Annotated in this window: 216 protein-coding genes, 3 tRNA genes, 2 pseudogenes and 3 riboswitches (1 of these 224 running past the window's edge); of the genes and pseudogenes, 93 read left to right on the forward strand and 128 right to left on the reverse strand. The window is 75.9% G+C overall.

Annotation, left to right across the window (positions count from 1 at the left end):
- Window positions 1-94: 94 nt before the first annotated feature.
- From ACI780_RS00005 to cds1, 3 genes are all read right to left on the reverse strand, one after another.
- Complete coding sequence (locus ACI780_RS00005) at window positions 95-1060, reverse strand: electron transfer flavoprotein subunit alpha/FixB family protein (RefSeq protein WP_456872378.1); 966 nt, start codon at window positions 1058-1060, stop codon at window positions 95-97.
- 39 nt (window positions 1061-1099) lie between these two features.
- Window positions 1100-1879 carry an electron transfer flavoprotein subunit beta/FixA family protein gene (locus ACI780_RS00010; RefSeq protein ID WP_456872377.1) on the reverse strand — a complete coding sequence of 260 codons (780 nt, stop codon included), beginning with the start codon at window positions 1877-1879 and terminating at the stop codon, window positions 1100-1102.
- A 119-nt stretch (window positions 1880-1998) separates the two neighbouring features.
- Complete coding sequence (gene cds1 / locus ACI780_RS00015) at window positions 1999-3135, reverse strand: L-cysteine desulfhydrase Cds1 (RefSeq protein ID WP_457000316.1); 1137 nt, start codon at window positions 3133-3135, stop codon at window positions 1999-2001.
- Between the two features lie 210 nt (window positions 3136-3345).
- Between cds1 and ACI780_RS00020 the strand changes: the two genes are divergently transcribed.
- Entirely contained in the window at window positions 3346-5439 is a 2094-nt protein-coding gene (locus ACI780_RS00020) for a protein kinase domain-containing protein (RefSeq protein ID WP_457000317.1), read from the forward strand.
- Here ACI780_RS00020 and ACI780_RS00025 read toward each other — a convergent pair.
- The 6 genes from ACI780_RS00025 to ACI780_RS00050 form a co-directional block, all read right to left on the reverse strand.
- On the reverse strand, window positions 5429-6535 hold the full coding sequence (locus ACI780_RS00025; RefSeq protein ID WP_456872374.1) for an ABC transporter ATP-binding protein: 1107 nt from the start codon (window positions 6533-6535) through the stop codon (window positions 5429-5431). The genes ACI780_RS00020 and ACI780_RS00025 overlap by 11 nt on opposite strands.
- Window positions 6532-7425: an ABC transporter permease subunit gene (locus tag ACI780_RS00030; RefSeq protein WP_457000319.1), complete on the reverse strand. Its 894-nt coding sequence runs from the start codon at window positions 7423-7425 to the stop codon at window positions 6532-6534. The genes ACI780_RS00025 and ACI780_RS00030 overlap by 4 nt, the downstream gene beginning before the upstream one ends.
- Window positions 7422-8345: an ABC transporter permease gene (locus tag ACI780_RS00035; protein ID WP_457000320.1), complete on the reverse strand. Its 924-nt coding sequence runs from the start codon at window positions 8343-8345 to the stop codon at window positions 7422-7424. The genes ACI780_RS00030 and ACI780_RS00035 overlap by 4 nt, the downstream gene beginning before the upstream one ends.
- Window positions 8321-9472, reverse strand: a complete 1152-nt coding sequence (locus tag ACI780_RS00040) for an ABC transporter substrate-binding protein (protein ID WP_456872371.1) — start codon at window positions 9470-9472, stop codon at window positions 8321-8323. The genes ACI780_RS00035 and ACI780_RS00040 overlap by 25 nt, the downstream gene beginning before the upstream one ends.
- Window positions 9473-9588: 116 nt before the next feature.
- Entirely contained in the window at window positions 9589-10377 is a 789-nt protein-coding gene (locus ACI780_RS00045) for an enoyl-CoA hydratase/isomerase family protein (RefSeq protein WP_456872370.1), read from the reverse strand.
- Between the two features lie 37 nt (window positions 10378-10414).
- The gene (locus ACI780_RS00050; RefSeq protein WP_457000321.1) at window positions 10415-11182 is read right to left on the reverse strand and encodes an ABC transporter ATP-binding protein; all 768 of its coding nucleotides are present in this window, start codon (window positions 11180-11182) and stop codon (window positions 10415-10417) included.
- 132 nt (window positions 11183-11314) lie between these two features.
- Here ACI780_RS00050 and glgX point away from each other — a divergent pair, with 132 nt between their 5' ends.
- Window positions 11315-13453 (forward strand): glycogen debranching protein GlgX, encoded by a 2139-nt coding sequence (gene glgX / locus ACI780_RS00055; protein ID WP_457000323.1) that lies wholly within the window; start codon window positions 11315-11317, stop codon window positions 13451-13453.
- A gap of 195 nt (window positions 13454-13648) precedes the next feature.
- Here glgX and ACI780_RS00060 read toward each other — a convergent pair whose 3' ends face one another.
- Both ACI780_RS00060 and glgP read right to left on the reverse strand, forming a co-directional pair.
- Entirely contained in the window at window positions 13649-14662 is a 1014-nt protein-coding gene (locus ACI780_RS00060) for an FHA domain-containing protein (protein ID WP_457000324.1), read from the reverse strand.
- A 118-nt stretch (window positions 14663-14780) separates the two neighbouring features.
- On the reverse strand, window positions 14781-17330 hold the full coding sequence (gene glgP / locus ACI780_RS00065; RefSeq protein WP_456871010.1) for an alpha-glucan family phosphorylase: 2550 nt from the start codon (window positions 17328-17330) through the stop codon (window positions 14781-14783).
- A 153-nt stretch (window positions 17331-17483) separates the two neighbouring features.
- Here glgP and ACI780_RS00070 point away from each other — a divergent pair, with 153 nt between their 5' ends.
- The 6 genes from ACI780_RS00070 to ACI780_RS00095 all read left to right on the forward strand — a co-directional run bounded on the left by ACI780_RS00070 (window position 17484) and on the right by ACI780_RS00095 (window position 28826).
- Window positions 17484-19511, forward strand: a complete 2028-nt coding sequence (locus ACI780_RS00070) for an alpha-1,4-glucan--maltose-1-phosphate maltosyltransferase (protein WP_457000326.1) — start codon at window positions 17484-17486, stop codon at window positions 19509-19511.
- Between the two features lie 49 nt (window positions 19512-19560).
- On the forward strand, window positions 19561-21423 hold the full coding sequence (treS, locus tag ACI780_RS00075; RefSeq protein WP_457000327.1) for a maltose alpha-D-glucosyltransferase: 1863 nt from the start codon (window positions 19561-19563) through the stop codon (window positions 21421-21423).
- Window positions 21420-22823 (forward strand): maltokinase N-terminal cap-like domain-containing protein, encoded by a 1404-nt coding sequence (locus ACI780_RS00080; RefSeq protein ID WP_457000328.1) that lies wholly within the window; start codon window positions 21420-21422, stop codon window positions 22821-22823. Before treS ends, ACI780_RS00080 begins: the two co-directional genes overlap by 4 nt.
- Window positions 22824-22929: 106 nt before the next feature.
- Window positions 22930-25770, forward strand: coding sequence for a 1,4-alpha-glucan branching protein GlgB (glgB, locus tag ACI780_RS00085; RefSeq protein WP_457000329.1), 2841 nt, complete (start codon window positions 22930-22932; stop codon window positions 25768-25770).
- A 190-nt stretch (window positions 25771-25960) separates the two neighbouring features.
- On the forward strand, window positions 25961-27346 hold the full coding sequence (locus ACI780_RS00090) for a neutral zinc metallopeptidase (RefSeq protein WP_457000330.1): 1386 nt from the start codon (window positions 25961-25963) through the stop codon (window positions 27344-27346).
- Between the two features lie 85 nt (window positions 27347-27431).
- On the forward strand, window positions 27432-28826 hold the full coding sequence (locus ACI780_RS00095) for a neutral zinc metallopeptidase (RefSeq protein ID WP_457000331.1): 1395 nt from the start codon (window positions 27432-27434) through the stop codon (window positions 28824-28826).
- 6 nt (window positions 28827-28832) lie between these two features.
- Here the strand turns inward: ACI780_RS00095 and ACI780_RS00100 are convergent, their stop codons facing one another.
- The 6 genes from ACI780_RS00100 to ACI780_RS00125 form a co-directional block, all read right to left on the reverse strand.
- Window positions 28833-29804, reverse strand: a complete 972-nt coding sequence (locus ACI780_RS00100) for a tetratricopeptide repeat protein (protein WP_456871003.1) — start codon at window positions 29802-29804, stop codon at window positions 28833-28835.
- Window positions 29805-29838: 34 nt separating this feature from the next.
- Window positions 29839-30372 (reverse strand): MarR family winged helix-turn-helix transcriptional regulator, encoded by a 534-nt coding sequence (locus ACI780_RS00105; protein WP_456871002.1) that lies wholly within the window; start codon window positions 30370-30372, stop codon window positions 29839-29841.
- 85 nt (window positions 30373-30457) lie between these two features.
- Window positions 30458-31351 carry an endonuclease domain-containing protein gene (locus ACI780_RS00110; protein ID WP_457000333.1) on the reverse strand — a complete coding sequence of 298 codons (894 nt, stop codon included), beginning with the start codon at window positions 31349-31351 and terminating at the stop codon, window positions 30458-30460.
- A gap of 136 nt (window positions 31352-31487) precedes the next feature.
- The gene (locus tag ACI780_RS00115; RefSeq protein ID WP_457000335.1) at window positions 31488-32954 is read right to left on the reverse strand and encodes a phytoene desaturase family protein; all 1467 of its coding nucleotides are present in this window, start codon (window positions 32952-32954) and stop codon (window positions 31488-31490) included.
- 40 nt (window positions 32955-32994) lie between these two features.
- On the reverse strand, window positions 32995-34029 hold the full coding sequence (gene meaB, locus ACI780_RS00120; protein ID WP_457000337.1) for a methylmalonyl Co-A mutase-associated GTPase MeaB: 1035 nt from the start codon (window positions 34027-34029) through the stop codon (window positions 32995-32997).
- Entirely contained in the window at window positions 34026-35216 is a 1191-nt protein-coding gene (locus tag ACI780_RS00125; protein WP_457000339.1) for an acetyl-CoA C-acetyltransferase, read from the reverse strand. Before ACI780_RS00125 ends, meaB begins: the two co-directional genes overlap by 4 nt.
- A gap of 212 nt (window positions 35217-35428) precedes the next feature.
- Between ACI780_RS00125 and mce the strand changes: the two genes are divergently transcribed.
- The 6 genes from mce (at window position 35429) to ACI780_RS00155 (ending at window position 41461) form a co-directional block, all read left to right on the forward strand.
- Complete coding sequence (gene mce / locus ACI780_RS00130) at window positions 35429-35869, forward strand: methylmalonyl-CoA epimerase (protein ID WP_457000340.1); 441 nt, start codon at window positions 35429-35431, stop codon at window positions 35867-35869.
- Window positions 35870-35958: 89 nt separating this feature from the next.
- Window positions 35959-37290 carry a crotonyl-CoA carboxylase/reductase gene (ccrA, locus tag ACI780_RS00135; RefSeq protein WP_457000341.1) on the forward strand — a complete coding sequence of 444 codons (1332 nt, stop codon included), beginning with the start codon at window positions 35959-35961 and terminating at the stop codon, window positions 37288-37290.
- A 117-nt stretch (window positions 37291-37407) separates the two neighbouring features.
- Window positions 37408-38847, forward strand: coding sequence for a hypothetical protein (locus tag ACI780_RS00140; RefSeq protein ID WP_457000342.1), 1440 nt, complete (start codon window positions 37408-37410; stop codon window positions 38845-38847).
- Window positions 38848-38901: 54 nt separating this feature from the next.
- Entirely contained in the window at window positions 38902-39831 is a 930-nt protein-coding gene (locus tag ACI780_RS00145; protein ID WP_457000343.1) for a hypothetical protein, read from the forward strand.
- Window positions 39832-39932: 101 nt separating this feature from the next.
- Window positions 39933-40799, forward strand: a complete 867-nt coding sequence (locus ACI780_RS00150) for a DUF4397 domain-containing protein (protein ID WP_457000344.1) — start codon at window positions 39933-39935, stop codon at window positions 40797-40799.
- Between the two features lie 80 nt (window positions 40800-40879).
- Window positions 40880-41461 (forward strand): class F sortase, encoded by a 582-nt coding sequence (locus ACI780_RS00155; protein WP_457000345.1) that lies wholly within the window; start codon window positions 40880-40882, stop codon window positions 41459-41461.
- Here the strand turns inward: ACI780_RS00155 and ACI780_RS00160 are convergent.
- The 3 genes from ACI780_RS00160 to nucS all read right to left on the reverse strand — a co-directional run bounded on the left by ACI780_RS00160 (window position 41455) and on the right by nucS (window position 44315).
- Entirely contained in the window at window positions 41455-41661 is a 207-nt protein-coding gene (locus tag ACI780_RS00160; RefSeq protein ID WP_457000346.1) for a hypothetical protein, read from the reverse strand. The two genes, ACI780_RS00155 and ACI780_RS00160, sit on opposite strands and share 7 nt — an antisense overlap.
- A gap of 105 nt (window positions 41662-41766) precedes the next feature.
- On the reverse strand, window positions 41767-43548 hold the full coding sequence (locus ACI780_RS00165) for a 3-hydroxyacyl-CoA dehydrogenase family protein (RefSeq protein ID WP_457000347.1): 1782 nt from the start codon (window positions 43546-43548) through the stop codon (window positions 41767-41769).
- A 95-nt stretch (window positions 43549-43643) separates the two neighbouring features.
- Complete coding sequence (gene nucS, locus ACI780_RS00170; RefSeq protein WP_457000348.1) at window positions 43644-44315, reverse strand: endonuclease NucS; 672 nt, start codon at window positions 44313-44315, stop codon at window positions 43644-43646.
- A 65-nt stretch (window positions 44316-44380) separates the two neighbouring features.
- Between nucS and ACI780_RS00175 the strand changes: the two genes are divergently transcribed.
- The gene (locus ACI780_RS00175) at window positions 44381-45214 is read left to right on the forward strand and encodes a hypothetical protein (RefSeq protein WP_457000349.1); all 834 of its coding nucleotides are present in this window, start codon (window positions 44381-44383) and stop codon (window positions 45212-45214) included.
- A 1-nt stretch (window position 45215) separates the two neighbouring features.
- Here ACI780_RS00175 and ACI780_RS00180 read toward each other — a convergent pair whose 3' ends face one another.
- Entirely contained in the window at window positions 45216-45989 is a 774-nt protein-coding gene (locus ACI780_RS00180) for an enoyl-CoA hydratase-related protein (RefSeq protein ID WP_457000350.1), read from the reverse strand.
- A gap of 60 nt (window positions 45990-46049) precedes the next feature.
- On the opposite strand from ACI780_RS00180, the gene ACI780_RS00185 reads away from it, so the two are divergent.
- Window positions 46050-46775, forward strand: a complete 726-nt coding sequence (locus tag ACI780_RS00185) for a YqjF family protein (RefSeq protein WP_456870986.1) — start codon at window positions 46050-46052, stop codon at window positions 46773-46775.
- Between the two features lie 23 nt (window positions 46776-46798).
- Window positions 46799-47824 (forward strand): Gfo/Idh/MocA family protein, encoded by a 1026-nt coding sequence (locus ACI780_RS00190; RefSeq protein WP_457000352.1) that lies wholly within the window; start codon window positions 46799-46801, stop codon window positions 47822-47824.
- Window positions 47825-47836: 12 nt separating this feature from the next.
- Here ACI780_RS00190 and ACI780_RS00195 read toward each other — a convergent pair whose 3' ends face one another.
- Window positions 47837-49855 (reverse strand): protein meaA, encoded by a 2019-nt coding sequence (locus ACI780_RS00195; RefSeq protein ID WP_457000353.1) that lies wholly within the window; start codon window positions 49853-49855, stop codon window positions 47837-47839.
- A 129-nt stretch (window positions 49856-49984) separates the two neighbouring features.
- Here ACI780_RS00195 and ACI780_RS00200 point away from each other — a divergent pair, with 129 nt between their 5' ends.
- The gene (locus tag ACI780_RS00200) at window positions 49985-50317 is read left to right on the forward strand and encodes a hypothetical protein (protein WP_457000354.1); all 333 of its coding nucleotides are present in this window, start codon (window positions 49985-49987) and stop codon (window positions 50315-50317) included.
- A 9-nt stretch (window positions 50318-50326) separates the two neighbouring features.
- Here the strand turns inward: ACI780_RS00200 and murA are convergent, their stop codons facing one another.
- Complete coding sequence (murA, locus tag ACI780_RS00205; protein WP_456870982.1) at window positions 50327-51607, reverse strand: UDP-N-acetylglucosamine 1-carboxyvinyltransferase; 1281 nt, start codon at window positions 51605-51607, stop codon at window positions 50327-50329.
- Window positions 51608-51666: 59 nt separating this feature from the next.
- On the opposite strand from murA, the gene ACI780_RS00210 reads away from it, so the two are divergent.
- Window positions 51667-52269, forward strand: coding sequence for a cob(I)yrinic acid a,c-diamide adenosyltransferase (locus tag ACI780_RS00210; RefSeq protein ID WP_456870981.1), 603 nt, complete (start codon window positions 51667-51669; stop codon window positions 52267-52269).
- Here ACI780_RS00210 and ACI780_RS00215 read toward each other — a convergent pair.
- The 23 genes from ACI780_RS00215 to argS all read right to left on the reverse strand — a co-directional run bounded on the left by ACI780_RS00215 (window position 52266) and on the right by argS (window position 74718).
- On the reverse strand, window positions 52266-52667 hold the full coding sequence (locus tag ACI780_RS00215) for a DUF2550 domain-containing protein (RefSeq protein ID WP_457000356.1): 402 nt from the start codon (window positions 52665-52667) through the stop codon (window positions 52266-52268). The two genes, ACI780_RS00210 and ACI780_RS00215, sit on opposite strands and share 4 nt — an antisense overlap.
- Before the next feature lie 85 nt (window positions 52668-52752).
- Complete coding sequence (locus tag ACI780_RS00220) at window positions 52753-53142, reverse strand: F0F1 ATP synthase subunit epsilon (protein ID WP_456870979.1); 390 nt, start codon at window positions 53140-53142, stop codon at window positions 52753-52755.
- A gap of 116 nt (window positions 53143-53258) precedes the next feature.
- A complete protein-coding gene (locus ACI780_RS00225) occupies window positions 53259-53471 on the reverse strand; it encodes a hypothetical protein (RefSeq protein WP_456870978.1) in 213 nt (70 codons plus the stop codon).
- Between the two features lie 267 nt (window positions 53472-53738).
- Window positions 53739-55175 carry a F0F1 ATP synthase subunit beta gene (gene atpD, locus ACI780_RS00230; RefSeq protein WP_456870977.1) on the reverse strand — a complete coding sequence of 479 codons (1437 nt, stop codon included), beginning with the start codon at window positions 55173-55175 and terminating at the stop codon, window positions 53739-53741.
- An 84-nt stretch (window positions 55176-55259) separates the two neighbouring features.
- The gene (locus ACI780_RS00235) at window positions 55260-56204 is read right to left on the reverse strand and encodes a F0F1 ATP synthase subunit gamma (RefSeq protein ID WP_457000358.1); all 945 of its coding nucleotides are present in this window, start codon (window positions 56202-56204) and stop codon (window positions 55260-55262) included.
- A 1-nt stretch (window position 56205) separates the two neighbouring features.
- Entirely contained in the window at window positions 56206-57822 is a 1617-nt protein-coding gene (atpA, locus tag ACI780_RS00240) for a F0F1 ATP synthase subunit alpha (RefSeq protein WP_457000359.1), read from the reverse strand.
- A 68-nt stretch (window positions 57823-57890) separates the two neighbouring features.
- Window positions 57891-58709 (reverse strand): F0F1 ATP synthase subunit delta, encoded by an 819-nt coding sequence (locus tag ACI780_RS00245; protein WP_457000360.1) that lies wholly within the window; start codon window positions 58707-58709, stop codon window positions 57891-57893.
- Window positions 58709-59290: a F0F1 ATP synthase subunit B gene (locus ACI780_RS00250; protein WP_456870973.1), complete on the reverse strand. Its 582-nt coding sequence runs from the start codon at window positions 59288-59290 to the stop codon at window positions 58709-58711. Before ACI780_RS00250 ends, ACI780_RS00245 begins: the two co-directional genes overlap by 1 nt.
- A 46-nt stretch (window positions 59291-59336) precedes the next feature.
- Window positions 59337-59564, reverse strand: a complete 228-nt coding sequence (atpE, locus tag ACI780_RS00255; protein WP_456870972.1) for an ATP synthase F0 subunit C — start codon at window positions 59562-59564, stop codon at window positions 59337-59339.
- A gap of 94 nt (window positions 59565-59658) precedes the next feature.
- Complete coding sequence (gene atpB / locus ACI780_RS00260) at window positions 59659-60486, reverse strand: F0F1 ATP synthase subunit A (RefSeq protein ID WP_456870971.1); 828 nt, start codon at window positions 60484-60486, stop codon at window positions 59659-59661.
- Entirely contained in the window at window positions 60483-60695 is a 213-nt protein-coding gene (locus ACI780_RS00265; RefSeq protein ID WP_456870970.1) for an AtpZ/AtpI family protein, read from the reverse strand. Before ACI780_RS00265 ends, atpB begins: the two co-directional genes overlap by 4 nt.
- A gap of 130 nt (window positions 60696-60825) precedes the next feature.
- Window positions 60826-61302, reverse strand: a complete 477-nt coding sequence (locus ACI780_RS00270; protein ID WP_457000363.1) for a hypothetical protein — start codon at window positions 61300-61302, stop codon at window positions 60826-60828.
- Window positions 61299-62597: a glycosyltransferase family 4 protein gene (locus tag ACI780_RS00275; protein ID WP_457000365.1), complete on the reverse strand. Its 1299-nt coding sequence runs from the start codon at window positions 62595-62597 to the stop codon at window positions 61299-61301. The genes ACI780_RS00270 and ACI780_RS00275 overlap by 4 nt, the downstream gene beginning before the upstream one ends.
- A 197-nt stretch (window positions 62598-62794) precedes the next feature.
- Window positions 62795-63436, reverse strand: coding sequence for an L-threonylcarbamoyladenylate synthase (locus tag ACI780_RS00280; protein ID WP_456870967.1), 642 nt, complete (start codon window positions 63434-63436; stop codon window positions 62795-62797).
- 6 nt (window positions 63437-63442) lie between these two features.
- The gene (prmC, locus tag ACI780_RS00285) at window positions 63443-64306 is read right to left on the reverse strand and encodes a peptide chain release factor N(5)-glutamine methyltransferase (RefSeq protein WP_457000504.1); all 864 of its coding nucleotides are present in this window, start codon (window positions 64304-64306) and stop codon (window positions 63443-63445) included.
- Window positions 64303-65382, reverse strand: coding sequence for a peptide chain release factor 1 (prfA, locus tag ACI780_RS00290; RefSeq protein ID WP_456870966.1), 1080 nt, complete (start codon window positions 65380-65382; stop codon window positions 64303-64305). Before prfA ends, prmC begins: the two co-directional genes overlap by 4 nt.
- A 113-nt stretch (window positions 65383-65495) precedes the next feature.
- A complete protein-coding gene (gene rpmE / locus ACI780_RS00295) occupies window positions 65496-65720 on the reverse strand; it encodes a 50S ribosomal protein L31 (protein WP_089402658.1) in 225 nt (74 codons plus the stop codon).
- A 143-nt stretch (window positions 65721-65863) separates the two neighbouring features.
- Window positions 65864-68038 (reverse strand): transcription termination factor Rho, encoded by a 2175-nt coding sequence (rho, locus tag ACI780_RS00300; protein WP_457000366.1) that lies wholly within the window; start codon window positions 68036-68038, stop codon window positions 65864-65866.
- Between the two features lie 240 nt (window positions 68039-68278).
- Window positions 68279-69208 (reverse strand): homoserine kinase, encoded by a 930-nt coding sequence (thrB, locus tag ACI780_RS00305; RefSeq protein WP_457000367.1) that lies wholly within the window; start codon window positions 69206-69208, stop codon window positions 68279-68281.
- Window positions 69205-70284: a threonine synthase gene (thrC, locus tag ACI780_RS00310; protein ID WP_457000368.1), complete on the reverse strand. Its 1080-nt coding sequence runs from the start codon at window positions 70282-70284 to the stop codon at window positions 69205-69207. Before thrC ends, thrB begins: the two co-directional genes overlap by 4 nt.
- Window positions 70281-71573, reverse strand: a complete 1293-nt coding sequence (locus tag ACI780_RS00315) for a homoserine dehydrogenase (protein WP_456870962.1) — start codon at window positions 71571-71573, stop codon at window positions 70281-70283. Before ACI780_RS00315 ends, thrC begins: the two co-directional genes overlap by 4 nt.
- Complete coding sequence (lysA, locus tag ACI780_RS00320) at window positions 71570-73060, reverse strand: diaminopimelate decarboxylase (RefSeq protein ID WP_456870961.1); 1491 nt, start codon at window positions 73058-73060, stop codon at window positions 71570-71572. Before lysA ends, ACI780_RS00315 begins: the two co-directional genes overlap by 4 nt.
- On the reverse strand, window positions 73057-74718 hold the full coding sequence (gene argS / locus ACI780_RS00325) for an arginine--tRNA ligase (RefSeq protein ID WP_456870960.1): 1662 nt from the start codon (window positions 74716-74718) through the stop codon (window positions 73057-73059). The genes lysA and argS overlap by 4 nt, the downstream gene beginning before the upstream one ends.
- 181 nt (window positions 74719-74899) lie before the next feature.
- Between argS and ACI780_RS00330 the strand changes: the two genes are divergently transcribed.
- The 3 genes from ACI780_RS00330 (at window position 74900) to ACI780_RS00340 (ending at window position 76545) form a co-directional block, all read left to right on the forward strand.
- Window positions 74900-75718, forward strand: coding sequence for a DUF3105 domain-containing protein (locus ACI780_RS00330; RefSeq protein ID WP_457000369.1), 819 nt, complete (start codon window positions 74900-74902; stop codon window positions 75716-75718).
- A 7-nt stretch (window positions 75719-75725) separates the two neighbouring features.
- The gene (locus ACI780_RS00335) at window positions 75726-76421 is read left to right on the forward strand and encodes a DUF305 domain-containing protein (RefSeq protein ID WP_457000371.1); all 696 of its coding nucleotides are present in this window, start codon (window positions 75726-75728) and stop codon (window positions 76419-76421) included.
- A gap of 52 nt (window positions 76422-76473) precedes the next feature.
- Window positions 76474-76545, forward strand: a tRNA-Arg gene (locus ACI780_RS00340).
- Between the two features lie 79 nt (window positions 76546-76624).
- Here ACI780_RS00340 and ACI780_RS00345 read toward each other — a convergent pair.
- Together ACI780_RS00345 and ACI780_RS00350 are read right to left on the reverse strand one after the other, a co-directional pair.
- A complete protein-coding gene (locus ACI780_RS00345; RefSeq protein ID WP_456870957.1) occupies window positions 76625-78499 on the reverse strand; it encodes an FAD/NAD(P)-binding protein in 1875 nt (624 codons plus the stop codon).
- Between the two features lie 181 nt (window positions 78500-78680).
- A complete protein-coding gene (locus ACI780_RS00350; protein WP_457000372.1) occupies window positions 78681-80042 on the reverse strand; it encodes an aminotransferase class V-fold PLP-dependent enzyme in 1362 nt (453 codons plus the stop codon).
- A 32-nt stretch (window positions 80043-80074) separates the two neighbouring features.
- Window positions 80075-80188, reverse strand: a riboswitch (SAM riboswitch).
- A gap of 69 nt (window positions 80189-80257) precedes the next feature.
- Between ACI780_RS00350 and ACI780_RS00355 the strand changes: the two genes are divergently transcribed.
- Together ACI780_RS00355 and ACI780_RS00360 are read left to right on the forward strand one after the other, a co-directional pair.
- Entirely contained in the window at window positions 80258-80749 is a 492-nt protein-coding gene (locus tag ACI780_RS00355; RefSeq protein WP_457000374.1) for an NADPH-dependent FMN reductase, read from the forward strand.
- Between the two features lie 3 nt (window positions 80750-80752).
- Window positions 80753-81838 carry an LLM class flavin-dependent oxidoreductase gene (locus tag ACI780_RS00360; protein WP_456870954.1) on the forward strand — a complete coding sequence of 362 codons (1086 nt, stop codon included), beginning with the start codon at window positions 80753-80755 and terminating at the stop codon, window positions 81836-81838.
- On the opposite strand, the gene ACI780_RS00365 is transcribed toward ACI780_RS00360, so the two are convergent.
- The 11 genes from ACI780_RS00365 to ACI780_RS00415 form a co-directional block, all read right to left on the reverse strand.
- The gene (locus tag ACI780_RS00365) at window positions 81835-83178 is read right to left on the reverse strand and encodes an NtaA/DmoA family FMN-dependent monooxygenase (protein ID WP_457000375.1); all 1344 of its coding nucleotides are present in this window, start codon (window positions 83176-83178) and stop codon (window positions 81835-81837) included. The two genes, ACI780_RS00360 and ACI780_RS00365, sit on opposite strands and share 4 nt — an antisense overlap.
- A gap of 11 nt (window positions 83179-83189) precedes the next feature.
- Window positions 83190-84401, reverse strand: coding sequence for an LLM class flavin-dependent oxidoreductase (locus tag ACI780_RS00370; protein WP_457000376.1), 1212 nt, complete (start codon window positions 84399-84401; stop codon window positions 83190-83192).
- A 29-nt stretch (window positions 84402-84430) separates the two neighbouring features.
- A complete protein-coding gene (locus ACI780_RS00375) occupies window positions 84431-85567 on the reverse strand; it encodes an FAD-dependent oxidoreductase (RefSeq protein ID WP_457000377.1) in 1137 nt (378 codons plus the stop codon).
- Window positions 85564-85758, reverse strand: a complete 195-nt coding sequence (locus ACI780_RS00380) for a hypothetical protein (protein ID WP_456870950.1) — start codon at window positions 85756-85758, stop codon at window positions 85564-85566. The genes ACI780_RS00375 and ACI780_RS00380 overlap by 4 nt, the downstream gene beginning before the upstream one ends.
- A gap of 8 nt (window positions 85759-85766) precedes the next feature.
- On the reverse strand, window positions 85767-86747 hold the full coding sequence (locus tag ACI780_RS00385) for an ABC transporter substrate-binding protein (RefSeq protein WP_457000378.1): 981 nt from the start codon (window positions 86745-86747) through the stop codon (window positions 85767-85769).
- 89 nt (window positions 86748-86836) lie between these two features.
- Window positions 86837-87616, reverse strand: coding sequence for an amino acid ABC transporter ATP-binding protein (locus tag ACI780_RS00390; protein ID WP_457000379.1), 780 nt, complete (start codon window positions 87614-87616; stop codon window positions 86837-86839).
- A complete protein-coding gene (locus ACI780_RS00395) occupies window positions 87613-88584 on the reverse strand; it encodes an amino acid ABC transporter permease (protein ID WP_456870947.1) in 972 nt (323 codons plus the stop codon). The genes ACI780_RS00390 and ACI780_RS00395 overlap by 4 nt, the downstream gene beginning before the upstream one ends.
- Window positions 88581-89114 carry a GNAT family N-acetyltransferase gene (locus ACI780_RS00400; protein WP_456870946.1) on the reverse strand — a complete coding sequence of 178 codons (534 nt, stop codon included), beginning with the start codon at window positions 89112-89114 and terminating at the stop codon, window positions 88581-88583. The genes ACI780_RS00395 and ACI780_RS00400 overlap by 4 nt, the downstream gene beginning before the upstream one ends.
- A 247-nt stretch (window positions 89115-89361) precedes the next feature.
- A riboswitch (SAM riboswitch) is annotated at window positions 89362-89476 on the reverse strand.
- A 154-nt stretch (window positions 89477-89630) separates the two neighbouring features.
- Entirely contained in the window at window positions 89631-91082 is a 1452-nt protein-coding gene (locus ACI780_RS00405) for an NAD-dependent succinate-semialdehyde dehydrogenase (protein WP_457000380.1), read from the reverse strand.
- A gap of 116 nt (window positions 91083-91198) precedes the next feature.
- Window positions 91199-92671, reverse strand: a complete 1473-nt coding sequence (locus tag ACI780_RS00410; protein WP_457000381.1) for an AAA family ATPase — start codon at window positions 92669-92671, stop codon at window positions 91199-91201.
- A gap of 269 nt (window positions 92672-92940) precedes the next feature.
- A complete protein-coding gene (locus tag ACI780_RS00415; protein WP_457000382.1) occupies window positions 92941-94194 on the reverse strand; it encodes a hypothetical protein in 1254 nt (417 codons plus the stop codon).
- A 143-nt stretch (window positions 94195-94337) separates the two neighbouring features.
- Between ACI780_RS00415 and ACI780_RS00420 the strand changes: the two genes are divergently transcribed.
- Window positions 94338-95231 carry an alpha/beta fold hydrolase gene (locus ACI780_RS00420; protein ID WP_457000383.1) on the forward strand — a complete coding sequence of 298 codons (894 nt, stop codon included), beginning with the start codon at window positions 94338-94340 and terminating at the stop codon, window positions 95229-95231.
- A gap of 45 nt (window positions 95232-95276) precedes the next feature.
- Here ACI780_RS00420 and ACI780_RS00425 read toward each other — a convergent pair whose 3' ends face one another.
- A complete protein-coding gene (locus ACI780_RS00425; protein WP_456870941.1) occupies window positions 95277-96023 on the reverse strand; it encodes an SDR family NAD(P)-dependent oxidoreductase in 747 nt (248 codons plus the stop codon).
- Window positions 96024-96180: 157 nt separating this feature from the next.
- On the opposite strand from ACI780_RS00425, the gene ACI780_RS00430 reads away from it, so the two are divergent.
- From ACI780_RS00430 to ACI780_RS00445, 4 genes are all read left to right on the forward strand, one after another.
- Entirely contained in the window at window positions 96181-96594 is a 414-nt protein-coding gene (locus tag ACI780_RS00430) for a hypothetical protein (protein WP_456870940.1), read from the forward strand.
- Window positions 96515-97624, forward strand: coding sequence for an alpha/beta fold hydrolase (locus tag ACI780_RS00435; RefSeq protein WP_457000384.1), 1110 nt, complete (start codon window positions 96515-96517; stop codon window positions 97622-97624). Before ACI780_RS00430 ends, ACI780_RS00435 begins: the two co-directional genes overlap by 80 nt.
- Window positions 97621-98169, forward strand: a complete 549-nt coding sequence (locus ACI780_RS00440; RefSeq protein WP_456870938.1) for an N-acetyltransferase family protein — start codon at window positions 97621-97623, stop codon at window positions 98167-98169. The genes ACI780_RS00435 and ACI780_RS00440 overlap by 4 nt, the downstream gene beginning before the upstream one ends.
- A gap of 112 nt (window positions 98170-98281) precedes the next feature.
- Entirely contained in the window at window positions 98282-98995 is a 714-nt protein-coding gene (locus ACI780_RS00445; protein WP_456870937.1) for an alpha/beta fold hydrolase, read from the forward strand.
- Window positions 98996-98999: 4 nt separating this feature from the next.
- On the opposite strand, the gene ACI780_RS00450 is transcribed toward ACI780_RS00445, so the two are convergent.
- Both ACI780_RS00450 and ACI780_RS00455 read right to left on the reverse strand, forming a co-directional pair.
- Entirely contained in the window at window positions 99000-100637 is a 1638-nt protein-coding gene (locus ACI780_RS00450) for an ABC-F family ATP-binding cassette domain-containing protein (RefSeq protein ID WP_457000385.1), read from the reverse strand.
- An 84-nt stretch (window positions 100638-100721) separates the two neighbouring features.
- Window positions 100722-101771, reverse strand: a complete 1050-nt coding sequence (locus tag ACI780_RS00455; RefSeq protein ID WP_457000387.1) for an adenylate/guanylate cyclase domain-containing protein — start codon at window positions 101769-101771, stop codon at window positions 100722-100724.
- Between the two features lie 266 nt (window positions 101772-102037).
- Between ACI780_RS00455 and ACI780_RS00460 the strand changes: the two genes are divergently transcribed.
- The 9 genes from ACI780_RS00460 (at window position 102038) to ACI780_RS00500 (ending at window position 113095) form a co-directional block, all read left to right on the forward strand.
- Window positions 102038-103024, forward strand: a complete 987-nt coding sequence (locus ACI780_RS00460; protein ID WP_457000389.1) for an ABC transporter ATP-binding protein — start codon at window positions 102038-102040, stop codon at window positions 103022-103024.
- Window positions 103021-103788: an ABC transporter permease gene (locus ACI780_RS00465; RefSeq protein ID WP_456870933.1), complete on the forward strand. Its 768-nt coding sequence runs from the start codon at window positions 103021-103023 to the stop codon at window positions 103786-103788. Before ACI780_RS00460 ends, ACI780_RS00465 begins: the two co-directional genes overlap by 4 nt.
- Window positions 103789-103833: 45 nt before the next feature.
- Window positions 103834-104643, forward strand: a complete 810-nt coding sequence (locus ACI780_RS00470) for an ankyrin repeat domain-containing protein (protein WP_457000390.1) — start codon at window positions 103834-103836, stop codon at window positions 104641-104643.
- Between the two features lie 130 nt (window positions 104644-104773).
- Window positions 104774-108622: a multifunctional oxoglutarate decarboxylase/oxoglutarate dehydrogenase thiamine pyrophosphate-binding subunit/dihydrolipoyllysine-residue succinyltransferase subunit gene (locus ACI780_RS00475; RefSeq protein ID WP_457000391.1), complete on the forward strand. Its 3849-nt coding sequence runs from the start codon at window positions 104774-104776 to the stop codon at window positions 108620-108622.
- Between the two features lie 2 nt (window positions 108623-108624).
- The gene (locus tag ACI780_RS00480) at window positions 108625-108813 is read left to right on the forward strand and encodes a DUF6104 family protein (protein ID WP_457000392.1); all 189 of its coding nucleotides are present in this window, start codon (window positions 108625-108627) and stop codon (window positions 108811-108813) included.
- Window positions 108814-109040: 227 nt separating this feature from the next.
- On the forward strand, window positions 109041-109757 hold the full coding sequence (locus ACI780_RS00485; RefSeq protein WP_456870930.1) for a metal-dependent hydrolase: 717 nt from the start codon (window positions 109041-109043) through the stop codon (window positions 109755-109757).
- Between the two features lie 47 nt (window positions 109758-109804).
- Entirely contained in the window at window positions 109805-110197 is a 393-nt protein-coding gene (locus tag ACI780_RS00490) for a hypothetical protein (RefSeq protein ID WP_456870929.1), read from the forward strand.
- 109 nt (window positions 110198-110306) lie between these two features.
- Entirely contained in the window at window positions 110307-111647 is a 1341-nt protein-coding gene (locus tag ACI780_RS00495; RefSeq protein ID WP_456870928.1) for an MFS transporter, read from the forward strand.
- Window positions 111644-113095: a pyridoxal phosphate-dependent decarboxylase family protein gene (locus tag ACI780_RS00500; protein WP_457000394.1), complete on the forward strand. Its 1452-nt coding sequence runs from the start codon at window positions 111644-111646 to the stop codon at window positions 113093-113095. The genes ACI780_RS00495 and ACI780_RS00500 overlap by 4 nt, the downstream gene beginning before the upstream one ends.
- Here the strand turns inward: ACI780_RS00500 and ACI780_RS00505 are convergent.
- Window positions 113085-114278 carry an NAD(P)-dependent malic enzyme gene (locus ACI780_RS00505; protein WP_457000395.1) on the reverse strand — a complete coding sequence of 398 codons (1194 nt, stop codon included), beginning with the start codon at window positions 114276-114278 and terminating at the stop codon, window positions 113085-113087. The two genes, ACI780_RS00500 and ACI780_RS00505, sit on opposite strands and share 11 nt — an antisense overlap.
- A gap of 93 nt (window positions 114279-114371) precedes the next feature.
- Between ACI780_RS00505 and ACI780_RS00510 the strand changes: the two genes are divergently transcribed.
- Window positions 114372-114977, forward strand: a complete 606-nt coding sequence (locus ACI780_RS00510) for a dTDP-4-dehydrorhamnose 3,5-epimerase family protein (protein ID WP_456870925.1) — start codon at window positions 114372-114374, stop codon at window positions 114975-114977.
- Here ACI780_RS00510 and ACI780_RS00515 read toward each other — a convergent pair.
- On the reverse strand, window positions 114974-115336 hold the full coding sequence (locus ACI780_RS00515) for a S26 family signal peptidase (RefSeq protein ID WP_456871340.1): 363 nt from the start codon (window positions 115334-115336) through the stop codon (window positions 114974-114976). The genes ACI780_RS00510 and ACI780_RS00515 overlap by 4 nt on opposite strands.
- A gap of 50 nt (window positions 115337-115386) precedes the next feature.
- Between ACI780_RS00515 and sodN the strand changes: the two genes are divergently transcribed.
- The 6 genes from sodN to ACI780_RS00545 all read left to right on the forward strand — a co-directional run bounded on the left by sodN (window position 115387) and on the right by ACI780_RS00545 (window position 119252).
- The gene (gene sodN / locus ACI780_RS00520; protein WP_456871341.1) at window positions 115387-115791 is read left to right on the forward strand and encodes a superoxide dismutase, Ni; all 405 of its coding nucleotides are present in this window, start codon (window positions 115387-115389) and stop codon (window positions 115789-115791) included.
- 127 nt (window positions 115792-115918) lie between these two features.
- Complete coding sequence (locus tag ACI780_RS00525; protein ID WP_457000398.1) at window positions 115919-116332, forward strand: VOC family protein; 414 nt, start codon at window positions 115919-115921, stop codon at window positions 116330-116332.
- Between the two features lie 96 nt (window positions 116333-116428).
- The gene (locus tag ACI780_RS00530) at window positions 116429-117118 is read left to right on the forward strand and encodes a phosphatidylserine decarboxylase (protein WP_457000400.1); all 690 of its coding nucleotides are present in this window, start codon (window positions 116429-116431) and stop codon (window positions 117116-117118) included.
- A 9-nt stretch (window positions 117119-117127) separates the two neighbouring features.
- A complete protein-coding gene (gene pssA / locus ACI780_RS00535; RefSeq protein WP_456871343.1) occupies window positions 117128-117955 on the forward strand; it encodes a CDP-diacylglycerol--serine O-phosphatidyltransferase in 828 nt (275 codons plus the stop codon).
- Window positions 117952-118455, forward strand: a complete 504-nt coding sequence (locus tag ACI780_RS00540; protein WP_456871344.1) for an N-acetyltransferase family protein — start codon at window positions 117952-117954, stop codon at window positions 118453-118455. Before pssA ends, ACI780_RS00540 begins: the two co-directional genes overlap by 4 nt.
- Window positions 118456-118469: 14 nt before the next feature.
- The gene (locus tag ACI780_RS00545) at window positions 118470-119252 is read left to right on the forward strand and encodes an HAD-IIA family hydrolase (RefSeq protein ID WP_456871345.1); all 783 of its coding nucleotides are present in this window, start codon (window positions 118470-118472) and stop codon (window positions 119250-119252) included.
- 87 nt (window positions 119253-119339) lie between these two features.
- On the opposite strand, the gene ACI780_RS00550 is transcribed toward ACI780_RS00545, so the two are convergent.
- Window positions 119340-119813, reverse strand: a complete 474-nt coding sequence (locus tag ACI780_RS00550; RefSeq protein WP_456871346.1) for a hypothetical protein — start codon at window positions 119811-119813, stop codon at window positions 119340-119342.
- An 82-nt stretch (window positions 119814-119895) separates the two neighbouring features.
- On the opposite strand from ACI780_RS00550, the gene ACI780_RS00555 reads away from it, so the two are divergent.
- Together ACI780_RS00555 and ACI780_RS00560 are read left to right on the forward strand one after the other, a co-directional pair.
- A complete protein-coding gene (locus ACI780_RS00555) occupies window positions 119896-120918 on the forward strand; it encodes a diacylglycerol/lipid kinase family protein (RefSeq protein ID WP_456871347.1) in 1023 nt (340 codons plus the stop codon).
- Window positions 120919-121381: 463 nt separating this feature from the next.
- Entirely contained in the window at window positions 121382-121630 is a 249-nt protein-coding gene (locus ACI780_RS00560) for a WhiB family transcriptional regulator (protein WP_456876495.1), read from the forward strand.
- Window positions 121631-121759: 129 nt separating this feature from the next.
- Here ACI780_RS00560 and ACI780_RS00565 read toward each other — a convergent pair whose 3' ends face one another.
- Window positions 121760-123259 (reverse strand): sensor histidine kinase, encoded by a 1500-nt coding sequence (locus tag ACI780_RS00565; protein ID WP_456871349.1) that lies wholly within the window; start codon window positions 123257-123259, stop codon window positions 121760-121762.
- Window positions 123260-123303: 44 nt separating this feature from the next.
- Here ACI780_RS00565 and ACI780_RS00570 point away from each other — a divergent pair.
- Window positions 123304-123741: pseudogene (locus ACI780_RS00570) on the forward strand (GNAT family N-acetyltransferase); the annotation flags it as partial.
- Window positions 123742-123791: 50 nt separating this feature from the next.
- Here ACI780_RS00570 and ACI780_RS00575 read toward each other — a convergent pair.
- Window positions 123792-125315, reverse strand: coding sequence for a WS/DGAT/MGAT family O-acyltransferase (locus tag ACI780_RS00575; protein WP_456871350.1), 1524 nt, complete (start codon window positions 125313-125315; stop codon window positions 123792-123794).
- A 164-nt stretch (window positions 125316-125479) separates the two neighbouring features.
- Between ACI780_RS00575 and ACI780_RS00580 the strand changes: the two genes are divergently transcribed.
- Complete coding sequence (locus ACI780_RS00580; RefSeq protein ID WP_457000401.1) at window positions 125480-126274, forward strand: esterase/lipase family protein; 795 nt, start codon at window positions 125480-125482, stop codon at window positions 126272-126274.
- A 15-nt stretch (window positions 126275-126289) separates the two neighbouring features.
- Here ACI780_RS00580 and ACI780_RS00585 read toward each other — a convergent pair whose 3' ends face one another.
- Both ACI780_RS00585 and ACI780_RS00590 read right to left on the reverse strand, forming a co-directional pair.
- A complete protein-coding gene (locus tag ACI780_RS00585) occupies window positions 126290-126514 on the reverse strand; it encodes a biotin/lipoyl-binding carrier protein (RefSeq protein ID WP_456871352.1) in 225 nt (74 codons plus the stop codon).
- Between the two features lie 70 nt (window positions 126515-126584).
- Window positions 126585-127634, reverse strand: a complete 1050-nt coding sequence (locus ACI780_RS00590; protein ID WP_089402352.1) for a biotin carboxylase N-terminal domain-containing protein — start codon at window positions 127632-127634, stop codon at window positions 126585-126587.
- A 183-nt stretch (window positions 127635-127817) separates the two neighbouring features.
- Between ACI780_RS00590 and ACI780_RS00595 the strand changes: the two genes are divergently transcribed.
- Window positions 127818-127892, forward strand: a complete 75-nt coding sequence (locus ACI780_RS00595; protein ID WP_014377707.1) for a 50S ribosomal protein bL37 — start codon at window positions 127818-127820, stop codon at window positions 127890-127892.
- Between the two features lie 114 nt (window positions 127893-128006).
- Here the strand turns inward: ACI780_RS00595 and rsrA are convergent, their stop codons facing one another.
- Together rsrA and ACI780_RS00605 are read right to left on the reverse strand one after the other, a co-directional pair.
- Window positions 128007-128336: a mycothiol system anti-sigma-R factor gene (gene rsrA / locus ACI780_RS00600; RefSeq protein ID WP_456871353.1), complete on the reverse strand. Its 330-nt coding sequence runs from the start codon at window positions 128334-128336 to the stop codon at window positions 128007-128009.
- Window positions 128333-129049: a sigma-70 family RNA polymerase sigma factor gene (locus ACI780_RS00605; RefSeq protein ID WP_457000402.1), complete on the reverse strand. Its 717-nt coding sequence runs from the start codon at window positions 129047-129049 to the stop codon at window positions 128333-128335. The genes rsrA and ACI780_RS00605 overlap by 4 nt, the downstream gene beginning before the upstream one ends.
- A gap of 220 nt (window positions 129050-129269) precedes the next feature.
- On the opposite strand from ACI780_RS00605, the gene ybaK reads away from it, so the two are divergent.
- Window positions 129270-129818 (forward strand): Cys-tRNA(Pro) deacylase, encoded by a 549-nt coding sequence (gene ybaK / locus ACI780_RS00610; protein ID WP_457000403.1) that lies wholly within the window; start codon window positions 129270-129272, stop codon window positions 129816-129818.
- On the opposite strand, the gene ACI780_RS00615 is transcribed toward ybaK, so the two are convergent.
- Together ACI780_RS00615 and ACI780_RS00620 are read right to left on the reverse strand one after the other, a co-directional pair.
- Window positions 129797-131263: a fused MFS/spermidine synthase gene (locus ACI780_RS00615; protein WP_457000405.1), complete on the reverse strand. Its 1467-nt coding sequence runs from the start codon at window positions 131261-131263 to the stop codon at window positions 129797-129799. The two genes, ybaK and ACI780_RS00615, sit on opposite strands and share 22 nt — an antisense overlap.
- 116 nt (window positions 131264-131379) lie before the next feature.
- The gene (locus ACI780_RS00620; protein WP_457000406.1) at window positions 131380-132126 is read right to left on the reverse strand and encodes an SOS response-associated peptidase; all 747 of its coding nucleotides are present in this window, start codon (window positions 132124-132126) and stop codon (window positions 131380-131382) included.
- 145 nt (window positions 132127-132271) lie between these two features.
- Here ACI780_RS00620 and ACI780_RS00625 point away from each other — a divergent pair, with 145 nt between their 5' ends.
- The 4 genes from ACI780_RS00625 to ACI780_RS00640 all read left to right on the forward strand — a co-directional run bounded on the left by ACI780_RS00625 (window position 132272) and on the right by ACI780_RS00640 (window position 136536).
- Entirely contained in the window at window positions 132272-133735 is a 1464-nt protein-coding gene (locus ACI780_RS00625) for an NAD-dependent succinate-semialdehyde dehydrogenase (protein WP_457000407.1), read from the forward strand.
- Between the two features lie 40 nt (window positions 133736-133775).
- On the forward strand, window positions 133776-135080 hold the full coding sequence (gene aroA, locus ACI780_RS00630; protein ID WP_457000408.1) for a 3-phosphoshikimate 1-carboxyvinyltransferase: 1305 nt from the start codon (window positions 133776-133778) through the stop codon (window positions 135078-135080).
- Between the two features lie 116 nt (window positions 135081-135196).
- Window positions 135197-136093, forward strand: a complete 897-nt coding sequence (gene rsgA, locus ACI780_RS00635; protein ID WP_457000409.1) for a ribosome small subunit-dependent GTPase A — start codon at window positions 135197-135199, stop codon at window positions 136091-136093.
- 11 nt (window positions 136094-136104) lie between these two features.
- Window positions 136105-136536, forward strand: a complete 432-nt coding sequence (locus tag ACI780_RS00640; RefSeq protein ID WP_456871361.1) for a VOC family protein — start codon at window positions 136105-136107, stop codon at window positions 136534-136536.
- Here ACI780_RS00640 and ACI780_RS00645 read toward each other — a convergent pair.
- Window positions 136533-137171: a hypothetical protein gene (locus ACI780_RS00645; protein WP_456871362.1), complete on the reverse strand. Its 639-nt coding sequence runs from the start codon at window positions 137169-137171 to the stop codon at window positions 136533-136535. The genes ACI780_RS00640 and ACI780_RS00645 overlap by 4 nt on opposite strands.
- Window positions 137172-137334: 163 nt before the next feature.
- Window positions 137335-137877: a DUF2087 domain-containing protein gene (locus tag ACI780_RS00650; RefSeq protein WP_456871363.1), complete on the reverse strand. Its 543-nt coding sequence runs from the start codon at window positions 137875-137877 to the stop codon at window positions 137335-137337.
- 54 nt (window positions 137878-137931) lie between these two features.
- Here ACI780_RS00650 and ACI780_RS00655 point away from each other — a divergent pair, with 54 nt between their 5' ends.
- Window positions 137932-138108: a DUF2795 domain-containing protein gene (locus ACI780_RS00655; protein WP_456871364.1), complete on the forward strand. Its 177-nt coding sequence runs from the start codon at window positions 137932-137934 to the stop codon at window positions 138106-138108.
- 22 nt (window positions 138109-138130) lie between these two features.
- A complete protein-coding gene (gene hisN / locus ACI780_RS00660) occupies window positions 138131-138934 on the forward strand; it encodes a histidinol-phosphatase (protein WP_456871365.1) in 804 nt (267 codons plus the stop codon).
- A gap of 74 nt (window positions 138935-139008) precedes the next feature.
- Here hisN and ACI780_RS00665 read toward each other — a convergent pair whose 3' ends face one another.
- From ACI780_RS00665 to ACI780_RS00685, 5 genes are all read right to left on the reverse strand, one after another.
- Window positions 139009-139203 (reverse strand): hypothetical protein, encoded by a 195-nt coding sequence (locus tag ACI780_RS00665; RefSeq protein WP_456871366.1) that lies wholly within the window; start codon window positions 139201-139203, stop codon window positions 139009-139011.
- Window positions 139204-139289: 86 nt separating this feature from the next.
- The gene (locus tag ACI780_RS00670) at window positions 139290-140633 is read right to left on the reverse strand and encodes an FGGY family carbohydrate kinase (RefSeq protein ID WP_456871367.1); all 1344 of its coding nucleotides are present in this window, start codon (window positions 140631-140633) and stop codon (window positions 139290-139292) included.
- Window positions 140630-141094: an XdhC family protein gene (locus ACI780_RS00675; protein ID WP_456871368.1), complete on the reverse strand. Its 465-nt coding sequence runs from the start codon at window positions 141092-141094 to the stop codon at window positions 140630-140632. Before ACI780_RS00675 ends, ACI780_RS00670 begins: the two co-directional genes overlap by 4 nt.
- On the reverse strand, window positions 141091-141894 hold the full coding sequence (locus ACI780_RS00680) for an alpha/beta fold hydrolase (RefSeq protein WP_457000410.1): 804 nt from the start codon (window positions 141892-141894) through the stop codon (window positions 141091-141093). Before ACI780_RS00680 ends, ACI780_RS00675 begins: the two co-directional genes overlap by 4 nt.
- Window positions 141891-142907: an aldo/keto reductase gene (locus tag ACI780_RS00685; RefSeq protein ID WP_457000411.1), complete on the reverse strand. Its 1017-nt coding sequence runs from the start codon at window positions 142905-142907 to the stop codon at window positions 141891-141893. The genes ACI780_RS00680 and ACI780_RS00685 overlap by 4 nt, the downstream gene beginning before the upstream one ends.
- Window positions 142908-143037: 130 nt before the next feature.
- Between ACI780_RS00685 and ACI780_RS00690 the strand changes: the two genes are divergently transcribed.
- On the forward strand, window positions 143038-143538 hold the full coding sequence (locus ACI780_RS00690) for a hypothetical protein (protein ID WP_457000412.1): 501 nt from the start codon (window positions 143038-143040) through the stop codon (window positions 143536-143538).
- 5 nt (window positions 143539-143543) lie between these two features.
- On the opposite strand, the gene ACI780_RS00695 is transcribed toward ACI780_RS00690, so the two are convergent.
- Entirely contained in the window at window positions 143544-144323 is a 780-nt protein-coding gene (locus ACI780_RS00695) for an aldo/keto reductase (protein ID WP_457000413.1), read from the reverse strand.
- A 146-nt stretch (window positions 144324-144469) separates the two neighbouring features.
- On the opposite strand from ACI780_RS00695, the gene ACI780_RS00700 reads away from it, so the two are divergent.
- Both ACI780_RS00700 and ACI780_RS00705 read left to right on the forward strand, forming a co-directional pair.
- Entirely contained in the window at window positions 144470-145867 is a 1398-nt protein-coding gene (locus tag ACI780_RS00700) for a cystathionine beta-synthase (RefSeq protein WP_456871373.1), read from the forward strand.
- Entirely contained in the window at window positions 145864-147012 is a 1149-nt protein-coding gene (locus ACI780_RS00705) for a cystathionine gamma-synthase (RefSeq protein WP_456871374.1), read from the forward strand. Before ACI780_RS00700 ends, ACI780_RS00705 begins: the two co-directional genes overlap by 4 nt.
- Window position 147013: 1 nt before the next feature.
- Here ACI780_RS00705 and ACI780_RS00710 read toward each other — a convergent pair whose 3' ends face one another.
- The 5 genes and pseudogenes from ACI780_RS00710 to ACI780_RS00730 form a co-directional block, all read right to left on the reverse strand.
- Window positions 147014-147199, reverse strand: coding sequence for a ferredoxin (locus ACI780_RS00710; RefSeq protein WP_456871375.1), 186 nt, complete (start codon window positions 147197-147199; stop codon window positions 147014-147016).
- Window positions 147199-148494, reverse strand: a complete 1296-nt coding sequence (locus ACI780_RS00715; protein ID WP_457000414.1) for a cytochrome P450 — start codon at window positions 148492-148494, stop codon at window positions 147199-147201. The genes ACI780_RS00710 and ACI780_RS00715 overlap by 1 nt, the downstream gene beginning before the upstream one ends.
- 114 nt (window positions 148495-148608) lie before the next feature.
- A pseudogene (locus tag ACI780_RS00720) lies at window positions 148609-148902 on the reverse strand (GNAT family N-acetyltransferase); the annotation flags it as partial.
- Between the two features lie 82 nt (window positions 148903-148984).
- Window positions 148985-149061, reverse strand: a tRNA-Met gene (locus ACI780_RS00725).
- A gap of 70 nt (window positions 149062-149131) precedes the next feature.
- Window positions 149132-149875 carry a hypothetical protein gene (locus tag ACI780_RS00730; RefSeq protein WP_457000415.1) on the reverse strand — a complete coding sequence of 248 codons (744 nt, stop codon included), beginning with the start codon at window positions 149873-149875 and terminating at the stop codon, window positions 149132-149134.
- Window positions 149876-150143: 268 nt separating this feature from the next.
- On the opposite strand from ACI780_RS00730, the gene ACI780_RS00735 reads away from it, so the two are divergent.
- From ACI780_RS00735 to ACI780_RS00760, 6 genes are all read left to right on the forward strand, one after another.
- Window positions 150144-151262 (forward strand): sensor histidine kinase, encoded by a 1119-nt coding sequence (locus tag ACI780_RS00735; RefSeq protein ID WP_456871378.1) that lies wholly within the window; start codon window positions 150144-150146, stop codon window positions 151260-151262.
- Window positions 151259-151918: a response regulator gene (locus ACI780_RS00740; RefSeq protein WP_457000416.1), complete on the forward strand. Its 660-nt coding sequence runs from the start codon at window positions 151259-151261 to the stop codon at window positions 151916-151918. The genes ACI780_RS00735 and ACI780_RS00740 overlap by 4 nt, the downstream gene beginning before the upstream one ends.
- Before the next feature lie 131 nt (window positions 151919-152049).
- Window positions 152050-152145: riboswitch (SAM riboswitch) on the forward strand.
- Between the two features lie 4 nt (window positions 152146-152149).
- Window positions 152150-152227, forward strand: a complete 78-nt coding sequence (locus ACI780_RS00745; RefSeq protein ID WP_457000505.1) for a putative leader peptide — start codon at window positions 152150-152152, stop codon at window positions 152225-152227.
- A 314-nt stretch (window positions 152228-152541) separates the two neighbouring features.
- A complete protein-coding gene (locus ACI780_RS00750) occupies window positions 152542-153585 on the forward strand; it encodes a methionine ABC transporter ATP-binding protein (RefSeq protein WP_457000417.1) in 1044 nt (347 codons plus the stop codon).
- On the forward strand, window positions 153582-154241 hold the full coding sequence (locus ACI780_RS00755) for a methionine ABC transporter permease (protein WP_456871380.1): 660 nt from the start codon (window positions 153582-153584) through the stop codon (window positions 154239-154241). The genes ACI780_RS00750 and ACI780_RS00755 overlap by 4 nt, the downstream gene beginning before the upstream one ends.
- Before the next feature lie 65 nt (window positions 154242-154306).
- Window positions 154307-155125: a MetQ/NlpA family ABC transporter substrate-binding protein gene (locus ACI780_RS00760; protein ID WP_457000418.1), complete on the forward strand. Its 819-nt coding sequence runs from the start codon at window positions 154307-154309 to the stop codon at window positions 155123-155125.
- A 189-nt stretch (window positions 155126-155314) separates the two neighbouring features.
- Here the strand turns inward: ACI780_RS00760 and ACI780_RS00765 are convergent.
- From ACI780_RS00765 to ACI780_RS00775, 3 genes are all read right to left on the reverse strand, one after another.
- Window positions 155315-155388: transfer RNA gene (locus tag ACI780_RS00765), tRNA-Met, on the reverse strand.
- Window positions 155389-155467: 79 nt separating this feature from the next.
- Entirely contained in the window at window positions 155468-158452 is a 2985-nt protein-coding gene (locus ACI780_RS00770) for a UPF0182 family membrane protein (protein WP_457000506.1), read from the reverse strand.
- 239 nt (window positions 158453-158691) lie between these two features.
- Entirely contained in the window at window positions 158692-159717 is a 1026-nt protein-coding gene (locus ACI780_RS00775) for a YlbL family protein (protein WP_457000419.1), read from the reverse strand.
- A 104-nt stretch (window positions 159718-159821) separates the two neighbouring features.
- On the opposite strand from ACI780_RS00775, the gene ACI780_RS00780 reads away from it, so the two are divergent.
- Entirely contained in the window at window positions 159822-161213 is a 1392-nt protein-coding gene (locus tag ACI780_RS00780) for a zinc-dependent metalloprotease (protein WP_457000420.1), read from the forward strand.
- 36 nt (window positions 161214-161249) lie between these two features.
- Here ACI780_RS00780 and ACI780_RS00785 read toward each other — a convergent pair whose 3' ends face one another.
- Entirely contained in the window at window positions 161250-161828 is a 579-nt protein-coding gene (locus tag ACI780_RS00785) for a M48 metallopeptidase family protein (RefSeq protein ID WP_457000421.1), read from the reverse strand.
- 369 nt (window positions 161829-162197) lie between these two features.
- Here ACI780_RS00785 and ACI780_RS00790 point away from each other — a divergent pair, with 369 nt between their 5' ends.
- The 3 genes from ACI780_RS00790 to ACI780_RS00800 all read left to right on the forward strand — a co-directional run bounded on the left by ACI780_RS00790 (window position 162198) and on the right by ACI780_RS00800 (window position 164902).
- Window positions 162198-162350 (forward strand): DUF5679 domain-containing protein, encoded by a 153-nt coding sequence (locus tag ACI780_RS00790; protein ID WP_012950213.1) that lies wholly within the window; start codon window positions 162198-162200, stop codon window positions 162348-162350.
- Between the two features lie 111 nt (window positions 162351-162461).
- Window positions 162462-163526 (forward strand): ThiF family adenylyltransferase, encoded by a 1065-nt coding sequence (locus ACI780_RS00795; protein WP_456871387.1) that lies wholly within the window; start codon window positions 162462-162464, stop codon window positions 163524-163526.
- 53 nt (window positions 163527-163579) lie between these two features.
- The gene (locus ACI780_RS00800; RefSeq protein ID WP_456871388.1) at window positions 163580-164902 is read left to right on the forward strand and encodes an ABC1 kinase family protein; all 1323 of its coding nucleotides are present in this window, start codon (window positions 163580-163582) and stop codon (window positions 164900-164902) included.
- 128 nt (window positions 164903-165030) lie between these two features.
- Here the strand turns inward: ACI780_RS00800 and ACI780_RS00805 are convergent, their stop codons facing one another.
- The 4 genes from ACI780_RS00805 to ACI780_RS00820 form a co-directional block, all read right to left on the reverse strand.
- Window positions 165031-165195 (reverse strand): hypothetical protein, encoded by a 165-nt coding sequence (locus ACI780_RS00805; protein WP_456871389.1) that lies wholly within the window; start codon window positions 165193-165195, stop codon window positions 165031-165033.
- Between the two features lie 103 nt (window positions 165196-165298).
- Window positions 165299-165541, reverse strand: a complete 243-nt coding sequence (locus ACI780_RS00810) for a WhiB family transcriptional regulator (RefSeq protein ID WP_281252181.1) — start codon at window positions 165539-165541, stop codon at window positions 165299-165301.
- Window positions 165542-165788: 247 nt separating this feature from the next.
- The gene (locus tag ACI780_RS00815; protein WP_456871390.1) at window positions 165789-166106 is read right to left on the reverse strand and encodes a hypothetical protein; all 318 of its coding nucleotides are present in this window, start codon (window positions 166104-166106) and stop codon (window positions 165789-165791) included.
- A gap of 192 nt (window positions 166107-166298) precedes the next feature.
- Window positions 166299-168326: an ATP-dependent helicase gene (locus tag ACI780_RS00820; protein ID WP_456871391.1), complete on the reverse strand. Its 2028-nt coding sequence runs from the start codon at window positions 168324-168326 to the stop codon at window positions 166299-166301.
- Window positions 168327-168494: 168 nt separating this feature from the next.
- Between ACI780_RS00820 and ACI780_RS00825 the strand changes: the two genes are divergently transcribed.
- The 3 genes from ACI780_RS00825 (at window position 168495) to ACI780_RS00835 (ending at window position 170147) form a co-directional block, all read left to right on the forward strand.
- Complete coding sequence (locus tag ACI780_RS00825) at window positions 168495-168758, forward strand: mycoredoxin (RefSeq protein ID WP_457000422.1); 264 nt, start codon at window positions 168495-168497, stop codon at window positions 168756-168758.
- A gap of 121 nt (window positions 168759-168879) precedes the next feature.
- A complete protein-coding gene (locus tag ACI780_RS00830; protein ID WP_457000423.1) occupies window positions 168880-169479 on the forward strand; it encodes an ANTAR domain-containing protein in 600 nt (199 codons plus the stop codon).
- 146 nt (window positions 169480-169625) lie between these two features.
- Window positions 169626-170147 (forward strand): uridine kinase, encoded by a 522-nt coding sequence (locus ACI780_RS00835; RefSeq protein WP_457000424.1) that lies wholly within the window; start codon window positions 169626-169628, stop codon window positions 170145-170147.
- A gap of 77 nt (window positions 170148-170224) precedes the next feature.
- On the opposite strand, the gene nudC is transcribed toward ACI780_RS00835, so the two are convergent.
- From nudC to ACI780_RS00860, 5 genes are all read right to left on the reverse strand, one after another.
- Window positions 170225-171196: an NAD(+) diphosphatase gene (nudC, locus tag ACI780_RS00840; RefSeq protein WP_456871395.1), complete on the reverse strand. Its 972-nt coding sequence runs from the start codon at window positions 171194-171196 to the stop codon at window positions 170225-170227.
- Entirely contained in the window at window positions 171193-172566 is a 1374-nt protein-coding gene (locus ACI780_RS00845; protein WP_456871396.1) for a M16 family metallopeptidase, read from the reverse strand. The genes nudC and ACI780_RS00845 overlap by 4 nt, the downstream gene beginning before the upstream one ends.
- Window positions 172563-173873 (reverse strand): M16 family metallopeptidase, encoded by a 1311-nt coding sequence (locus tag ACI780_RS00850; protein ID WP_456871397.1) that lies wholly within the window; start codon window positions 173871-173873, stop codon window positions 172563-172565. Before ACI780_RS00850 ends, ACI780_RS00845 begins: the two co-directional genes overlap by 4 nt.
- A gap of 62 nt (window positions 173874-173935) precedes the next feature.
- A complete protein-coding gene (locus ACI780_RS00855) occupies window positions 173936-174853 on the reverse strand; it encodes a DUF2510 domain-containing protein (RefSeq protein WP_457000425.1) in 918 nt (305 codons plus the stop codon).
- A 76-nt stretch (window positions 174854-174929) separates the two neighbouring features.
- Window positions 174930-176333, reverse strand: coding sequence for a M20/M25/M40 family metallo-hydrolase (locus ACI780_RS00860; RefSeq protein WP_457000426.1), 1404 nt, complete (start codon window positions 176331-176333; stop codon window positions 174930-174932).
- Between the two features lie 70 nt (window positions 176334-176403).
- Between ACI780_RS00860 and ACI780_RS00865 the strand changes: the two genes are divergently transcribed.
- Window positions 176404-177240, forward strand: a complete 837-nt coding sequence (locus tag ACI780_RS00865; RefSeq protein WP_456871400.1) for an alpha/beta fold hydrolase — start codon at window positions 176404-176406, stop codon at window positions 177238-177240.
- A 48-nt stretch (window positions 177241-177288) separates the two neighbouring features.
- Here the strand turns inward: ACI780_RS00865 and ACI780_RS00870 are convergent, their stop codons facing one another.
- The 10 genes from ACI780_RS00870 to ACI780_RS00915 all read right to left on the reverse strand — a co-directional run bounded on the left by ACI780_RS00870 (window position 177289) and on the right by ACI780_RS00915 (window position 192299).
- Entirely contained in the window at window positions 177289-180702 is a 3414-nt protein-coding gene (locus ACI780_RS00870) for an ATP-dependent helicase (RefSeq protein ID WP_457000427.1), read from the reverse strand.
- Window positions 180699-183887 (reverse strand): ATP-dependent helicase, encoded by a 3189-nt coding sequence (locus tag ACI780_RS00875; protein WP_457000428.1) that lies wholly within the window; start codon window positions 183885-183887, stop codon window positions 180699-180701. The genes ACI780_RS00870 and ACI780_RS00875 overlap by 4 nt, the downstream gene beginning before the upstream one ends.
- Window positions 183888-184011: 124 nt before the next feature.
- Entirely contained in the window at window positions 184012-184350 is a 339-nt protein-coding gene (locus ACI780_RS00880; RefSeq protein WP_456871403.1) for an MGMT family protein, read from the reverse strand.
- Window positions 184347-185294: a hypothetical protein gene (locus tag ACI780_RS00885; protein WP_456871404.1), complete on the reverse strand. Its 948-nt coding sequence runs from the start codon at window positions 185292-185294 to the stop codon at window positions 184347-184349. The genes ACI780_RS00880 and ACI780_RS00885 overlap by 4 nt, the downstream gene beginning before the upstream one ends.
- 86 nt (window positions 185295-185380) lie before the next feature.
- Window positions 185381-185971 (reverse strand): TIGR03086 family metal-binding protein, encoded by a 591-nt coding sequence (locus ACI780_RS00890; RefSeq protein ID WP_456871405.1) that lies wholly within the window; start codon window positions 185969-185971, stop codon window positions 185381-185383.
- 135 nt (window positions 185972-186106) lie between these two features.
- On the reverse strand, window positions 186107-187267 hold the full coding sequence (moeZ, locus tag ACI780_RS00895) for an adenylyltransferase/sulfurtransferase MoeZ (protein ID WP_457000429.1): 1161 nt from the start codon (window positions 187265-187267) through the stop codon (window positions 186107-186109).
- A gap of 105 nt (window positions 187268-187372) precedes the next feature.
- Window positions 187373-189013 carry a hypothetical protein gene (locus ACI780_RS00900; protein ID WP_457000430.1) on the reverse strand — a complete coding sequence of 547 codons (1641 nt, stop codon included), beginning with the start codon at window positions 189011-189013 and terminating at the stop codon, window positions 187373-187375.
- Window positions 189010-189918: an ABC transporter ATP-binding protein gene (locus ACI780_RS00905; protein WP_456871408.1), complete on the reverse strand. Its 909-nt coding sequence runs from the start codon at window positions 189916-189918 to the stop codon at window positions 189010-189012. Before ACI780_RS00905 ends, ACI780_RS00900 begins: the two co-directional genes overlap by 4 nt.
- 116 nt (window positions 189919-190034) lie before the next feature.
- Window positions 190035-190949: a DUF3152 domain-containing protein gene (locus ACI780_RS00910; RefSeq protein ID WP_456871409.1), complete on the reverse strand. Its 915-nt coding sequence runs from the start codon at window positions 190947-190949 to the stop codon at window positions 190035-190037.
- Between the two features lie 261 nt (window positions 190950-191210).
- Entirely contained in the window at window positions 191211-192299 is a 1089-nt protein-coding gene (locus ACI780_RS00915; protein WP_457000432.1) for an alpha/beta fold hydrolase, read from the reverse strand.
- Between the two features lie 68 nt (window positions 192300-192367).
- Between ACI780_RS00915 and ACI780_RS00920 the strand changes: the two genes are divergently transcribed.
- Together ACI780_RS00920 and ACI780_RS00925 are read left to right on the forward strand one after the other, a co-directional pair.
- Window positions 192368-193009 carry a TetR/AcrR family transcriptional regulator gene (locus ACI780_RS00920; protein ID WP_457000433.1) on the forward strand — a complete coding sequence of 214 codons (642 nt, stop codon included), beginning with the start codon at window positions 192368-192370 and terminating at the stop codon, window positions 193007-193009.
- A gap of 110 nt (window positions 193010-193119) precedes the next feature.
- Window positions 193120-193356, forward strand: coding sequence for a DUF3107 domain-containing protein (locus ACI780_RS00925; RefSeq protein ID WP_089402287.1), 237 nt, complete (start codon window positions 193120-193122; stop codon window positions 193354-193356).
- A 113-nt stretch (window positions 193357-193469) separates the two neighbouring features.
- Here ACI780_RS00925 and ACI780_RS00930 read toward each other — a convergent pair whose 3' ends face one another.
- Complete coding sequence (locus tag ACI780_RS00930; protein WP_457000434.1) at window positions 193470-194120, reverse strand: ferritin-like fold-containing protein; 651 nt, start codon at window positions 194118-194120, stop codon at window positions 193470-193472.
- 537 nt (window positions 194121-194657) lie between these two features.
- On the opposite strand from ACI780_RS00930, the gene ACI780_RS00935 reads away from it, so the two are divergent.
- From ACI780_RS00935 to ACI780_RS00950, 4 genes are read left to right on the forward strand one after another with little or no spacing between them, the layout of a single operon-like run.
- Window positions 194658-196193 carry a DEAD/DEAH box helicase gene (locus ACI780_RS00935; protein ID WP_456871420.1) on the forward strand — a complete coding sequence of 512 codons (1536 nt, stop codon included), beginning with the start codon at window positions 194658-194660 and terminating at the stop codon, window positions 196191-196193.
- Window positions 196194-196241: 48 nt separating this feature from the next.
- On the forward strand, window positions 196242-197426 hold the full coding sequence (locus ACI780_RS00940; protein WP_457000435.1) for an outer membrane protein assembly factor BamB family protein: 1185 nt from the start codon (window positions 196242-196244) through the stop codon (window positions 197424-197426).
- A gap of 48 nt (window positions 197427-197474) precedes the next feature.
- Window positions 197475-198380: an alpha/beta fold hydrolase gene (locus ACI780_RS00945; RefSeq protein WP_456871414.1), complete on the forward strand. Its 906-nt coding sequence runs from the start codon at window positions 197475-197477 to the stop codon at window positions 198378-198380.
- Entirely contained in the window at window positions 198377-199246 is an 870-nt protein-coding gene (locus tag ACI780_RS00950) for an oxygenase MpaB family protein (protein ID WP_456871415.1), read from the forward strand. The genes ACI780_RS00945 and ACI780_RS00950 overlap by 4 nt, the downstream gene beginning before the upstream one ends.
- On the opposite strand, the gene ACI780_RS00955 is transcribed toward ACI780_RS00950, so the two are convergent.
- Complete coding sequence (locus tag ACI780_RS00955; RefSeq protein WP_457000436.1) at window positions 199243-200124, reverse strand: LysR family transcriptional regulator ArgP; 882 nt, start codon at window positions 200122-200124, stop codon at window positions 199243-199245. The genes ACI780_RS00950 and ACI780_RS00955 overlap by 4 nt on opposite strands.
- A gap of 76 nt (window positions 200125-200200) precedes the next feature.
- Here ACI780_RS00955 and ACI780_RS00960 point away from each other — a divergent pair, with 76 nt between their 5' ends.
- Window positions 200201-200827, forward strand: a complete 627-nt coding sequence (locus ACI780_RS00960) for a LysE/ArgO family amino acid transporter (protein WP_456871417.1) — start codon at window positions 200201-200203, stop codon at window positions 200825-200827.
- On the opposite strand, the gene ACI780_RS00965 is transcribed toward ACI780_RS00960, so the two are convergent.
- The 5 genes from ACI780_RS00965 to ACI780_RS00985 all read right to left on the reverse strand — a co-directional run bounded on the left by ACI780_RS00965 (window position 200824) and on the right by ACI780_RS00985 (window position 204178).
- On the reverse strand, window positions 200824-201690 hold the full coding sequence (locus tag ACI780_RS00965) for a RecB family exonuclease (protein WP_456871939.1): 867 nt from the start codon (window positions 201688-201690) through the stop codon (window positions 200824-200826). The genes ACI780_RS00960 and ACI780_RS00965 overlap by 4 nt on opposite strands.
- Before the next feature lie 10 nt (window positions 201691-201700).
- Window positions 201701-202585, reverse strand: coding sequence for a PHP domain-containing protein (locus tag ACI780_RS00970; protein ID WP_457000437.1), 885 nt, complete (start codon window positions 202583-202585; stop codon window positions 201701-201703).
- 43 nt (window positions 202586-202628) lie between these two features.
- The gene (locus tag ACI780_RS00975) at window positions 202629-203261 is read right to left on the reverse strand and encodes a PH domain-containing protein (RefSeq protein ID WP_456871941.1); all 633 of its coding nucleotides are present in this window, start codon (window positions 203259-203261) and stop codon (window positions 202629-202631) included.
- Window positions 203262-203267: 6 nt separating this feature from the next.
- A complete protein-coding gene (locus ACI780_RS00980; RefSeq protein WP_176449796.1) occupies window positions 203268-203426 on the reverse strand; it encodes a hypothetical protein in 159 nt (52 codons plus the stop codon).
- A 128-nt stretch (window positions 203427-203554) separates the two neighbouring features.
- Window positions 203555-204178: a DUF6758 family protein gene (locus ACI780_RS00985; protein WP_457000439.1), complete on the reverse strand. Its 624-nt coding sequence runs from the start codon at window positions 204176-204178 to the stop codon at window positions 203555-203557.
- Window positions 204179-204313: 135 nt separating this feature from the next.
- Between ACI780_RS00985 and ACI780_RS00990 the strand changes: the two genes are divergently transcribed.
- Window positions 204314-204697, forward strand: a complete 384-nt coding sequence (locus tag ACI780_RS00990; protein WP_457000440.1) for an NUDIX hydrolase — start codon at window positions 204314-204316, stop codon at window positions 204695-204697.
- A 25-nt stretch (window positions 204698-204722) separates the two neighbouring features.
- On the opposite strand, the gene ACI780_RS00995 is transcribed toward ACI780_RS00990, so the two are convergent.
- The gene (locus ACI780_RS00995) at window positions 204723-205232 is read right to left on the reverse strand and encodes a MaoC family dehydratase (protein WP_457000441.1); all 510 of its coding nucleotides are present in this window, start codon (window positions 205230-205232) and stop codon (window positions 204723-204725) included.
- Window positions 205233-205369: 137 nt separating this feature from the next.
- On the opposite strand from ACI780_RS00995, the gene ACI780_RS01000 reads away from it, so the two are divergent.
- Both ACI780_RS01000 and ACI780_RS01005 read left to right on the forward strand, forming a co-directional pair.
- Complete coding sequence (locus ACI780_RS01000) at window positions 205370-205858, forward strand: hypothetical protein (protein WP_457000442.1); 489 nt, start codon at window positions 205370-205372, stop codon at window positions 205856-205858.
- Window positions 205855-206808: an MFS transporter permease gene (locus tag ACI780_RS01005; protein WP_457000443.1), complete on the forward strand. Its 954-nt coding sequence runs from the start codon at window positions 205855-205857 to the stop codon at window positions 206806-206808. The genes ACI780_RS01000 and ACI780_RS01005 overlap by 4 nt, the downstream gene beginning before the upstream one ends.
- Window positions 206809-206815: 7 nt before the next feature.
- On the opposite strand, the gene ACI780_RS01010 is transcribed toward ACI780_RS01005, so the two are convergent.
- On the reverse strand, window positions 206816-207109 hold the full coding sequence (locus ACI780_RS01010) for a WXG100 family type VII secretion target (RefSeq protein WP_457000444.1): 294 nt from the start codon (window positions 207107-207109) through the stop codon (window positions 206816-206818).
- Window positions 207110-207266: 157 nt separating this feature from the next.
- Here ACI780_RS01010 and ACI780_RS01015 point away from each other — a divergent pair, with 157 nt between their 5' ends.
- Complete coding sequence (locus tag ACI780_RS01015) at window positions 207267-211415, forward strand: FtsK/SpoIIIE domain-containing protein (RefSeq protein WP_457000445.1); 4149 nt, start codon at window positions 207267-207269, stop codon at window positions 211413-211415.
- Between the two features lie 2 nt (window positions 211416-211417).
- Here ACI780_RS01015 and ACI780_RS01020 read toward each other — a convergent pair whose 3' ends face one another.
- From ACI780_RS01020 to ACI780_RS01035, 4 genes are all read right to left on the reverse strand, one after another.
- On the reverse strand, window positions 211418-211930 hold the full coding sequence (locus tag ACI780_RS01020) for a DUF6912 family protein (RefSeq protein ID WP_456871948.1): 513 nt from the start codon (window positions 211928-211930) through the stop codon (window positions 211418-211420).
- Between the two features lie 69 nt (window positions 211931-211999).
- On the reverse strand, window positions 212000-213379 hold the full coding sequence (locus ACI780_RS01025; protein WP_457000446.1) for a WS/DGAT/MGAT family O-acyltransferase: 1380 nt from the start codon (window positions 213377-213379) through the stop codon (window positions 212000-212002).
- Window positions 213380-213468: 89 nt separating this feature from the next.
- Window positions 213469-214758, reverse strand: coding sequence for an AAA family ATPase (locus ACI780_RS01030; RefSeq protein WP_456871950.1), 1290 nt, complete (start codon window positions 214756-214758; stop codon window positions 213469-213471).
- Window positions 214758-215696, reverse strand: a complete 939-nt coding sequence (locus ACI780_RS01035) for an SAF domain-containing protein (RefSeq protein WP_457000448.1) — start codon at window positions 215694-215696, stop codon at window positions 214758-214760. The genes ACI780_RS01030 and ACI780_RS01035 overlap by 1 nt, the downstream gene beginning before the upstream one ends.
- A 211-nt stretch (window positions 215697-215907) precedes the next feature.
- On the opposite strand from ACI780_RS01035, the gene ACI780_RS01040 reads away from it, so the two are divergent.
- Entirely contained in the window at window positions 215908-216201 is a 294-nt protein-coding gene (locus tag ACI780_RS01040) for a helix-turn-helix domain-containing protein (protein ID WP_456871952.1), read from the forward strand.
- A 2-nt stretch (window positions 216202-216203) separates the two neighbouring features.
- Here ACI780_RS01040 and ACI780_RS01045 read toward each other — a convergent pair whose 3' ends face one another.
- Entirely contained in the window at window positions 216204-216773 is a 570-nt protein-coding gene (locus tag ACI780_RS01045) for a hypothetical protein (RefSeq protein ID WP_457000449.1), read from the reverse strand.
- 84 nt (window positions 216774-216857) lie between these two features.
- On the opposite strand from ACI780_RS01045, the gene ACI780_RS01050 reads away from it, so the two are divergent.
- From ACI780_RS01050 to ACI780_RS01070, 5 genes are all read left to right on the forward strand, one after another.
- Window positions 216858-217562 (forward strand): LysM peptidoglycan-binding domain-containing protein, encoded by a 705-nt coding sequence (locus ACI780_RS01050; RefSeq protein WP_457000450.1) that lies wholly within the window; start codon window positions 216858-216860, stop codon window positions 217560-217562.
- A gap of 66 nt (window positions 217563-217628) precedes the next feature.
- Window positions 217629-218165, forward strand: coding sequence for an Rv3235 family protein (locus ACI780_RS01055; protein ID WP_457000451.1), 537 nt, complete (start codon window positions 217629-217631; stop codon window positions 218163-218165).
- Window positions 218166-218227: 62 nt separating this feature from the next.
- On the forward strand, window positions 218228-218860 hold the full coding sequence (locus ACI780_RS01060) for a MarR family winged helix-turn-helix transcriptional regulator (RefSeq protein ID WP_456871956.1): 633 nt from the start codon (window positions 218228-218230) through the stop codon (window positions 218858-218860).
- A complete protein-coding gene (locus tag ACI780_RS01065; protein WP_457000452.1) occupies window positions 218829-219947 on the forward strand; it encodes a serine hydrolase domain-containing protein in 1119 nt (372 codons plus the stop codon). The genes ACI780_RS01060 and ACI780_RS01065 overlap by 32 nt, the downstream gene beginning before the upstream one ends.
- Window positions 219948-220124: 177 nt before the next feature.
- On the forward strand, window positions 220125-221414 hold the full coding sequence (locus ACI780_RS01070; protein ID WP_456871958.1) for a M23 family metallopeptidase: 1290 nt from the start codon (window positions 220125-220127) through the stop codon (window positions 221412-221414).
- A 96-nt stretch (window positions 221415-221510) separates the two neighbouring features.
- On the opposite strand, the gene secA is transcribed toward ACI780_RS01070, so the two are convergent.
- Both secA and ACI780_RS01080 read right to left on the reverse strand, forming a co-directional pair.
- The gene (secA, locus tag ACI780_RS01075; RefSeq protein WP_457000453.1) at window positions 221511-224594 is read right to left on the reverse strand and encodes a preprotein translocase subunit SecA; all 3084 of its coding nucleotides are present in this window, start codon (window positions 224592-224594) and stop codon (window positions 221511-221513) included.
- Between the two features lie 60 nt (window positions 224595-224654).
- Window positions 224655-225356 (reverse strand): SDR family NAD(P)-dependent oxidoreductase, encoded by a 702-nt coding sequence (locus ACI780_RS01080; RefSeq protein WP_457000454.1) that lies wholly within the window; start codon window positions 225354-225356, stop codon window positions 224655-224657.
- Between the two features lie 42 nt (window positions 225357-225398).
- Here ACI780_RS01080 and ACI780_RS01085 point away from each other — a divergent pair, with 42 nt between their 5' ends.
- Window positions 225399-225791 carry a pyridoxamine 5'-phosphate oxidase family protein gene (locus ACI780_RS01085; RefSeq protein WP_457000455.1) on the forward strand — a complete coding sequence of 131 codons (393 nt, stop codon included), beginning with the start codon at window positions 225399-225401 and terminating at the stop codon, window positions 225789-225791.
- 112 nt (window positions 225792-225903) lie between these two features.
- Window positions 225904-226422: a GNAT family N-acetyltransferase gene (locus ACI780_RS01090; protein WP_457000457.1), complete on the forward strand. Its 519-nt coding sequence runs from the start codon at window positions 225904-225906 to the stop codon at window positions 226420-226422.
- Between the two features lie 40 nt (window positions 226423-226462).
- Here ACI780_RS01090 and hpf read toward each other — a convergent pair whose 3' ends face one another.
- The 3 genes from hpf to ACI780_RS01105 form a co-directional block, all read right to left on the reverse strand.
- The gene (hpf, locus tag ACI780_RS01095) at window positions 226463-227218 is read right to left on the reverse strand and encodes a ribosome hibernation-promoting factor, HPF/YfiA family (RefSeq protein WP_456871963.1); all 756 of its coding nucleotides are present in this window, start codon (window positions 227216-227218) and stop codon (window positions 226463-226465) included.
- 81 nt (window positions 227219-227299) lie between these two features.
- Entirely contained in the window at window positions 227300-228052 is a 753-nt protein-coding gene (locus tag ACI780_RS01100; RefSeq protein ID WP_457000459.1) for a ComF family protein, read from the reverse strand.
- Between the two features lie 73 nt (window positions 228053-228125).
- Window positions 228126-228182 carry the 3' portion of an LpqB family beta-propeller domain-containing protein gene (locus ACI780_RS01105; RefSeq protein WP_457000461.1) on the reverse strand. It continues 1665 nt past the right edge of the window, so only the last 57 of its 1722 coding nucleotides appear in the window; the start codon falls outside the window, past its right edge; the stop codon is at window positions 228126-228128.

Below are 228182 nucleotides of genomic sequence, written 5' to 3' on the forward strand. Positions count from 1 at the left end.
CCCCCCCGTCCAGGTCCCCCCGTCCGCGGGCCCGCCCCCCCACACCCCGGCGCGCGCCGCCCCGGGGGGGCCGCCGCTCGACGTGCTGGTGCCGTCAGCCCCTGCGGGCCCGGATCAGCTCGGTGGCCTTCGGGGCGACCTGGAACAGGTCGCCCACGACGCCGAAGTCGGCCAGCTCGAAGATCGGGGCCTCGGGGTCCTTGTTGACGGCCACGATCGTCTTCGACGTCTGCATGCCGGCCCGGTGCTGGATCGCACCGGAGATGCCGACGGCGATGTAGAGCTGCGGCGAGACGGTCTTGCCGGTCTGCCCGACCTGGAAGCTGTGCGGGTAGAAGCCGGAGTCGACCGCGGCGCGGGAGGCACCGACGGCGCCGCCGAGGGAGTCGGCCAGGGCCTCGATGAGCGCGAAGTTCTCCGCGCTGGCCACCCCGCGGCCACCGGAGACGACGATCGACGCCTCGGTGAGCTCGGGCCGGTTGCTCTTCTGCTCGACGACCTTGTCGACGACGCGGGTCAGCTTCGCCTGCTCGGACAGCGCGACCTCGACCGGCACGGTCTCCCCGGCGGCCGGCGCCGGCTCGGGGGTGACCGAGTTGCCGCGCAGGGTGTAGATCGGGGTGCCGACCGTGACCTTCGAGTGCACGATCTGCGCCCCGGCGAAGATCACCTGGGTGGCGGTGCCGTCCGGGGCGATCTCGGTGACGTCGGTGAGGAAGCCGCTGCCGGTCTTCAGGGCCAGCCGGCCGGCGACCTCCCGGCCCTCCGGGGAGGAGGGGATGACGACGGCGGCCGGCGACACCTGCGCCACCAGCTGCGCGAGCACCTCGGCCTTGGGGGCGACGAGGTACTCGTCGATCTCGGGGGACTCGGCGGCGTAGACCTTCGCCGCGCCGTACTCGGCGAGCTGCTCGCGCGCGCCGGCGGCCACGCCGGGGCCGCCGGCGACGACCGCCGAGACCTCACCGAGCGCGCGGGCGGCGGTGAGCGCCTCGAGGGTGCCCTTGCGGACGGTGCCGTCGGCCGGGTTCAGCTCGACGAGGACCAGGACCTCTGCCATGGGTGTTCGCCTCTCCTGTTCGCTGCGGTCCGGGCCGGGTCAGACGAGCTTCTGCTCGGCCAGGAAGCCCACGAGCTTCTCCGCGCCGTCGCCCTCGTCGGTCACCTTGACGCCCTCGCCCTTCGGCGGGCGGCCGGTGACGTCGACGACCGCGCTGGTGGCGGTGGCCAGGCCCACGCCGGACGGGTCGACGCCGAGGTCGGCCAGCGACTTGGTCTCCACCGGCTTCTTCTTGGCGGCCATGATCCCCTTGAAGGAGGGGTAGCGCGGCTCGTTGATGGTGTCCCAGGTGGACACGATGGCCGGCAGCGGCGCCTCCAGCGCCCAGAAGCCGCCGTCGGTCTGCCGCTCGACCTTGACCGTCGAGCCCTCGACGGTGAGCTTCTGCGCGCCCGACAGCTGCGGGATGCCCAGCCGCTCGGCCAGCAGCGCCGGCATGACCGCGACCTGGCCGTCGGTCGAGGTGGCGCCCATGAGGACGAGGTCGTACTCGAGCTGCTGCAGCGCCGCGGCCAGGACCCCGGAGGTCTGGATCGCGCACGAGCCGTGGATGGCGTCGTCCTGCACGTGGACGGCCCTGTCGGCGCCCATCGACAGCGCCTTGCGGATCGCGTCGGTGGCGCTGGCCGGGCCGACGGTCAGGATGGTGACCTCACCGCCCTGCGCCTCCTTGACCTGCAGCGCCTCCTCGATGGCGTACTCGTCGATCTCGTTGATGACGTTGTCCGCGGCGGCGCGGGCGACGGTGTTGTCCGACGGGTCCAGCGAGCGCTGGGTGCCGGAGTCGGGGACCTGCTTGACCAGAACGACGATGTTCATCGCCAGACCTACCTCCGCGATCGGTCATGGGGGACGCGGACCCGCGGGCCCGCCTGGCTCCGATAGTGGAGGCTACTGCCGGGTAACGGGGCGCCGTGCCGGGGTGCGGGTGACCCCGCTCACGCCGTCCACCGGCCGGTCGCGCAGAACTCCTCGAGCACCGCCGCGTACGGCGCCGGGTCCAGCCCCTGCGCGGCCACCCAGGCGTCGGAGTGGTAGGTGTGCGCGTACCGCTCGCCCCCGTCGCAGAGCAGGGTGACGACGCTGCCGGTGCGCCCGGCGGCCACCATCTCGGCGACGAGCCGGTAGGCGCCCCACAGGTTGGTGCCGGTGGAGCCGCCGGCCCGCCGCCCGGTCGCCCGCTCGAGGTGGCGCACCGCCGCCAGCGACGCGGCGTCGGGGACGCGGATCATCCGGTCGACCACCGAGGGCAGGAACGACGGTTCCACCCGCGGCCGGCCGATCCCCTCGATGCGCGACGGCGTGCCGGTGGTCCACGCCGGCTCGTCCTCCACCCAGCCGGGGAAGAACGCGGAGTTCTCCGGGTCGACGACGGCCAGCCGGGTCGGGTGCCGCCGGTAGCGCAGGTAGCGGCCGAAGGTGGCGCTGGTGCCGCCGGTGCCCGCGCCGACGACGACCCACTCGGGCACCGGGTGTCGCTCGAGGGCCAGCTGCTCGAACACCGACTCGGCGATCGTGTTGTTGCCCCGCCAGTCGGTGGCCCGCTCGGCGTGGGTGAACTGGTCGAGGTAGTGCCCGCCGCACTCGTCGGCCAGCCGGCGGGCCTCGTCGTAGACGTCGGAGGCGCGCTCGACGAAGTGGCAGCGCCCGCCGGCGAACTCGATCAGCGCGACCTTCTCCGGGCTGGTGGAGGCCGGCATCACCGCCACGAACGGCAGGCCCAGCATCCGCGCGAAGTAGGCCTCGCTCACCGCCGTCGACCCGCTGGAGGCCTCGACGACGGTGCTGCCCTCGGTGATCCAGCCCGAGCACAGCGCGTGCAGGAACAGCGAGCGCGCCAGGCGGTGCTTGAGGCTGCCGGTCGGGTGGGTCGACTCGTCCTTGAGGTAGAGGTCGACGCCCCACTCCGGCGGCAGGGGGTGGACCAGCAGGTGGGTGTCGGCGCTGCGCACCGCGTCGGCCTCGACGACGGCGACGGCCCGCTCCACCCACGCGCGCCCGGCGGGGTCGGACCGGTCGACGTCGAGGACCTCGGGACCGGGGACCTCGGGACCGGGCGGCGGGGGCTGGCTCACCCGGCCATCCTCGTGCACGCCCGCGCCCCTCCCCGCGGACACTCCGTCGCCGGGCGCTGGCGGTGGGGCGGGACGCGCGGCGGCCGGTGCCCGAGCCGGTCCGGGTGGCCCCGGGAGGAGGCGGTGGGCTCCCTACGCTCCGGCGCGCACCCGATCCCCTGCCGGTGACGGCCGCCCGCGGTGGCCCGGCCGACCAGCCGAGGAGCCCCGATGTCGCGCGAGTTCGGCCCCTACGTCCTGGAGGACCTGCTCGGGACGGGCGGGATGGGCGAGGTGTGGCGGGCCCGCGACACCCGCCGTCAGCGACTGGTGGCGCTCAAGCTGCTGCCCGAGAACCTCAACGGGGACCCGGAGTTCGCCAGCCGCTTCCGGCGCGAGTCGCACGTCGCGGCGCGGCTGCGCGAGCCGCACGTGGTGCCGATCCACGACTACGGCGAGATCGACGGCCGGCTGTTCATCGACATGCGGCTGGTCGACGGCCGCGACCTCGGCGACCTGCTCCGCGAGGGGCCGCTGCCGCCGGCGCGGACGGTGGCGCTGCTGTCCCAGGTCGCCGACGCCCTGGAGGCCGCGCACGCCGACTCCCTGGTGCACCGGGACGTCAAGCCGAGCAACGTCCTGGTGACGCCCACCGACTTCGTCTACGTCGTGGACTTCGGCATCGCCCGCTCCATCGGCAGCACCCGGACGTCGCTGACGATCACCGGCGCCACGGTCGGGACGCTGGACTACATGGCGCCCGAGCGCTTCACCGACCAGCCGATCGACGGCCGGGTGGACGTCTACTCCCTCGCCTGCGTCCTCGCGCAGTGCCTGACCGGCCGCCGCCCGTTCCGCGGCGAGGACCTGCCCGCGCTGCTCTACGCCCATCTCTACGTCGACCCGCCCCGGCCCAGCGAGCTGGTGCCCGGCGTCCCCCCGGCCCTCGACGCGGTCATCGCCCGCGGCATGGCCAAGCGTCCCGAGGACCGCCACCCGACGCCGCGCGCGCTGATCGACGCCGCTCGCCGCGCCCTGGAGCCGCCCGCCGCCCCACGGTCCGGGACCTCCTCGACGGCCACCGTGCCCGCGAGCACGGTGACGGCCCCGACCGCCGTGCTGGGGGTGCACTCGGGCGACGGCACGCACAGCTCCGTGCAGCAGCTGCCCGCCCTGCCGCCGCCCGTGGTCCCGTCCCGTCCCCCGGCCGGCCGGCGCCCGGGACGGCGGGTCGCGCTGGCGGCCGCGCTCGTCCTCGCCCTGGTCGCCGCGGGCCTCGCCGTGCTGCTGTGGCCCCGCGACGACGGCGGGGCCGACGCGGCCGGGACCCCCTCCGGCTCACCGGAGAGCACCCTCGCGCCCGAGGGGACCAGCCCGGCCCCGACGCCGAGCGGGCCGCCGCCGGCCAGCCTCGCGGTGCCGACCCGGCTCGGCGACCCCATCCGCGTCCCCGCGACGCCGGGGTACCTCGCGATCGCGCCCAACGACCGGTACGCCTACATCGCGCACCGCGACGCGGGCGTGGTCAGCGTCCTCGACCTGACCTCGCTGAGCGTGAGCGCCGAGATCCGCATCGAGGCCGGGCCGCCGCGGTTCGTCACGTTCTCCCCGGACGGCAGCCGGGCCTACGTCACCGTCTACGACGACGCCGACACCGTGCACGCGGTCGTCGTCGTCGACACGGCCACCACCGAGGTGCTGCAGACGGCCCCGGTCGGGCTGCGGCCCTACGCCCCGGAGGTCTCCCCCGACGGCACCCGGCTCTACGTCCCGCTGCACGACGAGGCGCGGGTGCAGGTGCTCGACATCGCCACCGGGGAGGAGGTCGACTCCTACCCGGTGGCGCCGAACCCGCACTGGATCGCCGTCTCCTCCGACGGCCGGCGCGCCTGGGCGGCCAACCACGAGTCCGGCGTGCTGTCCGTGCTCGCCCTGGACGACGGCGGGCGGGTGCTGCAGGAGATCCCGGCCGGCGTCGCCCCGCACAGCGTCGCGATCTCGCCGGACGGCAGCCGCGTGGCCGTCGTCTCCTTCGGCAGCCACGAGATCCGCCTCGTCGACGCCGCGACCGACACCGTCGTCGACACCGGTCCCGTGGGCCGCAGCCCGCAGGACGTCGCGTGGGCGCCCGACGGCCGGCACCTCTACACCACCGACGTCGACGGGAACACGATGTCGGTGGTCGACGCCGCCACGCTCGACGTCACCGCCTCCCCGACCCCGGGCACGTCACCGACGAGCGTGGCGGTGTCCGCGGACGGGCAGCGGGCCTACGTCACCAACCTCGACGACGCCACCGTGGTGGTCTACCGGCTCACGGCGTGACCGGGGCGGCCGGCTCCACCAGCACCGGCCGCTCGGCGGGGGTGACGGTGACCGGCGTCCCGGGCGTGAGGCCCTGGCTGCCGGCGCTGGGGACGTCGGCGCGCACCTCGACGCCGTCGGGCAGCGCGACCGCCAGCCGCGTGGTGGCGCCGGAGAACGTGCGGGTGACGACGCGGCCGGTCCCCCGCGGGTCGGCCTCGACCGCCAGCGCCTCCGGGCGGACCAGCGCGGACGCCGGACCGGGCGGCGGCGTGGCGCCCAGCACCTCGCGGCGGACCCCGAGGAACTCGACGTCGCCGTCGCCGAGCACGGCCGGGATGCGGTTCATCGTGCCGACGAAGGAGGCCACGAACGCCGTCGCGGGGCGCTCGTAGAGCTCGTCGGGCGAGGCGACCTGCTCCAGCCGCCCGGCCCGCATGACACCGACCCGGTCGGCCACCGACAGCGCCTCGGCCTGGTCGTGGGTGACGAACACCGTGGTGGTGCCGAGCTCGAGCTGGATGCGGCGGATCTCCTCGCGCAGCTGCACGCGCACCTGGGCGTCGAGGGCGGAGAGCGGCTCGTCGAGCAGCAGCACCTGCGGGGCGACGGCCAGCGCGCGGGCCAGCGCCACCCGCTGCTGCTGGCCGCCGGAGAGCTGGTGCGGGTAGCGGCCGCCGCGGTCGGCGAGGCCGACCAGCTCCAGCAGCTCCGCGGCGCGGCCGGCGCGCTCGGCCTTCCCCCGGCGGCGCACCCGCAGGCCGTAGGCGACGTTGTCGGCCACGGTCATGTTCGGGAACAGGCTGTAGGCCTGGAACACCATGCCGACGTCGCGCCGGGCGGGCGGGAGCCCGGTGACGTCGCGGCGGTCGAACCACACCCGCCCGGCGTCGGGGACCTCGAAGCCGGCGATCGCGCGCAGCGCCGTCGTCTTGCCGCACCCCGAGGGCCCGAGCAGGGCGAGGAACTCCCCGCCGGCGATGTCCAGGTCCAGCCCGTCGAGGGCGAGCACCGAGCCGTAGCGGCGGGTCAGCCCCTCCAGCCGGACGCCGACCGGCGCCTGCTCGCGCAGGTCGGCGGGCGCGGCGGCGCGGGGAGCCGAGGGGACGGCGGTCATGCGGGGTCCTCCTCGCGGCGCCGGCGGTCCAGCGCGGAGATGAGCAGCAGCAGCACCCAGGTGAGCAGCAGGGAGAGCACCGAGACGGCGACCGACAGCCGCGGCTGCGAGCCGGAGATGCGCACGATCCAGGTGGGGAAGGTCTCGAAGCCGAGGACGGCGGCGACGGTGAACTCGCCGAGGACGAGTGCGAGGGTCAGGAAGGCGGCGTTGAGCACCGAGGTCCGCAGCACCGGCAGCACGACGGTCCCCATCACCCGCGGCCAGGAGGCGCCGAGCACCCGCGCGGCCTCGGTGAGCGTGCGCAGCTGGGCACCGCGGACGCCGGCGTCCAGCGCCCGGTACACGAACGGCAGCGCCAGGACGACGTAGACGAGGACGAGGACCCACGGCAGCGCCGGCTCCTGGAGGGCGAAGAACGCCTCGGCCAGCGGCGTGCCGTAGAAGTGGTCCGGCGCCCAGGCCAGCACGCTGCGCACGCCGACCACCAGCGCGATCGGCGGCAGCAGCAGCGGCACGAGGGTGAGGAACTCGACCAGCGGGCGCAGCCGCGGCAGCCGCAGCTCCACGAGCACCACCGTGGGCACCACGAGCAGCAGCGCGACGAGGACGGTCAGCACCCCGAGCAGCAGCGAGCGGCCGAAGGTCTCGGCGAACCCCTCGGCGGTGGGGATGCTCGTGTAGGCGTCGGCGGTGAGCCCGTCGCGGCCCCGGACGGTGAACCACACCGAGGCGCCCAGCGGCACGAGGAAGTACAGGCCGAGGACGGCGAACACCGCCCACCGCCACCACCCGCGTCCCTGCCGGGCGGACCGGACAGGGGTCCCCGGCTGCACACCGCCGGCGCCGGCCACCGCCGCGGTGGAGACGCCGGCCGTCGTCGCGCTCACGACAGCCACCTCGACGTGCGCCGCTGGACCCAGGTGTAGAAGACCATCACCAGGCCGACGAGCACGACCATGCCCAGCGCCAGCGCCTTGCCGAGGTTCTCCGCGCCGACGACGACGTTGCTCGACAGCGAGTCGGCGATCTGCAGCGTCACCAGCGGCAGGCTGGAGCCGACCAGCGCCCGGGCGGTGGCGTAGGCGGCGAAGGCGGAGGCGAACAGCAGCACCGTGGCGCCGAGCACCGGCGGGGCGAGGACGGGCCCGCCGACGTGGCGCCAGTACTGCCAGCGGCTGGCGCCCAGGACGTCGGAGGCCTCCCGCCACTGCGGCCGCAGCGCCTCCACCGCGGGGACGATGGTCAGCACCATCAGCGGCACGAGGAAGTACAGGTAGACCACGGCCAGGCCGGTCATCGAGTACAGCGAGAAGCCGCCGAGGCCGAGGGTGTCGGTGAGCAGGGCGGTGACGACGCCGGCGGTGCCGATGGTGGCGATGAACGCGAACGCCAGCGGGATGCCGCCGAAGTTGGCCAGCACACCCGAGGCGGTGAGCACCAGCCGGCGCAGCAGCCGGCCGCGGCGGGTGCCGACGACGGCGAAGGCCAGCGCCAGGCCGAGCACCGCGCCCAGCACCGCGGTGACCGCCGACAGCCGCAGGCTGCCGAGGTAGGCGCGGCCGTAGGCGCCGCCGGTGACCGTGCCGATGTTCGCCGTGGACCAGCTCTCCTCGAAGGTGACCGGGTCGGTGGCGCGGAACGCCTCGACGGCGAGCACGACGACCGGCAGCAGCAGGAAGACCGCGACGTAGAGCAGGAACGGCAGGACGCCGAGCGCGGGCAGCACCGCGCCGCGCCGGCGTCCCCTGCGGGACGCCGGCGCGGTGGGTGCGGGTGCGGTGCTCAGCCGGACATCTCCTGGTTCCACCGGGTGGCGACCACCTGCTGGGCGGCGCTCTCCTGCTCCTGGGTGGGGAAGTCCGCGGTGCCCTCGACCGGCGGCAGGGCGGCGAGCGCCTCGGCGTCGGCCGTGCCGGCCTCCTCCATCGCGGGCAGGCGCACCGGCCGGGCGCCGCCCCGCAGCCAGATGTTCTGGCCCTCGTCGCTGTAGAGGAACTCCTGCCACAGCCGCGCGGCGGCCGGGTGCGGGGCGTAGGCGCTGATCGCCTGGCTGTAGTAGCCGCCGAACAGCCCGTCGCTGGGCACGTTCACCTGCCAGTCGACGCCCTGCTCGGCGAACGTCGCGGTCTGCGCGGCGTTGAGGTAGTCCCAGTCGATCGAGAGGGGCGTCTCGCCGCTCTGGATGGTCGCCGGGGTGATCTCGACCGGGTTCCAGTTGCCGGCGTCCTTGACCTGGGTGAAGAAGTCGATGCCCGGGCCGATGTCGTCGAGGTCCCCGCCGGTGGCCAGCGAGGCCGCCCACACCCCGGCGAAGGCCGCCGCGGCCTGCGTCGGGTTGCCGTTGAGGGCGACCTGGCCGGCGTACTGCGGGTCGAGCAGCTGCTCGAACGAGGTCGGGCACTGCGCGATCACCGAGGCGTTGCAGCCGATGGAGATGTAGCCGCCGTAGTCGTTGTACCAGTGCCCCTCGGGGTCCTTCTGGCCCTCGGGGATCTCGTCCCAGGTCTCCACCTGGTAGGGCGCGAGCAGGTCCTGGGCCTGGGCCTGCCGGGCGAACGCGGTGCCGAGGTCGAGGACGTCGGGCGCGCGGTCCTGGCCGCGCTGGCTCTCCACGGCGTTGAGCTCGTCCTGGCTGGAGCCGGTCGGGTTGGCCTCGTCGATCTCGATGCCGTACTTCTCGCTGAAGGTGTCGAGCATCTCGCCGTAGTTGGCCCAGTCGCGGGGCAGCGCGATGACGTTGAGCGTGCCCTCCTCCTGCGCGGCCTCGACCAGCGCGTCCATGCCGCCGAGGTCCTCGGCCGACGTGGCGCTCGCCGCGTCGGTGCCGCCGCCGGAGCCGCCGCTGCCGCCGTCGTCACCCCCACCGCAGGCCGACAGCACGAGGGTCGCGGCCGCCAGCACGGTCGCCGTCCTCAGGGTGGGGGTGGATCGCACGGGTCCTCCAGGGGGGCGGGGGTCGGCCGGGGCGGCCAAGCGGATGGTGGCAGAACCGCACCGTGCGGCGGGGCCGAACCGGGTGACGGCGCGGGGAACACTCGGCGTCGGCGGGCTCAGCGGCCGCTGAAGGTGGCCTTCCCCGGCCCGTTCTCCAGGAACGAGCGCATGCCGGTCTTCTGGTCCTCGGTGTCGAACAGCTCGGCGAACAGCCGGCTCTCCAGCTCCAGGCCGCCGTCGAGCGGCAGGTCGAGCCCCTCGTCGACCGCCCGCTTGGCGGCCGCCAGCGCCAGGGGCGGGCCGGCGGCGAACTTGCGCGCCATCGCCACCGCCGTCGGGTAGACCTCGGCGTCGGGGACGACGGCGTCGGCCAGGCCGATCTCCAGCGCCTCCTCGGCGCCGACGTGCCGGCCGGTGAACACCAGGTCCTTGGCCTTGGCCGGGCCGACCAGGCGGGCCAGCCGCTGGGTGCCGCCGGCGCCGGGGATGACGCCGAGCAGGATCTCCGGCTGGCCGATCCTGGCGCCGGCGCCCATCACCCGGAAGTCCGCGCACAGCGCCAGCTCGTAGCCGCCGCCGAGGGCGTACCCGGTGATCGCGGCGATGACCGGCTTGGGGACGCGGGCGACGGTGGTGAAGCTGTTGGTCAGCTCGCGGCCCCAGGCGACCATCGACCGCCCGTCGAGCTGCGACATGGCCTTGATGTCGGCGCCGGCGGCGAACACCCGCTCACCGCCGTACAGGACGACGGCGCGCACGTCGGCCCGCTCGCCGGCCTCCAGGGCCGCGGCGCGCACCTCGGTGTGCAGCTGCTCGTCGATCGCGTTCATCTTGGGGCGGTCGAGGCGGATGGTGCCCACCCCGTCCTCGACCGACAGGGTCACGAACTGCGGCGCTGCTGACATGCCGGGCACCCTAGCCAGGCGCCCCGCCCGGGGGGGCTCAGCCGCGGCGGCGGGCGGTGAACCGGCCGTCGGAGCGCTCCAGGCGCAGCGGCAGCCCGAAGGTGGTCGACAGCGCGTCACCCGTGATGACCTGCGACAGCGGGCCGGAGGCGACGACGGCGCCCTCGCGCAGCAGCAGCGCGTGCGTGTAGCCCGGCGGGATCTCCTCGACGTGGTGGGTGACCAGCACCTGCGCCGGGGCGTAGAGGTAGCGGGCGAGGTCGGACAGCCGGCTGACGAGGTCCTCGCGCCCGCCGAGGTCGAGACCCGCGCCGGGCTCGTCGAGCAGCAGCAGCTCCGGGTCGGGCATCAGCGCGCGGGCGATCTGGGCCCGCTTGCGCTCGCCCTCGCTCAGCGTCCCGAAGGGGCGGTGGGCGATCGACTGCACCCCCCACTGCTGCATGAGCGTGGCGGCACGGGTGAGGTCGTGGATGTCGTAGCGCTCCCGGCCCCGCCCGACGACGGCGTACCCGGCGGACAGGACGACGTCGCCGGTCCGCTCCCCCGGCTCGATCCGCTGGGTGAGCGCGGCGCTGGTCAGCCCGATCCGCGGGCGCAGCTCGAAGACGTCGACCGCGCCCATCGTCTCGCCGAGCAGCCGCACCTCACCGCGGGTCGGGTGCAGGTGCGCGCCGGCCAGCTGCAGCAGCGTCGTCTTGCCCGCGCCGTTGGGCCCGAGCACCACCCAGCGCTGCTCGGGCAGCACCGTCCAGTCGACCCCGCGCAGCAGGTACGAGGTGCCGCGGACGACGTCCACCCCGCGCATCTGGACGACCGGCTCGGCTCCGGCGGGCCGGGGGGACACTCCACCGCTCGAGACGGCGCTGCTCGACACGGCCCCATCCAACCAACTGCCCTGATCCCTCCGCCCGACGGACGGACCGTGCAGTATCGGCGGGTGATCACCGCCGACGACAGCCCCGACGACGCGGACGTGTGGCCGGGGTCCCCCGCGCCGCTGGGCGCGCACTGGGACGGCACCGGCACGAACTTCGCTCTGTGGTCGGCCGGTGCGACCGCCGTCGACCTGTGCCTGTTCGACCCCGACGGGACCGAGCACCGTCACCGGCTGCAGGAGACCACCCACCAGGTCTGGCACGGCCGGCTGCCCGGCGTCGGTCCGGGGCAGCGCTACGGCTACCGGGTGCACGGCCCCTACGACCCCGGCGCCGGCTGGCGGTGGAACCCCGCCAAGCTGCTGCTGGACCCCTACGCGCGGGCGGTCGACGGCGAGCAGACCCTCGACCCGGCGCTGTTCGGCTTCCGCCCCGACGCGGCCACCCCCGACGGCCGCGACTCGGCCCCGTTCGTGCCGCGCGGCGTCGTCGTCCACGACTCCTTCCCCTGGGACGGCGACCGGCGGCCGGGCACCTCCTGGTCGGACACCGTGATCTACGAGGTGCACGTCAAGGGCGCGACCATGCGCCACCCCGAGGTCCCGCCGGCGCTGCGCGGCACCTACGCGGGCCTGGCGCACCCGGCGTTCGTCGAGCACCTGCAGTCGCTCGGGGTCACCGCCGTCGAGCTGCTGCCGGTGCACCACTTCGTCAGCGAGCCGCACCTGCTGCGCCGCGGGCTGACCAACTACTGGGGCTACAACTCGCTGGCCTTCTTCGCCCCGCACGCCGCCTACAGCTCGGCGGGGTCCGGCGGTGCCCAGGTGACCGAGTTCAAGGCGATGGTCAAGGCGCTGCACGCGGCCGGCATCGAGGTGGTCCTCGACGTGGTCTACAACCACACCGCCGAGGGCGACGCCACCGGCCCGACCCTGTCGCTGCGGGGCATCGACAACCCCGGCTACTACCGGCTCGACGGCGCCAACCCGGCCCGCTACACCGACTACACCGGCTGCGGGAACACCCTCGACGTCCGCCGCCCGCAGGTGCTGGCGCTGCTCATGGACTCGCTGCGCTACTGGGTCACCGAGATGCACGTCGACGGGTTCCGCTTCGACCTCGCCGCGGCACTCGCCCGCTCGATGCACGACGTCGACCGGCTCTCGGCGTTCTTCGACGTCGTCCACCAGGACCCGGTGGTCAGCCAGGTCAAGCTGATCGCCGAGCCGTGGGACATCGGCGAGGGCGGCTACCAGGTGGGCAACTTCCCGCCGCTGTGGACCGAGTGGAACGGCCGCTACCGCGACACCGTGCGCGACGTGTGGTCCGGGGCGCACGTCGGCGTGCGCGACCTCGCCTACCGGCTGACCGGCTCGTCGGACCTCTACCGCTCCGACGGCCGGCGCCCCTTCGCCAGCATCAACTTCGTCACCGCCCACGACGGGTTCACCCTCGCCGACCTGGTCACCTACGAGCGCAAGCGCAACGAGGCCAACGGCGAGGACAACCGCGACGGCGAGAGCCACAACCGCAACTGGAACTGCGGCGTCGAGGGACCCACCGACGACCCGGAGGTCCAGGCGCTGCGGGCGCGGCAGGTGCGCAACCACCTGGCCACGCTGCTGCTGTCCACCGGCGTGCCGATGCTCACCGCCGGCGACGAGCTCGGCCGCAGCCAGGGCGGCAACAACAACGCCTACTGCCAGGACAACGAGGTGTCCTGGATCGACTGGGACGGCGTCGACGCGGACCTGCTGGCCTTCGTCCGCCGGCTGCTGCAGGTGCGCCGCGACTCGCCGGTGCTGCGCCAGGAGGCGTTCTTCGAGGGCCACGAGATCCCCGCGACCGGCGGCACCCGCGACGTCGCCTGGTTCGCCCCCGGCGGCGGCCAGCTGACCACCGGGGACTGGTTCGACGCCGGCCTGCAGACGGTCGGCATGTACCTCGACGGACGCGCGATCCGGCACCGCGACCCCTACGGCCGGCCGGTGGTCGACGACTCCTACCTCGTGCAGCTGCACGCCGGGCCCGATCCGGTGACCGTGCACCTGCCCGGGGCGCCGTGGGCCGACGGCTACGAGTTCGTCGTCAGCACCGAGTACGCCACCGGGGCGCCGCCGCGGCCGGCCGTCGTCGCGCCGGGGCCGATCGAGGTCCCGGCCCGCACGGTGTGGCTGCTGCGGGTCCTCCGCCGCCCGTGACACCGTCCGGGTCGGGGTCCGCCGGGATCAGGTGACCTGATCGTGGCGCGTCCTCCCGCACGGTGGGACGTGAGGGAGGACGCCGCGCGGTGCGGGAGGACGCCGCGCGGTGCGGGAGGACGCCCCGGCCCGCGGACGACGGGAGCCCCGGTCCGCGGTGGACCGGGGCTCCCGTGGCGCGGGGCTGGGCCGCGTTCAGTCCTGCGGCTGCTCGTAGGTGATGACCGTCCAGCCGAGCAGCAGCCGGTCACCGTCGGCGAGTGGGTGGGCGACGCCGGGCTCGAGCTGGGTCCACTCGGTCGCCTCCGGCCCGGCGACGTGCGTGCCGTTGAGCGAGCCGAGGTCGGTCAGCGTGACCTCGCGGCCGGTGCGCTGGATCGCCGCGTGCGCCGAGGACAGCACGTTCTGCGTGTCGGCGATCGGCACCGGCCGGGCGTTGCCCGAGGTCACCAGCTCGTGGCTGTCGGGCCGGCGGCCGAGGACGAGGTCCTCGTCGACGGTGACGACCAGGCCGTCGTCGAAGCGCAGCACGGGGGCCGAGGCGGTGTCGGGCTTCCAGAACGCCGTCTCCTCGCCCTCGTCGGCCCGGGCACCGGACCCCACGACCGAGGCGCCCGACGAGCCGTAGGACGGCGTGCTCGGGGCGGCCCCGTAGGAGGAGGCACCGGCGAACCCGGCGTCGGAGCCGGCCGTGAACGACGACGGCGCGGCGGACGACGGCGCGGCGGCGGCACCGGCGTGCGCGGGCGCGGCCAGGTGCAGCAGCGCGCCGGACCCGGGGACGGTGCCGGTGTGCAGGTCGTAGGCGACACCGGGCGGCATCGACGGCGCGGCCTGCCCGGGGCCGACGTAGAGGGTGCCGCCCAGCGGGAAGCCGGCGGCCACGGTGCACCCGTCGGCCGGCTGGCCGGAGACCGGGACGCCGTCGACGGCGGGCTGCCCCTTGCCGGCCCACAGCGCGACGCCGGTGCCCGAGCCCCCCTCGGAGTCGACGAGGACGAGGGCGAAGGACGCCGAGCTGCCGCCGAGCGCGGGCACCTGGGAGGCCACGGCGGCCAGCACGCGGTCGGCGCCGGGGCCGGCGACGCCCAGGCAGGCGTGCAGGGCGGCGACGAGGGCCGGCGAGCCCGGAGCGTCGACCCAGAGCAGTCCCCCGCCGCGTCGTGCGACGACGGCGTCTCCGGGCAGGACTTCACAGCGGTCGGGCATGCGCGCCAGCCTAGTGACCTCGGCCGGGAGTGGGCGGCCCGGCAGCACCGCCACGCCGGTCGCCGCTCCCCGTGGGGGCGCTGCGACCGGCGTGACGGGTGGGTCGCCGGCCCGACCGCTAGGCGCTGCGGACCAGGCCCAGCTCCGCGGGGGTGGCCAGGTGCTCGGAGTGCGGTAGCACCCGGACCGTGTACCCGAACGCGCCGGTGCGCTCCAGCGGCAGCGTGGCGGTGAACCAGTGCCGGGAGCCCTCGGTCTGCTCGTGCTCCATCGGCACCGTGGTGACCTCGTGCAGGCCGTCGGCGTCGTCGACCCGCCCGTAGGCCGCCTGCACCTCGACGTCGGCGGGGCTCAGGTGCGGCAGCTCCACCTCGGCCCGCAGCGCCAGCGTGGAGCCGATCTCCGGGGTGTCCCCCGCGCCGGTGGCCTCCACGTGCGCCACCCGCACGCCGCTCCAGCTGTCCAGGATCCGGGCCCGCCAGTGCGCCTCGGTGCGCGCCGGGGCGTAGCCGGCATCGGCCATCGAGCGGGCCGACCCGGCGGCCGGCACGTACAGCTGCTCGACGTAGTCGCGCACCATGCGGGTGGCCAGCACCTTCGGGCCGGTCTCGCGCAGCGTGTGGCGCACCATCTCCACCCACCGGGTCGGGATGCCGTCGCGGTCGGTCTCGTAGAACCGCGGCAGCACCTGCGTCGACAGCAGGTCGTAGATGGCGCGGGCCTCGACCTCGTCGCGGCGGTCGTGGTCGGCGACGCCGTCGGCGGTGGGGATCGCCCAGCCGTTCTGGCCGTCGAACCACTCGTCCCACCAGCCGTCCCGGATGGACAGGTTCAGCCCGCCGTTGAGCGCGGCCTTCATGCCCGAGGTGCCGCAGGCCTCCAGCGGGCGCAGCGGGTTGTTCAGCCAGACGTCGCAGCCCCAGTAGAGGTAGCGGGCCATCCCGATGTCGTAGCCGGGCAGGAACGCGATGCGGTGCCGGATCTCGGGGTCGTCGGCGAACTTCACCATCTGCTGGATCAGCTGCTTGCCGCCGTCGTCGGCCGGGTGGCTCTTGCCGGCGATGACCAGCTGGATCGGCCGCTCCGGGTCCAGCAGCAGCGCCTTGAGCCGGGCGGGGTCGCGCAGCATGAGCGTGAGCCGCTTGTAGGAGGGCACGCGGCGGGCGAAGCCGATGGTGAGGACGTCGGGGTCGAAGGCGCCGTCGGTCCAGCCGACCTCGGCCTCGGCCGCCCCGCGCGAGAGCGCGGTGTCGCGCAGCCGGCGGCGGACCTCGTCGACCAGCCGGGCCCGCAGCATCCGGCGGGTGGCCCACAGCTCCGACGCGGGGATGCGGTCGACGCCGTCGAAGGAGACCGGCCCCCGGCTCTCGACCGGGTCGCCGGCCCGGGAGGTCTGGGTGCCCAGCTCCACGAGCTCCCGCGCGGTCCACGTGGGGGCGTGCACGCCGTTGGTGATCGAGCCGATCGGGACGTCGGCCTCGTCGAAGCCCGGCCACAGGTCACGGAACATCCCGCGGCTGACGTGCCCGTGCAGCTCGCTCACGCCGTTGGCCCGCTGCCCCAGCCGCAGGCCCATGTGCGCCATGTTGAACTTCGCCGGGTCCTCCTCGGCACCCAGCGGGATGAGCTGGTCGAGCGGGACGCCGAAGCCGGCGAAGTAGCGCTCGATGAGCGCCCGCGGGAAGCGGTCGATGCCGGCGGGGACGGGCGTGTGCGTGGTGAACACGGTGCCGGCGCGGACGGCCTGCAGCGCCTCGGGGAACGACAGCCCGTGCGACTCGGTCAGCTCGCGGATCCGCTCGACGCCCTGGAAGCCGGCGTGGCCCTCGTTGGCGTGGAACACCTCCGGCTGCGGGGTGCCGGTGAGCTGGCAGTAGGCGCGCAGCGCCCGGACCCCGCCGATGCCCAGCAGCATCTCCTGCCGCAGCCGGTGGTCCTCGTCGCCGCCGTAGAGCCGGTCGGTGACGCTGCGCTCGGCCGGGGCGTTCTCCTCGATGTCGCTGTCGAGCAGCAGCAGCGACACCCGGCCGACCTGCGCCCGCCACACGTGCGCGTGCAGCGTGCGCCCCTCCGGCAGCGGCACGGAGATGACGACGGCGGACCCGTCGGGCTGGCGCAGCAGCTTGACCGGCAGGCCGTGCGGGTCCAGCGAGGGGTAGTGCTCGAGCTGCCAGCCGTCGGCCGACAGGCCCTGCTCGAAGTAGCCGGCGCGGTAGAGCAGCCCCACGCCGATCAGCGGCACGCCGAGGTCGGAGGCGGCCTTGAGGTGGTCCCCGGCGAGGATGCCCAGGCCGCCGGAGTACTGCGGGAGGACCTCGGTGATGCCGAACTCGGCGGAGAAGTAGGCGATGGTCCGCGGGGCGTCGGGGCCCAGCGACTGGTACCAGTGCTCGGCGGACAGGTAGTCCTCGAGGTCGTCGACGACGTCCTGCAGCCGCCGCAGGAACCGGCGGTCGGCCGACAGCGCGGCCAGCCGCTCGGCCGAGACCTCCCCGAGCACCTTGACCGGGTCGTTGTTGCAGCGGCGCCACAGCTCCGGGTCCAGCGCCTCGAACAGGTCGCGGGTCTCCGGGTGCCACGACCAGCGCAGGTTCGTGACCAGCTGGGACAGGGGCAGGAGGGCCTCGGGCAGGGCCGCCCGGACGGTGAACCGACGCAGTGCTCGCACGCGGGGAGCCTAGCCAGCGGCGCGGGGCGGGACAGGTCGGCTCCGGTGCGTCCCACCCCCGTCTCACCCTCCCGGTTCCGGCTCCGCGCGGTCCGCTCCCCCGCCCCGGTGGCCGAGGTGTGGGCGACCCGCGCGGTGGATAGCGTGGCCGGGATGACTCGCCGCACTGACCTCCGCCTCGGCATCACCGATGTCGCCCCCGTCGTGTCCTGCGGGTCCTTCTCGGCCCGCGCCGTGGTCGGCGAGCACCTGCCGGTCACGGCCACCGTGTTCCGCGAGGGCCACGACGCCGTCGCGGCCGACGTCGTCTGGACCGCTCCTGACGGGACGCGCGGCGCGTTCACGCGCATGCGCCGGTACAGCGACCAGCCCGACCGCTGGATCGCCACCGTGGTCCCCGACCGCGAGGGGCGCTGGACCTTCCGGGTCGAGGCCTGGAGCGACCCGCTGGCCACCTGGCACCACGCCGTCGAGGTGAAGATCGACGCCGGGCAGGGCCCCGGGGAGCTGGCCAACGACCTCGAGGAGGGCGCGCGGCTGCTCGAGCGCGTGGCCGCCGACGCCGACGACGAGTGGCGCGGCCGGCTCGGCGGCGCCGCGGCCGCGCTGCGCGACACCTCCCTGACGCTGCACGACCGGGTGGCGCCCGCGCTGTCCTCGGTGGTGCAGCAGTACCTCGACGCGCACCCGGTGCGGGAGCTGGTCACCCCGACCGCCGACCACGAGGTGTGGGTCGACCGGCCGCGCGCCCTGTTCGGCTCCTGGTACGAGTACTTCCCCCGCTCGGAGGGGGCGGTCGTCGACGGCCGGCCCACGCACGGCACCTTCGCCACCGCCTCCGAGCGGCTGCCGGCGATCGCCGAGATGGGCTTCGACGTCGTCTACCTGCCGCCGATCCACCCGATCGGCACGGTCAACCGCAAGGGCCCCAACACCCCGCAGTACCCCGGCGGGAACCCGAACGAGATCGGTCCCGACGACGTCGGCTCGCCGTGGGCGATCGGCAGTGCCGAGGGCGGCCACGACGCGATCCATCCGCAGCTGGGCACCATGGAGGACTTCCGGGCCTTCGTCACCCGCACCCGGGCGCTGGGCATGGAGGTGGCGCTCGACTTCGCGCTGCAGGCCGCCCCGGACCACCCGTGGGTCAAGGAGCACCCGGAGTGGTTCACCACCAAGCCCGACGGGACGATCGCCTACGCGGAGAACCCGCCGAAGAAGTACCAGGACATCTACCCGGTCAACTTCGACAACGACCCCGAGGGCATCTACGCGGAGTGCCTGCGCGTCATCCGGGTGTGGGTGGACGCCGGCGTGCGGGTCTTCCGGGTCGACAACCCGCACACCAAGCCGCTGGACTTCTGGCACTGGCTGATCTGGCAGGTCAAGGAGACCGACCCCGACGTGCTCTTCCTGGCCGAGGCGTTCACCCGGCCGGCGATGATGCACCAGCTCGCGCGGATCGGGTTCACCCAGTCCTACACGTACTTCACCTGGCGGACCGGGCGCGGGGAGCTCGAGGACTACGGCCGCGAGCTGGCCGCCAACGCGCACTACATGCGGCCGAACTTCTTCGTGAACACCCCCGACATCCTGCACGCGAGCCTGCAGTACGGCGGGCCGCCGATGTTCAAGATCCGGGCGGTGCTCGCGTCGATGATGAGCCCCACCTGGGGGGTCTACTCCGGCTACGAGCTCTACGAGCACGTGGCGGTGCGGCCCGCCAGCGAGGAGTACCTCGACAGCGAGAAGTACCGGCTGCGGCCGCGCGACTGGGCCGGCGCCGAGGCGGCCGGCCGGAGCCTCGCGCCCTACCTGCGCCGGCTCAACGAGATCCGCCGGCAGCACCCGGCGCTGCAGCAGCTGCGCACGCTGCGGTTCCACCCGGTCGACAACCCGAACCTCATCTGCTTCTCCAAGACCGACCCCGGCTCGCAGGACGCCGTCCTCGTCGTCTGCGCGCTCGACAGCCACAACCGGCAGATCGGGACGACGTCGCTGGACCTGCCCGCGCTCGGGCTGGACTGGCACGAGCGCTTCGCCGTCACCGACGAGCTCACCGGCGCCCGCTACGACTGGGGGCAGTTCAACTACGTCGAGCTGGACCCCTACTGGGAGCCCGCGCACGTCCTCTCGGTGCACCTCCCGCGGCCGGTCACCTGGCCGCCGGCCGTGCCCTGACCCCCCGCCCCACCCCCGGACCACCCACACGCGAGGACGACCCGCACCGATGACGCTCCCCGTGCCCGACCCGACCCAGACGGGCTCCGCGCTGCCGGCGCGCGGCACCGACCCCCTCTGGTACAAGCGCGCCGTCTTCTACGAGGTGCTCGTCCGCGGCTTCGCCGACAGCAACGCCGACGGCATCGGCGACCTCCGCGGCATGATCGACAAGCTCGACTACCTGCAGTGGCTCGGCGTCGACTGCCTCTGGCTGCCGCCGTTCTTCGCCTCCCCGCTGCGCGACGGCGGCTACGACGTCAGCGACTACACCGCCGTGCTGCCGGAGTTCGGCGACATCCAGGACTTCCAGGAGTTCCTGTCCGCGGCGCACTCCCGGGGCATCCGCGTGATCATCGACTTCGTCATGAACCACACCTCGGACCAGCACCCCTGGTTCCAGGCCAGCCGCAGCGACCCCGAGGGCCCCTACGGCGACTTCTACGTGTGGGCCGACGACGACACCGGCTACGCCGACGCGCGGATCATCTTCGTCGACACCGAGAGCTCGAACTGGACGTTCGACCCGGTCCGCAAGCAGTACTTCTGGCACCGCTTCTTCTCCCACCAGCCCGACCTCAACTTCGAGAACCCGGCGGTGCAGGAGGCGATCATCGACGCCCTGCGCTTCTGGCTGGACCTCGGCATCGACGGCTTCCGGCTCGACGCCGTCCCCTACCTGTTCGAGGAGGAGGGCACCAACGGCGAGAACCTCCCCCGCACCCACGAGTTCCTCAAGCACGTGCGCAAGGTGGTCGACGCCGACTACCCCGACCGCGTGCTGCTGTGCGAGGCCAACCAGTGGCCGGCCGACGTCGTCGAGTACTTCGGCGAGGACGGCGACGAGTGCCAGATGGCCTTCCACTTCCCGGTGATGCCGCGTCTGTTCATGGCCGCACGCCGGGAGCAGCGGTTCCCGATCTCGGAGATCATGGCCCAGACGCCGCCGATCCCCGACAACTGCCAGTGGGGCATCTTCCTGCGCAACCACGACGAGCTGACCCTGGAGATGGTCACCGACGAGGAGCGCGACTACATGTGGGCGGAGTACGCCAAGGACCCCCGCATGAAGGCCAACATCGGCATCCGCCGCCGGCTGGCGCCGCTGCTGGACAACGACCTCAACACCCTCGAGCTGTTCAACGCGCTGCTGCTGAGCCTGCCCGGCTCGCCGGTCCTCTACTACGGCGACGAGATCGGCATGGGCGACAACATCTGGCTCGGCGACCGCGACGGCGTGCGCACGCCGATGCAGTGGACCCCGGACCGCAACGGCGGCTTCTCCACCGCCGACCCGCAGCGGATGTACCTGCCGCTCAACGCCGACCCCGTCTACGGCTACCAGACCACCAACGTCGAGTCGCAGCTGCGCAACACCAACTCGATGCTGCAGTGGATCCGCCGGATGATCGCCGTCCGCAAGGAGCACCCGACCTTCGGCCTGGGCACCTACGAGGAGGTCGGCTCACGCAACCCGACGGTGCTGTCGTTCGTGCGCGAGTTCGGCGACGACATCGTGCTGTGCGTCAACAACCTCTCCCGCTTCCCGCAGCCGGTGGAGCTCGACCTGCGCCGCTTCGAGGGGTACACGCCCATCGAGCTGACCGGCCGGGTGGAGTTCCCGCAGATCGGCGTGCTGCCCTACATGCTCACCCTCGCCGGGCACGGCTTCTACTGGTTCGAGCTGGCCCGCCCGCAGGAGCCGGCCGCCGAGCACGTCGAGGAGCAGGTGGAGGAGCAGGCCGCGGCCGGCACCGACAGCAGCCCGCTGGCCGACTCGCTGCTGGCCTCCGGGCTGGTCAACGAGGCCGAGCAGATCCCCGGTGACAGCGACACGCGCACCGACGACGACAGCACCGGAGGTGCCCGATGAGCACGGCCCTCGCCGAGGTCCTGCGGGACTGGATGCCGCACCAGCGCTGGTTCGGCGGCAAGGGCCGGGAGTGGGCCGACGTCAGCGAGGAGGGCTTCTTCCTCTCCCGCGCCGAGCCGGTGCTCTCGGTGCACCGGGTGCGCGTCACCTACACCGACGGCGCCGTCGAGACCTACCTCGTGCCGCTGTCCTGGCGCGCGCACCCCGAGGAGGACCTCAGCGCGGCGTTCATCGGGGCGGTGCCGGCCAAGGACGCCGAGGGCGCCGACCGGGAAAACTACGCCTACGACGCGATGCGCGACCGCGACGCGACGACGCCGTGGCTGACCCACCTGACCGCCGCCGCCACCGTCGGGCCGATGCACTTCCACCCGGCCGGCAGCCAGACCGACCCCGCGCCGATCCCCGAGGGCGTGCCCGGCGACATCGTGTCCACCGAGCAGAGCAACACCTCGCTGGTCTACGGCCAGGACGCCATCTTCAAGCTGTTCCGCCGGCTCGAGCCCGGGCTCAACCCCGACGTGGAGATCGGCGAGGCGCTCCGCCGCACGGAGAACCCGCACATCGCCCCGCTGCTGGGGTACGTCGAGATCGACGACCCCGACCCGTCGGCGGAGCCCGCGACGGTGGCGATGCTGCAGACCTTCGTCCGCGGCGCGAGCGACGGGTGGCGGCTGGCCACGGCCAGCGTCCGCGACCTCTACGCCGAGGGCGACCTGCACGCCGACGAGGTGGGCGGGGACTTCGCCGCCGACAGCGAGCGGCTGGGCGCGGCCACCGCGTCGGTGCACGCCGACCTCGCGCGGGTGCTGCCGACCGCGCCGGCCGACCGCGAGTGGTTCACCGCGACCGCCCGGGGCATGACCGAGCGGCTGGAGGCGGCGCTGGGCGTCGTCCCGCAGCTGGAGGAGCACGTCGCGGCGCTGCGGAAGGTGTACGCCGCCGTCGCCGACAGCCCCGAGGACGTGCTGCGCCACCGGGTGCACGGCGACCTCCACCTCGGCCAGGTGCTGCGGACGGCGACCGGCTGGGTGGTGCTCGACTTCGAGGGCGAGCCGGCCCGCCCGCTGGCCGAGCGCCGGCAGCTCGACAGCCCGCTGCGCGACGTCGCCGGCATGCTCCGCAGCTTCGACTACGCCGCACGTCACATGCTCGTGGAGCAACCGGACGACGCCCAGCGCGCGTACCGGGCCCAGGAGTGGGCAGTGCGCAACCGCGGCGCGTTCTGCACCGGGTACTCGGCGGCGAGCGGGATGGACCCGTGCGGGGACTCCCCTCTCCTGCGCGCGTTCGAGGCGGACAAGGCGGTCTACGAGTGCGTCTACGAGGCGCGCAACCGGCCGAACTGGCTCATGATCCCGCTGCAGTCGCTGTCCCGGCTCACCGCCGGGGAGTCCTGAGCCCCACCGCACGACGACAGCACGACACCGCACGGCGCACCTCCCGGAGACGGCACCCGCGGACCAGACGACGGCACGAGACGACGGCAGAGGACGGCAAGCGACGATGACGACGAGCGACTCGACACCCCCTCCCGGCACGCCCACCGCCCACGAGACCGCCGAGGCGCCGGCCTCCAAGGAGGAACTGCAGCGGGTGGTCGACGAGCGGGCCGCGCAGGCCGTGGCGGCCGAGAGCGAGCCGGTCGTGAACGCGGCCCCGGCGAAGAAGGCCCCGGCCAAGCGGGCCGCGGCCAAGAAGGCACCGGCGAAGAAGGCCCCCGCGAAGAAGGCGACGACCGCGGCGGTCCCGGCGGTCGCCGCCGGGGACGGCGCCGCCGAGCCCGCCGCCCCGCGGAAGACCGCCAAGCGGACCGCGAGGAAGGCCGCCGAGGGCGAGGCCCCGGTGAAGGCCACCCGCAAGCGCACCCCCGCCCAGCGGACCGCGGCCGACACGGCGGCCGTGCCCACCGCCGACGTCGTCGCCGAGCAGGGCGGCACGACCGCGCCGGTGGTCGCCCCCGCGCCGATCGCCGAGCCCGGCTCGCCCACCGGCGCGCCCGTGTCGGAGCCCGAGCCGACGCCGGTGACCGCGCCGCAGGCACCCGCCGAGGACGGCGGGCCGGCCTCCGGGGCCGGCGGGGAGGGCGCCGCGGTCCCGGCCGACGCCGTCTCCGAGGAGGACCTGCGCGCCATCGTCGACGGCTGGTCGCGCGACCCGCACCGCGTCCTCGGCGCCCACCCCTCCGGCGACGGCTGGGTCGTGCGGGCGCTGCGGCCCGACGCGTCCGGTGTGGTCGTCGTCGCCGAGGACGGCGCCCGCCACGAGGCCCGCCAGATCCACCCCCGCGGGATCTTCGAGGCCCGGCTGCCGGCGCAGCCCGGCGACTACCGGCTCGAGGTGGCCTACGGCGCGGACACCTTCCCCGTCGACGACCCCTACCGCTGGCTGCCCACCCTCGGCGAGATCGACCGCTACCTGGTGGGCGAGGGCCGCCACGAGCGGCTGTGGGACGTGCTCGGCGCCCACGTGCGCCGCTACGACACCCCGCGCGGCACCGTCGAGGGCGTCTCCTTCGCGGTGTGGGCGCCCAACGCCCAGGGCGTGAAGGTCACCGGCGACTTCGACTACTGGGAGGCCCGGCTCTACCCGATGCGCCAGCTCGGGTCGATCGGCGTCTGGGAGATCTTCATCCCGGGCGTCCCGGTCGGGAGCCGCTACCGCTTCCACGTGCTCGGCGCCGACGGCGTGTGGCGGGAGAAGTCCGACCCCATGGCCTTCGCCACCGAGGTGCCGCCGCACAACGCCTCGGTCGTCACCGAGTCGCACTACGAGTGGAACGACGACGCGTGGCTGGCCGAGCGGGCGCGCGGCGGCTGGCACGAGCGGCCGATGAGCATCTACGAGGTGCACCTGGGCTCCTGGCGGCAGGGGCTGTCCTACCGGCAGCTGGCCGACGAGCTCGTCGACTACGCCGTCGCGGCCGGGTTCACCCACCTGGAGTTCCTGCCGGTCGCCGAACACCCCTTCGGCGGCTCCTGGGGCTACCAGGTCACCAGCTACTACGCCCCGACCTCGCGCTTCGGCCACCCCGACGACCTGCGCTACCTCGTCGACCGGGCCCACCAGGCCGGTCTCGGGATCATCGTCGACTGGGTGCCGGCGCACTTCCCCAAGGACGCGTGGGCGCTGGGCCGCTTCGACGGCACCGCCCTCTACGAGCACGACGACCCCCGCCGCGGCGAGCAGCCGGACTGGGGCACGTTCGTGTTCAACTTCGGCCGCACCGAGGTGCGCAACTTCCTCGTCGCCAACGCGCTGTTCTGGTGCCAGGAGTTCCACATCGACGGGCTGCGGGTCGACGCCGTCGCCTCGATGCTCTACCTCGACTACTCGCGCGAGGACGGCGAGTGGGTGCCCAACCAGTACGGCGGGCGGGAGAACCTGGAGGCGGTGTCGTTCCTGCAGGAGGTCAACGCGACCGTCTACCGCGAGGTGCCCGGCGTGGTCACCATCGCCGAGGAGTCCACCGCCTGGCCCGGCGTCACCCGGCCCACCCACCTGGGCGGCCTGGGCTTCGGGTTCAAGTGGAACATGGGCTGGATGCACGACTCGCTGTCCTACGTCTCCCGGCAGCCGGTGCACCGCAGCTACCACCACAACCAGCTGACGTTCTCGATGATGTACGCCTACTCCGAGAACTACGTGCTGCCGATCAGCCACGACGAGGTCGTCTACGGCAAGGGCTCGCTGCTGCGGAAGATGCCCGGTGACCGGTGGCAGCAGCTGGCCGGCGTCCGCGGCTTCCTGGCCTACATGTGGGCGCACCCGGGCAAGCAGCTGCTGTTCATGGGCTCGGAGTTCGCCCAGGACGGCGAGTGGGCCGAGAGCCGCTCGCTGGACTGGTGGCACCTCGACGACCCCGCGCACCGCGGCGTGCTCCAGCTGGTCACCGACCTCAACGCCCGCTACCGCGAGACCGAGGCGCTGTGGTCGCTCGACGTCGACCCGGCCGGGTTCCAGTGGATCGACGCCAACGACGCGTCGGGCAACGTCCTCACCTTCCTGCGCTACGGCGGGCCGAAGGTGGCCGACGTCCCCACCCGCACCCAGGCGGCGGAGGCCGGCGCCGGCGGCGAGACCCCCGACGGCGGGCAGACCGCCGGTCAGGTGCTGGCCGTCGTCTGCAACTTCTCCGGCACCCCGCACCACGGCTACCGCATCGGCCTGCCCCGCGGCGGCCGCTGGCGGGAGGTGCTCAACACCGACGCCGAGGGCTACGGCGGCTCCGGCGTCGGCAACTACGGCGGCGTCGAGGCCGTAGAGGAGTCCTGGCACGGCCAGCCGTTCTCGGCCACCGTGTCCGCTCCGCCGCTGGGCACCGTCTGGTTCCTGCACGAGGGCTGAGTCAGACCGCCGACGGCCGGGCCGCTCCTCTGGGGAGTGGCCCGGCCGTCGCCGTGCGCAGACCTGTTCCGCCCCCTGCCCCGTCCGTGCATCATGGCCCGGCTCCGCGCCGCCCCCGGTGGCGCGGACCGGCCCACGGGCACCCGCTCCCGGGTGCCGGCACCCCGGCAGAGAAGGAACACCAGCTCAGATGAGGCATGTCCTGCGCCGCGTCGTCGTCGCGGCAGCGGCGGGCAGCGTGCTGCTCACCGGCTGCACGAGCACCGTCTCCGGCACCGCGTCGCGCGGCCCGGACGTGCCGGTCGACGTCACCTCCGCGGACTTCCCGATCACCGGCGTCGCCGACACCGAGGCCGACCGGCTCGCGCGCAACGCCCTCGCCGACCTGGACACCTTCTGGTCGCAGGCCTACCCCGAGTACTTCGGCGAGGAGTACCAGCCGATCACCGGCGGCTACTTCTCCGTCGACTCGACGAACATCGACGAGTCGGCCTACCCCGACACCGGGATCGGCTGCGCCCGTGCGCCCGAGGACCCCGAGGGCGTGGCCAACAACGCCCACTACGACCCCAACTGCGACGTCGTGGCCTACGACCGCGCGCTGCTGCAGCAGCTCAGCGACGCGTACGGCCCCTACCTCGGCCCGGCGGTCATGGCCCACGAGATCGGCCACGCGATGCAGGGCCGGTTCGGCTTCGCCGACTCGACGATCGTCGTCGAGACCCAGGCCGACTGCCTGGCCGGCGCCTTCACCCGCTGGGTGATCGACGGCAACGCCGACCACGTCGCGCTGCGCGCCGCCGAGCTCGACCAGGTCGTCCTCGGGGTCATCGGGCTGCGCGACCCGGTCGGCACCGACCCCGACGACCAGCGGGCGCACGGCTCCGGCTTCGACCGGATGTCGGCCTTCTACGCCGGCTACGAGGGCGGCGTGGGCTCCTGCCGCGACGACTTCACCGAGGACCGGCTGTTCACCGCCACCGAGTTCACGACGCAGGACGACCTCGACAACGCCGGCAACCTGCCCGCCGACGAGATCGGCGACCTGGTCGCCTCCACCCTGCCGGCGTTCTACCAGTCGGTGTTCCCGGGCCTGGGCGCGCAGTTCACCGAGCCGGCGATCGAGACCTTCGAGGGCGACGCCCCCGACTGCGGCGACATGGGCGCGGAGAACCGCGACCTGGGCTACTGCGAGGCCGACGACACCGTCTACCTCGACGCCGAGCTGCTCGGGTCGGCCTACGACGACATCGGCGACTTCGGCGTCGCCGCGGCGATCTCCGTCGCCTACGCCCAGGCGGCGCGCGCCCAGCTGGACCTGCCCATCGACGACGCCGCGGCGATCTCCTCCGCGGTGTGCCTGACCGGCTGGTACACCGCCCGGTTCTGGACCGGCGACTTCGACCAGCTCGGCAGCCTCTCCCCCGGCGACGTCGACGAGGCGGCCATCTTCCTGCTCACCTACGGGCAGGAGGACGGCGTCTTCCCGAACACCGAGCTGTCGGGCTTCGAGATGGTCGACGCCTTCCGCAACGGCTTCCTCAACGGCGGCGCCGGCTGCGACATCGGCTTCTGAGCCCGCACGACGGCGCCCGTGCCCTGGTCAGGGCGCGGGCGCCGTCGGCGTTCGGAGCGCGCCCGCCCGGGTAGGAGCGGCTCCGATGAGCCACACCGCGCCAGCCCGGGGCGCCCTCGCCGCGCTGCTGACCCTCGGCGTCCTCGTGACGTCGGCGTGCTCGTTCGTCGTCGTCGGCACCCCCCGCTCCCAGGGGATGCCCACCCAGTCGGTCGACGACGGGACGCTGCGGATCGTCGGCGCCACCGACGGGCCGATCGACACCCTCGCCCGCAACGCGCTGGCCGACCTGCAGACCTTCTGGTCGGAGAGCTTCCCCGACGTGTACGGGCAGCAGTTCCCGCCGCTGACCGGCGGCTACTTCAGCGTCGATCCCGACGACGTCGACCCCTCGCTCTACCCCGACGGCATCGGCTGCGGCACCGACCCGCGCGAGCTGGAGAACAACGCCTTCTACTGCTCCTCGCAGGAGGCGCCCAACTCCGACTCGATCAGCTACGACCGGGCCTTCCTCGGCGAGCTCGCCGCGCGCTACGGCGAGGTGCTGCCCCAGCTGGTGATGGCGCACGAGTACGGCCACGCCGTCCAGGCCCGCGTCGGCTACCCGCAGACCTCGATCGCCACCGAGACGCAGGCCGACTGCATGGCCGGGGCGTGGACGGCGTGGGTCACCGCCGGCGACGCCGAGTTCTCCTCGATCGACACCGACGACCTCGACCAGCTGCTGCGCGGCTACTTCCTGCTGCGCGACCCGGTGGGCACCGGCACCGGCGAGCAGCAGGCGCACGGCTCCTACTTCGACCGCGTCTCGGCCTTCCAGGAGGGCTTCGACGACGGCGCCACGGCCTGCCGGGACGACTTCGGCCCCGACCGGGTCTTCACCCAGGGCGAGTTCACCAGCGACCGGGACTTCGCCACCGGCGGCAACGCCTCCTTCCCCGACACCCTGAGCCTCATCGAGACCTCGCTGCCGGAGTTCTGGAGCCGCGCGTTCACCGAGGTGCTCGACGCGCAGTTCACCGAGCCGCAGCTGGAGGGCACCACGAGTCCGCCGGGCTGCGCCCCCGCCGACGTCGCGCTGGTCTTCTGCCCCGACGGCGGGGACGGCGACGGGCTGGTGGCCTACGACGAGCGGTTCGCCGACCAGGTCTACGAGCTCGGCGACTTCGCCGTCGTCACCGGGGTGGCGATCCCCTACGCGCTGGCCGCCCGCGACCAGCTGGGCCTGTCCACCGACGACACCGCGGCACTGCAGTCGGCCGTGTGCCTGACCGGCTGGTACTCCGCGCAGGTCTACAACAACCAGCTGCAGAGCGTGCGGATCTCCCCCGGCGACATCGACGAGAGCGTGCAGTTCCTGCTCGAGTACGGCAACGACCCGGACGTGCTCGCCGACGTCGAGCTGACCGGCTTCCAGCTGGTCGACCTGTTCCGCGCCGGTTTCCTCAACGGCGCGGGGTCCTGCGACGTCGGGGTCTGATGCGGCCTAGTAGAGCGCGGCCATGAGCTGGCGGCGGGCGGCGACGACCCGCGGGTCCTCGGGCCCGACCACGTCGAACAGCTCGACCAGGTGCTGGCGGGCGCGGTCGCGGTCGTCACCGGCGGTCCGGCGGACGACGTCGACCAGGCGGGTGAACGCGCCCTCGACGTCGCCGGTGCCGAGCTGGAAGTCCGCGGCGCGGGTCTGCGCCTCGACGTCGTCGGGGGCGGCGTCGGCGGCGGCGACGGCACCGGGGCCGGCGGCCTCGGCGCGGCGGATCAGCCGGACCTGGCGCAGCGCCAGCCCCGCGACCGGGTGGTCGGGCTCGGTCTCGAGGATCGCGGCGTAGGCGGCCTCGGCGGCCTCGAGGTCACCGCGGTCGAGGGCGGCCTCGGCGGCGTCGAGCCGGGGGTCGTCCATCCCCTCGTCCTCGGCGTCGGGACCGGCCCCGGGGACCGCGCCGCCGGTGGTGGCGCGGACCAGCTCGGTGACGAACTGGCGGGCCTGCTCCTCGGGGATGGCGCCGGTGAACTCCGCGACGAGCTGGCCCTGCCAGACGGCCTTGACCGCCGGGATGCCCTGCACGCGCAGGCCCTGGGCCAGTGCGGGGTTGGCGTCGACGTCGACCTTGGCCAGCACCCACGAGCCGCCGCCCTCGGCGGCCAGCCGCTCGAGCACCGGGGAGAGCTGCTTGCAGGGGCCGCACCACTCGGCCCACAGGTCGAGCACGACCGGCACCTGGAAGGAGCGGTCGAGGACCTCGGTCTGGAAGGTGGCCTCGGTGACGTCGACGACCGCCGAGCCCGGTGCGCCGGCCGGGGCGGCGGCGCTCGGCGGCGGAGCGGCCTGGGCGCGCGCGGCGGCCTCCGAGCGCGCCTTGACGGCGGCGAGGTCGACCGCGCCGGCGAGGGAGGCGGCCAGCTGCGCCTGCTGGGCCTGCGCGCGCGGGTCGGGGCGTCCGGGACGGGTGGGCTGCATGCCCCCATGATCCCACCGGCGGGCGGGCGCGGTGTCAGCCCTCGGCGGACGGCGCCGGATCGACGTCCGCGACGTCGCCGGCGCCCAGCCGCACCCGCCGCAGCAGCGCGAAGAGCGTCTCCTGCTCGGCGTCGGGCAGGTCGCCGAGACCGAAGTCGAGCGCGGTGAGCTGTGCGGTGGCCGTCTCGACCACCGCGCGGCCGCGGTCGGTGATGCCGGCGAGGACGCCGCGCCCGTCGGCGGGGTTGGGCCGCCGGTCGACGTAGCCGGCTGCGACCAGCCGGTCGATGGCGTTGGTGACGCTGGTCGGGTGCACCATCAGCCGGCTGCCGATGACCTTGAGCGGCAGCTGCCCGGTGCGGCTGAAGGTCAGCAGCACCAGCACCTCGTAGCGGGCGAAGGTCAGCCCGTGCGGGCGGAGCACCTCGTCGAAGCGGGCGAGCAGGATCTGCTGCACCCGGAACACCGACGTCGCGGCGCGCATCGCCGACGCCGGGCCGAAGCGCTGCTCCCAGGTCTCCCCGGCCCGCTCGATCGGGTCGAACGGCAGCCCCAGCGCCCGGACCATGCGCCCGACGCTACCTGCCCCCGCGCGCGGCCTGTGTCCGCACCGACCGGTCACCCGCCGGGGCCACCACGGGTCCCCGACCACGTCAGCCGACCACTCGCTGCTGAGCGGCCAGCGCCGCGGCGATCCGGGCGACGAGGCGGGCCGGACGGCGCAGGTCCTCGGCCGTGACGAACAGGACCCGCCACCCCGCCTCGGTCAGCCGGTTGAGCCGGCGCCGGTCGGCCACGAACTGCGCCGGGTCGCCGTGCCAGCGGCCGTCGTACTCGACCGCGAGCCGGTGTCCGGGCCAGGCGAGGTCGACACGAGCCACGAAGCCGCGGTCGTCGCGGACGGTGAACTGCGCGACGGGCCGCGGCAGCCCCGACCGGTGCACCAGCAGGCGCAGGCGGGTCTCCTGCGGCGAACCGGCCAGGCCGTCGGCGAGCGCCGCCGCCGCCCGGACCTGCCGGCACCCGCGACCGGTCGCCGTCGCGGCGGCGTGGCGGATGGTCGCGAGGTCGACGACGCCCGCCGCGACGAACCGGTCGAGCGCGACGACCGCCTCCTCGAACGGACCGGAGGCGGCCACGGCGACAGCCGTCGCCGCAGCGGTGGTGACCGCCACGCCGGACCGGCGGGTGACCTGGTCCCCGGTCAGCGCGGCCCGGCGGACCCGGATCCCCGGCACCCGGACGCGGCACCGGTCGGGCGGGACGGTGAGCTCGACGTCATCGGCCGGTCCGGCCAGGTCCGGTCCCCACAGCACCGCCGCGCTCCTGCCGCTGACGACGGCGCCCGGCACCACGAGGACCGCCGCGGCCCGGGCCCGGAGCCGGTGCGTGAGGTCGACCGTGGTGCAGGCGTAGACGTCGCGGAAGACCCGGCGCCAGGCCGGTCCGCGCAGTTCGTTCTCCGTGAGCAGTCCGGCCGAGACGACGCTGGACCCGCGGAAGACACGGCCGCGCAGCTCCGGCGGTCGGCGGGGTGGCCTGGGCACCGGCGCAGCCTGCCCGGAAGCGGCCGCGTGCCGCCGCGGGCGTCCACAGGCCGCACCGAGTGGTCAGCAGCAGTGGTCACCCCCGGTGGGAGACCACGGCTGGTGACCACTCGGCGGGACAGGCGGGTGGCGAGCCTCAGGCGGCGGGGCGGAGGCGGGGCACCCCGCGGACGCCGAACACCTCCCGCAGCGCCACCTGCGCGGCGTTGTCCCCGCAGGCGCCGTGCACCGCCGGCCCGGGCGGGGTGGCCGACGAGGCGAGGAAGACCCCCGGCACCGGCGTCTTGTAGGTGTTCCACCGCGGCACCGGGCGGAAGAGCATCTGCCGCAGGGTCGCCTGGCCGTTGGAGATGTCCCCGCCGAGGTACATCGGGTTCCACGCCTCCATCTGGACGGCGTTCTTCGTGGCGCGCTCGACCACGGTGTCCTTGAACCCCGGCGCGAAGCGCTCGATCTGGTCCTCGATGGCCGCGGTCATGTCCACCTCGGAGCCGTGCGGGACGTGCACGTAGGCCCAGAAGACGTGGCCGCCGGCGGGGGCGCGGGTCGGGTCGGGCACGGTCGGCTGGACGGCGAGCACGTACGGGCGGTCGGTGGTCCGCCCCTGGTTGGGGGCCCGCTCGCCGGCGATCGTCTCCTCCAGCGTCCCGGCGACGTGCAGGGTGCCGGCCCGCCGGACGTCGGGGTGGGTCCACGGCACCGGGTCGGACAGGATCCAGTCGATCTTGAAGACGCCGGCGCCGTGGCGGTAGCGCCGCACCCACCGCCGGTAGCCCTCGTTGACCCGGTCGCCGGCCATCGAGACGAACGCCTCCGGCGTGGTGTCGAGCAGCACCGCCGGGACGCCGTCGAACTCCCGCAGGTCGGTGACCAGGTGCCCGGTGACCACCTCGCCGCCCTGCTGCTCCAGCGCGGTGACCATGGCGCCGGCGAGGTTCTGCGACCCACCCTCGACGAGCGGCCAGCCGACGTGGTGGCCGAGCATGGTCAGCAGCATCCCGAGTGCGGAGGTCAGCGGCTGGCTCAGGTCGAGCATGCCGTGGGCCGCGGCACCGCCGAGCAGCGCCCGGGCCTCCTCGGTCTCGAAGTACCGGCGCGCCAGCCAGCTCACGTTCGGCAGCCCGTTGAGCCCGAAGTGCACGATCTGCGGCACGCTGCGGGTGGGCGGGCGGCGCAGCCGGCTGTTGAGGAAGTAGTCGACGACGTCCTGGCCGTGCTCGACGAGCGGCTCGAACAGCCGCCGGTAGGACGCCCCGTCGCGGCCCAGCCCGTCCGCGGTCTCCTCGAGCGAGCGGTACGCGACCGCCGCGCGGCCGCCGTCGAGCGGGTGGGCGTAGTTGACCTCCGGCTGCACCAGCCGCACGCCGCGGCTGGGCAGGTCGAACTCGCGGAAGAACGGCGACGCCGCGGCCATCGGCTGCACGATCGAGCAGACGTCGTGCCGGTAGCCCGGCCGCATGAGCTCCTCGGTGCGCATCCCGCCGCCGGGCCGGTCCGCCGCCTCGACCACCTGCACCCGCAGCCCGGCCGCCGCCAGCCGCAGCGCCGCGGCCAGCCCGTTGGGCCCGGACCCGACGACGACGGCGTCCGGCTTCCCGTTCATCGGCAGACCCCGTTCACCCGGTCAGTCTGCCCGCGGGGGCTCAGAGCTGCGCGAGGAGCCGGTCGGCGGCGCGGTAGGGGTCGGTCTCCCCCGCCACCACCGCCTCCGCGAGCGCGGCCAGCGCCGCCGACCCGCGCACCTCGCCGATCCGCTCCCGCAGCCCGGTCAGCGCCATCGCCTCGATCTCCCGGGCGGCCCGCTCGGTGCGGCGGCGGGCGCCCTCCCCCGAGTCGGCGAGCCACCGGCGGTGCGCCTCGACCTCGTCGAGCAGCCGGTCCACGCCGTCGCCGCGCGAGGCCACCGTGCGCACGATCGGCGGCCGCCAGGCGCCGGGCCGGGTGTGCCGCCCGCCCAGGGACTGCGCGTAGCGCAGGTCGCGCACCGTCGCGTCCGCGCCGTCGCGGTCGGCCTTGTTGACGACGAACACGTCGGCGATCTCGAGGATCCCGGCCTTGGCCGCCTGGATGCCGTCGCCCATCCCGGGCGCGACGAGGACCAGCGTGGTGTCGGCCAGCGCGGCGACCTCCAGCTCGGACTGCCCGACGCCGACGGTCTCGACCAGGACGACGTCGCAGCCGGCCACGTCGAGCACCCGCAGCGCCTGCGGCGTCGCCCACGCCAGCCCGCCGAGGTGCCCGCGGGAGGCCATCGACCGGATGAAGACACCGGGGTCGCCGGCGTGGTCCTGCATGCGCACCCGGTCGCCGAGCAGCGCCCCGCCGGAGAAGGGCGAGGACGGGTCGACGGCGAGCACGCCGACCCGCCGCCCGGCGGCCCGCAGCGCGCGCACCAGCGCCGTCGTCGTCGTGGACTTCCCGACGCCGGGCGCGCCGGTGAGCCCCAGCACCTGGGCCGAGCCGGTGTGCGGGGTCAGCGCGGCGGCGACGTCGCGCAGCGCGGGGCCGGCGTCCTCGACCAGCGAGATCAGCCGGGCGACCGCGCGGGCCTCGCCGTCGCGGGCGCGGGCGACCAGGTCGGGGACGTCGACCGCGCGCCGGCCCCGCCTCCCACGCGGGGAGGCGGGGCCGGGCGTCGCGACGGCCGCGCCCGCCAGGACGTGGCCGTCGGGCGTCACGCGGGAGCGGGCACGTGCAGGATCAGCGCGTCGCCCTGCCCGCCACCGCCGCACAGCGCGGCGGCACCGACGCCGCCACCGCGGCGGCGCAGCTCCAGCGCGACGTCGAGCACGATCCGGGCGCCGCTCATGCCGATCGGGTGGCCCAGGGCGATGGCCCCGCCGTTGGGGTTGACCTTCTCCGGGTCGAGGCCGAGCTCGCGCGTGGAGACCAGGGCGACGGCGGCGAAGGCCTCGTTGAACTCGACCAGGTCGAGGTCCTCGGGGGCGATGCCCTCCCGCTCGCAGGCCCGCCGGACCGCGCGCGCGGGCTGGCTCTGCAGGGTCGCGTCGGGCCCGGCGACGACGCCGTGGGCACCGATCTCGGCGATCGGGGTGATGCCCAGCTCCGCGGCCTTCTCCGCGCTCATGACCACGACCGCGCAGGCGCCGTCGGAGATCTGCGAGGCGGTTCCGGCGGTGATGGTGCCGTCCTTGGCGAAGGCCGGCTTGAGCCGCGCGAGGGTCTCGACCGTGGTGTCGGCGCGGACGCCCTCGTCGTCGCGGAACTCGATCGGGTCGCCCTTGCGCTGCGGGACGAGCACCGGGGTGATCGCCTCGTCGAAGATCCCGTTCTTGCCCGCGCGGGCGGCCTTCTGGTGACTCTCCGCGGCGAAGGCGTCCTGCTCCTCGCGGGTCAGGCGGTAGCGGTCGTTGGCCTGCTCGGTCAGCGCGCCCATGGCGACCTGGTCGAAGGTGTCGGTCAGCCCGTCGTGGGCCATGGCGTCGACGAGCCGGGCGTCGCCGTACCTGGTACCGGTGCGGCCGCTGGGCAGCAGGTGCGGCGCCTGCGTCATCGACTCCTGCCCACCGGCGACGACGACGTCGAACTCGCCGGCGCGGATGAGCTGGTCGGCCAGCGCGATGGCGCTCAGGCCGGACAGGCAGACCTTGTTCACGGTGATCGCCGGGACGGTCATCGGGATGCCGGCGGCGACCGCGGCGGGGCGGGCGGGGTTCTGCCCGGCGCCGGCCTGCAGCACCTGGCCCATGATCACGTACTCGACCTGGTCCCCGCCGATGCCCGCCCGCTCGAGGGCCGCCTTGATCGCGACGCCGCCGAGGTCGGCCGCGGAGAAGTCCTTGAGCGAGCCGAGCAGCCGGCCCATCGGGGTCCGGGCGCCGCTGACGATCACCGAGCGGGACATGCTGCCTCCTGGAGCGCGCCGCCGACGCTGGCGGCGACGGGTCGGGTCGCGCCCGCGGGGATCGCAGGGCGGTGACAGGGCCTGCGGCGAGGATAGATCGATTCTCCAACCGGGGCGACGGCCCGGCCGGGCCCGCCCGGGGAGGCAGCCCGGCGACGTGATGCGCACCACACCCGTGAGTCGTCTCAGACGTCTTGCGCCATCATGGCCCGATGACCGGTCTGCCCGCCGAGCTGTTCACCACCGTCGACCACGTCGGCATCGCCGTCCCGGACCTGGACGAGGCGATCGCCTTCTACACGCGGACCTTCGGCGTGCGCTCGGTGCACGAGGAGACCAACGAGGAGCAGGGCGTCCGCGAGGCGATGCTCGCCGTCGGCGACGGCGAGACCCGCATCCAGCTGCTCGCGCCCCTCACGCCCGAGTCGACGATCGCGAGGTTCATCGGCCGCTCCGGCCCCGGCCTGCAGCAGCTGGCCTTCCGGGTCGACGACGTCGAGGCGGCCGCGGCCACGCTGCGCGAACGCGGCCTGCGGCTGCTCTACGACACCCCGAGGCGGGGGACGTCGGGCAGCCGCGTCAACTTCGTGCACCCCAAGGACGCCGGCGGCGTGCTCGTGGAACTCGTCGAGCCCGCCCGCCCCGCCTCCTGAACGCCGGCGGTTACCGGTCGGTAACCTGCCGCCGCACCACCCGTACCGCAGCACCGCCCTCCGAGCCGACCAAGACCCGGGAGTGATCCGTGGACGCGATCAGGGACGCCATCCTCGCCGACCAGCTGGCCGACATCGGCGGGCTGCCGGTACCGGAGTCCTACCGGGCGGTCGTCGTCCGCAAGGACGAGCAGGAGATGTTCGCGGGGATGCCGACGAAGGAGAAGGACCCCCGCAAGTCGCTGCACGTCGAGGAGGTCCCCACCCCGGAGCTGGGCCCGGGCGAGGCGATCGTGGCCGTGATGGCGTCGTCGGTGAACTACAACACCGTCTGGACGTCGATCTTCGAGCCGGTCTCCACCTTCGGGTTCCTCGAGCGCTACGGCCGGCAGAACCCGCTGACCAAGCGGCACGACCTGCCCTACCACGTCGTCGGCTCCGACCTGGCCGGCGTCGTCCTGCGCGTGGGCCCGGGGGTGAACAAGTGGCGGCCCGGCGACGAGGTGGTCGCCCACTGCCTGTCGGTGGAGCTGGAGGACCCGGCCGGCCACGACGACACGATGCTCGACCCGCAGCAGCGGATCTGGGGCTTCGAGACCAACTTCGGCGGCCTGGCCGAGCTGGCACTGGTCAAGAGCAACCAGCTCATGCCCAAGCCGGCGCACCTGTCCTGGGAGGAGGCCGCCGCGCCCGGGCTGGTCAACTCCACCGCCTACCGGCAGCTGGTGTCCCGCAACGGCGCGGGCATGAAGCAGGGCGACGTCGTCCTGATCTGGGGGGCGTCGGGCGGCCTGGGGTCCTACGCCACCCAGATGGCCCTCAACGGCGGCGCCATCCCCGTCTGCGTCGTCTCCAGCCCCGAGAAGGCCGACATCGTGCGCTCGCTGGGCGCCGAGCTGGTGATCGACCGCACGGCGGAGGGGTACCGGTTCTGGAAGGACGAGCAGACCCAGGACCCGAAGGAGTGGCAGCGGTTCGGCAAGCGGATCCGCGAGCTGACCGGCGGGGACGACGTCGACATCGTCTTCGAGCACCCCGGGCGGGAGACCTTCGGCGCCAGCGTCTACGTGGCCAAGAAGGGCGGCACGATCGTCACCTGCGCCTCCACCAGCGGGTACATGCACTCCTACGACAACCGCTACCTGTGGATGAACCTCAAGCGGATCGTCGGCTCGCACTTCGCCAACTACAAGGAGGCGTGGGAGGCCAACCGGCTCATCGACAAGGGCCTGGTGCACCCCACCCTGTCGCGGACCTACGCGATGGCCGACGTCGGCCAGGCCGCCTACGACGTCCACCACAACCTGCACCAGGGCAAGGTCGGCGTGCTGACCCTCGCCCCGGAGGAGGGCCTCGGGGTCAAGGACGCGCAGAAGCGCGAGCGGCACCTGTCCGCGATCAACCGCTTCCGGGGCGTGTGATCCCCGCGGCGGCCCGGCCGGGTGGACCGGCCGGGCCGCCGCGGGGACCGCGGGGAGCCGACCGCGCGGTCCGCCGGACACGCTGACGACACTCCCGGACTCTGCGAGGATGGCCGCATGACCGATCCCCGCCGCGACCTGCTGCCGATGCGCGAGGCCCAGCACTCGTTCGACGTGGTGCTGCGGGGCTACGACCGCCACCAGGTCGCCGAGACCATCGAGCGCCTCGAGGCCGACATCCGGGTCGCCCTCGCCGACCGGGACGCCGCCGTCGGCCGCGCGGGCGACCTCGCCGGCCAGCTGTCGGCGATGCACGGGGAGATCGAGCAGCTGCGCCGCAAGGCGGCCACCTCCGGGCCGGCCACCTTCGAGAACATGAGCGAGCGCATCTCGCACATGCTCCGGCTGGCCGAGGAGGAGGCCGCCGACATCCGCGGCGCCGCCGAGCAGGAGGCGCGCGCGCTGCGCGAGCAGACCGCCGCCGAGGAGCGGGCGATGCTCGAGCGGCACGCCGCCGGCCAGGCCGAGGTGGAGCGGATGCTCGCCGAGGCCCGCCAGAACGCCGAGCAGATCGCCACCAAGGCGCAGATCCGCGCCGACGAGCTCGTCGCCAAGGCCCAGGAGAAGGTGGCCCGCCTCGAGGCGGAGTCCCAGGCCCGCCGCACCAAGGCGGAGGAGGACTTCGAGATCGCCCAGCGCGCCCGCCGGATGGAGGCCGCCCGCATCGAGGAGGAGCGCGAGCGCGCCTCGGTGCAGGCCGCGCAGGACCGGGTCGCCGCGGCCGAGGCGCACGCGGCCCGCGTCGTCGGGGAGGCCGAGGCCTCGGCCGCCGCCATCCGCCGGATCCGCGACGAGCTGACCGGCCGGCTCGTCGAGGCGCGCCGGGTGCTCGGCGCCCTGCCCGACCTGGCCGACCGGCCGCAGCCGCGTCCGGCGGCCCCGCAGCCGGGCCAGGGGGGCCAGCAGGGCCAGCCACAGCAGGGTCAGCCGCAGCAGGGTCATGCTCCCCAGCAGAGCCAGGCCCAGCCGGGCCAGCCTCCCCAGCAGAGCCAGCCGCCGCGGCCCGGGGCGACCCAGGAGGTGCGGCTGCCGCGCCGGGAGCCCGTGGGGCCGCAGACCGCCGTCCAGCCGGTCGCCGGGCCGCAGACGGGGATGCAGCCCGCGGTGGGTCCGCAGACCGCCGTGCAGCCCGGCGTCGGGGTCCCCGGCGGCGGCCAGCAGGGCGCACCCCACCCGCCGTCGCACGCCCGCACCGTCGAGACGCCGGCCGCCGGTGCCGGGGAGGCCGCGGCCGCCCGTCAGCCCACCCGCGCGCCGTCCACCCAGCCGGCCGCGCAGCAGCCGGACTCCACCTCCCCGGAACGCACCCAGGCCATCCGCCCGGTCCACACCAGCGGCCAGGACGACGGACGGCACGCCGGCGGGTCCACCCGCGTCCCCGAGGGCGAGCGCCCGGCCGGGCAGGAGCAGCGCCCGGCGGACCCGCCGACGCTGGTGCAGCCCGCGGCCGGGCAGCAGGACACCGGCGGGCAGCCGGCCGTCCCCGGGCGCCGCTGACACCCACGGCACACCGCGCGCGCGGGCCGCGCCGCGGCACGGTAGGCAGGACGCGTGCCTGACGCCGCCGGACCGGAGAGCCCCGGTCCGGCGGGCGGACCGCGCCACGCCGACCCCGACGGCACGCCGGCACCGGCGCTCCCCCGCCTCGGGCACCGCGCCCGGCACCGCGACCGGTCCACCCGGCTGCGTCCACTCCTCCGCGGCGCGCTCCTGGCGCTGGCCGCACTCGTCGTCGCCGCCGCGCTGGTCCCCCGGCTGGCCGGCGCCCCCGCCGACGGGCCGGGGACCACCGCTCCTGCACCCGCCGCCGGGGAGCCCGGCACGCCGGCCGCGTGGCTGCCCGCCGCCCTGCCGCCGACGACCGACCTGGCCGCTCCCGACGCCGTCCGCGAGGAGCTGTCCGCCGCCGGCGTCCCGCCCGACCGGCTGCGCTCCGCCGAGGCCGGCGTCGCGTCCGGCAGCCTGCTCGCCGTGACCGGTGCGGCTCCGCCGGGCTCGCGCGTGGTCGCGCGCTTCGACCGGCCGGGCGGTGGCGAGCTCCTCGTGGTCGACCCGCGACCGGGCGAGCCGACCGCCGAGCAGCTCGAGCGGCGCCGGTCGCTGGCCGAGGCGCTGCTGGCCAACCCGACCACCGTCGCCGACCCGGAGGCCGCCGAGGTCCTGCGGTCGGGCGAGGTCGACCTGCGGCTGCTCAGCCTGCTGGCCGCGCTCGCCGCCCGGGAGGGCGTCGGCGTCGCCGCCTTCCCGGTCCTCCCCGGCGAGGAGGACGCCACCACGCCGGCCCGCCGGGTGCTGGTCGACGCCGTCGGGGGCGCCGCGGTCCCCGACGACCCGGCCGCCACCGACCGGCTGCGGGCCTGGCTGGCGGCCCAGCGACCGCCGTTCCGGCCCGACGACGTCCAGGTGACCGACGACGGCGTGCTGGTCTCCTACCGCTACGCCCCGGACCCCGACGCCCTGGTCGCCGACGCCACCCGGTGACCGACCCCGGCGTGCGCGCCCGCGGGCGAGCGGGTAGACGTGGGACGTCCCGGCCGCGGTGCGGACCCCGCCGGCCGGGTCTCGATACGGGGGAGGCACGAGTGACGAGGACCGGTCGCGTCCTGATCGTGGCGGCACTGACCGCCGCGCTGGCCGGGCTGCCGCTGTCCGCGGCGGGCGCGGAGGAGGGTGGCCGGCTGCGGCTGGCGCACCTGTCCCCCGACACACCGGCGGTCGACGTCTACGTCGACTCGGTCGCCGACCCCGCCGCCGGTCAGGTGTTCAGCGCGGTCGGCTATGGCACGGTGTCGGACTACCAGACCGTGCCGGCCGGCACCTACGCGATCAGCATGCGCGCCGCGGGCGCGGCGCCGGACGCGCCTCCGGTGCTGTCGACGACGGTCGAGGTGACCGACGGCACCGCCCGCACGGTGGCCGGCGTCGGACCGTTCGCCGAGGTCGGGCTCGAGGTCCTCGAGGACGACCTGACGCCCCCGGCGGCCGGGGCATCGCGGCTGCGGGTGGTCGCGGCCGCGTCGACGGCGCCCACCCTCGACGTCGCGGTGGCCGGCGGGCAGCAGGTGGCCGACGACGTCGCCTTCGCCGACACCACCGGCTACGTCGACGTCCCCGCCGGGACGACGAGCCTCACCGTGACCCCCGGCGGCGGGCAGGCCACGGACCTGCCGGTCGAGACGGCCGCGGGCTCGGTCTACAGCGTGCTGGTGCTCGACCGGCCCGGCGGCGGCCTGACCGTGCGGGCCGTGCTCGACGCCGCCGGCCCCGCCGTCGTCCCGAGCGGCGGCGTGGAGGCCGGTGCCGGCGGCACCGCACCCGCCGAGGGCCCGTCGCTGCCGGTGGTGCTGACCGCCGCGGGTGGGGCGCTGGCGGCCGGCGCGGGACTCCTCGCGGCGACCCGGCGACGCGCGGCCGCCCGGCCGGGGCACGCCGCCGTCCGGGGCCGGTGACCGCGCCGGCCCGCCACCGGGCACCCCGGCGCGGGTCCCGGTACCGGACCCGCCACCGGAGCGCGGCGGTCCTGCCGGGCGTGGTCGTGGCCGTGCTGGCGCTCGTCGCCGGCGCGGTCTGGCTGCTCGTCCCGGGGTCGCCGCCCCCCGCCCGGGCGACGTCGGCCCCGGCGTCCGTGCCCGGCCCGGTGGTGCTCGCCGCGGAGCCGGCGGCCGGCGGCGCGGTACCCCTGCGGGTGCGGGTGCCGGCCGCCGGCGTGGACAGCACCCTGGTCGAGCTGGGCCTGGACGCCGCGGGCGCCCTCGCGGCGCCGGCCGACCCGGCCGTGGCCGGGTGGTACGCCGCCGGCCCGGCCCCGGGCGACGTCGGCCCCGCGGTGCTGGCCGGGCACGTCGACTCGGCGCGGGGACCGGCGGTCTTCGCGCGGCTGGCCGGGCTCGCCGACGGCGACGAGGTGCTCGTCGACCGCTCCGACGGCACCACCGCGCGCTTCACCGTGACCGCCGTCGAGCGGCACCCCAAGGGCGCGTTCCCGACCGGGCGGGTCTACGGGCCGACACCGGACGCCCAGCTGCGGCTGGTCACCTGCGGCGGCGACTTCGACCGCACGGCGCGCAGCTACGAGGACAACGTCGTCGTCTTCGCGCGGCTGGCTCAGTAACGGCGGTCGCGGGCGCGCCAGCAGGCGCGGTGCCAGTGCCGGCGCAGGTCGGCCGCCGAGTCGGTGTCCCAGGGGTCGAGGTCGGAGTCGCGGGCGTAGGCCGGCCACGTCACCAGGTGCGGCGTCCCGGGCCGGATCTCCTGGTCGCACCCGGGGCAGCGGTAGGGCTTGGTGCTGGCCGCGCCGGTCAGCGACCGCACGACCCAGTCGCCGTCGCCGGCCTCCTCGACCTGCTCGGGGCGAGCGGACGGCGGAGGGCGGCTCCCCGGCCGCCCCCCGCCGGCCCGTCGTCCCCGCCGGGCCACTCAGCGGCCGGAGTAGTCCCGGAACCCGCGGCCGGTCTTGCGGCCCAGGTACCCGGCGGTGACCAGGTGCTCGAGCAGCGGCGCCGGGGCGAAGCCGGGCTCGCGGAACTCGGTGTAGAGCTCCCGCTCGATCGCCAGCGCCACGTCGAGGCCGACGACGTCGAGCAGCTCGAAGGGCCCCATCGGGTAGCCGCAGCCGACCTTCATCGCGGCGTCGATGTCGTCGGCGGTCGCGTAGTGCGCCTCGAGCATCTTCACCGCGTCGTTGAGGTAGGGGAACAGCAGGGCGTTGACGACGAACCCGGCGCGGTCGGCGCAGGAGACCGCGTGCTTGCCCAGCTGCGCGCAGACCGCGTGGGCGGTGGCCGCGACATCCGGGGCGGTGGCGATGGTGCTGACCACCTCGACCAGCTTCATCACCGGCGCGGGGTTGAAGAAGTGCAGCCCCACGACGTCGGCCGGGCGCTCGCTGGCCTTGGCGCACTCGATCACCGGCAGGCTGGAGGTGGTGGTCGCGAGGACCGCGCCGGGCTTGGCGATCTCACCGAGCGCGGCGAACAGCGCCTGCTTGACCGCCAGCGACTCGACGACGGCCTCGATCACCAGGTCGCGGTCGGCGAGGTCGTCCAGCGACGTCGTCCCGCGGACCCGGCCGAGCACCGCGTCGCGGGCGTCCTCGTCGAGGCGGCCGCGGGCGACCTGCTTGTCCAGCGAGCGCCGCAGCGCCGTCAGCACCGCCTCGACCTTCTCCGGCGAGCGGGCCTGCACCAGCACGTCGAAGCCGCCCTTGGCGACGACCTCGACGATGCCGGTGGCCATCGTCCCCGAGCCGACGACGCCGACGGTCGAGACCGGGCGGGCGCCCGCGGTGACGCTGCCCGCCGACGGCGTCCGCTCGTCGGGGACGACCTCGGCCGAGCCCGGGGCGGCGTAGGTGTAGAAGCCGCGCCCGGACTTCCGGCCCAGCAGGCCGGCGGTCATCATCTGCTTGATCACCGGGCTGGGGGCGTGCAGCCGGTCGCGCGACTGCTTGTACATCGTGTCGAGGATCTCGTAGGCGGTGTCGATGCCGATGAGGTCCATGAGCGCCAGCGGGCCCATCGGCAGGCCGCAGCCCAGCCGCATCGCCGCGTCGATGTCCTCGCGGCTGGCGTAGCGGTGCTCGTACATGGCGACCGCGTGGTTGAGGTAGCCGAACAGCAGCGCGTTGGCGATGAAGCCGGCCTTGTCGCCGATGGTGACGTCGACCTTGCCGAGCCGGGTGGCCAGCGCCTCGACGTCCTCGACGACCGCCGGCTCGGTGACGACCGTGCGCACGACCTCGACCAGCTTCATGACCGGCGCGGGGTTGAAGAAGTGCATCCCGATGACCTTGCTCGGCCGGCCGGTGGCCACCGACAGCTCGGTCACCGACAGGCTGGAGGTGTTGGTCGCCAGGATCGTGTCCGGCGGGCAGATCTTGTCCAGCTTGCCGAACAGGTCGGTCTTGAGCTCCATCCGCTCCGGGACGGCCTCGACCACGAGCTCGGCGGTGGAGAGGTCCTCCAGCGAGGTGGTGAACCGGATCCGCCCGACGATGGCGTCACGCTCGGCGGGCTCCAGCTTGCCGCGGGCGACGGCCTTGCCGGTGGACTGGTCGACGTGGGCACGGCCGCGGTCGAGCGCCTGCTCGTCGATCTCGACGGCGGTCACCGACAGGCCCGCGCGGGCCATGACCTCGGCGATGCCCGCCCCCATGGTGCCCAGGCCCACCACGCCGACCTCGGTCAGTTCTCTGGCCACGCTGCCATCCCTCCACGACGGATCGTCGGCGAGCAGTCTCTCACTCCGCCGGCCCGCCCCGGTCCCGCGAGGGGGAGGCAGGGCCGGGCCCTCCCTCAGAAGAGCCGCTGGGTGGGGTCGTCGGTGCCCTTGAGGACGGCGTAGTCGACGGTCACGCAGTCGATGCCGCGGTCGTGGGCGAGCACCCGCGCCTGCGGCTTGATCTCCTGCGCGGCGAAGACGCCCTTGACCGGCGCGAGCAGCGGGTCGCGGTTGAGCAGCTCGAGGTAGCGGGTCAGCTGCTCGACGCCGTCGATCTCGCCGCGCCGCTTGACCTCCACCGCCACGGTCGCGCCGTCGGCGTCGCGGCACAACAGGTCGACCGGGCCGATCGCCGTCGGGTACTCGCGGCGGACCAGCTGCCAGCCGGTCCCGAAGGTCTCCACGTGCAGCGCCAGCAGACGCTGCAGCTCCGCCTCGACGCCGTCCTTCTGCAGGCCCGGGTCCACGCCCAGCTCGTGGGAGGAGTCGTGCTCCACCGACTCGATGGTGATGACCAGCTGCTCACCGCTCTTGTTGGTGACCGTCCAGGTCCCCGCCCCGTCGACCAGCTCGTCCTTCAGGGTGCAGGGCGGCGTCATCCAGTTGAGCGGCTTGTAGGCGCGGTCGTCGGCGTGCACCGACACCGAGCCGTCGGCCTTGACCAGCAGCAGCCGGGGGGCCATGGGGAGGTGGGCGGTGAGCCGCCCGATGTAGTCGACCGAGCAGCGGGCGATGACCAGGCGCACGGGCGCCGACGGTACCGGTCCGGTCACGACGGGAACCGCCGAGCCGGGCCGGGCGTGGCAGGTCCGTGACGACGACGACGGCGGTGCGCGCGGCGTCCGTGCTGGCCGGAGCGCTCCTCCTGGGCGCCTGCGCGGGAGGCGGCGGGGACGCCGCCGCGCCGTCGTCACCGGCCCCGCTGCCCGCCGGCCTGGTGCTGCAGGTGGCGCTCACCGGCGGGTTCACCACGCCGGAGGAGCTGGCGACCCGGCTGCCGCTGGTGAGCGTCTACGGCGACGGCCGCGTGCTCACCCAGGGCGCGCAGATCGCGATCTGGCCGGCGCCGGCGCTGCCCCACGTGCAGGTGACCCGGGTCGACGACGCCACCGTCCGCGACCTGGTCGATCAGGCGGTCGAGGCGGGCGTGACCGGGACCGGTGACCTCGGCTCGCCGCCGCTGGCCGACGCGGCCGCCACCCGCTTCACCCTCGTGACCGCCGAGGGCAGGGCGGAGCGGGAGGTGTACGCGCTGGCCGAGACGCCCGACGACAGCGTGACCCCCGAGCAGGCCGAGGCCCGCGGGCGGCTGCGCGACCTGGTCGACGAGCTGACCGCCCTGGCCGCCGGACCGGCGGAGCCCTACGAGCCGCAGACGGTCGCCGCCGTCGTGCAGCCCTACACCGGCGACCCGGAGCCGCCGCAGCCCGAGGCCGCCTGGCCCGGCCCCGAGCTGCCCGGTACCCCGCTGGGCGCCGGGCTCGGCTGCGTGAGCGCGACCGGGCAGCGGGCCGCCGACCTGCTCGCCGCGGCGGCGTCGGCGAGCGTGCTCACCCCGTGGGTGACCGCCGACGGCAGCCGCTGGTCGGTGGCGTTCCGGCCGGTGCTGCCGCACGAGTCCGGCTGCGCCGACCTGGGCGGCTGAGTCAATCGGTCCAGACCGGCGGGCGCTTCTCGAGGAACGAGCGCATGCCCTCGCGGGCGCCGTCGATCTGGCTGGCCGCGGCCATGACCTCGATCGCGGTGGCGTAGGCGTCGCGCTCGGGCCGGTCGAGCTGGGCGTACATCGTCTGCTTGCCCCACGCCTTGCTCGCCCTCGAGCCGCGGACCGCGCGGGCCAGCAGGTCGTCGACGGCGGCGTCGAGCCCGTCGTCGGGCACCACCCGGTTGACCAGGCCCCAGTCCAGCGCGGTCGCGGCGTCGATCACGTCCCCGGTGAGCGCCATCTCCATCGCCCGCTTGCGGCCGACGTTGCGGGCGATGGCGACCATCGGCGTGTGGCAGAACCAGCCGCCCTTGCCGCCCGGCGCGGCGAAGCCGGCCGACTCCGCGGCGACGGCGAGGTCGCAGGAGGCGACGAGCTGGCAGCCGGCGGCGGTGGCCAGCGCGTGCACCCGGGCGACGACGACCTGCGGCACCTGCTCGAGCGTCTGCACGAGCTCGGTGCACAGCGCCAGCAGGCTGCGCACCTCGGGCAGCGGCGCGTCGAGGACGTCGCGGAAGTCGTGGCCGGCGCTGAACACCGGCCCCTCGGCGCCGAGCACGATCCCGGCCGCGTCGCTCCCCCCCACCTCCGTCACCGCGGCGAGCAGCTGCTGCAGGTGGTCGCGGGACAGCGCGTTGCGCCGCTGCGGCCGGCACATGGTGAGGCGGACGACGTCGCCGTCCCGCTCGACGCGGGGCGCACCCTCGGCAGTCATGTGAGCGACCTCACCACGAGCGGCTCGCCCTCGGCAACGGCGCTGGGGAGGCTGGGAGCCGTGCAGCCCGAGCCGGTCACCGACACCGCGCCCCGCGCCGCCGGGCGGACGCTGTTCACCCAGGGCTGGCGCGACGTGGCCTTCGTGCACTGGGCGGTCGACCCCGCCGTCGTCGCGCCGCTGCTGCCGCCGGGCACGCGCCCCGACGTGCACGCGGGGTCGACCTGGGTCGGCCTGGTGCCCTTCCGGATGCGCCGCATCGGCGTGCTCGGCTCCCCCGGGCTGCCGTGGGTCGGGTCGTTCCTGGAGACCAACGTGCGGCTGTACTCGGTCGACGACCGGGGCCGCCGCGGCGTGGTCTTCCGGTCCCTCGACGCCGACCGGCTGCTGCCCGTCCTCGTCGCCCGCGCCGCCGGGCTGCCCTACCTGTGGTCGCGCATGCGGTTCGCCCGCCACGGGGACCGGCTGAGCTACTCCTCCCGCCGGCGCTGGCCCGGTCCCCGCGGGGCCGGCGGGCGGATCGAGCTGCGGGTGGGCGAGCGGCTGGCCGACCCCGGCCCGCTCGAGCGCTTCCTCACCGGCCGCTGGGGCCTGCACCAGACCGTGCTCGGCCGCACCCGCTACTGGCCCAACGAGCACCCCGCCTGGCCGCTGCACCGCGCCGAGCTGCTGACCTGCGACGTCGACCTGCTCGCCGCGGCCGGCCTGCCCGGCGTCGGCGGACCGCCCGACAGCGTGCTGTTCTCCCCCGGCGTCGACGTCCGCTTCGGCCCGCGCCTGCGCTGACGCGGACACGGCAGGATCGGCGCATGGACCCCGTGCGCTTCGGACTGGCCGGCTACGGCTTCGGCGGCCGGTGGTTCCACGCCCCACTGCTGGCCGCCGCACCGCAGGTCGACCTCCTGGGCGTGGTGACCACCTCGGCGGACCGGCGTGCCCAGGTGGCCGCCGAGCACCCGGGGGTGCGCACCGTCGACTCCCTGGAGGAGCTGGCCGGCGCCGGGGCCGAGGCGGTGGCCGTCTCCACCCCCGCCGACACCCACACGGCGCTCGCCGAGCAGGCGCTGCGGCTGGGCCTGGCCGTGGTCTGCGACAAGCCCTTCGCCCTCGACGCCCCGTCGGCGCGCGGCACGGTGGAGCTGGCCGCCGAGCTCGGGCTGCCGCTCGCGCCCTACCAGAACCGCCGCTGGGACTCCGACTTCCGCACCGTGCGCGCGCTGGTCGACGCGGGCCGGCTGGGCACGGTGACGCGCCTGGAGTCGCGCTTCGAGCGGTTCGCGCCGGAGCCCGGGCCGGCGGCAGCCGGTGGCGGCACGCTGCTGGACTTCGGCAGCCACCTCGTCGACCAGGCCCTGGTGCTGCTCGGCCCGGTGACGCACGTCTACGCCGAGTGGCGGCTGCGCGACAGCGGCCTCGACGACGACGTGTTCCTGGCCCTCACCCACGCCGGAGGCGCCCGCTCGCACCTGTCGGGCAGCTGGAGCCAGGGTGCGCCCGGTGACCGGTTCCGCGTCACCGGCACCGCGGGGGCCTACGTCGTCGGCGGGCCGATGGACGGGCAGGAGGCCGCGCTGCTGGCCGGGCACACGCCGGCCACGCTGGGGGACGCCTGGGGCGCCGAGCCGGAGGAGCGCTGGGGCCGGCTGCGCCGCGGCGACGACGCGGTGGTGGTGCCCACCGAGCGCGGCCGCTGGGACACCTTCTACCCGGCCTTCGCCGCCGCCGTCCGCGGCGAGGGACCGGTGCCGGTGGACCCCCGCGACGCCGTCGCCACCGCCGCGGTGCTCGACGCCGCCCGCCGCAGTGCGACGGAGGGCGTCGTCGTCGCGGTGTGAGGGCCGGCCGCCTCAGGCGGGCGCGGGCACCCGCTCGTCGAGACCGTGGGCGGCCCGGACGACGTCGACGACCTGGCCCATGATGTCGGTGAGCCCGAAGTCCTTGGGCGTGAAGACCCGGGCCACGCCCTGCTCGCGCAGCCGGCGCGCGTCGCCGTCGGGGATGATCCCGCCGACGACCACCGGGACGTCGTCGAGGCCGGCCTCGCGCAGCCCGCGCAGCACCGCCGGCACCACCTGCAGGTGCGACCCGGACAGCACCGACAGGCCGACGACGTGCACGTCCTCCTCCACGGCCGCGGACACGATCTGCTCCGGCGTGAGCCGGATGCCCTGGTAGACCACCTCGAAGCCGGCGTCGCGGGCGCGGACGGCGATCTGCTCGGCGCCGTTGGAGTGCCCGTCGAGGCCGGGCTTGCCCACCAGGAACCGCAGCCGGCCGCCCAGCTCCTCACCGGTGGCCCGCACCCGCTCGCGCACGTCCAGCAGCGTCGGGTCGGCCTCGCCGCCGCCGGTGGCCGCCGCCACGCCGGTGGGGGCGCGGTACTCGCCGAACACCTCGCGCAGCACCCCGGCCCACTCCCCCGTCGTCACGCCCGCCCGGGCGCACTCCAGGGTGGCCGCCATCAGGTTCTCGTCGGTGCCGGCGGCCGCCCGCAGCCGGTCGAGGGCCCGCCGCACCGGCTCGGGGTCGCGCGCGGCCCGCCACGCGGCCACGGCCTCCCGGGCGGCGGTCTCGACGGCGGGGTCGACGACCTGGATGGCCGTGTCGAGGTCGGCCAGCAGCGGGTTGGGCTCGGTGGCCTCGAACCGGTTGACCCCGACGACGACGTCCTCGCCGCTCTCCATCCGGCGGCGCCGCTCGGCCAGCGAGGCGACCAGCTGCCCCTTCATGTAGCCGGACTCGACGGCGGCCACGGCCCCGCCCGCCTCCTGCACCCGGGCGATCTCGGCGCGGGCGCCCTCGACGAGCTCGGCGACCTTGCGCTCCACCACCACCGAGCCGGTGAACAGGTCGTCGTACTCGAGCAGGTCGGTCTCGTAGGCGAGCACCTGCTGCAGCCGCAGCGACCACTGCTGGTCCCACGGCCGGGGCAGCCCCAGCGCCTCGTTCCACGCCGGCAGCTGCACCGCGCGGGCGCGGGCGTCCCGCGACAGCGTCACGGCCAGCATCTCCAGCACGATCCGCTGGACGTTGTTCTCCGGCTGCGCCTCGGTCAGGCCCAGGGAGTTGACCTGCACCCCGTAGCGGAACCGGCGGTGCTTGGCGTCCTGCACGCCGTAGCGCTCCTGCGTCAGCTCGTCCCAGAGCAGGGTGAAGGCGCGCATCTTGCACATCTCCTCGACGAAGCGGACGCCCGCGTTGACGAAGAAGGAGACCCGCGCGACCACCTCCCCGAAGCGCTCCTGCGGCACCTGCCCGGAGGCGCGCACGGAGTCGAGGACGGCGATCGCGGTGCTCATCGCGTAGGCGATCTCCTGCACCGGCGTGGCCCCGGCCTCCTGCAGGTGGTAGCTGCAGATGTTGATCGGGTTCCACCGCGGCATCGCCGTCACCGTGTAGGCGACCATGTCGGTGATCAGCCGCATGCTCGGGCCCGGCGGGAAGACGTACGTCCCGCGCGAGAGGTACTCCTTGATGATGTCGTTCTGCGTCGTCCCGGCCAGCCGCGCGACGTCGTGGCCGTGCTCCTCGGCGACGGCCTGGTAGAGCGCGAGCAGCCACATGGCGGTGGCGTTGATCGTCATCGACGTGTTCATCCCGTCGAGCGGGATGCCGTCGAACAGGGCCCGCATGTCCCCGACGTGCGCGACCGGGACGCCGACCTTGCCGACCTCACCGGCGGCGAGCGCGTCGTCGGGGTCGTAGCCGGTCTGGGTGGGCAGGTCGAAGGCGACCGACAGACCGGTCTGCCCCTTCGCCAGGTTGCGCCGGTACAGCGCGTTGGACTCGGCCGGCGAGGAGTGCCCGGCGTACGTGCGCATGACCCAGGGGCGGTCGCGCTCGTCCGGCGTCGAGGGGAAGGGCATGCCCGCGGAGTGTAAGGGCAGTTACCCGCCGGTAACAGGCGGCGGACGGGACGCTCCGGCGGTGGCACACTCGGTCGCGGGCGACCGGGCCGCGGGGGTCCGGACGCCGGTGCGCCGAGGGAGGCCGCGATGCTGCAGCCGGGCAGTCTCAGCTACATCGCCGGGCCGGTCGTCGCGATCGTCGTCATGGTGCTGCTCGCGCTGTTCATGCGCTGGGCCTTCGGCGGCACCTCCACCGGCGGGATGCGCCGCCGGCGGCCCGCGCCCACCGACGACGGCCTGCTCGCCCGCGTCGCCACGCTCTCCCGCCGCGAGTCGGCGCTGGCGCTGCGCGCGGTGCTCTCCGACGCCGGGATCCGCTCGACGATCCGCTTCCCCGAGCCGCACCGGGCCGACGTGCTCGTCTTCCCCGAGGACGCCGCCCGGGCCCGCGAGCTGGTCGCGTCCTTCCCCGCCGCCTAGCGGGGCCGTTCAGTCGGGGCGCTCGACCCGCTCCACCTGCGCGCCCAGGCCGCGCAGCAGCTCGACGAAGTCGGGGTAGCCGCGGTCGACGTGGTGCACGTCCTGCACCTCGGTCACCCCGTCGGTGAGCAGCCCGGCCAGCACCAGCCCGGCGCCGGCCCGGATGTCGGTGGCCAGCACCGGCGCGCTGGAGAGCCGCTCCCGGCCGCGCACCACCGCGTGGTGGCCGTCGATGCGCACGTCGGCCCCGAGGCGCACCAGCTCGTTGACGAACATGAACCGGCCCTCGAACACGTTCTCGGTGACCAGCGCCGTCCCGGTGGAGACCGCTGCCAGTGCGACGGCCATCGGCTGCAGGTCGGTCGGGAACCCGGGGAAGGGCAGCGTGACGACGTCGACCGCGCGCGGCCGCTCGTCCATCGCCACGCGCACGCCGTCGGGCACCACCTCGACCGTGGCCCCGGCGCTCACCAGCTTGTCCAGCGGGACGGCGAGGTGGTCGGCCACCGCCCGCTCGACGACGACGTCGCCGCGGGTCATGACCGCGCCGATCGCCCACGTGCCGGCGACGATCCGGTCGGGCACGGTGCTGTAGGTGACCGGCCGCAGGGTCTCGACGCCCTCCACGGTGAGCGTGGAGGAGCCCGCGCCGTCGATGCGGGCCCCCATCGCGGTGAGCATCGAGCAGATGTCGACGATCTCCGGCTCGCGGGCGGCGTTGTCGATGACGGTGGTGCCCTCGGCGAGCACCGCGGCCATGAGCAGGTTCTCCGTGGCGCCGACCGAGGGGAAGTCCAGCCAGATCGAGGTGCCCCGCAGCCGGGGGGCGCTGGCGACCAGGAAGCCGTGCTCGCTGTGGATGGCGGCACCGAGCCGCTCGAGCCCGGAGATGTGCATGTCCAGCCCGCGGGAGCCGATCGCGTCCCCGCCCGGGAGGGCCACCTTGGCGCTGCCGCAGCGGGCGACCAGCGGGCCGAGCACGCTGATCGAGGCGCGCATCTTGCGGACCAGGTCGTAGTCGGTCTCGGTGGCGGGGTGCTCGGGCACGTCGACGACGACCCGGCCGCCGCCACCGGCCTCCCCGGAGCGCTCGTAGCTGACACCGCAGCCCAGCCGGCGCAGCACCTCGCTCATGATCGCCACGTCGAGGATGTCGGGGACCTCGTCGATCGTGGTGCGCCCGGACGCCAGCAGCGCCGCGGCCATGAGCTTGAGGGCGCTGTTCTTGGCCCCCGTGACGCGGACCCGGCCCTTGAGCGGCGTGCCGCCGGTCACCTCGAAGCACTGCACCGGGCCACCCTACGGCGGCCGTGCGACCCGTCCCCGGCGACCGCATAGGCTCGGGCGCCATGACGGTCCGGCTCACCCGCATCTACACGAAGACCGGTGACGCCGGGCAGACGCACCTCGGCGACATGAGCCGGGTCGCGAAGACCGACCCGCGCCTGGTCGCCTACGCCGACGTCGACGAGGCCAACAGCGTGCTCGGCGTCGCGCTGGCCCTGGGGTCGCCGTCCCCGGAGCTGGTCGAGCTGGTGCGCAGCGTGCAGAACGACCTGTTCGACGTCGGCGCCGACCTCGCGACCCCGGTCGTCCCCGACCCCGCGCACCCGCCGCTGCGGGTCACCGCCGCCTACACCGAGCGGCTGGAGGCCGCCTGCGACGTGCACAACGAGGCGCTGCCCGCGCTGACCAGCTTCGTGCTGCCCGGCGGGACCCCGCTGGCGGCGCTGCTGCACCAGGCCCGGGTGGTGGTGCGGCGGGCCGAGCGCAGCGTCTGGGCGCTGCTGGCCGCCGACGGCGAGCGGACCAACCCCGAGACCGCGCGCTACCTCAACCGGCTGTCGGACCTGCTGTTCATCCTCGCCCGGGAGGCCAACCCCGACGGCGACGTGCTGTGGGAGCCCGGCGCGCACAGCGGGGTGCACGCGCAACGCGCAGCGCGCCGCTAGGCGACGGGCGGGGCCGACTCCACCCAGGACAGGAACCCGGTCACCGTCGAGGTGTCCATGGCCAGTTCCTTCGGTCCGCTGCCGGTCTCGCAGGTGAGGACGACGGCGTCGTCGGGGAGGGCGACGTCGTCGCGGCCGGCGGGTCGGCGGGCGGCCACCCGGAACTCCGTCCGGCACAGCCGCTGCTGCGGGCGCACCGACAGCGACAGCGCGCGGTACCAGAGCAGGGCGTCCCCGCCGTACCAGGCGACGCCCACCGACCACCGCGAGCTGCCCACCGGCCGCAGCCACATGGGAACCGCGCCCAGCCCCATGAGCAGCAGCCGGCGACGCAGCAGGAAGGCGACCACCAGGGCGACGAGCAGCACCCCGGCGAGCAGCAACAGGACCGTGCTCACCGGCGGGGAGGGCGGGGAGGCACCCGACCGCCGCGCCGCAGCCCGGGCCGAGCGGTGCGGGGTCCCGGGCGCACGAGGGTCGAGCTCAGTCGGCCTGGCCGGCGGCCCGCAGGCGGGACTGCGCCCGGCGCGCGGCGGCCAGGGACTCCGGGTCGTCGCCGGCGCTCTCGGCGCGGCGCAGGGCCTCGCGGGCGCGCTCGACATCGATGTCGGAGCTGATCTCGGCGTTCTCCGCGAGGATGGAGACGCCCTGCGGCGTGACCGACAGGAAGCCCCCGTGGGCGGCCACGACGACGTCGGGGCCCTCGGTGCTGCGGATGGTGACGACGCCGCCGGGGGCGAGCTCACCGAGCAGCGGGGCGTGGCCGGGGAGGACACCGATCTCACCCTCGGTGGTGCGGGCGATGACCATGCTGGCCTCGCCGGACCAGATCGTCTTCTCGACGGCCACCAACTCGACCTGCAGGGTCGCCACGACACTCCTCCGGGCCCACCGGCGCTGCGGTGCTGGGACGCCGGCCGGGCAGGCACGGCGACGGACCCGCCCACTCTAGCGGCGGGGCCCACGGTGTCCGGGACGGGTCCTCTCCGTCAGGCCGCCCGGCGGTAGAGCAGCGTCCAGCGACCGACACGCACCCACGGGTGGCGGACCGTGGAGGCCGGGGCCCACTCCTCGGTGTCGTACCGGATGTCGGTGACGTGGGAGACCGGAGCCGACGGCGGCCAGGACCACTCCAGGTCCGGGGTGGCGACCGGCAGTCCGCTCACCGTGCCCTGAGCGCTCGCCCCGTCCAGCCAGTCCATCGTGTCTCCTGCGCCGCGCGACCGGTCCCTCCGGGCGCCGTCTGCTCGATCGGCAGAAAGGCTCCCGCGCTTGAGGGTTGTGCGCCACACACCTGCCCACCGCCGTCCGGTGTCCAACCACCCGATCGGGCGCGCCGTGGCCGGTCCCGACGCTGGGTGATCGGCCGAGCACGGACTCCGGCGGGTCCGGCTGCACCCGGACCCGGGAGACGGCGACGGCCGGGCACCCCGTGGAGGGTGCCCGGCCGTCGCCGGGGCGGTGTGGCGTCAGCCGCGCTTGAGCTTGTCGGCGTTGCGCTCGAGGTCCTCGAGGCCACCGCACATGAAGAAGGCCTGCTCGGGCACGTGGTCGTAGCGGCCCTCGGTGAGCGCCTTGAAGGCCTCGAGGGTCTCCGACAGCGGCACGAACGAGCCGGGCTGACCGGTGAAGGCCTCGGCGACGAACATGTTCTGCGAGAGGAACCGCTCGATCCGCCGCGCGCGCTGCACGGTGACCTTGTCCTCCTCGGAGAGCTCGTCGATGCCGAGGATGGCGATGATGTCCTGCAGCTCCTGGTAGCGCTGCAGGATCTGCTTCACCGTCTGGGCGACCTGGTAGTGCTCCTGCCCGACGTACTGCGGGTCGAGGATCCGGCTGGTGGAGTCCAGCGGGTCGACGGCCGGGTAGATGCCCTTCTCCGAGATCGGCCGGGAGAGCACCGTCGTCGCGTCGAGGTGGGCGAACGTGGTGTGCGGCGCCGGGTCGGTGATGTCGTCGGCGGGCACGTAGATCGCCTGCAGCGAGGTGATCGAGTGGCCGCGCGTCGAGGTGATCCGCTCCTGCAGCTCACCCATCTCGTCGGCGAGGGTCGGCTGGTAACCCACGGCCGACGGCATGCGTCCGAGCAGCGTGGACACCTCGGAGCCGGCCTGGGTGAACCGGAAGATGTTGTCGATGAAGAGCAGCACGTCCTGGTTCTGCTCGTCGCGGAAGTACTCCGCCATCGTCAGCGCCGACAGCGCGACCCGCAGCCGGGTGCCCGGCGGCTCGTCCATCTGGCCGAAGACCAGCGCCGTCGAGTTGATGACACCGGACTCGGTCATCTCGGTGATGAGGTCGTTGCCCTCGCGGGTGCGCTCGCCGACGCCGGCGAACACCGACACGCCACCGAACTCCTGGGCGACGCGGCGGATCATCTCCTGGATCAGCACGGTCTTGCCCACGCCGGCGCCACCGAACAGGCCGATCTTCCCGCCGGCCACGTACGGGGTGAGCAGGTCGATGACCTTGATGCCGGTCTCGAGCAGCTCGGTGCGGCCCTCGAGCTGGTCGAAGCGCGGCGCGTGCCGGTGGATCGACCAGCGCGGCAGGTCCTGGCCGTACCCGGGGGTGTCGAGGCACTCGCCGAGGGCGTTGAAGACGTGACCGGTGACCTCGGGCCCCACCGGGACGCTGATCGGGGCGCCGGTGTCGCGGACGTCGGCCCCGCGGACCAGGCCGTCGGTCGGGGCCATGGAGATGGTGCGGACCACGTTGTCACCCAGGTGCTGGGCGACCTCGAGGGTCAGCGTCTTGCCCAGGTCGGCCAGGGTGACGTCGACGTGCAGGGCGTTGAACAGGTCCGGGATCGCGTCGCGCGGGAACTCGACGTCGACGACCGGGCCGGTGACCCGGACGACGCGGCCGGTCGTCTGGGTGGTCGGACGGTCCTCGGTGACGGTCATGGGGGTGCTCTCCTGCCCTTCGGGCCTCGGTGGTCTCGCAGTCCAGTGTCCTCCCGCCGCCGCGGCGGCGGAGGACGGAGGGGGTCAGTCGTCGGCGCCGGCGCTGACCAGCGCGTCGGCGCCGCCGACGATCTCGCTGATCTCCTGGGTGATCTCGGCCTGCCGGGCCTGGTTGGCCTGGCGGGAGAGGTTCTTGGCCAGCTCCTCGGCGTTGTCCGAGGCCGACTTCATCGCCCGCCGGCGCGACGCGGACTCCGAGGCAGCCGCCTCGAGCAGCGCCGCGTAGATGCGGGTGGTGACGTACTTGGGCAGCAGCGAGTCGAGCAGCGCGTCGGGCGAGGGCTCGAACTCGTAGGACGTCGGCACGCCGGACGGGCCGATGCCGACGCCGTCCCCGGACTCCTCGTCGTCGCGCTGCAACTCCTCGGTGTCGACCGGGGCCAGCCGCCGGGCGACCGGCACCTGGCTCAGCAGCGACACGAACTCGGTGTAGACGATGTGCACCTCGTCCACCGTGGCGCTGCGGCCGGCGTCGTCGACGGGGGCGAAGACGTCGATCAGCGCCCGGCCGACCTCCTGGGCGTCGGAGTAGGCCGGCTGCTCCGAGAACCCGGTGAAGGTCTCCTCCACCGCGCGGTCGCGGAAGGAGTAGTACGTCTCGCCCTTGCGGCCGATCACGTACAGCACCGGGTCCTTGCCCTGCTGGCGCAGCGTGCCGAGGAGCTCCTCGGTGCGGCGCAGCACGTTGACGTTGTAGGAGCCGGCGAACCCGCGGTCGGAGGTGACCACCAGGACCGCCGCGCGCCCCGTGCCGGTCCGCTCGTTGAGCAGCGGGTGCTCCAGCGACGCCGACGACGCCAGCGCCGACAGCACGCGGGTGATCTCGCGGGCGTAGGGCTTGGACGCCTCCACCCGGGCCTGGGCGCGCACGATGCGGGCACCGGCGATCAGCTCCTGCGCCGAGAAGATCTTCTTCGTCGACTGGGTGGAGCGGATGCGGCGCCGCAGCGCGCGCAGCGATCCGGCCACGTCAGGCCCTCTTCGCCGTCGAGACGCCCTGGGCGGTGGCGCCGCCCTCGTCGTCGTCGTCGAGCGAGCTGCCGTCCGACGTCGTGAACTGGCCGTAGAACGAGTTCACGGCCCGCTCGAGGCTGTTAACGGCGTCGTCGCCGAGCACCCGCGAGGTGCGGATCTCGTCGTAGACGCCAGGCTCGGCGCGGGCGATGTGGTCGAGGAACTCCGACTCGAACCGCCGCACGTCGCTCACCGGGATGCGGTCGAGCTTGCCGGTGGTGCCCAGCCACAGCGAGACGACCTCGCGCTCGACCGGGTAGGGCTGGTACTGGCCCTGCTTGAGCAGCTCGACCAGCCGCTGACCGCGGTCCAGGGTGGCGCGGCTGGAGGCGTCGAGGTCGGAGGAGAACGAGGCGAAGGCCTCGAGCTCGCGGTACTGCGCCAGGTCCAGCCGCAGCCGGCCTGCCACGGAGCGCATGGCCTTGATCTGCGCGGAGCCGCCCACCCGGGACACCGAGATGCCGACGTTGATGGCGGGGCGGACACCGGAGTTGAACAGACCGGTCTCGAGGAAGATCTGCCCGTCGGTGATCGAGATGACGTTGGTCGGGATGTAGGCCGACACGTCGTTGCCCTTGGTCTCGATGAGCGGCAGGCCCGTCATCGACCCCGCCCCCAGCTCGTCGGAGAGCTTCGCGCAGCGCTCCAGCAGCCGGGAGTGGAGGTAGAAGACGTCGCCGGGGTAGGCCTCGCGGCCCGGCGGGCGGCGCAGCAGCAGCGAGACGGCGCGATAGGCCTCGGCCTGCTTGGACAGGTCGTCGAAGACGATGAGGACGTGCTTGCCCTCGTACATCCAGTGCTGGCCGATGGCCGAGCCGGTGTAGGGGGCGATGTACTTGAAGCCGGCCGACTCCGAGGCCGGCGCGGCGACGATGGTCGTGTACTCCATCGCGCCGGCCTCCTCCAGGGAGGCGCGGATCGCGGCGATGGTCGAGCCCTTCTGGCCGACCGCGACGTAGATGCAGCGCACCTGCTGCGCCGGGTCACCGGTGGCCCAGGCCTCGCGCTGGTTGATGATCGTGTCGGTGACGATGGCGGTCTTGCCGGTCTGCCGGTCACCGATGACCAGCTGGCGCTGGCCGCGGCCGATGGGCGTCATGGCGTCGATCGCCTTGATGCCGGTCTGCAGCGGCTCCTTGACCGACTGCCGCTGCACCACGGTGGGCGCCTGCAGCTCGAGGGCGCGGCGGCCGGTGCTGGCGATCGGGCCGCCGCCGTCGATGGGGTTGCCCAGCGGGTCGACCACGCGGCCGAGGTAGCCGTCACCGACGGGCACGGAGAGGACCTCACCGGTGCGGCGGACCTGCTGGCCCTCCTCGATGCCGGCGAAGTCACCGAGGATGACGACGCCGACCTCGCGCACGTCGAGGTTCAGGGCCAGGCCGCGGACGCCGCTCTCGAACTCGAGCAGCTCGTTGGTCATGACCGAGGGCAGGCCCTCGACCCGGGCGATGCCGTCGCCGGCCTCGGTGACGATGCCGACCTCTTCCCGGGAGACGTCCGGGGAGAACTCGGTGACGTAGTTCTGGATGGCACTGCGGATCTCGTCTGCGGAGATCGTCAGCTCGGCCATGGGTCGCGTCCTCTTCCCTGCTGGGTGGTGCTGCTGGGTGGTCTCTGGTGGTCTGGGTGGGCGCCGGGTCAGCCGGTGAGCCGGCGGCCGGCGGCCTCGAGTCGGTTCACCACGCTGCCGTCGATGACCTCGTCGCCGACGCGGACGACGAGACCGCCGAGCACCGCGGGGTCGACGGTGACCTGCAGGCCGATGGTCCGCCCGTAGATCCGGCCGAGCACGGCCTGCAGCCGCTGCTCCTGCGCGGCGGTCAGCGGCACCGCGGTCGTGACGTGGGCGACCGACCGGCCGCGCCGCGCCGACGCCGCGGTGGAGAGCCGCTCGATCCGGTTCTCGGCGTTGCCGACGTGCCGCGCGGTGAGCGTGTTCCGCAGCAGCAGCTCGCTGACCGGGCTGACCCGGCCGGTCAGCAGCCGGTCGAGCAGCGCCGTCTTGCCGGCGGCGGGCGCGCGGTCGTCGGAGAGGATGCGGGAGAGCTCCGGGTCGCCGGCGACGATCCGGCCGAACCGGAACAGCTCGTCCTCGACGCCCTCGAGCTCGCCGCGCGCCTCGGCCGCGTCGAGGCCCGCCTCGGTGGCGAGCACCTCGGTGGCCTCGACGAGGTCCAGCGGCCGCGACCAGCGCTGCCGCGCCGTCGTCTCGACCAGGTCGACGGTGGCCTCGGAGACCTTCCCGCCGAGAATCCGGCGGGCCAGGCCCGCGCGGTCGACCGGCTTCACCGACGCGTCCGACAGCGCCCGGCGCAGCGAGACCTGCCCTTCGAGCAGCCGCGCGACGGCGAACAGCTCGTCGGCCAGGGCCAGCAGCCCCGGACCCGCGGCGCCGCGGGTGGTCGCCGCCAGGCGCTCGCGGGTGACCGCGAGCGCCTCCCGGCTGGCGGCGTCCATCAGCGGTCCGTCCCGGGGACGAACACGGTGCTGCCGGTCCGGCCGTCGGAGGCACCCCCGGCGCTCATGCCGTCGAGCTGGTCGAGGAACCGGTCGACCGTGCCGCGGCGGCGCGCCTCGTCCTCGAGGGACTCGCCCACCACCCGGCCGGCGAGGTCGACCGCGAGCGCGCCGATCTCGCCGCGCAGCTGGTTGACCACCGACTGCCGGTTGGCCGCCAGCTGCTCCTCGCCGCGGGCGACGATCCGCGCCGACTCCTCCTGTGCCTGCGCCCGCAGCTCCTCGAGGATCTGCTGCCCCTCGGCGCGCGCCTGGTCGCGGATCTGCGCGGCCTCGGTGCGCGCCTCGGCCAGCTGGGCGCGGTACTGCTCGAGCGCGGCCCTGGCCTCGGCCTGCATGGCCTCGGCCCGCTCGATGCCGCCCTCGATCGCCTCGCGGCGCGCCCGGAAGACCTGCTCGAAGCGCGGCGCGACGAACTTGAAGAAGACGAACAGCACGACCGCGAACGCGATCAGGCCGATGATGATCTCACCGAGCGGCGGCAGCAGCGGGTTCTCGCTCTCCGCGGCGAGGATTCTCATGGTCTCAGTGTCCCGTCTGGTCAGTGTCCCTACCCGGAGGCGGGGATCAGGTGCCGAAGACGAAGGGGACGACGAAGCCGATGAGCGCGAGCGCCTCGGAGAGGGCGAACCCCAGGAAGGCGTAGGTGCGGGTCAGGCCGGCCGACTCGGGCTGGCGGGCGGTGGCCTGGATGTAGGCGGCCCACACGATGCCGACGCCGATGCCCGGGCCGATGGCGGCGAGGCCGTAGCCCACGGAGCCGATGCTGCCGGTCAGCTCAGCGTAAAGATCCATGACGGGGTGTTCCTCCTGTGTCGTCGCCCGGTGTCCGCCGGGCGGCTTGCGGGGGTCGTGCGGGTGGTGCGATCGGGGTGGTGCGCTCAGGCCGTCAGTGCTCGGCCTCGATCGAGCCGTTGAGGTAGGTCCCCATCAGCACGGTGAAGACGTAGGCCTGCAGGAAGATGACCAGCAGCTCGAAGAACGTCATCACGATCGCCATCAGGGCGGAGACGGGACCGAACACGATCGAGAAGTTGTCCCGGCTGAACAGGTAGACCGCGCCGAGCGAGAAGACGACCAGCAGCATGTGGCCGGCGAACATGTTGGCGAAGAGCCGGACCGCGAGGGTGAACGGCCGCACGACGAAGTTCTGCAGGATCTCGATCGGCGTGACCAGGACGTACATCGGCTTGGGCACGCCCGGCAGGAACAGGATGTCCTTGAAGTAGCGGCCGGCGCCCTGCTCGCGGATGCCGATGTAGATGTAGAGGACCCAGCAGATGCCGGCGAGCACCAGCGGGAACGCGAACAGCGACATCGGCGAGATCTGCGCGAACGGGATGATCGCCATCAGGTTGTTCGCGAGGATGAAGAAGAACAGCGACGCCAGGAACGGGGCGAACGGCAGGCCCTTGGGACCGACGACGTCGCGCGCGATGCCGTCGCGGACGAGGGAGAAACCGCTCTCCCCGACGAACTGCAGCTTGCCCGGCACGATCTGCGGCCGGCGCGAGGCCGCCAGCATGAACGCCAGCATCGCCAGGGTCGCGATCCACAGGATCAGCGTGATGCGGGTGATCGCGAAGTCGATGCCGAGCACCGAGAACTCGGCGATGGGCTCGGGGTAGAACTCACTGAGACCGGGGGCCTGGAAACCGTCCCCGCTGCTCTCCTCGACCGCGAGCACGTCAGCGAGCGCGAGGGCGCTGGAGGTCACCGTTGTCCCTTCTGCGTCCTGGGCCGGCTCCGTCGTCCGCCCGGGGTGTCGCTCTTCTCGGGTGCACCGGGTGTCGGTGGCAGCCCGCCGTACCGGGCGACGACCAGGTAGATGGCCGCCGCCATGCCGAGGATGATCCCGACCGGCACGAACACCCGCGTGTCCAACCACCGGTCGAGCAACCAGCCCGCCCCGCCCCACACGGCCATCCCGGAGATCATCGTCCCGATGACGGCGTAACCCGTCTCGGCACCACTGCCCCGGGGAGCGGATGGTCGCGCAGGTCGAGGCCGGGTGTCCCCGCGCACGGGGTCGTCCTCGGCCATCGCCGGGACACTATCAGCCGCGCGTCGCGGTCCCGTCCGGTGCCGGGGGGAGGCTCCCCTGACCGGGTGGCGGCGGCGGGGGGACGTAGTACAGCGGCCGGGTCCAGACCCAGCGCAGCTGGACGCCGCTCCACAGCAGCGCGCCGACGATCACCGCCCAGGCCATCGTGCGCCGGTCGAGCCAGCCGTCCTCCGGGAGCGCGTTCAGGATCCCGAAGAGGACGACGGCCTTGACGAAGAACGTGCCCAGCGCCGCGGGCAGCGTGAAGCTGTCGTCGATCCGCCCGGCCCAGGCGATGACGACGCCGGAGACGACGAAGAACGCCGTCACCACCGCGGCGCCCACCAGCACGCCGGCGGCGTCGGCCCAGCCGGCGACCACCCCCGCGACCAGCGCAGCCACGACGGCGACCGTGCCGGTGACCAGCGCACCCACGCGCAGGAACGACAGGTCCCAGGGGACCTCCGCCCCCGGACGGCGCGCGCTCACCGGAGCCCCTGGCCGGCGCCGGCCGCGCGGGGCGCGGCCGGTCCGGGCGCGGCGGGCCCGGGCGACGACGAGGGCGCGGTCGGGACCTCCGGGCCGGCGGGCCGGCCGTCCCGGGCGCGGCTCGCACGGGCGGTCGGGTGCGCGGCCCGGCTGCGCCGTCGCCGGGCGGCGATCTCGGCCGCCCGGGCCTCGCGGGCGGCCCGCCGCGTGTGCGGGCTGAGGACGACGACGACACCCACGGCGAGCAGGACTCCGATCACGACGAGCAGCTCCGCCGTCCCGCCGGTGATCGACAGTGCCACCGCGCCGAAGGACAGGAGGGCCGCCCAGAAGTACATGGTCAGCACCGCCCGGCGGTGCGAGTGGCCGATGGCCAGCAGCCGGTGGTGCAGGTGCATCTTGTCCGGCGAGAAGGGCGACTGCCCGCGGCGGGTCCGGCGGACCACGGCCAGGAGCAGGTCGGTGAAGGGGATGGAGAGCACCGCGACGGGCACCAGCAGCGGCAGCGCCAGCGGCAGCAGGCTGGCCGCGGAGTCGAAGGTCTGCGCGTCGACGCGCCCGGTGGCGCTGACGGCGGCCGCCGAGAGCACCAGCCCGACGAGCATCGAGCCGGAGTCGCCCATGAAGATCCGCGCCGGGCTGAAGTTGTGCGGCAGGAACCCGAGGCAGGCACCGGCGAGCACCGCGGTGACCAGGGCGGGGGCGCTGGCCACCTCGTCGTAGCCCACCACGCTGAGGTTGTAGCTGTAGGCGAAGAACGCCAGCGCGGCGATCGCCGAGACGCCCGCGGCCAGCCCGTCGAGGCCGTCGATGAAGTTCAGCGCGTTGACGGTCGCGACCGTCAGCAGGATCGTCAGCGGCACGCCGACGTCCGGGCCGAAGGAGATGGTCCCGATGTCGGCCACCGGCAGGAACAGGAACGCCAGCTGCACGCCAAGCAGCACCATGACGCCGGCCGCGGCGATCTGCCCGGTCAGCTTGGTCAGCGCGTCGAGGCCGAACTTGTCGTCGAGGACGCCGAGCAGGCAGATCAGCCCGCCGGCCACGAGCACCGCGGCGGTCTGGGAGTCGTCGAACGTGCGCTGCAGCGCGGGCAGCCGCGTGGCGACCAGCACAGCGGCGGCCACGCCGAGGTACATCGCCACCCCTCCCCCGCGCGGGGTGGGGATCACGTGCACGTCGCGTTCACGCGGCGCGGCCATCATCCGCAGCCGGACCGCCGCCACCCGCACCACCGGGGTCGCCAGGTAGGTGACCACGGCGGCCACGAGCAGGACGACGGCGTACTCGCGCACGGCTCAGCCCCGCCCGGCCCCGTGCGGGACCCGGGCCGTGCGCGCGGCGGAGGAGCTCATCGCGACGGTGCTCCCGGGGCGAGACGACAGGGCGGTCCCTCCACGGTATCGCCCGAGGCGGTCCCGGAGCGTGACGTGACCGAGTGGAACGGCCCCGTCCCGAGCCTGCGGAGGGTGGGGAGGACGGGGTCCTCCATCTAGTCGGTGAGCTCGGGGAGGACCTCGCGCAGCCGGTCGACGCCGACCGCGCCCACCCGCAGCACCCGCGGCACCGGACCGGTGCAGTCGACGATCGTGCTGGCCGCCGAGCCGGCGCGGGGGCCCCCGTCGAGCACCACCGCGGCGTGCTCGCCGAGCTGGGCGGCCGCCTCGTCGGCCGACGTCGCGGCGGGGCGGCCCGAGCGGTTGGCGCTGGAGACGGCCATCGGGCCGGTGCGGCGCAGCAGGTCGCGGGCGACGTCGTCGTCGGGCAGGCGGACGGCCACGGTCCCCTCGGCGTCACCGAGGTCCCAGGCCAGCGACGGCGCGTGCTCGACGACGAGGGTCAGCCCGCCGGGCCAGAACGCCTCGGCCAGCCGGGAGGCCGAGCGCGGCACGCGCAGCGTCAGCCCGGCCAGGGTCGAGGCCTCCCCGATCAGCACCGGAACCGGCATCGCCCGGCCGCGGTTCTTCGCCGCGAGCAGCCCGGCGACCGCGGCGGGCGAGAAGGCGTCGGCGCCCACGCCGTACACGGTGTCGGTGGGCAGCAGCACCAGCTCACCGCGGGCGATCGCCGCGGCGGCGGCGTCGAGGCCCGCGGCGCGCTGCTCGGGGTCGGTGCAGTCGTAGAGGTCGGCCACGGGCGGTCAGTCTCCCCGACGCCGGACGGCGGTGGTGAACCGCGGCCTCCCGGCGAGGTCGGGGTGGTCGGCGACGTCGGTGAAGTCGCCCGTGCCACGGACCAGCGCGGGCAGCGCCTCGCCCTGCTGGTCGGCGTGCTCGATGCCGAGCGCGCCGCCGGGACGCAGCAGCCGGGCCGCGGTGCGCAGCAGCCCCCGGACGACGTCGAGGCCGTCGGGGCCGCCCCACAGCGCCAGCGGCGGGTCGTGGTCGGCGACCTCCCGCGGCACCCGGGCGCCGTCGGGCACGTAGGGCGGGTTGGAGACGACGAGGTCGACAGCGCCGTCGAGGTCGGTCAGCAGCCGCGGGTCGGTCATGTCGCCGGCGAGCACGGTCACCGGCCGGTCCCCCGCGGCGGCACGCTGCGCGGCGTTGTGCCGGGTCCACTCGACCGCCTGGGGGTCGCGCTCGACGGCGGTGACCCGCGCGCCGGGGTGCTCGTGGGCGACCGACAGCGCGATGGCGCCCGACCCGCTGCCCAGGTCGACGACGACCGGCCCGTCGGTGCCGGCCAGCCGCCCCAGCGCCCACTCGACGAGCTGCTCGGTCTCCGGCCGGGGCACGAACACGCCGGGGCCGACGGCGAGCTCGAGGTGGCGGAAGGCCGCCCGGCCGGTGAGGTGCTGCAGCGGGACCCGCCCGGCGCGCTGGTCGAGCAGCGCGGCGAAGCGGGCGGCGGTGTCGTCGTCGACGTCGCCGCGGGTGAGCAGCGCCGTCCGGGAGGTGCCGAGGACGTGGGCGAGCAGCAGCTCGGCGTCGACGCGCGGGGACTCGACGCCGGCGTCGGCCAGCCGGCGGGCGGCGTCGGCCAGGAGCGTGCGGGTGTTCAGGAGCCGGCCGCCAGCAGCTCGGCGGTGTGCGCGCGGGTGAGCGCGTCGATGACCGGGTCGAGCTCGCCGTCGAGCACGGCGTCGAGGTTGTGCGCCTTGAAGCCGACCCGGTGGTCGGAGATGCGGCTCTCGGGGAAGTTGTAGGTGCGCACCCGCTCGCTGCGGTCGACGGTGCGGACCTGGCTGCGGCGCTGGTCGCTGGCGGTGGCCGCGGCCTCCTCGCGGGCGGCGGCCAGCAGACGGGAGCGCAGCACGCGCAGCGCCGACTCGCGGTTCTGCAGCTGGCTCTTCTCGTTCTGCGAGCTGACCACGATGCCGGTGGGCAGGTGGGTGATGCGCACGGCGGAGTCGGTGGTGTTCACGCTCTGCCCGCCGGGGCCCGACGACCGGAAGACGTCGATGCGCAGGTCGTTCGGGTCGACGGTGACGTCGACCTCCTCGGCCTCGGGCAGCACGAGCACGCCGACGGCGGAGGTGTGGATGCGGCCCTGCGACTCGGTGACCGGCACCCGCTGCACGCGGTGCACGCCGCCCTCGAACTTCAGCCGCGACCAGATGCCCTCGTCGGTGCGGGACTTCACCGCGATCGACACGTCCTTGTAGCCGCCGAGCTCGGCGGGGACGGCGTCGAGTACCTCGGTGGCCCAGCCGCGGCGCTCGGCGTAGCGCAGGTACATGCGCAGCAGGTCGCCGGCGAACAGCGCCGACTCCGCGCCGCCCTCCCCCGCCTTGATCTCGAGGATCACGTCCTTGTCGTCGTCGGGGTCCTTCGGCAGGAGGAGCTCGCGCAGCCGGTCGGTGAGCTCGTCGATCCGGGCCTCGAGGCCGCGGGCCTCCTCGGCGAAGGTCGGGTCCTCGGCGGCCAGCTCGCGGGCGGCGTCGAGGTCCTCGCGGGCGGCGTCGAGGGCGCGGGCGGTCTCGACGACCGGGGCGAGCTGGGCGTAGCGGCGGCCCAGCCGGCGGGCGCGGGCCTGGTCGGCGTGCACCGCGGGGTCGGCCAGCTCGGTCTCCAGCGCGGCGTGCTCCTCGAGCAGCCCGCGCAGCCGGTCGGGCGCGGCGTCGGTGGGGCTGCTCATCGCAGGACCTCCCGGACGGGAACGGTCGTGCACTTCCGCGGAAGTGCACGCGTGGGGCGGACACGACGACGGCGCCCGCCCCACGGGAGGTGGGACGGGCGCCGTCGGGGGTGCTACTTGGCGGCGGGGGCGCCGCGCTTGCCGAAGCGCTTCTCGAAGCGGGCCACGCGGCCGCCGGTGTCGAGGATGCGCTGCTTGCCCGTGTAGAACGGGTGGCAGGCCGAGCAGGTCTCGACGGTCAGCTGACCGTTGGGGGCCGTGCTGCGGGTGGTGAAGGTGTTCCCGCAGCCACAGGTCACCGTGGTGGTGTGGTAGTCGGGGTGGATGCCGGGCTTCATGTCGCCTCTTCCGGGGTCTGGGCCGTTCAGGTGGTCGAACGCCGGGGACCGGCCGGGCATTCCGGCCGTCCTCGCGGCGGTGGCGCGGGGCTCGGCCGACCAGTATCCCTGACCGGCCGGACCCCGCCTGCGGTGGGCTGCCGCTACCGCTCGTCGAGCGCGGTGCCCGGCGTGTTCTTCTGGACCTGCATGAGGAACTCGATGTTGTTGCGCGTCTTGCGCAGCTGGGCGAGCAGCAGTTCCAGCGCCTGCTGCGGCTCGAGCGCGGCGAGCACCCGGCGCAGCTTGATGACGATGGCCAGCTCGTCGGGCGACATGAGGATCTCCTCCTTGCGCGTGCCCGACGCGTTGACGTCCACGGCCGGGAAGACCCGCTTGTCCGCCAGCCGGCGGTCGAGCTTGATCTCCGCGTTCCCGGTGCCCTTGAACTCCTCGAAGATGACCGTGTCCATCGTGGACCCGGTCTCCACCAGCGCCGAGGCGATGATGGTCAGCGAGCCGCCGTTCTCGATGTTGCGGGCGGCGCCGAGGAACCGCTTGGGCGGGTAGAGCGCCGTGGAGTCGACACCACCGGACAGGATCCGCCCGCTGGCGGGCGCGGCCAGGTTGTAGGCGCGGCCCAGGCGGGTGATCGAGTCCAGCAGGACGACGACGTCGTGGCCCATCTCGACCAGGCGCTTGGCCCGCTCGATGGACAGCTCCGCGACCGTGGTGTGGTCCGACGGCGGCCGGTCGAAGGTCGAGGCGATGACCTCGCCCTTCACCGAGCGCTGCATGTCGGTGACCTCCTCGGGCCGCTCGTCGACGAGGACGACCATGAGGTGGCACTCGGGGTTGTTCGTGGTGATCGCGTTGGCGATCGCCTGCAGCACCATCGTCTTGCCGGCCTTGGGCGGCGACACGATGAGGGCGCGCTGCCCCTTGCCGATCGGCATGACCAGGTCGATGACCCGGGTGGTCAGCTGGTGCGGGTCGGTCTCCAGCCGCAGCCGCTCCTGGGGGTAGAGCGGGGTGAGCTTGGTGAACTCCGGGCGGTTGCGCGCCTGCTCGGGGTCGAGGCCGTTGACCGTGTCGAGCCGGACGAGCGCGTTGTACTTGTCCTTGCGCTCGCCCTCCCGCGGCTGGCGGACCGCGCCGGTGATGGCGTCACCGCGGCGCAGGCCGTGCCGGCGCACCTGCGACAGGGAGACGTAGACGTCGTTGGGGCCGGTCAGGTAGCCCGACGTCCGGACGAACGCGTAGTTGTCCAGGACGTCGAGGATGCCGGCCACCGGCAGCAGGACGTCGTCCTCGCTGACGGTGGGCTCGGTGGGCTGGTCGAACCGGTCGCGCCCGTTGCGGCGGTTGCGGTCGCGGTAGCGGCGCCCGCGGCGGCCGCGGCCGCCCTCGAAGTCGTCGTCGTCCTCGTCGCTGCGGGCGTCGCCGCGGGTGTCGGGGCGCGGATCGGTGCGGGTGTCGCCGCCGCGGTCGGTGCGGTTGTCCGGGCGACCGCTGCGCTCGGAGCGGTCGCCGCGGTTGCCGTCGCGGTTGCCGTCGCGCTGGCCGCGCTCGCCGTCGCGGCCGTCGCGCTGGCCGTCACGACCGTCGCGGGCGGGGCGCTCGGCCCGCTCGCCGTCGCGGCCGTCGCGCTGGCCGCGGTCGCCGTCCCGGCCGGTCTCCCGGCCGTCGCGGGTGCGGTTGCGGTCCCGGTTGCGCGCCGGACGGTCACCGTCGGTGCGCTCGCCGTCGCTGCGCTCCCCGTCGGTGCGCTCGCCCTCGGCGCGCTCACGGTCGGTCCGCTCGGCGGGCGGGGCGGGGGTCGTCGCGGCGTCCGCGGCGGGGACCTCGGCCGGCGCGGGGGCCGCGTCGGTGCCGGCCGGCGCGCCGGCGGGACGGCTGGCCGCACGGCGGCGGCGCGGCGCGCCCTCGGTCGCGGGGGCGTCGGCGGCCGGGGCGCTCGCGGGTGCGGCGGTCAGCGGACCGCCGTTGGCGCCGCCGCTGACGGGGGCCTCGACCGGGGTCGCGGTGGCGGCGACACCGCGCGCGGCCGGCGCGCCGCTGCCGGTGGGCTCGTCGGCCGGGGTGCCGGGCGCCGGGACGCTGCCCGGGGTCCCGCCGACCTGACGGGCGGAGATGGCGGCGACGAGGTCGCCCTTGCGCATGCGGCCGACGCCGGAGATGCCCAGCTCGGACGCGAGTCGCTGGAGCTCGGGGAGCAGCATCCCGGCCAGCCCGCTGCCGCGCCGGCGGGATCGGCCCGCCTGACCAGAGACGGCAGGTGCCTCGCCCGCAGCGCCCTCGGGGGCGCCGGCGGTCGCGAGGTCGGTGGTTTCGCTCACGTACAGGTCCTTCCCTGCGGTGACCTGCGCCTACCGGCGCAGGAGGTGACCCGGCGCCGCCCGTCCGAGGGGTTCGGGACAGGGGCGAGCGGCGGATCGAGTGGGTGCGGAGCGGGGGTGCGTCGACAGGAAGGCCGTCTGCAACGTTCCGCGCGAGGCTCGCCCGGAGGCGGCTACGCCGGAAAGACTAGGCTCGCCCCACGGTCGGGACAACACCGCTGTCCAGCGGAGTGTTCCTCGTTACGAAGACGATACCCCAGACGGCACGGGGGTCACGCGGGCCCCGCCGTGGTCCACCTCGAGGGGGTACACCCGCCACCCGTCCGGGGTGAGCGACCTCACCTCGCGCGGGTCCGGGTCGTCACCGGGCCGGCGACGGGTGAGCACCAGGACGCTCGGGCCGGCGCCGGAGACGACGGCGGCGTGGCCGGCCGCCCGCAGCCGGTCGACCAGGGCCAGGGTGCCGGGCATGGCGGCGGCGCGCTGGCGCTGGTGGAGCCGGTCGTCGGTCGCCTCGAGCAGCAGCCCCGGCTCGGCGATGAGCGCGTGCACCAGCAGCGCGGCGCGGGCGGCGTTGTACGCGGCGTCGCAGTGCGGCACCGCCGCCGGCAGCAGCGTGCGCGCGGTGTGCGTCGACAGCGTCCCCTCGGGGACGAGCACCACGGGCAGCACCTCGTCGCTGACCGGCAGCCGGTCGGCCCGGGCACCGTCGGGCGTCGTCCACGACAGCGTGGCCCCGCCCAGCAGGCACGCGGCCACGTTGTCGGGGTGCCCCTCCAGCTCCGACACCAGCCGCAGCACCGCGCCGTCGTCCCGGGCCCCGGCGCCGGGACACAGCTCGAACGCGCCGACCACCCCGGCGACGACGGCCGCCGCCGACGAGCCCATCCCCCGGCCCTGCGGGACGGCGTTGACCGCGCGCACCCGCAGGCCGGGTGGCGACCAGCCGAGCAGGCCGCACGCGGCGCGGAAGGACCGGACGACGAGGTGCCGCTCGTCGGCGGGCAGCTCCCCCGCGCCGACGCCGGAGACCTCGACGGAGAGCCCGGCGTCGGCGACGGCGAACTCGACGACGTCGTGCAGGGTCAGCGCGAGGCCGGCGCAGTCGAAGGCGGGGCCCAGGTTGGCGCTGGTGGCGGGGACCCGCACCCGGACGGCGGGGCCGCTCACAGACCGAGCTGCGCGGCGGCCGCGGCGGCGTCGACCGGGATGGTCACCGGCACCGGCGCACCGGAGATGGCCCACTCGGGGTCCTTGAGCCCGTTGCCGGTCACCGTGCACACGACCCGCTGCCCTGGCTCGAGCCCGCCGTCCGCGGCCACCTTGAGCAGCCCGGCGACCGACGCCGCCGAGGCCGGCTCGACGAAGACCGCCTCGGTGCGGGCCAGCAGCCGGTACGCAGCGAGGATCTCCCGGTCGGTGACGGCGTCGATGCGCCCGCCGGACTCGTCGCGGGCGGCCAGCGCCTTGGTCCACGACGCCGGGTTGCCGATGCGGATCGCCGTCGCGATGGTCTGCGGCCGCTCGACCACCTGGCCGGTGACGATCGGTGCCGCGCCGGCGGCCTGGAAGCCCCACATCCGCGGCCGCCGGGTGGCGGGGCCGTCGTCGGCGTACTCGCGGTAGCCCTGCCAGTAGGCGGTGATGTTGCCGGCGTTGCCGACCGGCAGGCAGTGCACGTCGGGGGCGTCGCCGAGGACGTCGACGACCTCGAAGGACGCGGTCTTCTGCCCCTCGATGCGGTACTGGTTGACGCTGTTGACCAGGCTGACCGGGTAGTCGATGGCGAGCTTGCTGGCCAGCGCGAGGCAGTCGTCGAAGTTGCCGTCGACCTGCAGCAGCTTGGCGCCGTGCACCAGGGCCTGGGCGAGCTTGCCGAGCGCGATCTTGCCCTGCGGCACGAGGACGGCGCAGACCATGCCGGCGCGCGCGGCGTACGCGGCGGCGCTGGCGCTGGTGTTGCCGGTGGAGGCGCAGATGACCGCCTGCGCGCCCTCCTCGCGGGCCTTGGTGATGGCCATCGTCATCCCGCGGTCCTTGAACGACCCGGTCGGGTTGGCGCCCTCGACCTTGAGGAACACCTCGCAGCCGGTGCGCCGGGACAGCTCCAGCGCGGGCACCAGCGGCGTGGCGCCCTCGTGCAGCGTCACCACCGGCGTCGCCGGGCTGACCGGCAGCCGGGACCGGTAGGCCTCGATCAGCCCCGGCCAGACCGGTGAGACGGCACCGGGCAGCGTCCCCGTCATGACAGCCCCTCCACCCTCAGCACGCTGGTGACCGCGCGGACCGCGGGCATCTCCCGCAGCGCGGCGATGGTCGCCGACAGCGCCGCGTCGGGGGCGCCGTGGGTGACGATGACCAGCGTCGCGGCGTCGCCGTGGCCGTCCTGGCGGACGGTGGCGATGCTGACCTCGTGCCGGGCGAACTCGGTGGCCACCGTCGCCAGCACGCCGGGCACGTCGGCGACGTCGAGGCTCACGTGGTAGCGGGTGGGCGTCTCGGCGATCGGCCGGGTCGGCAGCTCGGCGTAGGCGGTCGGGCCGGCACCCGCAGCCCCGGCCACCCGGTTGCGGGCGACGGCGACGAGGTCGCCGAGGACGGCGCTGGCGGTCGGTTCCCCTCCGGCGCCCTGCCCGTAGAACATCAGCTGCCCGGCGGCCTCGGCCTCCACGAAGACGGCGTTGAACGCCCCGCCGACGGCGGCCAGCGGGTGGCTGGTCGGGATCATCGCCGGGTGCACGCGGACGGCGACCGACTCCCCGTCGGGCCCCCCGACGCGCTCGCAGATGGCGAGCAGCTTCACCGTGCAGCCGATCTCGGCGGCGCGGGCGACGTCGGTGGCGGTGACCGCGGAGATGCCCTCGCGGTGCACGTCGGAGGCGGTGACCGCCGAGTGGAAGGCCAGCGAGGCGAGGATCGCGGCCTTGGCCGCGGCGTCGAACCCGTCGACGTCGGCGGTCGGGTCGGCCTCGGCGTAGCCGAGCTCGGTGGCCTCGGCCAGCGCCTCGCTGAACCCGGCGCCGGTCTCGGCCATCCGCGACAGGATGTAGTTGGTGGTGCCGTTGACGATGCCCACGACCCGGCGGATCTGGTCACCGGCCAGCGACTCGCGCAGCGGCCGCAGCAGCGGGATCGCCCCGGCCACCGACGCCTCGTAGTACAGGTCGACGCCGGCCTTGGCCGCCGCGGCGTGCAGCGCGACGCCGTCCTCGGCCAGCAGCGCCTTGTTGGCGCTGACCACCGACTTGCCGGCCTCGATCGCGGCCTGGATCAGCGAGCGCGCCGGCTCGATGCCGCCGATCACCTCGACGACGAGGTCGACGTCGTCGCGGGTGACCAGGCCCAGCGCGTCGGTGGTGAGCAGCTCCGCGGGCACCTCGGGGTGCCGGTCGGGACGGCGGACGGCGACCCCGGCGACCTCCACCGGGCGGCCGACGCGGGCGGCGAGGTCGGCGGCCTGCTCGCCGACCAGCCGCAGCACGGCGCCGCCGACCGTGCCGCAGCCGAGCAGCGCCACCCGCAGCGGGGCGGTCACGACCGGGCTCCCACGGGGTGCTCGGGCGCGGGCTGGTCGGGCGCCGGGGAGGGCGCCGGCCGGTTCGCGAGGACGGCGTCGAGGGCGAACACGTCCGACAGTGTCTGACGCCGGACGATCTCGGTGGCGACGCCGTCCCGCACCGCGACGACCGGCGGCTTGAGCAGGTAGTTGTAGTTGCTCGCCATCGACCAGCAGTAGGCGCCGGTGGCGGCGACGGCGAGCAGGTCGCCGGGCTGCACGTCGGAGGGCAGCCACAGGTCGCGGACCAGCACGTCGCCGCTCTCGCAGTGCTTGCCGACGACGCGGCACAGCGCCGGCGCGGCGTCGGAGGTGCGGTTGGCCAGCACGCAGGTGTAGTCGGCGTCGTAGAGGGCGGTGCGGATGTTGTCGCTCATGCCGCCGTCGACCGACACGTAGTTGCGCACCGGCGGGGCCCCGTGACTGCCGCTGCCCAGGCGGACCGGCTTGATGGTGCCGATCTCGTAGAGCGTGACCGTGCCCGGGCCGGCGATGGCACGTCCCGGCTCGACGGCCAGCCGCGGCACCGGCAGGTCGAGCGCCGCGCACTCGGCCGCGACGACGGTGCGCAGCCGGCGGGCGACGTCGGCCGGGGTCACCGGGTCGTCGTCGGGCACGTAGGCGATGCCGAAGCCGCCGCCGAGGTTGAGCTCGCCGAGCAGCTCGCCGGTGGCCTGGTGCACCTGGCCCAGCAGCCCGACGACGCGGTGCGCGGCGGCCTCGAAGCCGGCGGTGTCGAAGATCTGCGAGCCGATGTGGCTGTGCAGCCCCGCCAGGTGCAGCGCCGGCTCGCGGATGACCCGGACGGCGGCGGTCAGCGCGTCGCCGGTGGCCAGCGAGAAGCCGAACTTCTGGTCCTCGTGGGCGGTGGCGATGAACTCGTGGGTGTGCGCCTCGATGCCCACGGTGGTGCGGATCAGCACCGGCACCGGCGCGCCTCCGGCGGCCACCCGCGCGGCGGCCATCGGCACCAGCCGGTCGATCTCGTCGAAGGAGTCGACGACGACCCGGCCGATGCCGGCGTCGACGGCCAGCTGCAGCTCGACCAGGGACTTGTTGTTGCCGTGCAGCGCGATCCGCCCGGCGGGGAACCCGGCGGCCAGGGCGACGGTGAGCTCGTTGCCGCTGCAGGCGTCCAGGTGCAGCCCGTCGTCGGCGATCCAGCGGGCCACCTGCCCGCAGAGGAACGCCTTGGACGCGTAGTGGACGTCGGCGTCGTCGAAGGCGGTGGCGAAGTCCGCGGCCCGGCCGCGGAAGTCGTCCTCGTCGAGCACGAACAGCGGGGTGCCGTGCGCGCGGGCCAGCTCGGTGACCGGCCTCCCGGCCAGGTGCAGCTCGCCGTCGACGCGGCGGGCCGAGCGCGGCCAGACCGCCGGGTCGAGCGCGCCGAGGTCGGTCGGCGGGGTGCCGGCCGCCGGCGGCGGGGAGAACGCGCCGTGCAGCGGCCCGGCCGGGTGCGCCCTCACATCCGCTCCGGGGCCGAGACGCCGAGCACGCCGAGGCCGTTGCGCAGCACCACCGCGGTGGCCGCGCACAGCCACAGCCGGGCGACGGTCAGCGGGGTCGCCTCCTCGTCGCCGCGGGGCAGCACGCGGCAGGAGTCGTAGAAGCGGTGGTAGGTGCCGGCCAGCTCCTCCAGGTAGCGGGCCACCCGGTGCGGGGCGCGCAGCTCCGCGGCCGAGGTCAGCACCCGCGGGAACTCACCGAGCGCCCGCAGCAGGTCGTTCTCCCGCTCGTGGGTCAGCTGCGCGACGTCGACGTCGGCGGGCTCGCCCAGCGCGATGCCGAGGTCGGCGGCGTTGCGCAGCACCGAGGAGATCCGGGCGTGCGCGTACTGGACGTAGAAGACCGGGTTGTCGTTGGTCTGCCGGCTCCACAGGTCCAGGTCGAGGTCGATCTGCTGGTCGACCGAGGCCCGGGCCAGGGCGTAGCGGGCGGCGTCGGCCCCGACGGCCTCCATGAGGTCCTCGAGCAGGACGACGGTGCCGGCGCGCTTGCTCATCCGCACCGGCTCGCCGTCGCGGACGAGGTTGACCAGCTGGCCGAGCAGGATCTCCAGGTTGGCCTCGGGGTCGTCGCCGACCGCGGCCACCAGCGCCTTGTACCGGCCCACGTACCCGGCGTGGTCGGCGCCCAGCATGATCACGACCTTGTCGAAGCCGCGGGCGCGCTTGTCGAGGTAGTAGGCGCAGTCGGCGGCGAAGTAGGTCGGGTCGCCGTCGCTCTTGACCAGCGGCCGGTCCTTGTCGTCGCCGAAGTCGGTGGTGCGCAGCCAGACGGCGCCGTCGGCCTCGTAGACGTGCCCGTTCTCGCGCAGCCGCGCGATCGCCTTCTCCAGCGCGCCGGTCTCGTGCAGCGTGCGCTCGCTGAAGTAGACGTCGAACTCGACGCCGAACGCGGCCAGCGTGCGCTTGATCTCGGCGAACATGAGCTCGACGCCGCGCTCGCGGAACCGCTCCTGCTGCTGCGCCTCGGGCAGCTCCAGCACGCCGGGCTCGGCGGCGACGACCTCGGCGGCGATCTCGCCGATGTAGTCGCCGGCGTAGCCGTCCTCGGGCACCGGCCGGCCGGCGGCGGCGGCCATCAGGCTCTGCGCGAAGCGGTCGATCTGCGCGCCGGCGTCGTTGAAGTAGTACTCCCGCGTGACCGTGGCGCCGCTGGCCTCCAACAGCCGGCCGAGGGCGTCGCCGACCGCGGCCCAGCGGGTGCCGCCGATGTGCACCGGACCGGTCGGGTTGGCCGACACGAACTCCAGGTTCAGCCGCTGCCCGGCGAGGGTGGCGGTGGAGCCGTAGGCCTCCCCCGCGGTGACCGCCTCGACGGCGATCCGGCCCAGCGCGCCCTGCGCGAGGGTGACGTTGAGGAAGCCGGGGCCGGCGACGTCGACCCGCTCGATCCCCGGCCGGGTGCGCAGCTCCTCGGCGAGGGCCTCGGCCACCTCGCGCGGCGGGCGGCCGGCGGGCTTGGCCAGGCGGAGCGCCACGTTGGTGGCGTAGTCACCGTGCTCGGGGTTCCTGGGACGCTCGACGACGACCTCGTCGGGGACGGCGACGGCGAGCGTGCCGCGCTCGACGACCGCCGCGACGACGGCCCGGACGAGGTCGCGCAACTGCTCCGGTGTCACCTGGGGATCGTACGCAGCGGGCGCGACCCGCTTCCCCGCCGCACCCGTGGTCCCAGGGACTGCACAGGTACGCGACCTAGACTCGCGGGCGAGGGCAGGCGCGAGCCCTGCCGCGCCGGCGCGCACCCATGCTGCGCCACGACCGGCGGACACACCACTCGACCAGCACTGAGGAGAACACGTGGCCAAGGACCGCAAGCCCGATGCCGGCCGCGCCGGGGGCGGGTCGAGCCGGTCCGGGTCCGGCGCGCGACCGGCGTCGGCGACGAGGTCGTCGGGGGGCCGCGGGCGCACCCGCCCGCCGACGCAGGTGGTCACCCAGCAGCGGCCGTGGGGCCTGATCGCCGCCGCGGTCGCCGTCGTGGTCTTCGCCGTCGCGGCCATCACCTACGCCGTCGTGCAGGTGCGCCAGTCCGACGCCGAGCGCATCGACTCCCTCGACGAGATCGCCGGCATCGAGAGCTTCGACTACGCCGCCGGCCAGGAGCACGTGTCCACCCCGGTCGAGTACGAGCAGTCGCCGCCGGTGGGCGGGCCGCACGACGGCGAGTGGGCCGACTGCACCGGCACCGTCTACGACGTCGACGTCCGGCACGAGAACGCCGTCCACTCCATGGAGCACGGCGCCGTGTGGATCGCCTACGACCCCGAGCGGGTGCCCGCCGACGACGTCGAGAAGCTGGCCGACCTGGTCGACGGCGTCTCGGGCCGGCTGCTGTCCCCCTACGCGGGCCTGGACTCCGCGGTGAGCCTGCAGTCGTGGAACCACCAGCTGAAGGTGGACTCGGTCGACGACCCGCGCATCGAGCAGTTCGCCGACTTCCTCACCTTCAACGGCGAGGTCGAGGGCCACTACCCCGAGATCGGCGCCAGCTGCGAGAACCCGACGTTCGTGGCCGACCCGCTGGTCGTCGGCGACCCGAGCCGCGGCGCGGACGCGATGACCACCGACGCGCCGACGACGCCCACCGCCGCGGCGGACGCCTCGACCACGGAGTGAGGTCCCGATGACCGCCACCGCCGTCCGCCCCGAGCAGGACGCCCCGGCCCCGCGCCCGCGCGGCCGCGGGCTGCGCGCCGCCCTGCTGGCCCTCATCGCCGTCGCGCTGGTGGCCCTCGGCGGCGGGCTGGCGGTGGGCCTGGGCATCGGCCAGGACCCGGCGCCGACCGTGGACTCGGTCGACGCCGGCTTCTCCCGCGACATGGCGGTGCACCACCGGCAGGGCGTGGAGATGGCCAACCTGGCGCTCGAGCGCAGCACCGACCCCGAGGTCCGGCGGCTGGCCTTCGACATCTCCAGCACGCAGACCAACCAGGCCGGCCGGATGGAGGGCTGGCTGTCGCTGTGGGGGCTGCCGCGCTCCGGCGGGGAGCACATGGCCTGGATGGGCGGCGGGCACGCCGGGCACGACATGTCGTCGATGGACGGCGCGGACGGCGCGCTCATGCCCGGGATGGCCACCGAGGCGGAGCTGGCCGACCTGCGGTCGCTGACCGGGACGGCGTTCGACGTGGAGTTCCTGCGACTGATGATCCGCCACCACCAGGGCGGCTTCGACATGGCGCAGTACGCCGCCCAGCACGCGGCCGAGCCTGCGGTGCGCACGCTGGCGCGCTCCATCGCCGACACGCAGAGCGCCGAGGTGACGACGATGGTCGACATGCTCACCGCGCGGGGCGGGACGCCGCTGCCGGCGCCCTGAGTCCCGCCGTCGGGACGGGCGGGGGCGGCTGGTAACTTCTCCCCTGCCCCGAGCCCCCGTAGCTCAGGGGATAGAGCACCGCCCTCCGGAGGCGGGTGCGCAGGTTCGAATCCTGCCGGGGGCACGTCGTACGGCCCGGACGGTCCTCCGTCCGGGCCGTTCTCGTCCTGGTCCAGGTGGTCGGGTGCCGCGGCCGGGCGCCGTCAGGAGGCGATCTCCACCGCGGCCTCCGCCGGGGCGAGCACCTGCCAGAGCGCACGCGCGAGCGCGTCGTTCTGCCGGAAGAACGGGGCATTGGTGCCCGGCCGGGCGAAGGCCGCCACCTGCGCACCGGAGGTCCAGAAGCCGGCGGCGAAGACCCGGGGGTTCGGGACGCCGGCGGCGTCGACCAGGCGCTGGGTGACGTCGACGTGCAGCCGGCCCCCGCTGCCGCGGCCCGCCGCCTCGCCACGCCGCAGCAGGCCGCTGACCAGCGGGTCCGGCGTGGTGGCGACGTCGGGGGCGGGCAGCCGCGCCTCGACCAGGGCGCGGGCCTCGGTGACGGCCGCCACGCTGGCCGACCGGGCGCGGAACAGGCCGGTGGCGGCGTCGAGGTCGATCCGCACGTCGGCGCCGAGGAAGCGCACGACGCCGGCCTCGGAGAGCGCCAGCAGCTCCTCCAGTCGCGGCGCCGGCGGGCCGCTGGCCAGGTAGCTGAAGAGGTTCATCCACCAGCCGGCCACGTCCTCGGCCTCCGACCGCGGGGTGAGCCGGCCGGTTGCGGCCAGGGTGACCACGGTGCCGTGGCAGAACAGCAGCGCGGTGAACACCGCGGCGTCCGGGCTGTACGCCGGGTCCGCGGCGCGGGCGAGGTCGGCGCGGACGTGAGCCCGCTCCCACTGCTGCAGCTCCTCGCCGTCGGCGAACCGCCGGCCGGCCAGCGGCCGGTTGCGCGCGGGCAGGTCGAAGCGGTCCGCCGGGTCGGGGACGGCCCGCTCGACCAGCGCGTCCACGCCGCTCGGGTCGGCGGCGAAGCGCTCGGCGAACTGGTCCCACGCCATCCGCGTCCGCTCCGGGTGGGCGCGGAACAGCTCGGTGTAGTGCGCCCAGGCGAGCTCGCGCTCGATGACCGGGGCGAGGTCCGCGCGCAGGTCCAGCCGGCCCGGGCCGAACGCCTCCTCGATCGCCGCCGGGGTGAAGAAGCGCAGGGGGACCGGCGGGCCCGGCCAGACGTAGCCGAGCTTCGACCGGTAGGGCACCCCGCGGCGGGACCCGACGTGCAGCACCGGCTCCTGCCCGGAGGCCAGGTAGCGCAGCCGGCCGTCGTCGCCGCGCTCGAACCGGCCGCCCCGGCCGCTGGTGAGCAGCACGACGAGGTCGACGAACGCCAGCCCGGCGCCGCGCACGAGCACGTCCTCGCCGGGCCGCAGGACCGACAGGTCCAGGTCGGCGGTGTAGCCGGGCGGCACGTAGGTGAGCCCGCGGGCGGCGGCCCAGCGCTCGGTGGCCCGCTCGGCGGCGGAGGGGTCCGCGTCGAGGTGGCCCTGGGCCAGCAGGACCGCGTCGGCGGCGAGCACCCGCCCGTCGGCGAGCACGACGTCGGCGCCGTCGGGCCGGGGCCGCACGTCGACCGCCCGCTGCCGGTGGCGGTGCACCGCGACCTCCGGGGCGCCGGCGGCCACGACCTGCTCGAGGACCCAGCCCAGGTAGGCGTTGACCAGCGGCCGGGACGGGAACGACGTCGGGGCGAGCCGCCGCGCCTCGGCGCCGACCGGATCGGCCTCGGGCAGCGCGCGGCCGACGCGCTCGACCCACTGCCACAGGGTGGTCCCCTCCCCCACCGGGCCGTCGACGACGACCGAGCGGTCGGGCAGCACGGTGACGTCGGCGACGAGGGAGTTGGCCCACAGCAGGCGCGGCTGCTCGGCCCGCCAGACGCGGCCGCCGCCGGGCGGGTGGGGGTCGACCAGGTGGACCTCGAGGGGGCGGCCGCCGCGCAGCCCGGCCGCGTTGGCGACCAGGCGTTCGAGGACACCGACGGCGGTGGGGCCGGCGCCGACGACGCAGAGGACGGCGGGGCGGGGAGGCGGGAGGGGCATCGGAGGAGGGCTCCAGGCCGGGACGACGCGGGCAGGGCGGTCGGTCAGCGGGCCCGGCAGAGGGCGCTGCAGGTGCGGCGCAGGTCGATGTGCCGGCGTCGCGACAGGGCCGGTCGGCGCACGTGTCCCCTCCTCTCCTCCTCCTGGGTCAACAGGCGGCCGGTCGCCGTGCTTCCCCGGGTCACCGCGGGTCCCGGCAGCCGGCGCCGCGGCCGAGGGCGGCGGCGTCCGCGAGGCGGCGCGGGTCGTCGGCCGGCTGCCAACGGCCGTCGCGGCGCGCGTAGGCCACCCGCGGCCCGGCGGCCAGGAACGCCTCGAGGGCGGCCGGCAGGCGGTCGACGTCGGCAGCGCTGGTGCCCACGCCCACGCTGGCCCGCAGCGCCCCCTCGGGCACGCCCAGCCGGGCGAGCAGCGGGTGGGCGCAGAACCGGCCGTCGCGCACCCCGATGCCGTGCTCGGCCGACAGGTACGCCGCGACCAGGCCCGGGTCGGCGTCGGCCACGGTGAAGGACACGACGCCGGTCGGGTCGGCCGAGTCGGCCCAGATCCGCAGCACGCGCACGCCCGGCAGCGCGGTCAGGCCGTCGACCAGCCGCTCGCGCAGCGCCCGCTCGTGCCGCTCCAGCGCCCCGGCCGGCAGCGCGGCCAGGGTCCGGCACGCCTCGGCCAGCGCGACGGCGCCCAGCACGTTCGGCGAGCCGCCCTCGTGCCGGTGCGGCGCGGGGGCCCACGCGACGTCGTCGACCGTGACGTCGTGCACCGCCCCGCCCCCGGCGAGGTGGGCGGGCGCGGCGTCGAGCCAGTCGCGGCGGCCGACCAGCGCGCCGGTGCCGAACGGGGCGTAGAGCTTGTGGCCGGAGAAGGCCACCCAGTCCGCGCCGGTGGCGGCGAGGGAGAACCGGCGGTGCGGGACCAGCTGGGCGCCGTCGACGGCGACGCGGGTGCCCGCGGCGTGCGCGAGGGCGACCACCTCGTCGAGCGGCAGGGCCTCCCCGGTCACGTTGGACGCGCCGGTGACCGCCAGCAGCGCGTGGCGCCCGCGGGCGAGCTCGTCGCCCAGGGCGCGCAGGGTCGCGGTGACCGTGGCCTGCACGGGCAGCACGGTGGCCGGGCCGCGGCGCTGCCAGGGCAGCAGGTCGGCGTGGTGCTCGCAGTCGAGGACGAGCACCGAGGCGCCCGCCGGCACCGCGCCGGCCAGCAGGTTGAGCGCGTCGGTGGTGTGCCGGGTGAGCACGCAGACGTCGTCGGCCCGGGCGCCGACGAAGCCGGCCACGACGGCGCGGGCGGCCTCGTACACGGCGGTGGAGACCTGGGAGAGCCAGCCGGCGCCGCGGTGGACGCTGGCGTAGCGCGGCAGCACCTCGGCCACCCGGTCGGCGACGGCCGGGAGCGCCCGGGTGCTGGCCGCGGTGTCCAGGTCGGCGTAGGGGACGCTGCCGCCGGTCACCAGCGGCACCGGGGTGCCGGCGCCGACGAGCGGCAGCAGGGGCGCCTCCCCCGCGGGCGCGGTGCGGCAGGGTCGGTCGAGGACGGCGCTGGTCATGCGGCACTCCTGGCGGGCCGGGACCCGGAGCGGGTCCGCGCTTGCGGACTGCCGGGCGGCAGCCGCCTGGTCGTCACCCGGGGCACCCCATCGCGGAGGAGGGTTGCCGGCCAGCGAGCCGGGGCTTCGCGCTGGCACTCGTGACCGCGTCCGAGGATGCCAGGCGGCCCGATACCCGTCAAACCCGATCGGCTTGGTGTAGTTCACTGGGCGGCATGGGCACGATCGCCGTCGTCGGCAACCCCAAGCCCCGTTCCCGCACCCGGGCCGCGGCCGAGCTGGTGGTCGAGCAGCTCACCGGCGCCCCGCCCGACGTCGTCGTCGACGTCATCGACCTCGGGCCGGGCCTGCTCGGCTGGGGGGACCCGGCGGTCGGCGGGGCGGTCGAGGCGCTGAAGGCCGCCGAGGTCGCCGTCGTCGCCAGCCCGACCTACAAGGCCACCTACACCGGGCTGCTCAAGCTCTTCCTCGACCAGGTCGGCACCGGCGAGCTCGCCGGCGTGGTCGCCGTCCCGCTGATGCTCGGCGGCGGCCCGACCCACGCCCTGGCGCCGGAGCTGCTGCTCAAGCCCGTGCTCGTCGAGCTCGGGGCGACCGCGCCGACCCGGGGCCTGTACCTGGTGGAGAAGAGCTGGGACGACCCGGCGGCGCTGGCGCCGTGGCTGGCCACCGCCGCGCCGCAGGTCGCCGCCGCGCGGCGGGGCTGAGCCGTGGAGGTGCACTGGTTCCTGCCCAGCCGCGGCGACGGCCGGGACGTCGGCCCGGCGACCACCGACCGGGGGCACAACGCGGGGGCGCTGCGCCGGAGGCCGACGCTCCCGTACCTGGCGGCGGTCGCCCAGGCGGCCGAGCAGAGCGGGTTCACCGCGGTGCTCACCCCGACCGGCTCGGGCTGCGAGGACGCCTGGGTGCTGTGCTCGGCGCTGCTGCCGCTCACCTCGCGGCTGGAGTTCCTCGTCGCCTTCCGCCCCGGCTTCGTGCTCCCCACCCTGGCGGCCCAGCAGGCGGCCACCTTCCAGCGGCTGTCCGGCGGCCGGCTGCGGCTCAACGTGGTGACCGGGGGCGACCCGGTCGAGCAGCGGGCCTACGGCGACTTCCTCGGCCACGACGAGCGCTACGAGCGCACCGGTGAGTTCCTCGAGGTGCTCCGCCGCTGCCTGGCCGGGGAGCGGTTCGACCTGGCCGGGCGGCACGTGCGCGTGGAGGGCGCCGGCCTCACCCGGCCCCCGGACGTCGTCCCCCCGGTGTACCTCGGCGGTGCGTCACCGGCCGCCGAGGAGGTGACCGCCCGATGGGTCGACCGCTACCTGCTGTGGGGCGAGCCGCCGGCCATGGCCGCCCCGCGCATCGAGCGGGTCCGGGAGCAGGCCGCACGACACGGGCGCACGCTGCGGTTCGGCGTGCGCCTGCACGTGGTCAGCCGCGACACCCCCGAGCAGGCCTGGGCCGAGGCCGACCGGATGCTCGCCGGGATGCCGCGATCGGCGATCGCGGCCACCCAGGAGCGCTTCGCCCGGATGGACTCGGTCGGCCAGGCGCGGATGACCTCCCTGCACGGCGGCCGGGCCGGCGACGGCGCCCGCTCCCTGGAGGTGGCGCCCAACCTGTGGGCCGGCATCGGCCTGGTGCGGGAGGGCGCGGCCACCGCACTGGTGGGCAGCCACGAGCAGGTCGCCGAGCGGCTCGCCGAGTACGCCGCCCTCGGCCTCGACGAGTTCGTCCTGTCCGGCTACCCGCACCTGGAGGAGGCGTGGCGGGTCGGCGAGGAGCTGCTGCCCCTCCTCGCCGCCCGCTAGGCCTGTCCCAGCGGCGCGAGGCCGAGGTGCTCGCGCAGCGTCGTCCCCTCGTAGTCGGCGCGGAAGACGCCCCGCTCCTGCAGCAGCGGGACGACCGAGTCGACGAAGGGGTCCAGCCCGCCGGGCACCAGGTGCGGCACGAGGATGAACCCGTCGGCCGCGTCGGACTGCACGAGGTCGTCGATCTGCTCGGCCACCGTCTGCGCACTGCCGATGAACGACTGCCGGCTCTGCACCTCGGTCATCAGCTCGCGGATCGAGTAGCCCTTCTCCGCGGCGAGCTCGCGCCACTGCCGCGCGGTGGCCAGCGGGTCGCGGTACATGCGCACCTGAGCCCGCCCCTGCGCGACGTGGGTCTCCCCCACCAGCGGGTCGACGTCGGGCAGCGGGCCGTCGGGGTCGAGGGCGGACAGGTCGCGGTTCCACACCTGCTCGAGGAACCGCAGCGCCGTCTGCCCGGACACCTGCTGGCGGCGGATCTCGTGGGCCAGCTCCGCGGCCTCGGCGTCGGTGTCCCCGACGACGAAGGTGGCCGCCGGGAGGATGAGCAGCTGGTCGGGCGTGCGCCCGTACCTCCCCAGCCGGCCCTTGACGTCGCGGTAGAACGCCTGGCCGGCCTCCTTGGCACCGTGCCGGCTGAAGATCGCGTCGGCCGACGACGCGGCGAACTCCCGGCCCTCCTCGGAGTCCCCCGCCTGGAAGACCACCGGCCGGCCCTGCGGGCTGCGCGGGACGGAGAACTGCCCGGCGATGTCGAAGTGCGCGTCGGAGTGCGCGAACGCGCCCGGGTGCGGGTCGCGCAGGAAGACGCCGGACTCCCTGTCGGCCATGATCTCGTCGCCGCGCCAGGAGTCGAACAGCTCCCACGTCGTCTGCAGGAACGTGCGGGCCCGGTCGTAGCGCTGGTCCTGCGGCAGGAACCCGCCGCGGCGGAAGTTCTCGCCGGTGAAGGCGTCCCACGACGTGACGACGTTCCAGGCGGCGCGCCCGCCGGTGAGGTGGTCGAGGCTGGCGAACTGGCGGGCCACCTCGACGGGCTCGTTGAACGTCGAGTTGATGGTCCCGGTCAGGCCCAGCCGCTCGGTGACCGCGCCGAGGGCGGCCAGCACGGTGAACGTGTCCGGCCGGCCGACGACGTCGAGGTCGTAGATGGACCCGTTCTGCTCGCGCAGCCGCAGCCCCTCGGCGAGGAAGAGGAAGTCGAACTTCCCCCGCTCGGCGGTCTGCGCGAAGTGGACGAACGAGCTGAACTCGATCTGGCTGCCCGATGCCGGGTCACTCCACACGGTGGTGTTGTTGACGCCCGGGAAGTGCGCGGCGAGGTGCACCTGCTTGGTCACGGTCGTTCCTCTCAGGCGACGGTGGCGTAGCGGTTGGTGGGCCGCGGCAGGCCGAGCAGCCCGCGCAGCGTCGTCGCCCCCGTGCCGGTCGGGTAGGCGGTCCGGAAGGCACCGCGGCGCTGCAGCTCGGGCACCAGGCCGCGGGTGATCGCGGTGAGGTCGTGCGGCAGCGCGCCCGGACGCAGCCGGGCGCCGGTGAGCCCCGCGGCAGCCCACTCCTGCAGCAGGTCGGCCAGCTCCGCCGGCGTGCCGGTGACGACCAGCGCGTCGCTGCGGTACTCCGCGCCCGCCCGCTCGTCGAGGCGCTCCTTGCGCGCCCGGGCGGCGGCCGCGTCGTCGTCGAGGAAGACGACGACGTCGCCGAGCACGTGCACCCGTTCCCCGGCGCGGCCCGCGGCCGCCTGCGCCCGGCGCACCTCGGCCACGATTCCTCGGGCGTCGTCGGCGTCCCGCGGCGTGACGAAGCCGAGGTCGGCCGAGGAGCCGACCAGCTCGTAGGGGATGCGCTGGTGCGCCAGCGCCGCGACCGGCGGCTGGCCCTGCGGCGGCCGCGGGGTGATCGAGGGGCCCTTGACCGAGAAGAACCGGCCCGTGAAGTCGACGTAGTGCAGCTTGTCCCGGTCGACGAACCGGCCGGTGGCGACGTCGCGGATCTCCGCGTCGTCCTCCCAGCTGTCCCAGAGCCGGCGGACCACCTCGACCCAGTCGGCGGCCTCGGCGAAGGCGTCGCGCAGCACCTGCTGCACCGCCGGGTCGTGGCGGTCGACGCCGGTCAGCTCCGGGAACGAACGCCGGCCGACCAGCCGCGCCTCGTGCTGCGCCAGCGACACCTGCACCCGCACGCCGGCGCGGCCACCGCTCACGAAGTCGAGGGTGGCGATCGCCTTGGACAGGTGGAACGGCTCGGTGTGCGTGACCACCGCGGTCGGCACCAGCCCGATGTGGCGGGTCAGCGGCGCGACGCGCGCGGCGACGAGGACGGCGTCGAGGCGGCCGCGCACCCGGTCGGTGCGGTCGTCGGGCCGGAACCGGTCGTCGGACTGCAGCGCGAGCGAGTCCTCGATGGTGACCAGGTCGAGCAGGCCGGCCTCGGCCTCGCGGACGAGGTCGGTCCAGTAGCCGGGGGTGAGGAGCTCGGCCGGGCGGGCGTCGGGCTCGCGCCAGGCGGCGGGGTGCCAGCCGGCGCCGTCGAGGGCGACGGCGAGGTGGAGCGGTTCGGTCACGGGGACGGGTCCTCCCGGGTCGGTGGTGGTCAGCCGGCGGCGTGCGCGGCGAGCTGGAGGGCGGGGACGCCGGGCTGTCCCAGCGCGAGGTCGGCGAGCACCCGGCCGACGGCGGGCGCGGACTTGAAGCCGTGGCCGCTGAACCCGGCGCCGACGACGACCGGTCCCACCCGGTCGAGGACGAACTCGCCGGTGGCGGTGCTGGTGTAGGTGCAGCTGACCGGCTCGGCGGAGTCGGGGTCGAGCCCGGGCAGCCAGCGGCACACGTACTCCTGCAGCCGGGCCAGCCGTGCGGGGTCGGGGCGGCGGTCCCGGGTGCCGGGCGTGCACACCGCGCCCGAGCCGTGGAAGCCGACCTTGACGCCGTCGCCCGGGCTGGCCAGGCCGTAGACCCCGGCCGGCCAGCCCTCGGCGGGGTCGGGGTCGCTGGTGAACGACGGCCAGACCAGGTCCGCCGACAGCGCGCGGAAGTGCGCCGGCTGCTCCTCGGTGACGCGCAGCGGCGGCACCGGGAACGCCGGGCCGAGGACCTCCGGGGTCCAGGCGCCGGCGGTCACGACGGCGACCCGGGCGCGCACGTCGCCGCCGGCGGCCTGGCGGACCCGGACGCCGTCGCCGTCGGGCAGCACCGCGGTGACCCGGCGGTGGTGCCCGACGACGGCGCCGTGCGCGGCGGCCGCCTCCTGCAGCGCGGCGACGGCGGCGTCGGCGTCGACCCGGCCGGCGGTGTGCGGCTCGTGCAGCACGGGGCCGGGGAAGCGCAGCCCGGGCCAGCGCTGCGCGGCCCCCGCGGCGGGGAGCCACTCGTGCTCCACGCCGGCGCGCTGCATCGCCGTCGCCACCCCGCGCAGCCGCGCCTGGCCCGCGGGGGCCGCGGTGGCGACCCCGGGTCCCGGGTGGAGCACGCGCCGGCCGGTCTCGTCCTCGAGCTCGGCCCACCGCCGCCGCGCCTCGGCGACCAGCGCCTGGTGGTGCGGCTCGGCGTAGGTGCTGCGGTAGATGCGGGCGCGGCCGTGCGAGGCGCCGAGGTCGTGCCCGGGGCCGAACTGCTCGAGCAGGACGACGTCGCGGCCGCGGCGGGCCAGCGACCAGGCGGCCGCCGAGCCCATCACGCCGCCGCCGACCACCACGACGTCGGTGCGGCGCGGGGTGCCCACCTGCGTCACGATGCCACCTGCGCCCCGACCACCGGGACGTCGACCACCGACACGTCGACCGCCGGTACGTCGGCCCGGGCCGGCGCCGCGCAGGCCGAGGTGCCGACGATGACGGAGAGCACCAGCGCGGTGCGCACCGGCAGGGCGGGGACGGGGTCCGGACGGGGACGGCGGCGGGGACCGCGCGAGGGGGTGCCCACGGGTGCGCTCAGTCCTCGGCCGGCAGGCCGGGCGGGTTGGTCTCGGCGCGCTCGATCGCCTCGCTGGTGAGGCCCCACCGCTCGAGGACCTCCGCGTAGCTGCCGTCGTCGATGGCGGAGTTGAGCGCGGCGGTGACCGCAGGCGCGAGGCCGTTGCCCTTGGCGGTCGCGACGGCGATCTGCGCGGTCTGCGGCCAGCCGCCGTTGACCGTGCCGACCACCTCGAACTCGTCCGGGGAGACGGCGGCCTTGTAGGCGGCGGTGGCGTTCGGGCCGAAGGTCAGGTCCAGCCGGCCTGACTGCAGCGCCAGGGTGGTGTCGCCGTCGTTCTCGAAGTACTGGACGACGACCGGCTCGAGGCCGGCCGCCCGGTTCTGCTCGTCCCAGGCCAGCAGGATCTTCTCCTGGTTGGTGCCCGACCCGACCGCGATGGTCAGGCCGGCGACGTCGGCCGGCTCGTCGACGACCAGGCCGGAGCCGGTGCGCGCCTGGAAGGCGAGCTCGTCGACGCGGTAGGAGGAGAAGTCGAACAGCTCCTTGCGCTCCTCGGTCACCGTGACGTTGGCGATCGTGACCTCCACGTCCCCGGACTGGGTGGCCAGCGGCCAGTTGGACCAGTCCGTGGTCACCAGCTCCAGGTCCAGCCCGAGGCCGTCGGCGACGAGCTGGGCGATGTCGGGCTCGTTGCCGATGACCGTCGCGTTGTCGTCGGCCAGGAAGCTCAGCGGCGCGGTGAAGGCGCCGACGGCGACGGTCAGGACGCCGTCCTCGGCGACCTGCGGCGGCAGCAGGGCGACCGCCTCGTCGCTCTCGGTCGTGCGCACGCGGTCCTGCTCGGGGCTGGTGTCCACCGCCAGCGCGCTGCTGCCGGTGTCCTCCTCCGCGCGGGCCTCCTCGATGTCCGCGGCGCTGCTGCAGGCGCTCAGCGCGAGGAGGGAGGCAGCGGCCAGGGCGGTGGCGAGCGGGACTCGTCGGGTACGGGCGATCACGGTCGTTCTCTCTTCCGGCAGGGGCACGCGGGCGCGTGCCGGCGACGGGCGGCGCGCGCTGCGCCGTCCGGGGGTGGGGACGGGGAGGGTCAGAGGACCTGCGCGAGGAAGGCGCGGGTCCGTTCGTGCGCGGGGTGGTCGAGCACCTGCTGCGGCGCGCCGGCCTCGACGATGCGGCCGTCGGCCATGAAGACCACCCGGTCGGCGGCCCGGCGGGCGAAGCCGACCTCGTGGGTGACGACGATCATCGTGGTGCCGCCGCGGGCGAGGTCCTCGATGACGCGGAGCACCTCGCCGACGAGCTCGGGGTCCAGCGCCGAGGTGGGCTCGTCGAACAGCAGCACCGCCGGGTGCATGGCCAGGGCCCGGGCGATCGCGACCCGCTGCTGCTGCCCGCCGGACAGCTGCCGGGGGTGGGCCCCGGCCCGGTCGGCGAGGCCCACGCGGGCGAGCAGCTCGCGGGCCTCCGCCTCGACCTCGGCGCGCGGCCGGCCCTGCGCCGAGACCGGCGCCTCCACCACGTTCTCCAGCGCGGTGAGGTGCGGGAACAGGTTGAAGGACTGGAAGACGAACCCGAACCGGGTGCGCTGCCGGAGCAGGTCCTTCTCCTTGAGCTCGTGCAGGGTGTCGCCCCGGCGGCGGTAGCCGACGAGCTCGCCGTCGAGGGCGACGAAGCCGCGGTCGACCTTCTCCAGGTGGTTGATGCTGCGCAGCAGCGTCGACTTGCCCGACCCGGAGGGCCCGAGGACGACGGTGACCGTGCCGGGCTCGACGACCAGGTCGACGCCGTGCAGCACCTCGACGCCCGCGTAGGACTTGTGCACGCCGTGGACCTCGACCCGCCCGCGGCGGGCGGCGACCGTGGTCACCGGGACACCTCGCGGGCCGGACGGACGCGGGCGAGGCCCGCGGTCAGGTTGGCGCGCAGTCGCTGCAGCGGCGTCGGGGGCAGGGTGCGGAGGGCGCCGCGGGCGTAGTACCGCTCCACGTAGTACTGGACGACCGTGACGACCGTGGTGAGGACGACGTACCAGACGGCGGCCACCAGGAGCATCGGCAGCACCCGCTGGGTGCGGCCGTAGATCACGCTGACGGTGTAGAAGAGCTCGCCGAGCGCCAGGACGTAGACGATCGAGGTGCCCTTGAACAGGCCGATCACCTCGTTGACCGCCGTCGGCACGATCGAGCGCATCGCCTGCGGGAGGACGATGCGGGTGGTCTGCCGGCGCTTCGGGATGCCGAGCGAGGCGGCGGCCTCCAGCTGGCCCTGGTCGACGCTGAGGATCCCGGCCCGGACGATCTCCGCCGAGTAGGCCGCCTGGTGCAGGGCCAGGCCCAGGACGGCCGCGCCGAACTTGTCGATCAGCGAGAGCGTCTCGACGCTGGCGAACGACGGGCCGAACGGGATGCCGACGTCCAGCGACCGGTAGAGGTAGGCGAGGTTGTACCAGAGCAGCAGCTGCAGGATCAGCGGCACCGAGCGGAACACCCAGGTGTAGCCCCAGCTGACCGCCTGCAGCAGGGGCGAGCGGGACAGCCGCATGAGCGCCAGCACCGTCCCGAGCGCGAAGCCCAGCACGGCGGTGATCAGCGTCAGCTGCACCGTCGTCCAGACGCCGCGGACGATCGACTCCTCGGTGAGGTAGGCGCCGACGACGTCCCACTCCCACCGGGGGTTGGTCACCAGCGAGTTGACGACCATCGCGAGGAGGACGGCGACGACCGCGGTGGCCACCCACCGCGCCGGGTGCCGGGCGGGCACGACCCGCAGCCGGTCGTAGGGCGTCCCGCCCGCCGGTGGCGCGGCGGTGTCGGAGCGGGGCAGCAGGGTGGTCACGCCCCACCTCCCGGCAGCTGCTTGTCGAACGCGTACACGCGCTCGGCGACGGGCAGCCGGCTCAGCACGGCCAGGTCGGTGGGACGGGGCACGGCCGGGTCGAACAGCGGGGTCCAGCCGGCCGTCAGGTACAGCGCCTTGGCCTCGGGCTGGCGCGGGCCGGTGGTGAGGAACAGGCGCGAGTAGCCGCGTGCCGCCGCGCGCGTCTCGAGCTCGGCGAGCACCTGCCGCGCCAGGCCGCGGCGGCGGTGGGTGGCCGCCGTCCACATGCGCTTCACCTCGGCGGTGCCGGGGTCGGCGTGCCGGCGGTAGGCGCCACCGGCGACGGGTGTGCCGCCGGCCAGCAGGAGCACCAGCTCGCCGTCGGGCGGCAGGAACTCCTCGACCGGGTAGCGGGTCAGCTCCTCGTGGGCACCGCCGAACAGGTCGCCGTAGCGGGCGTCGTACTCGGCGGCGAGCTCGGCGAACAGGGGCGCGGCCAGGGGGTCGTCGGGGTGGACGGAGGCCACCTCGAGCGGTGGTGCGGACATGACGGAGCTCCTGACAGGAACAGGTGAGGGTGTGGCCGTCCTGCAGGGCCCCGCTGCGAGCGTGCGAGCAGCGGGGGGCAGGAGGGTCCTTCTACGGTCGGGAGGTCAGGAGGTCAGCGACAGAGCGCGCTGTCGGTGCGGTGCAGGTCGACGGTCGGTCGGCCGACCAGGTCGAGCGAGAGGGCGCGCACGCTGCTCGTGCTCCCGTGTCCCACGGCTGGGCTCCTCTGTCGGGCCCCGGGAGGGGCGGCTGGACTTGCGGGGCGCACGGTGCGCACCCGCCTGGTCGTCACCCGGGGCACCCCGTCCCAGCGGAGGGTTGCCGGTCAGCGAGCCGGGGCTTGACGCTGACGCTCTGGACCTGCGCGTCAATCTAGGCGCCGCCGGTAATCCCGTCAATTCCCATCGACTTGGTGCAGATCGGACCGGCCCACGGTGGCCCTCCGCGGCGCACACCCCCTGCCGACGGCCCACGAGGACCTCACCCCGTGGTCAGGTCGGCGTGGGTGCCGAGCGTCAGACCGCGATGCCGACGAGCTTGGTGTCGAGGTACTCGTCGATGCCCTCGTAGCCGCCCTCACGCCCCAGCCCGCTGGCCTTGACGCCGCCGAAGGGAGCGGCGGCCGACGTCGGGTTGATGTCGTTGACGCCCACCATCCCGAAGCGCAGCTTCTCGGTCACCCGGATCGCGGTGGACAGGTCGTTGGTGTAGACGTACGCGGCCAGGCCGTACTCGGTGTCGTTCGCTCGCGCGACGACCTCGTCCTCGTCGTCGAACGGGGTGACCGCGGCGATGGGGCCGAAGGTCTCCTCGCGGGAGACCAGCATGTCCGGCGTCACGTCGGCCAGCAGCGTGGGCGAGAAGAAGGTCGTGCCGGCGAGCCCCTCGACCTGCAGCCGCTCGCCCCCGGCGACGACCCGGGCGCCCCGGGTCCGGGCGTCGTCGACCTGCGCCTCCATCTTGGCGACGGCGCGCTCGTCGATCAGCGGGCCGACGGAGATGCCCTCCTGGTCGCCGCGACCGACCCGCAGCGCCGCGATCCGCTGCTCGAGGGTGGCGACGAAGGTGTCGTAGAGGGAGCGGTGGACGTAGATGCGGTTCGGGCTGATGCACGCCTGGCCGGTGTTGAGGAACTTGACCAGCGCGGCCCCCTTGGCCGCCCGCACCGGGTCCGCGTCACCGAAGACGATGAACGGCGCGTGCCCGCCCAGCTCCACCGAGACCCGCTTGAGCGTGGCGGCGGCCTTCGCCACCAGCACCTTCCCGACGGCGGTGGAGCCGGTGAAGGTCAGCTTCCGGACCACCGGGGAGTCCAGCAGCGCGTCGCCGACCTCCGCCGGGCGGCTGGTGGTGACCATGTTGACCACCCCGGCGGGCAGCCCCGCGTCGACGAGCACCTGCACGGTCGCCACCGCGCAGAGCGGGGTCTGCTCGGCGGGCTTGAGCACGGAGGTGCACCCGGCGGCGACGGCGGGGGCGAGCTTGCGGGTGAGCATCGAGACCGGGTAGTTCCACGGCGTGATGGCCGCGACCACGCCGACCGCCTGGCGCATCGTCACGAACCGCTGGTCGGCCCGCGCCGAGGGGATCGTGACACCCCCGACGCGCTTGGCCTCCTCGGCGAACCAGGCCAGGAAGTCCGCCGCGTAGGCGACCTCGTTCATCGCCGCCTTGAGCGGCTTGCCCTGCTCCCGGGTCATCAGCGCGGCCAGGTCCCTGCGCCGCTCCCGCATCAGGACGTCGGCCCTCGCGAGGACCGCCGCGCGCTCGTAGGCGGTCGCGCCCGACCAGGCCGGCAGCGCTCGCTCCGCGGCGGCGATCGCGGCGGCGGTGTCGGTCCGGTCGCCGTCGCTCGCCCGGCCCAGGACCTCGCCGGTGGCCGGGTTCGTGACGGGGAACGTCGCGCCGCCGTCGGCGGGGCGCCACTCCCCGTCGACGTGGATCGTGCGACCTGGCTCCTGCGTCATGGCGCCCACCTCACTGGCTGACCGATCCGAGGACCGGGGTCGGGTCCGCGGCGCCGTTCCGCCGCCGGGCGATGGTGTCACCCGCGGACCGGGCGCTCGCCCCTCCCGGGTGTCGGTCAGCGGCGGAAGGGGCCGTACGAGCCGGTGAACACGACGGGGTTCGGGAGGCCGGGCTCGGCCCCGTCGCCCGCGACGGCGGCCTCGCCGCCCACGCCGAGCAGGGTGCGGGTCACCGCCTGGGTGCTGTCGAGCAGGTCGTCGAGGGCGCGGGTGAGGTGCACGGCGGTGACCCGGTCGAGCGGGTCCTGCTCGTGCAGCGCCTCCAGGACGGCGCGGCGCAGCAGCTCCTTGAGGAACGACGCCGTCACGCCCTCGGTGCGGTCGACGGCGCCGGTGACGTCGTCCTCCGACAGCTGCAGCGGCACGGCGCGGCCGTAGAGCTCCAGCAGCCGGCGGCGCGCCGCGGCGTCGGGCAGGTCGACGTCGACGGCGACGTCGATGCGCCCGGGCCGCGCGGCCAGGGCCGGCTCGAGCAGGTCGGCCCGGTTGGTGGTCAGGACGAAGAGCAGGTCGGCGTCCGGGGCGGCGCCGTCCATGGCGTCGAGCAGGTCGAACAGCACGGGGCTGCCGCCGGGGCCGAAGGAGCGGTCCATGGCGACGAGGTCGACGTCCTCGAGCACCACCACGGCCGGCTGCAGGTCGCGGGCCAGGTCGGTGATCGAGCCGACCATGCCGAGCGACCGCCCGGTGAGCAGCAGCCGGGTGTAGCCCTCCATCCGGCCCAGCAGGTAGCGCACGGTGTGGGTCTTGCCGGTGCCCGGCGGTCCGTAGAGGAGCAGGCCGCGCTTGAGGTGCTGCCCCGCCGCGCGCAGGCCCGCGCGGTACGCGGCCACGCCCAGGGCGTGCCGCTCGACGCGGTCGAGGACGGCGGCGGGCAGCACGACCTCGTCGCGGTGCAGCTCCGGCGGGTCGAGGAAGGTGAGCACGACCTGGCCCATGGGCCCCTGGGTGACCTCGACCAGCCGGCCGCGGTACACGTCGAGCTCACGGCGCAGCCGGTCGATCTCGGCCAGCACGGCCTGCGCCTGCTGCACCGGCAGCCCGGCGACCTCGACGCGCAGCCGCGGCTCGTGCTCGCTCGGCCCCTGTACGAGCAGTACGTACCGGCCGGCGTCGTCGGTGACCAGCAGCAGGGCCGTGCGCAGGCAGGCCAGCGTGGAGTCCGGGCCGTTCGGCAGGTCGACCACGGAGGGAGCGCTCAGGCGCACCGGGGGCAGTCCCTCGCCGGTCATCAGCTGCTGCAGGTCGATCCCGGCGTAGTGCGGCGGGAGCACCACGCCGCGCACCTCCACCGAGCGCCCGCCGGTCGCGGTCCAGGCGTCGAGGGCGGTCTGCAGGTTGACGTGCTCGAGGGGCGGGAGCTCCCGTGCGACCACCGACTGCTGCAGGCGCTCGGGACCCAGCGTCTCCTGCACCAGCGTGACGACCTCGTTGCGCGCTCCCTCCCCGGTGAGGTGCAGCCAGTCGAGCAGCGACCGCAGCCCCGCGGCGAACTCCCTGGCCTCGGTCTGCGATGCCTCGTTCGCCACGGCGCTCCCTGCTCCCGGTCGGTCGGACGTAGCGGCGGAGCGTAGCGATCACCGCACCGCTGCGCTGCTGCACGGGGACCCGTCCGGCACCAGGTGCGGGATGCGCTGCCGCTCCCGGTGGACCGGTCGCGCTCGGCGGACGGGCTCGGGCCCCACCGAGCAGTCGCGGTCGGTGGGCACGGCGTGCCCGTGCGGGTCGCCGACCACGACTGCTCACCCGGCCGGTGGTGTCCCGTCCGCCCACGTGTGCGCGCCCCCGGCTGCCCGGGTCAGGCCAGGAAGGACTCCCAGCCGCCGGCGGGGGCCGTGCCGACCGGCAGCGTCCGCAGCCGGTCCAGGACGGCGGGGTCCTGCACGTCCAGCCAGTCCACGAGCTGGCGGAAGGACACCAGCCGCACCTCGGGCCGGCCGGCGACGGCCCGCAGCGTCTCCTCGACCGCGTCCATGTAGATGCCGCCGTTCCACTGCTCGAAGTGGTTGCCGATGAACAGCGGCGCCCGGTTGGTCGTGTAGGCCCGCTCGAACCCGGCGAGGTAGGCCTCCAGGGCCTGCTGCCGCCAGGTGCCGTGCATCGCCGGGTCGCCGGCGGTGTCCCCGCGGGTCTGCTGGAACATGATGTTGTAGTCCATGGCGAGCACGCTGGAGCCCCTCGCCGGGAAGGGCACCGACGGCAGCGGGAGGTCCCACAGGCCGAGCTGCTTCCCGGGCCACACCTGCGACCCCCCGGGTGAGCTGGCGTCGTAGCGCCACCCGAGCGCGGCGGCGGTCGGCAGCAGGGCGTCCTGGCCCTGCAGGCACGGGGTGCGGCCCCCGACCAGCTCGACGTCGTAGTCGAAGGGCAGCGGCGGCAGGTCGCCGCGGCCCGTCGTGGTCTTCCAGGTCTGCACGAACCGCTTGGCCTGGGCGATCTCGCTGGTCCAGTCCTCCGGCGACCAGAGCCGGACGCCGTCCTCGCCGCAGAAGTGGCCGTTGAAGTGGGTGCCGATCTCGTGCCCGTCCAGCCAGGCGAGGCGCACCTCGGCCACGGTGTCGAGCACCTCCTGCGTCGACAGGAAGCCGATGTCGGAGGCCCCGACGGGGTGCCGCGGCGGCGCGTACTGCATCCGCTGCTCCGCGGGCAGCGCGTACAGCCCGGTGAGGAAGAAGGTCATCGACGCGCCGAGCTCCTGCGCGAGCTGCCGGAACCGGGGGAACTGACCGGTGGCGAGGTTGGCCGCGCCGTCCCAGGAGAACACGACGAACTGCGGCGGCCGCTCGCCCGGCGCCAGCTTCTGGGGAACCGGCTGGTGGGGCTGGGGACCGGTGTCGGCGGTCGAGCCGTCACCGATCAGCCGGGGCTCCGGTGCCGGCGGGGGGACGGGCTCCGGCGCGGGGACGGGCGGCGGCGGCGCAGGGGTGGTCGCGGGCGCGGAGGTCGTCGCCGCGGCCTTCGTGAACGAGCGCTCCGCGGCGCGGCAGCCGCCCGCGGCCAGCAGCGACGCCCCGGCCCAGCCCAGCAGGGCGCGCCGCCTCAGTTCCCGCACGGGTCGTTCCCGGTGGTGCGCACGACGTCCCCCAGCACACAGGCCCCCGTGCCCACGCCACCCGCCGTCAGGGTGACCGGACGCACCGTAGCGGCACCAGGCCCGTTCCGGGACTCCCGCGACGCCCGGTTAGCGTGCCGGTCATGGAGCACACCGGGGTGCAGACCACCCGCGTCGGCGACGTCGAGCTGGCCTACGAGGCCTTCGGCTCGCCCGAGGACACACCGCTGCTGCTGGTCATGGGCCTGGCCACGCAGATGATCGGCTGGCCCGACGAGTTCTGCCGGATGCTGGCCGACCGCGGCCTGTACGTCGTCCGCTTCGACAACCGCGACATCGGCCTGTCCACCCACCTCGACGCCGCCGGCGCGCCCGACGTGCTCGCCGTCATGGGCGGTGACCACTCGCGGGTCGCCTACCGCCTCGCCGACATGGCCGAGGACACCGCCGGCCTGCTCGACGCCCTCGGCCTCGGCAGCGCGCACGTGGTGGGGGCCTCGATGGGCGGGATGATCGCCCAGGCGCTGGCGATCCGGCACCCGGAGAAGGTGCGCAGCCTGACCTCGATCATGTCGACCACCGGCGACCCGGCCGTCGGCGCGCCCGCGGAGGCCGCGCTCGGCGTGCTGCTCGCCCCGCCGGCGACCGACCGGGAGTCCGCGGTGCAGCGCGCCGTCGACACCTACCGGGTCATCGGCTCCCCCGGCTTCGAGTTCGACGAGTCCGGGTTGCGGGAGCGGGCCGGGCTCTCCTTCGACCGCGCGTACAACCCCGCGGGGGTGGCCCGCCAGCTCGCCGCGATCCTGGCCAGCCCCGACCGCACCGCCGACCTCGCGCGGGTCGCCGTGCCCACCCTCGTCGTGCACCGCGCGCAGGACGCGCTGGTGAACGTGTCCGGCGGCCGGGCGACGGCGGCGGCGATCCCGGGCGCCGAGCTGCTGGTGGTCGAGGGCATGGGCCACGACCTGCCGCGCGCGGTGTGGCCGCAGCTGGTCGACCGGATCGGCGCGCTGGTCGACCGGGTCGAGCGGGCCTGAGCCGCGCCGGGGCCCCGCTGCGACTGCGGGGCCCCGGTGCCGGGCTCAGCTGGTGAGCATGCCGCCCTCCACCGGGATCGTCGTCCCGGTGACGTAGCCGCCGGCGTCGCTGACGAGGAACACCAGCGCCGCGGCGAGCTCCATCGGGTCGCCGGCGCGGCCGGCGAGCACCCGGCCCATCTGCTGGTCGAGGTAGCCCTCGGGGTACTGGTCGGTCATCTCCGAGGCGAAGAAGCCCGGGGCCAGCGCGTTGACCCGGATGCCCTTGCGCCCGGTCCACTGCTGGGCGAGGTCGCGGGTCAGCCCGATCAGCCCGGCCTTGCTGGCCGCGTAGGCCGCCTGGGGCAGCCCGGCGGTGGTCAGGCCCAGCACGCTGGAGATGTTCACGATCGAGCTACCCGGCTGCATCACCCGGCCGCAGGCCTGCGCCATCCAGTAGCAGCCGTTGAGGTTGACGTCGATGACCGCGCGGAACTCCTCGGGCTTCTCCCGGGTGGCCGGCGCGGCGGTGCCGATGCCGGCGTTGTTGACCAGCACGTCGACCCGGCCGAACTCGGCCATCGTGGCGTCGACGAGCGCCTGGCAGTCCTCCACCCTCGCCACGTCGGTGCGCACGGTGATCGCCCGCCGCCCGGCGGCCTCGACCGCCTCCCTGGTGGCGCCCATCTTCTCCTCGCGCCGTGCGCCGAGGGCGACGTCGGCCCCCGCCTGCGCCAGGGCCCGGGCGAACACCACGCCGAGTCCCGACGACGCCCCCGTCACGATCGCCACCCGGCCGTCGAGCCGGAACATGTCCAGCACGGTCCTGTCCGCTGCACCGCTGTCCGCTGCACCGCTGTCCGCCACGCCGCTCTCCCCTCCCGCTGCTGCACCGTCCCCGGGACCGTAACCGGCTGTGTGGTGGGTCACCCGGCGGGTAGGCACCCCCCGGTCGAGAGGAGGCCGGGCCATGACGTCGGGGAAGCAACCCGAGGCGCCGCTGTGGCGGCAGGCGTTCGACGCCGCCGAGAAGCGGGTGACCCCGCACGCCGAGAACCTGGTGCGCACGCCCGGTTTCGCCACCGGCGTCGCCCTGCTGCGGCGTGCGCAGAACGCGGCGAGGGACACCGCGCGGGGGGTGTCGGCCCGCGCCTGGCACCTGGTCAACCTGCCCGCCGGCACCGACCTCGCCCGGCTGCGCGCGCAGATCGGCGCCCTCGACCGCGAGGTGCGGCGCCTGACCGTCCAACTGGAGACCGAGCGCCGCGCCCGCGCGGCCGCCGAGACGACCCCGGAGGAGCCCGATGCCGACGGTGCCCAGCCCGCAGGCGGTCCTCGACCGCGTCCGTCGCGACGTGGAGCGCAACGCCCTCCGCGCGCGTAACGGCATCAAGCTCGTCGCCGGGGTCGACCGCCCGGGCGTCGGGCTGACGCCGAAGGACGTCGTCTGGGAGCGCGGCCGCACCCAGCTGTGGCACTACCGCAGCGACCGGGTGCGGTACTCCCCGCCGCTGCTCATCGTGTTCAGCCTGGTCAGCCGCAGCTACATCCTCGACCTGGCCCCGGGCAACTCGTTCATCGAGCAGCTCGTCGACGCCGGCTTCGACGTGTACATGGTCGACTGGGGCGAGCCCGACGAGCGCGACGCGCAGAACCGGCTCGAGGACTACGTCGACGACTACGTCCCCGCCGCGGTGGAGCGGGTGCGGGAGATCTCCGGCGCCGAGCAGGTCAACCTCTTCGGCTACTGCTTCGGCGGCGACCTGTCGCTGCTGTACGCCGCCCACCACCCCGACGCGCCGCTGCGCAGCCTCAGCGTGCTCGCCACCCCGGTCGACTTCACGCAGATGGGCCCGATGGCCGACGTCTTCCGCGGCGGCCTGGAGGTCGACGACGTCCTCGACGAGGACGGCAACGTGCCGCCGCGGGTCGTCGTCCAGGGCTTCAAGACGCTCACCCCCACCGCCGAGGTCACCCGGTACGTGACGCTGTGGGAGCGACTGTGGAGCGACGAGTACGTCTCGGCCTACCAGGCGATGACCGGCTGGTCCGACGACCACATCCCGTTCCCGGGCGCCGCCGCCCGCGAGACGGTGCAGATGCTCGTCCGCGACAACGGGATGGTCACCGACCGGCTGACCGTGGGCGGTGACCGGGTGCACCTGTCCGACATCCGGGTGCCGTTCCTGACCGTCCGCGCCGACCGCGACCACATCGTCCCGCCCGACGCGACCGCGCCGCTGATCGACCTGGTCGGCTCGGAGGACAAGCACGAGCTGCGGTTGAACGCCGGCCACATGGGCCTGGTGGTCGGCCGGACGGCGGCGCGGACGACGGTGCCGGAGATCATCGGCTTCCTGCGCACGCGCAGCGAGGAGAGCGCGCCCGCCCGGGCGGCGGGGCAGGAGGGATGAGCGTGGAGGTCGTCGAGCTGGGACCGGCGCACGCCGAGGCGCTGCTGCGGTTCTTCGGGAGCCTGCCGGAGGGGGACCTGACCTTCATCGAGGAGGAGGTCACCGACCCCGCCGTCGTCCGGTCGTGGGCCGACGGCGCCGGGGGCGGACGGCGCTTCGTGGCGATGGACGGCGACGAGGTCGCGGGCTACGTCGCCGTCCGCCCGCTGCCGGGCTGGTCCGCGCACGTCGGCGAGGTGCGGCTGGTCGTGTCCCCCACCCGGCGCGGCTCGGGGCTGGGCCGGGGGCTGGCCCGGCAGGCGCTGGTGACGGCGGTCGGCGACGGGCTGGCCAAGCTCGTCGTGGAGGTCGTCGCCGAGCAGGGCGCGGCGCTGGCGCTGTTCACCGACCTGGGCTTCACGGGGGAGGCGCTGCTGCGCGACCACGTGCGCGACCGCGAGGGCAACCTGCGCGACCTCATGGTGCTGGCCCACCACGTCGACGAGACCTGGGCCGGCATGGCCACCGTCGGGCTGCCCGAGGCGCTGGGCGAGGACCTGAGCTGAGCTGGTTCCCCGACGTCAGCTCCCGGGCGCACCGGGTCGCGCCACGCCCGGGGGCCGGCCGCCGGCGAGCGGAGGGCTCCCGGGGGCCGCGCGGTCGGCGGACCCTCCGGGGATGGCTTCCTTCCTCCTCGTGCACGGCGCCTGGGGCGGCGGCTGGGTGTGGGACGACGTCGCCCGCCACCTGCAGGACCTCGGTCACCGCGTGGCGGTGGTCGACCAGCTGCCCAGCGCCGGGACCGACCCCGGGTCGCTGGGCGACCTCCGCGCCGACGCCGACCACGTCCGGCACGCCCTCGACGAGATCGACGAGCCGGTGGTGCTGGTCGGCCACTCCTACGGCGGCATGGTCATCACCGAACTGGCCGACGACCCTCGCGTCCGCCACAGCGTCTACGTCGCCGCGATGTGGCCGCAACGGGGCCAGTCGCTGATGGACCTCGTGGGCGGGGACTCGCTCCCGGCCTGGGTCGAAGCGCGAGACGACGGCTCACTGACCGTGATCCGCGACCTCGACACGGTCCACCAGGCGCTGTGCGCCGACCTGCCCCGCGAGCAGGCGGCGGCCCTCCGCGACCGCCTGGTCCTGCAGTCGGCCGCGGCGTTCACGACGCCGAGCAGCGCCCCGGAGCGTGCTCACCCGACGACGTACGTGGTGTGCGCCCAGGAGTCCGACGACTGCATCCCGGTCCCGGCGCAGGAGGCGATGGGCGCGCAGGCCGGGCGGCTGGTGCGGCTGCCCTCGGCGCACATGGCGCAGTTGTCCGTCCCCGGCGACCTGGCCCGGGTCCTCGCCGACGTCGTCGAGCCGGCCGGCACCCGCGCCTGACCGGTCAGACCTCGGTGACCCGGCCGTCGTCGACGGCGAAGCGGCGGGTCGTGGCCACCGCGTCGAGCATGCGGCGGTCGTGGGTGACCAGCAGCAGCGTGCCGGGGTAGTCGGCCAGCGCGGACTCCAGCTGCTCGATGGCCGGCAGGTCGAGGTGGTTGGTCGGCTCGTCGAGCACCAGCACGTTGACCCCGCGGGCCTGCAGCAGCGCCAGCGCGGCGCGGGTGCGCTCCCCCGGCGAGAGGGTCGCCGCCGGGCGCAGCACGTGCTCGGCGGTGAGGCCGAACTTCGCCAGCAGCGTGCGGACCTCCGCCGTCGGCCAGTCGGGCACCTCGGCGCCGAAGGCCTCCAGCAGCCGTCGCTCGCCGACGAACAGCCCGCGCGCCTGGTCGACCTCGCCCAGCCGCACCGCCGGCCCGAGCGAGGCGCTGCCGGCGTCGAGCGGCACCCGGCCCAGCAGCGCGCCGAGCAGCGTCGTCTTGCCCGAGCCGTTGGGGCCGGTGATCGCCACCCGGTCGCCCCAGTCGACCTGCAGGCTCACCGGCCCGAGGGTGAAGTCCCCGCGGCGGACGACGGCGTCGCGCAGCGTGGCGACGACCGCCCCGGCGCGCGGCGCGGCGGCGATGGTCATCCGCAGCTCCCACTCCTTGCGGGGCTCCTCGACCACCTCCAGCCGCTCGATGCGCCGCTCGGTCTGCTTGGCCTTGGCGCCCTGCTTCTCCGCCGTCGCCCGGTTGTGCGCCTTGATGAACTTGTCCGGGTCCCGCTGCTTCTTCACCGCGTCCCGCACGCCCTTGGCCAGCCAGTTGCGCTGCATGCGGGCCCGGGCCTCGAGGTCGGCCTTCGTCTCGGCGTACTCCTCGTACTCCTCGCGCGCGTGCCGGCGGGCCACCTCGCGCTCGGCGAGGTAGCTCTCGTAGCCGCCGTCGTGCACCCGCACCAGCTGCTGGGCGAGGTCGAGCTCGACGACGCGGGTGACGGTGCGGGCGAGGAACTCCCGGTCGTGGCTGACGACGACGATCCCGGCGCGGTTGCCGGTGACGAACCGCTCGAGCCGGTCGAGGCCGGCCAGGTCGAGGTCGTTGGTCGGCTCGTCGAGCAGCAGCAGGTCGTAGCGGGACAGCAGCAGCGCCGCCAGCCCGACCCGCGCGGCCTGCCCGCCGGACAGGCCGGGCATCGGGGCGTCGGGCGCCACGCCGGGCGCCACGTCGGCCAGGACCGCCTCGAGGCGCTCGTCGAGGTCGGCGCCGCCCAGGGACAGCCAGCGCTCCAGCGCCTCCGCGTAGGCCTCCTCGGCGCCGGGCCGCCCCTCGGTCAGCTCCGCGGTGGCGGCGTCGAGGGCGGCCTGGGCGGCGGTGACGCCGGTGCGGCGGGCCAGCGCGGCGGCGACCGTCTCGCCCTCCCGGCGGTCGCGCTCCTGCGGCAGGTGGCCGACCGTCGCCGTCGGCGGGCTGAGCGTGATCCCGCCGGACTCGGCGGGCAGCTCACCGGCCAGGGTGCGCAGCAGCGTGGACTTGCCGGCGCCGTTGACGCCGACCAGCCCGACGACGTCACCGGGGGCGACGACGAGGTCGAGGTCGGAGAAGAGGACGCGGGCGCCGTGGCCGGCGGCCAGGCCGCGCGCGACGAGGGTGGCGCTCATGGGGTGCTCCCGGGGTGGACGGCGGGTCGGGGGACGACGTCGGTTCCGGGGGTCACAGCACGGGCCCACGGTAGCGCGGGACGCTCAGCGGTCGCGCACGATTTCGTGGGAGAGCCCCTCGTCGGCCTCCCCCGCCACCCGCCGGCTCACCCGCCACGGCTGCACCGACTCGTAGCCGCGCACCGCCACCGGCTCCATCGGCCGCACCCGGTACTGGGGCAGGTCGCGCACGTGTCCGGCGAGCACCCGGTCGACCAGCACCGCTCCGGCGGGGGCGATCGACGTCAGCCGGCTGGCCAGGTTCACCACCGGGGAGTAGACGTCGCCGAGGCGGGTGAGGACCGTGCCGTAGGCGGCGCCCACCCGCAGCGGCGGGTGGTCCTCGGCGTCCCACACGGCGGGCAGGATCAGCCCGATCTCGACGGCGTCGACGGCGGACGCGGCGGTGAACAGGACGCCGTCGCCGACGGTCTTGACCACCCGGCCGCGGGAGCGGGCGATGACCTCGGTCGCCGTCGCCTCGAAGGCCTCCACCATCGCGCCGAGCTCGCGGCCGCCCATGCCGCGCGAGCGCGAGGTGTAGCCGACCAGGTCGGCGAAGCCCACGGCCATCTCCCGCCGGTCCCCGGCCGCCCCCGTGGACAGCGCGCGGTCGAGGTTGGCCGCCAGGTGCCGGCGCCACACGTAGTCCTGCGTGCGGCTCAGCAGCGGCAGCAGCGCCTCGGCGGCGGCCACGGCGTCGACGGGCGTCCCCGGGCCCTGCTCGCGCGCCCGCCGGACGAGCGCCCCGGCGAGCAGGTCGGTCTGCCAGTCGGCCAGCCGGGACAGCGCCTGGCCGGTCACCCGGGCGATGGACGCCTCGCTGTCGGGGTCGATGAAGCCGGCCTCGATGAGCTCGGAGACGGTGGCCAGCGCGCCGACGTCGGACAGGGTGAAGGCGCGGTCGTCGTCGGCGACGTCGGGGAAGCCCAGCGCCCGCCACAGCCGCTGGGTGCGCTCCGGGGGCATGCCGGCCGCCGCGGCGACCTCCAGCCGGGTCAGCCGGCGCGGGCCGCCGAGCAGCAGCCGCTCCAGCGCCTCCCGGACCTCCGGACCGGGCGGGACCGACTCCGGACCGGGTGCGACGGGGTCCACCGGCGACCCGTCCCGGCTCAGCCCGTCGTCCGGTCGACGACGACCGCGACGAGCCGACGGGCACCCACGGCGGGCACTGTAGTGACCGGGCCGGAGCCGGTGTGCCCGCGGTCACGGCCGCGCGGGCGAACGGGGGGTGTCCGGTGGGGAACGGGCCGGTGACGTGCGGCACGCCGCGTCCCGCGGGCTCGGTCGGCGGCCGCCGGTGCGCTTGGATGGGGCGGCACGGGGGTGCGGACGGCGGCACGGCGGAACGAGGAGGACCGATGCCCAGCGGCACCACCGCAGGACCCCGACCGGTGCGGATCGAGGTGTCCGGCCTGACCAAGACCTTCGGCACCGTGCGCGCGGTCTCCGACCTCGGCTTCACCGTCGAGCCGGGCTCGGTCACCGGCTTCCTCGGGCCCAACGGCGCGGGCAAGACGACGACGCTGCGGATGGTCCTCGGCCTCATCACCCCCGACACCGGCACCGCCACCTTCGACGGCGTCCCCTACGCGGCGCTGCGCGAGCCGGTGCGCACGGTGGGCGCGGTGCTCGAGACCGCCTTCCACCCCGCCCGCTCGGGCCGCGACCACCTGCGGGTGTACTGCCGCGCCGCGGGGATCCCCGTCGCGCGCGCCGACGAGGTCCTCGAGCGGGTCGGCCTCGCGACGGCGGGGCGGCGCCGGGCCGGCGGCTACTCCCTCGGCATGCGGCAGCGACTGGCGCTGGCGACCGCGCTGCTCGGCGACCCGCCGGTGCTGGTCCTCGACGAGCCGGCCAACGGCCTGGACCCCGAGGGGATCCTCTGGCTGCGCGGCTTCCTGCGACACCTCGCCCACGACGAGGGCCGCACCGTCCTCGTGTCGAGCCACCTGCTCGCCGAGATGGAGCAGACCGCCGACCGCGTCGTCATCGTCGGCGCCGGCCGCCTGGTCCGGCAGGGCTCGATCGCCGAGCTGCGGTCCGGCGCCGCGGGCGCCGGCAGCGTCCTCGTGCGCAGCCCCGAGGCCGACCGGCTGGTCGCCGTGCTCGCCACCGCGGGCCTGGCCGCCACCCGCGGCGAGGACGGCCTGGTCACCGTGGAGGGCGCCACCCCGGCCGTCGTCGGCGCCCGCGCGTTCGCCGCGCAGGTGGAGCTGCACGAGCTGCGCGCCGAGAGCACCGGCCTCGAGGACCTCTACTTCCGGCTCACCGCCGGCCAGGAGCAGTTCGCGGCCGGCTCCCCCGCCGGGCCCGCGCAGTACACGACCCAGGGAGCGGCCCGATGACCGCGCTCGTCCGCGCCGAGTGGACCAAGCTGCTGACCACCCGCGTCTGGATCGGCCTGGTCCTCGGCGCCTGCGTGATGGCGGGCGGCTTCGCCGCGCTGTTCACCGGCCTGGCCGGCGCCGAGCAGAACGGCGGCCAGCCGGGGCTCCCCGCGGTGGGCACACCGCAGTACGAGGAGATCGTCTTCTCCGTCGCGGCCAACGCCAGCGTCTTCCTGCTCATCCTCGGGATCATCGGGATGACCCAGGAGTACCGGCACCGCACCGCCACCCCGACCTTCCTGACCACGCCCCGCCGCGGCCGCGTCGTCGCCGCGAAGCTGCTGGCCTACGCCGCCGCGGCGGTGCCGGTGGCGCTGCTGGTGCTCGCCGTCGACGTCGTCGTCGTGCTGCTCTACGCCGGTGCGCGCGGGGCGGCGCCGTCGCTGGACGGCGACAACCTGCGCACCCTCGGCGCCGCCGGGCTGGTGCTGGTCGTGTTCGCCGTGATCGGCGTGGGCATCGGCGCGCTGCTGCGCAACCAGGTCGGCGCCATCGTCGGCTCGCTGGTCTACCTCTACGTCGTCGAGCCGATCATCTCCTCGATCGGCGCGATCCAGGGCGCCTACAAGTGGCTGCCCGGCGGCGCGGTGCAGGCCATCACGTCGGACTTCCAGGCACCGGAGCTGCTGGCCCCGTGGCAGGGCGTCGTGCTGCTGCTCGGCTACGGCCTGGTCGCGGCGCTGCTGGGCAGCCTGCTGGCCGTCCGCCGCGACGTCGTCTGACCGCACCGCCACCGCCACCGCCACCCGAGGACGAGGGACCCCCGCATGACCACCCGCATGACCGTGCCGCGCCTCGCCCGCCTCGTGCAGGCCGGGGAGCTCGAGGCCGTGCGCGGCGCCGTCGCCGACGCGCCGCGGCTGCTCGCCGGCACGCTGGAGCACGCCGGCGAGAGCGGCTGGACGCCGCTGCACCTGGCCGTGGCGGCCGGCCGCGAGGACGTCGTCCGGGAGCTGGTCGCGGCCGGTGCCGACCTCGGGGCGCGCACCGAGTCCGGCCGCACGCCGCTGCACGTCGCCGTCGAGCACGCCCCCGGGCTGGTGCCCGTGCTCGGGGCGCTCGGCGCCCCGGTCGACGCCGCCGCCGCGGCGTACCTCGACGACGTCGACCGCCTCACCGGCGAGCTCGACGGCGGCGCGGCGCTCACCGACCCGGCCACCGGGCTGGACCTGCTCACCGTCGCCGCGGCCGGCGGCGCGGCCGCGACGCTGCGGCTGCTGCTCGACCGCGGCGCCGACCCCGACCGCGGCGCGCTCGCCGCGGCCGCGGCCGCCCGCCGGCCCGACCTGGTCCGCGCGCTGCTGGCCGCCGGGGCCCGGGCCGACCGGCGCGACCCCGACACCGGCCGGACGCCGCTGCACGAGGCCGTGGCCGCCGGGCCGGGCGGCGACGCGCCCGAGGTCGTGCGGCTGCTGCTCGCCGCCGGGGCCGACGTCGAGGCGACCACCTCCGACGGCGCCAGCGCCCTCGACATCGGCCGGGTCGCCGCGGCCCGCCACCGCCGCGACGACGCAGGTCAGGCCGGTGCCCGCGACGCCCTCGTCGACCTGCTCGTGGCCGCCGGCGCGCGCAGCTGAGCGCAGGCCGCGACGGCCGGTGAGAGGCCCGGCGCGGCGGGCGGACCGCAGGTCGGGCACGGGGGACCGGGCGTAGAGTCAGGCCCCGGTCCAGAGACGTCCACCGACGACGAAGAAGGCACTCGACCCCGTGTCACGCGACAACTCATCCCGGCCGTCCTCCACCGGCACCTCCTCGGCGGTGGCGGGCTTCGGCACCAACGAGTGGCTGGTCGAGGAGATGTACCAGCAGTACCTCGCCGACCCGTCCAGCGTGGACCAGGCCTGGCACGAGTTCTTCGCCGACTACCGGCCGGGCAGCCCGGTCGCCGCCAGCGACGACCGCGAGCAGGCCCCCGCCCCGGTGGCCGCCCCCGCGCCCGAGCCGCCGGCCCCCGCCGCCGAGCCGAGCGGGTCGGCCAACGGCCGGCCGGCCGCCGCCACTCCGCCGCCCGCGCCCTCCCCCGCACCCGAGGCCACGCCGGAGCCCGCCCCGGAGCCCTCGGCCACGCGGTCGACCCCCGTGCCCGAGCGCACCGAGGCCACCGTCGTCGACCGCGCCGCCGACCGCGCCGAGCAGAAGGCCAAGGCCGCCCCGGCGCCGGCCGCGCCGCAGCCGGCGAAGGCCGCCCCCGCCGACGGGCCGAAGCGGACGCCGCTGCGCGGCGCCGCCGCCAGCGTCGTCAAGAACATGAACGCCTCGCTCACCGTCCCGACGGCGACGAGCGTGCGCGCGGTGCCGGCCAAGCTGCTGGCCGACAACCGCATCGTCATCAACAACCACCTCAAGCGATCGCGCGGCGGCAAGGTCTCCTTCACCCACCTGATCGGCTACGCGCTGGTCCGGGCGCTGGACGACTTCCCGAACATGAACGCCGCCTTCGCCGAGGTCGACGGCAAGCCGACCCTCGTGCAGCCCGAGCACGTCAACTTCGGCCTGGCCATCGACCTGCCCAAGGCCGACGGCTCGCGCTCCCTCGTCGTCGCCTCGATCAAGGGCGCCGAGGAGATGGACTTCGCCCAGTTCTGGGGCGCCTACGAGGACGTCATCCGCCGCGCCCGCGCCGGCAAGCTGACCCTCGAGGACTTCTCCGGCACCACGATCAGCCTGACCAACCCGGGCACGATCGGCACCGTCCACTCGGTGCCGCGGCTGACCGCCGGCCAGGGCGCGATCATCGGCGTCGGCGCGATGGAGTACCCGGCCGAGTTCCAGGGGATGAGCCCCGAGGCGCTCACCGAGCTCGGCGTCTCCAAGATCATCACGCTGACCTCGACCTACGACCACCGGATCATCCAGGGCGCCGAGTCCGGTGACTTCCTGCGCCGGCTGCACCAGCTGCTGCTCGGCGAGGACGGCTTCTACGACGACGTCTTCCGGTCGCTGCGCATCCCGTACGAGCCGGTGCGCTGGATGCCCGACGTGCGGGTCAGCCGCGAGGGGCAGATCGACAAGGAAGCCCGGGTCATCGAGGTCATCGAGTCCTACCGGCGCAACGGCCACCTCATGGCCGACACCGACCCGCTCGAGTTCAAGGTCCGCAGCCACCCCGACCTCGACATCCTGCAGCACGGCCTGACCCTGTGGGACCTCGACCGCACCTTCCCCGTCGGCGGCTTCGCCGGCGAGAAGGTGATGCCGCTGCGCGACATCCTCGGCGTGCTGCGCAACTCCTACTGCCGCACCGTCGGCGTGGAGTACATGCACATCACCGACCCCGAGGAGCGCGAGTGGCTCCAGCAGCGCATCGAGGTCAAGCACGAGCAGCCCGACCGGGACAAGCAGAAGCACATCCTCGGCCGGCTCAACGCCGCTGAGGCCTTCGAGACCTTCCTGCAGACCAAGTACGTCGGGCAGAAGCGGTTCAGCCTCGAGGGCGGCGAGTCGGTCATCCCGCTGCTCGACGAGGTGCTCATCGCCGGCACCGACCACGGCCTCGACGAGGTCGCGATCGGCATGGCCCACCGCGGCCGGCTCAACGTGCTGGCCAACGTGCTCGGCAAGAGCTACGCCAAGATCTTCGGCGAGTTCGAGGGCAACATCGACCCCGGCACCGTCCAGGGCTCCGGCGACGTCAAGTACCACCTCGGCGCCGAGGGCACCTTCGACAACCCGTTCCGCGAGGACGCGCAGATCGCCGTCTCGCTGGCCAGCAACCCCTCGCACCTGGAGACCGTCAACCCGGTCCTCGAGGGCATCACGCGGGCCAAGCAGGACATGATCGACAAGGGCGAGCAGGGCTTCACCGTGCTGCCGGTGCTGCTGCACGGCGACGCCGCCTTCGCCGGCCAGGGCGTGGTGCAGGAGACGCTGAACCTCTCGCAGCTGCGCGGCTACCGCACCGGCGGCACGGTGCACGTCGTCATCAACAACCAGGTCGGCTTCACCACCAGCCCGGCGGCGTCGCGCTCGAGCCTCTACTCCACCGACGTCGCGCGGATGGTCAACGCGCCGGTCTTCCACGTCAACGGCGACGACCCCGAGGCCTGCGTGCGGATGGCGCGGCTGGCCGTGGAGTACCGGCAGGCGTTCCGCAAGGACGTCGTCATCGACCTCGTCTGCTACCGCCGCCGCGGGCACAACGAGGGCGACGACCCGTCGATGACCCAGCCGCTGATGTACGAGATCATCGACCGCAAGCGCTCGGTCCGGAAGCTCTACACCGAGGCGCTCATCGGCCGCGGCGACATCACCCTCGGCGAGGCCGAGGAGGCCCTGAAGGACTACCGCGACCAGCTGGAGCGGGCCTTCGCCGAGACCCACGACGCGAGCGAGACGCCCAAGCCGCAGCCGGTCATGGACCAGCCCGCGCAGCAGGCGACCGCGGTGGCCACCGCCATCACCCCCGAGGTGATGAAGGCGATCGGCGACGCGCACGTGTCCCTGCCCGCCGACTTCACCGTGCACCCCAAGCTGCAGCGGCTGCTGGAGCGGCGCGCGGCGATGGTGAGCGAGGGCGGCATCGACTGGGCGATGGGCGAGCTGCTCGCCTTCGGGTCGCTGCTGGTGCAGGGCATCCCGGTGCGGCTGGCCGGCCAGGACTCCCGCCGCGGCACCTTCGTGCAGCGGCACGCGGTGCTCATCGACCGGCAGACCGCCGGCGAGTACACCCCGCTGGCGCACCTCGCCGAGGACCAGGCGAAGTTCTTCGTCTACGACTCGCTGCTGTCGGAGTACGCCGCGCTCGGCTTCGAGTACGGCTACTCGGTGGCCAACCCGAGGGCGCTGGTGCTGTGGGAGGCGCAGTTCGGCGACTTCGTCGACGGCGCCCAGATGCTCATCGACGAGTACATCAGCTCCGGCGAGGCCAAGTGGGGGCAGCGCTCCGGCGTCGTCCTGCTACTGCCGCACGGGCTGGAGGGCCAGGGCCCCGACCACTCCAGCGGTCGCATCGAGCGGTTCCTGCAGCTGTCGGCGGAGAACAACATGACCGTCGCCAACTGCTCGACGCCGGGCAACTACTTCCACCTGCTGCGCCGCCAGGCGCTCTCCGACGTGCACCGGCCGCTGGTCGTGTTCACGCCGAAGTCGCTGCTGCGGGCGAAGGCGGCGGTCAGCCCGGTCGCCGACTTCACCGACGAGGGCTTCCGCCCGGTGCTCGGCGACCCGGGCGTGGGCGGCGAGCCGCTCGACGACGCCGCGGTGCGCCGGGTGCTGCTGTGCAGCGGCAAGGTCGCCTACGACCTCATGGCCCAGCGCGAGGCCGAGGGCCGCGCCGACACCGCGGTACTGCGCGTCGAGCAGCTCTACCCGCTGCCCGGTGAGCAGATCCGGCAGGCCGTCGACCGCTACCCGAACGCCCAGGACCTCGTCTGGGTGCAGGAGGAGCCGGCGAACATGGGCGCCTGGTCGTTCATGGCGCTCAACCTGCCCGAGCACCTCGGCGGCCGGACGCTGCGCCGGGTCAGCCGCCGCGCCTCGGCCAGCCCCGCCGTCGGCTCGGCCAAGGTGCACGAGGTCGAGCAGAAGGAGCTCATCGCCCAGGCCTTCGCCGACTGACCGTGTACTTCACCGACCGCGGCCTGGAGGAGCTCGCCGACCGGCGGGGCGGCGAGCACGTGACCCTCGCCTGGTTGGCCGACCAGCTGCAGGCCTTCGTCGACCAGCACCCCGACTTCGAGGTGCCGATCGAGCGGCTGGCCACCTGGCTGGCGCGGGGCGGCACCGACGACGTCGACGACGAGGACTGACCCGCCGGCCCCGCGATGATCAGGTGACCTGATCGTGCGGCGTCCTCCCCCACGTCCCACCGTGAGGGGGGACGCGCTGCGGTGCGGGAGGACGCCCGGTGATCCGGCCTCCCTGCAGGGTCCCGCCGCGAGCCTGCGAGCGGTGGGGGGGCAGGGAGGTCCTCCCTCTGATCGTCGGGTCGGTGCGCCTCCGTCACCGGCGGCCCACCAGGCGGGACGCTGCGCACGTGCTCGGTCACTCCCACGCGCTCTCCGGCCTGGCCGCCGGTGCGGCGACCCTCCCCTGGGCCCCGGTCGACGGCACCGTCGCGCAGGTGGCGTGGGTCGCCGCGGCCGGTGGGTTCGCGATGCTGCCCGACCTCGACCACAGCGGGTCGACGGTCTCGGACATGTGGGGCCCGGTCACCGACGTGCCGTCGGGCGCGATCGGCCGCCTCGCCGGCGGGCACCGCTGGGGCACCCACGACGCGCTGCTGGCGCCGGTGGCCTTCGGTGCCGTGGCGCTGGCCGCGGCCAACCTGTACTGGTCGAGCCTGGTGGTCATGGCGCTGGCCATCGGGCTCGCGCTGCGCGCGCTGCACTTCGTCATCCCCGGCCGCGCCGAGAACACCGTCGTCGGCAACCTGGTGCTGTCCTTCGGCGGCGCCTGGCTGCTGCTGGAGAACATGCCGCAGCCGACGTGGCTGCCCTGGGCGGTGGCGCTCGGCGTGCTGACCCACGTCGTCGGCGACCTGATCACCAAGCAGGGCGTGCCGGTGCCCCTGCTGTGGCTGCTCAAGCGCAAGCGGGTCGCGCTCACCCCGATGCGCACCGGCACGACGCTGGAGAAGTCGGTGCTCGCGCCGGCGTTCCTGCTCGTCGCGGTGTGGTTCCTCTACGACAACACCGCCGCGCGGGGCGTCGTCGAGCCCTACCTGCAGGGGTTGCTCAGCCTGGGCGGCTGAGACAGCACCGAGACCCCGGCAGCACCCCGGCGCGCCATGCTGGGCGGGTGTCCCGCACCGCCGCCGTGCTGCTGGCCCTGCTGTGCGCCGGCTGCGCCGGGGAGGCCGGCACCCCGGACGCCTTCACCGGGCGCGACCGGCTGCCCGCGTGCCCCGTCCAGGACCTCGGCCAGGGCGAGCCGATCGCGCCGGACGCCCTCGCCTGCCTGGACGCCGGCCGGACCGTGGACGGCGCCGAGCTGGCGGTCACCCGGCCCACGACGGAGGGCGACCCGGTGACGACGTGGTACCGCGCCCGCCCCGGCGTGCCCGGCCTGGAGGTGTTCGTCGACGGCACCCGCGACCGGTTCGGCACCGGCGAGTGGGTGCGGCTGGACTGCCCGGCCGCCACCGGCCCCGACGACGGCCTGGGCGGCTGCGCCGAGACCGTCCTGGGGTGACGGCGGGTCGGCCGGTGCGGGTGGGCGTGGTCGCGTGCCCTCCCCCGTCGGTGGACCCGCCGGGCGCTCCCCGGCCGCCGGGGGCCGGCGGCGGCTACGGTCCCCCGCTGTGACCGCCGTCCCGCCGCGCCTGGACCGGGGCACGCACGTCGGCTACGCGGTGGGCTCCATCGCCACCGCCGCCTTCGGCACCGTCCCCGGCCTGCTGCTGCTCTACTACCTGACCGACGTCCTCGGGGTGGCCGCCGGGCTGGCCGGCCTGGTCGTGTTCGCGCCCAAGGCCTGGGACGTGCTGCTCAACCCGTGGATCGGCAGCCGCTCGGACCGCACGACCGGGCGCTGGGGGCCGCGCCGGCCGTGGATGCTCGCCGGCGGCCTGGCGCTGCCGCCGCTGTTCGTCCTCGTCTTCGCCGGCCCGGGCGGCCCGCCGGCGCTGGCTGCCACCTGGGTGGCGGTCGCCTTCCTGCTCGCCGCCACGGCCTACGGCTGCTTCCAGGTGCCCTACGTCGCCCAGCCGGCGGAGATCACCGACGATCCCGGCGAGCGGGCCACGCTGGTGTCCTGGCGGGTGGCCGCGCTGGCGCTGGGCATCCTGATCGCCGGGGCGGGCGCCCCGGCGGTGGTCGACGCCTTCGGCGGTGGCCGCGGCGGGTACCTGGCGATGGGCGTCTTCGTGGCGGTGCTGCTCGCGGGCGGGATGCTCGGTGCGGTCGCCGGCACCCGCCGCGCGCCCACGCTCACCCGCACCACCAGCGAGGGCCGGCTCGGCGCGACGCTGGTCGTCGCCTGGCGGACCCGGCCGTTCCGGGTGCTGCTCACCGGCTTCGTCGTCCAGGCGCTCGGGATCGGCGTGATGCTCGCCGGCGTCCCCTACTACTCCGAGCACGTGCTCGGCGATCCCGCCGCCGGGTCGCTGCTGTTCGCCGCGCTCGTCGGCCCGGCGATCCTCGTCGTGCCGCTGTGGCTGCGGGTCAGCAGGCGGCTGGGCAAGCGCACCGGGCTGCTGGCGTCCTCGACGGTGTTCGTCTGGGCCGCGGCCGGGCTGGCGTTCGTCGGCACCGGCGGCACCGGGTTCGCCGTCGCGCTCGTGGTGCTCGTCGGGGTGGGCTACGCCGGCATGCAGATGTTCCCGCTGGCGATGCTCCCCGACGTCGTCGCCGCCGATGAGGCCGCCTCCGGACGGCGGCGGGCCGGCGTCTTCACCGGCGTGTGGACGGCGGCCGAGACGCTCGGCCTCGCCGTCGGCCCCGGCCTGCTCGGGCTGCTGCTGGCCGCGGCGGGCTACGTCTCCTCCACCGGTGGCGACGCCGTCCAGTCCGGCGGCGCGGTGCTCGCCGTGCGGCTCGGCTTCTCCGTCGTCCCGGCGCTGTTCGTGCTGGCCAGCCTGCCGGTGCTGGCCCGCTACCGGCTCGACCCCGTCCCCGCCCGTCCCGAGGAGGTCCCGGCGTGACGCCGCAGGAGGTGCTGGCCGAGCTCACCGCGCTGCAGGCCGGCGACGTGCCCACCCACGGGGGCTCGACGATGGCCTACGTCTACGACTCCGGGCTGGCCGGCCTGGAGGACCTCGCCGCCGCCGCGCAGGCGGCGTTCCAGTGGACGAACGCGCTGGACCCGACCGCCTTCCCCAGCGTCGCCCGCATCGAGGACGACCTCGTGGGCGCGGCGGCGGACCTGCTCGGCGGCGGGCCGGCGACGGTCGGCACGGTCACCAGCGGCGGCACCGAGAGCTGCCTGCTGGCGGTGCTGGCCGCCCGGGAGCGGTGGCGCGCGCGGGGCGGGTCGGGCCGTCCCCGGCTCCTGCTGCCGGTCACCGCGCACGCCGCGTTCCGCAAGGCCGCGCACCTGTTCGACCTCGACGTCGTCGACGTCGCCGTCGACCCGGTCACCTGCCGCGCGCTGCCCTCCGCGGTGGCCGCGGAGCTCGACGCCCGTGCCGCGCTGGTCGTGGTCAGCGCACCGTCCTACCCGCACGGGGTGCTCGACCCGGTCGGCGAGGTGGCCGCGCCGGCCGCCGCCGCGGGCGTGCCCTGCCACGTCGACGCGTGCATCGGCGGCTGGGTGCTGCCCTTCCTCGACGACGTGCCCGAGCCCTTCGACCTGTCGGTGCCGGGTGTGACCTCGCTGTCGGTGGACCTGCACAAGTACGGCTACGCGCCCAAGGGCGTCTCGGTGCTGCTCACCGCCGAGCCGGAGCTGCGCCAGGGGCACTGGTTCAGCACCGCCGGCTGGCCCGGTTACCCGGTGGTCAACCCGACGCTGGCCGGCACCCGCCCGGCCGGGCCGATGGCCGCCGCCTGGGCGGTGCACCGGTGGCTGGGCCGGGACGGCTACGCCGAGCTCGCGCGGGCCACCCGGGCGGCCACGGTCGCCCTCGCCGAGGGCGCCGCGGCGATCCCCGGCCTGCGGGTGGTCGGGTCGCCGGTGGCCACCCTGGTGGCGTTGGCGCAGGACGGCCCGGGCGGCGTCGACGTGCTCAACCTCGCCGACGAGACCACCGCCCGCGGCTGGCTGCTGCAGCCGCAGCCGCCGTTCGGACAGCCCGGCGGCGCCGACCTGCCGGCCACGCTGCACCTGACGGTCACCGGCGCCACGGCCGGCCGGGTCGACGCGCTGCTCGCCGACCTCGCCGACGCCGCCCGCGCGGCCGCGGCACTGCCCCGCCCGGTGGCCGACCCCGCCCTGGTCGCCGCCGCGGCCACGATCGACCCCGCGGCGCTGACCGTCGCGGAGGTCGACGCGCTGCTGGAGCTCGCCGGCGTCGGCGGCGGGCGGCTGCCCGAGCGGATGGCGCCGGTGCACGCCCTGGTGGCCGCGCTCCCCCGCCCGGTGGCCGAGCGGCTGCTGGCCGGCGTCCTCGACCTGGTCTACCGGCCGCGCCGGGCGGTGCCTACGCGGTGACGCCCTGCTCGCGGGCGCAGGCGGCCACGGCCTCGGCGACCGCGGTGGCCACCCGCCGGTCCAGCGGGCTCGGCACCACGTGGCCGGGCGCGAGGTCGTCGCCGACGACCCCGGCGATCGCCCCGGCCGCGGCCAGCTTCATCTCCTCGGTGATGGCCGTGGCGCCGGCGTCGATGGCGCCGCGGAAGACCCCGGGGAAGGCCAGCACGTTGTTGATCTGGTTGGGCAGGTCGCTGCGCCCGGTGGCGACGACGGCGGCGTACCGCGCGGCCATCTCCGGGTCGACCTCCGGCGTCGGGTTGGCCAGGGAGAACACGATGCAGCCCGGCGCCATCGACGCGATCGCCGCCTCGGGCACCGTGCCGCCGGACAGGCCCAGGTAGACGTCGGCGCCGGCCAGCGCGGCGGTCATCGTGCCCGCGTGGCCGCCGGTGTTGGTGTGCTCGGCGAGCCACCGCTTGACCGGCGGGAGGTCCTCGCGGCCGGTGTGCAGCACGCCGCGGGAGTCCGCGACGGCGATGTCGCCCACCCCGGCCTCAAGCAGGATCTTCGTGCAGGCGACGCCCGCGGCCCCGGCGCCGGCGACGACCACCCGCAGGTCGCCGAGCCCGCGGCCGGTCACCGCGGCGGCGTTGCGCAGCGCGGCCAGGACGACGATCGCCGTCCCGTGCTGGTCGTCGTGCATGACCGGGATGTCCAACCGCTCGCGCAGCCGCTCCTCGACCTCGAAGCAGCGGGGTGCGCTGATGTCCTCGAGGTTGATCCCCCCGAAGGACGGCGCGATGGCCGCCACGGTCTCGACGATGGTGTCGACGTCGGTGGTCGAGAGCACCACCGGCACCGCCGAGAGCCCGGCGAACTCGCTGAACAGGCAGGCCTTGCCCTCCATCACCGGCAGCGCCGCGGCCGGGCCGATGTCGCCCAGGCCGAGGACGGCGGTGCCGTCGGAGACGACGGCCACCACGCGCGGCGCCCAGGTGAAGCGGCGGGCGAGCGCGGGTTCGGCGGCGATGGCGCTGGACACGCGCGCGACACCCGGGGTGTAGGTCAGCGCGAGGTCGTCGCGGGTCTCGATCGGCCGCGTCGGGCGTACCGCGAGCTTGCCGCCCTCGTGCACCGCGAACGCCGGGTCGGCGGCGAAGCGGTCGGCGGTCGGTCCCGGGGTGCCCGTCCCTGCGCCCATGGGCCCAGCAGGGTAGTGCCGGACCCCGGGTCGCCGCTCACCCCACCCCGTGGGGCGAGGTCGGGGCCCGGGTCGCTCGCTACCGTGCCGCCCGTGGAGATCCGAGAGCTCGCCGTGCCGGACAGCTACGTGCTCGACCTGGTGCCGCACGGCGACGACCGGGGCCGCTTCACCGAGTGGTACCGCGCCGACGTGCTCGCCTCGGCCACCGGGCGGTCGCTGCCGCTGGCGCAGGCCAACCACAGCGTCTCCGCGCGCGGCGTGCTCCGCGGCGTCCACTTCGCGCTCGTGCCCCCCGGCCAGGCCAAGTACGTCTACTGCCCGGCCGGCCGGGTCCTCGACGTCGTCGTCGACGTGCGGGTCGGGTCGCCGACCTTCGGCGTCTCCGACGCGGTGCTGCTGGAGTCCGACCGGCCGCGCGCGGTCTTCCTCGCCGAGGGCCTCGGGCACGCCTTCGTGGCGCTGGAGGACGGGTCGTCGGTGACCTACCTCGTCTCCTCCGGGTACTCCCCCGGCCGCGAGTTCGGCGTCTCCCCCCTCGACCCCGACCTGGACCTGCCGTGGCCGGCCGACCTGGAGTACCGGCTGTCGGACAAGGACCGGGCCGCGCCCACGCTGGCGCAGGCGCGGGAGCAGGGGCTGCTGCCGACGATGGAGCAGTGCGCCGCCCACTACGCCCGGCAGCGCCAGGGCGCCTAGGCGGGCGGCGGGGCCAGCCGGCCGGGCCGCGGCCGCAGCCGGGCGACGACGCGGCCGACGGCGACCGCGGGTCCGTAGGCACGGCTGTCGTCGGTGACCAGCGGGTTGTCACCGCGGACGTCGACCGCGCCGTCGCCGAGCAGCCGGTGCACCCGCTTGACCACCAGCAGGCCGGGACGGGACGGGAAGCGGGCCAGGACGACGTCGCCGACCGCGACCCGGCCGTCGCGGACCCGCCGCACCAGCAGCCGGTCGCCGTGCCGCACGGTCGGCGACATCGACGGTCCGGTGACGCGGGCGAGCACCCACGCCGACGGCAGCGCCGCGGGCGGGCGCCGTCCAGGGCGGGGACCGATCACCCCGAGTAGGGTCGCAGACGACCTGACCATCGACTGACGGAGGAGAGGACATGCTGTTCAGCCGCGTGTTCTCCGCCGTGGAGGCCACCGCGCACTGCGACCTCCCGTGCGGCGTGTACGACCCGGCCCAGGCCCGCATCGAGGCGGAGTCGGTGAAGGCCATCCAGGAGAAGTACCAGGGCAGTGAGGACGAGGTCTTCCGCCAGCGCTGCGTCCTGATCAAGGAGCAGCGTTCGGACCTCGTCAAGCACCACCTGTGGGTGCTGTGGACCGACTACTTCAAGCCCCCGCACTTCGAGAAGTACCCGCAGCTGCACGAGCTGTTCAACAAGGCCACCAAGCAGGCCGGCGCGGCCGGCGGCAAGGGCAGCATGGACCCCGCCGAGGGCCAGAAGCTGCTCGACTACATCGCCGAGATCGACCGGATCTTCTGGGAGACGAAGGCCGCCGCCTGAGCACGAGCACGTCCCGACGGCCGGTGGGCGCTGCGCCCACCGGCCGTCGGCGTCCCCGGGCACCGATGAGTCCCGGTGGCGAGGCCGGTCACCGCTCCCGACACCCCGATCCCCGAGGAGACCCGCGATGGCCGTCCGGCTCAACCCCTACCTGCACTTCTCCGGCAACGCCCGCGAGGCGATGGAGTCCTACCGCTCCGTCTTCGGCGGGCACCTGGAGGTCATGACCTTCGGCGACGTGGGCGGGGGCGGCGGCGAGTACCCCGACGACGGCGTCATGCACGCGTTCCTGCGCACCGACCAGGGCCTGGAGCTCATGGCCTCCGACGGCCACGACCCCGACGCCGGCGGGCCGGACAAGGTGTCGCTGTCGCTGTCCGGCGACGACCTCGGGCTGCTCACCGGCTGGTTCGAGGCGCTGTCCGAGGGCGGCGCGGTCGACGTCCCGCTGGACGAGCAGGTGTGGGGCGACACCTTCGGCCAGGTGACCGACCGGTTCGGCATCCGCTGGCTCGTCAACGTGGCGACGCCCGGCGTGTGACGAAGGACCCCGCTGCCCCCCGCCGCTCGCACGCTCGCGACGGGCCCCTGCAGCGGGGCCAGGAGCACCACTGCCGCCCGGTACCGTCAGCCCTCGATGCGCATCGACCGGGCCGGGTGGCCCTTCATCACCGGACCCCTCGGGCCGGCGGCCGTCCTGGCCCTCGCCGGCGCGCGGACGGGCCGCCGCTGGGCCCGCGTGGCCGCCTGGCCGTTCCTCGCGCTGTCGGCCTACATGGTCCTGTTCTTCCGCGACCCCGACCGGCCCTGCGACCGCGAGGAGCCGCCGGCCGACGTCGTCGTGTCCCCCGCCGACGGCATGGTGATGGTCGCCGGCGAGCCGCAGGAGGGTGTCGCGCCCGAGCCCGCGCCGCCGGGCGGCTGGCAGCAGGTCAGCGTGTTCCTGTCCGTCGTCGACGTGCACGTCAACCGCTCGCCCTACCGCGGCGAGGTCGTGCAGAGCTCCTACCGCCCGGGCAGCTTCCTGGCCGCCTACCGCGCCGAGTCCGCGCACCGCAACGAGCGCAGCGAGCTGTGGCTGCGCGAGGACCACCCGGGAGGCGAGCGCACCGTCGTCTTCCGGCAGCTGGTCGGGGTGCTCGCGCGCCGCATCGTCACCCGCACCGGCGTCGGCCGGCGGCTGGCCACCGGCGAGCGCTTCGGCCTGATGAAGTTCGGCTCGCGGATGGACGTCTTCCTGCCCGCGGAGTGCACGATCATCGTGCGGAAGGGCCAGCGCGTGCGCGGCGGGGACACCGTCATCGCCCGCTGGCCCGCCGCCGGCTGAGAGCCCCCGGTGCCCAGTTCGGCCTCGGGCGAGGGGCGGCCCGCCACCCGGCGCACGGCGACCGTGGAGTTCGTCCGCGGCTCGGTCCGCGGCAGCCGCCGCCGCGCCATGGCGACGCTGCCCAGCCTGTTCACGCTGGCCAACATGATGTGCGGCTTCGCCGCCATCCTGGTGTCGATCCGCGGGCAGTACACCCTCGCCGCCGTCCTCATCGGCCTGTCGGTGCTCTTCGACATCGCCGACGGCGCCGTCGCCCGGCTGGTCGGCGCGGTGAGCTCCTTCGGCCTGCAGTTCGACTCGCTGGCCGACCTGGTCTCCTTCGGCCTGGCGCCCGCGCTGCTGGCCTTCACCCTGTTCTCCGAGGGCCGCGACGAGTGGGACCCGCTGGGCTGGGTGGTCTGCTTCCTGTGGGTGGCGTGCGCGGCCATCCGGCTGGCCCGCTTCAACACCACCGTGGACCCGACCGCGGACAAGCGGTACTTCACCGGCATGCCCAGCCCCGGCGCGGCCGGGGTGGTGCTGGCCTCGGTGTTCGCCTTCGGCGACCAGATGCAGGGCCGCGACCGGCTGTGGGTGCTGCTCATCGTCGCCGTCCCGGCGCTGCTCATGGTCAGCACCGTCCGGTTCCGCTCGTTCCGCTCGCTGGTCAGCCCGAAGAGCGGCCGCCCGTACGGGCTGGTCGCCGCCGCGGTGGCGCTGGTCGTCGGGTTCGCCACCGTCCCCGTCGTCACCGGCTGCGTGCTGGCCTACGGCTACCTGCTGGCGCCGGTCCTGGTGCCGCTGCTCTCACCCCTCGGCCGGCTGGTCCCGGCCCGCGTCCGGGAGGTCCTCACGTGACGGTGCGGCCGATCGAGCCCGCCGACGTCCCGGCCGTCGTCGGCCTGGTGCGCGAGCTGGCCGAGTACGAGCACGCCGCGCACGAGGTCCGGCTCACCGAGGAGCAGCTGCACGGCGCGCTGTTCGGTGACTCCCCCGCCCTGTTCGGGCACGTGGCGCTCGGTCCCGGCGGCGCCGTCGTCGGCACGGCGCTGTGGTTCCTCAACTTCTCCACCTGGCGCGGCACCCACGGCGTCTACCTGGAGGACCTCTACGTGCAGCCGCAGCACCGCGGCAGCGGCCTGGGCCGGGAGCTGCTGCGGACGCTGGCGGCCACCTGCGTCGAGCGCGGCTACGGCCGGCTGGAGTGGTCGGTGCTCGACTGGAACACCCCCTCCATCGACTTCTACCGGGCCGCCGGCGCCCTCCCGATGGACGGGTGGACGGTGTTCCGGCTGACCGACGACGCGCTGACCTCGTTCGCCGCCGACCGCCGCGACCGACCGGCCGCCGGCTCGTAGGGCAGGCTGGGCGGGTGGGAACCGAGCGTGGCCCGGCGGAGTGCTGGCTGACCGACATGGACGGCGTCCTGGTGCACGAGGGACAGGCCCTGCCCGGGGCCGCGGACTTCCTCGCCCGGCTCGTCGACGCGGAACGGCGCTTCCTCGTCCTCACCAACAACTCGATCTTCACCCCGCGCGACCTCGCCGCCCGGCTGGCGCGCTCGGGCCTGCACGTGCCCGAGGAGTCGATCTGGACCTCGGCCCTGGCCACGGCCGACTTCCTGTCCTCCCAGCTGCCCGGCGGGTCGGCCTACGTGATCGGCGAGGCCGGGCTCACCACGGCGCTGTACGAGGCCGGCTACACCCTCACCGACACCGACCCGGACTTCGTCGTGCTCGGCGAGACGCGCACCTACTCCTTCGAGGCCATCACCCGGGCCATCCGCCTCATCGGGGCCGGGTCGCGGTTCATCGCCACCAACCCCGACGTCACCGGCCCCTCGCCGGAGGGCCCGCTGCCGGCCACCGGCTCGGTCGCCGCGCTGATCACCGAGGCCACCGGCGCCAAGCCCTACTTCGTGGGCAAACCGAACCCGATGATGTTCCGCAGCGCGATGAACCGGATCGAGGCGCACTCGGAGTCCACCGTGATGATCGGCGACCGCATGGACACCGACGTCGTCGCCGGGATCGAGGCGGGCCTGGAGACGATCCTGGTGCTCACCGGCTCCACCACGGCCGCCGACGTCGCCCGCTTCCCGTTCCGGCCCAGCAGGGTGCTCGACTCGATCGCCGACGTCGTCGAGCTCGTGTGAGGAGGACCCCGTCCTCCCCACCCCTCGCACGCTCGGGGCGGGCCCCGGGACGGGGCCGCGAGCACCGCCGGAAGGGAGCGGATCCCCTCAGCGGTCGAGGAACGCCAGCCGCGCCTCGGGGGTGGCCAGCAGGTAGAGCTCGGCCACCGCCAGGACGATGAGCGGGATGCCCAGCAGCGGCTGCCCGCCCGGGAACGCGGTGCTGTAGCCGAACAGGCCGAGCAGCAGCTGGAGCACGACCACCGGCCCCCGCGACCAGCCGGCCAGCCGCCGCAGCCCCGCCGCGGCCACCGCCAGCGCCACCCCGAAGAAGCCCACGTAGACGACCTCGGCCAGCGCCCGGCCGACGCTGTCGGGGTCGCTGGTGATCGTCAGCCACAGCAGGACCAGCGCCCCGGCGAGCAGCAGCCCGGCCTCGACGGCGGCCACCACCGCCGCCCGGACGACGGCCCGCGGCGCCTCGGGACGGGGTGGGCGCGGCGGGCGGGCCGAGGGCTGCGCGGCACCGCCGAGGAGCCGCTCGGCCCTGGTCGGGCGGCGTGTCGCGTCCTCCTCCGTCACACCAGCGAGGCTACGCGTCAGCCGCCACGGCAGCCCCGCTCCGGACCGGTTGGGCGGCCCGCGTGCTGGTTAGCTCACAGCCATGCGCGCGCTCGTGGTGGCCAACCCCGCGGCGACGACGACGACCGGGCGGGTGCGCGACGTGCTCGTCGGCGCGCTGGCCAGCGAGCTGAAGGTCGACCTCGCCGAGACCACCCACCGCGGCCACGCCCGCGAGCTCGGGCAGCAGGCGCTGGCCGACGGCGTCGACGTCGTCGTCGCGCTCGGTGGCGACGGCACGGTCAACGAGGTCGTCAACGGCCTGCTCACCGACGGGCCGGGCGCGCACGTGCCCACCCTGGCCGTCGTGCCGGGCGGCTCCACCAACGTCTTCTCCCGCGCGCTGGGCCGCTCGCGCGACCCGGTCGAGGCGACCGGCGAGATCCTCGACTCGCTGCGGTCGGGCCGGACCCGGCGGGTCTCCCTCGGCACCGCCAGCGCCACCGGGACCAGCACCGCCGCGGTCCGCGGGGTCGACCCGGGAACCGCGGTGGCCGCGGCCGAGGTCGGCGCGCAGGTGCACCCGGGGTGGAGCGAGCCGCGCTGGTTCGTCTTCGCCGCCGGGATGGGTTTCGACGCCGACGTCATCGCGCGGGTGGAGGCCGTGCGCGCCCGCGGCCGCCGGTCCACCGGCGCGCTCTACGTCCGCGAGGCCACCCGCGCCTTCGTGCTGGGCCGCGAGCGCCGGCGCCCGGCCGTGACGCTGGCGCTGCCGGGCGAGCCGGACCTCGACGGCCTCTTCCTGTGCCTGGTGTCCAACGTGAGCCCGTGGACCTACCTGGGCTCGCGCCCGGTCAACCCCAGCCCCGAGGCCTCCTTCGACACCGGTCTCGACGTCTTCGCGATGGGCCGGATGGGCGTGCTGCGGATGCTGCACCACTCGCGGCAGGTGCTCGCCCGCCGTCCCGACGCCCGCGGCCGCGGCGTGCACCGCCGGCACGACCTCGGCGACGCCGTCCTCACCGCCTCCCGGCCGCAGGGCTGGCAGCTCGACGGCGACCACCTCGGCACCGCCACCGGGCTGCGCGTGCGCTCGGTGCCCGCGGCGCTGTCCGTCGTCTCCTAGGCGCACCTCGGTCCGTGGGCGTTCCCGCGGGGACGCCCACGGAGAGGACCCGGGCGTCGCAGGAGCGCGCCGCACCGTCCTCGCGAGACCCGTCCGCGGCCGGACGGTGTGCGCTGACGGGCAGCCGTGGGGGGGATGTGCGCACACCTGCACACCGTCGGTCGGCGGCCGGACGTCCCTCACGCACGTCCGGGGCGCGGTGTCAACGACCTCCGCGGTCCCGAGTGGCGCCCCTAGCACGCCCGTGGTGAGGTTGCTCACGCGGGGTCAGACCACGACCGCCGCGCGCTTGACACGCCGTCCTCAGGTGAAAACATCGCGAGAGGAACGCAACCTGCCGGTAACAAGCGGCAGGCGGTCGCTGGAACGAGGCGCTGGGCAACCGGTGTCGCGCCCACGCAGGCGGCCCGACGTCAGCGATCTGCAAGCACCGAACGTCGTCGACACCGAGGAGTGCACCGACATGGACTGGCGCCACCGCGCCCTCTGCCGGGACGAGGACCCCGAGCTGTTCTTCCCCATCGGGACGACCGGCCCCGCCCTCGTGCAAGTCGAGCAGGCGAAGGCCGTGTGCCGTCGTTGCTCCGTCATGGAGTCCTGCCTCGACTGGGCCCTGCGATCCGGCCAGGACTCGGGCGTGTGGGGCGGGTTGTCCGAGGACGAGCGGCGCGCTCTCAAGCGCCGCCAGTCCCGCACCCGCGTCCGCGCCTGAGCGCACCGCACCACCCGGCGGCGAGGCCGGTCACCCGCTCCGGGTGACCGGCCTCGCCGCTGTCACACGGTCGTCCTACCGGACGACACCGCGGCTCCCTGCCCGGGAGGATCTCGGAGGCCACTCCGCCTAGCGACGGGGGCGGCCGGCGCCGGGGAGCTCCAGCACGACCTCGGTGCCCGGCCGGCCCGGCCCCGGCGGCTCGGCGGGGGTGGCGGCGTGCAGCGCGCCGCCGAGCTCGCTGGTGACCAGCGTCCGCACGATCTGCAGCCCCAGCCCGTCGCTGGACGCCGGGTCGAAGCCCTCGGGCAGCCCGCGGCCGTCGTCGCGGACCCGCACCACGAGGTCCTCGCCGTCCCGCTCGGCGACCAGCTCGATCGCGCCGGGCGGCCCGTCGGGCGGGAAGGCGTGCTCGGCGGCGTTCTGCAGCAGCTCGGTGACCGCCATGACCAGCGGCGTCGCCGTCGCCGCGGGCAGCTCCCCGAACCGCCCGACCCGGCGGGTGCGCGCGGCCGGGCCGATGGAGGTCAGGTCGCCGAGCATGGGCAGCACCTGGTCGAAGACGTCGTCGACGTCGACGACGTCCTCCCGGCTGCCGGCCAGGGTCTCGTGGACGACGGCGATGGAGGCCACCCGCCGCACCGACTCCTCCAGCGCCGCGCGCGCCGCCGGCTCGGTCATGCGGCGGGCCTGCAGCCGCAGCAGGGCGGCGACGGTCTGCAGGTTGTTCTTCACGCGGTGGTGGATCTCGCGGATCGTGGCGTCCTTGGTCAGCAGCGCCCGGTCGCGGCTGCGCAGGTCGGTGACGTCGCGGACGAGCACCAGCGCGCCCTCCTCGGCCCCGGGCGCCTGCAGCGGCAGGGCGCGCACCAGGAGCGTGGCGGTGCGCCCCTCGACGTCGGTGGGGTCGGGGAACCGCCCGGCCACCGCGGCGGCGATGGCCGCCGCCACCGCCTCCCCCGCCACCCGGTCCGACGACGCCGCCCGCGTCACCTTCGCCAGGTCAGCACCGGCCAGGTCCCCGGTGACGCCGAGGCGGCGGTAGGCCGACAGCGCGTTCGGGCTGGCGTAGACCGCGCGGCCGGCCGCGTCCAGGCGCACCAGCCCGTCGCCCACCCGCGGGCTCATCTCGGCGTCGAGCAGCTTCTCCGGCGGGAAGGTGCCGGCCGAGACCATGAGGCAGAGGTCGGCGGCGATGTCGAGGTAGGTCAGCTCCAGCGTCGACGGCGACCGGGTGACGGCCAGGTTGGTGTCCTTGGCGAGCACCGCGACGACGACGCCGTCGTGCCGGACCGGGATGATCTCCCGGCGCCGCGGGGCCCGGCCCGACCAGTCCGGGTCGCCCTCGGTCACCGGCCGGCCCTCGCGGTGGGCCAGCCGGAACGGGTCGGCGTCGGCGCCGTCGGCCTCGCTGCCGACCAGGTCCTCGGGCTGGCTGGTGGGCGCGGTGAGCGGGCGGACCTGGGCGACGCACCACCACGCGCCGGTGCGCAGCGGCACCCACAGCGTCAGGTCGGCGAAGGCGAGGTCGGCCAGCAGCTGCCAGTCGGCCACGAGGCGCCGGGCGTGGTCGACCTGCGAGGGCGCGGTCGCCGAGCCGCGGCCCAGGCGTTCGGAGAGGGTGCTCATCGGGACCGAGCGTATGGCTCGCGCCCTCCCTAGGCTGGCGCCCCGTGGCCCTCCCCTCCCCCGACCTGACCCCGCTGACCGTCGAGGACGCCGTCCCCGCCGACTGGCCGGCCATCGCCGAGCTGACCGTCTCGGTCTACCGCGACGAGCGGCTGGCCTCCGAGGAGTACCTCGGGCAGCTGGCCGACGTCGCGCACCGGGCGGGCCGCTCGCAGCTGCTGGTGGCCCGCGACGGCGGGCGGGTCGTCGGCGCCGTCGCGCTGGTGCTCGAGGGCGACTTCGGCGAGATCACCGCCGGCGACGACGAGGCCGCGTTCCGGATGCTCGTCGTCGACCCGCGGGTGCGCGGCCGGGGCGTGGGCGAGTCGCTGGTGCGGGTGTGCCTGGACCGGGCCCGCGCGGCGGGCAAGCGGCGGGTGGTGCTGTCCACCGACCCGCGGATGACCGCCGCGCACCGCCTCTACGCCCGGCTCGGGTTCACCCGGCTGCCCGGGCGCGACTGGAGCCCACGCCCGGGCATCGACCTGCTGGCCTACGTGCTGGAGCTCTGGGCGGCCGACCCGCTGCCGGGCACCGCGACGCCCGCCGCGGCGGCCAGCGCGTCGAGCTCGGCGAGGACGTCGCGCAGCAGCACGTCGACGTCGGGCAGCAGCTCGGCGCAGGAGACCAGCCCCCAGTCGAGCCGGTCGAGGTAGCTCTGCACCGTGATGTTGAGCCCCTGCCCCTCGACGATCGTCGAGACCGGGAAGTAGTGCTCGAGGCGGGCGCCCGCGGCGTAGAGCGGCGTGCGCGGGCCGGGCACGTTGGAGATCACCAGGTTCCCCGGCGTGAGCCGCGAGCCCAGACGCAGCCGGGCGCTGAGCCGCATGGCCCGCGCGAAGACCGCCGGCGGTGGGAACTCCGCGAAGTCGGTGAGCCGCTCGGCCGGCAGCGCCGAGAACAGCTCCTTGCTGCTGGCCATCGCCTCGTGCACGCGCCGGACCCGCCGCACGGGGTCGGGCTCGTCGGTGGGCAGCACGGCCGAGAGCATCGACACCCGGTTGGTCCAGCGGTCGGTCTCCTCCCCGGTCCGCACCGAGACGGGCACCAGCGCCACGAGCGGGTCCTCCGGCAGCGCCCCGCGCCGGTCGAGCCAGGTGCGCAGGCCACCGGCGCAGGCGGCCATGACGACGTCGTTGACCGTGGCGCCCAGCGCGGACTTGACCTGCCGGACCACGTCGAGCGACGTCGAGGCGATGGCGAGCTTGCGGTGCGGGGTGATCGGCCCGTTGAACGGCGTGCGCGGCGGCCGGACGCTGGGCAGCGGCGGGGGCTGGTCGGGCTCCTCGGGGCGGGACCGCCCGAGGTTGAGCACCGTGCCGACCGGCCCGCGCAGGCTCCGGCGGACGTCGTTGGCCGCCCGCACCAGCACGGGGTTGCGCGTCGCCCGGCCGATCTCGCGGGCGGTGCGGGTGGCCAGCAGCACCCCGCGCGCGGGCTTGCGGGCGAGGCCGAGCGCGCCGCGCGCGAGCATCTCCAGGTCCCCCGGCGGCCGCTCGGGCGTCCAGGACTCCCCCTCGGGGGGCACGGTGCCGCCCTCGGGACGGTCGTCGAGCATCAGGGTCATCAGCTCGACGCCGGAGGCTCCGTCGATGGTGGCGTGGTGGACGATCGTCAGGATGGCGAAGCGCCGGTCGGGCAGGCCCTCGATGACGTAGGACAGCCACAGCGGCTTGCGCCGGTCCAGCGGCCGGGACACCAGGCGCCCCACCAGCGCGGCGAGCTGGTCGTCGGTGCCCGGCGGCGGGACGGCCGTGTGGCGCACGTGGAAGTCCAGGTCGAAGGAGGCGTCGGCCACCCAGTACGGGTGGTCCAGGCCGAGGGGGACCTCCGCCAGGCGCCGGCGCAGCGGTTCGAGCAGGTGCAGCCGCTGCTGCAGCTGCGCCCGCCAGGCGTCGTAGGGCCGGTAGTCGGGGTCGTCGGGGCGGGAGTAGATCGACACGCTCGAGACGTGGCCGAACTGCGCGGACGTCTCCAGGTGCAGGAACGCCGCGTCCAGTCCTGACAGCTGCTTCATCGCCCTGTCCTCCTCGGCTCGGCGGCGGGGGCCCGCGCGGGACACCCGGCCCCGTGGTGTGGGGAAGTGTGTCAGCCCCCACACTCTGCTGCAGGCGGTCGGACGCCCCACCGCGGGGTGGGGCGCGCACCGTCGCCGGCCGTCGACGAGGACGAGGACACGACATGCGCACTGCCGCGCTCCCCACCCGGACGCCCCCTGGGGAGGCTCCCCCGTGGACGGGTGCCTCCCCGTTCGCCGCGCTGCTCGCCGCCCAGCGGCCGTGGCGCGAGGCAGCCGCCCTGCTGCGCTCGCCGGTGTGGCGCGGCCGCGGCGTCCCGGACGGCGGCGGGCTGCCGGTGCTGCTCGTGCCGGGCTTCCTCGCCGGCGACCCGTCGCTGTCGCTGATGGAGAGCTGGCTGCGCGGGCGGGGCTACCGCACGTGCACGTCGCAGATCCGGGTGAACGTCGACTGCACCCGGCGGGCGGTGGAGCGCCTCGAGCGCCGCCTGGTCGACCTCACCGACCGGACAGGGCGGCCGGCGGCGGTCGTCGGCCAGAGCCGCGGCGGGCTGTTCGCCAAGCTGCTGGCGGTGCGCCGGCCCGACCGGGTCACCGGGATCGTCACGCTGGGCAGCCCGAACGTCGACCACATGGCGATCAACCCACTCGTCGCGGCGCAGGTCCGGCTGGTGGCCGCCCTCGGCGGCGCGGGCGTCCCCGGGCTGTTCGTCGACGACTGCCTGCAGGGCGGCTGCGCCGACGAGCTGGCCGAGGAGCTGGCGCGGCCGTTCCCCGCCGGCGTCCCGTACGTGTCGGTCTACTCGCGCGCCGACTGGGTGGTCGACTGGCACGCCTGCCTGGACCCGGCCGCCGAGAACGTGCACGTCGACTCCAGCCACGTCGGCATGAGCGTCCACCCGGAGGTCTACGAGCTCCTCGGGCAGCGGCTGGCGGCGCTGGCCCGGCAGGCGTCCTGAGTGGGACGGCGCCGCTCAGGCGTCGGCGACGGTGGCGATGAGGTCGCCCTCCTGCAGCACCTCGCCCTCGACGACGTGCAGCTCCTGCACGACCCCGGCGCGCTCGGTGAGGACGGGGATCTCCATCTTCATCGACTCGAGGATCACCAGGGTGTCGCCCGCACCGACCTCGGCCCCGGGGGTCACGAGGACCTTCCACACGCTGGACACCATCTCGGCGTGGATCTCCTCGACCGCCACGCAGCACCCCTCTCGAGCCGGATGACCCATCCAAGCAGGCCGGGCCCTCCGGAACCGGAGGGTCCTGCCGCTACGCGCCGGGCTCGGGGTCGCCGTCGGCCAGCCGCTGCAGCACCGCGCACACCTCCGGACCGTCGTGCGGCACGCCGGTCTCGGGCAGGTCGGTGAGCGCGGCGCCAGCGGCCCGGGCGGCGGTGGCGGTGTCGGCCGCGCCGGCGCTGACGGTGGCCAGGAGTGCGTCGTACCAGGGGTCGAGCCGGTCCCCGGGGTCGTAGCCGCTGACCGCGACCACCTCCGTCTGGCCGGCGGTGCCGCGCAGCCGCCCAGCGCTGGGGAGCCGGCCGGAGACCCGGCCGGCCTGCCCGGGCGGCAGCGTGGAGCGCAGCTGCACCGCGACGGCGGCCCGCGGCGGGTGCTCCTCGACGGTGCGGCGGCGCGGTGCGCGCTCGCCGGCGGCCGCGGCGAGCGCGAGGTCGACGGCGTCGACGCGGTGCGCCCGCTCGAGCACCGCCATGTCGAGGGAGAAGCCAGCCGCGACCTCGCCGAGCTCGCCGTCGGCGTCGACCCCGACGGTGACCAGCCCGCGCCAGCCGACCTCGGCCAGCCGCTTGGCGCCGACCGGCATCTCGCCGGGGGGCTCCGGCGTCCAGGACACGCGGGCGATGCCGGCGGCCCGGTCGCGGGAGACGGTCGTGGGATAGCGCAGGCCCTCGTCGGTGACCAGCGCCAGCAGGCCGTGCTCGCTGGCCGGCTCCACGCCGTCGCCACCGAGCCGCTCGAGCACCTCGGCCGGCGGCCCGACCCAGGTCAGGCCGGCGGCGGCCACCTCGGCGGCCAGCGCCGCGTTGCCCGCCAGCGCCGGGGGCACCGGCAGGACGGCGCCGGCGCCGCTGCGGCGGGCGGCCTCGACGATCCGGTCGACGGCGAGGTAGGACTCGGCCGCCGGGGCGGGCCCGAGGAGCACGGCGTCGTCGGCCAGGCGGACGTGCCGCGCCGACCGCTCGGCGTCGGAGTAGACGGCGACGGCCTTGACGCCGAGCCGGGAGCAGGCCGTGATGACCGCGCACGCCGCCGGCCCGCGTCCCGCCACGAGCACGCTCTCGATCCCGTGCTGCGCCACGCCCACGGCCCTCCCCGTCCACCGCGCCGGGTCACCGTCGTCCCGGCCTGCCCCATCGTGCCTGCCGCCTGCGACACCCGCCGCACCGGCCGGGGGGCTCTCCCCCGCCTGTGGGACCCTGGGGGCAGACCATCGGGCGACACCCGGCGCCCGGCACCCGACGACGAGGGAAGGAGGGCAGCGGTGTCCAAGCGCGGACGCAAGCGTCGCTCCCGCAAGGGGAACAAGGCCAACCACGGCAAGCGCCCCAACGCCTGAAATGACGACGGCGCCCCGCTCCCGGTGATCCGGGGCGGGGCGCCGTCGTGTGTGGCCCTCCTGCAGGGGCCCGCCGCGAGCCTGCGAGCGGTGGGGGGCAGGAGGGTCCTTCGTCTACTCGGCCCAGTCGGTGCGGACGACCTCGGTGCGCACCTGCTCGACGCTGACGTGCGTGCCGTCCTCCTCGAAGGAGACGGTGGTCAGCTGCAGCTTGATCCGGTCCCGCAGGCCCAGCGGCGGCTTGTCACCGCCGCAGCGGCGGCGGACCAGCGCCTTGAACTCCTGCTCGATGCCGAACTGCCGCAGGCACGAGGAGCAGTCCTCGAGGTGCTCGGCGATGACGGCGCGTCGGGCGTCGTCGGTCTCGTGGTCGAGGAACTCGAAGACGTGCGACAGGACGTCGTCGCACGAGTCTGCGTGCTCGTGCTCCTGCTCCGCGCTCACGACCGCCCCTCCTCACCGGCGCCGGCGCGGACGAAGCCGCGCTCGCGGGCGTAGTCGGCCAGCAGCCGCTGCAGGCCCCGTCGGCCGCGGTGCAGCCGGGACATCACCGTGCCGATGGGCGTGCCCATGATCTCGGCGATCTCCTTGTAGGCGAAGCCCTCGACGTCGGCGAGGTAGACCGCCAGGCGGAAGTCCTCGGGCAGCTGCTGCAGGGCCTCCTTGATGTCGGAGTCCGGCAGGTGGTCCAGCGCCTCGATCTCCGCCGAGCGCAGCCCGCTGGAGCTGTGCTCCTCCGCTGCGTAGAGCTGCCAGTCCTGCACCTGGTCGGTGGGGTACTGCTGCGGCTGCCGCTGCTTCTTGCGGTAGCTGTTGATGTAGGTGTTGGTCAGGATCCGGTACAGCCAGGCCTTGAGGTTGGTGCCCTCGGCGAACTGGTGGAACGCGGAGTAGGCCTTGACGAACGTCTCCTGGACCAGGTCCTCGGCGTCGGCGGGGTTGCGGGTCATCCGCAGCGCCGCCGGGTAGAGCTGGTCGAGGAAGGGCAGCGCGTCGCGCTCGAAGCGGGTGTCGCGCTCGGCACGGGTCTCGGCGACCTCGGTGCGGCTGCCGCCCTCACGGGCCTCGGGCACCTCCACCGGCGCCCCGACCACCTGCTCGCGCGGGGTCTCGACCGACTCGACGGCGGGGTCCCCGCCCGGGGTCTCCTCAGGCACCGACCGTCCTCTCTGCGGCACCCGGAGGCGGGCCACCACGTCGGTCGATCCTAGTCGCGCGGCGTCGGGCCGGCCCGGGGGCCGCCGGCGCGGAGCCCGCGTGCGGGCGCTGGAGACGGTGCTGGTCACGATCCCTGCAACGGCGCCTCCCGGCGACGTCATTCCCCTCCCTCCCGAAGTCGGCGGCGCCCCGGAACGGCGGTCGCTACGCTCCCCGGCCGTGGCGGCGACCCCCGCGGTGCGGGCCCTGGAGAAGGCCCGGGTGGAGCACACCCTGCGCTCCTACGACCCGGCACACCCGGACGGGCAGGGCCACGGCGAGGCCGCGGCGGCCGCGCTCGGCGCCGACCCGCGACAGGTGTTCAAGACGCTGGTCACCCGTGTCGACGGCACGCTGACCGTCGCCGTCGTCCCGGTGAGCGGGACCCTCGACCTCAAGGCGCTGGCCACCGCCGCCGGCGGGCGCAGGGCGGTCATGGCCGACCCGGCCGACGCCGAGCGGACCACCGGCTACGTCGTCGGCGGGATCAGCCCGCTCGGGCAGCGCAAGGCGCTCCCCACCGTCGTCGACGACTCGGCGCTGGCGTTCCCGACGGTGCTGGTCAGCGCCGGCCGGCGCGGGCTGCAGGTGGAGCTGGCGCCGGCCGACCTGGTGCGGCTCACCCGCGCCCGCACCGCCCCGATCGCGAAAGGACCCCTCGCCCCCCACCACTCGCAAGCTCGCGGCGGGCCCCTGCGAGGGGCCGACTACGAGCCAGGAGTGCCGTAGGGCGTCAGCAGCTGGTCGACCGGCGCGGCGTCGTCGGTGAGCACCCGCGCGTCCCCGGCGAAGGCGGCCACCTCGGCGCCGGAGGCGACCCGCCACTGCGAGTCCTGGGCGCGCAGCGCGCCGGCGAGGGCGGCCTCGTCCAGCGGCCGGTGCGCGGCGACGGCGACGAGGTTGCCGCCGTCCTCCCCCGCCAGCACCGGCGCCCGCGCCAGCAGCAGCACGTGCGGCCACACCCGCCGCATCGTGGCCAGCTCCGCGCGGACGAACCCCAGCGGCGGGTGGTCGATGAGGTTGGCGACGTAGACGCCGTCGTCGGTGAGCGCCCGGTCGACCAGCTCCAGCGCCTCCACGGTGGTCAGCTGCCAGGGCACCGACAGCCCGCCGAAGGCGTCGCCGACGACGAGGTCGCGCTCCCCCGCCGGCTCGGCGGTCAGCCCGACCCGGGCGTCACCGACCCGCACCTGCAGGTCCTCCGACGTCTCCAGGCCCAGCTGCTCCCGGTCGATCGCGACGACGCCCGGGTCGACCTCCAGCACGCGGCTGGTGGTGCCGGGCCGCACCTCGGCGAGGTAGCGCGGCACGGTGAGCCCGCCGCCGCCCAGGTGCAGCGCCGACAGCGGTTCCCCGGGCGGGGCGACGACGTCGGTGACGGCGGCGATCGCGCGCACGTACTCGAACTCCAGGTGCGTGGGGTCGGCGAGGTCGACGTAGCTGTGCCGCAGGGTGTCCAGCAGCAGCACCCGGCCGGTCTCCCGCTCGGGGTCGGCCACGACGCGGGCGCAGTGGTAGGAGGTCTCCGCCTCGCACGGGGTGGGCGCCACCGCCGCCAGCAGCGACCCGGCGACGGCGAGCAGCAGCGCCGTCGGCAGCCGTCCCGCGCCGCCGGGCGTCCGGCGGCGCAGCAGCACCCACACGGCGACGCCGGCGGCGACGGTGACCACCCCGGTGCCCACGAGGATGCCGCTGCTCGGGAACACCGCGATGAGCAGGAAGCCGGTGCCGAACGTGGCCGCGATCCCGCCGAGCGTGCCGATGCCCGACAGCTTGCCGACCACCGACCCGGTCTCGGCCAGGCTGGCCAGCTGCAGCTTGACGACCATCGGCGGCACCGCCGACAGCAGCGCGGCCGGCACCACGACCGCCACGGCGGCCAGCAGCAGCACGCTGCCGGCGTCGGCCCCGGTGAACAGCGACCCGGTGAAGCGCACCAGCGGCAGGACCGCGACCACCAGCGCCCCGCCGGCGACCAGCAGCGGCGCGATGAGCTGCCGGGGGTCGCGGCGGTCGGCGGTGGCGCCGCCGGCCCAGGCGCCGACGGCGATGGCGGCCAGCGCGAACCCGATGATCGCGGTGTTGGTCTGCAGGGTGATGCCGACGTAGGGCGCGATCAGCCGCAGCCCCACGATCTCGAGCACGAGCACCGCGCCGGAGGACAGGAAGGTCACCCCCGCCGCCACCCAACCGGGCAGCGCGGCACCGGGCGGGCCGGCGGGGACGGGCGGGTCGGGGGGCAGCTCGGCCGGCCGGGTCGCGGGCGCGCGCTCGCTCAGGGCAGGACTCCTCAGAAGAGCGCCGGCTGGTCGGCGGGGGCGCTGGTGCCCTCCACCCGGGTCAGCAGCTCGGCGCCGTTGTTGCGGACGTTGTTCACGGCGGTGCCGACCGGGCGCAGCTCCAGCGCCTCGACCACCTCCGGCGGGGTCGGCTCGGCCAGCGCCTCGACGTCGTCGCGGGCCGGGTCGAGCCAGTCGGCCCAGCGCTCGCGCGGCAGCACCAGCGGCATCCGGTCGTGGATCTCGGTGAGCGCACCGACGGCCGGCGCGGTGACGACCGTGCAGGTGTAGAGGCGGTCCTCGCCCGTGCCCCACACCTCGTAGAGGCCGGCCATGGCCAGCACCGACCCGTCGGCCGGGGTGATGAAGAACGGCTGCTTGGCCGGCGCGTCGAGCCGCTTCTGCCACTCGTACCAGCCGTCGGCCGGCACCAGGCAGCGCCGGGAGCGGGCCGCGGAGCGGAAGGCCGGCTTCTCGGTCAGCGACTCGACCCGGGCGTTGAGCAGCCGGTTGCCCACCGAGACGTCCTTGGCCCAGGAGGGCACCAGGCCCCACCGGACGGCGCGCAACTCCCGGTGCCCGGCACCGGTCGGGCTGCCCTCGGCGTCCCGCTCGCGCTTGTGCCGCACGACGTAGACGTCCTTGGTCGGCGCGACGTTGAAGTCGGCCCGGAGCGGCTCCTGGCCCTCGGCGGGGACCGCCTCGAACTCGACCACGAGGTCCTCGGGACGGCGGCTGGCGGCGTAGCGACCACACACGGCTGGTCCTCCCGGCTGCTGTCGGGCCCGGACGGCGGGCCCGTCGCCGCCGACTCTAGGTGGGGGTGCCGACGGTGCGAGTGCCCCGGGCGGCGGCGGGTAGGCCGGGGTGGAGCCCCGTACGACGAGAGACGAGGATCACGCCGTGACCGCGACCCAGAACCCACCGCACGAGCAGCCGAAGACCGCCAGCGACTCCGCCGAGCGCCGCTACGCGACGGTCAACCCCTTCACCGGCCAGGTGGAGGAGGAGTTCGACTTCACCCCGACCGAGGCGATCGACGGCATCGTCGAGCGGGCGCACGCCGCCTACCTGCAGTGGCGGGAGCGCCCGATCGAGGAGCGCGCCGCCGTCGTCCGGCGGGCCGCCGAGCTCATGGACGAGCGCCGGGACGACCTCGCGCGGCTCATCACCACCGAGATGGGCAAGCGGCGCGAGGAGGCCACCGGCGAGCTCTACCTGTGCTCGATGATCCTCAAGTACTACGCCGACAACGGCCCCGGCTTCCTCGAGCCCCAGCCGATCACGCCGCTGATGGGCAAGGGCGAGGCGGTGGTCGAGACCCGCCCGATCGGCGTCCTGCTGGCCATCGAGCCGTGGAACTACCCCTTCTACCAGGTGGTCCGCGTGGCCGGCCCGAACCTGGTGCTGGGCAACACCGTCATCCTCAAGCACGCCGAGATCACCCCGCAGTGCGCGGTGGCCATCGAGCAGCTGTTCACCGACGCCGGCGCTCCCGAGGGCGTGTTCACCAACACCTTCCTGCGCATCGACGACGTCGAGCAGGTCATCGCCGACCCCCGCATCCAGGGCGTCACGCTGACCGGCAGCGAGCGGGCCGGCAGCGCCGTCGGCGCCCTGGCGGGCAAGTACCTGAAGAAGTCGGTGCTCGAGCTCGGCGGCAGCGACCCCTTCATCGTGCTCGACGCCGACGACATGGCCGCCACCGTCAGGGCCGCCACCATGGGCCGGATGCAGAACACCGGCCAGGCCTGCACCGCCTCCAAGCGGCTGATCGTCACCGAGGAGCTCTACGAGCCCTTCGTCGAGGGCCTCAAGCAGGCCTTCTCGACCTTCTCCCCCGGCGACCCGGCCGACCCGTCGACGTCGTTGGCCCCGCTGTCGAGCGAGCGGGCCGCGCAGGACCTGCACGCGCAGATCCAGGACGCGATCGACAAGGGCGCCACCGTCGTCGCCGGCGGCAAGCGGCCCGAGCACGACGGCGCCTTCGTCGAGGCGACGATCCTGACCGACGTCACCCCGGAGATGCGCGCCTACCGCGAGGAGCTGTTCGGCCCCGCGGCCGTCGTCTACAAGGTCAAGGACGCCGACGAGGCGGTCGCGCTGGCCAACGACAGCGACTTCGGCCTGGGCGCCACCGTCATGAGCAGCGACCTCGACCGCGCCCGGGCGGTGGCCGAGCGACTGGAGGCCGGCATGGTGTGGATCAACCAGCCCACCGGCTCCTCCCCCGAGCTGCCCTTCGGCGGGATCAAGCGGTCGGGCTACGGCCGCGAGCTCTCCGAGCTGGCCGTGTTCGAGTTCGCCAACCGGCGGCTGGTGCGCACCGTGCCGGTGAAGAAGCCGCAGCAGCCCGTCGGCGGCTGAGCGTGGGCGGCGTCGTCCGGACCGGGCAGGATGGTGCCCCGTGAGCTCGGTCTGGACGACGCCGCACCACGGCGCACCCGTCGACGCCGTCGTCCCGCTGCCGGGATCGAAGTCCCTCACCGCGCGGGCGCTGGTGCTGGCCGCGCTGGCCGACGGGCCGAGCCGGGTGGTGCGGCCGCTGCGGGCCCGCGACACCGACCTCATGGCCGCCGGGCTGCGTGCGCTCGGCGTGCGCATCGACGAGGACGGGGACGACTGGCTGGTCGCCCCGGCCGCACTGCGCGGCCCGGCGGAGGTCGACGCCGGCCTGGCCGGCACCGTGCTGCGCTTCCTGCCGCCGGTGGCGGCGCTGGCCACCGGCCCGGTCCGGCTCGACGGCGACCCGCGGCTGCGCGAGCGGCCCAACGCCGGACTGCTCGCCGCGCTGCGCGACCTCGGCGTGCGGGTCGACGACGGCGGCCGCGGCCGGGCGCCGTTCACCGTGCACGGCACCGGGGCGGTGCGCGGCGGGGCGGTGACCGTCGACGCGAGCGGGTCCTCCCAGATCGTCTCCGGGCTGCTGCTCGCCGCCGCCCGCTTCGACGACGGGGTCGACCTCGCGCTGGCCGGCGGGGTGCCGTCGATGCCGCACGTGGAGATGACCGTGACCGCGCTCGGCGAGCACGGCGTGGACGTGGCGGCCACCGGGCGCGGCTGGCGCGTCCTGCCCGGGCCGATCGCGCCGCGGGACCGGGTGGTCGAGCCCGACCTGTCCAACGCCGCGCCCTTCCTCGCCGCCGCCCTGGTCACCGGCGGGCGGGTGACCGTGCCCGACTGGCCGGCGGTGACGACCCAGCCCGGGGCGCAGCTCGACCGGCTGCTGGGCGCGATGGGCGCCGAGGTCGAGCGCACCCCCGAGGGGCTGCGCGTGACCGGCACCGGCCGCGTCGCACCGCTGGTGGCCGACCTCGGGGACGTCGGCGAGCTGACGCCGGTGCTCGCCGCGCTGTGCGCGCTGGCCGACGGGACCTCCCGGCTGACCGGGATCGGGCACCTGCGCGGTCACGAGACCGACCGGCTGCAGGCCCTCGACGAGGTGCTCTCCGCGGTCGGCGCGCGGGTCGAGCAGCTCCCCGACGGGCTGGTGGTCGAGCCGGGTGCGCGGCGCCCGGCGCTGGTGGACTCCTACGCCGACCACCGCATGGTGCACGCCGCCGCCGTCCTCGGCCTCGCCGTCGAGGGGGTGGCGGTCTCGGGGCCGGAGGCGGTGACCAAGACGCTGCCGGACTTCCGCGAGCGCTGGGACCGGATGCTCGGCACCGGCGCACCCGGGGTGCCCGGCGCGACGGCGGGAGCGGGCTCCTGAGCCGCCGGCACGACAGCCGGTCGGACGAGGACGACGTCCGGGTCCGGCCCAACCGGCGCGGCTCCCGGCCCCGCACGCGCACCCGCCCGGCCCACGCCGACGCCGTCCCCGGGCTGGTGACCGCGGTCGACCGCGGGCGGATGACCGTGCGGGTCGAGGAGCCCGGCGGCGGCACGGCCGAGGTGACCGCGATGCGCGCCCGCGAGCTCGGCCGGCACGGCGTCGTCGTCGGGGACCGGGTGCGGCTGGTCGGCGACACCACCGGCCGGCCCGACACGCTCGCCCGGATCGTCGTCATCGAGGACCGGACGACGTCGCTGCGGCGCACCGCCGACGACACCGACCCCACCGAGCGGGTGGTCGTCGCCAACGCCGAGCTGCTCGTCGTGGTCACCTCGGTGACCGACCCCGACCCGGCGCTGGGGTTCCTCGACCGCTGCCTGGTCGCCGCCTACGCCGGTGGCCTGGAGCCGCTGTTCTGCCTGACCAAGACCGACCTGGCCAGCCCGCAGCCGCTGCTGGACCGCTACGCGGGACTCGGCGTCGACGCGGTGCCGATGTCGCGCGAGGCGCCGCTGGACCCGCTGCTCGACCGCATCGGCGGGCGCACCAGCGTGTTCGTCGGCCAGTCCGGCGTGGGCAAGTCGACGCTGGTCAACCGGCTGGTGCCCGCCGCCGACCGGGCCACCGGCGACGTCAGCAAGGTGGGCAAGGGGCGGCACACCTCGTCGTCGGCGGTGCTGTTCGACCTGCCCGGCGGCGGCACGGTCATCGACACCCCCGGCATCCGCTCGTTCGGCCTGGCGCACGTCACCGCCGACGACGTCGTCGCCGCCTTCGACGACCTGGCCCAGGCCGCCGTCGACTGCCCGCCCGGGTGCGGGCACTCCGCCGACGACCCCGACTGCGCGCTGGACGCCTGGGCGGCGGCCGGACCACCCGGCCGCGCCGAGCGGCTGGCCAGCGTCCGGCGGCTGCTCGACGCCGTCGGCCAGCTCGGCCCCGGCTACTGACGGAGGTCTCCATGGAGCAGCAGGTCCACGTCGTCACCCTGGCCACCGCCGACCTCGACGCCGTGCGGCGCTTCTACGCCGACGGGCTCGGGTGGACGCCGCTGCTCGACGTCCCGGGCGAGATCGTCTTCTTCCAGATCGCGCCCGGGACGGTGCTGGCCTTCTTCGAGGCGGGGAGCTTCGCCCGCGACCTCGGCACCGGCCCGGCGCGCCCCGAGGTGTCGGGCGTGACGCTGGCGCACAACGTGGCCGACCGGGACGCCGTCGTCGCGCTCACCGACCGGATGGCCGCGGCCGGCGGCACGGTGCTCACCGCCCCCGAGGAGGGCGCGTTCGGCGGCGTCTTCCACGCGCTGGTGCGCGACCCGAACGGTGTGGTCTGGGAGGTCGCGCACAACCCCGGCTGGTCGGTCGGCCCCGACGGGACGGTCCGGCTGGGCTAGACCGCACCCTGGCGCCGCGCCCGGGAGAAGAGGTCGTCGGGCATGCGCTCGTCGACCGCCTCGATGCGCAGGTCGTGCGTCTCACCGGCGTAGGTGCCGTCGAGGGGCTCGGCCCACACGCAGACCCCGGTCGCCACGTCGAGCCGGACCAGGTGCACGGAGGGGTACTCGACGACGTCCTCGACGCTGCCCCACTCGAGCTCGTCGATCCTCCGGCTGCGCAGCAGGGGGCAGCAGCCGCAGCGCGGCTCGTACCGGCCGGTCGGCACGACGAGCGCCTCCCACGCCGCGCGGCCGGCGTGCTCGACCTCGCGCAGCCCGTCGACCTCGACCGCCGTCCCCACCGCGGGCTCCCGGGTGTCGGGATCGAGGCCGTCGGCCAGCTCCAGCGGGCGCAGCTCGGCCACCCAGCGGTAGTCCTGCCACATCGGGTCGTGGTCCGCACCGACCTCCCGCACCACCTGCAGCAGCCGGCCGGTGGCGTCCTCCACGCGCAGCAGGTCGGGCCGGCGCAGCCACGCGCGGACCGGCTCGGACCACGCCCACCCGTGGCGCCGGCGCTCGGTGAAGCGCAGCGTCGTCCACCGCTCCGGCGAGGAGCGGGCGAGCGCGCGGAAGGCGTCGGCGTCGGGCACGACCGGCAGTGTGGCCCGGCAGCCGGACACCTGTCGTGCGAGTGGTCGTGCTCTGCACACAGGTGTGTGCAGAGCACGAGCTGTCCAGGACCAGGACCTGCTCGGCCGGACACTCGTGCTCTGCCCCGCACCGGGGGGCAGAGCACGACTGCCGGCGGGAGGACTACCCGTCGAGGTCGACCGGACCGCCGGTGCGCCAGTACAGCCCGGCCTCGCGGGAGAGCAGCCCCTCGTCGACCAGGTAGCGGCGCAGCGCGGCGGTGTCGGGGTGCCACACGGCGAGCAGGGCGTTGACCTCGCGCTCGGGGTAGCGGACGCCGACGTCGAACACCCGCACCACGTGCTCGAGCACCACCCGGCGCTTGCTGCGCTGCGCGGGGATCGTCGTCAGCCGCCCGTCGCGGATGAAGGAGGCGAGGACGGCGGACTCGGCGGGGTCGTCCGACAGCGGCTCCGGTGGCGGGGCGGCCTCGGCCGCGGCCCGGGCCGCGGCACCGAAGCGCTCGGTGAGCAGCTCGAGGGCGTGGCCGTCGCGGCGCACCAGCCCGGCGCGGGCCAGCCGGCGGGCGGCCAGCGCGACGTCCTTCAGCGGCAGGCCGCCGGCGACGGCGACCTCCTCGATCGTCCCGGCCCCCAGGGCGAGCGCGGCCACCACCTTGAGCCGGGTGGGGTCGGCCAGCAGCCCCACGATCGTCGTCGCCTGCACCCCCAGGACGGTATCCGCGCATCGGAGTAGCGGGGCGGGGGTAGGCCGACCGGCATGGTGAGCCCCATCGACATCCAGAAGGCCCTCAAGGGCATCGACTACCCGGCCACGAAGGAGCAGATCCTCGAGCACGCCAAGGGCGGCGGCAAGGACGTGGTCGAGGCGCTGCAGAAGATCGACGACCGCGAGTACGAGGGGCCCAGCGGCGTGAGCGCCGCGGTCTTCGACTGACGCCCCGCTAGGTTCGGTGCCCATGACACCGGGCCGGGACTACACGGGGGACATGCACCTCGCGCACGTGCTCGCCGACCAGGCGGACTCGCTGAGCATGGACCGCTTCCGGGCGCTCGACCTCACCGTCGAGACCAAGCCCGACCTGACGCCGGTCACCGACGCCGACCGCGCCGTCGAGGAGCAGCTGCGGATCACCCTCTCCCGGGCCCGCACCCGCGACGCCGTCCTGGGCGAGGAGTTCGGCGTCACCGGGCACGGGCCCAGGCGGTGGGTGCTCGACCCCATCGACGGGACGAAGAACTTCATCCGCGGCGTGCCGGTCTGGGCCACCCTGATCGCGCTGTTCGACGGCGACGAGCCGGTGGTCGGCCTGGTGTCGGCGCCCGCGCTCAACCGCCGCTGGTGGGCGGCCAAGGACGTCGGCGCCTGGACCGGCCGGCGGCTGGAGTCGGCCACCCGCTGCCGGGTCTCGGGCGTCTCCGACCTCGGTGACGCGAGCCTGTCGTTCTCCAGCCTGTCCGGCTGGGAGGAGCGCGGCCTGCTCGACGGGTTCCTCGACCTCACCCGGTCGGTCTGGCGCACCCGGGCCTACGGCGACTTCTGGAGCTACGTGCTGCTCGCGGAGGGCGCGGTCGACGTCGCCTGCGAGCCCGAGGTGTCGCTGTGGGACCTCGCTGCCCTCGACGTCATCGTCCGCGAGGCCGGCGGCCGGTTCACCGACCTGTCCGGCGTCCCCGGGCCGGCCGGGGGCAGTGCGCTCGCGACCAACGGCGCGCTGCACGACGCCGCGCTGTCTCACCTGCGGCTGCCCGACCCGGCCTAGCGACGGACGAGGGTGGCCCCCCTGCAGGGTCCCGCCGCGAGCTCGCGAGCGGCGGGGGGCAAGGGGGTCCTTCCTCAGACCGTGGGGGTGGTCCCGCCGCCGCTGCCGGTGCCGCGGCCGCCGGAGAACCGGCGGCGGGCGTCGTCGATCCGGGCCTTGGTCTTGGGGTCCTTGGCCATCCGCTGGGCCTTGTCGGACACCTGCCGCAGCGCCTGCTGGCCCTTCGGGCTGCGGGCGAACTGGGCCACCTTGTCGAACACCGACGCCATGTCGTGCGCCTCCTCTCGCCGGGCCCCGTGCGGGGCCCCTCGTCCCGGTCAACGGCCGTCCGACCGGCACCGTTCCGCAGGGAGGGTCAGGCCCGCGGCGTCACCGGCGGCGACGGCGTCCGCTGCGGCTCGACCGGCCGGCCGACGCCGCGCCCGGCCAGCACCGCGGCGCCGACGGCCGACGCGCTGCGCAGCGGCAGGTAGACCACCGGCCGGTCGAGTGAGTCGGCCAGGAGCTGCCGGACCAGCGGCACCCGTCCCCCGCCGCCGGTGAGGACCACCGGCCCGCGCGGCGCCCCGCCGAGCAGTCCGGCGGCGGCGGCCACGGCCGAGAGCACCCCCTCGACGGCGGCGCGGGCGAGGTCGGCGCGGGTGGTCCCGGCGGACAGGCCGGTCCACCCGGCGCGGTCGTCGGGGCCGGCGACGCCGCCGCGCTCGCCGGTGAGGAACGGCCGGAACACCGCTCCCCCGGCACCGGGCCGCGCGGTCGCGGCGAGGTCGAACAGCTCCGCGGGCGCCACCCCGAGCACGCCCGCGACCCACGTCCACGCCGAGCCGCCGTTCTGCAGCGCCGCCATCGCGTACCAGCCGTCGCCGGTGTCGGCGTAGCCGTGCACGGGCGGGTCGTCGGCCGGCACCGGCGTCCAGCCGGGGCGCAGCACCTGCGCACCGGTACCGAGGTTGACCTGCAGCGCCCCGCCGGAGCCGGCCGCCAGCATCGCCAGGGGCGTGTCGGCACCCCCGACGACGACCGGCACCTCGGCACCCCCGAGCACGGCGGTACCCGCGATCCCCGCCGACGGGCGCACCACGGGCAGCAGCGACGCCGGCACGCCCGCCGCGGCCCGGGCGGCGTCGGACCAGCCGTCGGCGACGACGTCCCACAGCAGCGTCGCCGAGGCGTCGCTGCGGTCGGTGACCCGCGGGTCGGCGCCGGGCAGCAGGGTGGCCCGCAGCGCGTCCTTGGGCAGCACGACGGCGGCCGCGCGCCCGACCAGGTCCGGCCGGTGGGCGGCGAGCCAGGCGAGCACCGGACCGGTCATCCCGGGGACGAGCGGGTTGGCCAGCGCCGCCCGGTCGGCGGCCGGCATCCCCCGCCAGCGGGCGACCTCCGCGGTGGCCCGCCGGTCGGGCCACAGCACCGCGGGCGCCAGCGCGGTCCCGCCGTCGTCGACCAGGACGGTGCCGTGCATCTGCCCGGCCAGCCCCAGCCCGGCCACCGGGCGGCCCCCGAGCAGCGGCAGCAGCCGGGCCAGCGCGTCGTCGAACGCCGCCCGCCAGGTGCCGACGGCGCACTCGGCCCAGCCCTCGTGCGGCTGCTCGACCGGGTAGCCGGCCTCCGCCTCCGCGACGAGCCGGCCGTCCTCGCCCAGCGCGACCAGCTTGAGCCCGCTCGTCCCCAGGTCCGCGCCGAGCAGGACGGCGCTCACCGCGGGCGGTGGGCGGCTCCGCCGCTGCGGCCGTTGCGGTCGGCGAGCAGCCCGGCCAGCGTGCTCAGCGCGATCTCCGCCGGGGTGCGGGAGCCGATGTCCAGGCCGATCGGCCGGTGCACCCGCGCCACCTCCTCCGGCGGGACGCCGAGGGCGGCCAGCGCGGCCACGTGCGGACCCTCGTGCCGCGGGTTGCCCATCACCCCGACCCAGCGCACCCGCCGGGCCAGCGCGTCGCGCAGCACCTCGCCGAGCTCGGGCCGGTGGTGGTCGGTGACGACGACGTCGGCGTCGGACAGGTCCTCCGTCAGGTCGGCCAGCCCGGTGACCCCGGCACCGCGGGCGGGGTCGGGGTCGAGCAGCACGGTGCGGAAGCCGAGCTCCGGCGCCCACCGCAGCAGCACCGCGGCCACCGGCGAGTCGAACACCGCCACCAGCACCCGCCCGGCTCCCCCGCTCACGACTCCCCCAGGAAGGCCACCAGCGCCGCGGCGAAGGCCGGCGCCCGGAGCACGGTGGAGTGGTCGCCGGGGACGACGGTGACCCGGGCACCGGGGATGGCCCCGGCCAGCACCTCGGGGCGGGCCGCCAGCGGGTCGGCGTCGCCGGCGAGGACCAGCGTGGGCGCGGTGATCGCCGCGAGGTCCGCGTCGCGGGTGTGCACCGCCCGGGCGTGCGCGGCCAGGGCCATCCGGTCGGCGGCGAGGGCGTCGGCCATCCGGCGGAAGAGGACGGTGGCCGGGTCGCGCACGTCGGCGACGTCGGCCGCCTCGAGCGCGGCGGCCAGCTCCTCCATGAGGACCCGGTGCCGCTGCGCACCGCCGGGCTCGACGAGCGCCGCGCCGGCGCCGCCGACCACCAGCCGGCGCACCCTCCGGTCGGCGGCGGCGACCAGCACCGCGACCGTCGCGCCCATCGAGTACCCGGCCAGGTCGAAGGCGTCGTGGCCGAGCGCGTCGGCCACCCCCCGCAGGTCGCCGGCCATGCGGAGCTCGCCGTAGGCGGCGGGGTCGTGCGGCTTGTCCGACCGGCCGTGCCCGCGGGCGTCGATCCCGACGACCTCGCGCCCGGCCGCCAGCAGCGCCGCGACCGTGCCGGTGCCGACCCAGTTGAGCCGGGTGTCGGCGACGAAGCCGTGCTGCAGGTAGACCGGCGGGAGCGCGCCCGGGGTCCCCCACCGGTGCACCGCCACCGCGACGCCGTCGGCACCGGGCACCCGCCGGGGCGCGGTGGTGGTCACGGCGGTGGTCGTCGCGGTCACGCGGCGCCCCGCTCCGGGCTGTCGCCGTAGGCGTAGGAGGAGTCGACGTAGCGGCCGCCGACCGCGACGCCGGGTGGGGCGATCTCCCCGAGCCTGGCCAGGTCGCCGGCCGACAGCGCGACGGCCAGCGCGCCGGCGTTCTCCTCCAGGTACGGCCGGCGCTTGGTGCCGGGGATCGGCACGACGTCCTCGCCCTGCGCGAGCACCCAGGCCAGCGCCAGCTGCCCGGGCGTGCACCCCTTCTCCTCGGCCATCGCCTGGACGGCGTCGACCAGCCGCAGGTTGGCCGCGAACGCCTCCCCGGTGAAGCGGGGGTGGCCGCGGCGCCAGTCGTCGTCGGCGAAGTCCTCCGGGCCGCGGATGGCGCCGGTGAGGAAGCCGCGGCCGAGCGGGCTGAACGGGACGACGCCGATGCCGTGCTCGCGGGCGACGCCGAGCACCTCCGCCTCGACGTCGCGGGTCCACAGCGACCACTCGCTCTGCAGCGCCGCGACGGGGTGGACGGCGACCGCGCGGCGGACCGAGGCGGCCGAGGCCTCCGACAGCCCCAGGAACCGGACCTTGCCCTGCGCCACCAGCTCCGCCATCGCCCCGACCGTGTCCTCGATCGGCACCCGCGGGTCGACCCGGTGCTGGTAGTACAGGTCGATCACGTCGACCCGCAGCCGGCGCAGGCTCGCCTCGGCGCAGGCCCGCACGTTCTCCGGCCGGCCGTCGATGTCCATGCCCCCGCGGTCGTTGCGCCGCAGCGAGAACTTCGTCGCCAGCTGGACCTCGTCGCGGCGGCCGCGGATCGCCTCGCCGACCAGCTCCTCGTTGTGCCCGTCCCCGTAGACGTCGGCGGTGTCGAGGAAGGTGATCCCGAGGTCGAGCGCCCGGTGGACCGTCGCGATCGACTCGTCGCGGTCGGCGGTGCCGTACATCTGGCTCATCCCCATGCAGCCCAGGCCGAGGGCGGAGACGACCAGGCCGTCCCGGCCGAGCGTGCGGGTGCCGGCGGAGGGGGAGGTCATGCCCGCATCCTCGCCCCGCCGTCGCCCGGTCCGCCAGCGGCCGTCCCGCCGCCGTCCCACGGCCGTCCCGCCGCCGTTTCCCGGTCGCTGCCCCGGGTAGCCGCCCCGGGCACCGACCCCGGGAGGACCCATGACCGCCCGATCCGCCCCCCGCCGCACGGGCCGCCTGCTCGGCCTGGCCAGCCTGGGTCTGGGCACCGCGATGCTCGTCTCGCCCCGGGAGGTGGCCCGGTTCGCCGGGGTCGACGACTCCCCCGTCGCGCTGCCGGTGGTCACCGCCGTCGGCGCCCGCGAGCTCGCGCACGCCGCGGGGCTGCTCGCCGGGCGCCCCGGCTGGGCCTGGACGCGCGTGGCCGGCGACGTCGTCGACCTCACCGCCCTGGGCATCGCCCTCGGCAACCGCAGCGGCGAGCGGCAGCGGCGGCTGGGCAACGTCGTCGTCGGCGCCTCGGCGCTGGCCCTCCTCGACCTGCTGACCGCGCTGCGCTCCCGCCGATCCCGGCGCCGCCGCACCGCCACGCCGAACCCGACCCCGGTCCGCCGACCGACGACGGGGATGGTGGCGCCGATGGTCGACGTCCGCCGCGCGCTGGCCGGCGAGCCCCGGACGCCGGTGGCCCCGCGGTCCTGACCGGCTCAGCGCCGCGAGAGGCCGTCGACGCGGGCCACCTCGTCGGCGGTCAGGGAGAACCCCCCGATCTCGAGGTTGGCCCGGATCCGCTCGGGCGTGGCCGACTTGGGGATGACGACGACGCCGTGCTCGACGTGCCAGCGCAGCACCACCTGCGCCGGGGTGACGCCGTGCGCGTCGGCGACCTCGCGCAGCACCGGGTCGCGCAGGTCGGTGTTCTTGAACGGGCTGTAGCCCTCCAGGACGACGCCGCGCTCGCGGTGGCCGGTCTCGACGGCGGCGTCGAACAGCGCCGGCGCCCAGTTGACCTGGTTCACCCGCGGCGTCACCCCGGTGGCCGCGGTCAGCCGGTCGACCTGCTGCAGCGAGTAGTTGCTCACCCCGATCGCCCGGGCCCGCCCGGCCTCACGTGCGGCGACGAAGCGCTCCCACAGGTCCTCCCCCGCGCCGCCGGGCGGCCAGTGCACCAGCCACAGGTCGACCGCGTCGAGCCCGAGCGCGCCCAGCGACGCGGTCAGCGTCCGCTCGGCGCGGCCGGCCTCGCGGGGCGGCAGCTTGGTGGTGACGAAGACCTCGTCGCGGTCGACGCCGGAGTCGCGCAGCGCCCGGCCCACCTCGGCCTCGTTGCGGTACATCGTCGCGGTGTCCAGGTGCCGGTAGCCGGCGTCCAGCGCGGTCCGGACGGCGTCGTAGCAGGTCGCACCGGTCATCTGCCAGGTGCCGAACCCGAGCAGCGGCATGGCGCCGCCGCCGGTCAGCGCGGCGGCGGGGATCGCGTCGGTCATGCCGCTGCCCTGCCCGCCTCCCCGCGCGCCGACACCCGCGGCGCCGTCCCCCGGGTGACCGGGGACCGGCGCGCGCGCCCGCACCCGTCCCGGGTGGTGGGATGGAGAGGCGAGCGCCCGCCCGGGGCGCCGCCGAGGAGGTCCGAGTGCAGTACGCCGAGTCCGTCGTCGACCTGATCGGGGGCACGCCGCTGGTCCGGCTGTCGCGGGTGACCCGCGACCTCGGACCGGACGCGCCCCTGGTGCTGGCCAAGGTCGAGTACCTCAACCCCGGCGGCTCGGTGAAGGACCGGATCGCCGTGCGCATGGTCGACGACGCCGAGGCCAGCGGTGAGCTCAAGCCCGGCGGGACGATCGTCGAGCCCACCAGCGGCAACACCGGCATCGGGCTGGCGCTGGTCGCCCAGCAGCGCGGGTACCGGTGCGTGTTCGTCTGCCCCGACAAGGTCAGCCAGGACAAGATCAACGTGCTGCGGGCGTACGGCGCGGAGGTGCACGTCTGCCCCACCGCCGTCGACCCGGCCGACCCGCGCTCCTACTACTCGGTCTCCGACCGGCTGGCCCGCGAGACCCCCGGCGGCTGGAAGCCCGACCAGTACGCCAACCCGGCCAACCCGCGCTCGCACTACGAGACCACCGGCCCGGAGATCTGGGAGCAGACCGAGGGCCGGGTGACCTGCTTCGTCACCGGCGTCGGCACCGGCGGCACCATCAGCGGCATCGGCCGCTACCTCAAGGAGGCCTCCGACGGCCGCGTCCGCGTCGTCGGCGTCGACCCGGAGGGTTCGGTGTACTCCGGCGGCACCGGCCGGCCCTACCTGGTCGAGGGCGTCGGCGAGGACTTCTGGCCCGACGCCTACGACCGCGGGATCGCCGACGAGATCGTCCCGGTGTCCGACGCCGACTCCTTCCACATGACCCGCCGGCTGGCCCGCGAGGAGGGCCTGCTGGTGGGCGGCTCCTGCGGGATGGCCGTCGCCGGCGCGCTGCGCGCGGCCGAGAAGCTGACGAAGGACGACGTCGTGGTGGTGCTGCTGCCCGACGGCGGCCGCGGCTACCTCAACAAGATCTTCAACGACCAGTGGATGGCCGACTACGGTTTCCTCGACGTCACCACCGGTGGCGAGACGGTGGGCGAGCTGCTCCAGGCCAAGTCACGGGACGGGGCCGGCGCCACGCCCGTCCTCGTGCACACCCACCCCAACGAGACGGTCCGCGACGCCATCGACATCCTGCGCGAGTACGGCGTCAGCCAGATGCCCGTCGTCAAGGCCGAGCCGCCGGTCACCGCCGGCGAGGTGGTCGGCTCCGTCGACGAGAAGGTGCTGCTCGACGCGCTGTTCGCCGGCCGTGCGTCGCTGTCGGACCGGGTGGAGAGGCACATGTCCGCACCGCTGCCGATCATCGGCTCCGGCGAGCCGGTCAGCGCCGCGGTGGCGGAGTTCGGCGAGGCCGACGCGCTGATCGTGCACGTCGACGGCAAGCCCGCGGGCGTCGTCACCCGGCAGGACGTGCTCGGCCACCTGGCGGGGGTGACCCGGTGAGCGAGTTCTCCGGCTTCGACACCCGCGCCATCCACGCCGGGCAGGACCCCGACCCGGCCACCGGCGCGGTCGTCGTCCCGCTGCACCTGGCCACCACCTTCAAGCAGGACGGCGTCGGCGGGCTGCGCAACGGCTACGAGTACGCCCGCAGCGCCAACCCGACCCGCGACGCGCTGCAGGACCTGCTGGCCTCCCTCGAGGAGGGCACCGCGGGCCTGGCGTTCGCCTCCGGCCTGGCCGCCGAGGACACCCTGCTGCGCACCGTGTGCCGGCCGGGCAGCCACGTCGTCCTCGGCGGCGACGCCTACGGCGGCACGTTCCGGCTGATCTCCAAGGTCGTCTCCCGCTGGGGCGTCGAGCACACGCCGGCCGACCTCAACGACCCCGACGCGCTGCGCGCCGCCATCCGGCCCGGCTCGACGCGGGTCGTGTGGTGCGAGACGCCGACCAACCCGCTGCTCAACGTCGCCGACATCGCCCTGACCGCCGAGATCGCGCACGAGGCCGGCGCGCTGCTCGTCGTCGACAACACCTTCGCCTCGCCCTACCTGCAGCGGCCGCTGACCCTCGGCGCCGACGTCGTCGTGCACTCGACGACGAAGTACCTCGGCGGGCACTCCGACGTCGTCGGCGGGGCGCTGGTGGTGCGGGACGAGGAGCTCGCCGCGGAGCTGGTCTTCAGCCAGAACGCGATGGGGGCGGTCTCCGGCCCGCTGTCGGACTGGCTGGTCCTGCGCGGCATCAAGACCCTCGGCGTGCGCATGGAGCGGCACCAGGCCAACGCGGCGCGGATCGCCGAGTACCTGTCGGAGCACCCGGCGGTGTCCTCCGTGCTCTACCCGGGCCTGCCCGACCACCCCGGTCACGACATCGCCGCCAAGCAGATGTCCGGCTTCGGCGGGATGCTGTCGTTCCGCCTGGCCGCCGGCGAGGACGCGGCGCTGCGGGTCTGCGAGCGGGCGCGGCTGTTCACGCTGGCGGAGTCCCTGGGCGGGGTGGAGTCGCTCATCGAGCACCCGCATCGCATGACCCACGCCAGCGCGGCCGGCTCGCCGCTGGAGGTGCCCGGCGACCTGGTGCGGCTGTCGGTGGGCATCGAGGACGCCGACGACCTGCTCGCCGACCTGGCGCAGGCGCTGGGCTGAGCTACTCGACCAGCGCGAGGGCCCCGGTCGGGCACTGGGACACCGCGTCGCGGGCCGCGGCGGCGTCGTCGGGGTGCTCCTGCAGCACCCGGACGGCGCCGTCGTCGTCGACCTCGAACACGTCGGGGGCCAGCAGCTCGCACTGTCCCGAGCCCACGCACACCTCCCGGTCGGCGGTGACCCGCATCAGCGCTCCCCGCCCAGCCGCGCCGGCAGCCGCTTGAGGCCGTTGACGAACGACGACGCCAGCCGGTCCGGCGGGCCGGTGACCTCGAGGTCGGGCAGCTGGTCGAACACCGCGCGGAAGGTCACCTGCAGCTCGCGGCGGGCCAGGTGCGCGCCCAGGCAGAAGTGCGGCCCCTTGGACCCGAAGCCGACGTGCGGGTTGGGGTCGCGGCCGACGTCGAAGCGCTGCGGGTCGGCGAAGACCTCGGGGTCGCGGTTGGCCGCGGCGTAGAACAGCAGGAACTTCTCCCCCGCGGTGAAGCGGTGCCCACCGATCTCGCCGTCCTGGGTGGCGGTGCGCCGCATCCAGGTGACCGGGCTGACCCAGCGGACCACCTCCTCGACGCCGGTGCGGTCCAGCGCGGGGTCGGCCGCCCACCGCGCCCACTGGTCGGGGTGCTCCGACAGCGCGAGCAGGCCCTGGGAGATGGCGTTGCGGGTGGTCTCGTTGCCCGCCACCAGCAGCAGGATGAAGAACGACGCGATCTCCTGGTGCGACAGCTTCTCGCCGTCGACCTCGGTGGTGACCAGGGCGGTGGTCAGGTCCTCGCGCGGCTGCGTCACCCGCTCGCCGGCCAGCCGCTCCATGAGCGCGGCCAGCTCCATGCCGGCGGTGAGGAAGGCGGTCAGCGGGTCGTCGTTCTCGATGAGCTCCGGGTCGCCGCCGGAGAGGATGACGTTGGAGTGCGCCAGCACCGCGGGCCGGTCCTCCTCCGGGACGCCCATCATGTCGCAGATGACCCGCAGCGGGATCGGCGCGGCGATGTCGGCGACGACGTCGATCGCCCCGCCGTCCGCCGCCGCCGTCGCCCGGGCGCGGGCCAGCACGTCGTCGACGACGGCGCGCACGGAGTCCAGCGTCCGCTCGAGCATCCGCGGGGTGAACGTCTTCGAGACGATCCGGCGGATCTTGGCGTGCCGGGGGTCGTCCATGCTGATCAGCGAGCCGTAGAACTCGTTGAGCTCGGAGGGCATGTCCTGCATGGACACCGCGCCCCGGCCGGAGCAGAACAGCGCCGGCTGCGAGCTGATCGCCTCGAGGTCGGCGTAGCGGGTGACCGCGTGGTACCCCGGGCCGGCCGGGATGCCGGGGATCTCGGGCTCGGCGAAGAAGGCGAACGGGCGCTCCTGGCGCAGCCGGTCGAAGGCCGCGTGCCGGTAGCCCGGCGGCGTCGTCCACCAGTCCCGGTCGGACAGGTCGACGGTGCCCATGTCGACGTCGGCGGGCTCGGCCGGGGGCACGGCTGAGATGGTCACGGACGACTCCCTCGTCGAAACGGTCACCGTTGACCGCACGCTAGAGAGACGCCCCTGTGGCAGGCAACACATCCGGGCGCGTCGGGCGGGTCACCCTCCGACGCCGTCCGCCGGTCAGGAGTCGTGCGCGACGAGGTCCCGGTACTCGGGGTGGCGGTCGATCCAGCCGCGGACGAAGGAGCAGTGCGGCACCGCGCGCAGCCCCCGGGACCGGACGTCGTCGAGGGCGCCGCGGACCAGCGTGCCGCCCAGCCCCGAGCCCTCGGCGTGCGGGTCGACCTCGGTGTGGGTGAACACCACCTCGTCGCCGCGGCGCCGGTAGGCGGCCAGGCCCAGCAGGCGGTCGCCGTCGCGGATCTCGTAGCGCTCGGCGTCGGGGGCGTCGTGCACGGTGGGCTCCATGTGCGGGCCAACCGTCCGCGGCGGCGCCCTGTTCCGGCCGCGGAGACGACGAGCGCCCCGGAGCGTGTGCTCCGGGGCCCTCGTGCGGTGGTAGCGGGGACAGGATTCGAACCTGTGACCTCTGGGTTATGAGCCCAGCGAGCTACCGAGCTGCTCCACCCCGCGTCGGTGACCCCACTGTACACGTCCCCGCGCGGGTGCCGGCGGGCCCCCGGTGAGGGGCCCGCCGGACCGCTCAGTCGCCGACGGGGCGCGGGCGCGCGGCCGGCCAGTCCTCGACCGGGCGGACGAGCGCCGGGCGCAGGAGCAGCACGGCCAGCAGGCTCACGACCAGGCCGGCGGCGACGACGGCCCACCCGATGCCGGTGAGCGCGGGCAGCTCGGCGCCGATCCGGGCGCGCACGTCGACCCCGGGGGAGCCGTCGGCGTCCATCACCACGAACACCCAGTCGCCGTCGGCGGGGTCCCAGGTCAGCTGCTGCGGTCCGGTGCCGGAGACCTGCACGGTCCAGAAGTCCTGGTCCCCGGGCGGCCCGGGCGGCGGGCCGCCGGGGATCTCGTCCTCGGCGTCGGCCGGGCCGTCGAAGCCGAGCCCGTCGACGGCGGTCCGCCGGACGCCGTCGAGGTAGGCCCGCGCGTCCGCGGCCGGCGCGATCCCGACGAAGACCTCCTCGGCCGTCTCCGGGGTGACCTCGAGCCGGGCGGTGCCCAGGGCCGAGCCGACCGGCAGCCAGTCGGGGCCGGCCCGCAGGTCGATCCGGTCGCTGACCAGGGCGGCACCGGGCGACGTGAAGCGCTCCTCGGGGCTGGTGACGAAGCCGCCGGAGCGGTGCGCGTCGGCCCACAGCAGCACTCCCCCCGCGGCCCCCAGGGCCAGGCCGGGCAGCAGGAGCAGCACGCCGAGGACGAGCGCGGCCGCCCGTCCGGCACGGCTGGCCCGGCCGGGTGGGGTCCACGTGGGCTGTCGGACGTCGGTCACGGGGCACCTCCAGGAGGAAGGGCGTCGCGCTCCCGCGGCGCCGCGGTGCCCGAGCGTGGCGCCGCCGCGCTGCCCGCCACGAGCCCCGCGCGGGTCCCGTGCGGTCCCGCGGGAGTGGTCCGCGGCGCGCGGCGGGCGCCCCGGTGGGGGACCGCGGCTCCCTCGCGCGAGGGAGCCGGACGGCCCGCGCGGGTCTCCCCCGGGCCGCCCGCCGGCGGGACGATGGGAGGTGTCGCCGTCCACCTCCCCCGCGCCCGGGACCGGCGCCGTGAGCCGCACGGACGCGGCGCTCGCCGGCGTCCTGGTCCTCGCCACGGTCACCGTCACCCTCGCGGTGCCGGCGGGCCCGCCCTACCGGCCGGTGGACGCCGCGGCCGTCGCGCTGGCCGCGGCCGGGCCGCTGACCCTGCTGTGGCGGCAGGCCGCGCCGCTTGCGTCGCTCGTCGCCGCCGACACGGTCGTGGTGGTCAACGCGGCGGCCGGGTACGCCATCGGCTACCTGCCCTGGCCGGCCTGGATCGCGCTGTTCACCTGCTTCGCCGTCGGCGGGCGGCGGCTGCGCCTGGCGGCCGGCGCGGTCGCCGTCCTGGGCGCCGCCGGGTACGTGACCCTGGACCGCGTCGACTCCCTCGCCGCCCTGCCCGACATCGGGATGACCTCGCTGGTCGCCGTGGTCGCCGGCGAGCTCAGCCGGCGGCGCGCCCTGGCGGCGGCCGCCGGCGCCCGGGAGGCGGCGGAGAGCCGGGCGCAGGCGCTCGCGGCCGAGCGGCTGCTGCTGCAGGAGCGCGGGCGGCTGGCCCGCGAGCTGCACGACTCCCTCGGGCACACGGTGAACGTCATGGTCATGCAGGCCGGGGTGGGACGGCGGGTGTTCGACGACAACCCGGCCTTCGCCCGCGAGGCGCTGGGGTCCGTCGAGTCCGCCGGGCGCTCCGCGCTCGACGAGCTCGACCGGCTGCTGCGCGTGCTGCAGCCGCTGGAGCGCCGGGCGGGGGCGGGACCGTTCGCCCCGACCGTGGCCGACCTGGAGGAGCTCGCCGACCGGATCCGGGCGACCGGCCGCCCGGTCGAGCTGCACACCGACGGCGGGCCGCTGTCCGCGGGCGCCGCGCGGGCGCTGTACCGGATCGTGCAGGAGGCCCTGACCAACGCCGTCCGGCACACCCCCTCCGGCCCGATCCGGGTGGAGGTCTCGCGGGTGGCCGACCGGGTGCTGCTCGACGTCACCAACGAGGGGCGCGACCTGCCCGACCCGGTCCCGGGACGCGGGCTGGTCAACATGCGCGAGCGGGCCCGGCTCGAGGGCGGCGAGCTGGAGGCCGGCCCGGTGGAGGGCGGGTTCCGCGTGCACGCGGTGCTGCCGGCCGGGACGGGGGTGCCGGCGTGATCCGCGTGCTGCTGGCCGACGACGACCGGCTGGTGCGCAGCGGCCTGCGCGCGCTCCTCGACGCCGAGGACGACCTGACCGTCGTCGGGGAGGCGGCCGACGGCCGGGAGGCGGTCGACCGCGCCCGGGCGCTGCGGCCCGACGTGGTGCTCATGGACGTCCGGATGCCCCGGGTCGACGGCGTCGCCGCCACCCGGGAGATCGTGTCCTGGCCGCGACGCCCGCGGGTCCTCGTGCTCACCACCTTCGACCTCGACGAGGTCGTCGACGACGCGCTCGACGCCGGGGCGGACGGCTTCCTGCTCAAGCGCGCCACCCCGGAGCAGCTCGTCGACGGCATCCGCACGGTGTACGCCGGGGACGCGCTCGTCGCCCCGGCGGTGACCCGCCGGCTGCTCGCCGTGCACGCCGCCCGCCGGCCCGCCGACCCCGAGCGGCTGCGCGTGGCTGCCGCGCTCACCGAGCGCGAGGTGGAGGTGCTGCGCGCGATGGCCGAGGGGCTGTCCAACGCCGAGATCGCCGCCCGGGTGTGGCTCTCGCCCGAGACGGTGAAGACCCACGTCAAGGCCGTCCTCGGCAAGCTCGGCGTGCGCGACCGCACGCAGGCGGTGGTGTGGGCCTACCGGACCGGCTTCGTCGGCCCGGGGACCGACTGAGCCGGGACCGCGCGCGCGGCTCTCCTCCGCCACCCCGGATCCCTGGAGGGACCGCCGCCGGCTGACGGAGACCCGGGCGGGGTCTGCACCCCGTTCCGTCACCATCCCGACCGGCTCGGTAGGATCGCCCCCGACCATCCAGAGCGGCCGAGAGACCTGGCTCGACGACGTCGCAGCAACCCCCCGCCCCGTGCGGACGAGGGTGCCACCGCCAGGATCGATGGAGGACCGATGACCCACGCCGAGCTCACCTGGGCTCGCCGGCACGTGGACCTGTGCCGGACCGCCACCGCCCTGTGTCGGCGCTGACGCCGCGAGTCCGCTCCCGCTAGCTGAGGGGCACGACCCCGGCGCGGCACGTGCCGCCTCGGCGGCCTCCCGCGACGCCGGGAGCACCCCGACCCGGCGGTGACCCGGCTCTCCCGCGCGCGGGGCCGTTCCCCGGTGTCGTCGACCGCGCCCGGGACCGCCGTGCGGGCCGGCCCCGATCCGCAGGGATCCCGGCCGCGCGGCCGCCCCGTCCTGCCTCCCGCACCGACCCCTGCGGTGTCCGGCCGTCGCGACCGGACGCCTGCGCCGAGCCCCGGCGCCCCTCCCCCGCACCCGTCCCGAGGACCCAGCCTGTGATCGAACTGAACGACGTCCGCAAGGTGTTCCCTGCCCGGGGACGGATGGGCGAGGTCGTCGCCGTCGACGGGGTGAGCCTGCGCGTGGCGGCCGGTGAGTTCGCCGGCGTCGTCGGCCCGAGCGGCTCGGGCAAGAGCACGCTGGTGCGCCTGGTGAACCTGCTCGAGCGCCCGACGGCGGGATCGGTGAGCGTGGACGGGCGGGTGCTCACCGACCTCCCGGACGACCGGGTCCGCGAGGCCCGCCGCTCCATCGGCATGGTGTTCCAGCACTTCGAGCTCCTGGACTCCCGCACGGCCGCAGGCAACGTGGAGCACCCCCTCGAGCTCGCCGGCGTCGGCCGGGCCGAACGCCGCCGGCGCGCCACCGAGCTGCTGGACCTGGTCGGGCTCGGGGAGCGCGCCGGTGCCCGCCCGGCGCAGCTGTCCGGCGGGCAGAAGCAGCGCGTGGCCATCGCCCGGGCGCTCGCGGGCCGTCCCCGGGTCCTGCTGTGCGACGAGGCCACCTCCGCCCTGGACCAGGCGAGCACGAGCAGCGTGCTGGAGCTCCTGCGGCGGGTGCGCGCCGAGCTGGGCCTGACCGTGCTGTTGATCACCCACGAGATGGCCGTGGTCAAGGCCGTCTGCGACAGCGCCGTCCTGCTCGACCGGGGACGCGTCGTCGACGGCGGCCGGCTGACCGACGTCCTGACCCGCGAGCACTCCCCGCTGGGCGAGGCCCTGCTGCCCGCCCCGGTCGCCGACGCCGGCGCCGGGCACGGCGGAGCCCTCGTGCGGGTGACCGTCACCGACCGCACGCCGGAGACCGCCGTGCTGCAGGCCCTCGTCGGGGAGCTGGGGCTGGCGGTGGAGGTGGCCGGCGGCTCGGTCGAGACGGTCGCCGGAGGGCGCTACGGCCGGCTGCTGCTGCGCGTCACCGGGGACGGCGGCACCGAGGGCATGGACCGGCTCGACGCCGCCCTGCACCGGATGCGGTCCGACGGCGTGCTCGTCGAACGACTGCACGCCGGTGCGGCCGCCACGGCCGGAGCGGGGCGATGAGCGACTGGAGCCGGGTCTGGCCGCAGCTGCTCGAGGCCACCGGCGAGACCCTGTACATGGTCGGCGCCGCCGCAGTGCTCACGGTGCTGCTCGGCGTCCCCCTGGGCGTCCTGCTCACCGTCACCGCCCCGAGCGGGCTGGCCCCGCGGGGAGCGCTGAACCGGTCCCTCGGCCTGGTCGTCAACCTGGGCCGCGCGCTGCCGTTCATCATCCTGCTGGTGCTGGTCGCCCCGGTGACGCGGGGCATCGTCGGGACGACGATCGGCTCGACGGCCGCGATCGTGCCGCTGACCATCGGCGCCGTCCCGTTCCTCGCCCGCCTGGTGGAGACCAGCCTGCGGGAGGTCGCCTCCGGGAAGGTCGAGGCGGCGCTGTCGATGGGCGCGCGCCGTCGGGACGTGGTCCGCACCGTGCTGCTGCCGGAGGCGCGCCCCTCGCTCGTCGCCGGGGTCACCGTCACCGTCGTCGCGCTGATCAGCTACTCCGCGATGGCCGGGGCCGTCGGCGGCGGCGGGCTCGGCGACTTCGCCATCCGCTTCGGCTACCAGCAGTTCCGCACCGACATCACGCTGGTCACCGTCGCCCTGCTGCTCGTCGTCGTGCAGGGCCTGCAGTGGGCCGGCGACCGGTGGGCCCGCAGCCTCGCCCACGTCTGACCCCCTCGCCGGCGGCCGTCCGGCCGCCGGCCCCCACCGCACCACCCCGAAGGAGAACCACCACCATGCGCTCCCGCTCCACCCTGCTCCTGGCTGCGACCGCCGCGACCGCCCTGCTCACCGGGTGCGGCGGTGGGGACGCCGAGCTGTCCGCGGCCGACGAGCCGCTGCGGGTCGGCGCCTCCCCGGTCCCGCACGCCGAGATCCTGCGCTTCATCGACGAGAACCTGGCCGAGGACGCCGGGCTGGACCTCGAGATCGTCGAGTTCACCGACTACGTGCAGCCCAACGTCGCCCTCGACGACGGCTCGCTGGACGCCAACTACTTCCAGACCATCCCCTACCTGGAGGAGCAGGAGACCAGCGGCGGCTACGACTTCACCCCGCTGGACCCGGTGCACATCGAGCCCCTGGGCATCTACTCCCAGTCGCTGACCGACCTCGCCGCGCTCCCCGACGGCGCCACCGTGGCGATCCCGAACGACCCGACCAACGCCGCCCGCGCGCTGCGGCTGCTCGAGGCCAACGACCTGATCACCCTGGCCGACACCGGTGACGCCGCCCCGACGTCCCTGGACGTCCAGGACAACCCCAGGGACCTGCAGATCTCCGAGGTCGAGGCCGCGCAGGTGCCCCGGTCCCTCGCGGACGTCGACATCGCGGTGATCAACGGCAACTACGCCATCGAGGCCGACCTGGTCCCCGCCGAGGACGCCCTCGCGCTGGAGGAGGCCGAGGACAACCCCAACGCCAACCTGGTCGTCGTCCGCACCGGCGACGAGGACGACGAGCGGATCCAGGAGCTGGAGGAGCTCATCCACTCCGACGAGGTGCGCCAGTTCATCGACGACACCTACGAGGGCGCCGTCATCCCCGCGTTCTGAGCTCCCGGCAGCCGGGGGCCGGCCGGGGAGCCGGCCCCCGGCGCGGCCGACCGCGGACGTCGTCCCGCAGCCGTGCCCGGGGCCGGGCGGGACCGCCCACCGGCTGGGGAACCGGCCCGAAACGCAGAGGAGGCCGGCGCGTTCGCGCCGGCCTCCTCCGTCAGGGGCCGATCTCCGGACCCTCGTGAGTAGCGGGGGCAGGATTCGAACCTGCGACCTCTGGGTTATGAGCCCAGCGAGCTACCGAGCTGCTCCACCCCGCGTCGGTGAGACCACCATACCCCCTCGGGTCGGGGGCCCGCAGGCGGGGGCGCACCGGGCCGGTGCGCCCCCGCCGTGCGCTCAGCCCGTCGGCGTCGCCGGTGCGCCGCCCGCCGCGGCCCGGGCGGCCTCGTAGGCCTGCACCGCCGCCTGCAGGTCGGCCAGCGCCTGACCCTGCGCGGCGAAGTCGCCGTTGCGCTGGGCGTCCTCGAGACGCTGCAGCGCCGCGTCGACGTCGCGCACCGCCTGGTCGAGCTCCGGCGTCGTCGCCGTGCCGCCGTCGGCCGGCGGCGTGGTGGGCTCCACCGGCGTCGTGGGCTCGGTGGGCTCGGTCGGGGTCGCCGGCTCCTGGGTGTCCGGGGTGGTCCCGGCGTCGCCGGAGTCGGTGGCGGTGTCACCCGCACCGGCGCCGAAGACCTCGTCCAGGGCGTCGGAGAGGGTGTCGGCGTAGCCGACCCGCCCGCCGTAGTTGACCAGCACCTTGCGCAGCAGCGGGAAGGAGTTCTCCCCGGTGCCCTCGACGTAGAGCGGCTGCACGTAGAGCAGGCCGTTCGCGCCGATCGGCAGGGTGAGCAGGTTGCCGAACACCGCCTGCGAGTCCTCGCTGTTGAACAGCGTCAGGTCACGCGCGACCTCGTCGTTGGTGTTGAACGACTGCTGCACCTGCTGCGGCCCGCGGAACGGGGTGTTGCCGGGCAGCCGGAGCACCTGGATCTGCCCGTAGGTGTCCGGGTCGCTGGAGGCGGAGATGAACGCCGAGAGGTTCTGCCGGCGGAACGCGTTGAGCGCGCTGGTCAGCTGGAACGTCGCGCCCGGCTCGTCGGGCCGCGCCGCGAGGATGTAGTACGGCGGCTGCGCCTCGTCGGCCGCCGTCGCCTCCTGCGACTGCGTCGGGTCGGCCGGGACCGCCCACCGGTCGTTCTGGCTGTAGAAGTCGCTCGGGTTGCTCACGTGGTACCGGGTGAGGATGTCCCGCTGCAGCTTGAACAGGTCCTCGGGGTACCGCACGTGCTCGACGAGCTCCTGGCTCATCGACTCCCGCGGCTCGATGACGCCCGGGAAGGCGGCGGTGTAGGCCTTGAGGACCGGGTCCTGCTCGTCCCACTCGTAGAGCGTCACGGTCCCGTCGTAGGCGTCGACGGTGGCCTTGACCGAGTTGCGGATGTAGTTGAACTGCTCGTTGGGCAGCGCGGCCGTGCCGGTGCCGGTGAGCGCGTCGGTCGCGGCCTCGCCGAGCTCCATCCGCTCGGAGTACGGGTAGGCGTCCGACGTCGTGTAGCCGTCGAGGATCCACACGACCCGCCCGTCGATGACCGCCGGGTAAGGGTCGCCGTCGACCTCGAGGAACGGCGCGGCCTTCTCCACCCGCTCGCGCGGGTCGCGGACGTAGAGCACCTTCGAGGCGTCGTTGACCGCGCCGGAGAGCAGGAAGTTGCGCTCGCGGTAGTAGATCGCGAACGTCAGCTGCCGGAAGAAGCTGCCGATCGCGACGCCGCCCTCGCCGTCGTAGGTGTTGTTGACCTCGCCGTCGGAGCCGTCCTCGGGCCGGTCGAACTCGCGCGGGGTCGCGTCCTCCGGCGCGCCGACGACCGAGTAGTCCTCGATCAGCTCGCCGTAGTAGACGCGCGCCTGGTCGACGTCGATGTCGCCGACGGTGGGCAGGTCGCGACTGGTGAAGTTCGGCTCGCCGCCCTCCTGCCCGGTGACGACCTGGTTGGCCGGCGCGGCGACGAAGCCGTTGCCGTGCGTGTAGACCGTGTGCCGGTTGATCCAGGTGTCCTGGTTCTCCGAGAGGCTGTTGCTGTCGAGCTCGCGGACGGCGACGACGTAGTCGCGGGTCTCGCCGTCGATGGTGTACCGGTCGATGTCGAGCTTCTCGGGGAAGCCGTACACGTTGCGGATCTGCTGGCGCGCGGTGAACGTGCCGGCCAGCACGTTGGGGTCGAGCAGCCGGGCGTTGGGGATGGTGGCGTCGTCGGCGCGCAGCTCGGCCAGCGCCGCGTCGGTGTCGACCTCGTCGCCGGTGTTGTCCTCCGCGAAGTCGACGTAGTCGACGTCGGAGAGCCCGTAGGCGTCGCGGGTCGAGGCGATGGCCCGCTCGATGTAGTCGGCCTCGCGCTCGTTGGCGCTGGGCCGCACCACGAACTGCTGGACGATCGCCGGGTAGGCCACGCCGATCACCAGGCTCGACAGCAGCAGCAGCACCAGCGCGGCGGCCGGCAGCCGGAAGTTGCGGACGACGACGTTGGCGAAGAACGCGATGGCGCAGAACGCCGCGGCGAACACCAGGATCGTCTTGGCCGGCAGCAGCGCGTTGACGTCGGTGTAGCTCGCGCCGCTGAACAGCTCACCGCGGTCGGAGTAGACGAGGTCGTAGCGGTCGAACCAGTAGGCCACCGCCTTGAGCGCCACGAACAGGCCCAGCAGCACCGACAGCTGCACCATCGCCGCGCCGGTGAGCTTCTGCCCCGGCGTCTGCAGCCGCAGGCCGCCGAAGACGTAGTGGGTGAGCAGCGAGCCGATCAGCGCCAGGATGACGATCGCGAAGGCGAAGCCCAGCAGCAGCCGGTAGAAGGGGTACTCGAAGACGAAGAACGACAGGTCCAGGCCGAACTGCGGGTCCACCCGGCCGAAGGGCACCGCGTTGCGGAAGGTCAGCCAGGTCTCCCAGCTGCCCTGCGCGGTGAAGCCGGCGAACAGGCCGACCACGACGGCGACGGCGGTGAGCACCAGGGTGCGGCGCGGCTCCAGCGACTGCCGGTAGCGCTCCAGGTTCTGCTGCTCCAGCGACATCGGCCGGAACGCGGGCCGGAAGCGGTAGGCGAGGTACACCGCCAGCGCGGTCAGCCCGCCGGTGGCCACGCCGGCCACGGCGAACAGCAGCGCGCGGGTCTGGAGCTCGGTCCAGAACACCTCGGTGTACCCGGTCTCGTCGAACCAGAGGTAGTCGACGTAGACGTTCGTCAGGGTGCCGATGGCCGTGAACAGCACCAGCAGCACGGCGATGGACCCGATGACGACCTTCGCCCGCCGCGACAACGTCGGCACGGACACGGGGGGCCGCATGGCCACGAGCGGTCTCCTTCAGTTGCAGGTGCGGCGCCGCACCCGGGGGGTGCCACGCCGCGGTGGGGCGACCGCGTGCGGTCGGACGGACGTCGTCGCCGACGCCGGCACGGGCCCGTCGTGAGGCAGGTGCCGCCCCGACCAACGACCGGCGCGGCACCGGGTTCCCGCGGGGCCGGTGCTGCCCGACAGCTTCCCCCACGGACGGGGGTCCGTGTCGGGGCCGTCGTCCGGGAGGGTCAGCACCCCGCGGGCGTGCGGCCGGCGCGGAGGTCCTCGAGGGCGGTGAGGGCGTCGTCGAGGTCGCCGACGCGGGCCAGGGTCAGCCCGGTGGCCGGCGAGCCGAGCGCGTCGGCGCAGTTGTCGGCCGGCACGAGGAACAGCTCGGCGCCGATGTCCTCGGCGGCGACCATCTTCAGCTGGATGCCACCGATGGGGCCGACCGTGCCGTCGGCCTGGATCGTGCCGCTGCCGGCGACGACCGCGCCCTCGGTGAGGTCGGTGTCGCCCACCAGGTCGAGGATGCCCAGGGTCAGCATCAGGCCGGCCGAGGGGCCGCCGACGTCGGCGACGTCGATGTCCACGTCGAAGGGCGCCGAGGGCTGCTCGCGCACCGCGATGCCGAGCACCGAGCCCTCCCGGTCCGGCGCGCCCGTCGTCGTCACGGTGGCGGTGCCCGGCTGTCCGAGGCGGGTGTAGGCGACCTCCACCTCGGTGCCGGCCGGGATCCCGGTGAGGACGGACACGAGGGTCGCGGAGTCCGGTGTCGGCTGCCCGGCCACCGACTCGAGGGCGTCGCCCTCCTCCAGCAGCCCCTCCGAGGGCGAGTCCTCGCCGCTCACCCCGCGGACGACGACCTTGACCGGGTAGCCCAGCTCCCCCAGCGCCGCGGCCTCGGCCGACTCCTCCGAGGTGAGGAACGCCTGCCGGTTGGCCTGCTCGATCTCGTCCTCGGTCTTGTCCGGCGGGTACACCGACTCCTCCGGGACGATGCTGACCTCGTCGTCGAACCAGCCGCGGACGGCCTCGACCAGGCTCAGGCCGGCCCGGCCGACGCCGACGGTGGTCAGGTTCAGGTTGCCGCTGACGTCGTTGCGCTCCCGGCCGCGGACGCTGATGACCGGGTCGCCGTCGATGTCGCCGAGGGTGTTGAAGGTGGGGCCGGGCACCTGGGCCACGTAGGGCACCGGCAGCGCCGCGCCGAGGACGCCGGCGACCAGCAGCAGCACCACACCGACGGCGAGGACGGCGATCCGACGGGTCACGACGGGCCAGGGTATGTGGTGGCGCTGGCAGCGTCCGCCGAGAGCGGACGGCCGGGGTGCCGATCCGCCCGCGACCGGGTGATCACGCGTCTACCGTGGGACCCATGAGCGACCTGCCGTTCGGCTTCGGGCTGCCCGACCGCGACCCCGAGCGACGCGACCAGCCCGGCTCGAACGACCCCTTCGGCCTCGGCGCCCTCTTCGGCGCCGGCGGCGCGGGCGCCGGCACGCCCGAGGAGCTGCTGGGCAAGATGCCGCTGTTCGCCGAGCTGCAGAAGCTCATGACCTGGTCGGGCGGCCCGGTGAACTGGGACCTCGCCCGGCAGGGCGCGATCAGCACCCTGGCCACCGGCACCCAGCCGACGTCGGAGGCCGAGCGGGCCGCCGTCACCGAGGCGCTGCGGCTGGCTGACCTGTGGCTGGACCAGGTGACCGACCTGCCCTCCGGCGTCGACCGCGCCGTCGCCTGGTCGCGGGTGGAGTGGGTGGAGCAGACGCTGCCCGCCTGGACGGCGCTCATCGACCCGCTGGCCGAGAAGGTCGTCGCGGCGATGACCAGCGCCCTGCCGCAGGAGGCCATGGCGATGGCCGGCCCGCTGGCCGGGATCATGGGCCGGATGGGCGGGCTGATGTTCGGCGCTCAGGTCGGGCAGGCGATGGGCCGGCTGGCCGGCGAGGTCCTCACCGGCACCGAGGTGGGGCTGCCGCTGGCCCCGGCCGGCTCCGGCGTGCTCGTGCCGCAGAACGTCGCCGCGTTCGCCGAGGGGCTCGACCGGCCCGCCGACGAGGTGCGGCTGTTCCTCGCGCTGCGCGAGGCGGCCTCGCTGCGGCTGTTCGCGCACGTGCCGTGGCTGCGCCAGCAGCTGCACGACGCCGTCCACGCCTACGCCCGCGGCATCACCATCGACCGCGAGGCCATCGAGCGCGGCCTGAACGACGCCATGGGGTCGATGGGCGGCGGCTTCGACCCGTCCAACCCGGAGGCCATCCAGGAGCTCCTGGGCAGCGGGGTGCTCGAGCCGGAGGAGACCCCCGAGCAGCAGATGGCGCTGCGCCGGCTGGAGACGCTGCTGGCGCTGGTCGAGGGCTGGGTCGACGCCGTCGTCGCGGCCGCGGCCGGCGAGCGGCTGCCCGGGCACGGGGCGCTGGCCGAGACGATGCGCCGCCGTCGCGCCTCCGGGGGCCCGGCCGAGCAGACCTTCGCCACCCTGGTCGGCCTGCAGCTGCGGCCGCGCCGGCTGCGGGACGCGGCCACCGTCTGGGGCGCGATGGAGCAGCGGTACGGCGCGGCCGAGCGCGACCGGCTGTGGTCGCACCCCGACCTGCTGCCCACCTCCGACGACCTCGACGAGCCGCTGGACTTCGTCGCCCGCCAGGGCGCCGACGACGAGCTGCGGCGGCTCACGGCCGAGGCCGGGGAGCCGGCCGGCGGGGACACCGACGACAGCACCGACGGCGACGCCACCGACGGCGACGGGGAGACCCCCACCCGCTGACGGCGCCCCGGGAGGCGCCGGGGGGCGGGTCCGCCGTCAGTCGACGAGGTCGCCCTCGTCCGGGTCCGCGGGCTCGGCGCCGTCGGCGCGCGCGGTCTCGACGCCCTCGAGGAAGCCGCGGGCGCGCTCGGCCCGGGGATAGCGGGCCACCAGCGCCCAGAAGCGGGCGTCGTGGCTTGCCTCGAGCAGGTGCGCCAGCTCGTGGACCAGCACGTAGTCGACCACGTAGGCCGGCATCGACCGCAGCCGGCTCGACAGCCGGATGCTGCCGTCGGCCGGCGTGCACGAGCCCCAGCGGCGCTGCTGGTTGTCGACCCACCGGACGCTGGTCGGCCGCGCGGCGCCGTCGAGGTGCGCCTGCGACAGCGTCCGGGCGCGGGCCATCAGCTCGTCGTCCCCGCCCATCGACCGGCGCCGGCGCTCCTCGCGGGTCTGCAGCTTGGCCACCATCTGCGCCACCCAGCGCCGCTCCTCGGCCGGCGTGAACGCCGCGGGGATGAGCACGACCGTGCGCCCGGACTCGCGGTAGGCGGTCACCGTCCGGCGGCGGCGGGCGCTGCGACGGACCTCGACCGGCCCGGGCGCGGACGAGGGGTCGGGGGTCGTTCCGGGCACAGCAGGACCGTAGCCAGCGGCCGGGGTCGACGCGCCCAGGGGCACCACCCACTCGGGTACGAGTCGCACGGACGGTGGACAGCCCGCCGCCCTCGGCGGCGGAGCGTCCGTCCACAGCCGTGTCGCGGCATCACCGCAGGTGACGGCCCCGCGACGGCGCCGTCCGGGCGATCCGCCTCGGGGGTCGTCCCCGGCTTGCGCACAGGGACACGCCGCCGGGTCCCCACGCTGCCCACAGCCCTGTCCACAGGCTGTGGGTGGGCTCCCCCACCGGGTCGGGCCGCCGCGGCGGGCGGACCGTGCGGTCCGGGTAGCGTTCCCCGCGACGGCGCCCGGAGCGGGGGTCGAGCAGCCGGAGGGAGAGACACGGTGGCGGAGAGCTACAACGGCTACTGCGTGAAGTGCAAGGAGAAGCGGGACTTCGACGGCGAGGTCAAGGTCAGCGAGTCCGGCCGCCGCATGGCCCAGGGCACCTGCCCGGTCTGCGGCACCAAGATGAACCGGATCCTCGGCAAGGCGTAAGGCGCTCGCACCGCCTCGACGGCGGCGTCCGCACGGCGGGCGCCGCCGTCGCCGTTCCCGGGCTGTGGACGACCGGAGCGCACCGACGCCGCCGGCTGACACCCTGCGCCGGTGCCCGATCCCGCCCACCCGCTGCTCCCGCCCGGCACGCCGCTGCTCCGCCGCGCGCCCGACACCCTGCAGGTCGGCGGTGTCGACGCCACCGGCGCGGTGCTCGCCGGGGCGGACGTGGCCGCCGTGACCGCGCTGCTGCGCGGGCTCGACGGTCGCCGCACCCAGCGGGCCGTCCTCGCCGACGCCGCCGCCGCGGGCCTGGACCCGGGCCCGGTCGGCGCCCTCCTCGACGGGCTGCGCGGCGCCGGTGCCCTCCTCGACCTCGACGCCGCCGACCTGCTCGCCGCCGACGCCGGCCCCGCCGCCACCGCCCGCACCGCCGCGGAGCTGCCGGCCGCCCGTGACGGGCGGGGAGCCTCCCGCTGGCGGGCCCGGCGGGCGGCCTCGGTCGTCGTGCACGGCGCCACGCGGGTGGGGGTTCCGCTCGCGGCACTGCTCGCCGCCAGCGGCGTCGGCCGGGTCACCGTGGACGACGACGGCGTGGTCGGTGCGGCCGACGCGGTCGTGGGCGGGCTGACCGCCGAGGACGAGGGGCGCCCGCGCGGGCCGGCCGCCGCCGACGCCGTCCGCCGCGCCAGCCCGCTCACCGACCTGCGTCCCCTGCCGCAGGGCGTCTCCCCCGACCTCGTGGTGCTGTCCCGGCCGTGGTCGGCGTCCGACCCGCTGGTCGCCGGCCTCCGCGACACCGGCGTGGCCCACCTCGTGGCGACGGTGCGCGGCGAGACCGGCGTCGTGGGGCCGCTGGTGGTCCCCGGGGTCACCAGTTGCCTGCGCTGCGCCGACCTGCACCGCCGCGACGCCGACCCGCGGTGGCCGGCGCTGGCCGCCCAACTGACCGGCGGCGCGGACGCCCCGAGCGGGTCGACGCTCACCTGCTGGGCCACCGCGCTGGCCGCCGCCCAGCAGGTGCTGGCCTACCTCGACGGCAGCGGCAGCCCGGCCGCGCTCTCGGCGGTCGTGGAGCTGCGCCCGCCGGACCTGGCGCCGCGGCTGCGCCCCTGGCCGCGGCACCCGGGCTGCGGCTGCACCGGCACGGGCGCGGCCGCCCGCTCTCCCGGGTGAGGGCGGCTCCCGTCCGTCAGCGGCCCGTCGGTCCCTCAGGGGACAATGGCCGGGTGAGCGACGACGCACGGGGGATCCCGCGGGGCTCGATCTCGCGCACGGCGAGGTTGGCCTCCCTCCCCCTGGGGGCCGCCGGTCGCGCCACGCTCGGCATCGGCAAGCGGCTGTCGGGGCAGTCGTCCGAGGCGGTCAACGCGGAGCTGCAGCAGCGCACCGCCGAGCAGCTGTTCGCCGTCCTCGGCCAGCTCAAGGGCGGGGCGATGAAACTCGGCCAGACGCTGTCGGTGTTCGAGGCGGCCGTGCCCGACGAGGTGGCCGCCCCCTACCGCGAGGCGCTGGTGAAGCTGCAGGAGGAGGCGCCGCCGATGCCGGTGCGCACCGTGCACGCGGTGCTCGCCCAGCAGCTCGGCGGGACCTGGCGCACCCGCTTCCGCGAGTTCGACGACCAGCCGGCCGCCGCCGCCAGCATCGGCCAGGTGCACCGCGCCACGTGGCGTGACGGCCGCGACGTCGCCGTCAAGATCCAGTACCCGGGCGCGGCCACCGCCCTCATGGCCGACCTCAACCAGCTGGCCCGCTTTGCCCGGCTGTTCGCCGCGGTGTTCCCGGGGCTGGACGTCAAGCCGCTGATCGCCGAGCTGCGGGCTCGGGTCATGGAGGAGCTCGACTACGGCCTGGAGGCCGACGCGCAGCGGCAGTTCGCGGCGGCCTACGCCGGTGACGGCCAGATCGTCGTCCCGCGGGTGGTGGCCAGCGCGCCGAAGGTGATCGTGTCCGAGTGGCTCGAGGGCCTGCCGCTGTCGCGGGTGATCACCGATGGCACCGCCGAGCAGCGGGACCGGGCCGGCCACCTGATGGCGGTGCTGCACTTCTCCGCGCCCTCGCGGGCCCGCCTGCTGCACGCCGACCCGCACCCGGGCAACTTCCGGCTCGTCGAGGGCGACCGGCTCGGCGTCATCGACTTCGGCGCCACCGCCCGGCTGCCCGACGGGCTGCCCGAGCCGATCGGCCGGCTGGTGCGGTGGGCGCTGGAGGGCCGGGCCGAGGACGTGCTCGCCGACCTGCGCACCGAGGGCTTCGTCCGGCCGGGCGTGGCGGTCGACGCCGCCGGGGTGCTCGACTACCTGCGGCCGATGCTCGAGCCGATCGTCAGCCACAACTTCCGCTTCACCCGCCGGTGGATGCAGGAGCAGGCCGCCCGCCTGGCCGACCCCCGCAGCGAGGCCAGCCGGCTGGGGCGCCAGCTCAACCTCCCGCCGGCCTACCTGCTCATCCACCGCGTGACCGTCGGGTCGATCGGCGTGCTGTGCCAGCTCGACGCCGCCGCCGACTACCGCAGCGTGCTCGAGGAGTGGCTGCCCGGCTTCGTCGGCTGAGCGCCCACGGACAGGAGGCCGGGTCCCCGACGCACCGGGAGCGTCGGGGACCCGGCCTCGGCCGGTCGGCCCCGCTGCAGGGCCCCGCCACGAGCTCGCGAGTGGTGGGGGGGCAGCGGGGTCCTTCGTCAGCGGACCGCGGCGCTGGCCCGCGCGGCACGCCGGCTGGCGTACTCCGCGCGACGGGCCCACCGGCGGGCCGCCCGCAGCCGGCGCGTGCGCCCGGCGGCGTCGGCCTCGGCACGCAGCTCGCTCAGCCGCGTGACGGCGAGGTCGTACTCGTACGTGGTCATCTCGGTTCCTCACGGTCTCTGGTGGAACGTCTTCCGGTTCTTGTCGGCCCCGTCCCGAGGCTCACCCCGAGCCTGCGAGGGGTGAGGGGGACGGGGTCCTTCGTCACGCCGCGACGACCTTGCGGGGACGACCCCGCGGTCGCTTGCGCGGGATGACGACACCCCGCTCGAAGATCTCGCCGCCCCAGACGCCCCAGGGCTCGCCGCGGTCGAGCGCACCGGCCAGGCAGGCGTCGCGGACCGGGCAGTCGCCGCACAGGACCTTGGCCTGCTCGAGGGCCGCGGGGCTCTCGGCGAACCACAGGTCCGGGTCGTCGGTCCCGCGGCACGGCAGCGGTCGCCGCACCGGGGCCGGGGCCAGGGGCGTGTGCGGCGTCCTCGGCGGGGCGCCACCGGTCCGGGGGAGCCCGGTTCGGCGGTGGGACGTCGGGCGGTCGATCGTCTGTAGCACTGCCGCTCCTCCTCGTACTCGTCGTCTGCGCGGCCGGCGGGGCCCGCCGACCGGGTGGTCGGGGCCGGGTGCCGCGGAGAAAGACGAAGGCCGCGGATCCCGGGTTCGGGTTCCGCGGCCTCGAGGAGGACCGGTCGAGCGGCTAGCTCTGCGGTCTCCCCGGGGAGTGGATCCCGAGGGTGGTGCGCTGCGTGGAGATGTGGGTGTCGAAGACGTCGGTGCCGGTGACGCGGGTGCCGAACGGCGCGGCGGTGCCGCCGACGGTGGGCACACCGGTCCCCTGGACCGGGGCGTCGGGCGCCGTGCAGGCGCCGCCGATCAGCTCGGAGGGCACCAGGGCACGGACGAGCGCGTACCGGTCACGGGTGGGCGGAACCGCACCGGTGCCGGCCGGACGCACGTCGAGGGCGCCCCAGGCGGAGACCCCGGCGGGGGCGAGAGCGAAGCGCGTGTCGATCATCGGAACCCCTCCTCCCGGGGTCGGAGCCGGCTGTCGCACCGGGCTCGGTCTGGCGCGCCCGTGGTGGTCCCTCGGGCGCAGTCAGGACAGTAGGGAAGGTCGCGCGGGCGGCGCAACGCATTTAACGGGCGGGTCGCCCGACGGGTGGGCGCGTCCGCCGCGGACCGACCCGTCGGGACGATCCGTGACCGCTCAGCCGCTGAGGGTGGCCAGCACGTCCTCGCCGTAGAGGTCGAGCTTGCGGGCGCCGATGCCGGGCAGCCCGGAGAGCTCGCGCAGGCTCGAGGGCCGGGCCTCCGCGATGGCCTGCAGCGTGGCGTCGGTGAACACGACGTAGGCCGGCACCGAGGCGGCCTGGGCGGTGGAGCTGCGCCAGGCCCGCAGCCGCTCGAAGAGCTCACCGGCCTCGCCGTCGAGGACGACCTTCGCCTTCTTCGCCTTCCGCGGCGGCGCCGGAGCGGTGGGCGTGGACCCGGGGACGAGCCCGTCGAGGAAGCGGCTGCGCGGGCGGGGCCGCTTGGCCCCGGGGTTGCGGACCAGCGACCACGACAGCGTCAACTGCTCCCGGGCGCGGGTGACGGCGACGTAGAGCAGCCGCCGCTCCTCCTCCACGGCGTCGGGCCGCGACAGCGACTGCGCGATCGGCAGCACGCCGTCGACCAGGCCGACGACGAACACCGCGTCCCACTCCAGGCCCTTGGCCGCGTGCATCGAGGCGAGCGTGACGCCCTGGACGGTCGGCGCGTGCTGGGCGTCGGCCCGCTCGGCGAGGTGGGCGACGAAGCGCGGCAGGTCGGTGGTCGGGTCCTCGGCCACGAGGTCGACGGCGAGGTCGACCAGGGCGGCCAGCGACTGCCAGCGGTCGCGCGCCGCTCCCCCGGGCGGCGGGCGGTGCTCGACCCAGCCGGTGGAGGCCAGCACGTCGCGCACGGTGGTCACCAGGGCGCCCGGCTCGCTGCCGCCCGCCGCGGCGCCGCGCAGCAGGACGACGGCCTCGCGCACCTCGGGCCGCTCGAAGAACCGCTCGCCGCCCTTGAGCACGTAGGGCACGCCGGCGTCGGCCAGCGCGGACTCGTACACCTGCGACTGCGCGTTGATGCGGAACAGCACGGCGATCTCCGACGCCGGCGTCCCGGCCTCGATCATCGCCCGGCAGGCCTGCGCGACGGCGGCGGCCTCGGTGGGCTCGTCGGGGTGCTCGAGGAAGCGCGGCTCGGGGCCCTCGGCGCGCTGGCCGAGGAGCTTGAGCCGGAAGGTGCTCCTCCGCTCCGGCGCCTGCCCGATCAGCTTGTTCGCCAGCCCCACCACCTGCGGCGTCGAGCGGTAGTCGCGCTCGAGCTTGACCACCGCGGCGTCCGGGAAGCGGTCGGCGAACCCCAGGAGGTAGTCGGGGTCGGCCCCGGTGAAGGAGTAGATGGTCTGGTTGGGGTCGCCGACGACGCACACGTCGGCCCGGCCGCCCAGCCACGCGTCGAGCAGCCGCTGCTGCAGCGGGTTGACGTCCTGGTACTCGTCGACGACGAAGTGCCGGTACTGGCCGCGCACCTGCCGGGCGACGTCGGGGTGCTCCTCGAGGGCGTAGGCGGTGACGAGCAGCAGGTCCTCGAAGTCGAGGACGCCGTCGCGCTGCTTGGCCGACTCGTAGGAGGCGTAGACCCGGGCGACGGTCGCGGCGTCGAACGGCGGCTCGCGGCCGGCGGCCTGCGCGCGCTTGGCGTAGTCCTCGGGGGTGGCCAGGGTGGTCTTGGCCCACTCGATCTCGCTGGCGAGGTCGCGCAGGCTGGTGCGGTCGGTGGTCAGCCGGGCGCGGGTGGCCGCCGACGCGACCAGGCGCAGCTTGTTGTCCACCAGCGGCGGCATGGGACCGCCGAGCACGCGCGGGGCGAAGTACCGCAGCTGGCGCATGGCGGCGGCGTGGAAGGTGCGGGCCTGCACCCCGCCGACGCCGAGGCCGGCCAGCCGGGACCGCAGCTCCCCCGCCGCGCGGGCGGTGAACGTCACCGCCAGCACCTGCTCGGGGACGAACGCGCCGGCGTGCACGCCGTAGGCGATGCGGTGGGTGATCGTGCGGGTCTTCCCCGTGCCGGCACCGGCGAGGATGCAGACCGGGCCGCTGACGGCCGAGGCCGCCTCGCGCTGCTCGTCGTCGAGGCCGGCCAGCACCGCCTCGGCGCCGGCGGAGGTGGCCGGGGACCCGGGCAGGTCGGCGGTCCGCGGCATGCGGGAGGTCTCCTCGGGGGACGGGGCGGGCGGTCGGCACCGAGTGTCCCAGCCGGTACCGACACTGGGCCGGGACACCCCGCGGGCACGGGAAGGTCCGCCCGCCGGTGCGCGTTCCTGACCGAGGGAGCACCGCTCCCCGAGCCGACGACCCCTGGAGGACCCCGAGTGACTGCCGCACCCGCCGCCGTGACGATGTACACCACCACCTGGTGCGGGTACTGCGTGCGGCTCAAGAAGCTGATGCAGCGCGAGGGCATCCCGTTCGCCGAGGTCGACATCGAGCGCGACGCCGCCGCGGCCGACGTGGTCATGCAGGCCAACGGCGGCAACCGCACCGTGCCCACGCTGGTCTTCGCCGACGGCACCGCGCTGACCAACCCCAGCATCGACCAGGTGCGCTCGCAGCTCGACCGGTTGCCGGAGGCCTGACCGGCGGGTGCTGCCGAGGATGGGGCCGGTGGCGGTGCATCATCGTGGCCGCGCGGGTCGCGACCGTGACCCCCACCCGACCACCGGCCACCGGGCCGCACACCTCGCGGGAGCCGCTGTCGTGACCTCGGACTCCGTGCCGTTCCCCGCACCCGGCCAGCCGGCCGACTCGCCGTCGGTGGTCGTGGCCCGCACCGGACGCGGCTGGCGGGTGTTCGCGCCCGGGTGCGCCCAGGACGTCGACGACCTGCTCGAGGGCCTGTCGCTGGCCGACCTGGTGGCCGAGGAGCTCGGCTCCCAGGCCGAGCCCGACCGCGCCGCCCGCCGGGCCGCCCGCGGTGCGACCGGCGACGCCGACGCCGAGGACCCGCGCGACGCCCGGATCGCCGCGCTGGAGCGGACGGTGGCCCAGCTGGAGCACGCCCTCGCCGCCCGCGTCGTCACCGAGCGGGCCATCGGCGTGCTCGCCGAACGGCACGCCACCGCGCCGCGGTCGGCCTTCGAGGTGCTGCGCGGTCAGGCCCGCTCGCTCGGGCGGCCGGTGCACGAGCTCGCCCGTGAGGTCATGGCGACCCTCGACCGGCTCGCCGACCCCACCCCGCAGCCCGCGGCCGACGCCGTCCCGGCGCTGGCGGCGGTCCCCCGCCGGACGGGGCCCCGGCGGGTCGAGCGCGGGTCCCTGCGTCCCGGCGCCTCCGTCCCGGCGGACGGCCGCCCCTGAGGTCGCCGCAACCGCTGACCCCGGGCGCGCTGGCCGACCGGCTGGCCGCCCTCCTCGCCGACGCCGAGCCGCTGCCCGGCGCGGCCGCGCTGCGGGTCGGCGTCGACGGTCCCGACGTCGCCGACCCGGAGACGCTGGCCCGCGACGTGGCCGCGCGGCTGCCGGCGCTGGGCCGCCCGGCGGTCGTCGTCCCCGCCGCCGGGTTCCTGCGGCCGGCGTCGCTGCGCTTCGAGCACGGCCGCACCGACCCCGACGCGCGCTACACCGACTGGCTGGACACCGGCGCGCTCGCCCGGGAGGTCCTCGACCGGGTCGGGCCGGGCGGTCCGGGCGAGTACCTGCCGGTGCTGTGGGACGTCGAGCGCGACCGCGCCGCCCGTGCCGGCTACGAGGCGATGCCGCCGCGCGGGGTGCTGCTGGTGCCCGGTGCGCTGCTGCAGGGTGCCGGGCTCGCCCTCGACGTCGTCGTGCACCTGCGGGTGGCCCCGCTCGCCCGGCGCCGGCGCTGGCCGGGCGACCTCGCCTGGGAGCTGCCGGCCTTCGACCGCTACGACGACGAGGTCGACCCGGCCGCGCTGGCCGATGCCGTCGTGCTGGCCGATTCTCCCGGGCACCCGGCGCTGGTGCTGCAGGGCCGGTGGGCGCCGTCCGGGGATCAGGTGACCTGATCGTGGCGGGTCCTCCCCCACGGTGGGACGTGCGGGAGGACGCCCGGGGGTGCGGGAGGACGTCGCCGGGAGGCGGGTCAGCCCAGCTCGCCGTCGACCCAGCGGTCGATGAGGTGGCGGGCGATGGAGACCGGCGGCGGCAGCGCCTCGGGACCGCGGCCCGCGCGCAGCTCCTCGCGGGTGAACCAGCGGGCCTCCTCGATCTCGGTGGGGTCCAGGCGCAGCGTGTCGTCGCCCACCGCGCGCGCGACGAACCCGAGCATCAGCGACTGCGGGAACGGCCAGGGCTGGCTGCTCACGTAGCGGACGTCGGTGACGGCGAGGCCGACCTCCTCGGCCACCTCGCGGGCCACCGCGCCCTCGGCGGACTCCCCCGGCTCGACGAACCCGGCGAGGACCGAGTACCGCCCGGGCGGCCAGACCGCCTGCCGGCCGAGCACGCAGCGGTCCCCGCCGTCGTGGACGAGCATGATCACCGCGGGGTCGGTGCGCGGGAACAGCTCGGTGCCGGTGACCGGGTCGCGCTGCACCCAGCCGGCCCGCTCGATGGTCGTCGGCGCCCCCGACAGCGGGCTGAACCGCGCCCGCTCGTGCCACTCGAGGATGCCGATGGCCTCGGCGAGCAGGCCGGCGTCGAGGTCACCGAGGACGGCGCCGAGCTCGCGCAGCCCGGTCCAGACGTCGACCGGGCGGCCGTTGACCGTCAGCGCGCGCTCACCGCGGACCGCGGCGTAGGGCGTGCCGTCGGCCTCGCCCAGGTAGACCGCGCCCAGCGGCAGCTCCGGCTGCTCGTCCCAGACCAGGGCCGGGCCGTCGGCACCCTCGGCCACCGGCACGGTGCGCCGCTCGTCGACGGTGAGCACCCGCACCGGCCGGCCGCGGGTCGGGTCGGGCAGCGAGCGGCCGAGGTGGTCGCGGTCGTGCGCCGAGCGGGACAGCACCGGGACGGTGCCCGTCGTCCGCGGGGTGCCGGCCGGCCAGGCCCCCCGGGAGACGACGTCGACCGGCGGGTTGTCGGCCGGCGTGCTCCCGCCCGGCGGGACGCTCACGCCGGGTCCGCCGCCGCGCTCGCGGTGACGTCGACCGGGCCGAGGGCACGCAGCGCGTCGGTGACCCGCTCGGCGTCGCCGACGACGACGCCGGTCAGCGCGGCCGGTGCCAGGTACCGCCGGGCGGCCTCCTGCACCTGGTCGACGGTGACCTCGGCCAGCGCGCGCTGGTGGTCGGCGAGCCACTCCGCCGACAGCCCCGACCCCGCCAGCGCCGAGAGCGTGCTGGCCAGCCCGGCGTGCGTGGCCGTGGACAGCGCCATGGACCCCAGGACGTAGCGGCGGGCGGCGTCGAGCTCGGCCTCGGTGACCGGGGTGAGGGCCATGCGGCCCAGCTCGGCCCAGGTCTCGAGGAAGGCCGGGGCGGTCACCTCGGTGGCGACGTCGGCCTCGACGAGGAACGACGACGCCGCGGCGAGGTGGTCGACGGCGCTGCGCGGGCTGTAGGAGTAGCCGCGCCGCTCCCGGATGTTCTCCACCAGCCGCGAGGAGAAGTAGCCGCCGAAGACCATGCTGGCCAGCCGGACGGCGGGCAGGTCGGGGTCGGTGCGCCCGGGCGCCGGCCCGCCGAGGCGGATGTTGGACTGCACCGCGCCCGGCCGGTCGACGACCTCCAGGTGCCCGGGGGCGAGCGTGGGCGCCGGGGGCGCGCCGACGGCGGAGCCCTCGCCGGTCCACTCCCCCAGCGCCGCGGCGACGGCGTCGGTGGCCCCGGCGGCGTCGAGGTCGCCGACGAGCACCAGCGTGCTGCCGGCCGGCAGCACCCGCTCGCGGTGCAGCCGGCGCAGCGCGGCGGCGCCGACCTTGCCGACCAGCTCCGGTGCCGGCAGCTGGGCGGCGTAGGGGTGGGCGCCGTAGCGGCGGGCGGCCAGCGCCGACCGGGCGATGACCCCGGGCTGGGAGCGGGCGATGGCGATCCGCTCGGCCACCCGGTCGCGCTCGGCCTCCACCCGGTCGGCCGGGTAGGCGGCGGCGGTGAGCACCTCGGCGAGGACCCCGAGCACGGGGGCGAGGCCCTCGGCGAGCAGGGTGGTGGAGAACAGCAGCCGGTCGGGGTCGGCGGCCACCGTCAGCTCGGCGCCGTGGCCCTGCAGCGCCTCGGCGATGCCGGTGGCGTCGTGCTGCGCGGTGCCGAGCAGGACCGCGCCGGAGAGCACCGACGCGCGGGCGGTGTGCTGCGCGGCGCCGCGCGGGGTGCCCGCGGCGAAGGGCACCCGCAGCCGCAGCTCCACCAGCGGGACGCCGGGCCGCGGCACGACGACGACCTCCAGCCCGCTCGGCAGCGTCGTCGTCGCCACCTCGGGGACCGGCTGCGGACGCGGCTCGCCCAGCGGGGGGATCAGGTCCAGGTCGAGGACCGGCGCGCTCACCGGGCACCCCCGGTGGCCCGCAGCTCCAGCACGGCGGCGGTGCCGGGATCGAGTCCCCGGGCCGCGGCCTGCACCTGGTCGGGGGTGACCGCGGCCAGCCGGGCGGCCAGCTCACCGGCCAGCTCGGCGCGACCGTGGACCAGCTCGGCCGCACCGAAGGCGAGCGTGCGGCCGAGGACGGAGTCGGCCTGGCGCAGCAGCTGGGCGCCGGCGCGGGCCTGCACCCGGGTCAGCTCCTCGGCCGTCACGCCCTCGCCGGCGACCCGGCCGATCTCGTCGTGGACGGCGGCGAGCACGTCGTCGACCGGGACCGACGCCGGGTGGTGCACCTGGGTGGTGAGCAGCGTGGCGTCGCGGACGTCGAACGGGTCGCCGAACAGGCCCACGTAGCTGCTCTGCGCCACCGCCAGCCGGTCGTCGTGCACCAGCCGCCGCTCGAGGCGGGAGGCGTCGCCCTCGCTGAGCAGCTCGGCGAGCAGCACGGTGCCGAGGTAGGTGTCGAGGTCGCCGACCGGGTCGGGCACCCGCCAGCCGAGCGCGACGGCGGGCGCGGGCGCCAGCCGGTCCTCGACGACGTCGCGGCGCACCGTCGTCGGCGAGGGCTCGCCGGTGTGCGGCGTGGGCGGCACGTCGCGGGCCTCGACCGGGCCGAACCAGCGGCGGACCAGCCGCTCGGTCTCCGCGACGTCGAGGTCGCCGCCGATGCACAGCACCGCGTTGCCGGGTGCGTAGTAGCGGGAGAAGAAGTCGGTGGCGTCGGCGACGGTGGAGCTCTCCAGGTCGACGAAGGACCCGTAGCCGTCGTGGGTGTTGGCGAAGCTCTCGAACGCGATCTGCGGCAGCTGCAGCCAGGGGAAGGCGCCGTAGGGGCGGTTGAGCACGTTGACCCGGATCTCCTCCTTCACCACGTCGATCTGGTTGCGGAGGTTCTCCTCGGTGATGGCCGGCGCCGCCATGCGGTCGGCCTCGAGGAACAGCGCGCGCTCGAGCGCCTCGGCCGGCAGCGCCTCGTAGTAGTTCGTGTAGTCCTGGTGGGTGGAGCCGTTGAACGTGCCGCCGGCGGCCTGCACCAGGCGGGCGTGCTCCATCTTCGGCACGTGCGCCGAGCCCTGGAACATCACGTGCTCGAAGAGGTGGGCGAACCCGGTGCGGCCCTCCGGCTCGTTGCGCATGCCCACGTCGTAGAAGACGGTCACGGCGACGACCGGCACGCTGCGGTCGGGCGCGAGGACGACCCGCAGCCCGTTGTCCAGCGCGAGGCGCTCCACCGGGTGCCGCAAGGTCAGATCGGCCCCGACTGCTGTCACGGACCGACCCTAACCACGTCCGACGACGCGGCGCCGGGCGGCCGACGACCCGGACCGCGCGGTCACAGCACGTCGATGTCGCCGACCACCCGGTCGATGACGCCGTAGAGCTCGGCGTGGGTGTTCGGGATGGAGAGGTACAGCAGCGCGGGGTCGGGCCGGCCGACGTCGACGACCACCAGCGCCGCCCGCTCGCCGGTGGAGTCGTAGCCCTCGACGTCCCAGGTGAGCTGGAACTCGATCAGGTGCGCGGCGTGCCCGTCGACGGTGAGCGCCTCGTCGCGCAGCACCTCGCGCTCGTTGGGGAACGGGTAGTAGGCCGTGCGGACGCTGTCGGCCAGCGCCGTCACGGTCGCCTGCTCGCTGCCGGGCCCGCTCCAGCCGTAGCCGTCGCTGACCGGGCCGGAGGTGCACTGGGCGATGAAGTTGCCCCCGGTGGGGATCTCCTCCTGCGTGACGAAGTACTGCCCGGCGATGGTGCGGGTCTCGGGCATGAGGCCGAGGTCGTACTCGAACCAGCCGTTGCCGAGGAACGGGTAGGAGATGCCCGACTCCTCGTCGACGATCCGCACGGTGCCCGGCGGGAAGGGGGTGCCCGACGGGCCGGCGGACACCGGCGGGTCCTCGGGCACCGGGGGGGTGCCGGCACCGGAGAAGCCGACGACGAGGGCGACCACCACGACGGCGACCACCGCGAGCACCGCGCCCCCGAGCCACCACGCCGTCCGCGGGCGCGGGGGCGGCGGCGAGGACGGGCCGGCCTGCCAGCCGCTCCCCTGCCCGGCGTCCCACCCCGGCGGCGGCAGCGCCGGGGCGGCCACCGGTGCGGCCACCGGTGCGGCCTGGACCGCCACGCCCGGCCCCGCCGGGGTCGTGACGTCGGACCAGGTCTGCCCGTTCCACCAGCGCACCGTGCCCGCGGCGCCGTCGGGGTCGGGGTACCACCCCGCCGGTGCGATGGTCTGGCCGGGTCCGCTCACGCGGTCAGGGTAGGACGACGAGGGCGCTGAGCAGGGCCGCCGCGGCGCGCGGCGCCCCACACGGCGGCCGGTGCGGTCAGCGCGCGGCCAGCTCCCGCCACAGGTGCGCGGCGGCCTCCGCCCCGCGGTACAGCATCGGCAGCAGCACCCGCTCGTTCGGCGAGTGGATGCGGTCGGTGGGCAGGCCGGCGCCGAGGAACACCAGCGGGGCGCCGAGCTGCTCGACCAGGTCGGCCTCGGGCCCGCTGCCGCCCTCGCGGAGGAACAGCACGTCGGCGGGGTCGGTGTCGAAGGCCTGCCCGATGGCGCGCAGCAGGGCGTCCACGTGCGGCGAGTCCAGGTCGCTGGCGCACGGGGCGACGCCGCCGGGCGGGGTGTGCACCTCGGCCTCGATCCCCTCGGGCAGGTGCTGGTCGACCCACGCGCGCAGCAGCGGGCCGACGTCCTCCGGCCGCTGGTCGGCCACCAGCCGGAAGGTGAGCTTGGCGTGCGCCTCGGCGGGGACGATCGTCTTGTGGCCGGGGCCGGTGTAGCCGCCCCACAGGCCGTTGACCTCGGCGGTGGGCCGGGCGCCGATCCGCTCCAGCGTGCTGAACCCCTCCTCGCCCGCGGTCGCGCGGGAGGCGGCCGGGCCGGCGAGCCAGGCGGCCTCGTCGAAGGGCACCCGGGCCACGAGCTCGCGCTCGCGGTCGGTCAGCGGGCGCACCCGGTCGTAGAAGCCGGGGAGGGTGACCCGGCCGTGCTCGTCGTGCAGCGCGGCGAGCAGGGACGCCATCGCGTGCAGCGGGTTGGGGACGGCGCCGCCGAAGGACCCCGAGTGCAGGTCGACGGCGGGGCCGCGCAGGGTGATCTCGGCGTCGGCCAGCCCCCGCATGGCGACGACGGCGCTGGGCACGTCGGGGGCGGCCATGCCGGTGTCGCTGACCACGACGACGTCGCAGGCGAGCCGGTCGGCGCGCTCGCGCAGCAGGTCGGCGAAGTGCGGGGAGCCGGACTCCTCCTCCCCCTCGACCAGCAGCTTCACCGTGACGGCTGGGGTATCGCGGCCGGTGGCGGCCAGGTGCGCGCGGATGCCGAGCAGGTGGAAGGCGACGTTGCCCTTGTCGTCGATGGCGCCGCGGGCGTGCAGCTCGGGACCGTCGGGCCCCTCGACCCGGGTGGGCTCGAAGGGCGGGTGCACCCACAGCTCCGGCGGGTCGACCGGCTGCACGTCGTGGTGGCCGTAGACGAGCGCGACCGGGGCGCCGGGGTCGGCGCTGGGCCACTCGGCGAACACCGCCGGCGCGCCGGGGGTCTCCCACACCTCGACGGTCGGGAAGCCGGTGCGGCGCAGCGCGTCGGCCAGCCACTCGGCGCTGCGGGCGACGTCGCCGGCGTGCGCCGGGTCGGCGGAGATCGACGGGATGCGCAGCCAGGCGTCGAGGTCGGCGTGCAGGTCGTCGAGGTGGGCCAGCACGAAGTCGCGTTCCGGGCTCGTCACGGTCGCCGACGGTAGCGGCGGGCCGCCACCGGCCAGGTCCCGGGCCGGACCGGCCGCTAGGTTCGGCGCCGTGGCCGGAGAGCTGTTGCGGGTGGACGTCGGTGACCTGACCTTCGAGGTGCGGGCCGACGGCCCCGAGGACGGGCGGCCGGTGCTGCTGCTGCACGGCTTCCCCGAGACGTCGCTGTCGTGGGCGGCGGTGCAGCCGCGGCTGAGCGAGGCGGGCCTGCGCAGCTACGCCGTCGACCAGCTCGGCTACTCCCCCGGCGCCCGGCCGCAGGAGGTCGACGCGTACGCGCTGACCAACCTCGCGCAGGTCACCGCCGACCTGATGACGGCCCTGGGCGCGCCGGTGGCCGACGTCGTGGGGCACGACTGGGGCGCCAACGTCGCCTGGGGGCTGGCGGCGTGGCACAGCGACCGCGTGCGGTCGCTGACCGCCGTCTCGGTGCCGCACCCGACGGCGTTCACGATGGCCTGGCGCAGCGACCCGGAGCAGAAGGAGCGCTCCTCCTACATCCGGCTGTTCTGGCAGGAGGGCAAGGCCGAGGAGGTGCTGCTGGCCGACGGCGCCCGGCGGCTGCGCCGGATGTACGGCGACGCGGTCGACCCGGAGGCGGTCGAGGAGTACGTGGCGGTGCTGTCGGCGCCGGGCGCGCTCACCGCGGCGCTCAACTGGTACCGGGCGATGTCCTCGGCGACCCCCGTCGCCGACGTCCCGGTGCCGACCACCTTCGTGTGGAGCGACGCCGACATCGCCATCGGCCGGATCGCCGCCGAGGGCTGCTCGTCCCACGTGAACGCCGACTACCGGTTCGTCGAGCTGGCCGGCGTGAGCCACTGGATCCCCGAGGAGGCGCCCGACGCCCTGGCCGCCGCGATCCTGGACCGCATCGCGTCCAGCTGAGGGCGCTCCGCCCTCGGCTCGCGGTGCCCGACCTCGCTCGCGGCGCCGTCACCCGAGTCCCGGGTCCTCCGGCGGGGGCGGCAGGTCGTCGTCGTCGGGCTCGGGCGGCAGGTCGTCCGGGGCCTCGGGCTCCTCGCCGTGGACCGCCCGACCGGTGACGAGGGCCAGCAGGCCCGCCTCGTCGAGCAGGTCGACCGGGCGCACGGTGACGCCGGCGGCGACGTGGTGGAAACCGGCGCTGACCCGCTCCACGGGGACCCCGGTCAGCCGCGACCAGCCCAGCCGGTAGGCGGCCAGCTGCACCGCCGCGGCGGCGAGCTCCCGCCCGGCCGGCGGCGGGCCGGTCTTCCAGTCGATCACCTCGTGGCGGCCGTCGGCGTCGGTGAAGACCGCGTCGATCCGCCCGCGCAGGGTCAGCGGGCCCAGCGGCGTCTCGAAGGGCACCTCGACCTCGACCGGCTGCCGGTCGGCCCACGGGCCGGCCAGGAACGCCCGCTGCAGCTCGCCCAGCGCGCCGTCGGGGGCCGCGGACTCGTCGCCGGAGCCGGGCAGCTCGTCGAGGTCGAGCAGCCGCGCGACGCCGAAGCGCTCCTCCAGCCAGGCGTGGAAGGCGGTGCCGCGGCGGGCCAGCGGCGCGGGCGCCGTGGGCATCGGGCGGCGCAGCCGCCGGGCCAGCTCGGCCGGGTCCCGGCGCAGGGTCACCAGCTCCGACACCGACAGGTGGCTGGGCAGCGGCACCTCGACGCTCGGCCGGGCGGTGCGGCGCCGCTCGCGCAGCAGCAGGTCGGCGTCGCGCACCCACTGCTCGACCACGGGGTCGCCGGCGCCCAGCGTGGCCGCGGCCTCGAGCGGGTGCGGGGCCGCGCCCGCGACCAGCTCGGCGGCGGCGGCGAGCGCGCGGCGGCGCGGCGGGGACAGCGGGTCGGCCGGCCAGACGCCGACCGGCCACTCCTCCAGCGCCGGGTTGGTGGCCCCCTCCTCCGGCGGCTCGGCCCACGCCACGACGACGCCGGCGCCGGCGGTGCAGGCGCGGCGGACGGCGTCGAGCAGCACCGACGGGCCGTTGGGCTTGACGCCGTCGCGCCACCAGCTGCCCGAGCAGACCAGCAGGTGCCGGGCCCGGGTGACCGCGACGTAGCCGAGCCGGATCTCCTCGGCCTCGCCGAAGCGCTTCCACTCCTCGACGTAGTCCTCGAGGGCGGCGCGCACGGCGGCCTGGTCGCCGGACCCGGGGACCGGCAGGCGCAGCTGCGGCAGCTCCCCGCGGTCGGTGGTGCGCAGGTCGACCGGGACCGCGCCGGGGTCCCTGATCCAGGAGTCGGCGGTGTCGGTGCGGGCCGGGAACTGGTCGGCGGTCATGCCGGGCACGGCGACGACGTCCCACTCCAGGCCCTTGGCGGAGTGGCCGGTGAGCAGCTGGATGGACTCGGGGTCCACCGCGACCTCGCCGGGCTCGAGGCCGCGCTCGCGCTCCTCGGCGTCCTCCAGGTAGCCGAGGAAGGCCGGCAGCGAGGGCAGCTCGGCCAGCTCGGTGAACTGCGCGGCGACGGCGTGCAGCGCGTCGAGGTGCGCCCGCGCCGATCCGGGGCTGACGCCGGGCGTGCTGGCCAGCTCGGTCTCCAGGCCCAGCACGCGGACGACGTCGTCGACCATGTCCGGCAGCGACTCCCCCAGCCGGCCGCGCAGGTGCGCCAGCTCCGCGCCCAGGCGGCGCAGCCGGCGGTACGCGGCGGCGGAGTAGGCCGCGGGGTCGCCGAGGTCGTCGAGGGCCTCGACGATGCTGCCCCGCTCGGACGGCCGCCGGTCGTCGTCCTCGCGGTCGGGCCGGCGCGAGTGCACCAGCGCGCGGGCCCGGGCCTCCAGCGCGGCGAGGTCGCGCGGGCCGATCCGCCAGCGCGCACCGGTGAGCAGCCGGCCCAGCGCGTCCCCGGCGGTGGGGTCGACGAGCACCGTCAGCGTGGCGACGACGTCGGAGACCTCGGGCACCTCCAGCAGCCCGCCGAGGCCCGCGACGGTGACCGGCAGGCCGCGGGCCCGCAGCGCGGCGGCGATGCCGGGCAGCTGCTTGCGGGTGCGCACCAGCACCGCCGTCGTGGGCGGGCGGCCGTCGGGGCGCGGCGGCAGGTCGGGGTCCTCCCCGCGCCAGCAGGCGGCCAGCCGGTCGGCCAGCGCCTCGGTCTCCTCCGCGACGGTCGGGTAGAGGCCGGCGGTGACCAGCCCGTGCGCGGCGCCGGGGGCGGGCGCGAGGTCGGGCAGCGGCACCGGCGGCGCCGGCAGCAGCCCGGCGACGTCGTTGGCGACGGCGAGCACCGCGCCGTCGTTGCGCCAGCTGGTGGCCAGGGTGAGCCGCTGCGCCTCGGCACCGCGGGTGCCGGGGAAGGTGCGGTCGAAGCGCTCTATCGTGCCGGCCGAGGCGCCGCGCCAGCCGTAGATGGACTGCCGCGGGTCGCCCACGGCGAGCACCGAGTGCCCGGTGGTGCGGCCGAACAGCGCCTCGAGCATCCGCAGCTGGCCGACGCTGGTGTCCTGGTACTCGTCGAGCAGCACGATCCGCCAGCGGGCCCGCTCGCGGCGGCCGACCTCGGGCGCGCTGACCGCCACCCTCGCCGCCAGCGCCACCTGGTCGGAGTGGTCGATGGCGCCGGCCGCCCGCTTGCGCGCCTCGAACGCCTCGACCAGCGGCAGCAGCGCCACGCGGGCGCGCTGGCGGGCGAGCACGTCGAGCACCGTCTTGTAGGGGCCGCGCTTGCCCTTCGCGTCGGGGTAGCCGGCGATCCGCCGCTCCAGCTGCGCGGTCCACGCCCGCAGCCGGTCGGGCTCGATGTCGTGCTCGCCGAGCTCGCCGGCCAGCGCCAGCACGTCCTCGACGGTGGTCAGCGGGCTGAGCGGGACGTCGTCCATGTCGCCGGTCCAGCTCGACACCACCGACGCCGCCTGCCCCCAGCACATGGCCGGCCCGAGGACGCCGGCGCCGGGCTCGACGCCGATGCGCAGCCCGTGCTCGCTGACCAGCGACGCCGCGTAGCCGTGGTAGGTCGACACCGTGGGCATCGCGACGCCCAGCCGCTCCCGCAGCTCCGGCTCGGTCTCCGGGTGCCGCGCCAGGGCGCCCAGCCGGATGCGGATGCGCTCGTTGAGCTCGCTCGCGGCCTTGCGGGTGAAGGTCAGGCCCAGGACCGCGTCGGGCGCGACCTGCTCGTTGGCCACCAGCCAGCACACCCGCGCGGCCATCGTCTCGGTCTTGCCCGACCCGGCCCCGGCGACGACGACCAGCGGCCGGTCGGCCGGCGCCGCCACCACCCGCGCCTGCTCGTCGGAGGGCGCGTAGGCGAGCCCGCAGCGCTGCGCGACCTCCGCCGGGCCGAGCACCCGCCGCTCCCGCACCGGCTCCGGCGCGGTCCCGAACAGGGCGTCGTCGAAGGCGAGTTGGTCCTCGACCGGGGTGGGGGTGCGCCGGTTCACGAGGTGACCTGCCGGCCGCGCTCGTGCAGCGGGCAGCTGCGCCGGGCGGGGCACCGGGTGCAGTGGCTGCCGGTGCGCACCTCGAAGGTGCCCGCGCCCATGCCGTCGCCGACCTGCGCGATCAGCTGCCCGGCCCAGGTGCCGGTGAGCGGCACGTCGGCCGGCAGCGGCTCCTGCGCCTGCTCCTTGGCCTTCGTCCCCGAGCCGACCTGCAGCAGCGAGGCGCCGCCGGGGGCGTCGCCGTGGTCGCCGAACGCGCCGGCGGCCACGGCGACCTGGTAGGCGGCCAGCTGCCCGTGGGTGTCGACGTCGCGGGCCGGCGTGCGGCCGGTCTTGAGGTCGACGACGACCAGCCGCCCGGCGGCGTCGCGCTCGAGCCGGTCGACCTGCCCGCGCAGGCGGGCCCGGCCCACGGTGACGTCGAAGTCGGCCTCGGCGGCCAGCAGCTCCCGGCGGTTGGCGGCGTGCCAGCCGAGGAAGCGCTCGAGCATGTCGCGGGCGGCGACCCGCTGCCGCTGGTCGGCCCAGCCGGGGCCGAGGTCGAGGGCGTCGAGCTCCTCGGCCAGCGCCGCCCGCGCCTCGCCGGCCGGCAGTCCCTCGGCCACCTTCTGCGCGACGGCGTGCACCGCCGAGCCGACGCTGCGGGTGGTGTCGGGCGAGGCCTCGGCGCCGACCGCGCCGAGCACCCAGGTCAGCGGGCAGCGCTGGAAGGTCTCGATCGCCGACGGGCGCACCCGCACCGGCGCGCCGTCGGGCACCAGCGGGGCGTCGTCGGACAGCGGCGCGAGGCCCCACCAGTCGTCGGGTGCGGCGCCGGGCACGCCCTCGTCGGCCAGCCGGCGCAGCACCGCGGCGGCGGCCGACCGGCGCGGGGGCTCGGTCTGCGGGTCGCTGACCGCGCGCCGCAGCTCGGCGACCAGCGCCGGCAGGGTCAGCGAGCGCGGCAGCGGGGTCAGCGGCCGGCCCTCCTCGGGCGGGGCGGCGACGAGGTCGAGGAAGCGGGAGGCGGTGGCCCCCGCGTCGGGCCCGGCGAGGGCGCCCTCGACGGCGGTGACCACCAGCCGGCGGCGGGCGCGGGTGCAGGCGACGTAGAACAGCCGCCGCTCCTCGGCCAGCAGCTGCACCCGGCGGTCGACGACGGCGCCGTCGATGCCGGCCACCCGCTCGACGAGCAGCTCGGTGCCCAGCAGCGTGCCGCGGTCGCGCAGGTCGGGCCAGATGCCCTCCTGCACCCCGGCCACGCAGACGACGTCCCACTCCAGGCCCTTGGCCGCGTGCGCGGTGAGCAGCCGGACGGCGTCGGCGACCGACCCGCGGCCGGCGTCGTCGAGGCCGGGCAGCTGCTGGGCGGTGAGGTGCTCGACGAACGCGGCGACGGTGGCCGAGGGCAGCCGGTCGACGAAGTCGGCGGCGGCGTCGAACAGCGCGACGACGGCGTCGAGGTCGCGGTCGGCGACCGCGCCGGCCGCACCTCCGGCGGCGCTGGCCCGCGCCCAGCGGCCGGCCAGGCCGCTGCGCTGCCACATCGCCCAGAGCACGTCCTCGGCCGAGCCGTCGCGGGCGAGCGCGACGCGGCCGGCGGCCAGCACGCCGGCGACGCGGCGGGCCGGGCGGGCGACGGCCTCGGGCAGCTCCTCCAGCAGCGCCTCGTCGGCCAGCGCGGTGGCCAGCGGCGCGCCGCGCTCGTCGGCGTCGACGCCGCGCTGCGCCTGGGCGATGCGCACCGCGCGGCGCAGCCGGCGCAGGTCGAGCACGGTGGCGTTGCCGAGCGCGGAGGCCAGCAGCGCCTCGGCGCCGGTCTCGTCGAGGGCGAGCGCGCCGGGCTCGTCGCCGGGCCGGGGCAGCAGGGCGGTGAGCGCGGCCAGCAGCGGCGCGACGGCGGGCTGCGCGGCCAGCGGGAGTTCCTCGCTGCCGACCTCGACGGGGACGCCGGCCGCGGTGAGCGCCCGCCGCAGCGGCCCGATCGCCAGCGCGGTGCGCACGACCACGGCCATCTGCGACCACGCGACCCCGTCGACGAGGTGCGCCCGGCGCAGGGTGTCGGCGACGTAGGCCGCCTCGACCGCTGCCGAGCCGAACACGTGGACCTCCGCGGCGCCCTCGTCGACCCCCTCGGCGGCGGTCAGCCGGCGGTGCTCCCAGGGCCCGGGCAGCGTCTCGGCCACCCGGCGGCTCACGGCCAGCAGCGCCGGGCCCGAGCGACGGGAGACGCCGAGCGACAGCCGCGGCGCGGGCCGGCCGGTGACGGTGCGGAGCCGGTCGGGGAACTCGACGATGCCGCGCGGCTCGGCGCCGCGGAAGGCGTAGACCGACTGGTCGGGGTCGCCCACGACGACGAGGTCACCGCCGCCGCCGGCGAGCAGCTGCAGCAGCTCCACCTGGGCGGGGTCGGTGTCCTGGTACTCGTCGACGAACAGCCAGCGGGCGCGCTCGCGCTCGGCGCGCAGCAGCGCCGGGTCGTCCTCGAGCTCGGCGATCGCGGCCCGCACCAGCTCGGCGGGGTCGTAGCCGGACGCGTCGCCGCCGCCGGCGGTGGAGAACGCGGTGACCGCCTCGTACTGCTCCTGGAACGCCGCCGCGTGCAGCCAGGCCTCGGTGCCGGTCTCGCGGGCCCACTCGGCCAGCGTCTCGGGGCCGACGCCGCGCTCGGTGGCCCGCAGCAGCAGGTCGCGCAGCTCGTCGCGGAACCCGGCGGTCGACAGCGCCGGCAGCAGCGAGGCCGGCCAGCGCACCGCGCCCTCGCCGGCGAGGTCCCCGCGCAGCAGCTCGGCGACGACGGCGTCCTGCTCGGCGGCGGTGAGCAGCCGGGGCGGGGCCTCCCCGCGCAGCAGCGCCGCGCGGCGCAGCACCCCGTAGGCGTAGGAGTGGAAGGTGCGGGCCAGCGGCTCGCGGATGGTGCGGGCGACCCGCGCGGTCACGCGGTCGCGCAGCTCGGCGGCGGCCCGCCGGCTGAAGGTCAGGACGAGGACCTGCTCGGGGTCGACGCCGCGCTCGATCCGCGCGGCGACCGCCTCGACGATCGTCGTCGTCTTGCCGGTGCCGGGACCGGCGAGCACCAGCAGCGGCCCGCCGGGGTGGTCGACGACGGCCTGCTGGGTGGGGTCGAGCCGCGGCGGGGGCGCCGGCGTCGCCGTCGGGTGCACCAGCCGGTACACCGGCCCCGACTCGTCCCCCCGCAGTGCCACCCTCCGATGACACCACGGCGAGCCGACACCGTCGCGGAGCCGTCGGTCACGCCGCCGCGGGATGTGCACGCAGCGCGGCCGACGGGCGCCGCCGGCCGCGCGGTGTGCACGTTCCGCGGGCGGCTCAGGGCCAGGCCACCGCGGCGAGGTCGACCCGCCCGCCGCGCACCGGCACGCCCTCGGCCGCCAGCCGCGCGAGCTGCTCGACCCGCACCGGCTCGGCGCAGGTGCCGTCGGCGCGCACCACCCGGTACCAGGGCACCGCCGCCCCGCCCGAGGACAGTGCGCGGGCGACCCGCCGGGGGCCGACGCCGACCAGCCGGCCGATCGCGCCGTAGGTGCTCACCCGCCCCGGCGGGATGCGCTCGACGACGTCGAAGACCGCCTCGTCGACGTCCTCGGGATCGGGACGGGGCGTGTGGGCGCCCGGGGGCCGCGGCTCCCCGGGCGCCCGGGCGCTCACAGCTGGTAGTCGCTGTTGGCCGACCACCACGTGTAGAGCGCGGCGAGGTCGGCCTGCGTGGTGCCCGGCGCCACGACGATGCCCTCCACGAGCGCCGCGTCGTCGGTCCAGGTGATGAGGACCGCGCCGTTCTCGGTGTCGATGGCGCACGCCACCAGGCCGCTGTTGGTCCCCCCGCCCCAGGAGCCGACGCCGGTCGCCGCCGTGCAGTCCTGGCCCTCCGGCAGGTCCGACAGGCCCTGCGCCGAGGCGTCGTTGGTGAAGACCGAGTCCATCGTCCCCTTGTCGGGGTACTGGAAGAAGTCGGCCGCCTGGGGACCGGGCTGGGTGGTGCTCGCGCCGCACGTCGCGTGCGCGACGTCGCCGTCCCCGGCCAGCTCGGCCTCCGTGCAGTCGGTGAAGTCGGCCGGCAGCACGGCCAGCAGGTCACCGCCGGTGCCGGACCCGCCCGTCGACGACGGCGCGCTGGTCGTCGGCGGGGGCGCGCTCGAGGACGTGCTCGGGGACGGCCGCGACGACGTGCTGGTGGACGCGCTCGACGACGACGTGGGCGTGGCGTCGGCGGCCGGGGCCGGGTCGTCGTCCCGCAGGACGAAGAACAGGGTGACCGCGACGGCGACCAGGACGACCAGACCGGCGACGAGGCCGATCACCAGCCCGCGCCGCCCGCGACCCGGTCCGCCCGGTCCGCCCGGCTGCCCGTACTGGCCGGGCTGGCCGTACTGACCCGGCTGTCCGTACGGCCCCGGCTGGCCGTACTGCCCCGGCTGCCCGGGCTGGCCGTAGGGGTTCGGCTGCCCCGGCTGGCCGTAGGGGTTCGGCTGGCCGGGCTGGCCGTAGGGACCGGGCTGACCCGGCTGCCCGTACTGGCCGGGCTGGCCGGGCTGGCCGTACGGCGGCTGCCCGGGGCCGTCGGGGTACTGACCCGAGGGCGGCTGACTCATGGCGTCCTCCTGCTGACGTGAGCCCGCAGGATAGGGACGTGGAGCGCGCGGCGGCCCGCATCCGGGGCCGGCGACACACCGACGGGCTAAGCCCGGCGGCCGAAGCGGGCCAGCAGCCGTACCTGCGGCGGGGCATCCGCGGGCACGTCCAGCTGCGCGGCGAACAGGCCCGGGACGCCGTCGCGCGGCAGCCGGGCGGCCATGCCCTCGGCGGCGCGGACCAGTGCGGGGTCGAGCACCTCGTCGCCGCGGGTGGCGCGGGCGAGGTCCCAGGAGTGCACGGTGAGGTCGGCGGTCAGCTCGTCGACGTACTCCCACGCCGGCGTCGGCCCGCGGGAGAGGTGCACCGTGCCGCCGGCCAGGTCGGCGGTGGCGACGGCGGCCAGCGCCTCGTCGGCGGCGGCCTCCCACGCGGTGAGCGGGTCAGGTGCCAGCAGCGGGTCGGTGCCCTGGGGCACCCGGGCGGCGACGTCGTCGTAGGGCTCCCCGGCCAGCAACCCGGGCACCCAGTGCGCCTCGCCGACGAGGTGGGCGACGAGGTCGGCGACGGTCCAGCCGGGCAGCGCCTCGAGGTCCCACTGGCCGGGCTCGACGGCGTCGACGCGGTCGGTGAAGGTGGCCTGCGCGCGCTGGTAGAGCTCCAGCAGCTCGGTCGGGGACGGCGTCGACTCGGGCACCCGCCCAGTCAACACGGACGCCGAGGGCCCGGCACCCGCTGCGGGGTGCCGGGCCCTCGGTGAGGAACCGGAACGGCCTCGTCCCAGGGTCCCGCGGCGCGCGGAGCGTGTCGTGGGGAGGGACGAGGTCCTTCCTCAGTACGTGGGCAGGGTCTTGTCGATGCGGGTGGCCCACGCCGTCACGCCGCCCTGCACGTGCACGGCGTCGGAGAAGCCGGCGTTCTTGACCGCGGCGAGCACCTCGGCCGAGCGGACGCCGGTCTTGCAGTGCAGCACGATCGGCCGGTCCTGCGGCAGCCGGGCGAGCGCCCGGCCGGAGAGGATCTCGTCCTTGGGGATCAGCGTCGCGCCCGGGATCGACACGATCTCGTACTCGTTGGGCTCGCGGACGTCGATCAGCTCGAAGTCCTTGCCGGCGTCGATCATGTCCTTGAGCTCGTCGACGGTGATCGTCGAGCCCGCGGCCGCCGCCTGGGCCTCGTCGGAGACGACGCCGCAGAAGGCCTCGTAGTCGATGAGGCTGGTGATCGGCTCGGCCTCGGGGTCCTTGCGCACCTTGATCGTGCGGAAGGTCATCTCCAGGGCGTCGTAGACCATCAGCCGGCCCAGCAGCGTCTCGCCGATGCCGGTGATCAGCTTGACCGCCTCGGTGGCCTGGATGGCGCCGATGGTCGCGCACAGCACGCCGAGCACGCCGCCCTCGGCGCAGGAGGGCACCATCCCGGGCGGCGGGGGCACCGGGTAGAGGTCGCGGTAGTTGGGCCCGTGCTCGGCCCAGAAGACCGACACCTGACCGTCGAAGCGGTAGATGGAGCCCCACACGTAGGGCTTGCCGAGCAGCACGCACGCGTCGTTGACCAGGTAGCGCGTGGCGAAGTTGTCGGTGCCGTCGACGATCAGGTCGTACTGGCCGAAGATCTCCAGGACGTTGTCGCTGTCCAGCCGCGTCTCGTGCAGCCGCACGTCGACCAGCGGGTTGATCTCCTCGATCGAGTCGCGCGCGCTCTCGGCCTTCGACCGGCCGACGTCGGACTGCCCGTGGATGATCTGCCGCTGCAAGTTCGACTCGTCGACGACGTCGAACTCGACGATGCCGATCGTGCCCACGCCGGCCGCGGCGAGGTACATGAGCACCGGGGAGCCCAGGCCGCCGGCGCCCACGGCGAGCACCTTGGCGTTCTTGAGCCGCTTCTGCCCGTCCATCCCGACGTCGGGGATGATCAGGTGACGGCTGTACCGGCGCACCTCGTCGATGGACAGGTCGGCCGCGGGCTCGACCAGGGGCGGCAGGGACACGCTTGCTCCTCGGGGTTTCGCGGACTCCGGCGCGGGCCGGTGTTGGTGCCGACAACAGCGTCCCAGCCGCCGCTGTTCCCTCGTCCGCGAGCCCCGGCGGGCGCCTCAGCCGCGCAGGTCCCGGCGGGCGTACCCCGCGAGACCCGCGGCCGCGAGTGCGAGCGCGACGACCAGCATCCCGACGAGGCCGGCGACGTCGAGCGGGTCGGCGGGCACCGCCGCCAGGTGCGCGAACGGGGAGAGCCCGCGCACCCAGGACGGCCAGCCGAAGCTGTCGGCCAGCACCAGCAGCAGGTACCCCCCGGCGGCGGGCAGGACGCCGACGGCCAGCACCGCCTGGGGGAACCAGCCCAGCGCCAGCAGCGCGGCACCGAGGCACAGCAGCGCCACCGGGACCACCGACAGCGCGCCGCCGAGGGCGCTCCCGAGGCCGAGCCCGGCGTCCACCCAGGACGCCCCCGCCCAGGTGGCCAGCCCCCCGACCGCGGCCACGACGACGGTGCCGGCGGCGACCGCCGCGACCTCCCAGCCCGCCCAGCGCACCCGCCCGACCGGCCGGGAGTACAGCAGCGTCAGCCGCGACGCCGTCTCGTCGCCGGCCACGGCGGCGACCCGCGCGGCGGCGAACGCGCCGACCGGCACCGCGAGCAGGCCGAACAGCGAGGCCGCGTAGCCCTCGACCGACGCCAGCCGGGCGAAGCCGGCGTCGGCCGCCAGGTCCGCGAAGACCGGGTTGTCCCGCAGGAAGTCGAGCATCGCGGTGGCCAGCAGGCCGATGAGCAGGTAGTAGGCGCCCACGCCCAGCGACCAGGTCAGCGTCGGCCGGCGGACCCGGTGCACGGCGAAGCCGGGCAGCGACCGCAGCAGCCGGCTGGAGGTGCGGGCCCGGTCCCGGCCCCGCCACCGGCCGCTGCCCACGTCCCGGCCCCCGGCGAGGACGGCGGCCAGGACGGCCGGCACGGCCACCAGGACCGCGAGCACCAGCAGCGGCGCCACCCGGTCGGCGGCGTAGGGGGCGACCCGGCCGAGCAGCCCGAACGGGCTCAGCCACTGCAGCCACGACAGGGACGCCACCCCGTCGCCGACCATGCGGGCCAGCAGGCCGGCGAGCAGGACGGCGACGGCGAGCCCCGAGGCCGAGCGGCGCTCGGTCACCAGCTGCCCGGCCAGCACGCCCAGCGCGCCGCCGGCCATGGCGGTGCCGCCGACCAGCGCGCCGAACAGGACCGCCCCCGTCGCCGCGGTGCCGGCGGCCAGCATCCCCGCGACCACGGCGGCACCGACGACGGCGCCGGCGGCGAGCAGGACGCCGAGCGCGGTGCGCACGAGGGCGGCCGGACGGACCCGGCCGGCCAGCAGCAGGTCGGCCCGGCCGGCCTCCTCCTCGCCCCGGGTGACCCGCGTGCCGGCCAGCGCCGCCCACACCCCCCCCAGGACGGCCGCGACGGTGCCGGTGCGCCACACGGTGAACCCGCCGGGGTCGTCGAGGGCCAGCGCCGGGCCGAACAGGGTGCGGATCGCCGGGTTGTCGGCGAGCGCGGCCAGCGAGTCGACCCCGACCGCGCCACTGAGGGTCTGCTCGTACTGCTGCGCGACGAACGCGGTCAGCCCACCGCACAGCAGCGCGACGACGAGCGTCCCCCGCCGCACCTGGCGGACCGCCAGGCGGCGGACGGCGGTGCCCGGGGAGGCCGGCGCACCCGGCCGCGCGGCGGCGGCGGTCCGCGAGGGCGTGCGGGTGGTCACGCCGCGGCCCGCCCGTAGTAGTCGAGGAAGATCTCCTCCAGGGAGGGCTCCCGGACGTCGAGCCGCACGACGTCGACCTCGCCCAGGGCCCGCAGCACGGCACGGGGCGGGCCGGTCAGCGCCAGGGTGAGCTGCACCGGCGTCGTCCAGCGGACGTCGGCGACCCCGGGCAGCCCGGCGATCCGCTCGAGGCCGGGCGCGGGACGGGCGAGCTCGACGGTCACCTCGGAGCGGCGCAGCCGGCGCAGGTCCTCCAGCCCCGCCACCTCGACCAGCCGGCCCGCCCGCAGGATGCCCACCCGCGTGCAGACCGCCTCCACCTCGGCGAGCTGGTGCGAGCTGAGGAACACCGTCTGCCCGCGTCCGGCGGCCTCGGCGATGCAGCGCCGGAACTCCCGCTCGACGAGCGGGTCCAGCCCGCTGGTCGGCTCGTCGAGCACCAGCAGGGGCGCCCGCGTGGCGAACGCGGCGACCAGCGCGACCTTCTGCCGGTTGCCCGTCGAGTAGGCGCGCGCCCGCTTGCCGGGGTCCAGACCGAAGCGCTCGACCAGCTCGTCGCGGTAGGCCGGGTCGGTGCCCGGCCCCACACCGGCGAGCAGCTCGAGGCACTCGCGGCCGGTGAGCCCCGGCCAGAGGGCGACGTCGGCCGGCACGTACGCGAGGTGGCGGTGCGCCCGCTCGACGTCGTCGGCCGCGTCGCCGAAGACCTCCGCGCGGCCGGTGGTCGGCCGCAGCAGCCCCAGCAGCAGGCGGATGGTGGTCGACTTCCCCGCCCCGTTGGGCCCGAGGAAGCCGAAGACCTCGCCGGCGGGGACGGCGAGGGAGAGGTCGACGACCGCCTCGGTGGCGCCGAAGCGCTTGCCCAGGGAGTCGAGGAGGACGGCGGGCGCGGCGGACGGGGCCATGGCACTCCGATCGGAGCCGTCGGGATCACGACTGCCGGTCAGGCTCCCGCGCCCACCGCGGTGGCTCCCAGGGCCGCGGGTCCGCCCGGAGGGGGTCCTTCGTCACCGCGACGGGGTCAGGGGAACGGCCAGGCGTTCCGCGTGCAGCCGTCCAGGCGCAGCGTCTGCTGCTGCATGACCGGCGCGGGCTGTCCCGGGCCCGGGCAGGGCTGGTGGCCGTTGCCGAGCGCGTGGCCGACCTCGTGGTTGACCACGTACTGGCGGTAGGTGGCGACGTCGCCGTCGTAGTGCGGGACGGCGGTCTCCCAGCGGGCCAGGTTGATCACCGCGCGCTCGCCGTACCGGCAGGAGGTGTAGCCGCCGGTGCCCACGCCCGGGCAGTAGCGCTCCATGCTGCCGGGGCTGACCAGGCTGACCCGGAACTCGTAGCCGTCGGGGTCGGTGCTGTCCACGCGCTGGAAGGACATCCGCCCGCCGCTGCCCCACGAGCGCGGGTCGCCGAGGGTGGCCTCCACCGCGGCGGCGAAGGCCGCGCCGTCGACGCCGATGCCGTCCTCGACCTCGACGACGAACCGCTGCAGCGGCCCGCTGCCGTAGACGGCCGACGAGCCGGGCACGACGCTCACGCTGCCCGCACCCTGCTCGACGTAGGTCCCGGTCGCCGGGGTCGGCGGGAGCCCGGTCGGTCCGACGTCGCCCTCGGCCGGCGCGACCGGCGAGGGCGTCGGGTCCGGGGTCGGCGGGGTCGACTCCGCGGCCGTCGACGCCGGCGCCCCCTCCGCCGGCGCGGACGCCTGCCCGGCGGCCGAGGAGGTGGCCCGTCCGGCGGAGACGACGTCGACCAGCGCGAGGACGGTGGCCACGGTCAGCAGCGGGATGGCGTAGGCGCGCCACCCGTGGCGGGCGACGAACCGTCGCAGCCGGCCCGGCCGCGACCGGCGGGCAGCGGGCGGGCGCGCGTCGGGCGGGCGGCCCGCGGAGAGGCGGTCGTCGACCTCGGGGGACCGCGGACGGCGTCCCGACGGGGGCACCGGCGGCGGGACCGGCGGCCGGTGGCGGGCAGGATGCGGGCCCGGCCGGGGTGGCGGGGCGGGACGGGCACCGGGACGAGGAGCAGGACGAGGACCGGAGCGAGGACCGGGCGGCAGACCTGTCACGGTGCCGCCTCCTCGCGGTCGTCGTCGCATCGCGCGGTGCCCCGGGTGGCGGCTCGCGCACGTCCGGGAGCCAGGCTCTCACGTCCTCCGGGCCCGCCCGGCGTGTCCCGGAGGAGGGCGCGTCGGGTGCGGCGCTCAGCCGGCCCGGGCCCGCGCCGGGTCCGGGGTCCCGCCGCCGGCGTCCTGCCGGGTGTCGCCGCCGGTGTCCTCGAGCAGGCCGAGCACCGCCCGCGCGGTCTCCTCGGGCGCCTCGAGCATCGCCACGTGTCCGACCGTCTCGAGCACCAGCAGCCGCGCGCCGGGCACGGCGGCGGCCAGCCGGGGCGCCAGGCGGGGGTCGACGAGCCGGTCGCGGTCGCCCCACACCACCAGCGTCGGCACCCGCAGGGACCGGGCCAGCCGCCAGGCGTTGGCCCGCCCGACGCGCAGGTAGGAGGTGATCAGGCCGCGCATGCTCAGCGCCAGCGACCGGTTGGCCCAGGTCTGCGCCGCGCGCTCGCGGGCCTCCTCGACGGCGGCGTCGAGCCGCTCGCGCGGCACCCGGGCGGGCTCGCCGAAGCACACCGCGAGCACGCCGCGCACCGTCTGCTCGGGCGGGACGCGGGCCAGCCGTCGCTCGGCGAGGGTGGGCACGCCGGGGAGCAGCAGGAGCAGCAGCGCCCGGCCGAGGGCCTGCGGCACCCGGTAGACCGGCATGGCCGGCGAGACCAGCGTGAGCGTGGCCACCAGGTCCGGGCGCCGGGCCGCGGCGAGCAGGCTGACCAGCCCGCCGAGGCTGTTGCCGAGCAGGTGCACCGGGCGGCCCTGCCCCGGCCCGGGCTGCGCCACGACGTGCTCGAGGACGTCGACGACCGCGCGCACGTGGCCACGGACGGAGTAGGAGCCCGACGACGGCGGCCGGGAGCGGCCGAAGCCGGGCAGGTCCAGGGCCCAGCCCTCGCAGCGCACCGCCAGCAGCCCGGCCAGGTCGGTCCAGTTGGTCGAGGCGCCGCCCAGCCCGTGGACGTACAGCGCCCGCTCGCGCGGGGCGTCCGGGGGGCCGGCGAAGGGCGTGGTGCGCACGAACACCGCGCCGCCGGTGACCGGCACCTCCGCGCCCGGCCAGGCCGGCGGAGGGGACGGCGGGACGGTCAGGTCCGCCGTGGACAGCCGCGCGGTGGACGACGGCGCCACGGCCGGGGGCGCGAGGGTCCGGCGGCGGCGCGCTCGGGAGGCCTCGGGCACCCGGCGACGGTAGATCAGGCAGCCGCGCCGCGTGTGCCGGGTGACCCGCCGGTAACATCCCCGGCGCCATGCAGCCCTCCCGTCCGGTCCCCGTCCGCCGCACCTCGCGGCTGCCGCGCGGCGCCCGGCGGCTGCAGCTGCTGCAGGCGGCGCAGGAGGTCTTCGTCGCGCAGGGCTTCCACGCCGCGGCGATGGACGACATCGCCGACCGCGCCGGCGTCAGCAAGCCGGTGCTCTACCAGCACTTCCCCGGCAAGCGGGAGCTGTACCTGGCGCTGCTCGAGCAGCAGGTCACCGAGCTCAGCGAGCGGCTGCGCGAGGCCATGGGCGACACCGAGGACAACCGGCAGCGGGTCCACGGCGCGGTGGGCGCCTACTTCGACTTCGTCGACGCCGAGGGCGGCGCCTTCCGGCTGGTCTTCGAGTCCGACCTGCGCAACGACGAGGACGTCCGGGCGCTGGTCGACCGCGGCAACCGGGCCTGCGTCGAGGCGATCGCCGAGGTCATCGCCGGCGACACCGGCAGCTCCCCGCAGCAGGCGCACCTGCTGGCCTCCGGGCTGACCGGCCTGGCCGAGGCCAGCGCCCGCTGGTGGCTGGCGCAGAAGGGCACGGTGTCCCGCGACGAGGCGGTGTCGCTCATGGCGTCGCTGGCCTGGCGCGGGATCTCCCGCTTCCCGCTGGTCGAGGGCGACCCGGCCGCGGGCTGAGCCCGCTCGCCGTCGACTCGTTCGCTGACGGCGCACCTCCGCGACGGGGCCTGCCCACCCGCGCTGGACTAGCGTGGACGGCAGCCGTGCAACCCGAGGAGGCATCCCGAGTGGAAGTCAAGATCGGTGTCCAGCACTCCCCCCGGGAGCTGGTCGTCGACAGCCCGAAGACCCCCGACGAGATCGCCGCCGACGTGGCCTCCGCCATGTCCGGCGGCACCAAGGACGGGCTGTTGACCCTCGAGGACGAGCGGGGCCGCCGCGTCCTCGTCCCGGTCGACCGGATCGCCTACGTCGAGATCGCCCAGGCCGACCAGCGCCGCGTGGGCTTCGTCGCCGGCGCCTGACGACGGACCCCTCTGCCCCCCACCGCTCGCGAGCTCGCGGCGGGACCCTGCAGAGGGGCCGACCGCACCCCGACCGGGGCGTCCCCGCACCGCGGGGGCGCCCCGTCGTCGTCTCAGGGCTTCAGGCCGAGGGTGCGCATCCGCTCGGTGTGCGCGGCGGTGATCCGGTCGACCAGCCGGGCGATGCCGGTGAGGTCACCGGTCCCCTCCATGATCAGCTGCGCCAGCCCCTCGCGTTCGGCGATGACCGCCTGCGACTGCGAGATCGCCTCCCCGACCAGCCGCCGCCCCCACAGGGCCAGCCGCCCGGCCAGCGCGCGCTGCGAGCGCAGGGCGGCACGCACCTCGCGGACGGCGAACTCCGCGTGCCCGGTGTCGGCGAGCACCTCGAGGATCAGCGAGCGGTCCGGCTCGGGCAGGAAACCGGCGATCTCGCGGTAGAAGTCGGCCGCCAGCCCGTCCCCGACGTAGGCCTTCACCAGGCCCTCCAGCCAGGTCCGCGGCCGGGTGCCCTCGTGGAAGCCGTCGAGGGCCGGCACGAACGGGGCCATCGCGACGGCGGGGTCGGCGCCCAGCTCCCGCAGCCGCGCCGCGAGCCGGTCGTGGTGGCCCATCTCGGCGGCCGCCATCCGGGCCAGCGCCGCCCGGCCCTCGAGCGTCGGCGCCAGCCGGGCGTCCTCGGCCAGCCGGTCGAACGCCGTCAGCTCGGCGTAGGCGAGCACACCGAGCAGGTCGACGACGGCACGGCTGTCGGCCGCGGTCACGGGCACCTCCGAGCGGGATCGGGACCGGCGGACACCGGCCGGAACGCCCGCCGCGGGGCCGGACAGGGAGCGGGTCGCCCCGCGCGGCGACAGAGGCTAACCGCTGCCCGCGCTACCATGGGAACAGGCGAGCCGCCAGGTTCGCTGGTATCTGTGCGCTGACGATCGCCCGCAGACGCCCGCGGAGCCCGTGACCGGGCACACCGGGCCGTCGCCCGGGAGCAGATCGAACCCCGGTCCGCTGGCCGCGTCGGCGCTGGACACGCATCCCGCGACACCCGACCGCGGAGCGCCCGGACGACGCCGTCGTCGCCCGCCGGCCGCTCCCCCAGCCGACCAGAGGCGAGAGCACTGACCTCCACCGAGAACCCCCCCACCGAGAGCACCCCCACCACCCCCGAGCTCGAGCACGCCGAGACCGGCGCGCCGGCCCCCGAGCAGGTCGAGCAGACCGTCGAGGCCCTCGGCGGCGCCCCCGTCGAGGAGACCGCACCGCTGTTCAGCGACTTCGACGTCCACCCCGACGTCGTCGCGGCGCTGGCCGAGGTCGGCATCACCCGGACCTTCGCCATCCAGGAGCTCACCCTCCCGCTGGCGCTGGCCGGCAACGACCTCATCGGCCAGGCCCGCACCGGCACCGGCAAGACCCTCGGCTTCGGCGTCCCGCTGCTGCAGCGGGTCGTCCCGCCGGCCGAGGGCGGCGACGGCGTCCCGCAGGCGCTGGTCGTCGTCCCCACCCGTGAGCTGTGCGTGCAGGTCGCCCGCGACCTCGCCACCGCCGGGAAGAAGCGCGGCATCCGCGTGCAGGCCATCTACGGCGGCCGCGCGTTCGAGCCGCAGGTCGCAGCACTGCAGGCCGGCGTCGAGGTCGTCGTCGGCACGCCCGGCCGGCTGCTCGACCTCGCCGAGCAGGGCCACCTGGTCCTGGGCAAGGTCGGCGTGCTGGTCCTCGACGAGGCCGACGAGATGCTCGACCTGGGCTTCCTGCCCGACATCGAGCGGATCCTCGGCATGGTCCCGGCGAAGCGGCAGACGATGCTGTTCTCGGCCACCATGCCCGGCCCGATCGTCACGCTGTCGCGGTCGTTCATGACCCAGCCGACGCACATCCGCGCGCACGGCAACGACGAGGGCTCGACCGTCCCGCAGACGACGCAGTTCGTGTACCGGGCGCACAACCTCGACAAGCCCGAGCTGCTCGCCCGGGTGCTGCAGGCCCGCGGTCGCGGCCTGGCGATGGTCTTCTGCCGCACCAAGCGCACCGCCCAGAAGGTCGCCGACGAGCTTGTCGACCGCGGGTTCGCCGCCGCCGCGGTGCACGGCGACCTCGGCCAGGGCGCCCGCGAGCAGGCGCTGCGCGCGTTCCGCAGCGGCAAGGTCGACGTCCTGGTCGCCACCGACGTCGCCGCCCGCGGCATCGACGTCACCGGCGTCAGCCACGTCGTCAACTACCAGTGCCCCGAGGACGAGAAGACCTACGTGCACCGGATCGGCCGCACCGGCCGTGCCGGGCGCGAGGGCGTCGCCGTCACGCTGGTCGACTGGGACGACATCCCGCGCTGGCAGCTGATCAACAAGGCGCTGGACCTGCCGTTCGTGGACCCGCCGGAGACCTACTCCACCTCGCCGTGGGTCTACACCGACCTCGACGTCCCCGAGGGCGCCACCGGCCGGCTGCCGCGCGCCCAGCGCACCCGCGAGGGCCTCGACGCCGAGGTGCTCGAGGACCTCGGCGAGACCGGGAAGAAGACGACGGGCGCCGGCCGCGGCCCGGCCCGCGAGCCCTCCCGCGACTCCGCCCGCGAGGGCGGCGACCGCCCGGCCCGCTCGCGCTCCCGCCGCCGCACCCGCGGCGGTGAGTCCGTCGACGCGACGGTCTCCCCCGAGGCCGGCGCCGAGGCGGGCACGGCCGAGCCCGGCACCGCCGACACCGCGGGCGAGCCCGCCGGCGAGGGCGCCCCGCGGCGTCGTCGCCGCCGTCGCGGTGGCTCCCGCCGCGGCTCGGGCCGCTCCGCCCAGGGCGCCGGTCCCGACGCCGGCGGCGACGGCGGCGACTCCGAGTCCGCCGCCTGAATGACGGACCACCCTCCACCCCTCGCCTCGCACGCTCGGCGCGGGCCCGTGGAGGGTGGCCGTTCCAGCACGTCACCACGGCGGCGCACCCCGCCGCTGCGGGTCTGGGTCTGGACGGCGGCCACGCTCGCGCTGGCGCTGGTCGCCGTCCTGCTCTGGCGGGGGTCCAGCGTCGCGGCCACCGACAGCACCACCGCCGCGCCGTCGCAGGTCCCTGACGCCGCGCCCGCCGGCGAGCTGACGCAGGCGTGGTCGGTGGCTGCCGACGCCGGGCTGCCGCGCCGGGTCGTGGAGAGCGGGCGGGTCGTGGTGCCCGACGAGCGCGGCCTGACCGCCGTCGACGCCGTCACCGGGGACGAGGCCTGGCACTACCGGCGGGCCGACGCCCGGCTCTGCGGCCTCACCGCCGTCGACGGGCTGGTCGTCGCCGTCTTCCGCACCGCCGACCGCTGCGACGAGGCGCTGGCGCTCGACGCCGCCACGGGGGTGCGCCAGTGGACGCGCAACCTCAGCCTGCGCGGTGACGCCACGATCGCCGGCACCGAGCAGGTCGTGCTCGCCGGCAGCCCCACCGGGATCGTCGTGCTCGACCCGGTGGGCGACAACGTCCGCTGGCGGGTCGCGGCGGGCGAGGGCTGCCGGATCGCCGCCACCGACGTCGGCAGCGCCGGGGTCGCCCTGCTGCAGCGCTGCCCCGGCACGGCGGCGGTGCAGCTGCGGCTGTTCGACCCGTTCTCCGGCCAGCCGCGGTGGACCCGCGACCTCGCCGTCCCCGAGGGCGCCCCGGTCCGGCTCGTCGGCGCCGACCGTCTCGTCACCGTCGCCACCGGGGACGACCTGCTGGTGCACTCCCCCGCCGACGGGAGCCTGCTCCGGCAGCTGCCGCTGCCGGCCACCGCCGGCGACCCGGCCACCGAGCCGCTGCTGCAGGGCGGCACGGGCGACCTCGCGCTGGTGTGGGCCCGCGGCACCCTGTGGGCGCTGGACGGGGCGACCGGGCAGGCGCGCTGGCAGCTGCCCGCGCAGGGGCTGCCGAGCGGCGACGCCGGCACGGCCGCGTCCGGCGCCGTGTGGGTGCCCGAGTCCGGCGGCTTCGTGCTGCGCGACCTCGCCACCGGCGCCGAGACCGGCCGCGCGGCCGTCGACAGTGGGCTGGACCCCGGCGGGCAGACCTCCGTCGTGGGACCGGTGCTGGTGTACCGGCTGCCCGACCGGGTGCTCGCCTTCTCCTGATCGGAGGACCTCGCTGCGGGGAGGCCGGAGCGGAGGTTGACTGGGCGCATGGTCCTGCCCGGGAACCCCGCGCCGCCGTCGGTCACCCTCGCCGTCCCCTCCGACGACCTGCGGCAGCTGGCCGACCACGACGCCACCCCGCGGACCCTCCCGGGCCGGGCCGGTCCGCTCGCCGCGCTCGACACCGGCGGGGAGGGACCCCGCGGCACGGTCCTGCTGGTCCCGGGCTACACCGGCAGCAAGGAGGACTTCGCGCCGCTGCTGGCGCCGCTGGCCGGCCGCGGCTACCGGGTGGTGGCGATCGACCAGCGCGGGCAGTACGAGTCCCCCGGGCCCGACGACCCCGCCGCCTACACCGTCGCCGAGCTCGCCGCCGACGTCGTCGCCGTGGCGCACCTGCTGCGCGGGGAGACCGGCGTCCCGCACCTGGTCGGGCACAGCTTCGGCGGTCTGGTCGGCCGCGCCGCCGTCCTCGCCGACCCGGCCGCGTTCCGGTCGCTGACGCTGCTCGGCTCGGGGCCGGCCGCCCTCACCGGCCCGCGCGTGGCGCTGCTGGAGCACCTCGGTCCGCTGCTGGACCAGGGCGGCGTCGCGCTGGTGCAGGCCACGCTCGAGCAGCTGGCCATGACCGACGAGCGCGCGCTGGCCGTGCCCGCGCCGACCCGCCGCTTCTACGCCCACCGCTTCCTCGCCAACAGCGCCGCCGGGCTGCGCGGCATGGCCGCGGCGATGACCACCGAGCCCGACCGGGTGGCCGAGCTGGCCGCCACCGGCGTCCCGGTGCTGGTCGCCCACGGCGAGGCCGACGACGCCTGGTCCCCCGCCGACCAGGCCGACATGGCGCGGCGGCTGGGTGCCCGCCACGAGGTGGTCCCGCAGGCCATCCACTCCCCCGCCGTCGAGAACCCCCTGCGCACGCTGGACGCGCTCGAGGGCTTCTGGACCTCGCTGTGAGCCGGACGCGGCCCTCCGCGCGGGACTGGACGCCGGAGGAGGACCGGCTCGGCTTCTTCGGCCCCGACAGCGTCACCTGGCGGGTGCACGCCGACCCCGTCTACAGCGTCGGCGGACTGCGGGCGCTGCTGCTGCAGGCCCTGCACCCCGTGGCGATGGACGGCGTCGCCCGCAACTCGGTGTTCCGCGAGTCACCGTGGCAGCGGCTGACCCGCACCGCCGAGTACGTGGACACGCTGACCTTCGGCACCCGGCGGGAGGCCATCCGGCAGGTCCGCCGGGTGCGCGGGATGCACCGGCGGCTCGGCGGCACGGAGGCGACGACCGGCCGCGCGTACCGGGTCGACGACGCCGACCTGCTGCTGTGGGTGCACGCCTGCCAGGTCGACTCGCTGCTCGACGTCGCCCGTCGCGCCGGCGTCGTCACGCCCGCCGAGGCCGACCGCTACGTGGCCGAGCAGGTGGTGGCCGCCGAGCTGATCGGCGTCGACGCCGCCGACGTGCCTGCCTCGGTCGCCGACCTCGCGGCGTACTTCGAGCGGCTGCGCCCGGTGCTGGCCCTGACCCCCGACGCCCGCGACGCGTGGCGGTTCATCGCGTTGCCGCCGATGCCGCGCTGGGTGCAGGTGCTGACCCCCGCCCGGCCGGCGTGGGGGTCGCTGGCGTCGCTGGCGGTGGCCACCCTGCCGCCGTGGGCGCGCCGGCTCGCCTCCCTGCCGGGCCTGCCGGTCACCGACGTCGCCGCGACGGCGGCGCTGCGGGCGTTCCGCACCGGCGTGCTCGCGCTGCCCGAGCGGACCCGCCGGTCGCCGATCGTGCGCGCCGGGTTCGAGCGGACGGCGTCGCCGACGGCGCTGGGCGCCTAGCCGCCGGGCTGGTCGAGGGTGCGCCGCGCCGCCGCGAGCACCGCCGCGGCGACCCGGTCCAGCGTCGGCGAGCGCAGCTTCCACTGCTGCCAGTGCAGGGCGACGTCGACCGCGCCGGCCGGGTCGAGGTCGACGAGCTCCCCGGGCGGCTCCTGCTGCGCCGGGAGCATCCCCCAGCCGAACCCCAGCCGGATCGCGGTCACGTAGTCGGCCGAGGCGGGCACGTGGTGCACCGGCGGCGTGCGCTCGTCGACCCCGCGGGAGCGCAGGTAGCGGTACTGCAGGTCGTCGGTGCGGTCGAAGACCACGACCGGCGCCCGGGCCAGCGCCGCGGCCGTGACCCCGTCGGCGAACCACCGCCGGGTGCAGGCCGCCGTCGCCACGGGCCGGTAGCGCATGCTGCCCAGCCGGGTGACGGTGCAGCCCGGGACCGGCTCGGCGTCCCCGGTGATCGCCGCGGTCACCCGCCCCTCCCGCAGCAGCGCCGCGGTGCGCTCCTGGTCCTCGCGGTGCAGGTCGAAGGTGACCTCCCCGGCGAGCGGGGCCAGGGCCGGCAGCACCCAGGTGGCCAGCGAGTCGGCGTTGACCGCGATCGGCAGGGCGACCGGCCCCTGCTCGACGTCCCCGACCAGCTCGCGGGTGACGTCGGCGGTGAGCAGCGCCACCTGGCGGGCGAGCCGCAGCACCGCCTCTCCGGAGTCGGTGACCCGGACCGGCTTGCTGCGCACCAGCAGCACGCGGCCGGTCGCCGTCTCCAGGGCCCGGAGCCGCTGGCTGATGGCGCTGGGCGTGAGGTGCAGCGCCCGCGCCGCGCCGTCCAGGGTGCCGGCGGTGACGGTCGCCTCCAGGGCGCGCAACTGGCCGAGGTCGAGGTCCACCGCAGCATCAGACCAGCTACAGATCCTGCAGGATCGTTGAGCGCGCTTTCCGCCGTCGGTGCCTAGCGTCGCCGTCGTGTCCCCCGCTCTCCTCGCCGCCGTCTCCGGTCTGGGCCTCGGCCTCTCGCTCATCGTCGCGATCGGCGCGCAGAACGCCTTCGTGCTGCGGCAGGGGCTGCGCACCGAGCACGTGGCCGCCGTCGTCGCGGTGTGCCTGGTCTCCGACGCGGTGCTCATCGCCGCGGGAACCGCCGGGGCGGGCACGCTGGTCAGCCGGGTGCCCGGGCTGCTCACCGTCGTGTGCTTCGCCGGGGCGGCGTTCCTCGCGGCCTACGGCCTGCTCGCCGCCCGCCGCGCGGCCGGGACGGCGGCCCTGGTCCCCGACGCGAGCGGGCGCCGCGCCGGGCTCGCGGTCACGCTGACCACCTGCCTGGCGCTCACCTGGCTCAACCCGCACGTCTACCTCGACACCGTGGTGCTGCTGGGGTCGCTGGCCGGCACCTGGGGCCGGCTGCGGTGGTGGTTCGCCGGGGGCGCCGCGCTGGGCAGCGCCGTCTGGTTCCTCGCCCTCGGGTACGGGGCCCGGCTGCTGCGGCCGGTCTTCGCCCGCCCGGTGGCGTGGCGGGTGCTCGACGCGGTCATCGCGGTCGTCATGCTGCTGCTGGCGGTGTCGCTCGTCGTGCAGGGCGTTCGCGGGAGCTAGACCTCCGCGCCGACCTCGGCGGGTTCGTCCTCCGGCAGGAAGCTCCACGTCTCCCGCGACGGCGTGGCGGCCCGCCCGGCGGCGCAGCTGGGCCGGAAGTCGCACCAGCCGCACTGCCGGCCGGTCACCGTGGGGAACGCCTCGTCGGGGTGCACGCCGTCCTCGAGCCGCCGGGTGGCGGCGCCGATGTCGGCGGCGACGTCCTCGGCCCGCCGGACGTGGTTGGCCAGCGACCGCTCGGTGTGCTCGAACGCCGCCACCGTGCCCGAGGGCAGGTGGTGGAGTTCGACGCGGCGGCAGGGCCGGCGCAGCGTGCGCTGCACGCCCAGGACGTAGAACGCCAGCGCCGGTGAGCCGCGTGCCTCGTCCTCGGTGCTGGGCACCCGGCCGGTCTTGTAGTCGACGACGACGAGCTCCTCGCCCCGCTGGTCGATCCGGTCGACGCGGCCCGACAGCGCCAGCGCCGAGGTGGTGGCCGCGACCTGCCGCTCCAGGCCCACCGGCTCGTCGTCGGGGTCGACGCCGGCGAGGTAGTCGGTGAGCCAGCCGGCCGCGCGGGCGCGCCACCGCGCGGACTGCTCGGCGTCGCGGAAGCCGGTGTCGGACCAGACGCCGTGGAGGAGCTGGCGCGCGGCGACGGCGGTGCGGCGCCCGCGCGGTGCGTCCCACCACGAGCGCAGCGCCGCGTGCACCGCCGAGCCGACCGTGTTGTGGGCCCACGGTGGGCCCTTGGGTGGCGTCGGGCGGTCGACGTAGGCGTGCCGGTAGCGGCGCGGGCAGTCGGCGAACGTCGCCAGCTTGCTCGGCGTGGCGGAGAACAGCCGCCGCGGCATGCCCGGCATCTCCAGCTGCTCGCCTCCCATGCCGGCCACGCTAGCCGCCGGAGGGCCCGTTCCCGTGCCGATCGGTGAACGGCGCGCTCCCCGTGGCCGCGGCGAGCAGCGCCTCGAACTGTCCGGGGTCGGTGGTACAGGCGCCGATGGGCGTCGTCTTGTTGGTGCCGTGGTAGTCGCTGGACCCGGTGGTGAGCAGGCCGAGCTCGCGCGCCAGCCCGCGCAGGTGGTCGCGCTCGGCCGGGCTGTGGTCGGGGTGGTCGACCTCCAGGCCCAGCAGTCCCGCGTCGGCCATCGCGGCGATCGCGGCGTCGTCGACCACCCGGCCCCGGCGGGTGGCCAGCCCGTGGGCGAAGACCGGCACGCCGCCGGCCGCGCGGACCAGCGCGATGCCGTGCCGGACGTCGGTGTCGGCCTTGGGCAGGTGGTGCGGGCTGCGGTGGTGCAGCAGGGTCGCGAACGCCTCGTCCACCGACGCGACGACGCCGGCGTCGACCAGCGCCCGCGCCACGTGCGGCCGGCCGACCACCCCGCCGCCGGAGGTCTCGACCACCCGCTCCCACGCGACCGGGTACCCGGCCGCGGCGAGCCCGGTGACGATCCGCTCGCCGCGGCTGAGGCGCTCGGCGCGCAGCCGGGCGAGCTCCTCGGCCAGCGCGGGGTGGGCCGGGTCGAACAGGTAGGCGAGCAGGTGCACGCTGACCGGCGGCCGGTCGGCGGGGAACCAGCGGCAGGACAGCTCCAGGCCGGGGACGACGGTCAGCCCGGGCGGGCGGGCCGCGGCGGCGGCCGCCCACCCGGCGGTGGTGTCGTGGTCGGTGAGCGCCACGACGTCGAGGCCGGCGGCGCGGGCGGTGGCCACCAGCGCGGCCGGGGTGTCGGTGCCGTCGGAGACCGACGAGTGGGTGTGCAGGTCGATCAGCATCGGCGTCCAGCCTCCCCCAGCGGCGGGCCGGCCGCGCGGGGCCTCAGCGGGGCGCGGCGGGAGGGTCCTGCCGCGGAGCGCCGGGGATCGGCTGGGTGTCGCGCTGCGGCCGCTCGTCGGCGGGCGGTTCGGGGTTGCCCTCGTCGTCGCCGCCGCTGCCCCAGTCGCTGCCGAACAGCAGCCCGCTGACCTCCCGGTAGAGCAGGTCGGCGCGCGGCAGGAAGGTGATCTGGGACAGCGCCTGCTGCTGGCCGGCGGACTCGAAGCGGAAGGTGCCGTAGCCGAGCACCTGGCCCAGCACCGTCTCCTTCCAGGTCAGGTCGGTGATCCGGCGCAGCGGCAGCAGGGTGACGGTGCGCGCGATGATCCCCGAGGTCAGCAGCACCCGGCGGCGGGTGACGATGAAGTGGCGCATCCACCACTCGCCGGCGCGCAGCGCGAACGTGCCGAGCGCGCCGAGCACGACGGCGAGCCCGACGGTGGCCGACACCCGGTTGTCCGGGTCGAGGGTGAGCACCCACACGCCGACCACCAGCACCGGCAGCGTCCGGGCGGCCGGCGCCAGCAGCACCGCCCAGTGGCGGCGGGTGGCGACGACGGCCTGCTCGCCGGGGAGCAGGTACTTGGCGGCGTCCTTGGCCCACTGCGGCGGGCGGCCGTCGGCCGGGCCGGTCACGGCCGCCTAGACGAGCGAGGTGACGAAGGCGGCGATGGACGAGGCGGCCTCCCCGAGGGCCTCACCGGCGCTCTTCACCATCTCCGCCGAGGACTCCGGCTGCTGGATGACGTACCAGACGACGAAGGCGATGGCCAGCCAGACGAGGACCTTCTTCAGGTTCACCGTCACCTCCGGGGATGCGCTCGGACCGGCGGGCGCGGTGCCCGCACGGATCGGCCCGGAGGCCGGTCCCATGGGTAACACAGGCACCACCGGGCGCCTGCCGGACACGCCGGGTCGGCGCCGGCCGTTCACTCCCCCGGCAGCAGGTGCTCGCTCGGCGGGCCCAGCGGCAGGTCGGGGTAGAGCCGTTCGCGCAGGTCCAGCAGCCGCCGCGGCTCGACGAGCAGCCAGCCGGCCGACATCGGCCAGGTCACCAGCCACAGCCACACGCCGTAGGCCTCGCCGACGAAGGCGGCCCGGTCGTCGGAGGTGGGGATCGCCCACAGCGGGGCGTGCTGCCCGGCGGCCTCGACCGACGCCGACGACGGCCCGGTGATGACGTCGCCGGGGTCGAGACCGGGCAGGCCCGCGTAGCCGCAGCCCACGCCCATGCCCGGCTCCTCGGCCACCAGGACCATCTCGGCCGACCCGCCCAGCGGCGCCGGGCCGGCGCAGCCGACCACGATCGCCCGCGCGCCCGGCTCCCCGCCCCACGCCAGGCCGGTGACCGACCAGCCCGTCGGCATCGGGTCGGGCACCCACGCGGGGACGCGCGCGTCGGCGGTGACCGCGGCGATGGCGTCGTGCGCGATGAGCGTCGTGTGGTGCAGCGGGGTGACCGCGCCGTGCAGGTGGCACCACGCCACGGCCGAGTCCCCGGGGCGCACGACCAGCGGCTCGCCACAGCGAGGGCAGACCGGGGAGGCGCTCATCGCAGAACACCGTCCTGTCACGCGCGGCTCACGTCAAGCGCGGGCCGACCGTGCCGGGCCCGGCCGCCGTACTCTGCGCGGGTGTCCTCCGCGCCTCCTCCCCCGGCTCGGGAGGGTGCCGCGACGGTGGCCTGCGTGGGCGCGGTGGTGCTCGACGACGCCGGCCGGCTGCTGCTGGTCCGCCGGCGCAACGCCCCCGGTCGCGGGCTGTGGTCGGTGCCCGGCGGGCGGGTGGAGCCGGGTGAGTCCCTCGCCGCCGCGGTGACGCGGGAGGTCCGCGAGGAGACCGGGCTGCGGGTCCGCGTCGGCGCGGAGGTCGGGCGGGTGCAGATCCCCGGCGACGGCGTCGTCTACGACGTCGTCGACTTCGGGTGCACGCTCACCGACCCGCGGGCCGAGCCCGTGCCCGGCGACGACGCGGACGCGGTGGTGTTCGCCGGCCCGGCCGACCTCGACCGGCTGGCCTGCACGCCGCGGCTGCTGGAGACGCTGCGCGGCTGGGGCGCGCTGCCGGCCTGACCGGCCGGGCAGCGCGCCGGTCCGGTCAGGAGCGCGGCGCCGGCTCCGGGCGGCCGGGCTGCTCGCCCCCGCGGGCCTCGCCGTAGGAGCGCTTGGGCACCATGACCTTGCGGCGGAAGACGCACACGACCGTGCCGTCCTGCTTGTAGCCGATGGTCTCGACGTGCACCACGCCGCGGTCGTCGCGCGAGCGCGACTCGGTCTTGTCCAGCACCGTCGTCTCGCCGTAGATCGTGTCGCCGTGGAAGGTCGGCGCCACGTGGTGCAGCGACTCGACCTCCAGGTTCGCGATCGCCTTGCCCGAGACGTCGGGGACGCTCATGCCCAGCAGCAGGGAGTACACGTAGTTGCCGACGACGACGTTCTCCCCGAACTCCGTGGTCTCGGCCGCGTAGTGGCTGTCCAGGTGCAGCGGGTGGTGGTTCATCGTGATCAGGCAGAACAGGTGGTCGTCGTACTCGGTCACGGTCTTGCCCGGCCAGTGCTTGTAGACCGCGCCGACCTCGAACTCCTCGTAGTACCGGCCGAACTGCACGTGTGCGCTCCCGACGTCGTCGTGCGGTGGCAGGGACGGGCGCACGCGCGACGGGCCTACCGGGCGCGGTGCGGCCCGCTGCCCACCACGCGGCGTCGGTGACCCATCTGGACGGCCGCCGATCCTACGATGCCCGGGTGGTCCACCCGCTCCGCGCCGGTGACCCCGCGGAGGGCGACGTCGTCGTGCTGTCCCCCGCCGGGCGCCGCACCCGCCTGGCCGCCACGCTCGTGGTCCTGGCCCTGCTGCTGGCCGGGACGCTGTGGGGCACCGACGCCCACTTCCCGTTCGGCCCGTTCAAGATGTACTCGACCCGCGCCGACAACGACGCGCCGGTCGTCTCCACCCGCGTCGTCGGCCTGACCGGCGACGGCCGGGAGGTGCGGCTGTCCGGCGGCGAGGTCGGGCTGCGCCGCGCCGAGTTCGAGGGCCAGCTCCCGCGGCTGGCCGACGACCCCTCGCTGCTGGTGCTGCTGGCCGACACCTACGCCGAGCACCACCCCGGCGGCCCGGAGCTGGTCGGGGTGCAGGTGGTGCAGCGCCGCTTCGAGCTCGTCGACGGCGAGGCGACCGGCGCGTGGACCGACCGGGTCCTCGTCGAGCAGGAGCTGGAGGTCGGCCCGTGAGCGCCACCCTGCCCCCGTCCGCACCGCCGGCCGCGGCGTCCCGTCACGGGGTCCGCGGCGCCCTGCGCGGGGTGGGCGGCGCCGTGCGCGGGTTCTGGACCCGGCCGGTGCCACTGGCGCGCGTCGCGGTGTTCCGCACCATCGCCTACCTGTTCGTGCCGGTCGACGTCTTCCTCACCACCGCCTGGGTGGGCGCGCACGCCGACGTCCCGACCGCCTACTACCAGCCCCTGGTGATCGGGCAGCTGCTGCCGCTGCCCGTCCCGACCTCGACCGTCGTGCACGTCGTCCAGTGGGCGCTGGTGGCCACCGCGCTGGCCGCCGCCACCGGTCGCGCCCCCCGTCTGCTCGGCTCCGCGGTGTTCCTCCTCTACCTCGAGTGGATGGTCATCGCGATGAGCTACGGCAAGGTCGACCACGACCGCATCGCCTACCTCGTCGCGCTCGCCGTGCTGCCCACGGTCGGCGTGGCCCGCTGGCGGGACCGCCGGTCGTCGGAGGCCGCCGGCTGGGCGATGACCGCGGTGTTCGTCACCGTGGTGCTCACCTACTTCCTGGCCGCCTGGGCGAAGGTGCGCTTCGGCGGCTGGGACTGGGCGACCGGCTCGACCATCACCCGCGCCGTCGTCCGCCGCGGCACGGTCCTGTCGGAGTGGACGCTCGACGTGCCCGGCCTGCTCACGGCCGTGCAGTGGTCGATGCTGCTGCTGGAGTTCGCGGCGCCGCTGGTGCTGCTGGTGCGCTCGGACCGGGCGCGGGTGGCGCTGGTGGTCTTCCTGCTCGGGTTCCACCTGATGGTCTTCGGCGGGCTGCGGATCATCTTCCTGCCGCACTGCGTCGCCATCCTGTCGATCCTGCCGTGGGAGCGGTTCCCCGACCTGGTCGCCGAGGTGCGCCGGCGGGCCGGGCGGCGAGGGGCCCGCGGCCTCCCCGCCGCCCCGCCGGGCTGAGCGCGGATCAGACCAGCGCGCCGATGCGGGCGGCGACGTCGGCCTCGTGCTGCTGGTAGGAGGCGGCGACCGCGCCGAGCAGGCTCCCCATCCCGGTGAGGGCGTCGCTGACCGACTGGGCCGAGGCGCGCCACTGCTCGTAGAGCGCGCTGAACTGCACAGCCGCCTGGCTGTCGGTCCAGCCGTCGAGCACCGAGGCGGTGACGCTGCTCGACAGCGTGGCGTGCCGCGCCGTCGTCTCGGCCGCCTCGGCCTGGCACTGCCCGGCCATCGACTGCAGCGCGGCGATGTCGACCTTCACGTGGGTCCTCCCGTCCGTCCCGGGCACCTCCCGGGATCGGCTGCGGACGCTAGGGCCGGTCGCGCACGGCGGCCCGCAGCCGTCCACAGGCGGGGGTGGTGTCCACAACCGCCGGGACCCGGCGCCGCGACCGGGGTGGGGCCGCGACGGTCGGCGCGTGTCCGCTCCCCCACCTGCCGACGTCGCGCCGCGCTGCTGGACCGTGGTCGGTCCCGAGGGTGCCGTCGACGTCGAGGTCCGCGCCGCCGACGGCGACCGGCTGGCCGCGGTGCTGCCCGCCCTCGCCACCGCCCTCGGCGTCCCACGGGCGTCGCTGTGGTCGGGCAGCACCGCGCTCCCCGCCGACCTGCCGCTCCGCTCGGCCTCTCTCGCGCACGGCGCGGTCCTCGGTCTCGGCCGTCCCGCACCACGTGACGAGCGGCCGGCGCCGAGCCCGCTGGAGCTGCACGTCGTCGGCGGGCCCGCGGCGGGCACGACGGCCGGCCTGGCCAGCGGCCGGCACGTCCTGGGCCGCGGCGCCGACGCCACGCTGCCCCTCCCCGACCCGGGCGTCTCCCGCCGGCACGCCCGGCTCGACGTCGGTGCCGGCGGGACCACGGTCGCCGACCTCGGCTCCACCAACGGCACCCGCCTCGACGACGAGGAGCTGACCGGCGCCCCGGTGTCCTGGCGGCCGGGCGCCGTGCTCCGCCTGGGCGCGACCTCCCTGACCGTCGCTGGTCCCCGGGACGTCCCGGTGGGGCTGCGGCCCGGCCCCGGCGGGCGGTGGCTCGTGCGGCCGGGGACCGCGCCGGCGGCGCAGCGCCCCGAGGTGGAGGTCGCCGTGCCCGCCGCGCCCGACGAGCCGCCCCACCGCCGCCTGGCCTGGGTCGCGGTGCTCCTGCCCGCGGCCGCCGGGGTGGTGCTCGCCTGGCTGCTGTCCACCCCGACGTTCCTCTTCTTCGCGCTGCTGTCCCCGCTGGTCGCGGTCGGCACGTGGGCGTCGGACCGGTGGTCCGGCCGCCGGTCCCGCCGGCGCGCGGCGGCGACCCACACCGCGGAGCTCGCCACCGCCCGGGTCGGGCTGGCCGAGGCGGTGCGGGCCGACGTCCGGGCGGCCCACCGCGCCTGTCCCGACCTCGCCACCCTGGCCACCGCGGCCCGCCGGCGGACCGCGCCGCTGTGGTCGCGCGCCGGCCGGGACGCCGACGCCCTGGTGGTGCGGCTGGGCACCGGCCCGGGGACGACACGGGTGGTCCGGGTCGTGGAGGGCCGCCGGCAGGCCGAGCCGGCCGACGGCCTGCCCGTCGCGGTCGACCTCCGGGCCGCCGGGAGCCTGGGCGTCACCGGCCCGCGGGCACCGGCGCTGGGCGTGGTGGCCGGGGTGCTCGCGCAGGTGGTCACGCTGCTGCCGCCCGGGGACGTCGACCTGGCGCTCCTCACGACGGCGGAGCGCGCGCCGGACTGGGCGTGGGCGCGGTGGCTGCCGCACGTGGCGCCTGGGGCGGTCCACGTCCGCCCGTCCCTGACCACGGCCCGCCGGGACGAGGACGCGCTGCTCGCCTGGCTCGGCGGGGTGGCGGGGCGGGGAGAGGCGGCCCGCCCGGCGGCGCCGCGGGACGGTCCCGGGCGCCTGCTGCTCGTCGTCGACCGGCCGGTGGGCGCCGCCCTGCGTGACGCCCTGTGCCGCTGCCGCGACGCCGGCGCCGTCCTGCTGTCCCTCGGCCGGCGGACCGACGAGCTGCCGGTCCCCGGCGGCGCCGTGCTGCAGGTCGGCGGGGAGACCGGCGACACGGGCCTGCTCGACCGGGGCGACGGCACCGCGCGGAGCGAGCTGGTCGTCGACCGGCTGCCGCGGCCGGTCGCGGGGCGGTGGGCCCGCGACCTCGCCGCCCTGAGCCCCGGCCGCGCCAGCGCGACCCTGCCCCGGACGGTGCGCCTGCTGGACCTGGCCGCAGGCGCACCGGCCGGGGACGGCGTCCCGGTGACGTGGTCGCGGGGACGGACGTCGCTCACCGTCCCCCTCGGACTGGGCGGCGAAGGGGTCGTCGCGGTGGACCTGTGCCGCGACGGGCCGCACGCCCTGGTGGCCGGCACCACGGGCTCGGGCAAGTCCGAGCTGCTGCAGACGCTGGTCGCCGGGCTGGCGCTGGCGCACCCGCCGGACCGCTGCGCGTTCCTCCTCGTCGACTACAAGGGCGGTGCCGCCTTCGCCGAGGCCGCGGCGCTGCCGCACACCGTGGGCCTGGTGACCGACCTCGACGCGGCCGCCACCGGGCGGGCGCTGCGCTCGCTGACCGCCGAGCTCACCCGCCGGGAGGCGCTGCTCGCCGCGGCCGGCGTGAGCGACGTCGGCGCGCTGCCCGACGAGGTGGACCTGGCGCGGCTGGTCATCGTCGTCGACGAGTTCGCCGGCCTCGCGGAGGAGCTGCCGGAGTTCGTCACGGGGCTGGTCGGCATCGCCCAGCGCGGCCGCTCGCTCGGCGTGCACCTGGTCCTGGCGACGCAGCGCCCCGGCGGGGTCGTCTCACCGGAGATCCGGGCCAACTGCTCGCTGCGGGTGTGCCTGCGCACCACCGACGAGGCGGACTCCCGCGACGTCCTCGGCAGTCCGGACGCGGCGCGGATCCCGGCCGACCGGCCCGGCGGCGGGCTGCTGCGCGTGGGCTCGGGACGCCCAGTGCCGTTCCAGACCGCGCGGGTGGCGCTGGGGCCCGCGGCGGCGCCCGGGCCCGCCGTCCGGCGCCGGCCCTGGCCACCGGCCGCCGGCCCGCCCGCCGGTGACGACCCCACGGTGCCCGGCCGCACCGATCTCGCCCGCATCGCCGAGGCGGCCTCCCGCGCCGCCGCCCGGTCGGGCACCCGCGAGCCGCACCGGCCGTGGCACCCCGCGCTGCCCGACTCCTTGAACGTCGCCGACCTGCCCGTGCCCGACGGGGACGGCGCCGACTGCGGGGCGCGCCTGCCCGTCGGCCTGGTCGACCGGCCCGACCGGCAGACGCGGGAGCCGCTGGTGCTCGACCTCGACCGCGGCGGCGCCTGGCTGGCCGTCGGCGGTCCCGGCAGCGGCCGCACCACCCTGCTGCGGACGGTGCTGGCCGAGGCTGTCCACCGCCTGCCGCCGGACCGGTTGCACGTCCACGTGCTCGACCACGCAGGTGGCTCCCTCGGGGCGGCGGCGGCGGGGCTGCCGCACACCGGGACCGTGATCGGCGCGGCCGACGCCCTGCGCACCGTCCGGCTGGTGGCACGACTGGGCGAGGAGATCGCCGCCCGCCGTGCCGGAGCCGCGCCGGGTGACCCGGTCGTGCTGCTGCTGGTCGACGGCGTCGAGTCGCTGCTGGCCCAGCTCGACGAGGCGGTTCCCGGACAGGGCTCGGCGGACCTCCTGCGCCTGGCGCGCGACGGCGCGTCGGTGGGCCTGAGCTGCGTCGTGACCGCCGACCGCGCCGTCCCGGGTGGCCGGCTGGCCGCCGCGGCGGGGACCCGCCTGGTGCTCCCGCTACCCGACCGCGGCGACTACGCCGTGGCCGGCGTGCCCGCCCGGGCGGTACCGGGACACCGGCCGCCGGGACGGGCGCTCCTGGGCGAGGACGCCCTCGAGTGCCACATCGCCCTCCCCCGCCCGCTGCGCCCCCGCCCGGCGCAGGTACCCGCCGTGACGACGGCGCTGCGGATCCCCGAGCTGCCGGCCGACCCCGCGCTGCCGGCCGACGCCCGGGCGGCGCTGACGGCGGTGCCGCTGGGGCCGGGCGGTGACGAGGGGGCGCTGCTGCACGTCGACCTGCGCCGCGGCGGGGGTCTGCTGGTGGTCGGTCCCCCGCGCAGCGGCCGGACGGCCACGCTGCAGGCCCTGGCCACCACGCTGTCCGGCGCCGGGATCCCCGTCGTCGGCCTGGTCCGCAGCCGGCGCGCGGCCGGTCCCGCCCTCCCCGACACCGCCCCGCTCGTCGCCGACGACGTCGCCGGCTGGCGGTCCTGGCTGGCCGGCCTCGCCGACGGCCCGGGGGTGCTGGTCCTCGACGACGCGGGGGCGCTCCCCGAGGCGCCGGTCCTCGCGGCGGCGGCCGCCGACCTCGCCGAGCACGACGTCGTGGTCCTCGCGGCCGGGACCGCCGGTGAGCTCTCCGGTGCCTTCCGGGGGCCGGTCGCCGACCTGCGCCGCAGCCGCAGCGGGCTGCTGCTCTGCCCGGGCCCCGGGGACGCCGACCTGCTGGGCATCCGGCTGCCCCGGGCGCCGGTCCCGGCCCGGCCCGGCTCCGGCTGGCTGGTCACCGCGGGCACGGCCCGGCGGGTGCAGGTCGCCCGCCACCGGGACGGGTCGTGAGCTCAGAGGAGCTCCAGCGCGGGGCCGATCTCCTGGGTCGCGTACCAGGCCAGCTCGTGCCCCTCGGCCTGGTCGACGACGAACTGGGCCTCGTCGCTGCCGAGGTCGGCCTCCAGCACCACCGCGACCGCCGCCCGCACGTCGTCCTCGGCCTCGGCACCGTCGACGTGCGCGCTGGCGACGTCGGCGAGGGTGACGTCGGCGGACACCCGGACCGCACCGGGGTCGGTGTCGGCGTCGTCGACCGGGGTGACCGAGGTGTCGGGCACGTCCGCGGCCAGCACCACGCGGCGGCGGGCGGCCGTGGGGTCCACGTCGAGCAGGCGGAGGCTGGCGCGGGCGGCGGCCAGCAGCGCCGCGTACTCGAGCTCCTCGACGTCGGACGCGGCGTCGCTGAGGGAGTAGGAGTCCCGCAGTCCCGGGGTCACGGCGAAGGCCGTGTGCGGTCCGCCGATCCGGCCCTCGTCGACCAGTCGCCGCAGGACGCTGGTCGTCGCCGGCAGGTAGATCCGCACGCGGCCGCTCCTCTCTGGTGGGGGGAGGCGACGGTATCCCGCGCCGCCGGGCCGGAGGCGGCGCGCGGGTCAGCGCACGGACTCGGCGAGCGCCGAGACCTCCTGCTCGAGCAGGTCGGCCAGCACCTCGACGTCGCCGACACCGTCGAGGTCGGCGTTGAGCCCGACGTGGACCCGCCCGTCGTAGCTGGTCATCCCGACCGACAGCGCCTGACCGCCCAGCAGCGGCACCACCGGGAAGACCTCCAGCATCCGGCTGCCCGCGGCGTACAGCGGCACCTGCGGTCCGGGGACGTTGGTCACCACCAGGGTGAACAGCCGGCGAGACAGACCGCGGGCCGCGCGGGCGCCGAGCGCGTGCAGCGTCGGCGGAGCGAACCCGGTGAGCGCGACGAGGCTGCTGGCCCGCACCGACCGCCCGGAGTCGGTCACGCTGCGCATGGCGTAGCCCAGCCGCGCCAGGCGCACCCACGGGTTGGGCTCCCCGACCGGCAGGTCGACGAGGTGGGCCGACACCCCCCCGCCCGCGGCACCCGGCTCCTCCTGCAGCGAGACGGGCACGAGCGCGCGCACGACGGTCGAGGCAAGCACCGGCTCCCCGCGCGAGAGCAACCAGTCGCGCAGCGCGCCGGTCAGGACGGTGAGCAGGACGTCGTTGACCGTGCCGCCGTGCGCCTTGCGGATCGCCTTCAGGTCGTCGAGGTCAGCGCGGGCGACCGCGACCCGCCGCTGGCTGCCGACCGTCCGGCTCAGCGGCCCGTGCGGTGGCGGGGCGACGGCCGACCCGGCGGCGCGGACGAACCCCCCGGCCGCACTGCGCACCCGGGCCACCGTCGAGCGCAGGTCACCGGCCGCCGACCAGGCGTTCTCCAGCACCGCGGTGGGCCGCTGGACGTACTCGGCGAGCGCGTCCCGGACCAGCTCGACGGGCCCGGGCACGCGGCCGGGGACCCAGTCGTCGACGGCGGGCAGCGGCGCGTCCGGAGTCGTGTCCAGCAGCACCTGGGCGATGTCGACCGCGCCCAGCCCGTCGACGAGCGCGGGGTGGGTCTTGGTCACCACGGCGACCCGGCCCTCGGCCAGCCCCTCGACGAGGTAGACCTCCCACAGCGGCCGCGCGCGGTCCAGCGGCCGCGACGTCACCCGGGAGACCAGGTCGAGAAGCTGCGCCTGCGTGCCGGGCCGCGGCACCGCCGAGCGCCGCACGTGGTAGGCGACGTCGAAGTCCGGGTCGTCGGCCCACACCGGGTTGGCCAGGTGGCCGGGCACCGGCACGACCCGCTGCCGGTAGCGCGGCACCAGCGGCAGCCGCGCCTCGACGAGCTCGGCGAGGGCGTCGAGTCCGCCCTCGACCGGTTCGAGCACGAGCACGCCCGCGACGTGCAGCGGGGCGCCCGCGTCCTCGAGGTACACGTACGACGCGTCCAGGGTGCTCAGCCGCTCGGCCATCGTCCTCCTCCGGCTCGGGGGTCCACGCTACGGCGGCGCCGGCGCCCTCCCCAGCCGGGCGGGGCAGGACGGTCCGCCCGGGCGGAGGGTCAGCCGGCGCGGCGGCGCAGGAGCCGCCGTCCCGGTGCGGGGTCGGGCACCCGGGCGAGCCCGGCGGCCATCGTGCGCAGCCCGGTTCTCAGAGGCGAGCCGGGGGCGACCTCGGCCAGGGTCCGCCCGGAGGCCAGCGCCGCGTCGGTGGCGCCGCGGTCGGCGGGCAGGAAGCCGTGCACGCCGCGGCCGGCGAACCGCTCGAGGGCGTCGCCGATCTCCTGGCGGGGGTCGCCGGGCACGGGCCCGCGGCGGACCTGGTTGACCACCACGGCCGGCTCGACGTCCGGCATCAGGTCGCGCAGCTGGCCCAGCGCCCGGATCGTGCGCTGCAGCGCGACCGGGTCGGCACCGCTGACGCACAGCACGTCGTCGGCCGCCTCCAGCACCGTGACGGTGGCCCCGTTGCGCCGGGGGGCCGCGGTGTCGAAGGACAGCTCCTCGTCCTCCTCGAGGTTGAACGCGCAGTCCACGACGACCAGGTCGGCCACCCGCCGCGCCTCGTCGAGCACCGCCGCGACCGCGCGGGGGCGCAGTTCGGGCCACCGGTCGGCGCGCGCCAGCCCGGTCAGCACCGACAGGTTGGGCCGGACCGACCAGGCCAGCCGCTGCAGCGCCGCCTCGTCCAGCGTGCCGGCGGCCGCCTGCCGCGCGGCGCCGGCCAGTCCCGGCGACTCGTCGAGCAGGCCGAGGACCTGCGCCACGACCCCGCCGTACACGTCGGCGTCGACCAGCAGGGTCGCCACACCCAGGCGGGCGGCCTCGTCGGCGAGGCCGACGGCGACCGTGGTCCGGCCCGGCGCGCCGGTGGGGCCCCACACCGCCACGACCCGGCCCCGGGACGGACGCCGGACCGCGGGCCCGGACCCGCCGCGGCGGGGTGTGGGCAGGGCCGCCCGGGGGTCGGCGACGCCGTGCCCGGCGGCGGGTCCGGTCACGGCCTCGCGCAGCGCCCGGACCACCTCCTCCGGCTCCGCGTCGGCGGGCAGCACGGTGGCCACCCCGAGCGCGCGCAACCGCTCGGCGGCCCGCTCGTCGGCCGGGTCGGCCAGCCCGACGACGGCGACCCCGGCCGCGCCGAGCCGGGCGACGGCGTCGACGTCGAGCCGGTGCAGGTCCGCCGACAGCAGCGCCGCCTGGGCGGTGCCGGTGGCCGCCGCGGCCAGCAGGTCGGAGGCGTCGACGCACCGACGGACCACCGTCACCCCGTGGTCGGCCCGGTCGAGGGCCCCGACCAGCGCGGCCTCCCAGGCGGCGCCGGTGACCGCGGTGACGACCTGGAGCGCCATCAGGGCGTCGGCCCGGCGGGCGCACCGGCGGCGGGGGCGGCAGCGGGATCGGCGGGCGGGACGGGCGGTGCGGCCGGCACGGGAGCGGCGGGCACGGAGGCGGTCGGCGCCGTGGTCGGCACGGTCGGCGCAGTGGTCGGCACGGTCGGCGCGGTGGTCGGTGTGGTGGGCCGCGGGGTGGTCGGGGTGGTGGGCCGCGGGGTGGTCGGCGACGCGCCGCCGTCCACGGCGTCGTCCACGGCGTCGTCCACGGCGCCGTCCACGGCGCCATCCACGGAGCCGTGCACCACCACGACCAGCGGGCGGCCGCCGATCGAGCCCAGCACGTCTGCGGCCTGGGCGGCCGGCACCCCGATGACCACCTGCACGGTCGTGGTCGCCGTGGACAGCACGCCCTCGGCGCGGCCGCTGACGGCCTGCACCGGCGCGGCGGCGACGACGAGTGCCACGCCCTCGCCGGTCGCCGTGCCGGCGGGGTCGGTCACGCCGTAGACGTCGACGACCTGACCGCGGGCGAGTCCGGGCGGCGCGTAGCCGGCCTGCACCGGCAGCGCCACCTGCACCAGGTCGGCCGGCTCCTCCAGGGCGCTGCGGGGCAGGAGCTCCCCCGCCCGCACCGCGCGGGCGAGCGTGCGCCCGGCGGGATCGGTGCCGGTGGACAGGTAGGCGCCGGCCGAGTCGCCCAGCCGCACGTCGACCGCCACCAGGTCGGCGGCCTCGAGGCTGGTCCCCGCGGCCAGGTCCCCGGCCACCGACCAGACGGGCACCGTGGCGTCGGCGGCGCTGACCACCCGCGCGCCGAGCAGCACCGACCCGAGGACGAGCAGCACCCCGAGCACCAGCCGAAGGTCCAGCCACCGCGGCGGGCGCACGCGCCGTGGCACCGGCCCGGTCGCCGTCTCCCCCGCCACCGGCGCCGTGCGCGTGGCAGCGCTCACCGGGCACTCCTCCTCGTGGTCGTCCGGGACGGCCCGGGCGGCCCGCCCACCGGCGGACACGGACGCGACCGGCGGTCAGCGCGCGGTCGGACGCCGATGATGCGGTACGGACGCGGTTGCGTGCACCGGCTGTCCACACCTTCGGGTGTGGACGAGATGCGCACGGGTGAGTGCGTTGCTGCCAGACTGGTGCGCGACCGGACGGAGAGCCATGCCCACACCGCGCTTCCTGACCCTCGACGACGTCGCCGAGATCCTCAACGTCTCGTGGGCGCAGGTCTACGCGCTCGTACGGCGCCGCGAGCTGATCGCCATCCAGATCGGCGGCCGCGGCCAGTGGCGGGTGGAGACCGACGAGCTCGAGCGGTTCATCCAGCAGAAGTACGCCGAGGCGCGCGCCGGTGCGGTGCCTCCCCCCGAAGGGTCCGCCGCGGCCGGCCCCGACGCACCGGCCGACGCGCCGGCCGGACCCGCGCCCGCCCGCGGCCGCCGCTCCCGCAGCTGACCTCAGGCGGCGCCGGGGCTCAGCGTCCGGACCACCGCCACCGCCGCGAGCACCACCGCCCGCACCGACCGCACCGCACCGGGCCGCCGGAACTCGTCGGGCGCGTGCTCGGCCAGCTCCACGAAGTCGGCGCCGACCCGGTCGACGGTCCCGGTCAGCACCCCGCCGTCGTCGCACAGCACCGTCACCGCGCTGCGGTCGCGCGCCAGCCCGCGCAGCGCCCGCCGCAGGTCCAGCGCCGCCCGCACCGGTGACGCCGGCTCGGCTGCCGCCGTGGACCGCAGCAGCCCGGACACCGCCACGACGGCCGGGAGCGCCACCAGCACCTCGCGCCCCGCGTCGTCGGTGAGCAGCGCCCAGTCCGGGCCCACCTCCTCGAGCCGGCCGGCCACCTCGCCGGCGCCCCGGCAGCGCAGCGACACCCGCTCGCCGAGCGCCCCGCCGAGCCGCTCCGTCAGCCGGACCGCCCCCGTCTCCGCCCGCGACCGGGACGGCAGCTGAGCGCGTTCCTCGGCCGCCGTGACCTCGTCGAACTCCGCCTGCAGGTCGGCGAACAGCTGCTGCCAGCGCATGACCGGGAGCCTAGATGCTTCTTGGATCTTGCGTTTGCTTGCGTTTGTCTGCTTTGGTGCATCGACGGATGGAGAGGGGCTCACGTGTCGGGTGGTCGACTCGTCGCCACGACGGCGGTGATGGCCGCGGTCGCGGCCGGGCTGCGGGCGCTCACGCCCGACCTGCCGGCCCTGCCCGCCTCCGGACTCGACCTGCAGCACGTCGTCGACACCTCCGGCCCGGAGACCCTGCTGCTCACCGGGGTCGCCGCGCTCGCCTGGCTGGTGTGGGCCTGGGGCGCCCTCGGGTTGGCCCTCACCGCCCTGTCGGCGCTGCCTGGCCTGGCCGGTGCGGCCGCCCGGGTGCTGCTGCGCGGGCTGCTGCCCGCCTCGGGACGGCGCGCCGCCGCCCTGGCCCTGGGCATCGGCCTGGTCGCGGCGCCGGCGCTGACCGCCTGCACGACGACGGCGGGCGCCCCGGTGGTCGTCCCGGCGGCCGACACCCGGGCGCCGGCCGTACCCGACTGGCCGCTCCGGGCCCCGCCCCTCGCGGTCCCCGACTGGCCGGCCCCGCCCGGACCCGCGGCCGTCCCCGACCGACCCGGACCCGCAACGGCCGAGCACGTCGTGCTGCGCGGCGAGTGCCTGTGGTCCATCGCCGAGGCCGACCTGCGGGCGCGCACCGGCCGGCACCCGACCGGTGCGCAGACCCTCGCCGCCGTCGACCGCTGGCACACCGCCAACGCCGCCGTCATCGGCGACGACCCCGACCTGCTGCTGCCCGGGCAGGTCCTGCGCCCCCCGGCCTGACCCGACACCCACGGCCGCTCCCCCGGCCCGCGCCGACAGCCACCGACCCGACCCCCGGGAGCCCCCGTGACCGCCTCTCCGCGCACCGCCACGCCCACCGCCGACCGCGCGCCGCGGCTGACCATCGTCCCCGCGCTGCACCCACCGCTGCGCGGCCCGGTCGTGGCGCTGGTCGACCCGACCACCCCGCCGCCGCGGCCGCCGCACCGCCCCGGACCCCGGCCGGCCGCCGACGGCGGCCGGCGGACCGACCTGCTGGGCCCGGCCTGGTCGACGCGCGCCGGGCTGCCCGACCCGCGCGCTGCCGGTCGGTTGCTGTTCACCACCGTGCTCGAGGCACTGGCCGGGCGGCGGCCGCTGTCCCAGGTCCAGCGGCTGACCGCGCCCGGCGTCCACGGCGCCCTGCTGGCGGGGCGGCGCCCGGCGTGGTGCACCGGGGGGACGACGCCGGTTCTGCTCGGGCCGGTGCACACCTGCGAGCCGGTCGACGGCGTGGCCGAGGTCAGCGCGGTGGCGCGCCGGGCGGGTCGGGCGCACGCGGTCGCGGCGCGGCTGGAGGGCGTCGGCGGGCACTGGCGCTGCACCGCCCTGTCCATCGGGTAGCCGAGCTCCGTCAATCAATACGGACTTGCACAGAAGTGATACGAAGTCGTAAAGTCTGCGCCATGTCGGAGCAGGGGTCCGCAGGGGCACCGCAGATGTCGGTGCTCTTCGACCTCTGGCTGGTCAACCACCTGGTCTCCGGAGCGCTGGACGAGGTCCTCACCGAGGAGGGCGGGCTGTCCGGCGAGGAGTTCGGCTTCTACTCCCTGCTCCGCCGCTTCGGCCCGACCACGGCGACGCAGGTGGCCCGCTGGACGGCGATGCGGCCGACGACCATCTCCACCCAGGTCCGCCGGCTGCAGCAGCGCGGGCACGTGGAGCAGCGGCCCAACCCCGCCGACGGCCGGTCCCGGCTGCTCGCGCTGACCGCGGCCGGCGAGCAGGCCCACGCGCGGGCCGCGGAGACCTTCGTCGCCGCCACCCGCGCACTGGCCGCCGCGCTCGGCCCGGACGAGCCGCGCCAGCGGGCCGCCCTGCAGCGGATGGACGCCGCCCTGCGCGAGGTCGGCGGCCTGGACCCGCGGCCCTACACCGTGGCGACCGCGGAACCGGAGACCACCGCCCGCCTGGCCTACGCGGGCCCGCCGCTGACCGCCGCCGAGGAGGCGCACGTCCGCGCCTACGTCGACTTCGTCCGATCACGACGGCAGGAAGGAACCCGAGATGTCCCCGACCTCCTCCACCCGCCCCGCTGAGCCCACCGTGCTCGACGACGTCCGGGGCACCGTCACCGAGCTGATGACCCGCCACCGCGTGCCGGGTCTCACCGTCGCCGTCACCGGTCCCGACCGGCTGCTGGCCGCCCGGGGCTTCGGGTACGCCGACCTGGCCGCCCGGCGACCGGCCACCGCCGACACCGGCTACCCGTGGTTCTCGATGTCGAAGATCGCCACCGCGACCGTGGCGGTGCGGCTGGCCGACGAGGGCCGGCTGGACCTCGACGCCCCGGTGTGCGAGCTGGTGCCCCGGTTCACCGCCCGCTCGGGACAGCAGCCGCGGGTGCGCCACCTGCTCGACCACACGGCCGGTGCGGGCAACCCCCTGCCGGTGCGCTGGGTGCTGCCGGCCGACGCCCCGGAGGCCGAGGTCGACGCCGCCGTCCGGCGGGTGACGGCGCGGCACGGCCGCCCCACGCGGCCGGCCGGGGCGCCGGCGCGCTACTCCAACCTCGGCTACCTCGTCCTCGCCGAGGTCGTCGCCGCCGTCACCGGGGAGCCCTTCCCCGACCACGTGCGCCGGGCGCTGCTGCAGCCGGCCGGCATGACCGCCACCGGCTACGCGCACCGGCCCGAGGGGGAGTACGCGACCGGCTACGTGCGGCTGCCCCGACCGCTGACCCCGGTCCTCCGGGCGGCGCTGCCGGGCGGCATCGTCGGCGACCGGCACGGCGGGCAGGTGGCGCTGCGCCCGTTCCGGGTGGCCGGCGCCGGCTACGGCGGTCTCGTCGGCCCCGCCACCGACGCCGCCCGGCTGCTGCGGCTGCACCTGGCCGAGGGCACCGTCGACGGCACCCGGGTCCTGACACCGGCGTCGGCACGCGCGATGCGCACGATCGCCACGCCGGGGCGGCCGTTCGACCTGGGCCTGGGCTGGTTCCGCCGCCCCGCCGACCGCGACGCCGTCCCGGGCTTCGTCGAGCACTGGGGCACCGGGGGTGGCTTCTGGAACGCGATGCGGCTGTACCCGGACCTCGGCCTGGGGGTCGTCGTCATGGCCAACACCACCCGCGCGTACGACCACCACGCGCTGATGACGGCGGTCGTGGACGCGGTCACCCGGTGAGCCCCGGCCGGTGGCCGGGTGGCAGGACGTGCGCCGGCGCAGGCCCGGAGTAGCGGCACGCGGCGACACCCGGAACGGGACGGGATCGTCCACCGCGACGCGCGGGCCGGGGGTCTCCGCGCGCGGGACGGTACGGGCGCCCGGGCCCCGCGCCGACCACCGTCCGAGGAGGACCCCATGGGCACGACCGACGTGACGCCACGGCCGGACTCCGGGAGCGGCCGGCTCCGGTCCTCCGGATGGGCGGCCGCCCTGGCGGCGGTCCTCCTCACCGCCGGCTGTGCCGTCGCCGGTGCCGGCGGCGTCGCCACCCCACCGGCGGGTCCGACCGGTGCTCCGGCCCCGGCCGCCGACCAGTTCACCCCGGTGGTGGCGTCCACCCTCGACGCGGGATCGGCACCGGTCCTCGGCACCGACGGCCGGCTGCACGTCGTCTACGAGATCCAGCTGACCAACGCCAGGCCCGAGCCGGCGACGCTGCAGGAGATCCGCGTGCTCGACGGCGAGGACCCGGACAGGGAGGTCGCCGTCGTCGGTGGCACCGACCTCGCCGACGTCCTGCGCGACCTCACCGGCAAGACACCGGCCGGTTCCCTGGAGATCGAGCCCTTCGTGTCCCGGCTCGCCCTCCTCCACGTGTCCTTCGGCTCACCGGCCGAGGTCCCCGCGTCCCTCGTCCACCGCTTCGTGCTCACCACCGTGCCGCTGGGCGGGGACGGACCCGAGACGCTGGACTACACCGCCGCGCCCTACGAACTGTCCGGCACGCCGCCCGTCCTCGGACCGCCCCTCGCCGGCGACCGCTGGGTGGCCATCAACGGCTGCTGCGGGGCCGACGGGATCCACCGCGACACCGTCCTCCCGGTGAACGGTCACCTCGCCGACACCCAGCGGTTCGCCATCGACTACATGCGGCTCGACGACGAGGGCCGGCTCGTCACCGGGGACCCGGCGGCCGTGGAGTCCTACCACGCGTACGGTGCCGAGGTCCTCGCGGTGGCCGACGCCACCGTGGTGGCCACCCTCGACGACCTCCCCGACCAGGTGCCGGGTCAGCTGCCGGACCCGTCGACCATCACGCTGGCGAACGTCGACGGCAACCACGTGGTCCTGGACCTGGGGGACGGCCACCACGCCTTCTACGCGCACCTGCAGGCGGGGTCGGTCACCGTGGAGCCGGGTGACCGGGTCCGCCGGGGCGAGGTCTTGGGACTGCTGGGCAACAGCGGGAACACCTCCGCCCCGCACCTGCACTTCCACCTCATGGACGGGACCTCGGTCCTCGGCTCCAGCGGCCTGCCCTACACCTACGACGCCTTCGACCTCGTCGGCGCCCTCGACGCCGACCAGTTCGCCGCCGCCACCTCGCTCGAGGGGGTCTGGGACGTGCACCTCCGGCCGGCGCCGGAACCGCGCACGGAGCAGTTCCCGCTCGACCTCGACGTCCTGGACTTCCCGGAGTCCTGACCGGGCAGCGGACGCCGGGCACCAGCGCGACGACGACGGCGCCCCGCCGACCTCGACGGGTCGGCGGGGCGCCGGAGGGTGTCGCCGGTGCCGGTGTCAGCGGCCGGCGGCTCCGTGGCAGGCCTTGTACTTCTTGCCCGACCCGCAGGGGCACGGCGCGTTGCGGGCCGGCTCCTTGGTGCCGGTGACGGTGGCGGTCTTGGCCGCCTTCGCCCGGCCGCTCTCCTTCGCCGACGGGTCCAGCGACGGCGCCGAGTAGCTCAGGTTCTCCTGCCGGCGCGGCTCGTCGAGGCCCTTGACCGCCAGCTGCGGGCCGGTGCCCGACGGCGAGGAGGCCGACGGGGACGGCGCGTCGTCCGCCGGAGCCGCGTGCCGGCCACCGCTGCGCACGCCCGGCCGGCCCGCCGGGGCGCCCGTCGAGCGCCGGGCGGCGGGCTTGGCCGCCGGCTTGGCCACCGGCACCGGGGCGGCGGCGGGAGCCGGCGCGGCGCCGTCCCCCTCGACCGGGGCCCCGTCCGCCGGAGCGGGGGCCGGGGCGGCAGCGGCCGCGGCGGCCTCCCGGGCGGCGGCCTCCTGGGCGGCGCGCTGGCGGGCGAGCACGCGGGCGGTGCCCTCCTGCGCGGCGGCCAGCGCCTTCGCCTCGGCCTCGGCCTGCTGGGCGCGGGCCTCGGCCTCCTGCTGCTCCTTGGTCTTGACCTCGAGGTTGAACAGGAAGCCGACCGACTCCTCCTTGATGCCGTCGAGCATCGCGGAGAACATGTCGAAGCCCTCGCGCTGGTACTCCACGACCGGGTCGCGGTTGGCCATCGCGCGCAGGTGGATGCCGGCCCGCAGGTAGTCCATCTCGTAGAGGTGCTCGCGCCACTTGCGGTCGAGCACGCTGAGCAGCACCCGCCGCTCGAGCTCGCGCATGACCTCCGCGCCCAGCGCCGCCTCGCGCTCGTCGTAGGCGCGGTGGACGTCGTCGAGCAGCTCCCGCTTGAGCACGTCGGCGGTCAGCGCGGCCTGCTCGCCGTCGGCCACGCGGTCGAGCAGCTCCGCCTGGTCCAGGCCCACCGGGTACAGCGACTTCAACCCCGTCCACAGCTTCTCGAGGTCCCAGTCCTCGGCGTAGCCGGTCTCGGTCGCGCCGTCGACGTAGGCGCCGACGACGTCGTCGAGCATGTGCTGCACCTGCTCGTGCAGGTCCTCGCCGTCGAGGACCTTGCGGCGCTCGTCGTAGATGACCGTGCGCTGCCGGTTGAGGACCTCGTCGTACTTGAGGACGTCCTTGCGGACCTCGAAGTTCTGCTGCTCGACCTGCGTCTGCGCCGAGCGGATGGCCCGGGTGACCATCTTCGACTCGATCGGCTGGTCGTCGGGGACGCGCAGCGTGGTCATCATCGACTCGAGCATCGGGCCGTTGAACCGGCGCATCAGGTCGTCGCCGAGGGAGAGGTAGAACCGCGACTCCCCCGGGTCGCCCTGCCGGCCCGACCGGCCGCGCAGCTGGTTGTCGATGCGGCGGCTCTCGTGCCGCTCGGTGCCCAGCACGTACAGGCCGCCGGCCTCGGCGACCTCCTCGTGCTCGGCCTTGACCTGGTCCTTGGCCGCCTGCAGCGCCTCGTCCCAGGCGGCCTCGTACTCGTCGGGGGTCTCCGACGGCGACAGGCCGCGGGCCCGCAGCACCTCGTCGGCGATGAACTCGGGGTTGCCGCCGAGCTGGATGTCGGTGCCGCGGCCGGCCATGTTGGTGGCCACGGTGACCGCGCCGAGCCGGCCGGCCTGGGCGACGATCGCCGCCTCCCGCGCGTGGTTCTTCGCGTTGAGCACCTCGTGCGGGATGCCCCGGCGCAGCAGCAGCTTGTCGAGGATCTCGGACTTCTCGACGCTGGCGGTGCCGACGAGCACCGGCTGGCCGGCCTCGTGCCGCTCGGCGATGTCGTCGATGACGGCGTCGAACTTCGCCTTCTCCGTCTTGTAGATGACGTCGGAGCGGTCCTCGCGGACCATCGGCCGGTTCGTCGGGATCGGGACGACGCCCAGCTTGTAGGTCTGGGAGAGCTCGGCCGCCTCGGTCTGGGCGGTGCCGGTCATCCCGGAGAGCTTCTCGTAGAGCCGGAAGTAGTTCTGCAGGGTGATCGTGGCGAGCGTCTGGTTCTCGTCCTTGATCTGCACCTTCTCCTTGGCCTCGATGGCCTGGTGCATGCCCTCGTTGTAGCGCCGGCCGGCCAGCACGCGGCCGGTGAACTCGTCGACGATGAGCACCTCGCCGTTGCTGACGATGTACTGCTGGTCGCGGTGGAAGAGCTCCTTGGCCTTCAGCGCGTTGTTCAGGTAGCCGATCAGCGGGGTGTTGACCGCCTCGTAGAGGTTGTCGATGCCGAGCTGGTCCTCGACGAACTCCACGCCCTCCTCGGTGACGGCGACCGTGCGCTTGGCCTCCTCCACCTCGTAGTGCTGGTCGCGCTTCATCAGCGGCACGATCCGGGCGAACTCGACGTACCACTTGCCGGCCGACTCGGCCGGGCCGCTGATGATCAGCGGGGTGCGGGCCTCGTCGATGAGGATGGAGTCGACCTCGTCGACGATCGCGTAGTGGTGGCCGCGCTGCACGAGGTCGGCCTTGGACCAGGCCATGTTGTCGCGCAGGTAGTCGAAGCCGAACTCGTTGTTCGTGCCGTAGGTGATGTCGCAGGCGTACTGCTCGCGGCGGTGGGCCGGCTTCTCCCCGGACAGGATGGTGCCGACGCTGAGGCCGAGGAAGCGGTGCACCCGGCCCATCCACTCGGCGTCGCGCTTGGCCAGGTAGTCGTTGACCGTGACCACGTGCACGCCCTCGCCGGTGAGCGCGTTGAGGTAGGCCGGCAGCACGCCGGTCAGGGTCTTGCCCTCACCGGTGCGCATCTCGGCGATGTTGCCCAGGTGCAGCGCGGCACCGCCCATGAGCTGCACCCGGAAGTGCCGCTGGCCCAGCGTCCGGGTGGCGGCCTCCCGCACGACGGCGAAGGCCTCCGGCAGCAGCTGGTCGAGGGTCTCGCCGTCGTCCAGACGCTGCTTGAACTCGTCGGTCTTGGCGCGCAGCTCGGCGTCGGTCAGGTCGGCGACGTCGTCGGAGAGCAGGTCGATCGCGTCGGCGATCCGCTCCAGTCGACGGACGAGCTTGCCCTCTCCGGCACGGAGGATCCTCGAGAACACCACGGGTCCAGCGTAGGCGGCCCGCCGGGCATGCCGGGGAGGCCGCACGCGGCCCGCGGCGGTTCAGCGCCGGACCAGGCGCCTCTCCCGCGGGTCGAGGACGACCTCCCGGGCCCCCTCGCGCAGGCCGTCGAGCACCGCGCCGACCACCTCGCCGCGGTCGTGCCCGGCGGGCAGCCGGGGCGGGGTGCCGGCGAGCGCCCGGTCGACCAGGCCGGTGTCGACGTGCGGCGGCCGCACGTCGAGGACCGCGATCGACCGGCCGCGCAGCTCCCGCCGCAGCACCGCGGCCCACGCCGACAGCGCCGCCTTGCTCGCCGAGTACTCGGCCATGCCCAGCGTGGGCGCGTCGGCCACGATCGCCGACAGCAGGACGACGGCGCCCCCGTCGGCCAGGTGCGGCAGCGCGGCGCGCACCAGGCTCATCGGCGCCAGCGTGTTGACGGCGAACAGCTCCTCGGTGACCGCGTCGTCGGCCTCGGCGGCCGGCCCGAAGGCGACCACGCCCCACGCGACGACGACGGCGTCGAGGCCCCCGAGGGCCGCCGCGGCGTGCCGCACCGCGGCCCGGACCGCCTCGACGTCGACGGCGTCCGCGGCCCGCGCGGGGGCGCCGCCGAGCTCGGCGGCCAGCGCCTGCAGCCGGCCGTCGTCGCGCCCGGTCAGCGCCACCCGCGCGCCGGCCCCGGCCAGCGCCCGCGCCAGGTCCCCGCCCAGCGCCCCCGTCGCACCGGCCACCAGCACCCGCGCCCCCGCCAGTTCCACGGGCGGCCGGTGCCCGCCGTCCCGGCCCCCTAACCTCTCCGCGTGGCCCACGACCCGCACGATCTCGCGCCGGAACTGCTCGTCTTCCTCACCGAGCGGCACCTGGCCACGCTCACCACGCTGCGCGCCGACGGCAGCCCGCACGTCGTCCCCGTCGGCGTCACCTTCGACCCCGCCACCGCCACCGCCCGGGTGATCACCTCGCGCGGGTCGGCCAAGGCGCGGCACGTGCGCGACGGGCAGGCGCGGGTGGCCGTCTGCCAGGTCGAGGGCCGGCGGTGGCTGACCCTGGAGGGGACGGCCGTGGTCCGCGAGGACGCCGCGTCGGTGGCCGACGCCGAGGCGCGCTACGCGCAGCGCTACCGCGCCCCGCGGGAGAACCCGCAGCGGGTGGTCCTGGAGATCTCGGTCGACCGGGTGCTGGGCAACGCGTGACCATCAGGGCATGACCGCTCCTCGGCCCCGTCCGGAGGCTCGTCGCGAGCGCGCGAGCGATGAGAGGGACGGGGTCCTTTCGCTGACCGGCGTCGACCTCACCACCGAGGTGGTGAGCACCGCCCGCCTGCTGCTGCGCCCGATGCGCGAGGACGACGTCGACCCCGTCTTCCGGGCCTGCCAGGACCCGACGACCCGGCGCTGGCTGACCGCGCTGCCCTCCCCCTACACCCGGGACTCCGCCGCCGACTTCGTGCTGCGGGTCGCCCCGGGCGGCCGCGCCGCCGGCACCGACCTCGGCTGCGCGATCGAGGCCGACGGCGCGTTCGTCGGCGCCTGCGGCCTGCACCACCTGACCGGCGGCCGGCTGGGGCCGGAGATCGGCTACTGGATCGCCCCGTGGGCCCGCCGGCGCGGCTACGCGGCGGAGGCCGCCGCGGGGCTGGCGGTCTGGGCGCTGACCCGCGGGGCGCCGCGGGTGCACCTGTTCACCGACGTGGCGAACACCCCGTCGCAGGCGGTGGCGCGCCGCGCGGGCTTCACCGAGGAGGGCGTGGTGCGCCGGTGCCTGGAGTACCCGGACGGCACGCGCGGCGACGCGGTGCTCTTCGGCCGGGTGGCCGGCGACTGAGCGCGGGGACCCGGCGAGGTGGCCGGGTCCCCGCGAGGGGTCAGCGCGGGACGACCGTGGGCTCGGTCGGGGCGGGTCGGGCGGAGGCCGACCCGGCGGTGGTGGACGCGGCGGTGCTGGATGCGGCGGTGCCGGCCTCGCCGATCGGCGGGTCGACGAGCCGGATGAGGCCGTAGTCGAAGGCGTGCCGCCGGTAGACGACCGTCGGGCGGCCGGTGTCGGCGCAGTGGAAGAGGTAGAAGTCGTGCCCCACGAGCTCCATCTCGAGCAGGGCCTGGTCGACGGTCATCGGGGTGGCGGGGTGGTGCTTCTCCCGCACGACCCGCCCCGGCAGGTGCTCGTCGGGGTCGGTGGCCAGCGGTTCGCCGTCGACCTGCAGGCCGGGCTGCTGCCCGAGCTGCTCGTCGAGGTCGGGGACGCCCACCGCCGGGGTCTGCAGCGGGGCGGCGTCGGCGGCGGACACGCGGACGCTGGGCGGCGTGCGCCGGCCGTGGTGCACGCGCCGACGGTCGTTGGCGCGGCGCAGGCGGTTGTCAAGCTTGGCGCAGCTCAGGTCGAGGGCGGCGTAGAAGTCCGGCGCGCTGGCCTCGGCGCGGACCACGGGGCCCTTGCCGCGCAGGGTGATCTCCACGCGCTGGCAGTTGGCGGATTGTCGGGGGTTCTTCTCGTGGAACAACTCGACGTCGATGCGGGACAGCTTGCCGTCGAACCGCTCGAGCTGGCCGACCTTGTCCTCCACGTGCTGCCGGTAGTGCTCCGGCACCTCGACGTTGCGGCCACGGACCACGATCTCCATAGGACCTCCCGGTCGTCGGGTGTGACCGATGCCACGCTAGTCGCTGTCCAGGGGGCCGGACAGTCGATCGAGACGGTCTCGCTATGACTCCCCGGCGGCCATCCGGGATCGGTCTGACGACCCCCCGGGTGGCCGCGCGGGAAGGGCGCGGGCGGCCGGTCGCGGGGTGGCGGCGACCACGGCGGCCAGCAGCGGGACGTCGCCGTCGCGGCGGATCGCGGTCAGCGCGGCGGCCGCCTGGGTGAGCGTCGCGCCGCTGGTGACGACGTCGTCGACGACCACGAGCACCGCTCCGGACGGCACCGCGGCCCGCCGGGCGGTGAAGGTCCCGGCGAGGTTGGCCCGCCGCTCGGCGGCGCCCAGCCCGGCCGAGTCGCGCACCCGGCCGGTGCGGGCGAGCAGGCGGGCCTGCCGGGCGTCGACGCCGGCCGCCCGCAACTCGGCCACGGCGGCGACGGCGAGCTCGCGCACGTGGTCGCGCCCGCGCGCCCGCAGCGCGGCCCGGCTCGGCGGCACCGGGACCAGCAGCAGCGGCCGGCCGGGCAGCAGCGCGGCGTGCACGCCGGCGGCGAGGGCCAGCGCGGCGCCCAGCGGCCCGGCCAGCTCCGCCCGGCCGCGCTCTTTGAAGGCGACCACCGCCGGGCGCACCGGCCCGGCGTAGGCGCCGGCGGCCACGGTCGGCGGCATCCCCCACGGCACCCGCCGCGGTGCGGCCTCCCGCGGCCGGGTCAGCAGTGCGCCGCAGCGCCGGCACAGCACCGGCCCGGGGACACCGCAGCCGGCGCAGGTGCGCGGCAGGACGAGGTCGGCGAGGGCCGCCGCGAGCGCGCGCACCGCTCCACCCTGCGGCGGGCGGCGGCCGCCCGGGCGGCCGCCGAGGGATCTGTGGACGGGCCGGCCGCCGACCTCACACGGGGTAGAACGGCTCGGTGCCGGGCACCGGCTGCTGGCCGCGGATGAGGGT

The sequence above is a fragment of the Geodermatophilus sp. SYSU D00814 genome (genome assembly GCF_054050055.1).

Coding starts and splice junctions, on each gene's coding strand:
- ACI780_RS00005 (WP_456872378.1), bottom strand. CDS start 1,060: ATGGCAGAGGTCCTGGTCCTCGTCGAGCTGAACCCGGCCGACGGCACC.
- ACI780_RS00010 (WP_456872377.1), bottom strand. CDS start 1,879: ATGAACATCGTCGTTCTGGTCAAGCAGGTCCCCGACTCCGGCACCCAG.
- ACI780_RS00020 (WP_457000317.1), top strand. CDS start 3,346: ATGTCGCGCGAGTTCGGCCCCTACGTCCTGGAGGACCTGCTCGGGACG.
- ACI780_RS00025 (WP_456872374.1), bottom strand. CDS start 6,535: ATGACCGCCGTCCCCTCGGCTCCCCGCGCCGCCGCGCCCGCCGACCTG.
- ACI780_RS00045 (WP_456872370.1), bottom strand. CDS start 10,377: ATGTCAGCAGCGCCGCAGTTCGTGACCCTGTCGGTCGAGGACGGGGTG.
- ACI780_RS00050 (WP_457000321.1), bottom strand. CDS start 11,182: ATGCGCGGGGTGGACGTCGTCCGCGGCACCTCGTACCTGCTGCGCGGG.
- ACI780_RS00060 (WP_457000324.1), bottom strand. CDS start 14,662: ATGCCCGACCGCTGTGAAGTCCTGCCCGGAGACGCCGTCGTCGCACGA.
- ACI780_RS00070 (WP_457000326.1), top strand. CDS start 17,484: ATGACTCGCCGCACTGACCTCCGCCTCGGCATCACCGATGTCGCCCCC.
- treS (WP_457000327.1), top strand. CDS start 19,561: ATGACGCTCCCCGTGCCCGACCCGACCCAGACGGGCTCCGCGCTGCCG.
- ACI780_RS00080 (WP_457000328.1), top strand. CDS start 21,420: ATGAGCACGGCCCTCGCCGAGGTCCTGCGGGACTGGATGCCGCACCAG.
- glgB (WP_457000329.1), top strand. CDS start 22,930: ATGACGACGAGCGACTCGACACCCCCTCCCGGCACGCCCACCGCCCAC.
- ACI780_RS00090 (WP_457000330.1), top strand. CDS start 25,961: ATGAGGCATGTCCTGCGCCGCGTCGTCGTCGCGGCAGCGGCGGGCAGC.
- ACI780_RS00095 (WP_457000331.1), top strand. CDS start 27,432: ATGAGCCACACCGCGCCAGCCCGGGGCGCCCTCGCCGCGCTGCTGACC.
- ACI780_RS00100 (WP_456871003.1), bottom strand. CDS start 29,804: ATGCAGCCCACCCGTCCCGGACGCCCCGACCCGCGCGCGCAGGCCCAG.
- ACI780_RS00105 (WP_456871002.1), bottom strand. CDS start 30,372: ATGGTCCGGGCGCTGGGGCTGCCGTTCGACCCGATCGAGCGGGCCGGG.
- ACI780_RS00115 (WP_457000335.1), bottom strand. CDS start 32,954: ATGAACGGGAAGCCGGACGCCGTCGTCGTCGGGTCCGGGCCCAACGGG.
- ACI780_RS00125 (WP_457000339.1), bottom strand. CDS start 35,216: ATGTCCCGCTCGGTGATCGTCAGCGGCGCCCGGACCCCGATGGGCCGG.
- mce (WP_457000340.1), top strand. CDS start 35,429: ATGACCGGTCTGCCCGCCGAGCTGTTCACCACCGTCGACCACGTCGGC.
- ACI780_RS00140 (WP_457000342.1), top strand. CDS start 37,408: ATGACCGATCCCCGCCGCGACCTGCTGCCGATGCGCGAGGCCCAGCAC.
- ACI780_RS00180 (WP_457000350.1), bottom strand. CDS start 45,989: ATGACTGCCGAGGGTGCGCCCCGCGTCGAGCGGGACGGCGACGTCGTC.
- ACI780_RS00190 (WP_457000352.1), top strand. CDS start 46,799: ATGGACCCCGTGCGCTTCGGACTGGCCGGCTACGGCTTCGGCGGCCGG.
- ACI780_RS00195 (WP_457000353.1), bottom strand. CDS start 49,855: ATGCCCTTCCCCTCGACGCCGGACGAGCGCGACCGCCCCTGGGTCATG.
- ACI780_RS00200 (WP_457000354.1), top strand. CDS start 49,985: ATGCTGCAGCCGGGCAGTCTCAGCTACATCGCCGGGCCGGTCGTCGCG.
- ACI780_RS00210 (WP_456870981.1), top strand. CDS start 51,667: ATGACGGTCCGGCTCACCCGCATCTACACGAAGACCGGTGACGCCGGG.
- ACI780_RS00225 (WP_456870978.1), bottom strand. CDS start 53,471: ATGGACTGGCTGGACGGGGCGAGCGCTCAGGGCACGGTGAGCGGACTG.
- atpD (WP_456870977.1), bottom strand. CDS start 55,175: ATGACCGTCACCGAGGACCGTCCGACCACCCAGACGACCGGCCGCGTC.
- atpA (WP_457000359.1), bottom strand. CDS start 57,822: ATGGCCGAGCTGACGATCTCCGCAGACGAGATCCGCAGTGCCATCCAG.
- ACI780_RS00245 (WP_457000360.1), bottom strand. CDS start 58,709: ATGGACGCCGCCAGCCGGGAGGCGCTCGCGGTCACCCGCGAGCGCCTG.
- ACI780_RS00250 (WP_456870973.1), bottom strand. CDS start 59,290: ATGAGAATCCTCGCCGCGGAGAGCGAGAACCCGCTGCTGCCGCCGCTC.
- atpE (WP_456870972.1), bottom strand. CDS start 59,564: ATGGATCTTTACGCTGAGCTGACCGGCAGCATCGGCTCCGTGGGCTAC.
- ACI780_RS00265 (WP_456870970.1), bottom strand. CDS start 60,695: ATGGCCGTGTGGGGCGGGGCGGGCTGGTTGCTCGACCGGTGGTTGGAC.
- prfA (WP_456870966.1), bottom strand. CDS start 65,382: ATGAGCAGCCCCACCGACGCCGCGCCCGACCGGCTGCGCGGGCTGCTC.
- rpmE (WP_089402658.1), bottom strand. CDS start 65,720: ATGAAGCCCGGCATCCACCCCGACTACCACACCACCACGGTGACCTGT.
- thrC (WP_457000368.1), bottom strand. CDS start 70,284: ATGACGGGGACGCTGCCCGGTGCCGTCTCACCGGTCTGGCCGGGGCTG.
- ACI780_RS00335 (WP_457000371.1), top strand. CDS start 75,726: ATGACCGCCACCGCCGTCCGCCCCGAGCAGGACGCCCCGGCCCCGCGC.
- ACI780_RS00345 (WP_456870957.1), bottom strand. CDS start 78,499: ATGCCCCTCCCGCCTCCCCGCCCCGCCGTCCTCTGCGTCGTCGGCGCC.
- ACI780_RS00350 (WP_457000372.1), bottom strand. CDS start 80,042: ATGACCAGCGCCGTCCTCGACCGACCCTGCCGCACCGCGCCCGCGGGG.
- ACI780_RS00355 (WP_457000374.1), top strand. CDS start 80,258: ATGGGCACGATCGCCGTCGTCGGCAACCCCAAGCCCCGTTCCCGCACC.
- ACI780_RS00400 (WP_456870946.1), bottom strand. CDS start 89,114: ATGTCCGCACCACCGCTCGAGGTGGCCTCCGTCCACCCCGACGACCCC.
- ACI780_RS00405 (WP_457000380.1), bottom strand. CDS start 91,082: ATGACGCAGGAGCCAGGTCGCACGATCCACGTCGACGGGGAGTGGCGC.
- ACI780_RS00420 (WP_457000383.1), top strand. CDS start 94,338: ATGGAGCACACCGGGGTGCAGACCACCCGCGTCGGCGACGTCGAGCTG.
- ACI780_RS00425 (WP_456870941.1), bottom strand. CDS start 96,023: ATGTTCCGGCTCGACGGCCGGGTGGCGATCGTGACGGGGGCGTCGTCG.
- ACI780_RS00430 (WP_456870940.1), top strand. CDS start 96,181: ATGACGTCGGGGAAGCAACCCGAGGCGCCGCTGTGGCGGCAGGCGTTC.
- ACI780_RS00435 (WP_457000384.1), top strand. CDS start 96,515: ATGCCGACGGTGCCCAGCCCGCAGGCGGTCCTCGACCGCGTCCGTCGC.
- ACI780_RS00440 (WP_456870938.1), top strand. CDS start 97,621: ATGAGCGTGGAGGTCGTCGAGCTGGGACCGGCGCACGCCGAGGCGCTG.
- ACI780_RS00445 (WP_456870937.1), top strand. CDS start 98,282: ATGGCTTCCTTCCTCCTCGTGCACGGCGCCTGGGGCGGCGGCTGGGTG.
- ACI780_RS00450 (WP_457000385.1), bottom strand. CDS start 100,637: ATGAGCGCCACCCTCGTCGCGCGCGGCCTGGCCGCCGGCCACGGCGCC.
- ACI780_RS00460 (WP_457000389.1), top strand. CDS start 102,038: ATGCCCAGCGGCACCACCGCAGGACCCCGACCGGTGCGGATCGAGGTG.
- ACI780_RS00465 (WP_456870933.1), top strand. CDS start 103,021: ATGACCGCGCTCGTCCGCGCCGAGTGGACCAAGCTGCTGACCACCCGC.
- ACI780_RS00470 (WP_457000390.1), top strand. CDS start 103,834: ATGACCACCCGCATGACCGTGCCGCGCCTCGCCCGCCTCGTGCAGGCC.
- ACI780_RS00505 (WP_457000395.1), bottom strand. CDS start 114,278: ATGGGCGCAGGGACGGGCACCCCGGGACCGACCGCCGACCGCTTCGCC.
- sodN (WP_456871341.1), top strand. CDS start 115,387: ATGCTGTTCAGCCGCGTGTTCTCCGCCGTGGAGGCCACCGCGCACTGC.
- ACI780_RS00525 (WP_457000398.1), top strand. CDS start 115,919: ATGGCCGTCCGGCTCAACCCCTACCTGCACTTCTCCGGCAACGCCCGC.
- ACI780_RS00530 (WP_457000400.1), top strand. CDS start 116,429: ATGCGCATCGACCGGGCCGGGTGGCCCTTCATCACCGGACCCCTCGGG.
- ACI780_RS00555 (WP_456871347.1), top strand. CDS start 119,896: ATGCGCGCGCTCGTGGTGGCCAACCCCGCGGCGACGACGACGACCGGG.
- ACI780_RS00560 (WP_456876495.1), top strand. CDS start 121,382: ATGGACTGGCGCCACCGCGCCCTCTGCCGGGACGAGGACCCCGAGCTG.
- ACI780_RS00565 (WP_456871349.1), bottom strand. CDS start 123,259: ATGAGCACCCTCTCCGAACGCCTGGGCCGCGGCTCGGCGACCGCGCCC.
- ACI780_RS00575 (WP_456871350.1), bottom strand. CDS start 125,315: ATGAAGCAGCTGTCAGGACTGGACGCGGCGTTCCTGCACCTGGAGACG.
- ACI780_RS00580 (WP_457000401.1), top strand. CDS start 125,480: ATGCGCACTGCCGCGCTCCCCACCCGGACGCCCCCTGGGGAGGCTCCC.
- ACI780_RS00640 (WP_456871361.1), top strand. CDS start 136,105: ATGGAGCAGCAGGTCCACGTCGTCACCCTGGCCACCGCCGACCTCGAC.
- ACI780_RS00655 (WP_456871364.1), top strand. CDS start 137,932: ATGGTGAGCCCCATCGACATCCAGAAGGCCCTCAAGGGCATCGACTAC.
- hisN (WP_456871365.1), top strand. CDS start 138,131: ATGACACCGGGCCGGGACTACACGGGGGACATGCACCTCGCGCACGTG.
- ACI780_RS00665 (WP_456871366.1), bottom strand. CDS start 139,203: ATGGCGTCGGTGTTCGACAAGGTGGCCCAGTTCGCCCGCAGCCCGAAG.
- ACI780_RS00685 (WP_457000411.1), bottom strand. CDS start 142,907: ATGACCTCCCCCTCCGCCGGCACCCGCACGCTCGGCCGGGACGGCCTG.
- ACI780_RS00690 (WP_457000412.1), top strand. CDS start 143,038: ATGACCGCCCGATCCGCCCCCCGCCGCACGGGCCGCCTGCTCGGCCTG.
- ACI780_RS00695 (WP_457000413.1), bottom strand. CDS start 144,323: ATGACCGACGCGATCCCCGCCGCCGCGCTGACCGGCGGCGGCGCCATG.
- ACI780_RS00710 (WP_456871375.1), bottom strand. CDS start 147,199: ATGCGGGTCACCGCCGACCGGGAGGTGTGCGTGGGCTCGGGACAGTGC.
- ACI780_RS00745 (WP_457000505.1), top strand. CDS start 152,150: ATGACCCACGCCGAGCTCACCTGGGCTCGCCGGCACGTGGACCTGTGC.
- ACI780_RS00755 (WP_456871380.1), top strand. CDS start 153,582: ATGAGCGACTGGAGCCGGGTCTGGCCGCAGCTGCTCGAGGCCACCGGC.
- ACI780_RS00760 (WP_457000418.1), top strand. CDS start 154,307: ATGCGCTCCCGCTCCACCCTGCTCCTGGCTGCGACCGCCGCGACCGCC.
- ACI780_RS00770 (WP_457000506.1), bottom strand. CDS start 158,452: ATGCGGCCCCCCGTGTCCGTGCCGACGTTGTCGCGGCGGGCGAAGGTC.
- ACI780_RS00780 (WP_457000420.1), top strand. CDS start 159,822: ATGAGCGACCTGCCGTTCGGCTTCGGGCTGCCCGACCGCGACCCCGAG.
- ACI780_RS00805 (WP_456871389.1), bottom strand. CDS start 165,195: ATGACCACGTACGAGTACGACCTCGCCGTCACGCGGCTGAGCGAGCTG.
- ACI780_RS00815 (WP_456871390.1), bottom strand. CDS start 166,106: ATGATCGACACGCGCTTCGCTCTCGCCCCCGCCGGGGTCTCCGCCTGG.
- ACI780_RS00820 (WP_456871391.1), bottom strand. CDS start 168,326: ATGCCGCGGACCGCCGACCTGCCCGGGTCCCCGGCCACCTCCGCCGGC.
- ACI780_RS00885 (WP_456871404.1), bottom strand. CDS start 185,294: ATGAGTCAGCCGCCCTCGGGTCAGTACCCCGACGGCCCCGGGCAGCCG.
- ACI780_RS00905 (WP_456871408.1), bottom strand. CDS start 189,918: ATGGCCCCGTCCGCCGCGCCCGCCGTCCTCCTCGACTCCCTGGGCAAG.
- ACI780_RS00920 (WP_457000433.1), top strand. CDS start 192,368: ATGCAGCCCTCCCGTCCGGTCCCCGTCCGCCGCACCTCGCGGCTGCCG.
- ACI780_RS00945 (WP_456871414.1), top strand. CDS start 197,475: ATGGTCCTGCCCGGGAACCCCGCGCCGCCGTCGGTCACCCTCGCCGTC.
- ACI780_RS00965 (WP_456871939.1), bottom strand. CDS start 201,690: ATGGGAGGCGAGCAGCTGGAGATGCCGGGCATGCCGCGGCGGCTGTTC.
- ACI780_RS00970 (WP_457000437.1), bottom strand. CDS start 202,585: ATGCTGATCGACCTGCACACCCACTCGTCGGTCTCCGACGGCACCGAC.
- ACI780_RS00985 (WP_457000439.1), bottom strand. CDS start 204,178: ATGAGCGCCTCCCCGGTCTGCCCTCGCTGTGGCGAGCCGCTGGTCGTG.
- ACI780_RS01025 (WP_457000446.1), bottom strand. CDS start 213,379: ATGGCCGAGCGGCTGAGCACCCTGGACGCGTCGTACGTGTACCTCGAG.
- ACI780_RS01030 (WP_456871950.1), bottom strand. CDS start 214,758: ATGGCGCTCCAGGTCGTCACCGCGGTCACCGGCGCCGCCTGGGAGGCC.
- ACI780_RS01040 (WP_456871952.1), top strand. CDS start 215,908: ATGCCCACACCGCGCTTCCTGACCCTCGACGACGTCGCCGAGATCCTC.
- ACI780_RS01045 (WP_457000449.1), bottom strand. CDS start 216,773: ATGCGCTGGCAGCAGCTGTTCGCCGACCTGCAGGCGGAGTTCGACGAG.
- ACI780_RS01060 (WP_456871956.1), top strand. CDS start 218,228: ATGTCGGAGCAGGGGTCCGCAGGGGCACCGCAGATGTCGGTGCTCTTC.
- ACI780_RS01065 (WP_457000452.1), top strand. CDS start 218,829: ATGTCCCCGACCTCCTCCACCCGCCCCGCTGAGCCCACCGTGCTCGAC.
- ACI780_RS01070 (WP_456871958.1), top strand. CDS start 220,125: ATGGGCACGACCGACGTGACGCCACGGCCGGACTCCGGGAGCGGCCGG.
- hpf (WP_456871963.1), bottom strand. CDS start 227,218: ATGGAGATCGTGGTCCGTGGCCGCAACGTCGAGGTGCCGGAGCACTAC.